Origin of the sequence: Myxococcus sp. XM-1-1-1, assembly GCF_020037095.1 — a bacterium.
In the GTDB taxonomy this organism is placed as follows: domain Bacteria; phylum Myxococcota; class Myxococcia; order Myxococcales; family Myxococcaceae; genus Myxococcus; species Myxococcus fulvus.
On the sequence record NZ_JAIQDH010000019.1, the window covers coordinates 1 to 221888 of the forward strand.

The 221888-nt window shown below is 70.5% G+C and carries 167 protein-coding genes; 90 read left to right on the plus strand and 77 right to left on the minus strand.

Annotated features, from left to right (window positions below; all coding sequences use genetic code 11):
- Window positions 1-406: 406 nt before the first annotated feature.
- On the plus strand, window positions 407-1069 hold the full coding sequence (locus K8640_RS30070) for a hypothetical protein (RefSeq protein ID WP_223750212.1): 663 nt from the start codon (window positions 407-409) through the stop codon (window positions 1067-1069).
- Between the two features lie 169 nt (window positions 1070-1238).
- Window positions 1239-2138 carry a nucleoside hydrolase gene (locus tag K8640_RS30075; protein WP_223750213.1) on the plus strand — a complete coding sequence of 300 codons (900 nt, stop codon included), beginning with the start codon at window positions 1239-1241 and terminating at the stop codon, window positions 2136-2138.
- Between the two features lie 78 nt (window positions 2139-2216).
- Here K8640_RS30075 and K8640_RS30080 read toward each other — a convergent pair whose 3' ends face one another.
- Together K8640_RS30080 and K8640_RS30085 are read right to left on the minus strand one after the other, a co-directional pair.
- Window positions 2217-2546 (minus strand): YgdI/YgdR family lipoprotein, encoded by a 330-nt coding sequence (locus tag K8640_RS30080; protein ID WP_223750214.1) that lies wholly within the window; start codon window positions 2544-2546, stop codon window positions 2217-2219.
- A 234-nt stretch (window positions 2547-2780) separates the two neighbouring features.
- The gene (locus K8640_RS30085) at window positions 2781-3755 is read right to left on the minus strand and encodes a LysR family transcriptional regulator (RefSeq protein ID WP_223750215.1); all 975 of its coding nucleotides are present in this window, start codon (window positions 3753-3755) and stop codon (window positions 2781-2783) included.
- Between the two features lie 105 nt (window positions 3756-3860).
- On the opposite strand from K8640_RS30085, the gene K8640_RS30090 reads away from it, so the two are divergent.
- Entirely contained in the window at window positions 3861-5132 is a 1272-nt protein-coding gene (locus tag K8640_RS30090; protein ID WP_223750216.1) for an MFS transporter, read from the plus strand.
- Window positions 5133-5153: 21 nt separating this feature from the next.
- Here the strand turns inward: K8640_RS30090 and K8640_RS30095 are convergent, their stop codons facing one another.
- Entirely contained in the window at window positions 5154-6452 is a 1299-nt protein-coding gene (locus K8640_RS30095) for a hypothetical protein (RefSeq protein ID WP_223750217.1), read from the minus strand.
- Window positions 6453-6534: 82 nt separating this feature from the next.
- Here K8640_RS30095 and K8640_RS30100 point away from each other — a divergent pair, with 82 nt between their 5' ends.
- Both K8640_RS30100 and K8640_RS30105 read left to right on the plus strand, forming a co-directional pair.
- Window positions 6535-7461, plus strand: coding sequence for a zinc metalloprotease (locus K8640_RS30100; RefSeq protein WP_223750218.1), 927 nt, complete (start codon window positions 6535-6537; stop codon window positions 7459-7461).
- A 22-nt stretch (window positions 7462-7483) separates the two neighbouring features.
- Window positions 7484-7972, plus strand: a complete 489-nt coding sequence (locus K8640_RS30105; RefSeq protein WP_223750219.1) for a PQQ-binding-like beta-propeller repeat protein — start codon at window positions 7484-7486, stop codon at window positions 7970-7972.
- A gap of 22 nt (window positions 7973-7994) precedes the next feature.
- On the opposite strand, the gene K8640_RS30110 is transcribed toward K8640_RS30105, so the two are convergent.
- Window positions 7995-8354 carry a DUF1428 domain-containing protein gene (locus K8640_RS30110; RefSeq protein WP_223750220.1) on the minus strand — a complete coding sequence of 120 codons (360 nt, stop codon included), beginning with the start codon at window positions 8352-8354 and terminating at the stop codon, window positions 7995-7997.
- 336 nt (window positions 8355-8690) lie between these two features.
- Here K8640_RS30110 and K8640_RS30115 point away from each other — a divergent pair, with 336 nt between their 5' ends.
- The 8 genes from K8640_RS30115 (at window position 8691) to K8640_RS30150 (ending at window position 18099) form a co-directional block, all read left to right on the plus strand.
- Entirely contained in the window at window positions 8691-10454 is a 1764-nt protein-coding gene (locus K8640_RS30115; protein ID WP_223750221.1) for an FAD-dependent oxidoreductase, read from the plus strand.
- A 39-nt stretch (window positions 10455-10493) separates the two neighbouring features.
- Entirely contained in the window at window positions 10494-11672 is a 1179-nt protein-coding gene (locus tag K8640_RS30120) for an FAD-dependent oxidoreductase (RefSeq protein ID WP_223750222.1), read from the plus strand.
- A 32-nt stretch (window positions 11673-11704) separates the two neighbouring features.
- Window positions 11705-12238 (plus strand): AidA/PixA family protein, encoded by a 534-nt coding sequence (locus K8640_RS30125; protein ID WP_223750223.1) that lies wholly within the window; start codon window positions 11705-11707, stop codon window positions 12236-12238.
- 63 nt (window positions 12239-12301) lie between these two features.
- Window positions 12302-12835: an AidA/PixA family protein gene (locus tag K8640_RS30130; protein WP_223750224.1), complete on the plus strand. Its 534-nt coding sequence runs from the start codon at window positions 12302-12304 to the stop codon at window positions 12833-12835.
- Between the two features lie 31 nt (window positions 12836-12866).
- Window positions 12867-14378, plus strand: a complete 1512-nt coding sequence (locus K8640_RS30135; RefSeq protein ID WP_223750225.1) for a peroxidase family protein — start codon at window positions 12867-12869, stop codon at window positions 14376-14378.
- Window positions 14379-14523: 145 nt separating this feature from the next.
- Window positions 14524-15228: an ABC transporter ATP-binding protein gene (locus K8640_RS30140; protein WP_223750226.1), complete on the plus strand. Its 705-nt coding sequence runs from the start codon at window positions 14524-14526 to the stop codon at window positions 15226-15228.
- Window positions 15229-15238: 10 nt separating this feature from the next.
- Complete coding sequence (locus K8640_RS30145) at window positions 15239-16666, plus strand: DUF3526 domain-containing protein (protein ID WP_223750227.1); 1428 nt, start codon at window positions 15239-15241, stop codon at window positions 16664-16666.
- 17 nt (window positions 16667-16683) lie between these two features.
- Window positions 16684-18099: a DUF3526 domain-containing protein gene (locus K8640_RS30150; protein ID WP_223750228.1), complete on the plus strand. Its 1416-nt coding sequence runs from the start codon at window positions 16684-16686 to the stop codon at window positions 18097-18099.
- Between the two features lie 13 nt (window positions 18100-18112).
- On the opposite strand, the gene K8640_RS30155 is transcribed toward K8640_RS30150, so the two are convergent.
- Entirely contained in the window at window positions 18113-19405 is a 1293-nt protein-coding gene (locus tag K8640_RS30155; RefSeq protein WP_223750229.1) for a general secretion pathway protein GspE, read from the minus strand.
- A 289-nt stretch (window positions 19406-19694) separates the two neighbouring features.
- Between K8640_RS30155 and K8640_RS30160 the strand changes: the two genes are divergently transcribed.
- Together K8640_RS30160 and K8640_RS30165 are read left to right on the plus strand one after the other, a co-directional pair.
- On the plus strand, window positions 19695-21383 hold the full coding sequence (locus tag K8640_RS30160; RefSeq protein WP_223750230.1) for a serine hydrolase: 1689 nt from the start codon (window positions 19695-19697) through the stop codon (window positions 21381-21383).
- Between the two features lie 307 nt (window positions 21384-21690).
- Window positions 21691-22227, plus strand: coding sequence for a hypothetical protein (locus tag K8640_RS30165; RefSeq protein WP_223750231.1), 537 nt, complete (start codon window positions 21691-21693; stop codon window positions 22225-22227).
- Between the two features lie 112 nt (window positions 22228-22339).
- On the opposite strand, the gene K8640_RS30170 is transcribed toward K8640_RS30165, so the two are convergent.
- Window positions 22340-23098 (minus strand): 2OG-Fe(II) oxygenase, encoded by a 759-nt coding sequence (locus tag K8640_RS30170; protein ID WP_223750232.1) that lies wholly within the window; start codon window positions 23096-23098, stop codon window positions 22340-22342.
- A gap of 177 nt (window positions 23099-23275) precedes the next feature.
- On the opposite strand from K8640_RS30170, the gene K8640_RS30175 reads away from it, so the two are divergent.
- Both K8640_RS30175 and K8640_RS30180 read left to right on the plus strand, forming a co-directional pair.
- On the plus strand, window positions 23276-23905 hold the full coding sequence (locus K8640_RS30175) for a TetR/AcrR family transcriptional regulator (RefSeq protein WP_223750233.1): 630 nt from the start codon (window positions 23276-23278) through the stop codon (window positions 23903-23905).
- The gene (locus K8640_RS30180) at window positions 23902-25035 is read left to right on the plus strand and encodes an FAD-dependent monooxygenase (protein ID WP_223750234.1); all 1134 of its coding nucleotides are present in this window, start codon (window positions 23902-23904) and stop codon (window positions 25033-25035) included. The genes K8640_RS30175 and K8640_RS30180 overlap by 4 nt, the downstream gene beginning before the upstream one ends.
- A 60-nt stretch (window positions 25036-25095) precedes the next feature.
- On the opposite strand, the gene K8640_RS30185 is transcribed toward K8640_RS30180, so the two are convergent.
- Entirely contained in the window at window positions 25096-25965 is an 870-nt protein-coding gene (locus K8640_RS30185; RefSeq protein ID WP_223750235.1) for an oxygenase MpaB family protein, read from the minus strand.
- Between the two features lie 59 nt (window positions 25966-26024).
- Entirely contained in the window at window positions 26025-26246 is a 222-nt protein-coding gene (locus K8640_RS30190; RefSeq protein WP_223750236.1) for a hypothetical protein, read from the minus strand.
- Between the two features lie 263 nt (window positions 26247-26509).
- Between K8640_RS30190 and K8640_RS30195 the strand changes: the two genes are divergently transcribed.
- Complete coding sequence (locus K8640_RS30195) at window positions 26510-26776, plus strand: hypothetical protein (protein ID WP_223750237.1); 267 nt, start codon at window positions 26510-26512, stop codon at window positions 26774-26776.
- Window positions 26777-26922: 146 nt separating this feature from the next.
- Here the strand turns inward: K8640_RS30195 and K8640_RS30200 are convergent, their stop codons facing one another.
- Window positions 26923-28131: a glycoside hydrolase family 19 protein gene (locus tag K8640_RS30200; protein WP_223750238.1), complete on the minus strand. Its 1209-nt coding sequence runs from the start codon at window positions 28129-28131 to the stop codon at window positions 26923-26925.
- 586 nt (window positions 28132-28717) lie between these two features.
- Here K8640_RS30200 and K8640_RS30205 point away from each other — a divergent pair.
- Window positions 28718-32752 carry a PPC domain-containing protein gene (locus tag K8640_RS30205; protein WP_223750239.1) on the plus strand — a complete coding sequence of 1345 codons (4035 nt, stop codon included), beginning with the start codon at window positions 28718-28720 and terminating at the stop codon, window positions 32750-32752.
- Between the two features lie 94 nt (window positions 32753-32846).
- Here the strand turns inward: K8640_RS30205 and K8640_RS30210 are convergent, their stop codons facing one another.
- Window positions 32847-33536: a TetR/AcrR family transcriptional regulator gene (locus tag K8640_RS30210; protein ID WP_223750240.1), complete on the minus strand. Its 690-nt coding sequence runs from the start codon at window positions 33534-33536 to the stop codon at window positions 32847-32849.
- 57 nt (window positions 33537-33593) lie between these two features.
- Window positions 33594-35006: an amidohydrolase family protein gene (locus tag K8640_RS30215; RefSeq protein ID WP_223750241.1), complete on the minus strand. Its 1413-nt coding sequence runs from the start codon at window positions 35004-35006 to the stop codon at window positions 33594-33596.
- Window positions 35007-35214: 208 nt separating this feature from the next.
- Here K8640_RS30215 and K8640_RS30220 point away from each other — a divergent pair, with 208 nt between their 5' ends.
- From K8640_RS30220 to K8640_RS30230, 3 genes are all read left to right on the plus strand, one after another.
- Complete coding sequence (locus K8640_RS30220) at window positions 35215-36861, plus strand: serine hydrolase (RefSeq protein WP_223750242.1); 1647 nt, start codon at window positions 35215-35217, stop codon at window positions 36859-36861.
- Window positions 36862-37060: 199 nt separating this feature from the next.
- Window positions 37061-37402, plus strand: a complete 342-nt coding sequence (locus tag K8640_RS30225) for a PadR family transcriptional regulator (protein WP_223750243.1) — start codon at window positions 37061-37063, stop codon at window positions 37400-37402.
- Between the two features lie 17 nt (window positions 37403-37419).
- Window positions 37420-40125, plus strand: coding sequence for an ABC transporter permease (locus K8640_RS30230; protein WP_223750244.1), 2706 nt, complete (start codon window positions 37420-37422; stop codon window positions 40123-40125).
- 7 nt (window positions 40126-40132) lie between these two features.
- Here the strand turns inward: K8640_RS30230 and K8640_RS30235 are convergent, their stop codons facing one another.
- Window positions 40133-40999 carry a hypothetical protein gene (locus K8640_RS30235; protein ID WP_223750245.1) on the minus strand — a complete coding sequence of 289 codons (867 nt, stop codon included), beginning with the start codon at window positions 40997-40999 and terminating at the stop codon, window positions 40133-40135.
- Between the two features lie 105 nt (window positions 41000-41104).
- Window positions 41105-41875, minus strand: coding sequence for an SDR family NAD(P)-dependent oxidoreductase (locus K8640_RS30240; RefSeq protein WP_223750246.1), 771 nt, complete (start codon window positions 41873-41875; stop codon window positions 41105-41107).
- Window positions 41876-41999: 124 nt separating this feature from the next.
- On the opposite strand from K8640_RS30240, the gene K8640_RS30245 reads away from it, so the two are divergent.
- Window positions 42000-42431: a helix-turn-helix domain-containing protein gene (locus tag K8640_RS30245; protein ID WP_223750247.1), complete on the plus strand. Its 432-nt coding sequence runs from the start codon at window positions 42000-42002 to the stop codon at window positions 42429-42431.
- Here K8640_RS30245 and K8640_RS30250 read toward each other — a convergent pair.
- Both K8640_RS30250 and K8640_RS30255 read right to left on the minus strand, forming a co-directional pair.
- Window positions 42409-44235, minus strand: a complete 1827-nt coding sequence (locus tag K8640_RS30250; RefSeq protein WP_223750248.1) for an aspartyl protease family protein — start codon at window positions 44233-44235, stop codon at window positions 42409-42411. The genes K8640_RS30245 and K8640_RS30250 overlap by 23 nt on opposite strands.
- Window positions 44232-45062: a TrmB family transcriptional regulator gene (locus tag K8640_RS30255; RefSeq protein ID WP_223750249.1), complete on the minus strand. Its 831-nt coding sequence runs from the start codon at window positions 45060-45062 to the stop codon at window positions 44232-44234. The genes K8640_RS30250 and K8640_RS30255 overlap by 4 nt, the downstream gene beginning before the upstream one ends.
- Window positions 45063-45273: 211 nt before the next feature.
- Here K8640_RS30255 and K8640_RS30260 point away from each other — a divergent pair, with 211 nt between their 5' ends.
- A complete protein-coding gene (locus K8640_RS30260) occupies window positions 45274-46200 on the plus strand; it encodes a DUF808 domain-containing protein (RefSeq protein ID WP_223750250.1) in 927 nt (308 codons plus the stop codon).
- Window positions 46201-46342: 142 nt separating this feature from the next.
- Window positions 46343-48592, plus strand: a complete 2250-nt coding sequence (locus tag K8640_RS30265; protein ID WP_223750251.1) for a S41 family peptidase — start codon at window positions 46343-46345, stop codon at window positions 48590-48592.
- Between the two features lie 16 nt (window positions 48593-48608).
- Here the strand turns inward: K8640_RS30265 and K8640_RS30270 are convergent, their stop codons facing one another.
- Window positions 48609-49601 carry a hypothetical protein gene (locus tag K8640_RS30270; protein ID WP_223750252.1) on the minus strand — a complete coding sequence of 331 codons (993 nt, stop codon included), beginning with the start codon at window positions 49599-49601 and terminating at the stop codon, window positions 48609-48611.
- A gap of 825 nt (window positions 49602-50426) precedes the next feature.
- Here K8640_RS30270 and K8640_RS30275 point away from each other — a divergent pair.
- Window positions 50427-52163, plus strand: coding sequence for an FG-GAP-like repeat-containing protein (locus tag K8640_RS30275; RefSeq protein ID WP_223750253.1), 1737 nt, complete (start codon window positions 50427-50429; stop codon window positions 52161-52163).
- A gap of 336 nt (window positions 52164-52499) precedes the next feature.
- Window positions 52500-53564: a hypothetical protein gene (locus K8640_RS30280; protein ID WP_223750254.1), complete on the plus strand. Its 1065-nt coding sequence runs from the start codon at window positions 52500-52502 to the stop codon at window positions 53562-53564.
- Window positions 53565-53670: 106 nt separating this feature from the next.
- Here K8640_RS30280 and K8640_RS30285 read toward each other — a convergent pair whose 3' ends face one another.
- Both K8640_RS30285 and K8640_RS30290 read right to left on the minus strand, forming a co-directional pair.
- Entirely contained in the window at window positions 53671-54648 is a 978-nt protein-coding gene (locus tag K8640_RS30285) for a hypothetical protein (protein ID WP_223750255.1), read from the minus strand.
- The gene (locus K8640_RS30290; RefSeq protein WP_223750256.1) at window positions 54645-55928 is read right to left on the minus strand and encodes a radical SAM protein; all 1284 of its coding nucleotides are present in this window, start codon (window positions 55926-55928) and stop codon (window positions 54645-54647) included. Before K8640_RS30290 ends, K8640_RS30285 begins: the two co-directional genes overlap by 4 nt.
- A 119-nt stretch (window positions 55929-56047) precedes the next feature.
- Here K8640_RS30290 and K8640_RS30295 point away from each other — a divergent pair, with 119 nt between their 5' ends.
- Window positions 56048-56425: a hypothetical protein gene (locus K8640_RS30295; RefSeq protein WP_223750257.1), complete on the plus strand. Its 378-nt coding sequence runs from the start codon at window positions 56048-56050 to the stop codon at window positions 56423-56425.
- Window positions 56426-56678: 253 nt separating this feature from the next.
- On the plus strand, window positions 56679-56924 hold the full coding sequence (locus K8640_RS30300; RefSeq protein WP_223750258.1) for a DUF1272 domain-containing protein: 246 nt from the start codon (window positions 56679-56681) through the stop codon (window positions 56922-56924).
- Between the two features lie 98 nt (window positions 56925-57022).
- Here the strand turns inward: K8640_RS30300 and K8640_RS30305 are convergent, their stop codons facing one another.
- On the minus strand, window positions 57023-57928 hold the full coding sequence (locus K8640_RS30305; RefSeq protein ID WP_141324988.1) for a LysR family transcriptional regulator: 906 nt from the start codon (window positions 57926-57928) through the stop codon (window positions 57023-57025).
- Between the two features lie 101 nt (window positions 57929-58029).
- Between K8640_RS30305 and K8640_RS30310 the strand changes: the two genes are divergently transcribed.
- The gene (locus K8640_RS30310; RefSeq protein ID WP_141324986.1) at window positions 58030-58434 is read left to right on the plus strand and encodes a RidA family protein; all 405 of its coding nucleotides are present in this window, start codon (window positions 58030-58032) and stop codon (window positions 58432-58434) included.
- A 67-nt stretch (window positions 58435-58501) separates the two neighbouring features.
- Here the strand turns inward: K8640_RS30310 and K8640_RS30315 are convergent, their stop codons facing one another.
- From K8640_RS30315 to K8640_RS30325, 3 genes are read right to left on the minus strand one after another with little or no spacing between them, the layout of a single operon-like run.
- Complete coding sequence (locus K8640_RS30315) at window positions 58502-60943, minus strand: excinuclease ABC subunit UvrA (RefSeq protein ID WP_223750259.1); 2442 nt, start codon at window positions 60941-60943, stop codon at window positions 58502-58504.
- Window positions 60944-60999: 56 nt separating this feature from the next.
- Window positions 61000-61425: a VOC family protein gene (locus K8640_RS30320; RefSeq protein WP_223750260.1), complete on the minus strand. Its 426-nt coding sequence runs from the start codon at window positions 61423-61425 to the stop codon at window positions 61000-61002.
- A 14-nt stretch (window positions 61426-61439) separates the two neighbouring features.
- Entirely contained in the window at window positions 61440-61883 is a 444-nt protein-coding gene (locus tag K8640_RS30325) for a helix-turn-helix transcriptional regulator (RefSeq protein WP_223750261.1), read from the minus strand.
- A gap of 126 nt (window positions 61884-62009) precedes the next feature.
- Between K8640_RS30325 and K8640_RS30330 the strand changes: the two genes are divergently transcribed.
- The 6 genes from K8640_RS30330 to K8640_RS30355 are packed head-to-tail and all read left to right on the plus strand — an operon-like array spanning window position 62010 to window position 65811.
- Complete coding sequence (locus tag K8640_RS30330) at window positions 62010-62342, plus strand: helix-turn-helix transcriptional regulator (protein ID WP_046711976.1); 333 nt, start codon at window positions 62010-62012, stop codon at window positions 62340-62342.
- Window positions 62339-62905: an SRPBCC family protein gene (locus tag K8640_RS30335; RefSeq protein WP_141323005.1), complete on the plus strand. Its 567-nt coding sequence runs from the start codon at window positions 62339-62341 to the stop codon at window positions 62903-62905. Before K8640_RS30330 ends, K8640_RS30335 begins: the two co-directional genes overlap by 4 nt.
- Before the next feature lie 2 nt (window positions 62906-62907).
- Window positions 62908-63321, plus strand: a complete 414-nt coding sequence (locus tag K8640_RS30340; protein WP_223750262.1) for a DoxX family protein — start codon at window positions 62908-62910, stop codon at window positions 63319-63321.
- Window positions 63318-63827 carry a DUF1801 domain-containing protein gene (locus K8640_RS30345; protein ID WP_370640414.1) on the plus strand — a complete coding sequence of 170 codons (510 nt, stop codon included), beginning with the start codon at window positions 63318-63320 and terminating at the stop codon, window positions 63825-63827. Before K8640_RS30340 ends, K8640_RS30345 begins: the two co-directional genes overlap by 4 nt.
- A gap of 49 nt (window positions 63828-63876) precedes the next feature.
- Entirely contained in the window at window positions 63877-64458 is a 582-nt protein-coding gene (locus tag K8640_RS30350) for a DUF1801 domain-containing protein (RefSeq protein ID WP_141323003.1), read from the plus strand.
- A 27-nt stretch (window positions 64459-64485) separates the two neighbouring features.
- Entirely contained in the window at window positions 64486-65811 is a 1326-nt protein-coding gene (locus tag K8640_RS30355) for a thioredoxin family protein (RefSeq protein ID WP_141323002.1), read from the plus strand.
- Between the two features lie 396 nt (window positions 65812-66207).
- On the opposite strand, the gene K8640_RS30360 is transcribed toward K8640_RS30355, so the two are convergent.
- The gene (locus K8640_RS30360) at window positions 66208-67800 is read right to left on the minus strand and encodes a PKD domain-containing protein (RefSeq protein ID WP_223750263.1); all 1593 of its coding nucleotides are present in this window, start codon (window positions 67798-67800) and stop codon (window positions 66208-66210) included.
- A gap of 346 nt (window positions 67801-68146) precedes the next feature.
- Here K8640_RS30360 and K8640_RS30365 point away from each other — a divergent pair, with 346 nt between their 5' ends.
- On the plus strand, window positions 68147-70759 hold the full coding sequence (locus K8640_RS30365; protein WP_223750264.1) for an MXAN_6230/SCO0854 family RING domain-containing protein: 2613 nt from the start codon (window positions 68147-68149) through the stop codon (window positions 70757-70759).
- Window positions 70760-70769: 10 nt separating this feature from the next.
- Here K8640_RS30365 and K8640_RS30370 read toward each other — a convergent pair whose 3' ends face one another.
- Both K8640_RS30370 and K8640_RS30375 read right to left on the minus strand, forming a co-directional pair.
- Entirely contained in the window at window positions 70770-71546 is a 777-nt protein-coding gene (locus K8640_RS30370) for an SDR family NAD(P)-dependent oxidoreductase (protein WP_223750265.1), read from the minus strand.
- Window positions 71546-72214 (minus strand): SDR family oxidoreductase, encoded by a 669-nt coding sequence (locus tag K8640_RS30375; protein WP_223750266.1) that lies wholly within the window; start codon window positions 72212-72214, stop codon window positions 71546-71548. Before K8640_RS30375 ends, K8640_RS30370 begins: the two co-directional genes overlap by 1 nt.
- Before the next feature lie 136 nt (window positions 72215-72350).
- On the opposite strand from K8640_RS30375, the gene K8640_RS30380 reads away from it, so the two are divergent.
- Entirely contained in the window at window positions 72351-73322 is a 972-nt protein-coding gene (locus K8640_RS30380) for an AraC family transcriptional regulator (protein ID WP_223750267.1), read from the plus strand.
- A gap of 49 nt (window positions 73323-73371) precedes the next feature.
- Entirely contained in the window at window positions 73372-74274 is a 903-nt protein-coding gene (locus K8640_RS30385; protein ID WP_223750268.1) for an SDR family NAD(P)-dependent oxidoreductase, read from the plus strand.
- Here K8640_RS30385 and K8640_RS30390 read toward each other — a convergent pair.
- The 5 genes from K8640_RS30390 to K8640_RS30410 form a co-directional block, all read right to left on the minus strand.
- On the minus strand, window positions 74262-75035 hold the full coding sequence (locus K8640_RS30390; RefSeq protein ID WP_223750269.1) for a Coq4 family protein: 774 nt from the start codon (window positions 75033-75035) through the stop codon (window positions 74262-74264). The two genes, K8640_RS30385 and K8640_RS30390, sit on opposite strands and share 13 nt — an antisense overlap.
- Window positions 75036-75152: 117 nt before the next feature.
- Window positions 75153-75431 carry a hypothetical protein gene (locus tag K8640_RS30395; RefSeq protein ID WP_223750270.1) on the minus strand — a complete coding sequence of 93 codons (279 nt, stop codon included), beginning with the start codon at window positions 75429-75431 and terminating at the stop codon, window positions 75153-75155.
- A gap of 267 nt (window positions 75432-75698) precedes the next feature.
- Window positions 75699-76937: a hypothetical protein gene (locus K8640_RS30400; protein WP_223750271.1), complete on the minus strand. Its 1239-nt coding sequence runs from the start codon at window positions 76935-76937 to the stop codon at window positions 75699-75701.
- Window positions 76938-77078: 141 nt separating this feature from the next.
- A complete protein-coding gene (locus K8640_RS30405; protein ID WP_223750272.1) occupies window positions 77079-78269 on the minus strand; it encodes a HAMP domain-containing sensor histidine kinase in 1191 nt (396 codons plus the stop codon).
- Complete coding sequence (locus K8640_RS30410) at window positions 78259-78933, minus strand: response regulator transcription factor (protein ID WP_223750273.1); 675 nt, start codon at window positions 78931-78933, stop codon at window positions 78259-78261. The genes K8640_RS30405 and K8640_RS30410 overlap by 11 nt, the downstream gene beginning before the upstream one ends.
- Before the next feature lie 140 nt (window positions 78934-79073).
- Between K8640_RS30410 and K8640_RS30415 the strand changes: the two genes are divergently transcribed.
- Complete coding sequence (locus tag K8640_RS30415; RefSeq protein WP_223750274.1) at window positions 79074-79862, plus strand: alpha/beta hydrolase; 789 nt, start codon at window positions 79074-79076, stop codon at window positions 79860-79862.
- 1 nt (window position 79863) lies between these two features.
- Here K8640_RS30415 and K8640_RS30420 read toward each other — a convergent pair whose 3' ends face one another.
- The 5 genes from K8640_RS30420 to K8640_RS30440 all read right to left on the minus strand — a co-directional run bounded on the left by K8640_RS30420 (window position 79864) and on the right by K8640_RS30440 (window position 83907).
- A complete protein-coding gene (locus K8640_RS30420) occupies window positions 79864-80679 on the minus strand; it encodes a MerR family transcriptional regulator (protein WP_223750275.1) in 816 nt (271 codons plus the stop codon).
- Window positions 80676-81746: an alpha/beta fold hydrolase gene (locus K8640_RS30425; RefSeq protein ID WP_223750276.1), complete on the minus strand. Its 1071-nt coding sequence runs from the start codon at window positions 81744-81746 to the stop codon at window positions 80676-80678. Before K8640_RS30425 ends, K8640_RS30420 begins: the two co-directional genes overlap by 4 nt.
- Window positions 81747-81826: 80 nt before the next feature.
- On the minus strand, window positions 81827-82513 hold the full coding sequence (locus K8640_RS30430; protein ID WP_223750277.1) for an endonuclease Q family protein: 687 nt from the start codon (window positions 82511-82513) through the stop codon (window positions 81827-81829).
- 216 nt (window positions 82514-82729) lie between these two features.
- Entirely contained in the window at window positions 82730-83269 is a 540-nt protein-coding gene (locus tag K8640_RS30435) for a GFA family protein (RefSeq protein ID WP_223750278.1), read from the minus strand.
- A complete protein-coding gene (locus K8640_RS30440) occupies window positions 83266-83907 on the minus strand; it encodes a TetR/AcrR family transcriptional regulator (RefSeq protein WP_223750279.1) in 642 nt (213 codons plus the stop codon). The genes K8640_RS30435 and K8640_RS30440 overlap by 4 nt, the downstream gene beginning before the upstream one ends.
- 102 nt (window positions 83908-84009) lie before the next feature.
- Between K8640_RS30440 and K8640_RS30445 the strand changes: the two genes are divergently transcribed.
- The 7 genes from K8640_RS30445 to K8640_RS30475 all read left to right on the plus strand — a co-directional run bounded on the left by K8640_RS30445 (window position 84010) and on the right by K8640_RS30475 (window position 90739).
- On the plus strand, window positions 84010-84261 hold the full coding sequence (locus tag K8640_RS30445; RefSeq protein ID WP_141322985.1) for a hypothetical protein: 252 nt from the start codon (window positions 84010-84012) through the stop codon (window positions 84259-84261).
- Between the two features lie 188 nt (window positions 84262-84449).
- Window positions 84450-85028 (plus strand): NapC/NirT family cytochrome c, encoded by a 579-nt coding sequence (locus tag K8640_RS30450; RefSeq protein WP_194868998.1) that lies wholly within the window; start codon window positions 84450-84452, stop codon window positions 85026-85028.
- Window positions 85025-85222, plus strand: coding sequence for a hypothetical protein (locus K8640_RS30455; protein ID WP_223750280.1), 198 nt, complete (start codon window positions 85025-85027; stop codon window positions 85220-85222). The genes K8640_RS30450 and K8640_RS30455 overlap by 4 nt, the downstream gene beginning before the upstream one ends.
- Complete coding sequence (locus K8640_RS30460; protein WP_223750281.1) at window positions 85219-85584, plus strand: c(7)-type cytochrome triheme domain-containing protein; 366 nt, start codon at window positions 85219-85221, stop codon at window positions 85582-85584. The genes K8640_RS30455 and K8640_RS30460 overlap by 4 nt, the downstream gene beginning before the upstream one ends.
- Window positions 85571-87982, plus strand: coding sequence for a hypothetical protein (locus K8640_RS30465; RefSeq protein ID WP_223750282.1), 2412 nt, complete (start codon window positions 85571-85573; stop codon window positions 87980-87982). Before K8640_RS30460 ends, K8640_RS30465 begins: the two co-directional genes overlap by 14 nt.
- A complete protein-coding gene (locus K8640_RS30470; RefSeq protein WP_223750283.1) occupies window positions 87972-88391 on the plus strand; it encodes a hypothetical protein in 420 nt (139 codons plus the stop codon). The genes K8640_RS30465 and K8640_RS30470 overlap by 11 nt, the downstream gene beginning before the upstream one ends.
- A 26-nt stretch (window positions 88392-88417) precedes the next feature.
- Window positions 88418-90739, plus strand: a complete 2322-nt coding sequence (locus K8640_RS30475) for an Ig-like domain-containing protein (RefSeq protein WP_223750284.1) — start codon at window positions 88418-88420, stop codon at window positions 90737-90739.
- A 58-nt stretch (window positions 90740-90797) separates the two neighbouring features.
- On the opposite strand, the gene K8640_RS30480 is transcribed toward K8640_RS30475, so the two are convergent.
- The 3 genes from K8640_RS30480 to K8640_RS30490 form a co-directional block, all read right to left on the minus strand.
- The gene (locus tag K8640_RS30480) at window positions 90798-91889 is read right to left on the minus strand and encodes a hypothetical protein (protein WP_223750285.1); all 1092 of its coding nucleotides are present in this window, start codon (window positions 91887-91889) and stop codon (window positions 90798-90800) included.
- A 54-nt stretch (window positions 91890-91943) separates the two neighbouring features.
- Window positions 91944-93140 (minus strand): cytochrome P450, encoded by a 1197-nt coding sequence (locus K8640_RS30485; protein ID WP_223750286.1) that lies wholly within the window; start codon window positions 93138-93140, stop codon window positions 91944-91946.
- A 281-nt stretch (window positions 93141-93421) separates the two neighbouring features.
- Window positions 93422-94618: a cytochrome P450 gene (locus tag K8640_RS30490; protein WP_223750287.1), complete on the minus strand. Its 1197-nt coding sequence runs from the start codon at window positions 94616-94618 to the stop codon at window positions 93422-93424.
- 430 nt (window positions 94619-95048) lie between these two features.
- Between K8640_RS30490 and mxcH the strand changes: the two genes are divergently transcribed.
- The 10 genes from mxcH (at window position 95049) to K8640_RS30540 (ending at window position 105377) form a co-directional block, all read left to right on the plus strand.
- A complete protein-coding gene (mxcH, locus tag K8640_RS30495; protein WP_223750288.1) occupies window positions 95049-97565 on the plus strand; it encodes a TonB-dependent siderophore myxochelin receptor MxcH in 2517 nt (838 codons plus the stop codon).
- A 48-nt stretch (window positions 97566-97613) separates the two neighbouring features.
- Complete coding sequence (locus tag K8640_RS30500) at window positions 97614-98906, plus strand: hypothetical protein (protein ID WP_223750289.1); 1293 nt, start codon at window positions 97614-97616, stop codon at window positions 98904-98906.
- An 82-nt stretch (window positions 98907-98988) separates the two neighbouring features.
- The gene (locus K8640_RS30505) at window positions 98989-99261 is read left to right on the plus strand and encodes a hypothetical protein (protein WP_223750290.1); all 273 of its coding nucleotides are present in this window, start codon (window positions 98989-98991) and stop codon (window positions 99259-99261) included.
- Window positions 99261-99551 (plus strand): hypothetical protein, encoded by a 291-nt coding sequence (locus K8640_RS30510; RefSeq protein WP_223750291.1) that lies wholly within the window; start codon window positions 99261-99263, stop codon window positions 99549-99551. The genes K8640_RS30505 and K8640_RS30510 overlap by 1 nt, the downstream gene beginning before the upstream one ends.
- A 17-nt stretch (window positions 99552-99568) precedes the next feature.
- Window positions 99569-101224 carry a PepSY domain-containing protein gene (locus K8640_RS30515; RefSeq protein WP_223750292.1) on the plus strand — a complete coding sequence of 552 codons (1656 nt, stop codon included), beginning with the start codon at window positions 99569-99571 and terminating at the stop codon, window positions 101222-101224.
- A complete protein-coding gene (locus tag K8640_RS30520) occupies window positions 101224-102177 on the plus strand; it encodes an alpha/beta hydrolase (protein WP_223750293.1) in 954 nt (317 codons plus the stop codon). The genes K8640_RS30515 and K8640_RS30520 overlap by 1 nt, the downstream gene beginning before the upstream one ends.
- Before the next feature lie 305 nt (window positions 102178-102482).
- Entirely contained in the window at window positions 102483-103340 is an 858-nt protein-coding gene (locus tag K8640_RS30525) for a hypothetical protein (protein WP_223750294.1), read from the plus strand.
- Window positions 103337-103999: a M23 family metallopeptidase gene (locus K8640_RS30530; RefSeq protein WP_223750295.1), complete on the plus strand. Its 663-nt coding sequence runs from the start codon at window positions 103337-103339 to the stop codon at window positions 103997-103999. The genes K8640_RS30525 and K8640_RS30530 overlap by 4 nt, the downstream gene beginning before the upstream one ends.
- Window positions 104000-104026: 27 nt before the next feature.
- Window positions 104027-104644 (plus strand): hypothetical protein, encoded by a 618-nt coding sequence (locus K8640_RS30535; protein ID WP_223750296.1) that lies wholly within the window; start codon window positions 104027-104029, stop codon window positions 104642-104644.
- 25 nt (window positions 104645-104669) lie between these two features.
- Window positions 104670-105377 (plus strand): hypothetical protein, encoded by a 708-nt coding sequence (locus tag K8640_RS30540; protein WP_223750297.1) that lies wholly within the window; start codon window positions 104670-104672, stop codon window positions 105375-105377.
- 5 nt (window positions 105378-105382) lie between these two features.
- Here K8640_RS30540 and K8640_RS30545 read toward each other — a convergent pair whose 3' ends face one another.
- Complete coding sequence (locus K8640_RS30545) at window positions 105383-106312, minus strand: AraC family transcriptional regulator (protein WP_223750298.1); 930 nt, start codon at window positions 106310-106312, stop codon at window positions 105383-105385.
- A 139-nt stretch (window positions 106313-106451) separates the two neighbouring features.
- On the opposite strand from K8640_RS30545, the gene K8640_RS30550 reads away from it, so the two are divergent.
- Window positions 106452-107192: an SDR family oxidoreductase gene (locus tag K8640_RS30550; protein ID WP_223750299.1), complete on the plus strand. Its 741-nt coding sequence runs from the start codon at window positions 106452-106454 to the stop codon at window positions 107190-107192.
- Here the strand turns inward: K8640_RS30550 and K8640_RS30555 are convergent.
- The gene (locus K8640_RS30555; protein WP_223750300.1) at window positions 107164-108117 is read right to left on the minus strand and encodes an NmrA family NAD(P)-binding protein; all 954 of its coding nucleotides are present in this window, start codon (window positions 108115-108117) and stop codon (window positions 107164-107166) included. The two genes, K8640_RS30550 and K8640_RS30555, sit on opposite strands and share 29 nt — an antisense overlap.
- 282 nt (window positions 108118-108399) lie before the next feature.
- Window positions 108400-109182 carry a carbonic anhydrase gene (locus K8640_RS30560; RefSeq protein WP_223750301.1) on the minus strand — a complete coding sequence of 261 codons (783 nt, stop codon included), beginning with the start codon at window positions 109180-109182 and terminating at the stop codon, window positions 108400-108402.
- A gap of 384 nt (window positions 109183-109566) precedes the next feature.
- On the opposite strand from K8640_RS30560, the gene K8640_RS30565 reads away from it, so the two are divergent.
- The 3 genes from K8640_RS30565 to K8640_RS30575 all read left to right on the plus strand — a co-directional run bounded on the left by K8640_RS30565 (window position 109567) and on the right by K8640_RS30575 (window position 113375).
- A complete protein-coding gene (locus K8640_RS30565) occupies window positions 109567-110109 on the plus strand; it encodes a TetR/AcrR family transcriptional regulator (RefSeq protein ID WP_223750302.1) in 543 nt (180 codons plus the stop codon).
- 69 nt (window positions 110110-110178) lie between these two features.
- Entirely contained in the window at window positions 110179-111051 is an 873-nt protein-coding gene (locus tag K8640_RS30570; RefSeq protein ID WP_223750303.1) for a hypothetical protein, read from the plus strand.
- A 38-nt stretch (window positions 111052-111089) separates the two neighbouring features.
- Window positions 111090-113375, plus strand: coding sequence for a S41 family peptidase (locus K8640_RS30575; protein ID WP_223750304.1), 2286 nt, complete (start codon window positions 111090-111092; stop codon window positions 113373-113375).
- Window positions 113376-113405: 30 nt separating this feature from the next.
- On the opposite strand, the gene K8640_RS30580 is transcribed toward K8640_RS30575, so the two are convergent.
- The 3 genes from K8640_RS30580 to K8640_RS30590 form a co-directional block, all read right to left on the minus strand.
- Complete coding sequence (locus tag K8640_RS30580; RefSeq protein WP_370640416.1) at window positions 113406-114551, minus strand: acyltransferase family protein; 1146 nt, start codon at window positions 114549-114551, stop codon at window positions 113406-113408.
- A gap of 151 nt (window positions 114552-114702) precedes the next feature.
- Window positions 114703-114945, minus strand: a complete 243-nt coding sequence (locus tag K8640_RS30585; RefSeq protein WP_046712023.1) for a hypothetical protein — start codon at window positions 114943-114945, stop codon at window positions 114703-114705.
- A 77-nt stretch (window positions 114946-115022) separates the two neighbouring features.
- On the minus strand, window positions 115023-116846 hold the full coding sequence (locus K8640_RS30590) for a long-chain fatty acid--CoA ligase (RefSeq protein WP_223750305.1): 1824 nt from the start codon (window positions 116844-116846) through the stop codon (window positions 115023-115025).
- 82 nt (window positions 116847-116928) lie between these two features.
- Here K8640_RS30590 and K8640_RS30595 point away from each other — a divergent pair, with 82 nt between their 5' ends.
- Window positions 116929-117672 carry an AraC family transcriptional regulator gene (locus tag K8640_RS30595; protein ID WP_223750306.1) on the plus strand — a complete coding sequence of 248 codons (744 nt, stop codon included), beginning with the start codon at window positions 116929-116931 and terminating at the stop codon, window positions 117670-117672.
- Here K8640_RS30595 and K8640_RS30600 read toward each other — a convergent pair.
- The 3 genes from K8640_RS30600 to K8640_RS30610 form a co-directional block, all read right to left on the minus strand.
- Window positions 117656-119098, minus strand: a complete 1443-nt coding sequence (locus K8640_RS30600; protein WP_223750307.1) for a DUF2079 domain-containing protein — start codon at window positions 119096-119098, stop codon at window positions 117656-117658. The two genes, K8640_RS30595 and K8640_RS30600, sit on opposite strands and share 17 nt — an antisense overlap.
- 114 nt (window positions 119099-119212) lie before the next feature.
- Window positions 119213-120658 (minus strand): chondroitinase-B domain-containing protein, encoded by a 1446-nt coding sequence (locus K8640_RS30605; protein WP_223750308.1) that lies wholly within the window; start codon window positions 120656-120658, stop codon window positions 119213-119215.
- A gap of 32 nt (window positions 120659-120690) precedes the next feature.
- On the minus strand, window positions 120691-121665 hold the full coding sequence (locus K8640_RS30610) for an alpha/beta hydrolase fold domain-containing protein (protein ID WP_223750309.1): 975 nt from the start codon (window positions 121663-121665) through the stop codon (window positions 120691-120693).
- Window positions 121666-121963: 298 nt separating this feature from the next.
- On the opposite strand from K8640_RS30610, the gene K8640_RS30615 reads away from it, so the two are divergent.
- Complete coding sequence (locus K8640_RS30615) at window positions 121964-123409, plus strand: condensation domain-containing protein (RefSeq protein ID WP_223750310.1); 1446 nt, start codon at window positions 121964-121966, stop codon at window positions 123407-123409.
- A gap of 16 nt (window positions 123410-123425) precedes the next feature.
- Here the strand turns inward: K8640_RS30615 and K8640_RS30620 are convergent, their stop codons facing one another.
- From K8640_RS30620 to K8640_RS30640, 5 genes are all read right to left on the minus strand, one after another.
- Window positions 123426-124616, minus strand: coding sequence for an MFS transporter (locus tag K8640_RS30620; RefSeq protein WP_223750311.1), 1191 nt, complete (start codon window positions 124614-124616; stop codon window positions 123426-123428).
- Complete coding sequence (locus K8640_RS30625) at window positions 124613-126025, minus strand: hypothetical protein (protein WP_223750312.1); 1413 nt, start codon at window positions 126023-126025, stop codon at window positions 124613-124615. Before K8640_RS30625 ends, K8640_RS30620 begins: the two co-directional genes overlap by 4 nt.
- 24 nt (window positions 126026-126049) lie before the next feature.
- Window positions 126050-126688: a VOC family protein gene (locus K8640_RS30630; protein ID WP_223750313.1), complete on the minus strand. Its 639-nt coding sequence runs from the start codon at window positions 126686-126688 to the stop codon at window positions 126050-126052.
- A gap of 12 nt (window positions 126689-126700) precedes the next feature.
- Window positions 126701-127714, minus strand: a complete 1014-nt coding sequence (locus K8640_RS30635; RefSeq protein ID WP_223750314.1) for a hypothetical protein — start codon at window positions 127712-127714, stop codon at window positions 126701-126703.
- A 274-nt stretch (window positions 127715-127988) separates the two neighbouring features.
- On the minus strand, window positions 127989-128357 hold the full coding sequence (locus K8640_RS30640; RefSeq protein WP_223750315.1) for a YciI family protein: 369 nt from the start codon (window positions 128355-128357) through the stop codon (window positions 127989-127991).
- 126 nt (window positions 128358-128483) lie between these two features.
- On the opposite strand from K8640_RS30640, the gene K8640_RS42945 reads away from it, so the two are divergent.
- Both K8640_RS42945 and K8640_RS30650 read left to right on the plus strand, forming a co-directional pair.
- Complete coding sequence (locus K8640_RS42945; RefSeq protein WP_305070693.1) at window positions 128484-129044, plus strand: sugar O-acetyltransferase; 561 nt, start codon at window positions 128484-128486, stop codon at window positions 129042-129044.
- A 479-nt stretch (window positions 129045-129523) separates the two neighbouring features.
- Window positions 129524-129895: a hypothetical protein gene (locus K8640_RS30650; protein WP_223750316.1), complete on the plus strand. Its 372-nt coding sequence runs from the start codon at window positions 129524-129526 to the stop codon at window positions 129893-129895.
- A gap of 38 nt (window positions 129896-129933) precedes the next feature.
- Here K8640_RS30650 and K8640_RS30655 read toward each other — a convergent pair whose 3' ends face one another.
- Window positions 129934-130800 carry an aldo/keto reductase family oxidoreductase gene (locus K8640_RS30655; RefSeq protein WP_223750317.1) on the minus strand — a complete coding sequence of 289 codons (867 nt, stop codon included), beginning with the start codon at window positions 130798-130800 and terminating at the stop codon, window positions 129934-129936.
- Window positions 130801-130904: 104 nt separating this feature from the next.
- On the opposite strand from K8640_RS30655, the gene K8640_RS30660 reads away from it, so the two are divergent.
- The 8 genes from K8640_RS30660 (at window position 130905) to K8640_RS30700 (ending at window position 174426) form a co-directional block, all read left to right on the plus strand.
- The gene (locus K8640_RS30660) at window positions 130905-131804 is read left to right on the plus strand and encodes a LysR family transcriptional regulator (protein ID WP_223750318.1); all 900 of its coding nucleotides are present in this window, start codon (window positions 130905-130907) and stop codon (window positions 131802-131804) included.
- Window positions 131805-132290: 486 nt separating this feature from the next.
- Entirely contained in the window at window positions 132291-144428 is a 12138-nt protein-coding gene (locus tag K8640_RS30665) for a type I polyketide synthase (RefSeq protein WP_223750319.1), read from the plus strand.
- Window positions 144425-148480 carry a non-ribosomal peptide synthetase gene (locus K8640_RS30670; protein ID WP_223750320.1) on the plus strand — a complete coding sequence of 1352 codons (4056 nt, stop codon included), beginning with the start codon at window positions 144425-144427 and terminating at the stop codon, window positions 148478-148480. The genes K8640_RS30665 and K8640_RS30670 overlap by 4 nt, the downstream gene beginning before the upstream one ends.
- Window positions 148477-158175, plus strand: a complete 9699-nt coding sequence (locus tag K8640_RS30675; protein WP_223750321.1) for a non-ribosomal peptide synthetase/type I polyketide synthase — start codon at window positions 148477-148479, stop codon at window positions 158173-158175. The genes K8640_RS30670 and K8640_RS30675 overlap by 4 nt, the downstream gene beginning before the upstream one ends.
- Before the next feature lie 46 nt (window positions 158176-158221).
- Window positions 158222-164113, plus strand: coding sequence for a type I polyketide synthase (locus tag K8640_RS30680; protein ID WP_223750322.1), 5892 nt, complete (start codon window positions 158222-158224; stop codon window positions 164111-164113).
- Window positions 164106-168173, plus strand: coding sequence for a type I polyketide synthase (locus K8640_RS42950; RefSeq protein ID WP_305070694.1), 4068 nt, complete (start codon window positions 164106-164108; stop codon window positions 168171-168173). The genes K8640_RS30680 and K8640_RS42950 overlap by 8 nt, the downstream gene beginning before the upstream one ends.
- Complete coding sequence (locus K8640_RS30695) at window positions 168173-173395, plus strand: MupA/Atu3671 family FMN-dependent luciferase-like monooxygenase (protein ID WP_223750323.1); 5223 nt, start codon at window positions 168173-168175, stop codon at window positions 173393-173395. Before K8640_RS42950 ends, K8640_RS30695 begins: the two co-directional genes overlap by 1 nt.
- Window positions 173396-173409: 14 nt before the next feature.
- On the plus strand, window positions 173410-174426 hold the full coding sequence (locus tag K8640_RS30700) for a fumarylacetoacetate hydrolase family protein (RefSeq protein ID WP_223750324.1): 1017 nt from the start codon (window positions 173410-173412) through the stop codon (window positions 174424-174426).
- A gap of 1 nt (window position 174427) precedes the next feature.
- Here the strand turns inward: K8640_RS30700 and K8640_RS30705 are convergent, their stop codons facing one another.
- Window positions 174428-174883: a hypothetical protein gene (locus tag K8640_RS30705; protein WP_141331995.1), complete on the minus strand. Its 456-nt coding sequence runs from the start codon at window positions 174881-174883 to the stop codon at window positions 174428-174430.
- Between the two features lie 107 nt (window positions 174884-174990).
- Here K8640_RS30705 and K8640_RS30710 point away from each other — a divergent pair, with 107 nt between their 5' ends.
- Both K8640_RS30710 and K8640_RS30715 read left to right on the plus strand, forming a co-directional pair.
- Window positions 174991-175176, plus strand: coding sequence for a hypothetical protein (locus K8640_RS30710; protein WP_223750325.1), 186 nt, complete (start codon window positions 174991-174993; stop codon window positions 175174-175176).
- A gap of 198 nt (window positions 175177-175374) precedes the next feature.
- Window positions 175375-176196: a HEAT repeat domain-containing protein gene (locus K8640_RS30715; protein ID WP_223750326.1), complete on the plus strand. Its 822-nt coding sequence runs from the start codon at window positions 175375-175377 to the stop codon at window positions 176194-176196.
- Between the two features lie 6 nt (window positions 176197-176202).
- On the opposite strand, the gene K8640_RS30720 is transcribed toward K8640_RS30715, so the two are convergent.
- Both K8640_RS30720 and K8640_RS30725 read right to left on the minus strand, forming a co-directional pair.
- Window positions 176203-176646, minus strand: a complete 444-nt coding sequence (locus K8640_RS30720) for a hypothetical protein (RefSeq protein WP_223750327.1) — start codon at window positions 176644-176646, stop codon at window positions 176203-176205.
- Window positions 176647-176821: 175 nt separating this feature from the next.
- Window positions 176822-178270, minus strand: coding sequence for an FAD-binding protein (locus K8640_RS30725; RefSeq protein WP_223750328.1), 1449 nt, complete (start codon window positions 178268-178270; stop codon window positions 176822-176824).
- 213 nt (window positions 178271-178483) lie between these two features.
- Here K8640_RS30725 and K8640_RS30730 point away from each other — a divergent pair, with 213 nt between their 5' ends.
- Window positions 178484-179068: an alpha-ketoglutarate-dependent dioxygenase AlkB gene (locus K8640_RS30730; protein WP_223750329.1), complete on the plus strand. Its 585-nt coding sequence runs from the start codon at window positions 178484-178486 to the stop codon at window positions 179066-179068.
- Between the two features lie 15 nt (window positions 179069-179083).
- On the opposite strand, the gene K8640_RS30735 is transcribed toward K8640_RS30730, so the two are convergent.
- Window positions 179084-180190, minus strand: coding sequence for a LuxR C-terminal-related transcriptional regulator (locus tag K8640_RS30735; RefSeq protein ID WP_223750330.1), 1107 nt, complete (start codon window positions 180188-180190; stop codon window positions 179084-179086).
- 193 nt (window positions 180191-180383) lie between these two features.
- On the opposite strand from K8640_RS30735, the gene K8640_RS30740 reads away from it, so the two are divergent.
- The 3 genes from K8640_RS30740 to K8640_RS30750 all read left to right on the plus strand — a co-directional run bounded on the left by K8640_RS30740 (window position 180384) and on the right by K8640_RS30750 (window position 182534).
- Entirely contained in the window at window positions 180384-181409 is a 1026-nt protein-coding gene (locus K8640_RS30740; RefSeq protein ID WP_223750331.1) for a hypothetical protein, read from the plus strand.
- A 78-nt stretch (window positions 181410-181487) separates the two neighbouring features.
- Entirely contained in the window at window positions 181488-182021 is a 534-nt protein-coding gene (locus tag K8640_RS30745) for a DUF1697 domain-containing protein (protein WP_223750361.1), read from the plus strand.
- Window positions 182022-182036: 15 nt separating this feature from the next.
- Window positions 182037-182534: a hypothetical protein gene (locus tag K8640_RS30750; protein ID WP_223750332.1), complete on the plus strand. Its 498-nt coding sequence runs from the start codon at window positions 182037-182039 to the stop codon at window positions 182532-182534.
- 39 nt (window positions 182535-182573) lie between these two features.
- Here the strand turns inward: K8640_RS30750 and K8640_RS43305 are convergent, their stop codons facing one another.
- A complete protein-coding gene (locus K8640_RS43305) occupies window positions 182574-182942 on the minus strand; it encodes a nuclear transport factor 2 family protein (protein ID WP_223750362.1) in 369 nt (122 codons plus the stop codon).
- Between the two features lie 41 nt (window positions 182943-182983).
- Between K8640_RS43305 and K8640_RS30760 the strand changes: the two genes are divergently transcribed.
- A complete protein-coding gene (locus K8640_RS30760; RefSeq protein WP_223750333.1) occupies window positions 182984-183310 on the plus strand; it encodes a hypothetical protein in 327 nt (108 codons plus the stop codon).
- A 178-nt stretch (window positions 183311-183488) separates the two neighbouring features.
- Window positions 183489-186281, plus strand: a complete 2793-nt coding sequence (locus tag K8640_RS30765; protein ID WP_223750334.1) for a cadherin-like domain-containing protein — start codon at window positions 183489-183491, stop codon at window positions 186279-186281.
- Between the two features lie 57 nt (window positions 186282-186338).
- Here the strand turns inward: K8640_RS30765 and K8640_RS30770 are convergent, their stop codons facing one another.
- Window positions 186339-187208, minus strand: a complete 870-nt coding sequence (locus tag K8640_RS30770) for an SDR family oxidoreductase (RefSeq protein WP_223750335.1) — start codon at window positions 187206-187208, stop codon at window positions 186339-186341.
- Window positions 187209-187309: 101 nt separating this feature from the next.
- On the opposite strand from K8640_RS30770, the gene K8640_RS30775 reads away from it, so the two are divergent.
- On the plus strand, window positions 187310-188134 hold the full coding sequence (locus tag K8640_RS30775) for a helix-turn-helix transcriptional regulator (RefSeq protein WP_223750336.1): 825 nt from the start codon (window positions 187310-187312) through the stop codon (window positions 188132-188134).
- A gap of 382 nt (window positions 188135-188516) precedes the next feature.
- On the opposite strand, the gene K8640_RS30780 is transcribed toward K8640_RS30775, so the two are convergent.
- The 3 genes from K8640_RS30780 to K8640_RS30790 form a co-directional block, all read right to left on the minus strand.
- Window positions 188517-189437 (minus strand): hypothetical protein, encoded by a 921-nt coding sequence (locus K8640_RS30780; protein ID WP_223750337.1) that lies wholly within the window; start codon window positions 189435-189437, stop codon window positions 188517-188519.
- A gap of 142 nt (window positions 189438-189579) precedes the next feature.
- Window positions 189580-190533, minus strand: coding sequence for a PQQ-binding-like beta-propeller repeat protein (locus K8640_RS30785; RefSeq protein WP_370640415.1), 954 nt, complete (start codon window positions 190531-190533; stop codon window positions 189580-189582).
- A gap of 165 nt (window positions 190534-190698) precedes the next feature.
- Complete coding sequence (locus K8640_RS30790) at window positions 190699-191481, minus strand: AraC family transcriptional regulator (RefSeq protein WP_223750338.1); 783 nt, start codon at window positions 191479-191481, stop codon at window positions 190699-190701.
- A gap of 98 nt (window positions 191482-191579) precedes the next feature.
- Here K8640_RS30790 and K8640_RS30795 point away from each other — a divergent pair, with 98 nt between their 5' ends.
- A complete protein-coding gene (locus K8640_RS30795; RefSeq protein ID WP_223750364.1) occupies window positions 191580-192407 on the plus strand; it encodes an NAD(P)-dependent oxidoreductase in 828 nt (275 codons plus the stop codon).
- Window positions 192408-192470: 63 nt separating this feature from the next.
- Here the strand turns inward: K8640_RS30795 and K8640_RS30800 are convergent, their stop codons facing one another.
- From K8640_RS30800 to K8640_RS30865, 14 genes are all read right to left on the minus strand, one after another.
- Entirely contained in the window at window positions 192471-193244 is a 774-nt protein-coding gene (locus K8640_RS30800; protein WP_223750339.1) for a PIG-L deacetylase family protein, read from the minus strand.
- Window positions 193241-194527: a glycosyltransferase family 4 protein gene (locus K8640_RS30805; protein WP_223750340.1), complete on the minus strand. Its 1287-nt coding sequence runs from the start codon at window positions 194525-194527 to the stop codon at window positions 193241-193243. The genes K8640_RS30800 and K8640_RS30805 overlap by 4 nt, the downstream gene beginning before the upstream one ends.
- Window positions 194524-195390 (minus strand): sugar phosphate isomerase/epimerase, encoded by an 867-nt coding sequence (locus tag K8640_RS30810; protein WP_223750341.1) that lies wholly within the window; start codon window positions 195388-195390, stop codon window positions 194524-194526. The genes K8640_RS30805 and K8640_RS30810 overlap by 4 nt, the downstream gene beginning before the upstream one ends.
- Window positions 195391-195393: 3 nt before the next feature.
- A complete protein-coding gene (locus K8640_RS30815) occupies window positions 195394-196869 on the minus strand; it encodes a YcaO-like family protein (protein ID WP_305070695.1) in 1476 nt (491 codons plus the stop codon).
- Window positions 196866-197699 (minus strand): hypothetical protein, encoded by an 834-nt coding sequence (locus K8640_RS30820; protein WP_223750342.1) that lies wholly within the window; start codon window positions 197697-197699, stop codon window positions 196866-196868. Before K8640_RS30820 ends, K8640_RS30815 begins: the two co-directional genes overlap by 4 nt.
- Window positions 197690-198724: a Gfo/Idh/MocA family protein gene (locus K8640_RS30825; RefSeq protein ID WP_223750343.1), complete on the minus strand. Its 1035-nt coding sequence runs from the start codon at window positions 198722-198724 to the stop codon at window positions 197690-197692. The genes K8640_RS30820 and K8640_RS30825 overlap by 10 nt, the downstream gene beginning before the upstream one ends.
- Before the next feature lies 1 nt (window position 198725).
- Window positions 198726-199925 (minus strand): class I SAM-dependent methyltransferase, encoded by a 1200-nt coding sequence (locus K8640_RS30830; RefSeq protein WP_223750344.1) that lies wholly within the window; start codon window positions 199923-199925, stop codon window positions 198726-198728.
- Window positions 199922-200854: a hypothetical protein gene (locus tag K8640_RS30835; RefSeq protein WP_223750345.1), complete on the minus strand. Its 933-nt coding sequence runs from the start codon at window positions 200852-200854 to the stop codon at window positions 199922-199924. Before K8640_RS30835 ends, K8640_RS30830 begins: the two co-directional genes overlap by 4 nt.
- Window positions 200855-200861: 7 nt before the next feature.
- Complete coding sequence (locus tag K8640_RS30840) at window positions 200862-202088, minus strand: inositol-3-phosphate synthase (RefSeq protein WP_223750346.1); 1227 nt, start codon at window positions 202086-202088, stop codon at window positions 200862-200864.
- 200 nt (window positions 202089-202288) lie between these two features.
- Entirely contained in the window at window positions 202289-203719 is a 1431-nt protein-coding gene (locus K8640_RS30845; RefSeq protein WP_223750347.1) for an MATE family efflux transporter, read from the minus strand.
- Window positions 203720-203985: 266 nt separating this feature from the next.
- Window positions 203986-204261, minus strand: a complete 276-nt coding sequence (locus K8640_RS30850; RefSeq protein WP_141329207.1) for a hypothetical protein — start codon at window positions 204259-204261, stop codon at window positions 203986-203988.
- Window positions 204262-204357: 96 nt separating this feature from the next.
- Window positions 204358-204990 (minus strand): hypothetical protein, encoded by a 633-nt coding sequence (locus tag K8640_RS30855; RefSeq protein WP_223750348.1) that lies wholly within the window; start codon window positions 204988-204990, stop codon window positions 204358-204360.
- Window positions 204991-204998: 8 nt separating this feature from the next.
- Window positions 204999-205310: a hypothetical protein gene (locus tag K8640_RS30860; protein WP_223750349.1), complete on the minus strand. Its 312-nt coding sequence runs from the start codon at window positions 205308-205310 to the stop codon at window positions 204999-205001.
- Between the two features lie 281 nt (window positions 205311-205591).
- Window positions 205592-205768 (minus strand): DUF4215 domain-containing protein, encoded by a 177-nt coding sequence (locus K8640_RS30865; RefSeq protein ID WP_223750350.1) that lies wholly within the window; start codon window positions 205766-205768, stop codon window positions 205592-205594.
- Between the two features lie 318 nt (window positions 205769-206086).
- Between K8640_RS30865 and K8640_RS30870 the strand changes: the two genes are divergently transcribed.
- The 3 genes from K8640_RS30870 (at window position 206087) to K8640_RS30880 (ending at window position 210615) form a co-directional block, all read left to right on the plus strand.
- Entirely contained in the window at window positions 206087-206632 is a 546-nt protein-coding gene (locus tag K8640_RS30870; RefSeq protein WP_223750351.1) for a DUF1993 domain-containing protein, read from the plus strand.
- Window positions 206633-206849: 217 nt separating this feature from the next.
- Window positions 206850-209351: a DUF4157 domain-containing protein gene (locus K8640_RS30875; protein ID WP_223750352.1), complete on the plus strand. Its 2502-nt coding sequence runs from the start codon at window positions 206850-206852 to the stop codon at window positions 209349-209351.
- A gap of 238 nt (window positions 209352-209589) precedes the next feature.
- A complete protein-coding gene (locus tag K8640_RS30880; RefSeq protein ID WP_223750353.1) occupies window positions 209590-210615 on the plus strand; it encodes an alpha/beta hydrolase in 1026 nt (341 codons plus the stop codon).
- A 135-nt stretch (window positions 210616-210750) separates the two neighbouring features.
- Here the strand turns inward: K8640_RS30880 and K8640_RS30885 are convergent, their stop codons facing one another.
- Complete coding sequence (locus K8640_RS30885; protein WP_223750354.1) at window positions 210751-211971, minus strand: CapA family protein; 1221 nt, start codon at window positions 211969-211971, stop codon at window positions 210751-210753.
- A gap of 161 nt (window positions 211972-212132) precedes the next feature.
- On the opposite strand from K8640_RS30885, the gene K8640_RS30890 reads away from it, so the two are divergent.
- The 4 genes from K8640_RS30890 (at window position 212133) to K8640_RS30905 (ending at window position 221543) form a co-directional block, all read left to right on the plus strand.
- Complete coding sequence (locus tag K8640_RS30890) at window positions 212133-217271, plus strand: non-ribosomal peptide synthetase (protein ID WP_223750355.1); 5139 nt, start codon at window positions 212133-212135, stop codon at window positions 217269-217271.
- Window positions 217268-218776: a condensation domain-containing protein gene (locus K8640_RS30895; protein ID WP_223750356.1), complete on the plus strand. Its 1509-nt coding sequence runs from the start codon at window positions 217268-217270 to the stop codon at window positions 218774-218776. Before K8640_RS30890 ends, K8640_RS30895 begins: the two co-directional genes overlap by 4 nt.
- Complete coding sequence (locus K8640_RS30900) at window positions 218773-219972, plus strand: cytochrome P450 (RefSeq protein ID WP_223750357.1); 1200 nt, start codon at window positions 218773-218775, stop codon at window positions 219970-219972. Before K8640_RS30895 ends, K8640_RS30900 begins: the two co-directional genes overlap by 4 nt.
- A 242-nt stretch (window positions 219973-220214) precedes the next feature.
- The gene (locus K8640_RS30905; RefSeq protein ID WP_223750358.1) at window positions 220215-221543 is read left to right on the plus strand and encodes a hydroxymethylglutaryl-CoA reductase, degradative; all 1329 of its coding nucleotides are present in this window, start codon (window positions 220215-220217) and stop codon (window positions 221541-221543) included.
- Window positions 221544-221888: the final 345 nt, after the last annotated feature.

A 221888-nucleotide genomic window follows, 5' to 3' on the forward strand; every position in this document is an offset into this window, starting at 1 on the left:
GCCTGTCCATCCCTGCGGCGAGCCGACCTCAGGCGCGCCTCCTGACGTCGTGCGAGAATCGAGATCGTTGGTTTAGGGGAATGATGACTTCGGCGGGGTGTGTGGGACGGCGTCGAGCATCTCGCTGAGGCTTCTGTCCTCGGGGTCATACACCATCGTCGCGGGTTGTTATGGCAGCACGAGCTGCAGCGGAGTGGTCTCGTTCAGATACTGAGCCTGGGATGTGAGCAGCGGCCGGGAGGCGCTCTTGGGTGTTGGCGCCTCCTGGCGCCGGGATTCCAGTCACAATCGATTGCTAAAGACACACGCTCATGAGTCGTGCCCTGTTGCGTCATCGAGACAGGGCGCACCGGGCGTCCGGACCGACCCGGGGTCTTTCCCGTGGGAAGAAGATAGAGTTCCGCCCATGGACAGGGTCGCCCTCTTCTTCTGGCTGTGGGTGCTGTTCCTCGCGGTCAACGTGATGTGGGCGTTGGCGCAGGCGGTGGTGGCGAGCGCTCTCGGGGCTCGGCCCCTCGTGGTTCGCATCGGCTATGGGCCCCAGTTGGTGGCGTGGCGCATGGCGGGCATCGGCTGGAGTCTGCATCCCATCACCCTGGGCAGCTCCGCGTCGTTCGTGCCAGAAGCCGAGGAAGGCTCCACGGAGCCGCTCAGGAGCCGGCTGCTCAAGCTGCCACCCCCGCTGCATGCACTGGCCCTGGCGGTGCCCTGGTACGTGCAGATTGGCGTCGCCATGGCGTGCCTGGGGCCCGCGGAGGGCTTCCATCAATTCACCGAGGGCTTCCCCGCCGTGTTCAACCTCTCCGCGCTGCCGGGCCGCGTGGAGCGCTTCGTCGGCCTGCTCCGTGAAGGAGAGCTGGTCCGGGCCTGGGGCATCATGAGCGCGCGGATGGCGTCCCTGAACCTGCTCCCCATCCCCTCCCTGGCGGGCGGCTACCTGATGCTCCTGCCCTGGCGTGACAAATCGCCGACGCCGACGTGGGTCCGCCCGATCGCCGCCGTCCTGCTCGCCCTCTCGCTCCTCTGGGCCGTGTGGGTCGCGTCCCTCTTCGTCAGGGCCATCCTCTAGACGCCTGTCGCCAGAAGCCAGGTCCTGCTCGCCGCGAATCCGCCCCGAGCCGTTCAGGACCTCGTCCAGCAGTGCGTCAGGCGCGACGCACGGGTGAGCCCCTCATCCGTCGTCCCCGCCGCCCGTCACCGACGTGCTTCGACGAGGACGTCACGCCCCGGAGTCACTCATGGCCTTTGACATCCTCTTCGACATGGAGACGAGCGACCCCGACGACGCGCTCACCCTCTGCCTGTTGGCCACGCACCCCGCCGTCACCCTGCGGGCGGTGACCGTGACGCCGGGCACGCTCGCCCAGGTGGGAATGGTGAGGCACCTGCTCGCGCGGGCTGGCCGGGGAGACGTGCCCGTGGGCGCGCGCAATCCGGAATCACAGAAGGAGAGCCTCTCCGCCTTCCACACGAAGTGGCTGGGACCGCTGGCTCCCGCCGCGCCGGATGCCCTGGCGCACGAGGTGCTGGCTCGCACGCTCAGGCGGTATCCCCAGGCGACGCTGTTGACGGGCGCACCGCTCCAGAACCTGCGGCTGCTCCTGGAGCACCACCCGGACGTCCACCTGCATCGGTGGGTGGCGCAGGGCGGCTTCGCGGGCGACAACGTGGTCCCTCCGGAGCACCGGCTGCCCAAGTTCGTGGGCCTGCGCACCTGCCCGACCTTCAACTTCAACGGAGACCCCAAGGGCGCGCTGCTGGCCCTGTCCTCGGACCGGGTGGGTCGCCGAGAGCTGGTGTCCAAGAACGTCACCCATGGCGTGGCCTACGACGGCGCCTTCCACGAGCGCATGAAGCCCCACGCCTCCGCGACGCCCGGGCTGGCGCTCATCTTCGAAGCCATGGAGCGCTACCTGGCGCAGCGGCCCGAAGGCAAGCTCCTGCACGACCCCCTCGCCGCGTGCGCGGCCATCGACCCCGGAATCGTCACCTGGGCACAGGTGGAGGTGGTGCGCGAGCGCGGGGAGTGGGGCTCCGAGCTGGCACAAGGCACCCGGACCTTCATCTCGGTGGCCATGGACCCCGAGCGCTTCTTCCGGACCTTCGTGGGACTCGACCAGCCGCCCGCTCCACGCTGAAGCCCCGTGCCATTCGTTGTCACCTTCGGACCTCTCGGCCACGGCCGAGAGGTCCCATGCGTCTGCCGCGGTGAAGGCTCAGCAGGTCTTCCTGATGAGCGCCTGACAATGCTTGATGGCCTGGGCGATGGTGCAGCCGGTGGCCGTGCAATGCGGCCGCCCCGTATCCGGGTGCCGGCAATAGTTGAGCACCACCCAGCAGGCGAGACTGTCCTCGTCCACACTCACGTTGGCGGCATCGACATCCGGCGCCTCCTCCCCGGGCTCGGCCGACCGCTGCTCGATGACCAGCTCGCGGCCATCCTCCGTGGTCATCACCTGTCCGGTCTCCGGCAGGTTCGCCTCTTCGGTGCCACAGCCGACGAGCGACAGTGTTGCCAGGAACATTCCCAGGAGCAGCTTCTTCATGGTCATGCCTTTCTTTGGACGTGAGACGCCAGCGGGCGCCGCCGGACTCTCGGATAAATCCAGCACTCCATGTCTAAGGCACGAAATAGATGAACACAAACGCGTCGGCCCGAACGGCGGGCATCAGACAATCGGGCTGTGGCATTCTGGTGAGATGTGCCGGGGAACTCGGGCGGGGCCCCGCTGTCTGCGGGGGCTACCTGCGGGGAGGCGATGTCTGTGTTTCGCGAGGTCTCACTGCTTGCGCGTGGCCACGGCGAGCGCCGTGGGAATCAGCTCGCGCATCAGGGCCACGAACTTGCGCAGCCTCGCGGGATGGAACCGCGCGGCGGGGTAGAGCAGGTACATGGGCAGGGCGGAGGCCTGCCACTCCGGCACCAGGTGGACGAGCCGGCCCTTCACGATGTCCTCGTGCAGCACCCACGCCGAGGCCACGCAGATGCCGAGCCCCTTCAGCGCCGCGCTCCTCAATGCGTAAAGACTGTCGGTGCTCAGGCGCGGCTGGAAGACGATGGGCTGGGCCTCACCCGTGGCCACGTGGGTCAATGACAGCTCGTTGCGATAGAAGGTGCGCAGCGACAGCCAGGGCAGTCGCGCCAGCTCGTCGGGGTGGGTGGGCCGGGAGCGCCCCGTCAGCACCGAGGGCGCGGCGGCGACGATGCGCGGCACCTCCGCCACGCGGATGGCCACCACGCTGGGGTCCTTCACCTCGCCGACGTGAATCGCGCAGTCGATGCCGTCCGCGATGAAGTCCACCGCGCGGTCGTGCAGCAGCCACTCGACGCTGACGCGCGGGTGCCGGTGCAGGTACTCCGTCAGCGGCTCCACCAGGAGCTGCTGGCCGAAGGCGTGGGGGACGACGACGCGCAGCGTGCCCTCCGGCTCGTCGCTCGCGCCGCGCAGGTCGGCCTCGAACATCTCCCAGTTGGCGAGCAGCTCCTTCGCCCGCTCGTAGCAGCGCGCGCCGTCCTCGGTGAGCTTCATCGCGTGGGTGGAGCGCTGCAGCAGCCGCAGGCCGAGCGAGCGCTCCAGCGCCTGGAGGCGACGGCTCACCGTCGGCTGCGTGGTGCCGAGCTGCGCGGCGGCCGAGGACAGGCTCCCGGCGTCGACGATGCGCAGGAAGGTCTGCATCAGCTCGAGCCGGTCGGCGGTGGTGGGCGGCGGCTTCGGGAGGGCACGCGGCCGAGCGGACTTGGGGGGGCGGGGCATGGCGTTATACGTGGAGCGTATATCCGCTGTGCGGACCCCGCTACTACCGTGGACCGCCGCTCTGGGACACCTTCACCTCGACTCGCAGCAACCCAGGTGAACGTCATGTCCTTCATTCGCGCTGTACATGAACCCGCCGGAAGAGGCGCGCTGCCCTCGGACGAGGCCCGCGCGCCTCGGCTCGCCCTGGTGGGCCCCGGAGACTCGGGCTCGATGTCGAGGGGGCTGCGCCTGCTTTTGGCGGCGAGCGCCGGGTTCTCGGTGGCCTCGCTCTACTACAGCCAGCCGATGCTGGGGGTGATGGGCTCCTCCATCGGCGCCTCGGACACGGCGGTGGGACTCTTGCCCACGCTCACCCAGCTGGGCTACGCGCTGGGCATCCTGCTGCTGACGCCGCTGGGGGACCGCTTCGACCGGCGCCGCATCATCCTCATCAAGGTCGGCCTGCTCGCGGTGGCGCTGCTGCTCAGCGGCCTGGCGCCCGCCATCGGTCCGCTGCTGGTGGTGAGCTTCGTGGTGGGGCTCACGGCGACGGTGGCGCAGGACATCGTGCCCGCCGCGGCCACCCTGGCCCCCGAGAAGGAGCGCGGCGGTGTCGTCGGGACGGTGATGACGGGCCTGCTGCTCGGCATCCTGCTCTCGCGCGTCGTCAGCGGCGTGGTGGCCGAGCAACTCGGCTGGCGCGCCATGTACGTGATGGCCGCGGGCAGCGTGGTGGTGATTGGCGCCGTGGTGTGGCGCGGGCTGCCGGCCTTCCGTCCGACGAGCACGCTGTCCTACGGCGCGCTGCTCGGCTCGCTCGTGGGCCTGTGGCGCAAGCACGGGGCGCTGCGCCGGGCCGCGCTGGCCCAGGGGCTGCTCTCGGTGGGCTTCAGCGCGTTCTGGTCCACGCTCGCGGTGATGCTGCATGGCGCGCCGTTCCACCTGGGCAGCGCGGCGGCGGGCGCCTTCGGCCTGGCGGGCGCGGCGGGGGCCCTGGGCGCGCCCATCGCCGGGCGCGTGTCGGACCGCTTCGGGCCCGAGCTCGTCACGCGGCTGGGCGCGGGGCTGACGGCCGTGGCGTTCGCCGCGATGTTCGCCTCACCGTGGCTCCAGCCGGATGCGCGGCTGTGGTTGTTCGGCGCCAGCGCGATTGGCTTCGACCTGGGCGTGCAGATGACGCTGGTGGCGCATCAGACGATGGTGTTCGGCATCGACCCGGCCGCGCGCAGCCGGCTCAACGCGGTGCTGTTCGTCTGCGTGTTCATCGGCATGTCGCTGGGCGCGGTGAGCGGCAGCCTCGTGCTGGCCGGGTGGGGCTGGGGCGCGGTGACGTTGCTTGCGACCGTGTCCGCGCTGGCGGCCCTGGTGGTGCGCCTGTGGCCGGCGGCTCGCTGAGTCCCAGAAAGGCGCCCTCGGCTACCAGGTGCCGAGGGTGCCAATCACGTTGCCCGTCTTCGCGTCGAAGACATCCAGCCACATCCAGTGGGGCACGTAGAGCCGGTCCCCCTGCTTGCGAAAGCTGGTGACGAGCGAGCCGTCCTTGGAGCGGGGGATGGGCACGTCCCAGACGACGGCCCCCGTCCTCACGTCCCGGCGGACCAGGTGCATGCCGCCGGCCCTCAGCCGGTAGGCCACGAAGAGGGCGTCCTCGGAGATGTCGAGGGCCTCCGGCGTGGTCTCCAAGACCTGCTCGATGTCCATGTCGGCGATGGCGCCGTGCCACAGGGGCTCCTTCGCGCCCTTCTCGAACACCGCCGCCATGGGGACGCGCGTCCCCGGGTTCCGGGCGCCCAGCACCACGTCGAGCCCATGCGCCGTGTAGCGATATTGCCCTCGGAAGCCCGGGATGGGCGGGGCCTTGAGGGCGAGCGAGCACGGCAGATGGGTCTTCCGGTGGATGGCGGGGGAGCAGTCGTAGCGGCCGCGCTCGGGGGGCTGACAGTTGGGCGGAGTCTGGGAGGCGGGGCGCGCGGTCGCCGTCGTCGTGTCGAGCAGGATGTTCTGCTGGTCCATCACCGAGACCCACACGGAGGAGGTGTCCCCCTGGGGGATGCAGAGCTTGTCGGGCTTGTCCGACAGCGCCACGCGCCCCACCACCTTGCCAGTGGCCAGCTCCAGCAGGCTCACCGCCATGGCCTCCCGTCGCACCAGCCGAGGTCCCTGCCGGATGTAGCGCTCGCGGGACGCGAGGTCCGTGGGGGCCGCGCCTTCGATGGGCACCTCCCAGAGGGGCTCGAGCGTCTTCCCGTCGAAGGCGGCCGTGGAATAGCGGTCGAACGAGGTGCCGCGACGAATGGTCCCGATGATGTCGTCCGTGCCGTCCCCGTTGACGTCCGTCACCGTGGGGGTGTTGTCCATGTCCCACGCGAACCTCGGCTTCGGGGGCGGCGAGGGCGGCACCTGCGCGGCGGGGGGCGGTGGGGGTGGCTCGGCGCGCGCGGGCGGGGGCGTGTAGGAGTCGCTCGAGGACGCCATGGCGAAGAAGCCCGCCGCGGAGCCCAGCAGCATGACGGCAATCCCCGCGCCCAGGACGAGCGGCAACCTGTTGGGACCCGTCGCTGACGGAGCTTGATAGAGCGGACGCGGAGCCTGCTCTCCCCGCGTATCGATGGACGCGTTGCAGTAGTGACAGGTGTACAACACCTGCTCGGCGACCAGGGTGAACGGCGCGTTGCACCGAGGGCAGCGGGGCGATGTGGGACGAGCGCGAGCCATTCCTTCTTCCTACCATTCCACCCCCCATGCGCCCACCCCGGCCACCTGGAAGGCGTCAGCGTGGCTCGGTAGCGTGAGGCCCATGCTCCCAGCCCATGCCCTCGTGTCCTCCGTCCTGGCGCTGTTCTCCTCGGATGTCTTCTCGTTGCACGCGGACCGCTGTGTCGCGCCCGAGCCTGCGGCCGCGCTGCGCGTGGCCAGCTTCACGCCCTCGGATTGCTCCCTGGCGCAGACCGTGCCCGGGCCGCTGTGGCAGCCCACCACGGTGCGGCGCATCCCGGTGGTGGTGCACCTCATCTCGGATGCGGCGTGCGCGAACGGCAACATCTCGGACGCGCTGGTGCACAGTCAAATCACGGTCCTCAATGAGGACTTCCGCGCGCTGACAGGGACGCCGGGGGCCGCGGGCGTGGACAGCAAGCTGGAGTTCTTCCTCGCCACCGAGGACCCTGCGGGCAACCCGACGACGGGCATCCAGCGCTATTGCAACACGACCTGGTACCAGGACCAGGGCAGCTACTGGAACACCATTGCGTGGGACCCGACGCGCTACCTGAACCTCTACACGAACAGCGCGGGCGGCTCGCGCGGGTATGTGCCGTTCCTCCCCGCGGACCCCTCGGGCGCGGTGGGGCAGCCGCAGGACCGGGTGGTCATCAACTGGCTGGCCTTCGGCCGCGTGGGGCCGGTGGTGCCGTACCACCAGGGCAGGACCGTCACGCACGAGGTGGGCCACTACCTGGGCCTGTTCCACACGTACTACGAGGGCTGCGGCATCGCCACGGCGCCGGCTTGCTACACCACGGGCGACCGCATCTGTGACACGGCGCCCAACGTCACGTCCCACAAGGGCTGCCCCGTGGGGCTCACCAGCTGTGGGGGCGCGCCCGTCCCGGTGCAGAACTACATGGAGCTGACGGATGACGCGTGCATGACGGGCTTCACCGCGGAGCAGGTGCAGCGCATGCGGTGCACCCTGGCCTCGTACCGCTCCACGCTGGCGCAATAGGGTTGTGGTATCCCGGCGTGGCATGAACGACACCTCGCCAGCACCCGGCTCCCTGCTCATCACGGCCTTCAACGGACTCGTCGCGGCGTATGAGCGCGCCAGCGGCGACACGGTGTGGACCTTCGCCGTGCCCGGCAAGTCGGTGCCGGGCGTGCGGCCCCGGCCGACGTACGCGGAGCTGCGCGAGGGGCGCGTGTTCGTGTTCTCCGGCGGGGCCGAGGGGACGTTCACGAAGAGGGTCTTCCTGGAGGTCCACGCGCTCGACGCCGGGAGCGGGCGCCTGCTCTGGGCCCAGCGCGTGGACTCCGAGCAGTCGTCGACGTTCGCCGGCGGAACGATGCTCGTCGAGCAGGGGCAGGTCATCGTCTCGCACCGGGAGACCCTGACGGCGTTCGACGCGGACTCCGGCGAGCCCCAGTGGAGCCGCGTCAGCGAGCATGGCGGCGGCGGGCTGCATTCGCCCCTGCTGCAGCTGGTCGTCGAGGGCGCGCGGGGGCGGCTCTTGACCTGAGCCCCCGGCGCTTTCGACCTGGCTACTTCTTCAGCTCGACCACCGGCGCGAAGCCGCCGTAGATCATCCGCGCGCCGTCGAACGGCATCGGGTTCTTCTCCGGGCTCATGTCGGGGTCTTCCATCATCTTCGCCATGCCGGCGTCGCGCGTGGCCTTGTCGGGCCACTCGACCCAGGAGAAGACCACCGTCTCGTCATCCTTGGCCTGCACGGCCCGGCGGAAGTCGGTGAGCTTGCCGCTCGGCACGTCGTCCCCCCAACACTCGAGCACGCGCAGGGCCCCGTACTTCATGAAGACGGGGTCGCCCTTGCGGGCGTGGTCGATGAACTTCTCCTTGTTCGCGGTCGGCACGGCGATGACGAAACCATCGATGTAGGACATGGGAGCTCCTCCAGGTGCGAGAGGGTGCCGAAAAGGCGCCTTCAAATCGGCGACGAATATCCGCTGGGAAGATCGACACGGCCCCCCAATCACGTCCAGCCCGGAATTTTCCTCGTCAGGGGCTCTCCGGGCGTTGACGTGTCCGCGCCGTCCATGACGTGTCAGCGCCCTGCGTCGTCCGCCCGAGGCGGCTGAAGCCTGACACGTCAATGCCTGCCCCCGCCGCGCCGCAAGTCCTTGAAGGCAGACGAAAGGCAGTCGTGAAATTGGTGGTGCAGGGATTGCACTGGAATTCCCTGAAATAGGGCGCGGTGCCCCATCCCCTGAGAGGCAGACATGTCGCGAGTGAATCCACCCCCGATGGACCCGGGAATGGACGACGGGCTCCAGCTCGACGTCGCCATCATCGGTGCGGGCGTCTCCGGGCTCTACACGGGCTGGCGGCTGCTCGTCGGCGACCTCGCGGAGGGCGGCACGCGCCCATCCTCGGTGCACGTCTTCGAATTGAGCGAGCGATTGGGCGGCCGCATCGAGTCGGTCTTCCTGCCCGGCGTCTCCCTGGCTGCGGAGATTGGCGGCATGCGCTATCTGCAATCGCATGTCATCGTCAACTCGCTCATCTCGGAGGTCTTCTCCCAGGAGCTGACGCCCCAGGACTTCCCCCTGGGCGACGACAAGAACCACTACCGCTACCTGCGCGGCCAGCGCTTCAAGGCCGACGAGTGGGCGAACGCCCAGGCGGACCGCCGCACGTTCAAGACGCGCTACTTCCTGCCCGACGACGTGGTGGGCTTCGACTCGGACCAGCTCTTCAACAAGGTCATCTACGACGTCCTCATGGCAGACCCCTGGTTCCAGGAGCGCTACGCGAGCCAGGTGAAGTTCACCCCTCCCTACGACTACTCCTTCGAGCTCACCGCCCGGGACTGGGACGACATCAAACCCAACCTGACCTACCGCAAGCCGGGGCCCTACCAGGGCAAGAAGGTCAATGATCTGGGCTTCTGGAACCTCCTCAAGGACCAGGTGGGCCAGGAGGCCTACGAGTTCCTGGCCGTGGCCGGCGGCTACTACTCCAACACCATCAACTGGAACGCCGCGGAGGCCTTTCCGTACCTCGTGGGCGACTTCTCCCTGGCGAGCGTGGAATACCAGACGCTGAACGGCGGCTATGACCAGCTGGGCAACACGCTCGCCCAGCGCTTCGTCGCCCAGGACCCGAGCGGCAAGCGCGCCCACCTCTGGGGACAGAACGGCCTGACGGCGCTCACCGCCGCGCCGGAGGGCAGCCCGTACCGGTATGTCCTCACCCTGAACAACGTCCCGAGCGGCAAGTCGTGGACGGTGTATGCCAATGCCGTGGTGCTCGCGATGCCCCGCCGCGCGCTGGAGCTGATTGGCGCGGACCGGTTCTTCACCAGGCCCCAGGTGAGCGCGCAGGTGCGCAAGAACCTGGACGCCGTCATCTCCGAGCCGTCCTTCAAGCTGCTGATGGGCTTCGAGTCCCCCTGGTGGAACCAGGAGTTCCAGGCCGTGGCGGGCGAGTCCATCACCGACCTGCCCATGCGGCAGTGCTACTACTTCGGCACCGACCCTGTGAACAGCCACTCCATCCTGCTCGCCAGCTACAACGACATGCGGACCACGCCCTTCTGGTCCGCGCTGATGGACTCGCCCCACCAGCGGCTCGAGCGCTTCAAGCCCCGGCCCACGGCCCTGGCCTCACGCGAGGCGCTGGCCCAGGTGGAGGACCTGCAGGCCCCGGCGGTGATGGTGGCGGAGGCCGTGAGCCAGCTCCAGGAGCTGCACGGGCCCGCGAACCCCGTCCCCCAGCCGTACGTCTCCTACTTCCGCAACTGGACGGAGGACCCCTATGGCGGCGGCTATCACGCGTGGCGCGCCGGGGTGAGCGTGCGGGACGTGATGCCCTTCATGCGCCGGCCGGACCCGGACGAGCACCTCCACATCTGCGGCGAGGCCTACTCGGACCAGCAGGGCTGGGTGGAGGGCGCCTTCTGCGAGGCGGAGAAGATGCTCCAGGCGCACTTCGGGCTCGCGTGGCCCGCCTGGTTGGACAGCCAGTACTACCTCGGCTGGTAACGACAGACACCCTCCTTCGAAACGAAAGCAGACGAAGACATGGACTCCTATGACGTGGTCGTCGTGGGCGCGGGCGCCATCGGTCTGTCCGCGGCCTGGTGGTGCTCGAAGGCCGGCAAGAAGGTCCTGCTGTTGGACCAGTTCGACTTCGACAACGACTTCTTCTCCTCGAAGGGCGAGTCGCGCTTCTTCCGGGTGATGTACTCGGACCCGCACCTGTCCCTGCTCGCGCAGTCCGCCTATCCGCTCTGGCGGGAGCTGGAGTCGGACAGCGGCCTGAACGGCATCCTCAACGACACCTCGCTCCTGTTCTTCGGCCCGCCCAGCGGCGTGGACACGCCCGAAGGGGACTTGAAGGACTCCGAGGCCGTCCTGGAGGAGCAGGGCCTGCCCTTCCAGCGCCTCACCGCGGCGGACTTCCCGGAGCGCTTTTCCGTGCTCCAGGGCCTGAGCGACGACGTGGTGGGCCTGGTGCAGCCCCAGGCGGGTGTCATCGCGGCGGACCGGGCGCTCCGCGCGCTCGCCGACCAGTGCCGCGAGCGGGGCGTGGACATGATTCCGCGCCGGACGGTCAGCCGCATCCAGGACGCGCCCGGCCAGGTCACCGTCACCACCGCGCAGGGGACGTACACCGGCAAGAAGCTCATCCTGGTGCCGTCCGCGTGGACCAACGGCGTGCTCGACAGCCTGAACATCCAGCTCGCGCTCGAAATCTGGAGCATGACGTATGCCTATTTCGAGGTGTCCCCGTCCCAGTACACGTATCCGCTCTGGTTCTACTTCGGCGCGCCGAAGTTCCCCGGGGACGACACGACGACCTACTACGGGCTGCCGCCGCTGTTGACGCCCGGCCGCATCAAGGTGGGCACCGACTTCACCTTCCTGAAGTCCCCGCTGCCGCCCACCTCGCCACCCCAGGCGGACCCGCGCATGGTGGACCTGCTCAACACCTTCATGCGCGAGCACTTCCGGGGGCTGCAGTCCCTGGCGGTGGACCCGGTGGGCTGTCTCTACACGATGACGCCCGACCTGAACTTCGTGCTGGATGTCCTCCCCGGGCACCCGGACGTGCTGCTGTTCACCGGTGACACGGGGCAGGCGTTCAAGTTCGCGCCGCTGCTCGGCCGAATCCTGTCGGAGCTCGCGCTCACGGGCGTCACCCGCACCCACATCCAGCCCTTCTCCATCCAGCGGCCCGGAATCCTCCGGCCCCGCTGAGCACTCCACCCCGAAAGCACCCAGAGGTCGTCATGGCAGATACCGAGAACACCGCCAATGTCTTGATTGTCGTGGACGCGGAGAACCTCTACCTGGACTACCAGGGGAAGTTCAGCACGGACTCCAACCACCCCGTGGACCTGGGGGAGCCCACCCCGTACGTCTACATGTTCATCCGCTACGACGAGATGCTGTCGGGGCAGGCCACGGATGACCTGAACATCGTCGTCAACACCAACAACAACATCCGGTGGCGAATCACCTCGCTGACGGGCAACACGCGCTTCAGCGTCGCGCTCAACGGGTGTGACATCCTCCGGGGAGAGGGCTGCATCACGCCGCCCTTCCTCATCGAGCCCACGGTGACGGTGCCCCTGCCGTCGGTGCACGGCACCCAGGTCACGGTGGACTCGAAGCAGACGTACAAGGATGCCTACTTCCAGGCGACGGCGGTGAACCCGACGACGACGCCCGTGGTCTACACCTTCACGTTCGCCCTGGCGAACAACGACGGGAACATCCTGAGCTACTTCTCCTGGGACCCGAAGATCACCATCACCGCCTGACGCGCGGCGCGCGGGTGGATGTCTGGATTTGTCTCGACTCGAACTGGAAGGAACAGGTGCGTCATGGCGCAGGATGATGGCTTCATCGATGTTCTCACCGTGGTGGATGTGGACAAGGTGCTGAAGGTGCATGGCCCCAATGGCTCCGCGGACGAGCCGGGGGTGCCCATCTCGGACTGTGTGTACATGCTGGTGCGCAAGGACGACGCGGTGGGCATGGAGGCGATTCCCGAGCTGACCGTCGCCGCGAAGACCAGCGACACGCTGCGCTGGCGGATGGCGTCGCTGACGCTCAACACCCAGTACTCGGCGGTGCTCTACAAGATGCGCGTCTCCGGCAATGCCCAGTGCATCTCTCCGCCCCAGCCCCTGGTGTCCCATATCAAGGTGCCGGTCCCCGAGGTCGCGGGGGGACAGGTGGATGGCTACAACACCCAGCCCTACGTGGACTTCTATTTCCAGTCCACCGCGCTGCAGCCCACCGCGTCGCTGACGGACCAGAAGGTGACCTACCAGCTCTACGTCCAGGTGACGGACAACCAGGGCAACAAGGTGGGGACGTACTCGTGGGACCCGTACATCACCATCACCACCTGAGCCACGCCGCTCGACACACAGGAGATTCGTCATGAGTGACAAGATTCCCCCGCGCGTCACGGCCGCGCTCCCGGGCAGCGGCTGTCCGTTCCACCGGGGCACCGGGGCGGCCATGTTGTCCAAGGCGCCGTCCGGCAACCTGGTGCGCCCCCACGGCGTCGTGGGCCCGGCTGTCTCCAGCAAGTCCGCGCAGTCCCTCACCGGCGACAACGGCCCCGTCGTCTCCGACTTCTTCCGCATGTTCCCGGACCTGCGTCCCTCCGTCTTCAACGTGGAGGACCTCCGCGCCCTCACGCTGCCGGGCGGGCCCATGGACGATGACCGGCTGGGCCCGAGCGTGCCGCAGGACAACCCCACCATCCCCGCGGGCTACACGTTCCTGGGCCAGTTCCTGGACCATGACCTGACGTTCGACGTGTTCTCGGACATCAACAGCCGGGGCACCCAGCCGAACCAGACGCGGGACGCCATCACCCCGACGTTGGACCTGGGCAACATCTACGGCCGGGGGCCGGTGCAGGACGCCTTCCTGTTCGACGCGAAGGACGGCGCCACGCTGCTGTTCGGGCGGCAGGACAACCCGGACGGGGACGTGCTGCGCAACGTCCAGGGCACGGCCATCATCGGAGACCCGCGCAACGACGACAACATGTTCGTCAATCAGCTGCACCTGGCCTTCATCAAGTTCCACAACCAGGTGGTCAAGGACCTGTCGGGCTCGTTCTCCGGGGGCGCGCTCTTCACCGAGGCCTCGAAGCGGGTGCGCTGGCACTACCAATGGATTGTCTACCATGACTTCGTGCGCCGCTTCGTCGGCGACGAGCTCTACGGCAAGCTGGTGAACCAGGGGCCGCAGTACTTCCCGCCCAACCTCCAGCAGATTCCCATCGAGTTCTCCGCCGCCGCCTACCGCATGGGGCACGCGACGATTCGGGAGACGTACACCGTCAACTCGAGCTACTCGAACGTGCAGATCTTCGACCTGCACCAGCCCGGGACGTTCCTCAGCCCCGAGAAGCGCGTGGACTGGAAGAACTTCTTCAACCTGGGCTCCGGCGTCACCCCGCAGGGCGCCAAGCTGTTCGACACGTACCTGGCCTCGGAGCTGTTGAACCTGCCGGAGGCCCTCATCCCGGGCTTCGACCATCCGCAGTATCAGGGCAAGCCGGACCCGCTGTACCTGTCGCTCGCGGGGCGCAACCTGCTGCGCCAGAACGAGTTCACCCTGCCGGCCGGCCAGACGGTCGCCGACGCGCTGGGGACGACCCGCTACGCCAACTCGCAGCTCGGCCTGCCGCAGGGGTGGGGGAGCACGGTGGCGCCGCTCTGGTACTACATCCTCAAGGAGGCGAACCTCGCCAACCAGGGTCGCTTCCTCGGGCCGGTGGGCGGACGCATCGTCGGGGAGACGTTCTTCAGCGTCCTGCTCAACGACCCCACGTCCTTCCTCCAGAACAAGGGCTGGAAGCCCACCTACGGCTCGGGCGGGGACTTCACCATCGCGGACCTGCTGCGCATCGCGGACGCGTACAAGAAGTCCTGAGCCGCGCTGCTCAAGGCGGGCCGCATGGGACCTCGTGTTCCGTCCCATGCGGCCCGGAGTGTCCCCGGAAGCACACGGGATGTGTATCGATTTGTAGATGCAATCAAGTTGCGATATTGCGGGTGACTCCGTTATGGGAGTCTCCATGCTTGAAGCGAGGAACCTGTCCAAGCGCTACGGCGCGCATCTGGCGCTCGAGGGGCTGGACCTGTCCATCCAGGCGGGTGAGGTGTTCTGCCTGCTGGGGGCGAACGGCGCGGGCAAGACGACGACGCTGAACCTCTTCCTGGGCTTCATCGAGCCCACGGGCGGGGAGGCGCGCGTCGCGGGGCTGGAGGTGCGTCACCACGAGGCCCAGGTGCGCGGGCTGCTCGCCTACGTGCCGGAGCTGGTGATGCTCTACCCCCGGCTGACGGGGCGGGAGAACCTGGCCTACTTCAACACGCTGGCGGGACGGCCGGCGCTGTCCACGCTGGAGTCCACGGACTGGCTCGCCCGCGCGGGGCTGCAGCCGGGGGCGATGGACGTGCCCGTGGGGCGCTATTCCAAGGGCATGCGGCAGAAGGTGGGTATCGCCATCGCGCTGGCCAAGGGGGCGAAGGCGTTGCTCCTGGACGAGCCGACGTCGGGCCTGGACCCGCTGGCCTCCAACGAGCTGTCGGAGTTGCTCCTGCGCTTGAGCGGCGAGGGGATGGCGGTGCTGATGGCGACGCATGACCTGTTCCGCGCGAAGGAGTCCGGCACGCGCGTGGGCATCATGAAGTCGGGTCGGCTGGTGGAGACGCGCGCCACGCGGGAATTGGGGCACGCGGAGCTGGAGCAGCTGTACCTGACGCACATGCGGGGCTGAGGACGCACGAATGATTCGGGCCATCGCACGCAAGGAATGGGTGGAGCTGTCGCGGGACGGGCGCTTCCGGACCGCGGGGATGTTGGTGGGGCTGCTGGCCGTCGTGGGGCTGGCGATGGGCGCGCTGCACGTGCGCGAGTCGCGTGCCGAGCGCGAGGCGGGCGCGCGACTGACGCGTCAGCACTGGCTGGAGCAGGGGGAGAAGAACCCCCACTCGGCGGCGCACTACGGCGTCTGGGCCTTCAAGCCCGAGTCGGTCCTGGCCGCGTTCGACCGGGGCGTGGAGCCGTACCTGGGCGTGGCCGTCTACCTGGAGGCGCACAAGCGCAACCTCACCCAGCACCGCCCCGCGACGGACGCCACCGCCGTGGCCCGCTTCGGAGAGCTCACCGGCGCCGGAGTGCTCCAGCTCCTCCTGCCGCTGCTCATCATCCTGTTGACCTACTCCGCCTTCACGGCCGAGCGGGAGCAGGGCACCCTCCGCCTGTTGTTGAGCACCGGCGTGCGGCGTCACCAGCTCGTGCTGGGCAAGGCGCTGGGCGTGGGGCTGGCGCTGGCGGCGCTGCTGGTGCCGCTCGTCGTCGTGGGCCTGGGCCTGGTGGTGGGGCTGGGCGGCGGCCTGGATGCCTCGTGGGGAGACCTGCTGGGGCGCCTGTTGGTGTTGTCGCTGGGGTATGGGCTGTACCTGGCGGGCTTCGTGTTCCTGGGGCTGGCGGTGAGCGCGTGGGCGCGCACGTCGCGCGGCGCGCTGGTGGTGCTGCTGGCGGTGTGGATGCTCAACGCGCTGCTGGTGCCCCGGCTCGCGGCGGACGCGGCCCGGACGTGGGCGCCGGTGCCGACGGCGCAGGACTTCGCGCGCAGGCTTGCGGAGGACTACGAGAAGGGGCTGAGCGGACATGACTCGGCGGACGCGCGGCAGGTGGCGTTGGAGCGCGAGACGCTGGCGCGCTACGGGGTGGACTCGGTGGAGGCGCTCCCCGTGAACTTCCGGGGCATCGCGCTCCAGGCGGGCGAGGAGTACAGCAGCAAGGTGGCGGCGGTGCGCTTCGGGGAGCTGCGGGAGCGATATGCGTCCCAGGAGCGGCTGCACCGCGCCTTCGCGCCGCTGTCGCCCATGCTCGCGCTCCGGCAGGTGTCCGCGTCGCTCGCGCGCACGGACCTGTCCGCGCACCTGCGCTTCACCGAGCAGGCGGAGGACTACCGGCAGGCGCTGGTGAAGCGGATGAACGATGACGTCGCGTTCCGCTCGAAGCACGGCGACGCCAACTACAAGGCGGATGCGTCCTTGTGGCGGCAGGTGCCGGAGCTGCGCCTGGAGGCGGAGCGACTGACGGATGCGCTTTCGTCCCAGGTTCCGGGGCTCTTGTTGCTCGGGCTCTGGTTGTCGTGGACCACGGCGTTCGCCCTGCGCGCCGGCGCACGCCTGAGCGCGCTGTGAGGCACGAGCTCATGAACATGTCCCTGCTCCGACACGAGTGGTTCCTGCTTCGCAAGGACCGGATGCTCCTCTTCGCCGCCGCGCTCCTGCTCGGGCTGATGGCGTTGGGGCTCTACAACGGCTGGCGCTTCACCCAGGACCTGCGCGCGCATCAACAGGCGCTGCTCGCACAGGAGGCCCAGCGACGCGACCAGCTCGCGGCCCAGGCCGAGGCGCTGCGTCAGGGGCAGGGGACCGCGCCCCCCGCCTGGAAGAGCCCCACGATGCCGGTGCCGGTGGGCAACTTCCTCGTCCAGCCCGAGGCGCTCCTGCCTCCGGGGCCGCTGAGCGTCTTCACGGTGGGGCAGATGGACCTGCTGCCGTCGTCCTACCAGGTGTCACTGCAGGGCCGCCTCACGGACTTCGCGCGCGAGACGCTGGAGCACCCGGCGCACCTGGCCACCGGGACGCTGGATGTGTCGTTCGTGCTGCTCTACCTGCTGCCCTTGTTCGCGCTCGCGTTCTCGTTCGACCTGGTGTCCCGGGAGCGCGAGGACGGCACGCTCCGGTTGGTGCTGGTGCAGGCCACGGGGCTTCGGGGCTGGGCGCTGCGCAGGCTCGCCGTTCGCGCGGCGGTGCTCCTGGGCCTGTGCGTGCTCGCGGGGCTCGCGGGGCATGTGCTGACGGGAGGCGGTGGCGGGCTGCCGAGGCTCCTGGGGTGGCTGGCGTTGGTGGTGGGCTATGGGGCGTTCTGGTTCTGTCTGGCGCTGGCGGTGAACGCGCGGGCCTTGAGCTCCGCCACCAATGCGCTGGTGCTGGTGGGGGTGTGGTTGCTGCTCGTGGTGGTGGTGCCCGCGGCGGCGCAGCTCGGCGTGAGCGCGCTGTACCCGGTGCCCTCGCGCGTGGCGTTGGTGGGGGCGACCCGCGACGCCTCGCTGGATGCGCAGCGGCGGGGAAGCGAAGTGCTGTCCGCCTACTTCGAGGACCATCCGGAGCTGGCGCCGAAGGGGACCCGGACGGAGGGCTACTGGCCCACCGCGCTGGCGGTGCAGGATGAGGCGGCCCGGGCCACCGCCCCCGTGGTCGCGGCCTTCCAGTCGCAGTTGGACGCGCAGCAGTCGGCGCTGGAGCTGCTGCGCTTCGTGTCCCCCGCGCTGGCCTTCCAGCAGGCGCTCCAGGATGTGGCGGGGACTGGTGGAGCACGGCACGTGCACTTCCTGCGGCAGGTGGACCGCTTCCACGCCTCGTGGCGCGAGGCCCTGTTGCCGCGAGTCTTCGCGGGCGACACGCTGGGCGCGGCGGACCATGCGCGACTGCCGCGCTTCGCCTATGTCGAACAGCCCGGTGCCGACGTCGTCCCGCGGGTGGCGCTGGGGTTCCTCGCGCTGGCGTGGCCCACGTTGCTGGCCCTGGGGTTGGGGCTGCTGTGGCTGGGCCGTCCCCGGTTGTCGTGAGCGAAGGGGCGCTTCAGCGTCGCGCCTTGTGCTGGCCCGCGTTGGTGGCGTCCGCGCGCAGGCACATCACCGAGTACAGGTTCATCGTGTAGAGGTTGTTCTCCGGCGCCAGGTCGGAGGCCTTCTGGAACAGGGTCGTGGCGCGCTCGTAGTCCCGGTGGTGGTTCAGCAGAATCATCCCCAGGCGGTTGTAGAGCGGCGCGGGGTGGGGGAGCAGGCCGATGCCTCGCTCCAGCAGCTCGATGGCCTCCGCCCACCGGCCCGCCTGCTCCAACCGGATGACGCGCTGGAGGACATCCTCGTTGGCGTCTTCGACGAAGGGCTTGGGCACCGCGCGTCCGGCCTGCGTCGCCTGTGGGACGGGCGGAGGCGTCGGCTCGGCCGGGACGGAGGCCGCGCGGGCTGTCGGCGCGGGGGGCTCGTAGAGCCGGGTGACGCCCCGCTCGCCCAGCGATGCGAAGAGCGCGCGCAGCTCCACCTCCGCGAGCTGGGTGATGAGCGACAGATCCGACAGCGACGTGTGCCCGTCGACGAGGGAGAGCACATACGCCTCGAAGGGGCTGAGCCGCAGGTTCGTCACGCTCAGGCCGCCCACGAGGAACGGCCGGGCCTGTGAGCCCTCCTGGGCCGCGTCGAACGGCGCCACCCGCGTGGTCTCCGACTGCGGAGCGCGCGGGGTGCCCGAGGTGCCCTGTCGCTCGGGCTGCGTCAGGAGCGCGCGGACGAGGGAGACGTTGTCGCGGGGCGGCAGGTCCTCGACGTGGCGCACCAGCAGCAGCTCACAGCGGGGGCACTGGAAGTCCTTGGGGAGCGTGGGCGCGCCGCAGTGGGGGCAGGCCTCGTCCTCCGGCGGGTGCTCGAAGGCGTCCGCCACCGCGTAGTAGTGCTTGCGGATGGCCGCGCGGATGGACCTGCGCACCGCGATGAAGGGCAGCACCTGCGTGACGCCCACGGTGCGGACAATCTCCTCCAGCGCGCGCTGGCGCTGCGGCTCCGCGATGGCCACGTAGAGAACGCCTTGCGCCAGTCGCAGGGGCATGAAGTCGAAGCCCTCCGCCAGGCGCACGGGGACCTTCTCCAGCAGGGCGGGGTCCACCTTCGCCAGGCTCAGCTTCTCGGTGGAGACGAAGCGCGTCGAGAGCGTCTGCGCCAGCAGCCTCAGCACCGGCGTCTCGTCCACGCCCAGCCGCACCAGGCATTCACCCAGCTTCTGGCCCGTCTCCTGTTGATGCGCGAGCGCTCGCGACAACAGCTCCGGCGTCAACACGCCTTCCAGCACCAGCCGCTCGCCGAGTCTCCGCGTCATGCGGCGGATTCAAGGACGGCATCCCTCGTCCCGTCCACCTCGGAGAAGGTCTTGTCGTCGGACCGCCGGGGGAGGCGGCCTTCCTGAATCGTGACTCAGGTCTCACCCGAGAGGCTTCCTATGATTCCGCGCGCTTATGGGCTGCGGACCGGGAGGCACCTGGGCGGGGCCGAGGGGACTCGCCTCCAAGGGGCGTCGTCCACCGCCGGAATCGAGGCGCTCACCGATGCCGGGCGGCGCTTCGCAGATGTGCGGCACATGGGGGAGCGGGTTCCGGAATCCTCCGCGCATGCGACCTTCCCGTTCCCTCCTGCTGTGGGTGGCCCTCGTCTCGTGGGGTCTGGTGGTTCCCGTTGCCCGCGCCCAATCGGTGCGAGAGACGCGGGCCCAGCGTCACGCCCGCATCGATGCGCTCTTCGCCACCTGGCGTGGCAAGGCGTCGCCCGGTTGTGGCGTGGGCGTCTCGCGCGACGGCGTGCGCGACTACGTGAAGGGCCATGGCCTGGCGAACCTGGAGTTCGGTGTGCCGCTCACGCCTCGCTCCTCGTTCAACCTGGCGTCCATCACCAAGCAGTTCGTCGCGTTCTCCATCGGCTTGTTGGCGCAGGAGGGGAAGCTGTCGCTGGATGATGATGTGCGCAAGCACGTGCCGGAGCTGCCCGACCACGGCAAGCGCATCACCGTCGCGCACCTGATGCACCACATCAACGGGCTGCGCGAACAGGGGCAGCTGCTCTCCCTGGCGGGATGGCGCGGCGAGGACCTGTACACCGAGGAGGATGTCCTCTGGGTCCAGTCGCGGCAGCGCGGGGTGAACTTCGCTGCGGGCGAGGAGGTTCTCTATGGCAATGCCGCGTACTCGCTGCTGGGCATCATCGTGCGGCGCGTGTCCGGCAAGTCGCTGCGGGCGTTCGCCGACGAGCGCATCTTCAAGCCGCTCGGCATGGTGGACACCTCGTTCCGGGATGACCTGGCGCCGCCCATCCCCCAGCGCGTGACAGGGTACATGCCCCGCGCGGAAGGGGGGTGGCGGTTGAGCTCGGCGGACCTCGGGTACAACGGCACGAGCGCGGTGTACTCGTCGGTGAACGACCTGCTGACGTGGCAGCAGAACCTGCTCGATGGCCGCCTGGGTGGGACGGCGCTGCGGGACCTGCTCCAGACCTCGGGTCGATTGAACGACGGCCGGGAGACGGGCTACGGCGGCGGGCTGCGGCTGGGGGCGTATCGGGGCCTGCGCACGGTGACCCATGATGGGTACGTGGCGGGCTTCCGCACGGAGAGCATCCTCTTCCCCGAGCAGAAGCTGGCCATCACCGTGTTGTGCAACGACGGGAAGATCGACCCGACGGTGCTCGCGCGGAAGGTGGCCGAGGTGTACCTGGGCAACCTCCTGAAGGACACGACTCCGCCCGCCGTGGTGGTGCCCGCGGAGGAGCTGGCGGCGCTGGCCGGCAACTACTGGAGCCCCCAGACGGACGAGGTGGTGCGGCTGGAGGTGAAGGACGGCGCGCTGCGCGAGGTGGGCGCCACCGCGGCGCTGACTCCCATCGGCCAGGGGGCGTTCCTACCGGCCGAGCCGACGCCCGGGATGTGGCGCTTCAACGCGTCGGCGGCGCCGGGGGCGCCCGTGCTGGGCATCCAGGACTTCTGGCCGACGACGCGAGAGTTCGTCCGGGTGCGCGAGCCGATGCCCACGGTGGGCGAGCTGGAGGCCCTGGTCGGGCAGTACCGCAGCGACGAGGTGGACATGACGTACACGGTGCGGCTCGTCGACGGGAAGCTGGCGCTGAGCTGGTTCCGTCGCGACGACCTCCTGCTCGAGCCCGTGGGGGGCAACCGCTTCGTGAGCTCGTTCGGCGCGGTGTCCTTCACGAAGGGGGCGTCAGGCGGCGTCGATGGAATGTTGGTGAGCAGCCGGCGCCTGCGTCGCTTCCGTGCCGAACGCGTGTCGCAGGGCGCTCCCGGTCCTCGCTGACGCGTCGCGCGGCATGTATTTGATTGCATGGGAATCGTACAGCGCGCTGCTGGCTTCCCCGGGAAATGCACAGCCGACGATGACCAGGATTCACCAGGGCTTCGTATCTCTCTCGGCGACCTCCGCCGATGTTCCTTCCAGGAGAGAGAGAATGTTTGGAGCCGTGCGAATTTCCAAGCTCGTGACATCCCTTGCAGCCGCCATCGTCGCACTGGTCTCGGCCCCTGCTCTCGCAGGGATTGTCTTCTTCGACACGACGGCCGCCGACAGAAGCGCGGGGGGATATCCCATCACGAATCGTAACGACGTGGGCTGGGCCTACGCGAATCGCAGCGCCGAGCGGGTGTGTGCCCACTATGGCTATGCGCGAGGCATGTATACCGGAGAGCAGTCGGGTGAGTTGATGGGCATCCATTGCTTCACGTCCGACATGGTGACCTGGCAGGACCTCCCTGGCTCCGATGCGCGGGCGTGGGCCCTGTGGCAGGGCAGCTCCACCTCGCTCGATTCGCAGGCGGCGTACAACGCGGGCGCCATCGCCGACAGGGAGTGTGGCTCCGTCTACAACACGGGGTTCTTCACGGGCTTCCAGAATACGTCGGCGGACCTGATGGGATTGGTCTGCATTCCGAGCACCCACGTGGCGCCTCGCGGAGTCGACACCGATGACCCCCGGTTCCCGTTCCTCAGCGGCATGAACCCGCCGTTCACCTCGTGGTGGCAGTTGCGCTCGTCCGTCAACCGGGTCTGCCAGTACTTCGGCTACACCACGGGCACGATGAACCTCTACGCCAACACGGGGGTCCCGTTCGTGCTGAACCTCGGACTCCAGTGCATCTACTGAGGCGCGAGGACCTCCTCGGCTCGGATTGAAGTCGCGGAGGGGCCCGTGCGTGAGCTGGCCCCTCCCTGCCTTCGTCCCTTCTCCTGCTCGCGTACGCGGGCGGGGGAAGAGGTTACGGGCGCGTGGGAGCCCAGATGGCGCTGTGGGGCTCCGGCGCGTCCGTGGAGACCTCCGCGGTGTAGAAGTAGGCGGCGACTGCGGCGCGACCGCGTCCCTCGGGACAGTCCAGTGGGGTGGGGTGGCCGTGCCAGTGGTCATCGCCATGGGCCATGACCACCAGCCGGTCGAGCACCGGTGAGATTCGCGTCTCGCATCGCGTGAGGTCGGCGTTCCATAGCTCCAGGTCGCCGCCCCAGGCAGGCTGCCAGTCCGGGTTCAGGTAGTAGAGGACGGTCAGTCGACGGGTGAGGGCTCGGAAGCGGTCGCGGTTGAAGTCGGCGTGCAACGCCAGGTGTCCGCCGCGCAGCGTGAGGTGCAGGCCGGCGCCCCGGAAGTGCGGGTCCGGGATGAGCCCCTGCACGCCGGTGACGGTCTCCAGGAAGTCGATGAACGACATGCCGGAGAACTCCGAGAGCAGGTGCCGGAGCGGGCCGGGGACGTCCTCGAACGCCTTGCGTTGGAGTTGTCCCAGGCGGGCCGCCTGCTCCACGTGGTCCCTGCGCTTCCACTGCGCGTCGTTCGCCCCCGGGAAGACCGAGGCCAGCTCGGACGCCAACCGCGTTCCGAGGAAGCCGTCGATGACGACGTGGGGATGGGGCTTCGCGACGCCATAGCGGTCGCGATGGGCCAGCGCCACCGCCCGCAGCGCCGTGCGGTCGAGAAAGAAGCTCGGCCCCCTGAGCGGGCCTTCTTCGAGGGTTGCGACTGTCACCCGTCCTCCTCCGCCCGAGCAGGTCGGGCACGGCGCATCCCTACATCGCCGCCTCGCGAAATCCCACGCCGGCGGCACGCTCCTTCCTTCAACGCTCGACGCGTCGCCAGCGCCTGCCTGTGTGGCTCCCGGTGCGGTTGGGGAGCGAATTCCTGGAGATTTTGAACGCGTTCAATTATGAACCTGTTCAATATGTCCCTGAGGGAGCGAGCCAAGAGCGAGAAGTGGGAGCGCATCCGGGCAGCGGCGAAGCGGCTGTTCGCGGAGCGTGGCTATGAGGGGACGACCGTGCGCGCCATCGCCGAGGCGGCGGGCGTCGCGACGGGCACGGTGCTGGTGTACGGCGAGACGAAGGACGCGCTGCTGCACGAGCTGTGGCGCGCGGAGGCGATGCCGCTCGTGGAGCGGGCGGTGACGTCGCTGCCGGGGGAGGGGCTTTTCGTGGACCGGTGCATGCACCTGTTCTCGCCGCTGTTGACCCACTACGCGTCGCAGCCGGAGCTGGCGCGGGTGGTGGTGAAGGAGCTGCCATGGCTCACGGGCGCCGCCGAGGAACTGCATCGCCCGGCGCTGGCGAGGCTGGTGGGGGCGCTGGCATCGGTCGTGTCCGACGCGAAGTCGCGAGGTGAGCTGCGAGCGGAGGTGGACGGCGAGCGGGCGGCGGAGCTGGTCTTCGGCGTCTATTACGCGGCGGTGATGCGGATGCTCGTGCCGATGGCGGGCTCCACGGTGGCCACGGCGCGAACACGCCTGCGGCGTGATTTGGAGATGCTGCTCGTGGGGTTGGGTTCGAGGAGGTCATCGTGAAGGTCCTCGTGGTGGGTGGAGGAATCGGTGGGCTCGCGCTGGGGGCCGCGTTGGCGAGGCGGGGTGTGGTGGCGGAGCTCGTCGAGCGGCGGCCCTCCTATGGGGACGAGGGGGCGGGCATCGTGCTCGGTCCGAACGTGATGGCCGTGATGAAGGGGCTCGCGCTGCATGAGGCCGTCCTCGCCGTCGGGCATCCGGTGGGACTGGCGCGCATCACGGATGCATCGGGGCGTGTGCTCCAGCAGACGCCGTACTCCGTGCCGGGGCTGTCGCTACCTGCGACCACGCTTCATCGGAACAAGCTGCTCCAGGTCCTGCGCTCCGTGTCCCCCGCGCCTCGCCTGGGTGTGACGGTGGTGGGCTTGCGAAGTGGGGTGGATGGCGTGGACGTCGAGTTCTCCGATGGAACAGGGGGACGCTACGACGTCGTGGTCGGCGCCGATGGAATCCGTTCCCTCGTGAGGGAGCACGTGTGTGGTGCCGAGGTGCACCCTCGCTACTCCGGTTACTCGTGCTGGCGCGGCGTGGTGGAGGGGCACTTCGAGGACGCGGTGGTGGAGATGTGGGGCACGGGCAGGCGCGTGGGTGTGGTGCCGCTGGGCGAGCGGAAGTCCTATGTCTTCCTCACGCTCAATGCCCCGCGTCGCGCGCCGGCTCCGTGGAGGGACCTGTCCGGCTTCCAGGCGTTGTATGCAGGCTTCGCGGACCCGGCCCGCTCGGCGTTGGCGGCCTTCGGTGGGCTCGACGGGTTGCTTCACAACGACATCGAGGATTGTTCGGCGCCGCGGTGGTGGAAGCCTCGCGTCGTGTTGCTCGGTGACGCGGCCCACGCGGTGACGCCGAACCTGGGGCAGGGCGCGGGGCTGGCCATCGAGGACGCCGCGGCGCTCGCGCAGCTCCTGGTGACGATGGGCCCTACGGACGAGGCGCTGGCCCGGTATGAGCAACTCCGTCGGCCGCGTGCGGAGCGGATTCGCGACCGCTCGTGGATGATCGGGCGTGTTGCCCAATGGGAGAACGGCCTTGCGCGAAGTGTGCGCGACACGCTGATGCGGTGGACGCCGGAGTCGGTGGCCCGCTCGGAGCTCGAGAAGGTCGTTCGCGACATGCCCGGTGTTCCCGTGGGGTGAGGTGGAGTTGCACCGAAGCCTCCGTACCCGCCGGACTCCCGGCGCTGACGGCCGACGACGTCAGAACAGCGGGCGCCCCTCGGCCAGCCGCCGGCGCACGTCCCGCAGCTGACGGCGCAGCGGCGCCTCGCGTACTGCGGCGGGGGCCAGACGCATGAAACCCGCCAGCCGTCGGTTGAACTTCTTGAATGCCCGGACGTCGGCCTCCGTCCACGGTAGCTGCATCAGCGTGCGGAACTCCGGCCCCAGGTAGCCCGCGACCAGTCGCTGCCGAAGCCGCAGGACGGGCGCGGGGATGCGGCGGCCGAGGTACTCGAGTCGCACGATCCGGCAGAGGTAGTCGCGCGTGCGCTCGTCCATCGTGAGCCCCGAGATCTCCGCCTGCCAGTACGCCTCGAAGTCGTCGCGGGTCGGCGGCCACGATTCGGGCGGCATCTGCAGGGTCGTGCCGAACACGCTCCCCTGCTGGTAGAACCGCTCCCGGAACTCGCCCTGAAGCGGGCCGTGCACGCGCTGGTACGCGTCCTCCGCGCCGACGTACAGGCACGCCGTCACCCAGCGCTGGTGCGCGGGGTCGAACGCGTTGTAGCCGACTGGATGCCCGGGCTCGGAGCGGACGCGCGCGTGGGAGACGTTCGTCGCCCGGCGTATCGCGGCGCGCTCCTCCGCTCCGCCGAGCATCGTCACCGCGATGTACGCCAGCGTGGTGCGGGCCCGTCGCTTCGGGTTCTTGAAGAGGTTGCCCTCTTCGACCTTGCTCTCCATGACGCCGTAGGCGACGGCCGGCCGGGAGAGCTGCATGATCACGTTCGCCGTGCCGGCGGCGAGGATGAACCAGTTGGCCGCTTGTCGAAGTGCGTCGTTCTCCATGGCGTCCAGTTGCTGCCGCAGCTGTGCCTTCGTGGTCGAGCCTTCGGCCTCATCGCTCATGGTCATGAACGCACCTGGGTTCAGGGGGGAACCGCGATTCACAAGTCACGGCGCACGGGTCAGTCGCTGTTCGGCTCCACGAGCGTAGCCACGAACCGCGCGGTGCGCTTATTGGCAATTGGATGCAGTTCGGTCGCGCTCAGCCGGGTCATGGTCGCGAAGGCCGACGTGTCCGCCCAAGCTTGGCGGATCAGCCCCGCGAACTCGGTCGACGGCACGCGCAACCGGATGCCGTACACGAGCGCGAACTCTTCGATGACCGAGCCGACGCGATCCACCATGCCGCCTGCCACGCCAGAGAGGCCTCGGTCAGCCACAGGTCGCCCAATGAGAACGGCCTCGCGCGGAGCGTGCGCGACACGCAGATGCGGTGGACGACGGAGTCGGTGGCCCGCGCGGAGTTCGAGAAGGTTGTTCGCGACATGCCCGGTGTCCTCGTGGGTGAGGCGGCTGCATTTCGGCGACCAGTCGTTTGCCGAGCAGTATCCTCGAACCACACGGCGCCGGCTCGCGCCTACCCCTACTCATTCCATCGGAGACATTCGTGGGAATTCACTTCAAGAAAGTCGAAGGCAGCTCGGTCATCGTCCATATCGATGAAGGGTCGCACCCCACGATGGCCAGGGCCGTGAAGGTCGTCTCCGACAGGCTCGGTATCCCCGAAGTAGAGCTGACGGCCTCAACCGCATTCGGCGCCGCCAACTTCGCCGTCACCCTGCGTCCCGGCGCCGACCATCCGACCATCTATGTATTCGAACTTGAACTTGAAGGTCTGAAGAGTGAACTCGAAAGCAAGAACGAGGGCACGTAGACCATTCTGGTGGCTGGCCGACTTCGCGTACCGGCAGCAGCTTCCCCTCTCGTTCCAGTGATGTTGGCGCAGGCGCCCCCGTGGGGTGAGGCCGTCGATCCTCCGGCGACCTCCGGCCCCACTCCACGAGACCCGGGACGTGCCCCTCAGCAGCCCAGGTTGCCGCCAGGGCTCACGCCGAGCAGGTTGGCGATGTCCTGATACTTCTGGATGCGGCTCTGCACCTGCCCCGGGTTTCCACCGTTGCACTCCAACGCTCCATTGATGGTGCGGATGGTCTCACCGAAGCCGGCCCCGTTCACCATGGCGCTATGTGGGGTCATGGTTCCGGCACCCGTCTGGGTGGTCCAGAACCAGAAGGCGGAGCGCCACGAGGCGTTCGCGTCCTGGGCCAGCAGGTCGGGGTTCGTGTGCAGGGGCAGGTTCAGCGCCGCTCCGGCGGCGCAGTAGTTGCCGTTCCAGGACAACTGGATGGGCCCACGTCCGTAGTACTGCTTGCCTGCGACGCAGTTGCACCCCGGCGGGCCCCAGGTCCCACAGTAGGGGCCACGGGCGATCTCCTCGATGTAGACATAGTTCCCGGTCTCGTGCGCCGTGTTGGCGAAGAAGGCCGCCACCTCGCGCTTGCGCGTCTCCAGCGAGCCTGTATTGGCGAAGGCCGGGAAGGTGCTCGCGGCGGCGATGAGGCTGCTGTAGGTGTAGAAGGGGTTCCGGTTCGGGAACATGGCGTTGAACGTGGACTCGCTCAGGATGGCCGCCAGCCCCGTGCCGCCGCCTCCATCGACACGGTCGAACGTCCAGCGCTGGTTCGTTCGCTGCTCGTAGGGGTACTGCACCAGCTCCGTGCCGTTGGTCGTATTGCCCCAGTACACGTCGATGGCCATGTCCGTGTGGCGGGCGCGGATGCTGAACTCACTGCCCACCTCCTTCACGAAGCGGAACTGCTGGTTCGTTCCACCTCCGTAGCTCCACTGGTGGACGAGCGCGTTCGCCGCGACGCTGGCCTCCTTGATGTCGAGCGCCTTGTTGCTGTTCACGTTGATGATGCTGAAGTAGCCGCCGGACGTCGGCGTGACGACGAAGCGCTGTGCATTGGTTCCATTGCAATCCCATTGCTGCACCTTGGCGCCGTCCGCCGTGCTCGACGAGGCGACGTCGATGCACTTGTTGGTCATCACCGAGCGGATGACGTAGGTACCCGCGGTGATGGTGTCGACGATGGCGGCGCTCTCCACCTGGCCCACCGGGTCGAGGTCCGCGGACGCTGGCTCGGCGCGCTCACAGCCTCCCAGAACGCTCAGGCCCCCACAGATTCCCAGCAACGCCAGACTGCGTGAAGCAAGATGGCCAGACATGATGGTGCTCCTTGTGGTCGACGGTTTCTCGGGCGCTCCACGCCAAGGGAGAGCGGAGGCGCTGGCTCCGGATGGCCGGGCCGCCAACATCATGCATAGAGCAGTAAAACATGATTAAGCTAATTAAGCCGATGGGCGGGGAGCGTTGACCAGCAGACGCGCTGTGGCGGCGCAGGTCGACTGATGAGCAATGCAAATGTCCTGGGGTCGCAAGCCACTTCGTGAGCGTTCACCGCTTCCTGCTGCAGCCGCGCGATGAGGTCACCGGGCACGAGATGGCTTCCATGCCATGGCGCCCAGTCCGGCCTGTCGATGTCGCCTTCGGCGTCGCGCGCTCGGAAGTCCGGTGGAGATGGAGACCTCGAGAACCCGAGACGTCGAGGAGGTGGCCGTGTCCTCCGAAGGCGGCTCCGAGACCTCGTGGGTCCTCCTCGTCTGGAACGCCCGGTGAAAATTCCTCGCGGCGCGACGCGACAATCCGCGCCCGGGTCCGTTCGAGAGTGACGGAAGCAAGTGTCACCTGATTGCAAATTCCAGCGGCTTCGCGGCCCTCACCGCGAGGCCCTGACTCGATTCGAGGACCCCTGTGAAAAGTCTTCAACGCATCTTCCTGCTCGCGGGAGCGCTGCTCCTGTGGAGCGGCTGTCGTGGTGAGTCACGCGATTCGGACCCGGATTCCACCGACGGCCGCTCGCAGAAGCTGGTGGACGGGGTGCTCACCCCGGGCACCCCCATCCCCTTCATCGCGGCCCCCTTGGGCGGGCAGCGGCTCTATACCCTGGACGTCCCGGCCCACCAGAGCGCGGTGACCTTCGCCACGACGGGAGGACCCGGCAACCTGGACATGAAGGTGGGCTTCGGCGCCGCGCCGACGGCCACCACGGGTGATTGCACGTCCGCGGGAGCCGACAGCGTGGAGCGCTGCACCGTGTCCGGCCGAGATGTCGCCGGGACCTGGTACGTGTTGCTCACCGCCACGAGCTCCTTCTCCAACGTGACGCTCACGGCCACCGTCTCCGCCTACGGCACGGGCACCAGCCCCGTGCGCGCGCTCACCAGCGGCCAGGCCGTGACGGCCGTGTCCGGCGTCGTGGGCGACTGGCTCATGTACTCGCTCCAGGTGCCCGCGGGACAGACGCGGCTGAGCGTGGCGCTCTCGGAAGGCACGGGCAACGCGGACCTCTACCTCCGGCATGGCTCCACGCCCGACCTCGCGACGTTCAACTGCCGCTCCAACACCTCCGGCAACACGGAGTCCTGCGAGGTGTCAGCCCCCCAGGCAGGGACCTGGTACGTCATGCTGCGCGGCTACACGGGCTTCAGCGGCGCGAAGCTCGTGGGCACGGTGGTGCCTCCCGTGACGGCGCTCATCAATGGCCAGCCGGTGACGAACCTCTCGGCGGCCAAGGACGCCATGCTCTTCTTCACGCTGGAGGTGCCCGCGCAGCAAGCCTCCCTGAAGGTCACGCTCTCGGGAGGCACCGGCGACGCGGACCTCTACGTCAAGCGGGGCGGGAACCCCTCGACGACCAGCTATGACTGCCGCTCATGGGCCACCGGCAACACGGAGACGTGCACGGTGACGGCCCCGGTGGCGGGGACGTACCACGTCATGGTGCGGGCCTACGCGGCGTTCAGTGTCGTCACGCTGCTCGCGCAGTCGGTGAGCCTGGAGCTGGCCGTTCCGCTGGTGAACGGTCAGGAGGTGTCCCGCCTCGACAGCGAAGCGGGCGGGCCGTTCCTGTTCCGACTGGACGTCCCGGAGTCCGTCGCCACGCTCTATTTCGAGGTGCCGTCCCTCTTCTTCGGCTCCTTCCTGATGACGGTGAAGTACGGCAGCCCGCCCGAGGGCACCGACTACGACTGCAGCCGGTCGAGCACCGGGAGCCGCTGCACCTTCGAGGAGCCTCGCGCCGGTGCCTGGTATGTCCGGGTGGCTCCGGAGTACCCGTATCGCAAGTTCGAGTACCTCTCGGTCCTGGGCCGCTACAAGGGCGTGGTCAGCAACACGGCGCTCACGAACCTCCAACCGGTGACGGGCGTGGGCGGCCACAGTGATGACCGCCTCTACTACACGCTGGAGGTCCCACCGGGCCAGGCGCGGCTGGCCATCTGGGCGCAGGGTGGGACGGGCTCGGGCTACGTGTCGGCGCGACGTGGCAGCCGGCCCGTGCACGACGGCGGCTATGCCTGCCGGAAGTCCCTGCCGGGCTCGTGTGTCATCGACGCGCCGGCGGCGGGCACGTGGCACTTCTGGGTGGAGCCGGGCGGCTACGGCGACTTCGCGGGCCACACGCTCACGGCCGGCTACACCAGCGTCGTGCCCGTCTCCACCGGAGAGCTGGTGCTCGACCAGCCCTCGGCACCGTTCTCCGGCATGCCGCTGGAGGACCGGCTGTTCACCCTCCAGGTGCCGCCCCACCAGGTGAAGCTCGAGTTCGCCCTGAGCAGCCCCACCCTGGACGTCATGGTGGATGCCCAGCCGGGCAGCCCGCCCCCCGCGACGGGCACCACGGGGTGCTTCATGCTCACGCCCTGTGTCATCGAGCGTCCCGCGGGTGGCACCTGGTACGTCCGCGTCCGCTCGCGCGCGGCCTTCACGGACCGCACGCTCACCGCGAAGGTGACCGCGCCGCTCCCCCTGTTCAACGGCGTCACCGTGAACGGCATCGCCGAGACCTTCCAAGGGACCTACTACCGCTTTGACGTACCGCCTGGGCGCACCGGCCTGACCTTCGTCACGCAGGGCTACAGCCAGGCGGACGCGAGCCTCTACGTCAAGCGCGGCGCCCTGCCGACGAACACGGACTACGACTGCGCCTCCACCCAGTCGTACTCGTCCTACGAGCGGTGTGACTACTTCGACCCCCAGGAGGGCCCCTGGTTCGTGCTCGTGCGCGTCACCAGCATGTGGCCGCCTCCGGGCTCGGGCTCCAACGCCTCCCTCGTGGCGAGGCACTCGGAGACGGGGCCCGTCTCCTCCGTCGTCGCGGACACCGCGACGCCCGTGCCGTCCTCGGCGAACGTCTTCCGGACCTACCGCCTGGAGCTCCCCGAGGGCCTGCCCTATCTCCTGGTGGAGATGCTGGGCCGCCAGTACCACGACTCCGTCGGGCCGGAGCTCTGGATCCAGCACGGGGCCTATCCGACCGAGTTCTCCTACAAGTGCAAGGCCTGGCGCTCCTGTGACATCCCCACCCCCGCGGGAGGCGTCTGGTACATCACCCTGTCTGGCAATACCGCGTTCAACGGCGCCATGCGCATCACCACGACGAACCGGGAGGCGCGCGCGCTGGTCAACGGCATGTGGGAACAGCCCGTCCAGAACGTCCCCGTGTCCACCATGACCGTCTATCGGCTGGAGGTCCCTCCGGGCGCGAGCCACCTGAACTTCAACCTGAAGGGCGAGGGCACGCTCACCAGCGACGCGAACCTCTACGTGCGCTACGGCGCTCCGCCGACCACCTACAGCTACGACTGCGCGTCGAGGAACGCGATGGGCAGCGAGGAGAACTGTGACTTCGTCCAGCCTCGCGCCGGCACGTGGTACGTGGGGCACTGGACGCAGACGGTGACGAACCTGTCGTCCATGGCGCGCCTGTCGGGGACCTACTCGATGACGCAGGCGGAGGGGATTGCCTCGCTGGCGTCCCACGTCGCGCTCACCGGCCTGACGGCGGAGGGCGGCTCGCAGCAGGTGTGGCGGATGGAGGTTCCTCCGGGCCAGGGCCTCTTGTGGTTCGGCACGGGGAACGGCGTGGGCAACCCGACCCTCAAGGTGAAGTTTGGAGGTCGGCCGGTGGGCAGCGTGAGCGTGGACTGCACCGGCTCCACCACCACCCACGGACGGGTGTGTGTCATCCCCAACCCGAGCGCGGGGACGTGGTTCGTGTCGCTCACGGGGACGGCGCGGTATCGCGGCCTGTCGCTCACCGGCGGCATGCTCGCCGCGCAGACGGTGACGGCGCTCACCAATGGCGTGCCCCTGCCCAACCTCGTCATCAAGCCGGGCCAGCCCCAGCTCTTCACGCTGGAGGTGCCGGCGGGGGAGACGGAGCTGCTCTTCGAGGTGTCCGGCCAGCAGACGGCGACGACGGGCGACCTGGCGGTCTTCCTCGCGAAGGACGCGCTGCCGACGACGGCGAGCACGCGCTGCGCGGAGCCCACCGCGGGCACCGTGCGGTGTCAGGTGTCGGCGCCCGCTGCGGGCACCTGGTACGCGCTGGTGAGGTCCACCTCGGCGACCTTCACCTCGGCGCGCGTCGTGGGCTTCCATGCCCAGCAGGTGGACGCCGTGTCGCTGGTGCGCAGCGGCACCTATACGAAGGGGCTCACCGCCTCGTCCGCGCTCGCGAGGACCTTCAAGGTCATGGTTCCCCCGGGCATGGACCACCTCGCGGTGGAGGCGGCGGGCATGGACACGGGCTCTCCCGCGGGCGCGATGAAGGTCGCGGCGCGCAAGGACAGCCCGCCGACGGCCACGGAGTACGGCTGCATGTCGTCGGACTTCCGCAGCTACAACTCCTGCTGGGTCTTGGACCCCGAGCCGGGCGTCTGGTACGTCACCATGACTCCCTCCGGTGCCTATCGCGACCTGGCGATGTTCGTGGAAGCGCTGTAGCGCGCTCCGGCGCACGCGGGGGGCGCGAGATGCGCGGCGCCCCCCGCCGTTCGTCCGCGCCCTGGACGTCGGCTTCAAACGTTGAGCCGTCCGACTATCGCCCCCGGGGCTTCCTGGCGTGGTGTTGCTCCAGGCGTCGGCCGATTCCCTCCAGCATGAAGTCGAGGCTGTTCTGGAACTCGGCCTCGACATCGAGGGTCCGCATGCGCGTCAGCGTCTGCGCCACACCCGGGTAGTCCTTGGCTGGGAGCGCGAGGGCGGCGGCGTGGAAGCGCTGGAGGGGAGGGGGCGCATCCTCCTGCCTCGCGGCCCACTGCTCCTGGCGACGGATGGTGCCCGCGAGCCAGGAGAAGAACGTGTTGTGCAGGTCCCCCGCCTCGTGCCACGGCACGCCCGCCTCGTGCAGCTTCGTGACGGTTCTGTCCAGGACGACCAGCGCCCCGTGCACGGCGGGCCCTTCCTCCAGGAGGAAGTCCATCACCCCGCGATGCTCCAGCCCCAGCGCGCGCACCCGCGTCGCCACTTCACGCAGCCAGTCCAGCGGCGCGAGGCTGGCGTCGGGGAGCACGAGCTGCTCGAAGATGTGCTCCACCACGTGGGCCACCAGCGCGTCGCGGTCTCCGACGTGGTGGTAGAAGGCCATGGGCGTCGCGCCGAGCCTGTCCGCCAGCGCGCGCATCGAGAGGTTTCGCAGCCCGTTCTCCCGCACGAGCTTCGCGGCCGTCTCGATGACGAGCGGACCGGACAGCCGGGGAGGCCGCCCTCTCGGTTTGGGGGTCTTCACTCCCGCGAACGTAGTCGGCTTCCAGGGGCGCGCAACCGGCTTCTGGGCCTCGTGTCGTCAGCGCGTGACAGTCGTCCCAGGTGCACGCCCCGCGCCCAGGTCCCAGTGCTCCTCCAGCCGCGCGTGTTCGGCGAGGAGCGCCGACATCCCGCCGACCCGTTCGAGCACCGCGTCGCGGGCCCGCAGCACCTGGCGTCGGACACCGGACACCTCCGTCCCCAGGAGGACGCCTCGGTGCTTCACGAGCTTTCCGCGCACCATCACCGACTCGACATTTCCCGCATGCGCCTGCATCACGATGGCGTCTCGCGGTGCGCCCAGCGGGCTCAGGTTCAGCGAGTCCGCCGAGAGCACGACCAGGTCCGCCTGCTTCCCGGGGCGCAGTGAGCCCGTGACGGCCCCCAGGCCGATGGCGTCCGCCGCGTCCTGCGTCACCATGCGGAGCAGCTGGCGGGCCTTCAGGTCCAGGCGTCGAGGCAGTCCCGCGAGCGCGTTCGCGCGGCCCCGCTCCGACTGGAGCGCGAGCCGCATCGCCGTGAACAGCTCACCCCCGTTGCTCGCCACGACGTCACAGCCCAGCGTGGTCCTCACCCCCGCGCGCAGGGCGCGCCCGACGATGGGGAACCCCATGCCCATCTGAAGCTCCGACTCCGGCGTCGCGCTGATGGAGCCGCCGCTGTTCGCGATGCGCGCCAGGTCCTCGTCCCCGCTGAACGTGCAGTGCACGAAGAGGAGGTCCGGACCGAGCAGCCCCTCACGCGCCAGCTGTTCGACCTCGCTCGGCCCGGTGACGGGCCATGCCGAGCAATGCAGGCTGATGGGAACCCCCAGCGCGCGCGCCGCGTGCACCTCCGCGCGGCTCTGCTCCCAGGGGACCTGCATCTCGGTGAGCGCGATGCCCAGGCGCACCCGCCCGGAGTCCGAGGACAGGGGGCCCGCTCGCAGTCGGCGCGCGTCCGCGAAGCGATGTTCGGGGGAGGGGAAGGCCGGGCTCGGCGTGGGGCCCGGCGCGAAGCCATAGGCGAAGAGGGCCTGGATGCCGGAGTCCTGGAGCCCCTGGAGCGCCGCGTCCGCGTGCTCCGGCGAGCTGATGCAGTGCGAGTAGTCGACCAGCGTGGTGATGCCCGCGTCGAGCGCCTCGAGCGCCCCCGCGAGCGTCCCCGCATGGAGGTCCTCGGGGCGGAACACCGGTGAGAGCTTCACGCGGACCGCGGCGAGATAATCCATCACCGTCCAGTCCGCGCCCAGCCCACGCAGCGGCGTCTGCCAGGTGTGTCGATGCGTGTCGATGAGGCCTGGCATCACCAGCTTCCCGGTGAGCGGCAGCACCCGGCATCCCTCCGTGCTCAAGCCGCGCCCCATCGCCACGATGATGCCGTCCTCGATGAGCAGGTCACCGCACGGGAGGTCTTCGTGCTCGGGGTCTCCCGTCACCACCGTCGCCCCCTGGAGAAGCCAGCGCTCCGCCATGTGTCTCTCTCCCGGGCCACGTCGGCGGCCCCATGACGCGTTTCCAGGATGATTTGTATATGCCGTATATAAAGTCAACGTGAAGCCTCGGCCGTGAGGGCCGCGCCGCGCAACTGGACTTCGGGACGTTGCGCGGGTGCCTGCTGCTTCCCACCCTCCGCGCGCCGGTTCGTCGAAACCTCTTCGACGTCAGACCGAGGAGGCCGACATGGCGCAGGACGATGTGAACGGCTCGACATCCGTGTTGCCGCGCAGGGCGGTGTTGCAGGGGCTCGGCGCCGCGGGTGTCGGGGTGGCCGTGACGGGAGGCCCCTCGACGGCCCAGGCCGCCGTGCCCGCGCAGGTCTCTCGTGGGGCCACGGCCGCGCCGGTGCCGGCGTGTGGCGAAATCACCGCGGAGGGGGTGACACGCGCGTTGGCGGTGCTCGAGGACATCATCAAGAAGGACAAGGCGGCCACCACCGTCCCGGGCATCGCGGTCGCCGTGGTGTACGACGGCGTCGTCCGCTACCTGAAGGGCATCGGGGAGAAGCAGGCCGGAGTCGCGGGTGACGTCGACCCGGACACCGTCTTCCAGCTGGCCTCCGTCTCCAAGCCCCTGAGCTCCACGGTGATTGCCGCCGCCCTGACGCGGCAGTTGTCCAAGGGGCAGGGCTGGAACGACACGCTCCAGTCGCTGCGCCCCGGCTTCACCCTGGCGGACCCGTGGGTGGGCCAGCACGTCACCGTCGCCGACATGTTCTCGCATCGCAGCGGCCTGCCGGACCATGCGGGCGATCTGCTCGAGGACCTCGGCTACACCGGCGAGCAGATCATCTCGAAGCTCGCGCTGTATCCCCTGTCACGCTTCCGCGACACGTATGCCTATACGAACTACGGGCTCACGGCCGGCGCGGTGGCGTTCGCCGCGTCCACGGGGCGCTCGTGGGGAGACCTGGCGCGCGAGGTGCTCTTCGCTCCCTTGGCGATGACCAGCGCGAACTATTCCTTCGCGGAGCTGCAGGCGAGCAAGAACCGCGCGGCGCTGCACACGCTGGTGAACGGTCGGTGGACGCCGGACCTGGGCGCGAACAATGACGGCCAGGCGCCCGCGGGGGGCGCCAACGCGTCGGTGCGAGACCTGGCCCGGTGGCTGACGATGCTGCTCGCGGGCGGCGTCGTCCCGGGCCTCCAGGGGCCGTTGGTGGACACCGCGGGGCTGCAAGCCATCTGGCGTCCGCAGAGCGTCACGCATGGGCCCGAGGAGCTCGGAGGCCGCAGCGGCTTCTACGGCCTGGGCTGGAACGTCGACTACGAGAACACCGGGGAGCTGCGGCTGAGCCACTCGGGGGCCTTCGGGCGTGGCGCCGCGACGAGCATCCTCCTGTATCCGTCGAAGAAGCTGGGCATCGCGGTGCTGACGAACGCGGACCCTCGGGGACTGCCGGAGGCCATCGCCGCCGAGTTCGTGGACATCGTCCGCTACAACGCCTCGACGCGGAACTGGCTCGCCTACCTGGGGCCCATCGTGTCCGAGCCCGTCACCGAGGACCAGACGAAGTACTCGCGGCCCGCGGTGAATCCGACGCCGCCGCGAAACCTGGGCGCCTACGTCGGCACGTACCCGAACCGCGTCTACGGCGACCTCACCGTGTCGCTCCAGCAGGGCATGCTGTCCTTCACGGTGGGGCCCGCGGGCAAGCGCTTCCCGCTCATGCACTACAGCGGGGACGAGTTCTTCTTCCAGACCACGGGCGAGAACGCCTCCGGGTTCTCTAGCGCCATCTTCACCTTCGCGCGCAACCGGGCCGCCTCGCTGACCATCAACGCGTGGAATCGCGACAAGCTGGGCGTGTTCACCCGCCGGCAGGCATGACGCGGAGGGCAGGCGGGCGGGCCCGTTGGCTGCACGCCGGTGCCCGTTGGCTGCACCCGCTCGGAGGCGGCCGGGTTCGGGCGTAGACTCCGACGCCGCGTGGCGCATGCGCAGCTCGACGCCCTGCGCGCCGACACCCGCTCCCCTTGACGTTCTAGGGGAGCGGCGTTATCTACCCCTAGACATTCTAGGGGACACGATGCAGACCGAGCTGCTGCAGGGCACGTTGGACATGCTCATCCTCAAGACGCTGACCGGCGGGCCCATGCATGGCTACTCGGTGGCGAGCTGGCTCCAGCGCACGACGGATGACGCGCTGCGGGTGGAGGAGGGCTCGCTGTACCCGGCGTTGCACCGCATGACGAAGCGGGGCTGGGTGAAGGCGGACTGGGGTGTGTCCGAGAACAACCGCCGCGCGAAGTTCTACACGCTGACGGCGGAGGGCCGCAGGCAGCTCGCGCAGGAGGCCTCCTCCTGGGAGCGGATGACCGAGGCCGTGTCGAAGGTGCTCCAGGCCCGGCCCGTGATGCAGGGCGCCTGAGGAAAGGACCGCGTCCCATGCGCTGGATGAAGGACCGCTATCACGCGCTGCGCGCGCTCGTGCGTCGCGGGCAGTTGGAGGACGACGTGGCGGAGGAGCTGGAGTTCCACCTCGCCATGCGCACCGAGGAGTACGTGGCCCGGGGAATGACCCCCGAGGCGGCGCGCGCGGAGGCGCTCGCGCGCTTCGGTGATGTGAAGGCCTATCGGGAGGAGACCCACGTGATTGACGAGCGCATGGCACGCGAGGAGCGCCGCACGGAGCTCTGGGACATGGTGGCGCGCGAGACGCGCCAGGCGCTGCGCTCGCTGGCGCGCAGCCCGTCCTTCGCGGTGATGGCGGTGCTCACCCTCGCGCTCGGGTTGGGGGCGACGACGGCGCTGTTCTCCGTGGTGGACGCGGTGGTGCTGCGCCCGCTGCCGTACGCGGACCCGGAGCGGCTGGTCTGGCTGGACAGCCCGGTGCCGAGGCTCGCGCCGGAGGCCCGGTGGGACCTGTCCGTGGCCGGCTACCACCACTTCCAGAAGGAGGCCCGCGGCTTCGCGTCCCTGGGGGCGCTCGACACGTCCAACGGCAGCCTCGCCGCCGAGGAGGGCGCGCTGCGCGTGGACGTGGCGCTGGTGTCGGCCAGCCTGATGGACGTGCTGCGCGCGCGGCCCGCGCTCGGCCGCATCATCACCCCGGACGTGGATGTGCCCGGCGCGCCCCGCACCGTGGTGCTCGGCTACGACTTCTGGGTGCGGCAGTACGGCGCGGACCCGAAGGTGCTGGGCACGTCGATACGGCTGGATGACGAGCCCACGGAGGTCATCGGCGTCATGGCGCCGGGCCTCCACCTCCCGGATGACACCGTGGACCTCTGGCGGCCGCTGCAGCTGGACCCGACGAGCCCGCCGGAGAACTCGCACTGGGTCCGGGCCGCGGGCCGGCTGAAGGACGGCGTCACGCTGGAGCAGGCTCGGGCCGAGCTCGCCACGCTGACCACGCGCCTGCCGGAGCTCTTCCCGCTCGCGTACACCGAGAGCTTCATGCGGGACACGGGCTTCACCACCCGGGTGTCGCCCCTGGCCCGGCACGTGGTCGGGGACGCGGACCGCGTGTTGTGGATCCTCCTGGGCTCGGTGGCGCTGGTGCTGCTCATCGCGTGCGCCAATGTCGCCAACCTCTTCCTCGTGCGCTCGGAGGCGCGCTCCCGGGAGCTGGCGGTGCGCACCGCGCTGGGCGCCGGCCGGCGGGACCTGGCCTGGCATGCGCTCACGGAGAGCCTGCTGTTGTGTGGCGTCGCCGCCGGGCTGGGGCTCGTGCTCGCGCACGGGGCGCTGAGCCTGCTGGTCTCGATGGAGCCCTCGGGGCTTCCGCGTCTGCGGGAGATTGGCCTGGACTGGCGCGGCGGGGTGTTCGCCGGAGGGCTGGCGCTGCTGGCGGGCGTCGTCTTCGGGCTCTTCCCGCTGCTCGGGGGGGACAAGGCGCTGGCGCGGCTGCGCGAGTCGGGTCGGGGGCTGACGTCCTCGCGCCGCAGCCAGGCCGTGCGCGGAGGGATGGTGGTGGGGCAGGTGGGGCTGGCGGTGGTGCTGCTGGCCGCCGCGGGGTTGATGCTGCGCAGCTACTGGACGCTGCACCGGGTGGACCCGGGGCTGGACTCGCGCGACGTGCTCACGTTCGACATCGTGCTGCCTCGCACGCGCTACACGGGCTACGACGAGGTGAACCGCTTCTACGGTGAGCTGCTGTCGCGCATCGAGGCGCTGCCCGGGGTGAAGAGCGCCAGCCTGTCCACGCACCTGCCGCTGGGCCGCTTCGGAGGCTGCGCCGCCCTGGCCGTCGAGGGGATGTCCCAGGAGCCCTCCAAGATGCCCTGCGTCACCACGCCCGGCGTGGCGCCCGGGTACTTCAAGGCCCTGGGCATCCCGCTGGTGCAGGGGCGTGAGCTGACGTGGGATGACCTGGAGCAGAAGTCGGATGGGGTGGTGGTGACGCAGGCGCTCGCCGAGCGGCTCTGGCCGGGGCAGGACCCGCTGGGCAAGGGCATCCGGGGCAACGGCTTCGGTCCGCCGTTCTACAAGGTCGTCGGCGTGACGGGGCCGCTGCGGGCCCACGGGTTGGACCAGGCGCCGTCGGAGGCGGTGTTCTTCCCGCTCGCGCCAGCCGCGGACCTGCCGCTGTGGGGGCCGCGCCGCTCGCCCGCCGTGGTGGTGCGCACGGCCACCTCCCGCCCGGAGTCGCTGACGCCCGAAATCCGGCGCATCCTGGCGCAGATGGACGGCACGGTGCCGCTGGCCAACGCGCAGACGATGGACCGCGTGCTGGCGAAGTCGCCGTCGGTGGCGCGGGCGTCCTTCACCCTGTTCCTGCTCGGCATCGCCGGGGGGATGGCGCTGCTCTTGAGCGCGGTGGGGCTCTACGGCGTCATCGCCTTCATCGTGGGCCAGCGGCGCGGGGAGATGGGCATCCGGCTGGCATTGGGAGCCCGCGCGGCGCAGGTGGCGGGCATGGTGGTGCTCCAGTCGCTGCGCTTCACGGGGCTGGGCATCGTGCTCGGGCTCTTGGGGGCGCTGTTGATGGGGCAGGTGCTGGGGGCGCTGCTCTTCGAGGTGAGCGCCACGGACCCGCTGGTGCTGGCGGCGGTGTGCGCGCTGCTCGCCGCCCTGGCGGTGGTGGCGAGCTTCGGGCCCGCGCGCCGTGCCGCGCGCGTGGACCCGGCCGAGGTGCTGCGCTCGGAGTAGCCTCCCGCTACTTCACTTCGATGAAGGCCACGGGCGCGCCGCCGTTGGACCAGGACAGCGCCTGGTCGCAGGTGAAGGCCCACTGGGCCGCGGCCCAGACGGGATAGAGGCCCGGCTGGGTGGGCGCGGTGAGCGAGAAGGTGCTGTTCGTGGCGCTCGTCGTGCCCATGCCATTGTAGATGCACGTCTTGGAGCCCTGGTCGATTCCGAAGACCAGCTGGGCCCAGCAGCCGGGGCAGCCGCCCGACCCCGGGTCGAGCTTGTAGTCGGTGGTGATGTCGACGCGAGCCCCCGGGAAGACGTTGATCTTGTGCGAGCTGTTCCCGTTCAGCCGGAGGTTGTTGACCCTGCCCCAGCTCCACTCCCACGGGTCGGCGTAGACGCCGATGAGCCCGAAGGCCGGTCCGCTCACCGCCGCCCCGAGCGCCGCGGCGCAGTCCGGCGCGCGCGTGTGATTGCCGTGCACCTTGTGGATGCCCGGGGTCGTGGGCGCGATGAGCTCCACGTCAGCGTGGCTCTGCACGGGACCGACGCCATCGAAGGCGCACGCGCCGGTGCCATCCTGCACCCCGAACACGAGCTGGTTGTTGCACCCGATGCACGGGTCCGCCCCCACGAAGTAGTCCGTGGACAGGGAGAAGGGCTTGCCCGGCGCCACCGCCACGGTGCGATGCCCCGACCCCAGGGACACGTCCGTCACGTTCGCGAACGGGGGCCAGTCGAAGGAGGTGGTGGGGGGGATGACCACGGCGCTCTCCGACTCGCCCAGCGTGGCCTCCGACCCCATTCCAGGCGGCGGTGCCGCCTCGCAGCCCACGAGCCCCAACCCCACCACGAGACTCCAGCTCCACAGCCTCGACGCGTTCAAGGACATACGTCCTCCGGGATGTGGTGCTTCGTCGACGGGGCCTGTTCCCCATGCGCGAGCACCACACCTGGACGACGCGGGCCTGGGGTGTTTGTTATTTCGCGCGCGCCGTCAGAGCCGATAGCCGCCGGTGACCTCGATGCGCTGGCCGGTGACCCAGCCCGTCTCCGGCGCGAGCAGCATGGCGATGACACCCGCGACGTCCTCGGGCTGTCCCAGGCGCCCCATGGGCGTCTGTTCGATGACGGTCTTCTGGAGGGCGGGGTCCTTCATGACGCCGCCGCCGAAGTCGGTGACGATGCCTCCGGGCGCGACGACATTCACCGCGATGCGCCGCGCGCCCAGCTCGACGGCGAGCGTCCGGGTGAGCACCTCCAAGGCGCCCTTGGCCGCCGAGTAGACCGAGAGCCCCGGGAGGGTGTAGCGGGCCAGCCCCGTCGACACGTTGACGATGCGCCCGCCGTCGGCGAGCAGGGGCAAGAGCTTCTGCGTCAGGAAGAAGGGGCCCTTGAAGTGCACGGCAAGGAGCTCGTCGAACAGGGCCTCGCTCGTCTCGACGAAGGGCGCGTAGCCGCCGACGCCCGCGTTGTGGACCAGGGACTCGAAGCGCTCGCGGCCCCACGTCTGCTTCAGGGCCTCGCGCACCTGGGACACGAAGGCGTCGAACGTGTCCGTCGCGCCGACATCGAGCCGCAGGGCCACGGCCTTGCGCCCAAGGGCCCGGATGGCCTGGACGACCTCTTGCGCCTCCTGGTGTCCCGAGCGGTAGGTGACGATGACGTCGCTGCCTCGCTCGGCGAGCGCCAGCGCGGCGCTCCGGCCCAGGCCCCGGCTGGCGCCGGTGATGAGGGCGATGGGGACCTGCCTGGTGGCTTCGGACATGGGCGTATTCCTCTCTCGTGCCGCGTGATTGCTGGCCTGAGTTGTAAATACGCCCCGTCCCGGGAACTATAGACCTTTTCCCCCTCTACGGACGTCTTCGTTCCCTAGGAACCCGGAGGTAACCATGCCCATCGTGAAGGAGCTCCCGCTGGTGCCCGCGGAGCGCGCGCTGAAGGTGATTGGCGGGCGCTGGAAGATCTTCGTCCTCTACTTCCTCTTCGAGGGACCCAAGCGGCTGTCGGAGCTGCGACGGGTGATTCCGGGCGTGAGCCAGAAGGTGCTGGTGCAGCAGCTGCGCGAGATGGAGCTGCACGGCGTCGTCGCGCGCGAGGTGTTCGCGGAGGTGCCGCCGCGCGTCGTGTACACGGCCACCGCGCTGGGGCTCAGCCTGCGGCCCATCGTGGGCGCGCTGTGCGATTGGGGCAAGCACCACGCCGCCGAGCTGCGCGCCCTCGACGAGCCGGCGCCGACGGGCGCGTCATCGAGGCGACGGGCACCCGCGACGCGAGCGGGTACCGCCGCCCGCCCGGCCGTCAGTAGTAGTCGCGCAGGGTGAGCCGGCGCTGATTGCCGCCCTTCACCGTGAGGACCACCGTCTGGCCGCTGGCGCGATACCGCCAGCTGGACCGCGCCTGGTTCGACGCGTCGGGGCCGAGCGGCTTGCCGTCGATGGCGACAATCTCCTCGCCCACCTTCCAGCCCGCGGCCTCCGCGGGGCTCCCGGGCGCGACCAGCTTCACCTCGAGCCGGCCCTCCGAGGAGGGGAGCACGAGCAGGCCGGACCGGTCCTTGCGGAAGGGCTGACGCAGCGCCCGCGCGTCGGGCACGAGCATCAGCGTGTCCGTCTGGTAGTCGGTGAGCATCCGGAAGCGCGCGAGGACGCCCAGGCCCAGGTTGCCGAGCAGCCGGTCCGAGGTGGAGATGCTGTTGCCGGCGTCGTCGAACACCGTGGGCACGTTTTCCAGCGTGACGCCCGCCAGCTCGATGCGCTTCAGCGTCGCCACGTCGCGCTCCCTCAGGCCCCCCACGGCGCCGGACAACGTCTTGGAGCTGGGCCGTCCCTCCAGCAGCCGCGCCTCCTCCCAGTACGCGGGGAAGAGCGAGAGCGCGCCGCCGTTGCCCACGTCGAACAGCACGGGGATGGCGGGCCGGCCCTCGATGGAGAGCTGCACCGCGCGCTGCCCGCCCGCGGACTCCACCAGCGGCAGCCGCACCGCCTTCGCGGGCGGCTTGAAGTGGGCGCGGTCGTGGAAGGCGACGCGCCGGTTCGGGAAGTCCACGTCCACCACGAGCTGATGGAAGGCCTCCTTGCCCAGGATGACGGGCAGCGGGTGTCCCAGCATCCGCGCGACGGGGGCCAGGTCGATGACCGCCACCGTCAACCCCGTCAGCCTGAGGTTGCCCATCCCGATGTCCACGCCCGACGCGAACTGCGCCTGCGCCTGTCCGCCGCTGCCCACCGCCGCGACCTGGCCCTCCGTCTTCAGCTCCAGCGTGCGGGCGTAGGCCGCGTCCACCACCGTCATCTCCGCGCCGCTGTCGAGCAGCACCTGCGTCGGCTTGCCGTTCACCCTGGCCGGGATGAAGACGCGGTTGTCGTCGAAGAACTCGAACGGGAGGAAGCCCGTGGTGTGGCGGCCGTTCGTGAAGCGCGCCTTGCGCACGTCCTGGGGACGCTCGAACACCGCGGGCGCGATGGGCACGTTGAGCTCCAGCGTCTCCACCACCGTGCGCGAGTCGGAGTCCGGGTTGTCGGTGAGCTCCTCCTCCAGGAAGGGCATGCGCACGCCCTCCACCTGCCGCCAGTCCCCCAGGCGCACGAAGCGCGTGACGTTGTTCTCGCGGATGCGCAGGCCGTGGAGCGCTCCAGTGGCGTCGTCGAGGAACAGGTCATAGAGGTCCTCGTCGCCGAAGGTGACTCGCACCACCTTCCAGGCGCGGCCATCCCGCGTCTCATCGGCGCGGGGCTCGAGCTTCGCGCCGTCGCCCCCTCGCAGCGCGGTCCCCAGCTCCAACGCCAGCTGGTGCCGCGCGTCGCGGGCGTCGGTGGGCGAGGCATCCTCCACCTGACCGCTGGCGTTGAGCTTCCAGCCGCCCTCGGGCGTGAAGGCCATCGAGTGGCGCACCACCCCGAAGTCCTCGTCGTGGCGGACGCGTCCGTCGCGATGGCTCCAGGACTCCATCGTCCCCTGGAGCCCGGAGGTCGAGGTCTTCCCCCGGACATGGAGGCTCTCCAGGCGCGTGAAGGCGTCCCCACCGCGCCACGCGAGGTGACGCGCGATGAGCGTCCGCGTCGCGTCCGCGGGGGCGGTGAGAGGGAGGAGCACGAGGGCCAACAGGAGCGGGAGCAGGGGTCTCATGGGGTGTTTCCGCGCTTGGGGGTGGAGGGCTGGCCCACGAGCTGCCGCAGTCCGGGCGGGCTCGAGCCGACGAGGGAGAAGGCGCGTGACAGCCGGGCGCGCGTGGCCTGGGGCGCGCTCAGGCGCACCTCCGCGGACAGCCCGCTGTGTTGCAGACAGGAGAGGTAGCCGCTGTCGCTCCAGATGGCCTGCTTGACGCCGGCGCCGTCGGGGGTGAGCAGCGCGACCAGGAACTCGCGTGCGTCGACCACGAGCGTGAGCTGCGCGCCCGGCCAGCGCTCGCGCACGAACTCCGCGTTGGAGGACAGCACGCAGTCGAAGGCCACCTTGGGCGTCTCGTCATAGACGAGCCCCGCGATGGCCACGTCGCGCGCGCTCGCCTCCGTGAGGGCGGGGACGAGCGCGGTGAAGGGAGGAGGGAAGAGGTCGAAGAGCACCTGCTCGGTGGCCGAGGCAATCATCGCCCGCGCGCGCTCCATCACCTGCGCGGTGCTCTTCAGGTGGTAGATGCGGTCGTCCTGCGCGGGGGCGTGCAGCTTGCGCAGCGCGCTCGCCGCCTCGCTCCTGCGCGTCTCGAAGCCCCGCTGCAGCGCGGCGAGCACCTCGTCCGGAGGCACGGGACGAAACGAGCGCGGCTCGCCTTCCTCCACCAGCACCGCCCCCTTGTGCTCCAGCGACGCGAGCGCCTGGTAGATGCTCGGCGGCGCCTTCCCCAGCGCCTGCGCCAGGCGGTAGCCCGTGGCCGGCGCCCCCTTCAGCAGCTCGCAGTACACCCGCGCCTCGACCTCGGTGAACCCGAGCGCCACCAGCCCTTCATCCGCGTTCATGGGGCTGTTATTACTCGAAGATAATAATAGTCAAGCCGATGAAGCGGCCCGGGGTGCTCGCCTGCCTTCCCGGGGGAGGACTTTCGCGTTCCGGGGCGCCTGCTTAGGGAGGTCCGAGGGCCCCGCGCGAAGCCGTGCCCCGGACTCCCCGCTGTGCTAATCCGTCCTGGCGGTACAGCGACGTCCCTCACCTCCCTCGGGAAGACACTTCATGGCCGGCAGCAGTCTGATTGCGCTCATCGACGACATCGCGACCATCCTGGATGACGTCTCCATCCTGACGAAGGTGGCGGCGAAGAAGACGGCAGGCGTGCTCGGAGACGACCTGGCGCTCAACGCCCAGCAGGTGACGGGCGTGAACGCGGACCGCGAGCTGCCGGTGGTGTGGGCGGTGGCGAAGGGCTCGCTGGTCAACAAGGCCATCCTGGTGCCGGCGGCGCTGGCCATCAGCGCGCTGGCGCCGTGGCTGGTGACGCCGCTGCTCATGGTGGGCGGCGCCTACCTGTGCTTCGAGGGCTTCGAGAAGATCGCCCACAAGTTCCTGCACGGCGCGGAGGACGAGGCGCACAAGGCGGAGCTGCGCGAGGCGCTGGCGAACCCGGCCGTGGACCTGGTGGCGCTGGAGAAGGACAAGATCAAGGGCGCGGTGCGCACCGACTTCATCCTCTCCGCCGAAATCATCGCGATCACCCTGGGCACCGTGGCCGCGGCGACCTTCGCCACCCGCGTCTCGGTGCTGGTGGGCATCGCGCTCATCATGACGGTGGGCGTGTACGGGCTGGTGGCCGGCATCGTGAAGCTGGACGACGCGGGGCTCTACCTCAGCCGTCAAGCCAGCGGCTTCCAGCGCGGCCTGGGCGCGGGCATCCTCCGCGCGGCGCCGATGCTGATGAAGTTCCTCTCCGTGGCGGGCACGGCGGCCATGTTCCTGGTGGGCGGCGGCATCCTCGTGCACGGCGTCTCCACCCTGCACCACATGGAAGAGTCGTTCACGGCCTGGGCCTCGTCGGCGCCCGGCGTGGGCAGCATCCTGGGCGGCCTGGCCCCCATGCTGCTCAACGGCGCGGTGGGTCTGGCCGCGGGCGGCGTGCTGGTGCTCCTGCTCACGCTGGGCCAGAAGCTGGTGAAGAAGAAGTAGCGGCGCGCGAAGCCCTCGACGGCGCGCGTCAGGCTCCGCGTCGTCCGAGGGCACGCCGCCCCGGTGGTTGCGTCACCCGTGCGAAGTCGGGTGAGCTGCGCGCAGGTCGCAAGCTCCACCCCGAGGTCGGGAGGATGTCCCGATGACGCGCGCGCTGCTCCAGCGAATCTCCCTGTGGTCCCTGGCCCTCCTGTGTCTCACGGGGGCGGCGCCGCCCGGTGCCACCACCGCCGACACGACCGAGGCCCTGCGCGCGGAGCGTCGGGTTCGGCTGGTGAAGCTGTGGGGCGACGTCCGCTTCCGACACCCCTGGGCCTTCTCGATGCCCGCCGAGTGGGACGCGGCCTTCCTCGCCGCGCTCCCCAAGGTGGAGGCCGCGAGGGACGCGCGCGAATACGCCGCCGCCGTGCAGGGGATGCTCGCGGTGCTCGGTGATCCAGCGACGCTGGTGGAGCCCGAGACGCCCGTCGTCCGGAAGGAGCCCGCGCCGGCCCTGCGTCCGCTCAAGAGCTGGGAGAAGGACGTCCTGGTGCTGGACCTGCGCAACCTCCTGGGGCCGGAGGCGTTCGCGACCTTCCGTGAGCTGAGCACCACGCTCGACGCGGAGGCCGCCCGCGCGCGCGCGGTGGTGCTGGACCTCCGCATGCGCGGGCTCGAGCGCTATGGCGCCTCGTGGGTGGGGTCGCGGCTGCTGCCGCACTTCATCGAAGGCGAGCTGAGCGTGCCGGGGCTTCGCGAAGTGGCCCACGCGGGGCTGCGCGCGCAGGATGGCACGGACGGCACCTACCACACCGAGCTCGTCGCCTCCGCCAGTGAGCTGCTTGTGGGCACCCCGGGACGCAAGCCCGCGCGGCTCGTGTTCCTGGTCGATGAGGACTCCGCGCTCGATGTCGCCATCCTGGCCCTGCGCGCCCAGGGAAAGGCGCTCCTGGTGGCCGAGGGGCCGCTGAGCATCGCGTCCCTGAATCACCAGCTCCCCGTGCCGTTGGGCGAGGGCTTCCAGGCGCTGGTGAGCCTGGATGAGCCGGTGTTGCCGCTCGAGGCGGACGTGAAGCGGCCCGCGCGCGCGACGACGACGGGGCCCGACGAGGGGCTGCGGCAGGCGCTCGCGCTGGCGAACCGGCCTCCCAAGGCGGCGGCGGTGGCACTGTCTTCCAGGCCCGTCCCCGCCTGGCGCCCCGAGCCGGCGTATCCGGACGCGCTCCAGCCCTCGCGGGAGCTGCGGCTGCTCGCGGGGGCCAAGTTCTGGAGCGTGGTTCAATTCTTCTTTCCCTACCACTCGCTGCTGAGCCGTCCCTGGGAGGCGCGGCTGCCCGGGCTGCTCCAGAAGCTGGAGGCCGCGAAGGATGCGCAGGCGTATGCGCTGACGTTGGTCGAGGCGGCCACGTGGCTCGAGGACGGGCACGCCCAGATGCGAGGCCACCCCGAGCTGGAGCGCTTCTATGGCGCCTCGTTGCCCATCTGGCTCACCGACCTCGACGGCAAGGCCGTGGTGCTGGAGGTGTTCGTCCCGGAGGCCGTGCCGGGCCTGGCCGTGGGGGATGTCATCGAGACCTTCAATGGCGAGCCCTTCGAGGCGAGGGTCCGTCGCGTCACGCCCTACGTGGCGGCGTCGACGCCGCAGATGCTGCGGGACTTCCGCCTGCGCCGCGCGGCGTCGGCGCCGGACGGCACCGTGTCCACGCTGGGCGTGCGCGGTCCCCAGGGCCTGCGGGAGGTGAAGGGCACGCATCGGCGCGGGATTCCACCCCAGGCGCAGGTGGGGAGCCCCTGGCGGATGTTGGAGGGCAACATCGGCTTCGTGGACCTGGGGCTGCTGGAGGAGCAGCAGGTCCCCGCGATGTTCGAGGCGCTGAAGGACACGCGCGGCATCGTGTTCGACCTGCGGGACTATCCGCGCGGCACGATGTGGGCGCTCGGGCCGTACCTCGACGTGAAGGGCTCGCGTCCGTATGCCGTGTATGAGCGCCCGCTGGTGCGGGGCCTGCGTTCGAGCCAGCTGAAGTCCAGTGACGCCGTGCCGGCGCGCCCGGGCCCGAAGTACCGGGGCCGCACGGTGACGCTCATCGACGCGCGCGCCATCAGCCAGGCCGAGCACACCGGGCTCCTGCTGGCGGCCACCACGGACACCGTCTTCGTGGGCAGCCCCACCACGGGGACGGACGGAGACGTCACCCGGGCGCTGCTGCCCGGAGGGGTGGTCTTCTACTTCACCGGGCAGGCGGTGCTGCACGGCGACGGGCGGCAGCTCCAGAAGAAGGGACTGGAGCCGCACGTGAAGGTGCGGCCCACGCTCGCGGGGCTGCAGGCGGGCCGCGACGAGCTGCTCGAGCGCGCGCTCCAGGTGCTGCGCGAGGAGCCCGCGCCGAAGGCCGCCACCCGGAGGGAGTGAGGGCGGCGGCGCGTGGCTACTGCTGCAAGTAGCCGGAGGCCTGGATGAAGGCCTTCACCGCGGCGACGTCGCCGTAGTCGAGCTGAATCATCTCCCGGAGGGCCGCGCGCTTGTCGGCGGCCCGCGCGTGGTAGCCCCGGGCAATCTCGTAGCCCACGTAGTAGCCGAGGTCCGACACGCCGAAGGTGTTGGTGGGCGCGTTGTAGAGCCAGTCCGTCAGGGACGCGCCGTCCATCTGCGCGACGAAGTGTTCGCGGATGGCGTCCGCGTGCGCGGGGCCGTAGCGGTACATCTCCAGCGGGGGGCGCTTGCCGGTGACCTGCTCGGCGACGAACTCGGCCACGCCCTCGTAGACGACGCGCGAGGCGAGCACGTCCGCCATGTCTCGCTGCTGCGTGTGCACGTACTCGTGGACGTTGTTCTGGCCGTTGTTGTCGATGGGGCGCGTGGCGAAGAAGGCGCCCAGGCGGGTCTTCATCGGCTCGGGGAACTCGGACACGTCCACCGACTCGTCCGTGAGCGCAATCTCCGCGCCGATGAGCACCTTGTCGCCGAGCGTCGTGCCGCCGGTGCGCATGGCGCCGATGGCGTAGGTGATGGTGGCGGGCCGCAGCTCGGGATACAGCTTCCGCAAGGTGGCCAGGTCCTGCTCCAACGACGCGGCCGCGCTCCGGGCCCGCGCCGTCAGCGGGCGGACGGAGGCCCAGTACCTGGGATAGCGGGTGATGACGTCCGCGTAGGACTGGGCCGTGTAGTCACGCGCCTGCATCAGGGCGTGCAGCCCGGGGCTCCCCGGGTCGATGTAGAGGCGCTGGAGGAGGGCGGCGCGCTCGGCGACATCCGGGGTCGCCACCGCGGCGTCGTGGGCCACCCAGAAGCGCTCGATGTCCTCCGTCACCACGGCGGTGGACGCGGCGACGGTCGGGGATGCGAGGGACGTCTCGGGGGGCTTCAACGTGGGGGCGCACCCCATGAGGAGGGCCGCCAGTACCGCTGTTCTCCACTGCATTCGGTGCTCCAGGAATCCCCCCAAGGTGATGTCCCTATACCCGGGCCGCCCTGTCTCCGCATTCGCGCACCGCGCTGTCGATGCGAATCGTGACGGCTGTGTCGGGAGTTCCGTGGTCTTCTGCCCCGAGAACCTGGAGGCGACACGTTGGCGAGCAAGCGACTGAGGGGCCTGAGTCTGTGTGCGTGGGGGGTCTGCCTCGCCTGTGGTGACTCGACGTCGGAGGACGCCTGTGATGGCCCGCCGCCGGGCGGTGCCTCGGCTATCGAGTGCAGGGCCGGGTGCGGCTACCAGTGTGGACAGCAGTGCGCGGATGTCTGCGCTGCGGGAGGTTGTTGGTCCTGCTCGGCGGGGACGTGGAGGAACCAGCCCATCGACTGCGTCCCCACGTGCCCCTGATGGGCACGGCCGCCACGGACGCTTCACGGAGAGGGAAGCTGAAGCCCAGCGCGAGGAGCACGCCCATCGCGAGCCCCAGCAAGAGGCCCAGGCTCAACCGGGCGAAGCCTCCGCCCGCGCTCAGGGCGCCGCCCAGCGTTCCGCCGACGGTGGATGCAACCCACAACAGGCTCAGCATGTCCCACAGGCTCACCATGAATGACCTCGGCGCTGCGAATCATGGCCCCTGACCCGGGTCTGATTCAGCGCGCGGTGTGAGTGAAGCGGGATGCGCTGTGCAGGGAAGGGGGCGGCGTGCCCTCCGCCTCACAGTCCCTGTGCCATGCGGTGCACGCCTCGCACCTGTCCTCCTCGGGGCGCGCATGGGCATATGGCTTGCTCAGCGGGCCGTCCATGGCTGGCCGGGGCTCTTCGAACAGGGACGGAATGATGCTTCATGTGCATGCGCGCGGCTTCGTGGCCACGCTGCTGGTGGGATTGCTCGGGGTGTGCGCGGGTTGTGGCTCCAGCGGTGGAGGCGAGGGTCCTCCGCCGAAGCCGGAGCCCGAGGTGACGGTGCCGGGCGCGCCGACGGAGGTCCAGGCGCAGGCCGGTGTCCGCTCCGCGCAGGTGAGCTGGAAGGCGCCCGCCTCGAACGGTGGCGGCGCCATCGTGAAGTACACGGTGACGGGCACCGGCGGCGTCACCACCACGACGACCGGCGCCACGACCGCGCTGGTGGCCGGGCTCGCCGACAACACGAGCTACACCTTCCACGTCCGCGCCACCAACGCCGCCGGTGACGGGCCGGAGTCGGGCTCCTCGACCCCCGTGACGACGCTGGCCCTGCCGGGCGCCCCACGCATCCTCGAGGTCTTCCCCGGGAACTCGACGCTCCAGGTGAGCTGGGCGCCGCCCGACTCGGATGGAGGCGCGAGGGTGCAGTCGTATGTCGTCGAGCTCCTCGATGCCGCCACCCCGCGCTCCGAGGCGACGCTGAGCACCAGCGTGCTGCTCACCGGGCTGACGCCGGAGACGGAGTACCAGGTCGTCGTCCGCGCGGTGACCGCGGTGGGGAAGGGGCCGCCCTCGGCGCCTCGGCTGTCGAAGACCCGGTGCGACAACGTCGGCTGGACGAAGCTCCCCCAGGTCGCCGTGGAGGCGGAGCTCCGGGGACTGGTCGCGGGGGACTTCGACAAGGACGGGAAGCCGGACCTCGCCGGGACCCGGATGACCGAGAGGACGGTGGCGAGCTACCTCGGACAGGGCGAGGGGCGCGTGCGCAAGCAGGGAGAGTTCGGCGTCGGCGCGGACCCGCAGCAGGTCCTCACCGGCGACTTCAACAACGACTCGCTGCTGGACGTGGCGGTGCTCAACACGCGCAGCCAGACGGTGAGCGTGCTGCCCGGGCTCGGCAACGGCGACTTCGGCGAGGGACGCAGCACGCTCACCGGCGCGGGGCCGTGGGCGATGACGACCGCGGACTTCGACGGTGATGGGAACCTGGATGTCTTCACCGTCAATACGAGCCTCTCGACGGGCAGCTCGACGCTGAGCTGGATGAGGGGGAATGGGTTCGGTGCGCTCACCCGGCAGGACTTCAACCTCCCCTTCGCCGCGCTCACCGTCACCACGGCGGACTTCGACGGGGACGGACACCTGGATGTGGCGCTCCCCGCGTCGCTCGTCTCCGACGTCTACGTCTACTTCGGCTCGGGAGACGGCAACTCGTTCCGCTCGGGCGCTCGCTACTCCGCCCAGAACCAGCCCAGGCACGTGGCGGCCGCTGACTTCAATCACGATGGCCGGGCGGACCTGTTGGTGACGAGCAAGGGAGATTCCTTCAACGAGCCCGAGGTGAGCGTGGGGCTGGGCCGAGGCAACGGCACGTTCGATGCCGCGAAGCGCTTCCCCGTGCTGGGTGAAGTGGGCGCGCTGCTCGTGGCGGACTTCGACCAGGACGGCCACCTGGATGTCGCGGTGACGCACGACGAATCGAAGACGGTCAGCTTCCTGCGCGGCCTGGGAGATGGCTCGTTCGCGGCGAGGAGGGACGTGGTGCTGGACGCCATGCCGCGCGGGCTCGCGGCCGGGAACTTCAGCGGCGGTGACCGGCTGGAGGTGATGGTGAGCCAGGTGGGCTCGACGTCCCTCACGCTGCTGTCGACGACCTGCCTGCCGTGACACGACGCCCCGCGCCGGTACCGCGTGTGCCGGAGCGGGGGGCGCGGCTTCAGCCCATGTGGCTGCCTTCCCCTTTCCTCCTCGACCCCGTCGAGCTGCGTGGCGCCGTCCCGGAGACCGAGGCGCCCAAGCTCCGCGCGTTGCTCGACTGCCGCGCATCGCCCTGGGCTCTCGGCCCCGGCGAGGCCACCGCGAAGTGGCGGTGGCACCCGCGTAGGGGGCTCGCCATGACGGCCCTGTCACGAAAGGACGGGTCCTGCTCCGCGCCTCCAGAGGGAGCGGCCCCTGCGCCCGATCTTGCAATGAAGCCCCGGCTCATTGGCCAAGGGGGTTCCCATGCGATGGATTCGCGCGTTGACACTGGGTGGTTTGACGTGGGTGGTCGGCTGTACCGAGAGCAAGGTCGCGGATGACCTGGACATCGTCCTGAAGGGGCGCCTGGTCGACGAGGCGGGCGCGGCGTTGCCCGAGGCGATGTTGAAGGTCTACCGCAGCGACAACTCGTCGTGTGCGTTCGCGGGCTTCACGGCGAGCTGGAAGTCGGTGAAGGCCCGCGCGGATGGCACGTTCGAGCTGGACCTGTTGGGAGCGGACACGCGCAACGGGAGCATCGCGCGCTGCTTCGTCCTCCGCTCGCCGGCGCAGCGTGAGGGTCGGAGCGTCTCCGCCGCGTTCCTCGTGCAGGAGTCGGAGGTGCAGCTGCCCGTGCTGCAGGAGTGGACCGGCACGATGACGGCCACCGAGGAGGCGGGAGGGGTGAGCGTGGGCTTCCGCTCCCTGCGCGCGACGCACGGGCTGGAGAGCGATGGGCATGTGTTGTCCGTGCGCCCCTCGCTGCGTGAGGCCTGGCGGGTGACGGATGCCGTGTCGCCCGTGCGCCTGAGCGACTACGTCCTCGAGGACGCGGCGGGGCTCGAGGCGTTCGTCAGCGTCGAGCGTGACGCGAAGGCGGGCTCGGAGTCGGTGAGCCTCACCTATGTCAGCGATGAGCGGGCCCTGCCTCGCCGGGCGCTCGTCCCCGTGAGCCGTGGCGCGACGTGCACGTACCTGAACGCGGAGACGCCGTGCCGCCTCACGAACGGAGAGCTGGATGGGCTCGTGCTCTTCCAGACGGGCGTCCAGGAGGTCGTGGTGCAGCTGGCCAGGCCCGTGGTGCCACGCAAGGCGGTGCTGCGCAACTTCGAGGTGTCCGGCGCCGTGAACGAGCTGGTGCTGGAGGGCAGCGCCGACGGCACGCAGTGGGTGCCCCTGGCCAACCTGCTCGAGGGCACGGGCGCGCGGCCCTTCGTGGAGGTGGACCTGACCGGCACGACGGCCGTGTCACAGGTCCGGGTGAAGGCGGTCCCGCGCGAGACGACGGGGCAGCTGCGCTCGCTGGGGCAGCTCTCCCTCTTCGAGTAGCGACGGCTTCACGAGAGAGGGCGCACCGGTCGCGGCAGAGGCCCGGTGCGCCCGCGGGCTGGGTGTCAATACAGGCCGCGCTGCCTGAAGAACCACCGCCGTGCCATCAGGTCGCTCGTGCCGACGGCGCGGCGGGGAGGCTCGAGAGGATGCTCAGCGCCTCGGGGCCGCCGAAGACGGACGCCGGCACGCCGAGGACGCCCTGCTCCAGCAGCGCATCGAACGAGCACTGTGACGTGGCGAAGTATCCGATGCAGCGCGAGGCCCGCAGCTCGGGTCTGCGGGTGGTGAGCGCGTCCAGTGCGCGCGCATGCTCGACGAGACGTGCTCGGACCTCGGTGGGACGCGCTGCGTGCTCGGTGAGCGCGGCGTAGCCGATGCGCAGCTTGCGCTCGTCCTTCGGCAGCGGCGCGAAGGCGGCGCGCATGTCCTCGCGCCACCGCGATGGCGTGATGCACAGCCCCGCGTGGTCCGGGATGAGCCAGCCCTTCGACAGCGAGACGAGGACGAACGCGAGCTCCTCTTGCATGAGCCGCAGGACCCACGGCGCCGGAGGTGTCGCGTACGCGGAGTCGATGAGCAGCACCCGCTCCCCCGGCTCGGCGCGGACCCACGCCTCCACCTGCTCGGCCTCCTCGCGTCCGAGCTCGCGTCCCCAGGGCTTGAGCGGCTCGCACAGCAGGAGCGCGTCGCAGTCTTGGAGCGCGGGCAGGCCCTCGCGCGAGGCGTAGCGAACGACCTGGACACCTGCTTCGTCGGCGAGCTGCAGGTACACCGGGTACACGTCCTCGGGGACGCCGAGGCGCGCCCGCCGGGACGCGAGCCAGCCGAACAGCGCGCGCAGGGAGCGCCGCACCCCGTGGCTGACCTGCGTTCGCGCCTTGAGCCCCGCGTCGAGCCCCAGGTGCGCGAGATAGCGCTCGGCGAGGTGACACCGGTAGGGCGACTCCGCGTGGGTCGAAGGCGCGATGGGCGCGAAGCCAGGCCCGAGGCTCCGGTAGACGTTGAGCTCCGCCAGGTCGATGAGCCCGGGCCGCTTCGCGCGCCACGAGTCCCGCAGCGCGAGGAAGTCCTCGTGTCTCATCCGCGCAGCTCCGAGGCGGGGTCCTCGAGCGAGGCGAGGCAGGTCCCATCGCTCATGAGGTTCCACGAGCGGACCTTCCGGTGCGTGCGCTCCCAGCCGACGGACGGCTCCGTGTACGCCGCCACGCGCAGCACCCGCCCCGCGACTTCTCCCTCGAACACGGGGCTTCCCCAAGGGAGCGCGTCGACCTGCGTGAAGCCTCCGACCTCCATGGCGTGGAGCACGAGCGCGAGCGGCACCTGATGCGCCGCGCAGTACTGGTTCGCGGCGCTCGGCGCCCACGCGTTCTCGGAGAGGCTGGAGACGTAGAGCTCCTTGAAGCAGACCTCGTGGAACCCGTCGCGCGCGCTGCGCTCCAGGTAGGCGAGGACCTTGGGGACGTCATCCACGCCGCCCCGCTGGAGGACGCAGATGGCGCGGCTGCGCAGCCCGAAGGCCCGCGCGAGCGCACCCGAGTCCACCGACAGGCCCATGATGCGCGCGTCGTCCTCGCGCGTGACGCCGTGGCGACTGACGGCCAGCGTGGTGAGGCCCTCGTCGCGCAAGGCGTGCAGCTGCCCCGCATCCAGGCGCGCGCCGTTGGTGATGAGGAGTGTCTTCGGGAACCGCTCGGCGAGGCCGCGCACCAGCGAGCGCAGCGGGCCCGGGGCCATCAAGGTGGGCTCGCCCCCACCGGTGATGACGGCGCGCTCCGCCCCTCGGGCGCGGGCGAGGTCCGCCCAGTGCAGCTGATGTTCGAGCGAGGCGCTGCGCTGCCGCGCCAGGTCGGAGACGCTGGCCTTCGAGAAGCAGAACGCGCACTTCGCCTGACAGGCCTTCGCCACGGGCAGCACGGAGAAGGAGCGGGGGCGGCAGTCCTCCCACGGCGCGAGCCCCGTGTCGTCCAACTGGAAGGCCTGCGCGGTGACCTCCTCGTGGAGGGTGGGGCGCAGCGTCCCGTCGTCCTCGACCCACGCGACGCCGCTCAAGGGGACCTCGGGCGAGGGCCACCGCCAGCCGATTCCCGTGCCCGTGGTGTCGTTGGGGCGCATCGCCCGCTCTCCCGACGTGGGCAGCCGGGCGCGCAGCGCGACGACGCGGTCCTTCGCGCGGCCGAGCTTCGCGACGAGCCGCCGCGCCTTCGCGAGCCCCGGCGCCCAGGGCTCGTCCTCCCTCAACATGTAGAACGCGTCGGGGAAGGTCGACTCGGCGATGGACGCTTTCGAGTACCGCATGCGGTAGCGATCGAATCCGCGCAGCCAGTTCGAGAGCGGAATGAAGGCGATGAAGGCGGTGTCCATGACGTCGGCACTCTCTCAAGCTCCAGGCTTCGTGTCAAATAGACACAAAGCTCGGGCGGGGAGGGGAGTGCTGGGTGGGTTGCCTTGAGTGTTCGGGTGGGGACCTCTACGGTGGGCCGATGAGAACGGTGGGTGACTGGAAGACGCGGCTGCGGGCCGCGCTCAAGGATGCGCTGAGGGACAGGAACGCGGCGGCGGTGGCGGTGCTGCGGGAGACGCTGGCCGCGCTCGACAACGCCGAGGCGGCGGACCTGAGCGTCGCCCCCAAGGCCGTCACGGGGGTCGTCGCGGGGGGCGTGGAGGGGCTGGGCAGCGGAGACGTGCCGCGTCGGCTCCTGTCACCGGAGGCGGTGGATGCCCTCCTCCAGAAGGAGCTCCAGGAGCGGCGGGAGGCGGAGGCCCTCTACGTCAAGCTGGGCAAGCACGAGGAGGCGCGGACGTTGCGCGCCCAGGTGGAGCTGCTCCTCGCGCTTCGGGCGGAGCCCTCGGGCGACTGACCTTCGTCAGCGCGCGCCATCCAGGAGCGCCGCGAGCGCTTCCGGTTGGGATGCGAACGGCGAGTGAGGGGACTCCAGGGCGAGTTCTCCGATGTTCATCCGACTCTCCTAGGGGCCACGCCAGCCCCTGACACCCGTGGCAAGGTCAAGCGCTCCTGTTAACGGGCAGCGGGGCTGCGCGCTGGGGCCGGGGAGATTGCACCGGTCGCGTCCCCGTGTTTCGTTGGGTCCCGACGCCCAGGAGGTCTCCCACGTGCTGCAGCTCCGCCCCGGCTGTGAGTGTTGTGACCGTGACCTGCCGCCCGACGCGACGGACGCGTTCATCTGCATCTTCGAATGCACGTTCTGCGCGAACTGCGTGTCGGAGCGCTTGAAGGGTATCTGCCCCAACTGCGGCGGTGACCTCACGCCGAGGCCGCGCCGGCCCGCCAGCAGGCTCGCCCGGTTCCCCGCGTCCACGGAGCGAGTGTTCAAGCCGCAAGGCTGCGCTCCGCGCTGAGGCGCGGCAATCGCGGGTGACGCTGGCCGAGGATGGGCCGGACGCCGTGGTGGCGCGCCTGGGCCTTCCCGCCCGGGTTCGCGTGGCGGCGACCCACGTCAGCGCGACTTCGGCTTCCAGCGCTCGACCATCAGGTCGATGAGGCGCCGCACCTTGGCGGGCAGGTGGGTCTTGCTCGGGTAGAGCGCGGTGATGCGCACGGTGCCCGTCTCGACGGAGGGCAGCAGCGCCCGCAGACGCCCTCGCGAGAGGTCCGCGTCGACGAGGAAGCCGGGGAGGAACGCGACGCCCATCCCGGCGACCGCCGCGTCACGCAGCGCCTCGCCGCTGTCGAGCCGGAGGCGGCTTCGTCCCTCCACGTGGACCCAGGAGCCGCCCTGCTCACGCAGGCGCCAGCGCTGCCTGCGCGCGCGGCTGCTGAAGAACAGGCAGTCGTGAGCGGACAGCTCCTCCAGCGTCCGGGGCTCTCCACGCGCGGCCAGGTAGGTGGGTGAGGCGCAGAGGATGGCGGGGTACTCGGCCACGAGCCGGGAGACCAGGCGCGTATCCGTATGGGTCGCCTGGATGCGCACGGCCAGGTCGTAGCCCTCCTCGATGACGTCCGCGACGCGGTCGCTGAAGCTCACCTCCGCCTGCACCTCGGGCCACATCCGCAGGTAGTCCCGCAGCACCGGGAGCACCAGCAGCCTGCCGAACGCGTCCGGCACGGTGAGGCGCAGGACGCCTCGCGGAGTCCCCGTGTGCTGTCCGACGCTGGCCTCCGCTTCCTCCAGCGCGGCGAGGACCTGCTGGCAGTGCTCATGGAAGACGCGGCCATCGTCGGTGAGGCTCACATGGCGCGTGGTGCGGTGGAGCAGGCGCACGCCGAGCCGCGACTCCAGCCGGGCCAGCGCCTTGCCCGCGGCCGAGCGCGTCAGTCCGATGGCCCGCCCTCCCGCGACGAAGCTGCCCGCGTCCACGACGGACATGAAGGCGAGGATTTCGTCGAGGTTGGCGCGCTTCATGGGCCCCACGATTGTAGCGGCCTCATCGCTGGAGTGGGGAACGCTGTTCGTCAATCCCAGCGCTATAGGGTCATGACATCGCCAACCCCAGGAGAACCGCCATGCCCGTCACGCTGCTCAACCCCGATGGAATGATGAAGCCCGAGCTCTACCATCAGGTGTCCATCTCCACGGGCTCCCGGCAGGTCCACATCGCCGGTCAGGTCGCCTACGACGCGGAGGGGAAGCTCGTCGCGCGAGGAGACCTGGCGGGGCAGGTGGCGCAGTCGCTGCGCAACGTCGGCCTCGCGCTCGCGGCGGCCGGAGCCTCGTTCAGCGACGTGGTCCGCTTGAGGTTCTACGTGGTCGGCTGGAAGCCCGAGCAACTGCCCCAGTTCGGCGCGGGCGTTCAGCAGGTCGCGCAGGAGCTGAAGTTCGTCCCCGCGCCGGCCTCGTTGATTGGCGTCAGCGTGCTCTTCGAGCCGGACATCCTCGTGGAGGTCGAAGCCACCGCCGTCCTGCCCTGAGCCACCGCCGCGGCAAGGCTCCGTGTCCCTCGCGTTGGGAGCACGGAGCCTTCGTGGGAGGCCGCGACTACGAGCGCCGCGCCGCGCGCCCCCGGGGAGCTTCCGGCTTTCCGCCTCCGACCTTCGCGCCCGAGACCCCGCTGACATACGCCGCCAGGTGCTGGCCGGTCAGCGTGGCCTTCGCGGAGACGAGGTCCGCCGGCGGCCCCTGGAACACGATGGTCCCGCCGTCGTGCCCCGCGCCCGGGCCCAGGTCGATGATCCAATCCGCGTGCGCCATGACGGCCTGGTGGTGCTCGATGACGATGACCGACTTGCCCGAGTCGACCAGCCGGTCCAGCAGCCCCAGGAGGTTCTCCACGTCGGCCAGGTGCAGGCCCGTGGTCGGCTCGTCGAGCACGTAGACGCCGCCCTCCTCACCCATGTGCGTCGCGAGCTTCAGCCGCTGCCGCTCGCCGCCCGACAGCGTGGTGAGGGGCTGGCCGAGCCGCAGGTAGCCCAGCCCCACGTCGTTCATCCGCTTCAGGATTTCATGCGCGGCCGGCGTGCGCGCCTCCTTGGAGCCGAAGAAGGTCGCCGCGTCCTTGACGGGCAGGTCGAGCACCTCGGCGATGTTGAGCGCGCCCAGCCGGTACTCCAGCACCGCCGCCTGGAAGCGCTTGCCCTCGCACTCCTCGCACAGCGTGCTGACCCCCGCCATCATCGCCAGGTCCGTGTAGATGACCCCGGCGCCGTTGCACGTGGGGCAGGCGCCCTCCGAGTTCGCGCTGAACAGCGTGGGCTTCACGCCGTTGGCCTTGGCGAAGGCCTTGCGGATCGGCTCCAGCAGCCCCGTGTACGTCGCCGGGTTGCTGCGCCGCGAGCCACGAATCGCGCTCTGGTCCACCGTCACCACGCCCTCACGCCCCGACACCGAGCCGTGGATCAGCGAGCTCTTCCCGGAGCCCGCCACGCCCGTCACCACCACCAGCACACCCAGCGGGATGTCCACGTCCACGCCCCGCAGGTTGTGCGCCTTCGCCCCGCGCACCTTCAGCGCCCCCGACGGCTTTCGCACCGAGGGCTTCAACGACGCGCGGTAGCCCAGGTGCCGTCCGGTGAGCGTGTCGCTGGCGCGCAGCCCCTCGACGGCGCCCTCGAACACCACCGCGCCACCGGCGGTGCCCGCGCCCGGGCCGATGTCCACGACGTGGTCCGCGATCTCGATGACCTCCGGCTTGTGCTCGACCACCAGCACGGTGTTGCCCTTGTCGCGCAGGCGCAGCAGCAAGTCATTCATCCGCTGGATGTCGTGCGGATGCAGCCCGACGGTCGGCTCGTCGAACACGTACGTCACGTCGGTGAGCGACGAGCCCAGGTGGCGAATCATCTGGATGCGCTGGGACTCGCCGCCCGACAGCGTCCCCGACGGACGGTCCAGGCTGAGATAGCCCAGGCCAATCTCCACGAACGAGTCGAGCGTCTGGCGCAGCGTGGTTAGCAGCGGCGCGACGGAGGGCTCGTTCAGCCCGCGCACCCACTCGGCCAGGTCACTCACCTGCATCGAGCAGGCCTCGGCGATGTTGATGCCCTTCACCTTGGAGGACCGGGCGGCCGCGTTGAGCCGGGTGCCTCCGCACTCGGGGCAGGGCGTGAAGGTCACCGCGCGCTCCACGAAGGCGCGGATGTGCGGCTGCATCGCCTCCTTGTCCTTGGACAGGAACGACTTCTGGATGCGGGGCACCAGGCCCTCGTAGGTGAGGTTCATGCTCTCGAACTTCACCTTGGTGGGCTCCTTGTAGAGGAAGTCCTCCAGCTCCTTCTTCGTGTACTTGCGGATGGGCTTGTCCGGGTCCAGGAAGCCCGAGTTCGCGTAGATGCGCACCTGCCACCCGTCCGCGTTGTAGCCGGGGATGGTGAGCGCGCCTTCATTGAGCGACTTGCTGTCGTCGTAGAGCTGGCCCAGGTCGATGTCCGTCACCGAGCCCATGCCCTCGCACCGGGGACACATGCCGCCGGAGATGGTGACCACGCGCTCCTCGACCTGGCCCTCGCCCTTGTCGACCGTTATCTGCCCCGACGCGCGCGCCGACGGGATGTTGAAGGAGAACGCGTTGGAGGAGCCGATGTGCGGCTTGCCCAGGCGGCTGAACAGCACCCGCAGCCTCGCGTTGGCGTCCGTCGCGGTGCCGACGGTGGAGCGGGAGTTGGCGCCCATGCGCTCCTGGTCGACGATGATGGCCGTCGTCAGGCCCTCCAGCACGTCCACCTCGGGCCGGCCCAGGGACGGCATGAAGCCCTGGACGAACGCGCTGTAGGTCTCGTTGATCATCCGCTGGGACTCGGCCGCGATGGTGCCGAAGACCAGCGACGACTTGCCCGAGCCGGAGACGCCGGTGAACACCGTCAGCCGGCGCTTGGGGAGCTCGACGCTCACGTCCTTGAGGTTGTTCTCCCTGGCGCCCCGGACGCGGATGAGGTCGTGGCGGTCCGCGGGATGCGCGGGAGTGGAGTGCTTGGGCTCGGTCATGACAGGGGTACCAACGGCGAACGGGTGGGGTGTGGGGACGACGGGGGCGGGCTTGCTCAGCCCGCGTTGCCGCGCAGGGGGAAGGCCTGGCTGATGCGGATGAGGTTGCCGGCGGGGTCTCTCACGGCGCAGTCGCGCACGCCCCAGGGCTGGTTCGTGGGCTCCTGCACCACGTCCGCGCCCGAGGCGCGCAGCTTCTCGAAGGTCTCCGCGAGGTTGGCGCTGCTGAACAGGGCGCCGCCCAGCGTGCCCTTGGCGAGCAGGCGCGCGATGGCGTCACCGTCCTCCTTCGTGCGGCCGGCGTGCGGCTGGCTCAGGACGATCTGGATGTCCGGCTGCGCGGGAGGCGAGAGGGTGAGCCACCGGAACGCCTCGTGGGAGACGTCGCCGATGAGCTTCAGGCCCAGCAGGTCGCGGTAGAACGGCAGCGCCTTGTCCGGGTCGTCGACAATCAGGTGAACGGTGGTGAGCTTGAGGGTCATGACTCCACTGTGGGTCAACGGGTGGGAGGGTGCTTCTCGAATCCTGCTCGGCGGGGGCGCGTCCGCTCCTTCTGGATGCAGGCGGGCAGCACCTGGTCCTCGGTGTGCTGCTTCGCGCGGTAGTCGGACGGCGGCATGCCCACCAGTCGGGTGAAGCTCGCGCTGAACGAGCCCAGGGAAGAGCAGCCCACCGCCATGCACACGTCGGTGACGCTCTGGTCCCCGCGCCGCAGGAGCGCCATGGCGCGCTCGATGCGGCGGGTCATCAGGTAGCCGTAGGGGCTCTCGCCGTATTCCTTCCGGAAGCGGCGCGAGAAGTGGGCGGGGGACATGGCGGCCGCCCGGGCCACCGACTCCACCGTGAGGGGACTGTCGAACTCCCGGTCCATCAGGTCTCGGGCGCGCCGCAGCCGCGCGAGCTCCGCGAGCTCGCACGCCAGGTCATCTGGGGTGGCCATGGCGCCGGAGGCTACGTCGCGAGCCGGGCATCTCGAAGCCAAAACCCCCCGATGTCCTGACAAGGTCCTGTCATATTTCCAGTACATGCCTTGACAGTTATATGAATCAATGGGTATATATGCGACATGGAATCCTCGTTCGGAATCATCGCGGAGCCCAACCGGAGGAGCATCCTCAGCCTGCTGGCCGCGTCGGAGTGCTCCGTCGGCGAAATCGAGCGGGAGCTGCGGATGTCCCAGCCCTCGGTGTCCAAGCACCTGCGGGTGCTGCGCGAGGCGGGCTTCGTGGAGTCCCGGGTCGAGGCCCAGCGACGTGTCTACCGGCTGCGGCCCGAGCCGCTCATGGAGGTCGACGAGTGGCTTGCGCCCTTCCGTCGCTTCTGGACGGCCCATGTCGACGCGCTCGAGCGCCATCTGGACCGGATGGAGCAGACCTCCAGCAAAGGAAAGAAGCGATGACTCACCGTGCGAAGTACACCCCCGGCCGCGCGGCCGGGGCCCACATCAAGAAGGACGCGGAGCGCTGGACGCTCGTCCTCGTGCGTGACCTGCGCCACCCGCCCGTGAAGGTCTGGGAGGCGCTCACGGACCCCGAGCAGCTGCGGGAGTGGGCGCCGTTCGACTCGGACCGGAACCTGGGCGCGGTGGGCTCCGCGATGCTCACCACGGTGGGCGCGCCCAAGCCGCTCGTCGCCGAGACGCAGGTGAAGCGGGCCGAGGCGCCGAAGCTGCTCGAGTACAGCTGGGGCGGGAACGATGTCCGCTGGGAGCTGGAGCCGCGCGAGAGCGGCGGCACGCGGCTGACGCTCTGGCACAACATCCACCAGGGCTTCATCGCGATGGGCGCGGCGGGCTGGCACATCTGCTTCGACGTGTTGGATGGGCTCCTGGCGGGCGAGCCGCTGGGGCGCCTGGTCGGCCCGGAGGCGATGCGGTTCGAGGGCTGGCAGCGACTGCATGCCGAGTACGCCGAGCAGTTCGGCGTCGTGACCCCTGGACACACTTCTTCCCCGAGGAACTGAAGATGACGCGCTCGAAGAGAATCACCATCGGCTTCTGGGTTGTCACCGCGCTGTTCTGCTTGCAGATCGGCTTCACCGCCTACGCGCAGCTGAGCCTGCCGCAGGTGGCGGCGGCGTTCACCCACCTGGGCTTCCCCGACTACTTCCGGGAGGGGTTGTCGTGGGCGAAGTTCCTCGGGGTGGTGCTGCTGCTCGCGCCCGTGCCGGCGCGGCTGAAGGAGTGGGCCTACGCGGGGTTCGCCATCAACCTGGCCTCCGCGTTCATCGCGCACCGCGCGGTGGGGGACGGCCCCGAGGCGTGGGGTTGGGTGGTGGGGACCAGCGTGCTCTGGGGGCTGTCGTACTTCTTCTGGCGTCGCCTGCAGGCGGCTCCGGTTCCGGCCGCGGCGCCGGTGCTGGCCGGAGGTCACTCATGAAGAAGGGGGAGGGGCAGGCGAGCGGGGAGGCCGCGTCGAGGCTCATCGACCAGCGCATCCTCGACCTGGGGGACTGGCGGGGAGAGGCCCTGGCCCGGATGCGGAAGCTGATCCTGGAGGCCGTCCCGGAGATGACCGAGGAGTGGAAGTGGGGCACGCCGGTGTGGTCCTGCAATGGGATTGTCACGACCGGGGAGGCGTACACGAAGGTCGCGAAGCTCACCTTCATCAAGGGCGCCCGCGTCCCCGACCCGACGGGCATCTTCAACTCCAGCCTGGAGGGCAACGCGCGCCGGGCCATCGACATCCGTGAGGGGGAGAAGGTCGACGCGAGTGCGTTCAAGGCGCTGGTGAAGGCGGCCGCGGCCCTGAACAGTGCGCCGAAGAAGAAGGCCACGCCGGTGGCGAAGAAGGCGGTGGCGGCGAAGAAGGCCCCGGCGGCGCGGAAGCAGAGCGCCGTGAAGAAGGCCGCGAAGCCGAGCGGTGCGAAGGCGAAGAAGCGATAGGGTTCGGGGCGTGATGGCGCCCCACCCCCGTCATCCAGGAGTGCGCGACATGGTTGGCAAGACGGCCGCGAAGGCCGCGGCGAAGAAGGCCACTGCGAAGAAGGCCACGGCGAAGAAGGCCACGGCGAAGAAGCCCCAGGCCAAGAAGACCGCCGAGAAGAAGACCACGGCGAAGAAGCCAGCGGCGAAGAAGGCCACGGAGCGCAAGGCGACCTCGGCACCGGCCAAGGCGCCAGTCCTCCTCTCCGGAGGCAATCCGCAGATCGCGAAGGGGTACGGGGAGGCCCCCATCCAGGCCTACATCGCGGCCATGCCGGGCTGGAAGCGGGAGGTCGGCGCGCGACTCGACGCGCTCATCTCTCGCGCCGTCCCGGGAGTGTCCAAGGCGGTGAAGTGGAACTCGCCGATGTATGGCATCGAGGGCCAGGGGATGTTCCTCGGCATCCACTGCTTCGCGAAGTACATCAAGGTGGCCTTCTTCCGGGGCACGGCGCTGAAGCCCATGCCTCCGGGCGAGTCGAAGAGCCAGGACACCCGCTACCTCGACATCCGCGAGGACGACGCGCTCGACGAGGCCCGCTTCGTGTCCTGGGTGAAGCAGGCCAGCCAGCTCCCCGGCGAACGGATGTGAGCTGTCGCGGTGGTAGAGTCGCCTCCCATGAAGCGGCTCCTCCCCGTCTGCCTCATGGTCCTCGTGGGTTGTGCCACCACGAAAGCACGTCCCCCCGAGCACGCGGCGTTCATCCAGAACGACTACGCCGCGGCGCTCGCCCAGGCCCGGGCCGCGCGCAAGCCGCTCTTCATCGACTTCGGCGCGGTGTGGTGTCCGCCGTGCCGGACCATGGAGGCGCAGGTCTTCGCCGCGCCCGGCTTCATCGAGAAGTCGAAGGACTACGTCCTGCTCGCGGTGGATGTGGATGACCCCATCAACGAGCCGCTCCTCGAGCGCTTCCCGGTGGACAACCTGCCCACGCTGCTGGTGCTCGACTCCGAGACGGAGACGCCCGCGCTGCGCTGGATGGGCGGCGCCGGGCTGGAGGACGTGCTGGCGTTGCTCGACGATGCCCGGCGCGCATTGAGTGCCCAGGTGTCGGGGCCGGAATTGCTGCTGCTCGAAGGAGACCGCGCCCATGCCAGGCGGGAGCACGAACTGGCGGCGCGCAAGTACCAGGAGGCGGTGGCGAAAGGCTCCAAGCAGTGGAGCCGTCGTGCGAGGGCCGTGGAGTCCGCGCTCAACGCGCTGTGGAACGCCGAGGCCTTCCAGGCGTGCGCGGAGTACGCGGTGAAAGAGGTCCCGAGTCTCGACGAAGCGCGCAGGGCGGGCGCGGCGAGCACCGCCTACGCCTGCGCGAGGTACGCGGACGAGCCCAAGCCCTGGGCCGCGCCGGCCATGAAGGCGCTGGAGGTCTACTTCGAGAAGGCCTTCGAGCAGCTGCGCGAGCGCGACGCGAAGGGGCAGACGTGGCTCTACGGCTCCATGGCGGACCTGCTCGAGGAGCGCGGCGACAAGGAAGGGGCCCGGAAGCTGTCCGAGGAGTACTACGCGAAGGTGCTCGCGTATCGCGCCGAGGAGACCACGGCGCGGGGGCGGGCGGCGTGGGACCCTCCGCTCTACAGCGCCGCGGAGTCGAGCGGGCACCTGGCGGACACCCTCGCGCTCTTCGTCCAGACGGAGCGCGAGCTGCCCGACGACTTCTCCGCCAGCGCGCGGGTGGCCGCGAACCTCCGGGAGCTCGGTCGCTACGACGAGGCGCTCGCCGCGACGGACCGCGCGCTGAAGCGGGCGCAGGGAGGGCGACGGCTGGCGGTATGGCTGAGCCGGGCGCGGACGCTGGAGCGGGCTGGCCGCAAGGACGAGGCGCGCGAGGACCTGGAGACGGCGCTCGCGGAAGCGGAGCGGCTGCCCAGGATGCAGCGGGAGTTCTCCCAGTACGCGGTGGACGCGGTGAAGGCCGCGCTGTCCGCGCTCGACGCCGGGAAGTAGTGCCCCGCGCACTCGCGAGGCGTTCCAGCTCGGCATGGCTTGTATCGATGAGGCCGGCTGTCGCGGCCTTCCGTGTCGACGCTCGAGGTTGGCAAGGAGCGCCCCTTTGTCCGCGGGCGCTCCCATGGGGCACGACGTGTATGGATGTGAGCGCCCGTCGCGGCCTTTTGTGTCCGCGCTCGACGCAAGGAAGTCGCCTCCGTGCGCCGCCGGTCCGGGCGCGCCACGTCGATGCAGGGTGTGCCGGCATGTCATGGCCGTCTTCTCGAGACGTAGGGCCACGGACGCTGGTGATGTTTGTAGGGGCGAGTCACACGCACTTCTGAACAGCGCCCTGACGAGGGACGCCCACGCCGACCCGAGACATGCTCGCGGGTCGGCGCGGATGCCTGGAACTCAGCGGACCTCGAACTCGTAGATGCGTGCCGCCGGCGAGAAGTCCTGGGTGGGCAGCGTCACATGGAGCCGGATGTAGCGCGCGGACGTGGCGGTGATGGGGTGGGTGGAGACGTTGGCGGTGTTGGCGCTCACCGTGACGACGGTGTTCCACGTCGTCCCATTGGTCGAAGTCTGGATGGTGAACGCCTGGGTGTTCCAGGTCGCCGTCTCACCGCCTGCCCCCGCGTGCTTCACGGTGAAGCTGCTGACCGTCTGGGCCGAGCCCAGGTCGACATCCATCCACGCCGGTGACGTCAGTGAGCAGAACTTGTCGGTGGTTCCACCCGAGACACTCCCGTTGACGGCCTTGGCCGCCGTCTCGTTGCTGTTGCAGGGCGTGGTGCTGCTGGTGGGCTTGTTCAGCGCCAGGTTGATGAAGCCCGTGCCCACGGAGACCGTCTGGGTCCTGCTGTGGCTCGCCCCACCGTTGTCCGTGACCGTCAGCGTGACGTTGTAGTTGCCGCCACTCGCATACGTGCGCGCGGGGTTCGTCGCCGTGGACGTGGTGCCGTCGCCGAAGCTCCAGCTGCGCGAGACGATGCTGCCATCGGCGTCCGTGGACGCGTCGCTGAACGTCGCCGTGAGCCCGCTGAGGGTGACGCCGAAGTTCGCCACCGGAGGCGTGTTGCCGCTGACCGCGGTGTTGATGGCCGCCGCGTACTGCGCGCTCGTCCCTTGCGCCGAGCACCGCTGGATGTCGTCATACAGCCACATGAAGCCGCCCGGGATGCCGGCATTGGCCTTCCATTGGGTCATCTTGGTCTGCACCGAAGCCGGGCTGTCACCCGACGCGCAGTTGGTGCCGTGCCGCGACCACAGGCCCGGGGACACCGTCATCCCCATGGCCGTGTTCCAGCTCGCCGGGTTGTTGCCCGCGCCGCCGTCGTAGACCTGGAGATAGATGCGGTCCACCGCGCTCCCCAGGTTGTTCCGGAGGTTGCGCCAGAATGTCTGCTGCGTGTACGGCACGAAGGCGATCTTGTAGCCCAGGCCGATCAGCATCTGCCCGAAGGTCGTCGTCGGAGCGAGGTCATACGCGCTCTCGTCGTCGAAGTTCACCGCGTCCGCGCCGGTGATGGTCTTCAGCACCTGGAAGTTGCGGTACAGGATGCTGTTGCTCCCGGTGCCGCAGACCAGCGTGGTGCCGCAGCCGGCGGCGGTGCCGTTGACCAGCCTCGCCATGCGCTCGAAGTCCGGGACGCTCCAGGCGCCGATGGACACCTCGATGCGATTGACCGACGTGGGCGCCCGCTTGAGCGTGGCCAGCCGCGTGGGCCACGCCGCGTCGCCGATGTACGCGCCATTCCGGACCACGGGGATGTCGTTGTAGACGAGGTCCCCGTTGTCCTCGATGTGGAAGCTCCACAGAATCACCGTGGTGAACCCCGACGCGCGCAGGTCATCCATCACCGCGGTGCCCCCGGAGTAGAAAGGTCCTCCACCATAGACAGCCGAGTGGGCCTGGGCGGCGGGCGCCAGGAGCACGCCCCAGAGCGTGGCGAGTGTGAAGAACAGACGGCTGGATACAGTCGACGGATTCGATTTCGACATGGAACAATCCTCGGCATGGGAATGACGCGATGGACTGCGATGCGTGTCTGGGTCTGAGAGGCATTGCGCCCGCCCACACCCTCACGTGCTCCAGATCGCCGGCGTCGGCGACGGCCCAACTTGAGAGGGGTGGGTTCACGCTGTCAATTCAACGTCGAGGATGTCTGGCGATGGTTCGCTGGCGCACGGCGTGTGTCCGATGCCCCGGTCTTTTTCCTCGTTGGCGGTTCCTGGTGGGCCCTGGTAGGGTTCCCAGCGGGGCGGCTTTGGGTGTGCTTCCTTCTCACTCCTATGAGGTAGCTCATCCGCTCTCCGCCCCGCCTTTCCCCTCTCTCAGGGAGTCACCATGGGCGCCCCTTCGCTCCAACTCACGGGCGATTCCGCCGCGCTGTTGCTCTGGACCACGGGGCTCGTCTTTCCTCCCACGGGCCTGCCCGCCGGCGGTGACACGAAGGCACGCGAGGAGGCCCTGGTCGCGCTGGATGCGGACCTGGCGGGTGTCGGCTACGTGCTCGCGGGGGCCCTCCGGGACGCGCTGCTCGCGCTCCCCGACGAGACCCTGGCCGCGTCCGGCCGCTTCCTCTACGAGAACTGCGCGGCGACGGTGGGCAAGGACCGCCCCTTCGTCCCGCTGTTCCGCGCCTTCCCCCACAGCGTCCCGCGCGACACGCAGGCGCTGTTCGTCCAGCGCGTGCTGTCGTGGCTGTACCAGAACCCCGAGCAGCCGTGCATCCACTGCGGCACCCTGGGCTCGGTGCGCGCGCTGTCGCCGTGCGCCCACCTCGTCTGTGAGAAGTGCTTCGACGGCAAGGACTACTCCGCCTGTCCCATCTGCCGTCGACGTCTGTCGCCGACGGACCCCTTCCTGCAGCCCAAGGAACTCAAGGGCGCTTCGCGGACCGTCTACTCCATCCGTCGGAGCCAGTTGACGCGGTTGTCCCTGGGCACGGACCCCGAGGCCACCGCGAGCGGACTGATGCGACGGCTGGCATCGCGGTCCACGGTGCTCAACCCTCGCGACCTGGAGTTCCTCAAGCGACTCGTGTCCGCCTTCGGGCCCCGGGTGCTGGGCTGGCTGCCCCGGCGCATCCCGGTGAAGGAGACCCTGGCGCTCATCGTGGGGCACCTCCTCCGGGACCCCCGGACGGCGGGGGACGTGCTGGCCGGCGCCGCGGCGCACGTGAAGACCGCCTCGGATGTGCTCCGCGTGCTGGTGGCCTGGGCGGGTGGCAACCCCGACCTCTCCGTCAAGGTGCCCTTGAAGAGCCCGCCGCGTCAGGTGCGGCGCGCCGTCCTCCAGATGATGGAGGGCTTCTCCCTGTTGAACGTCACCGAGGACGTCGGTCGCAACCCGGGCCTGTGGAAGGCCTTCGGCGGGCTGCTGCACGTCTTCGAGGAGTGGCGGCGTCATCCCAAGGTCTCGCTCGCGTTCGCCGTGCTGCGCGGGACGGTGCTCTCCGTGCAGACGCCGTTCGGCGCGACCCTGCTGGGCCTCGCCGGTGCACATCCCGAGTCCTTCCAGACGCGGGACGTCGAGGGCGGCGTCGTGGTGGAGTTCCGCTCCTGGACCTCGCGCGTCGAGGAGGCGCTGCGCGCGAGGGCGCTTCCGGGCGCGCTGACGCTGCTCCGGCAGCGGCCCGGTGAGCTGCTGCGCAGGTTGGACCATGTGAGCCGGCTCTCGGTGGCGCTCGCGGGCTCCGCGTCGCTGGCGCCGGAGCTGCTCGCGACGCTCGATGCCGTGCTGGCCCGGTCTCCGCCCGCGTTGCTGCTCGCCGCCTCGGCGCACCTGCGCAAGCGGCACCAGCCGTTCGCCCGGCGCATCTTCTTCCCGAAGGGTGAGGCCACCCACGCCTGGGGCATGGAGGACCGTCGTCCGTTGCTCCCCGGGGATGTGATTGGCCAGCTGGTGGCGCCGCTGGAGCGGGAGCTGCTGCGACGGGCGGAGGCCCTGCCGTCCTTCCCTCAGGCGGTCATCGACGAGGCGCTGGGGGACCTCCTGGTGCCGATGGCGGAGAAGACGGCCTCGAAGGCGTTGGTGGCGGTGCCTCGCGGCAGCCTGCTGCCGATTCCGGAGGGGAAGGTCCTGCGCTTCTTCGTCCACTGGACGGAGCCCCAGAACACGTACGTCGACCTGGACCTGTCGGTGGCGCTCTACGACAAGAACTGGTGGCTGGTGGACCGGTGTGACTACACGAACCTGCGGCTGGAGGACGACGCCGCGGTGCATTCGGGGGATGTCACGTCGGGCTCTCCGCCGCTGGGAGGCGCAGAGTTCCTGGACGTGCACATGGAGCGCCTGCTCGCCCAGGGTGTGCGCTACGCCATCCCCGTGGTCTTCTCCTTCAACAGCGTCTCGTTCGACCGGATGGAGGACGCGTTCGCGGGCTTCATGGTCCGGGACGAGGTGGAGGGGGAACACTTCGACGCGCGCACGGTGGAGCAGCGCTTCGACTTGCAGGGGAGCGCGCAGATCTCGGTGCCGCTCGTCATCGACCTCGTCGAGAAGCAGCTTCGCTGGGTGGACGTGAAGGTCCCTCCCGAGGACGGCTTCCAGAGCGTGGCCCGCTCCCGGGGCGGACTCGCGCACCTGGGCAAGGACACCCTGGCCTACTTCGGCACCGGCGCCCGGCCCACGCTGTGGGAGCTGGCGACCCTGCACGCCGCCGCGCGCAGCCGCACCGTGCACGTCCGGCGTCGGGATGGCTCCGTGTCCGTCCTGAAGCGGGCGGAGGACGAGGACACCGCTTCCTTCCTTCGCAGGCTGCGAGGCCTGGAGGCGGACTCCACCGCGCGGAGCTTCACGCCCGGCAAGGCGCCCACGTTCTTCGCGGGGCTGACGGATGTGCCCGCGCTCTCACAGGGCAGCGAGGGGTACGCCCTGCGCTTCCTGCACACCTCCGCGGAGGAGGTCACCCGGCTGGGCGCGGGCGACCTGGTCTCCGCGCTGAAGAAGGCGTAGCGGCGCCGCCTCAGAAGGTCGGCAGGTCGTTGGCCAGATGGGATGACAATCCCCCGTCGACGACCAGCGTGGTGCCGTTGATGTAGCCCCCGGAGGGGCCCGCGACGAAGGCCACCAGTCGGGCCACCTCGTCGGGCGTGGCGAACCTCCCGGCGGGAATCCTGCGCAGCAGCTCCTCGCGGAGCGCGGGCGGCGCCTTCGCCAGCATCTCCGTGTCGATGTAGCCGGGGCAGATGGCGTTGCAGGTGATGCCGTGCGCGCCCCACTCGGCGCCGATGGACTTGGAGTAGCCCACGAGCGCGTGCTTGGTGGCCGCGTAGGTGGAGGAGAGCGCCCCGCCGAAGAGGCCGAGGGAGGACGCGATGTTGACGATTCTGCCGAACCTCGCCGCCTTCATGCGCGGCAGGGCCCAGCGGCAGAGCTGGTGGACGGCGTCCACGTTCACCCCGAAGAGCTGCTCCCACTCGCTCCGCGAGACCTCGTCGGCGCGGTGGAAGGGCCCGCCGAAGCCCGCGTTGTTCACGAGGACTCCTGGCACTCCCACGGTGGACTCCAGCCTCGCGAGCGTCGCGTCCAGCGCGGCCTCGTTCGCCAGGTCGCACGCGAAGGACCACGCCTGGGCTCCCGAGGCGCGCAGCTTCGCCTCCTGTCGGGCCAGGGCCTCCTCGTCCCGCGCGAGGAGGACGACGCGCAGCCCCTGCCCGGCGAGCACCTCCGCGATGGCCGCGCCGATTCCCCGGCTGGCGCCCGTGACGAGCGCCAGGTCCGCGTTCGAGGCCGACGTCATCACAGGACCCCCTTCGAGGGGACCATGCGCAGCTCGTCCACGCGGATGTGCAAGGGCTTGCGGGCAATCTCCCAGATGGACTCGGCCACGTCGTCCACGGACAGCATGTCGGCGGGGCTGAACTCCGGACGCGTCTTCCAGAAGGCCGTGTACACGGCTCCCAGCGACAGCAGCGTGGCCCGGATGGCGTGGTCCTTTCCCTCCGCGTTCAGCACGCCCGTCAGCCCCCGGAGGCCATGCTTGGAGGCGGCGTAGGCGCCATTCATGGGCAGGGTGAGGTGGTCGCTCACCGAGCCGATGTGGACGATGCGCCCTCCGCCATGCGCCTTCATCCGCTTGAACGCCTCGCGCGCGCACAGGAAGGCACCCGTCAGGTTCACGTCCAGGCTCTTCCGCCAGTCGGCGAGCGAGGTCTCCTCGATGGGCGTGAAGGCCCCGAAGCCCGAGCAGTTGACCAGCAGATGAAGGGGCCCGTTGGCGGACGCCTTGTCGAACAGCGACCTCACGGAGGCTTCATCGGTGACGTCCACCCGCATCGAGTCGGATGACTCCCGCGTCACGTCCTCCGAGGCGCAGATGACGTGCAGTCCCTCCGCCCGCAGCCTGTGGATGACAGCGGCGCCGATGTTGCCCGTTCCTCCGACGACGATTGCATTCCGAGCGCTCATGCCGGCAGGCATACAGGCGGTCGTGGTCCGTGGCCAGGGCCTTGCGTGCGGGATTGTCCTGGCGCGTGGGGGCGCCGTCCGAGCGATTGGCGCGATCGGATTGGTCGCGTGCCAGGGGGCCCGTTACGCTTCTCCGATGAGCGGAGACCTCGTCCACCTCGCGCCCGACGTGGGCGTGCGTCTTGCCCGGCTCGGCGCGAACGTGGCCCACGCCACCGCCGCCGCGCGCGTGCCCGCTGGGGGCGCGATGAGCACCGCGCAGTTCTTCCACTTCTGGGAGGTGCTCGGGGAGTCGTCTCCGGCGGACATCGGGTTGCGCCTCGCGCGTGAGACGCAGGTGCACGAGTACGACATCTCCTCGCTGGCCGCGTTGCACTCACCGGACCTGGGCACGGCCCTGGGCAAGATTGCCCGCTACAAGCGGCTGTGCGGCCCGAAGGACATGTCCGTCGACACCCAGGGCGGCGAGGTCACCGTCCACACGACGTACCTGCACGCCTCCAGCCCCGCGCCCGCGCGCCTCGTCGATGCCTCGCTGGCCTCGTTGCTGGTGCTGCTGCAGCGCGGGAGCGGGTTGTCGCTGGCGCCCAAGCGCGTGGAGCTCCTCCGCGCCCGGGCGGACGAGCCGATGCTGATGCGCTTCTTCGGCTGCCCGCTGCGCTTCAAGGCGCGGCGCGACGCGCTCGTCTTCGACGCGAAGGTGCTCTCCACGCCCTTCGTCACCCACAATGCGAACCTGCTGCGGGTGTTGCTCCCCAGCCTCGACGAGCGACTCGCGCCCGTCGAGCAGGACTCGCTCGTCGAGCGGGTCCGGGCGGTGGTCGCCCGGCGCATGGCGGGGGAGCGGCCCAGCGTGGCGAAGGTGGCGCGGGAGCTGGCGCTCAGCGCCCGGACGCTCCAGCGCCGGTTGGAGGAGCACGGGTTGAGCTATCAGCAGGTGCTCGACGACGTCCGGCATCGCACGGCGCTGCGGCTCTTGCGCACCGGGCAGGTGGGCGTGGACGAGATTGCCTTCCTGCTCGGCTTCGAGGAGCTCAACTCCTTCACGCGGGCGTTCCGGGCCTGGGAGGGCACCACGCCGAACCGTTGGCGCGATTCGATGAGATAGTGGCGCGTCTGGATTTGAGGCGCGCGGGCTCGCGCCGCATCTTGAGCCCATGACCCAAGACACTTCGCAGGTGTGGTTCATCACGGGCAGCTCGCGTGGCCTGGGCCGCGCGCTCACCCTCGCCGTGCTCGCCGCCGGGTACCGCGTCGTCGCCACGGCGCGCAACCCCGAGTCGCTCGCGGACCTCGTTCGCGAGCACGGCGCGCGCATCCGACCGGTGGCCCTGGACGTCACCCAGCCCGAGCAGGCGGCGCGGGCGGTGCGCGAGGCGGTGGAGGCCTTCGGCCGCATCGACGTGCTGGTGAACAACGCGGGCTACGCCAACATCGACTCGGCGGAGGACCTGTCGCTCGACGACTTCCGCGCGCAGATGGACACCAACTTCTACGGCGTGGTGCACGTGACGCGGGCGGTGCTGCCGGTGATGCGCGCGCAGCGCCAGGGGCGCATCCTCCAAATCAGCTCGATTGGCGGGCGGCGTGGCGGCACACCGGGCCTGAGCGCCTATCAGGCCGCGAAGTTCGCGGTCGCGGGCTTCAGCGAGGTGGTGATGAACGAGGTGGCGCCGCTCGGCATCCAGGTGACCATCGTGGAGCCGGGTGGCTTCGCCACGGACTGGGCGGGCGCGTCGATGACGATTCATCCCTCGAAGCCCGACTACCAGGCCACGGTGGGGGCGCTCAACGCGAGCGTGAGGGCCAACCCCGGCGCGGCGCGCGGTGTGCCCGAGAAGGCCGCGAAGGCGCTGCTGCGGCTCGCGGCGATGCAGAAACAGCCACGTCGGTTGCTCCTGGGGAGCGATGCCTACGCCCTCGCTGGCCTGACGCTGCGCGAGATGGGAGCGAGCGACGAGGCTCTACGGGAGCTCAGCGTCAGCACGGACGCGGAGGGGCTGCCGGACTTCGCGGACACGGAGGTGGGGCGGCGGATGCTGAAGCTTCACGGCCCCTGAGCGGCGGCGTGCGTGAAGAAGGCGGGGACGGAGCGGCCCGAGCAGGTGTTCTCGCCGGGATGCCCGGGCCGGAAGTCCGCCCGTGCCCCCAGGCCGAGTCGCTGCCGCAGTCCCTCCAGCGGCTCCTCCATCAGGGACTCGAGGCGCGCGCCCAGCAGGGCGGTGGCGGCGACGCCGCGGACGAAGTCGTGGGCCTGGATGCGCCCTTCGTAGATGTCGCGCAGGTGCTTGTACTTGTCGCGGAGGATGTCCGGGTGCACGGAGGCCGCCGCCAGGAACAGGGCGAGCGCGGAGGGCGCGAGTCCGAACACGAACGACTGGACGGCGACCTCGTCCGCGTCCGACGTCTCATAGGCGCCCAGGACGTGGAAGAAGTCGTGGCACTTGTTGAGCCGGTGGACGGCGTAGCGGGTGGGCGTCGCCTCCGGGTCGAGCTCGGCCTGGATGGGGAAGAAGTCCGGGGCCAGCCGGTAGTGCGCCATGTAGGCCGCGTAGCAGCGGCCGAACGAGCCTTCCGGCAGGGTGGAGAGGGCCTCGGGCTCGGGGAGGGCCGGGTCCCACAGCTCGGCGTGGAGCTCGCGGAACCCGGGCACCGACAGCAGCAAGGCATCACTGGCGGCGAGCAACTCGGGCTCGGTGAGGAAGGGGATGACCTCCCCCAGCGTCACGCGCTGGTTCACCAGGTCGCGGGCCTGCTCGACGAGCCTGGTCGGCTCTGCCAGAGGCGCCTCGAATGACAGACGGTCCGCACGAGTGTGCATGCCTCCCCCACTTGCACACGATAAGCCATCCCCCCAGCGCCTGTCATTCCGGGGGGATGTGGTGTGTTCAAGAGAGGGTGCTTCGGGCCTACACGTCAAAGCACCTGGCCTGACACGTCAATGGGGGCGTGTTGTCGTGTCAGCCGCGGTGGCCTGACTCTCGAGTGCGTGGGTCAACGCCAGGGACTCCCGCCGGACCTGTCGAGAGCCCACGAGCCACGGCAGGCCCGCGAAGGCATACATCATCGCCAGGAAGCCCCAGAGCCAGGCGGTCCCCCACAGGAACCGGAACGTCGCGAGCGTCCCGAGCACCAACGCGGCGAGGGGCAGGATGACCGAGTCGTGCCACACCAGGCGAGTCACCACCTGGACCTCCTTCTCAGCCACCTTCTCCACGGAGGACTCCACGTGGTTCCTCGGGCGCCACACCCAGCGCTCCCAGGCAGGGATTTGCCGGTGGATCACGAGGCGCTCGCCGCGCCGCTTGCCCGAGTACCACTGGGGCCCTCCGGCTTCGCCAGGCGCCGCGGGCAACCTGAAGGAGCCCTCCCATGCGGCCCACCGCGGGTCCGTCGTCGGGTTCACCTCGAGTCGAACAGTCCGTGTGACGCGCATGTGTGACTCCCTTGTTCGCGCTTCCTGGGCAGGTGTGGAACCCGGCCCTCACTTCGCGGCGGGGTCCAGGTCCGCCGGAAGCCGCATGGAGGACAGCAGCTCGCGGAACACCTGCCAGCGGCGCTCGGGCGAGGTGTCGGTGCCCATGTGGCGCTCGACGTACTGCTTCACCAGGTCCTGGCCCAGGTTGTAGTTGATGACATACGCGCGATACGAGTCGATGAAGGCCATCTTCTGCGTCGCCCGCTCCACGGACACCAGGCCGTAGCGCACGAACCAGTCCCGCGTCGCCTCGCGGCTGAGCTGTCCGTCCAGGTACCGGCGCGCGCCCTCGTTGCTCGCGTAGGACAGCTTCGCCGCCAGCGCCTCCACGGCCACGTAGTTGGCCGCGCGCTTCGGGTCGAGCCCCGCCAGCGGGAAGAGGACGTCCCGCAGGTACGCCTCCGCGTCCGGGAACGCCACGTCGATGCCGTAGTTCGCGCTGCCCTCGGCGATGAGCGACATGGGCGAGTACAGCGGATACACCGTGAGCTCCACCCACCCGCGTCCGCGCACCAGGTGCTGCTCGAGCAACGCGTTGTAGACGTGGTGCCCCGGATAGCCCTCGTGCGCCGCCAGGTCGATGGCACGCAGGATGTAGAAGGGCAGGTCCGTGTTGATTTGAATGACGCTGGTCGAGTTGCCCTTGTACCAGTTGTAGCCACTCCACGGCTTGTTGGTGACGTACTCCAACGTGAAGTGCTCGTTGGCGGGCAGCTCCACGTGCTGGAGCGTGCGGCGCCGGGCCTCCTGGATGGCGACGCGGAAGACCTCGTCCAGCTTGTCCTTCGGGATGACGAAGTCGTTGCGGAAGCGGTCCAGCCGGTCGACCAGCGGCCCCTGGCCGGGCAGGCGCTTGTCCAACTCCGCGAGCACCGCCTCGAACTCCGCGTCGGTGTGCCCCGGGTCCTTCGCGCCGTAGAGCGCCTGGCTCTCCTCGTCGAACTTCAGCTTCTCGCCGGACAGCATCCGCACCCGCGCCTCCAGCGAGCGCAGCTGGGTCAGCAGGAAGCGGTGGCGCATCGCGAGCAGCTCATCGGCGGGGACCGGCGTCGCCTCCACCGCGGCCACCATCGCGGCGGCGCGCGCGGCAATCTCGGGCAGGGGCAGCTTCGTGGTCTCGGCCTCCTTCGCCCAGGCCTCCGGACCGTAATAGGCGTCCACGTAGTTGCCGTCGTGCTGCCCCACGGCGAGGGCCAGCTTCACGTACTGCTCGGCGGGAGCGTCCAGCGGGGAGGGCGTCGTCATGGGGGTTCCTGGGGAGGGCGCCGTGGCTCGCGTCGCGCAGGCGAGCGTCAGCGAGACGAGGACAAGAGCGGTCAGGCGGCGGAGGCTCGAGTGCATGGGGCAGTTGTAGATGGCCCGGGTCATGAGTTCCAGCGCCCGCCCTCATGAAGGCCAGGTCAGTCGGACATGTGTGCCATGCGGCTCCACCGCGCGGAGGTCCAGCGTCCACTGGAACCGGCGCGCCAGCCGCTCCACCAGCGACAGTCCGACACCGAAGCCCCTCCGCTCGGGCTCGCTCCGACCGAAGCCCACCCCTGTGTCGTCGATGCTCCACGCCTCGGGCGTGACGCGGATGACGATGCGCCCCTCTTCCGTATACGCGAGCGCGTTCTTGATGAGGTTGCCCAGCATCACCCGCGCCACGGAGCCGGGCAGCGGCACGACGACCTCGTCCGTCGCCTCGATGACGAGCGCCACGTCGCCTCGGGAGAGGTGGCCACCGTACAGCGCGAGCAGCTCGCGAGAGATGCCCACCAGTCCGCACGTCTCGTCCGAGCGCCCCGGCCGCGCCAGCCAGAGGATGCCCTCCGTCAGCAGGCCCATCTGGAGGACCGCCTGCCGCAGCCGCTCGAAGGTCGCCGAGTCCCTGGGCGGGTCCAGCTCCAGTATCTCCACCGCGCCCTGCGCCACGGCGAGCGGCGTGCGCAGCTCATGACTGGCGTCCCGGTTGAACGCCCGCTCCCGCTCCAGCAGCTCCTGGATGCGGACATCCCGGGCACTCAAGGCCTGGGACAGGGCCCGCACCTCGGTGACGACGATGTCCTCGGCTCGCGTCGCCTGTCCCGACTGCACCTGCGCGACGAGCCGCTCCAGCGGAACCCCCAGCCGCCTCGCGACCAGCAGGGAGAGCCCGGCGGCGCCCAGCAGGGCCAGCACCGCGCTCACCACCAGCAGACCCGACGTGCGACGCAGCTGGCGCGTGGTGCCGGTCAGCTCCGTCGTGTCGAGCACGCCGTAGCGCGTGAGGCCTGTCGACACGTCCGGTCGCACCGCGACATGGAAGTGGCCGTGTCCGGGAGGAAAGATTTCGTACTCGCCACCCAGCGCGTCCGCCGGCACCTCCGCCTGGAGCCAGGACGGCAGGCTCGCGTGGCCCACATAGGTCCTGATGCCGAGTGGCATCACCCCATCGCCGCCGTGCTCGTCCATCGCGGTGGCGACGAGCCGCGCGAAGAGGGTGTCCTCGAGGTCGTAGCTGAAGAGCGTGAAGAACGCCCCCATGAGGACCAGCGAGAGCGCCGCGGACGACACCATGGCGCCCAGGAGGAGCGCTCGTATCGACCTAGTCCTCACGGGCCTCCAGGCTGTAGCCCTTGTTGCGGTGGGTGGTGATGCAGTCGTCCATCCCCAGCTCGGCGAGCGCGCCTCTCAGCGCATAGACGTGCGTGCGCAGGGCGCTGGACTCCGGCGCGTCGTCGCCCCAGAGCTGATGGGCGAGCGTCGCCGTCGACACGGGCCCGGGCGCGGACTCCATCAGTAGCTTGAGGAGCCGTGCCTCGGTCCGGTTGAGTCGCACGCCGCGCTCGCCGCGCCGGGCCTGTCCTGTGTCGGGCTCCAGGGTGAGCGAGCCCACCGTCAGACGCCGACCGCTCGGAGGCACGGGGCGCCGAGCGAGGGCCTCGAGCCGCAGCCGGAGCTCCCTCAGGGAGAACGGCTTGACGAGGTAGTCGTCCGCGCCCGCTCGGAAGCCCTCCTCCTTGTCCTCGAGCGTGTCGCGCGCGGTGAGCATGAGGATGGGCACCAGCCGGGCGGCGAGCTGCCGGTAGCGCTGACACAGCTCGATGCCGCTCATCCCCGGCAGCATCAGGTCCAGCACGATGACGTCGTACTCGTGGCTTAGCGCGAGCGTGAGCCCCTGGGGCCCGGTGGCGGCGAAGTCGAGCTGGAAGTCCGCGCCGAGGAACCTCGCGATGTTGGCCTGGAGGTCACGGTTGTCTTCGACGACGAGCACTCGCATGAGCGGGCAGGGGACCTCGGGATGGCAGGACGGTCGCAGGCTACCGGAGGGAACGTCAATCGAACGTCAACCGCGGGTTGACGCCTGTCCGACACAGCGGAGGGCAGGGTGACGGTGAAGCTCACTTCCAGGAGTCCACCATGTTCCGCTGGCTGTCGCTGTGCGTGCTGCTGCTGTCCGCCTCCCTGGCCCGGGCCGATGCCCCGACGCCGACACTGGATGTTCGTGGCGCGGATGGCGAGCGCATCCCCACGCGGGTGCTCGAGCCCGAAGGGGGGCACGCGAATCCACCCATCGCCGTCCTGGTGCATGGCCTCACGCGCCGCAAGGAGGACTGGCTGTCTGACGCGGGGCCCACGCATGGCGGCGTCTTGAAGGACGAGCTCCTGCGGGCCGGCTACCGCGTCTATCTCCTCGATGCGCGACTGCACGGAGAGCGGGCGAACCCCGAGGCGAAGCCCGGGGCGCTCGCGAAGCTGGCCCACAAGGGCGAGCCCGCGCGGTACGTGAAGATGATCGCCGACACCGTGCGCGATGCCCACGCGCTGCTGTCCGCGGTGCTCGCCCAGGGCACGCCGCCGCGCGTGCTCGTCGTCGGGTACAGCATGGGCGCCCAGGTGGGGCTCCTGCTGGCGGCACGCGAGAAGCGCGTCACCCACCTCATCACCATGGTGCCGCCCCACATCGACCCGTCGTTGGAGGAGGTCGCCCCGTCGCGGCACATGTCGACGATTCGCCAGGACTGGTTGCTGCTGACCGCGAACCAGGATGACTTCGCGTCCGTTGCCGACAGTCGCGCCCTGTTCGAGTCCGCTCCGTCCGTGCGAAAGACACACAAGACCTTCGACAGCGGGCATGCGCTCCCGAAGGAGTACCTGGACGAGGTGCGTCGCTGGCTCTCCACGAGCCACCGGGCGCCGTCGCCCTGATTCAGTCCGGGCTCGCCTCCCACGACAGCGCGAGCTCGCTCATCCACGAGGCGCCCTGGGCCGAGTCCACGCGCAGGTAGGTCTCGCGAAGCGGGACGCTCGGGGTGCGCTCCTTCGCGTGGAGGTGGGCGAAGAGACGGGCCCAGGATGGGCCCACGGAGTGGGGCGGGCCGGAGTGCGCGAGCGTGACGGCCCGCACCTCGGGCAGCTCCGAGATGGCGACGCCCTCCGGGACGGCCCCGGGGGCCAGAGGCACGCACCAGGACTGGTCCGCGTCGTCCTCGCGGTACTCCGCCTCGTGGAAGAGGCAGAAGGGGGGCCCGGCCACGTGGGGGCCACACGCGGCCAGCAGCCGGGGGAAGAACACCGACGCGTCGGAGTATCGCCCCCGGGCCCGATGCACGGCGACACGAACGGGTGGGAGCCAGCGTTCCAGCAGGGGCGGTGGCGCGCGCAGGTAGGCCTCCGCCCGGGCCTGGTTTTCGAGCAGCGTGTCCAGCGCGAGCACGGAGCGTCGCGCGCTCGCGGCCTCCTCGGCGAGTCGGGCCCGCACGCGCGCGAGCTGCTCCGCGAGCGAGGCGCCCTGTCCCAGCTGGGTGAGCACGCCGTGAATCTCCTCCAGGGAGAGCTTCAGGTCGCGCAGCGCGCGCACGGTGTGGGCGAGCGAGATGTCGTGCTCGGTGTAGTAGCGGTAGCCCGTGGAGGCGTCCACGCGGGAGGGTTCGAGCAGCCCCTTCTCCTGGTACAGGCGCAGCGCCTTCACGGTGAGCCCGGTGATGCGAGACACCTCGCCGATGGAGTACAGCAGTCCGCTCACCGCTCCTCCTCCTGGAGGAAGGCGCGCACGGTGGCCGCGAAGGCCTCGGGCTGCTCCTCGAAGGGGAAGTGCCCGCTGCCCGCCAGCTCCACGAGTCGCGCGTGGGGAATCGCTTCTACCACGCGCGTGGTGGCCGAGCGCGGCTGCAGGTCATGGGCGCCATGGATGACGAGCGTGCGCGCGCGCACCCGGCGCAGCCATTCGCTCCAGTCGTGATGGCGTCCCAGGCTCAGGTAGAGCCCGAGCGAGAGGAAGCCTCCAGCGGCACCAGTGTCGGGAGGCCTCGTGTCGGGGCGCTCGGCGTTCAGGGCCCGGGCATACAGCGGTCCGAAGGCGGCGAAGTGCTCGGCGAGGCGGGCCTCGGCGTCCTTCAGGCGGGCAGGGAAGTCGAAGGTGTGCTTCATCCAGGCCGCGAGCTCCCGCTGGGCTGCTTCGTCCAGACGGGTGCGCACCTGGGTGAACAGGTCATCGCCCTTCGAGGGCATCGTCACCAACGGGGCCGGCGCCACGAGCACGAGCGCGTCCACCCGCTCCGGCCACTCGGCCGCGTACAGCAGGGCAATCAGGGCGCCGAAGGAGTGGCCCACCAACGTGAGTCGCTCCCGGCCGAGCAGGCGCCGGATGCGCTCCACGTCCGCGAGCTGCGCGGCGAGTCCCAGGCGGGCCTCCACCTCCTGCATGGCCCGCCAGGTGCCCCCGGGAGGCGGCAGGGTGATGGGCCGCGAGGAGGCGCCGCTGCCTCGCTGGTCATAGAAGTGCCAACGCAGGGCATCCCTCGTCAGCGCCGCCGCGCGCCAGGGGTTCGCTGGAGGCAGGCCGGGGCCTCCGTGGATGACGAGGACGTCCCGCCCCTCGCCCACGGCGACGTGGTGCAACTGGACATCTCCGGTCACCTGCCAGGACGAGGCGTCCGCGCGTTGTCCCGGAGGTACCTCCAGCGTCTCGCCCCGCGCGGCCAGCACCTGCGTCACGGTGCCGGGTTGGAAGAGGGCCCGCCCCATCCACCACCAGGCGCCCGCCGCCGCGCCCGCCAGCAGGATGAGGGTTCCAAGGATTGCCGCCTCCATGCACTTCCTCCGAGACATGTCCGTGGGTGACATGCCCGGAGGGTGGCGGTCTCCCCCAGGGGGAGAGTCAAGCACGAGGGCTACTGGAGGGCGACGGGCGGCGCCTTCTGCGTCATCTGCTGGGCGTAGTCGGACGCATGGTCCCGCATGTAATCGATGGGGTTCGCGAGCACGCCCAGGCCATTCGTCTTCGAGCGTCCCGTGTAGACGAGCTCGCCGCTCTCGTTGATGTAGTGGACGAAGAGGCCCGCGGTGCCATCGGCGCCGAAGCGGTCCGTCTCCACGCTCCCGATGGGCGAACCATCAGGGCCCAGGACATCCTTCATGATGGGCGAGCGATACAGGTGCGCGACCGGGATGATGACACCCCTGGCGCCGGACTGTTTCACGTACTCGGCCAGCTCCTTCTTCATCCGCGGCGGGACGATGAAGCGGTCCGCGGCGATGTTCGGGAACGCGTCACACCATTCGCTGTCTCCCTTCAACTTCTTCACCTTCACCTCGGAGACATCCTTGCCATACGCGCTCCAGATGGCGGGCGCGAGATGGTCCTCGAGGTTGCGATACACCTTGTCGTTGCCCTCCGCCGGATACGCGCAGGCGAGCATGGGCGTGAGGGCATACGGGCTGTCCAACGCGTTCCATTTCCCGTCGGTGAAGTAGCGCGGGTTGGACGTCGCGAGGCCTCCACCACAGCCGGAGAGGAGGGCGAGCGCGACAGTGGCGCACAGTGAAACAGGGACCAGGGATACACGGCGAGCGGGCATGGGAACTCCTCGAGCAAGTCGATGAACTCACGAACAATTCGTGAGCTGCTTCGACGCCCCTCGTCGCGTCCGGGGTTCCATCTATCTGCTGATGCCCGGTCGTTCCTGTGCGTTGCTGTTGCACCTGGAGGGCTCTGGTCATGCGATTGTCGGTGGTATCGTGACGTCCGAGGGCTCGTCGTCGGCAGGCTCTAGCAGGCGCATCCGCGCGCGAGGTCAGCGCGGCAGCTCCGCCTTGACGAAGGTGAGCTTCGGGCTGCGAAAGCCCATCCCCACCCACGCGCCGAGCAGCTTGATGAAGAACGCGACGGATTGGTGCCGGCTGTTGGGCACGTCCGTGGGGAGCGCGGGCCCGGGCGGCAGGTCGGAGGTCATCGTCCGCAGCTCCAGCGGAGGCAGGGTTCCGTCGGCCCAGAGGCCCCCATAGAGGCTGAGCCAGTGGCCGCTCTGGAACTCGAGGAACACGGGCGTGTTGCAGCACGTGGCGACGACGCGGCGGGTCTTCGACTCCGGCGTGAGCCGGAACTCCGCGAGGCGGTCCGTGCCCTGGAGGAAGTGGACGCGGTCCTTGCGGTAGAGCACGAAGCGCGACGCGTCCCGAGGCCCCAGCAGCAGCCGTGACGCGGGCAGCGCCTGGAATCTCGCGACGGCCGCGCGACAGCTGTCGCAGCAGCACTCGGCGCTGATGATGGGGGCTTTGTCCACCCGCAGGGAGACTTCCCCGCAGGCGCAGCCGAGCGATGTGGCCTGGGTCATGGTGAGGCTTTCTCCGGGGGTGTGAGCCTGAAGAGCAGGCGGATGTAGCGGTCCAGGTGGTCCAGGCTCTCGCGCGCGAGGGCCGCGTCGTTCCCCGCCTTGGCGAGCACGAAGGCGCCTTGAATCACCGTCTGGGTGTGGCGTGCCAGGCTCGCGGCCGTCCAGCCTCCGGAGACGCGGCGCTTGCGCATGGCGGCGGCGATGTCCGCCTCGAGCGTCTGGGCATGACCGAAGATGCTCGCGGCGCAGGCCTCCCGGATGTCGGGCGCGCTCGCGTGGACCTCCTGCGCCAGCGTGCCCACCAGACAGCAGAACTCGGCGGGGCTCCCGGTGATGATGGACTTGCGGAAGGCCACGTAGGCCAGGACCCGGTCGAGCGGGTCCGCGGGGGCGTGGTAGGGCGCGCTCGCGAAGAAGGCGGTCGTCGTCTCCTTCCAGTGCTCCGCGGCGGCCACGCCGAGCCCCTCCTTGCTCTTGAAGTGATGGAAGAAGGCGCCCTTCGTCACCTCCGCGACCTGGCAGAGCTCCTCGACCGAGGTCGCGGCGAAGCCCTTCGCGCGAATCGTGTCGCGCGCGGCCTCGAGCAGCCGCGTCCGGGCATCCCCGCGTTCTGGCGCGTGTTTCGGTGGGCGTGGCATGGCGATGTCATACCGTACGGTTGGTATGCATGCAAGTCCCGGAGGTCGAGCGTGGGCGGGCCGGCCTGTCGAAGAGGGCTCGCCAGGCGCTACGTTCCAGGGATGCGCGACCTGCAATCCCACCGGTGGATGTGGGTGAAGGCCATCCTCTTCGTCGTCATCGGCTGCGTCTCGTCGGCGCTGCTCCTGATGGAGCTGCCCGAGTGGCGCGTCCTGCTCCTGCTGCTGCTCGCCATCTGGGCCTTCTGTCGTGCCTACTACTTCGCCTTCTACGTGCTCGAGAAGTACATCGACCCGTCGTTCCGCTTCTCCGGGCTCACCTCGCTCCTGCGCCACCTCGTCGACAAGCGCTAGGGATTGGACGTGCTGTCGCTCCCCCCGGTCATGGTCGCGCAATTCTTGCGCGCCATGGCGCGGGTGCGCAGGAATTGCGTGTCGATTGCGCATCTTCATTCCAGGGTTCACGCATGGGCATGAGACCTGTATAGGAAAGGGAGCGAGGTTCCCGCCTGCCCACCCTCTTGATAGTGGTTGTCATCGCCGTGGCGGTCCTGGTCGCCCTGATTGCGTTCGCGGCGGGAGTCCTGACCGCGAGCCACCTGGGGCGGCTGGTGTTGCTCGCGGGTCTGGCCATCCTCCCACTGGTCGTCACCGGCGCGGGCGTCGCCGTGGGCGTGCGTGAGTCGTCGCAGACGCAGTTCTGCCTGGGCTGTCACGAGATGGAGCCGTACGGGCAGAGCCTGTTCGTGGACAACGCCGCGTCGCTGGCGGCGGTGCATTACCAGAAGCGGCTCATCAGCCGGGACACCACCTGCTACGCGTGCCACACGGACTACGCCCTGTTCGGTGACGCGAAGGCGAAGTTCAACGGGCTCAAGCACGTCTGGGTCCACTACTTCGGCACCATTCCCGAGCGACCGAAGCTCTATCAGCCGTATCCCAACTACAACTGCCTGCACTGTCACAGCGACGCCCGGAGCTTCCTGGAGGCGTCCGCGCACCAGGACATCCAGGCGGAGCTCCAGAGCGGCGCGCGCTCGTGTCTCACGTGTCACGACCTCGCGCACGACCTGGAGGGCGTGAAGGCGCGGAACTTCTGGCTGCCGGAGCCACGTCCATGAGCCACGAGAAGCGCATCCGGAGGGCGGCCCTGCTGGTGCTGGCGGGGTTGTGTGTCCAGCTCTTCACCACGCTGTTCTGGTCACCGCTCACCTTCGTGGTGTTCACGGCGGTGGGCGTGCCCCTGGTGTTGCTGGGAGTGGGCCTCTACGTGGTGTCCGTCTGGAAGATCCTCAAGGAGCGCAAGGCGCTATGAGCACTCCGACCTCGGAGCCCTGGCGCGCTCGCGCGGGGGCCGTGCTGCATCGCTGGCGCTGGCGGGTGGTGCTCGCCGTGCCGCTGCTCTTCGCGCCGCCCATCCTCGCGGTCAACGCGCCCCAGGATGTCCGGATTCCTCCCTTGAAGGAACGCAAGGCGCCGGTGCCGGCGCTGTTCTCACACTGGGCCCACGACTCGCAGCGTTGCTACAGCTGCCACCCGGGGGTGTTCCCCCAGGCCCCACTGGGCTTCACCCATCAGGACATGCGCGAGGGCCGCTACTGTGGCAGTTGCCACGATGGACGGGCGGCCAAGGCGCCGAGCTCCATGCGCTGCGAGGCCTGCCATGCGCCTCATTGACCTGGGCCGTCTCTGCGTGGGGGTGTTCCTGCTGACGGCGGCCATGCCCGCGCGCGCGCAGACGCAGGAGGAGAAGCGCCGCCAGCTCCAGGAGCGGCTGGGCATCCAGCGTCCGCCGACGACTCCGCCCGCACCAGAAGGCAGCGCTGACGCGGGGACTCCCGAGACCTCCGCGGCACCTGCCGCGCCCACGAAGGCGGCACCAGCACCGGTGCTGACTCCGTCGGGGCCGAGGACGGGAGGGGCGCCGAAGCCGCGCGGACCGACCTTCGCCGCCGACGCCCGGCCCATCCTCGTGGCCCGGTGTCTGTCATGTCATCGCCCGGAGGGCATGGCTGGCAGGTCGAAGTGGGTGCTGCGTGGCGATGGCACGGACTACGAGACCACGCTGCGGTTCGTGAAGCTGGATGCCGCCGCGCAGAGTCCGCTGTTGAAGAAGGGGACCGGCGCGGTCCTGCATGGTGGCAAGAAGTCGCTCGCGGCCGAGTCGCCCGAGTACGCCACGTTACTGAAGTGGGTCGAATCCGGGGCGCTCCCAGGCCAGGCCCCTGCCGGGACCGCGCCGCCCCCCTCGTCGGCGGCGGCAACGACTTTGGGGGCTCCGACTTCCGCGCGCGTGGGGGACGTGGCCTCGGCCACACCTTCGACGGAGGAAACGTCTCCGGGGGGCGCGCGCCTGGGGGAGGGGCCCTCGGCGCCACCCGCGACGGCGGCAATGCCTCCGGGGGCTCCTGCTTCCGCGCGCGTGGGAGAGTTGCCCGTCGCGCCGTCCTCGACGGGGGCAACACCTTCGGAGTCCATGGCCTCCTCGCGCGTGGGGGTGGAGTCCGCGGTGCCCTCCTCGACGGTGGCAGCACCTCCGGGGGCTCCTGCTTCCGCGCGCGTGGGGGATGCGCCGACGCCTCCTTCGTCCACGCCGCTCGCGCCAGGGACGCAGCCCGTGCCGGCGTCTGCCTCCAGCTCGGACTCGCTGCGCTTCGCTCCCCGCATCCACGAGCATCTCCTGGCGGGCTGCGCGAGCTGTCACGCGGCGGATGGGTTCGCCGGGTCCACCCGCTATGTCGCCCACTCGGAGCCCGAGCCCCACCTGCGCACGGTGCTGGCGCTGGTGACGCCCGGCTCGGCCGACACGAGCCTCCTGTATCAACGCGCGCGAGGTGACTCGCATCAGGGCGGCGCGGTGTGGGAGCCCGGGAGCGCGGAGCTCGCGCTCCTGGCCCGGTGGATTGATGAGGGCGCGCGTGGAGCGGAGGCACCTCCCGTGGCCACCGCCGCGCCCGCTGCTCCATCCTCGGCGCCACCTCCCTCCGTGGCCACCGCCGCGCCCGCTGCTCCGTCCTCGACGCCTCCCATCGCATCGTCGGGTGGGCCACCGCCGGGCGTCCAGCTCGGGACCTTCCCCGTGCTCGGCTCGCTCACGCTCAACGGGCGCTTCGACCTCAACTACGAGCGCCTCGGCTACAACGACCAGCCCTTCCAGAAGGGCGCCTCGAACGCGCTGCGCAGCTACCACCACTTCCTCTTCCTGACGCGCCAGTCCACCGAGGACCCGGTGACGCTGACACTGGAGACGTTGTCGCTCCAGTTCTGGGAGGTGGGCTACCGGGTCAGCGGCGAGGACTGGCCGGTGCGGCTCTCCGCCAGGGTGGGCAAGGTGCTGGTGCCCTTCGGCGCCGAGCCGCTGTTCCACCACAGCTACGGCGGCCTCGCGGGCTTCGACCAGAAGGTGCTCCCACCCGTCTACGCGCGTGAGGGGCTCACGGCGAACGTGCAGCGCCGGGAGGGGCCGTTCCTGCTCTCCGCGGATGTCTACGTCATCGCCGGCTACCAGCTCCGCCGGGCCGATGCCGTGCTCAACCTCCAGTCGGACTTCGCTCCGTTGGAAGCGACGCGGCTGGGCGTGGGGACGCGGCTGGGTGGCTCCTGGGGCCCGCTGAGCCTCTGGTACTCGGCCTACTACAATCCGCTGGGATACGGCCGGAGGCTGTTCCTCCAGGCCCTGGACGTCGCGTCGTGGCGCCCTCGCGGGGTGCCGGTGCTGGAGCGCTTCTCACTGGGCGCGGGTCTGCTGCGCGCGGACGTCTCCGGAGGCGAGGCCGAGGGGTACGGCGGTCCCGGCGCGGACTACTACCACTTCGCCAGCTACCTCCAGCTCCGCTTCCATCCCACCGATTGGCTCTACCTCCAGTATCGACAGGGCCTGCGCACCTTCGGCAACCAGCGCGGGCGGATTCTCGACACCACCGCGCTCACCCGCGAGGACGCCTCCGCGCACAACGTGGGCGCGGTCGCCCGCTGGAAGGGCTTGAGCGTGGGCCTCTTCCAGTTCTGGAACCTGGAGAAGGTGGACGAGGTGCCGGACGACTTCACGCGACTGGTGGTGGCGTATGAGTTCTAGGCTCGGACTCCTGCTCGCGCTCCTGGTCGTCCCGGGCTGCGCGGACTTCCACCGAGGAGACGCGAGCCCCGACGCGGGCACGCCCTCCGGTGGTGACGGCGGCGGTGGCGGCGACGGAGGAGGTGACGCGCCCTCGTTCGCCACGGACGCGCATCCCCTGTTGCTATCGGGCTGTCAGTCCTGCCATCGCGCTGGAGGCGCCGCGGGCAACACGGGCTTCGTGTTGACGGGCGACGCGGACGCGGACTTCCAGGTGTCGAACGCGCTGACGGACACCGCGGCGCCCGCTGGCAGCCGCCTGTTGCGCAAGGCCGCCGGGGCGGGACACGGCGGCGGGGCCATCTACGCCGACGGCACCCCCGAGTATCAGACGCTCCTGGCGTGGATCGCCGGAGGCGCGCTGCCATGACCCACACATCTCCCAGGAGGGACCCGATGAGACGAACGACGTTGCTCCTGGTCGCCGCGCTGCCCTGTCTCCTCGTGGCTTGCGCGAAGCTGGAGAACGCCAACCCGGGCATCACGACCAGCGGGGCGCATTCGGTCCTGCTGGGACAGACGCTCCAGCTCGGCGCCGCCACGCGCGAGGCCACGGATGACGGCTACACGTGGGAGAGCGAGGACCCGGCCATCGCCACGGTGGACGACACGGGATTGGTGACGGGCGTCAGCGTGGGTGAGACGGCGGTGAAGGTCGTCGGGAAGCGCTCGCGGTTGGAGGGGCGTCACGCGGTGGTGGTCGTCGGGCCCTCGGCGGGGGACGCCGGCGTGGACCCGTCGCAGGTGCCCTATTACGTGGCCTGGGCGGGCTCGCCGCACGCGGACACCACGGCGGAGGCCTTCTCTCACTGGAACGAGGAGGGGATGGTGCCCGCGACGTGCGCGCGCTGCCACAGCTCGGAGGGCTACATCGACTTCCTGGGCGGGGACGGCTCCGCCCCAGGACGGGTGGACGCGCCGGGCAGGACGGAGTCCGTGGTGCGGTGCGAGACGTGCCATGACGCCGCGGCTTCGCGGCTGACGGCCGTCACGTTCCCCTCGGGCAAGGAGGTCACCGGGCTGGGCGCGGAGGCGCGGTGCATGGTGTGTCACCAGGGGCGCGCCGCGGGGAAGGACATCGACGCGCAGGTCGCCGACGCGGGAGTGGGGGAGGACACGGCCTCGGCGGCGCTGGGCTTCACCAACATCCATTACTACCCGGCGGCCGCCACGCTCTTCGCCGCCCAGGCGGCCGGTGGCTACCAGTACGCCGGGCAGGTCTACGACACGCGCTTCCGCCATGTGCCGGACTTCGACAAGTGCAACGAGTGCCATGACCCGCACAGCACCCGCGTCCGCTGGGATGCCTGCGCGACGTGCCATCCGGGCGTCACCGATGTCACCCAGGCGTGGAACATCCGGCAGATCGCCTCGCGCAACCAGGACTACGACGGCGACAACAACCGTACCGAGGGCATCTACTTCGAGATTCAGGGGCTGCGCGACAGGCTGCTCGCCACGCTCCAGCGCTATGGCGCCGAGCGGGCCCAGCCCCTCTGCTACGGCAACGCACATCCCTACTGGTTCCGGGATGCAGACGGTGACGGCGCGTGCTCCACGGCCGAGGTCGTGGGCACCAACGCCTACAAGAGCTGGACGCCACGGCTGCAGAAGGCGGCCTTCAATTATCAGCTCGCCCGCGTGGACCCGGGCGCGTTCGCCCACAACGCGAAGTACATCATCCAGCTCCTGCACGACTCGATTCAGTCGCTCAACGGCGCGCTGACGACCCCCTTCGATACGTCGCTGCTGGTGCGCAACGACCCTGGCCACTTCAATGGAGCGAGCAAGGCGGCGCGCAACTGGGACGCGAGCGAGACGGTGCAGGCGAGCTGCTCCCGCTGCCACAGCGGCGCGCAGGGCTACCGGTTCTTCGTGCAGTACGGCGTGGGGCAGGCGGTGCCGGAGACGGCCAACGGACTGGAGTGTGCCACGTGTCACGAGAGCTTCGCGCCGGACTACGACGTGTTCGTCCCCACGCGCACGTGGCTGCCGGATGGCACGACGGTGAGTCTGCCGGGCCAGGACAACCTCTGCGCGAACTGCCACATCGGACGCGCGTCGAAGGCCACGCTCGACAATGCCTTGGCGGCGGGAGGCACGCCCCGCTTCCAGAACGTCCACTACATGCCCGCCGCCGGGACGCGTGAGGGCGCGCTGGCGAAGACAGGGTACGAGTACCCGGGCAAGACGTACGCCGGGCGGCTGTCGCACCTGGGCGGCGTGCAGTGCTCCAGCTGCCATGTCCCCGGCGTGAGCAACCACACCTTCCGCATCGCGGACGTGTGGCGCACGCGGTGCGAGACGTGTCACGCCGACCAGGAGTCGGCGGAGCAGATTCGCAACGTCCACCTCCAGGACTACGACGGGGACGGCAACACCACGGAGCTGCTCCGGGCGGAGGTGGATGGCATGGCCGCGCGCCTGCTGGCCGCCATGCGCACGGTGACGAGCAACGGCCTCTGCTACAACGGAGACGTCAATCCGTACTTCTTCAAGGACACGGACAAGGACGGCACGTGCAGCGCGACGGAGGCCGTCTCGTCCAACGCGTTCGCGCCCTTCACCCCGGCGCTCGTGAAGGCCACGCACAACTACCAGCTGAGTCGGAAGGACAAGGGCGCGTGGGCCCACAACTTCAACTACGTGGGCCAGCTGCTCTTCGACAGCGTGGAGGACCTGACGGGGGCTGTGCCCGTGAACATGGTGCGCCCGTAGCCTGGGGCGCGCGGTGACGGGCTGCCAGTTCCGGGGCCAGGAACTCCTGATGCGCCGCTCAGCGCGTCGTGAGCGGGACGACGCGCAGGTTCTTCTCCGCGCCTCCGAGAAGCATGGACGCGCCGTCGGGCGAGAACGCGATGGCTCGGTGCGAGCGGTTTCCCGCCTTGAAGGCGCACCAGCGCCCATCGGTTCCGATTTCGATGACCAGGCCGTTGTTGGTGCCGATGACACCCAGGCCGTCCTCGCGGAAGTGGACGGCGTCCCCGCGGGTGCTCGGCCCCGGGGTCATTCCGCGCGTGAGCTTCTCCAGGGAGTGGCGTGAGAGCTCGTCACCGCTCCTCGCATCCAGCACGAGCGTGTCGTGCTCCACGCCGCCGCCCACCGTCACCAGTCGGTTCGTCGAGGCGTCGAGCGCGATGGCGTAGATGGTGCCCTGCGTGACGAGCCGTGACGGTGGGCGCTGCCAGAGCAGTTGCCCGTCGGAGACCCTCACCGCGGACACGCGGGAGAAGGACGTGGCCGTGTAGAGGATGTCCTTGTCGGGCGACAGTACGGCGCAGGTCTCCTCATCGAGCAGGAGGGAGGGAAGCAACGGCCGACAGTCGAGGGAGGCCAGGGAGACGAGGACCATCGACGGCTCCGGAGTCACCAGGGCGGGCACCGCGGCCGCGAGCGCCGGGTCCACGCGTCGCGTCTCCGTCCGCGTCACTCCTTCCTCCGTGACGGTGGTCCTCCAGTTCGGCGACTGGGCGATGAAGTGCGCATCGTCCACCCAGACGAAGGGGCGCATGACGGGCAGGGTGTGCACGACCTGGAAGGTGTGCAGGTCGATGACCTGGCAGCACGCCGCCTGTCCCGAGAACAACGCGCCACCCGTGAGCAGCCAGCGCTCCCCCGGCGAGAGCGCGCCGGGGCCGCGCAGGCCCGTCAGCTCGGCCTCGACGTCGAAGCGGGGGCCGCTGCGTCGCACCAGCCGACCCAGCTGACTGGCGAGGTTGGGCGCCTCGACGACCAGCAGGGAGCCGCCTGGCTCGAACGCGAGGAACTCGACGTAGGGGACGGTGTCCTTCGCGATGGACGTGGACGCCGCGCGAGGCGGCGCCGGTGCGCGCTGGGGGTGCAGCTCCACGCTGTCGATCATCCGCATGCGCGGACCCTATACCACGGCGGGTCCGCGCCCCTTCCCGTGGGACACCCCGCCTCACACGGGGAAGAGCTCGACGGGCAGCGTCGTCGGCCCTCGAACGATGAGGGACGGCGTCCACTCGAGGCGCTCCGTGCGCAGCTCCATCCGGTCCACGCGGGAGACGAGCTCCTCCAGGGCGATGCGCGCCTCCAGTCGCGTGAGCCTCGCCCCGATGCAGAAGTGGATGCCGTGGCCGAAGGAGAGCTGCTGGGCGTTCTCCCGCTCGAGGATGAACTGGTCCCCGTCGGGAAAGTGCTTCTCGTCACGCGACGCGGAGACCAGCGAGAGCAGGACGGTTGCTCCCTTGGGCAAGGGGACTCCCGCCAGCGTCACGTCCTCGGTGCACGTGCGTATGACGGACAGGATGGGGGGCTCGTAGCGCAGGGTCTCCTCGATGAACCGGGGGATGAGCGTGGGCATCGCTCTCAGCCGGGGCAGCAGCTCCGGCCGCATCGTGAACAGCCGTGCGCAGTGGCTGAGCAGGCTGACCGTCGTCTCCAGTCCGCCGACGAGCAACGCGACGAAGAAGCCCACCAGCTCATCGTCGGTGAGCGCCTCCGTGCCCACCCGGGCCTGGAGGAGCTCGCTGACCATGTCCTCGCGAGGCTCGCGCCTCCGGTCGTCCAGCAGCCGCCGGGAGTAGTCATCCAGCTCTTCGACGGTCGCGCGGCACCGCGCCGTCCCCGCGGCGTCATCCGCCGCGACACCGCTGATGGTCGCGATGTCCGTGGTCCATTGCTTGAGCTGCGCGTGCCTGGATTCGTCCAGGCCGAGCAGATGCCCGATGACACTCGCGGGGATGGGGGTGGAGAGCGCGTCGACGAAGTCGACCCTGCGCTTCTCCAGCATGTCATCCACGCACTTCCGGGCGGTGGCGTGGACGCGAGACTCCAGACGCGCGAGCGCCTTCGGGGTGAAGGCCTGGGTGACGAGGGCTCGCAGCCTCCCGTGGTGGGGCGGGTCCATGAACGCGATGGAGTAGGAGAGCGGGTTGATGCGTCCGAGCCACGGCGGAGAGAAGGCGAAGCGCAGCCCCGACGAGGAGAACAGCTGCGGGGACTTGAGCACGTGCTGGACCTCGTCATGGTGGATGACGGCCCAGATGCCGCCGGGCTCCACCTGGACGACGGGGCCCTGGCGTCGCAGCTCCGCCAGGTGGGGGTGGGGGTTCTCCATGAACTCTCGCGACAGGAAGTTGATACGGGGACTCATGTGGGTGGCCTCCAGGTCCTCGGATGGATGAGGCGGTGAAACCCTGTGCGACGAGCGTCTGGAACACGGTCCTGCGGGGTGCGCCCTCGCCCGCAGGGGACATGAGGCGATGCTGTGACGAAAATTCTCGCCGGAGCCCTGCCTTGGTTGTCTGCCTGTTTGTCTTTGCAGTATTCGAACATGCTGGAGCCGCGTGAATATTGCTCGGCAAAGTGATGGCGACGAAGTCCACCACCGGACACCTTGCCGCGGGACGCGTCGTGAGGGGCGGACTGCGGGCCTCAGGAGGGGAAGAGCTCGATGGGCAGCGTCTTCGGCCCGCGAACGACGAGCGACGTCGTCCAGTCGATGCGCTCCGTGCGCAGCTCCATCCGGCTCACGTGGGGGATGAGCTCTTCCAGGGCGATGCTCGCCTCCATCCGCGCCAGCGTCACCCCCAGGCAGTAGTGGATGCCGTGGCCGAAGCTGAGGTGCTGCGCGTTCTCCCGCCCCAGGATGAACCTGTCGCCGTCGGGGAAGACCTTCTCGTCGCGGGCCGCGGAGGCGAGCGACACCAGCACCACACTTCCCTTGGGCAGCGCCGTGTCCGCCACCGTCACGTCTTGCAGACACGTGCGCAGCAGGGCCACGGCGGAGGGCTCGTAGCGCAGCGTCTCCTCGACGAAGCGGGGGATGAGGTCCGGCGTCTCCCGCAGACGCAGGAGCAGCTCCGGGTGCTGGCAGAGCATCCGGGCGCTCTGGCCGATGAGATAGGTCGTCGTCTCCACCCCGCCGGTGAACAGCACGAAGAAGAAGCTCATCAGCTCCTGTGGAGTCAGGGTCTGTCCGCCCGCGCTGGCCTGGAGCAGATCGCTCATCAAGTCATCGCCGGGCGTCTTGCGCCGCGCGTCCAGGGCGTCCTGGACATACCGCTCCATCTCGTCGAGCGTCCGGCGGCACTGCTCCATCTGCTTCGTGTCCTCCGGGTGGACACCGCCGATGAGCGCGATGTCATGCGACCAGCGCTCGAAGTGCTTCAGCAGCGCGGTGTCCAACCCCAGCAGCCAGCAGACGACGGTGGCGGGAATGGGCACGGCGAGCGCTTCCATGTAGTCCACCGTCCGCCGCTCCAGCATCCGCGCGATGCGCTCGCGGGTGATGGCGCGGATTCGCGGCTCCAATCGCTTGATGGCCGAGGAGGTGAAGTCCCGAAGGATGAGTGCCCGCAGGCGTCCGTGTTGGGGCGGGTCCAGGAAGGGGAGCGACTCCCCCAGGGGATTGGTGCGTCCGAGCCATTCCGGCTGGAACGCCAGGCGCATCCCCGTGGAGGAGAAGAGCTGCGGCGACTTGAGCACGTGTTGTGCTTCGTCGTAGCGGGTGACGGCCCACATGCCGCCCGGGTCCACCTGCACGATGGGACCCTGGCGTCGGAGCTCCGCCAGGTGGGCGTGGAGGTTCGCGATGACTTCGGGAGACAGGCAGTCAAGACGGGTCCTCATGATGCGATGGCCTCCGTATCCGCGGAGCGTCTCCACGGGTCGTGTGGGGGGGCAGGTGTCTGGCTTGTCTTTGTGAGGGGCGAGCATGTCGTAGTTGAGCAGGAATTGCCCGGAGCGTGAAAAGGCGCGGAGTCCGCCACCGGACACCCGCCGGGCTTCCCTCCCCGCGCAAGGATTGCGTGTCGCGAGTCGCCGTCCCCATCAGTCCCAGTAGCGCAGGTCTCCGGACGGCCCCCTGTTCCGACCCGGGAGGTCCTCCCTGATTGACCCCCACCGCCACCACTGATAGGAAAAAGGGGTGCGCATCGATAATGAATATGATATTCAATATCGAAATTGGCCTGGGAGCTCCGACCCGCACCCCTTGAACATGCCCACACCTCGTCGCTGGCGGGGCGCCCTCGCGCCGACCTCTTCGTTCTCCGCACTCGTGCTCCTGTCCCTGCTGTCGGTGGGAGCGGCGCGAGCCCAGGAGGCGAGTGAGCCCTCGGGGCCCGCTGTCGCCGCGCCGGCCAGCCCGACACCGCCCGAGGGGGCCAGCGCGCCGGCCCGCGGCGTCGTCCCCCCGGTGCTCCTGTCCAAGCCGGAGGCCGTCTATCCCCCCCAGGCGCTGGCCGCGAAGGTGGAGGGCGCGGTGAAGCTCCTGCTGACGCTGGACGAGGAGGGCCGCGTCACGCGCGCGCAGGTCGTCGAGGGGCTCGGCCACGGGCTCGACGAGGCGGCCGTGGACGCGCTGGCGAAGGCGAGCTTCACACCCGCGATGCAGGACGGCACCCCCGTCGCCTGCCAGTTCGAGTTCATCCACCACTTCGTCCTCGCCGCCCCCGCTCCCCAGGTCGCCGAGGGCCCCGCGCCCCAGCAGCCCGTGGACGAGGCGCCCGTGGCCCAGGCGCCCGCGGAGGTCCCCCCGGAGCCGGAGTTGCCCTCCTTCACGTCGATTGTCCGGGGCAAGGCCACCGAGGCGCGCGTGCTGGTGCGTGGCTCGGAGGCGGTGGACGTGGTGGAGCTGGAGAAGGCCCATGAGCGCGCGGAGGACCTCGCGGAGGTGCTGACGCGCGCCTCGGCCGTGCAGGTCCAGAGGACGGGCGGCCTGGGCAGCCGCACGCAGCTGGCCCTGGGCGGCCTCTCCGGCGACCAGGTGCGAGTCCTCCTCGACGGCGTGCCCATCGAGTACTCGCCGTATGTCTACGGGCTGGGGAGCGTCCCGGTCTCCCTCATCCGGCAGATGGAGGTCTTCAACGGCGTCGTCCCGGTGCGCCTGGCGACGGACGCGCTGGGCGGGGCCATCCACCTGCGCTCGGACCTGGCGGCCCCGGAGACGGGCGCGTCCCTGTCGCTCCAGGCGGGCTCCTTCGGCAGCTACCGCGGCACCGGCCGGGTGACGTGGCGGGCGAACGAGCAGGTCTTCGTGCGCGCCGCGGGGTTCCATGACCGGGCCCGGAACGACTACCGCGTCACCGTCCCCGTGGCCGACCCCGTCACCGGGCGGGTGGGACCTCGCGCGCTGAACCGCAGCCATGACGCCTACCGGGGCTCCGGAGGGAGCCTGGAGCTGGGCGTCGAGTCGCTGCCGGGGCTCGACCGGCTGGTGCTCACCGGCTACCTGGGCCAGTACGACAAGGAAGTCCCGCACGACCAGCTGATGATTCGCCCCTATGGCGCCGTCACCTCCGGGCAGGAGAGCTACGGCGTGGGGCTGCGCTACGAGGTGTCCGCCCACGAGCGGCTCAAGGTGCTGGCCATCGCGGGATACAACCAGCGCATCGGTGAGCTGTACGATGTCTCGGATTGTCTCTACGACTGGTATGGCGTCTGCCAGGGGACCCAGGCACGGGCGGGTGAGATTGGCTCGTCCCCGCTGGAGAACACGCAGAAGCGGCAGACGCTGTTCGGACGTGTGCGATTGCTCGGGACGCTGCTCGACGTGGAGGACCTGGAGCTGTCGCTCGGCGCCGACGACAGCGAGCGGACGGGCGAGAACGCCTACCTCACCCGGCTGGGGCAGGAGGACCCGCTGCGGATTCCGCTCGGGCTCACGTCCGGCTTCGGAGGGCTGTCCCACCGGCAGTCCCTGTGGGAGGGCCGGCTGGAGAACACGCTGTTCGTGAAGGGCTACGTGCAGCGCCTCTCCTCGGGGACGAACGCGCAGCTGTCGGAGACGCGGTGGGCGGGCGGTTACGGCGACACGCTGCGCTTCAGCGTGACGCGCTGGCTCCTGCTCAAGGCGTCCTACGAGCGCACCACGCGGATGCCCCGGGTGGAGGAGCTCTTCGGCGACGGCGGCCTGCTGGTGGAGAGCACGGCGCTGCTCCCCGAGTCGAGCCACAACGCCAACGTGGGCGTGGAGCTGCTCTCGTGGGTGACGCCCGTGGGCCGCTTCGGCGCCAACGCTTCAGCGGGCCTGCGCGACATCGAGAACCTCATCCAGCTGTTCCCCGGCGACACCACGCAGGCCTACGAGAACGTGGACCACGCCCGCTCCGTCACCGCGCACGCGGGGCTGGACTGGGACTCCCCCGGTGACTGGGTGGGGCTCACCGGCGCCGTCACCTGGCTCGACTTCAAGAACCTGGCGCAGGAGGGGCAGTTCGCGCGCTTCAAGGGCGACCGCATGCCCAACCTCCCGTGGCTGCAGGCCACCGGCACCGCGCGGTTCCAGGTGAGCCGGCTGCTCTCCCGCGAGGACGCGCTCGGCCTGGAGTGGACCACCCGCGTCGTCGGCTCGTTCGACCGCTCCTGGGAGAGCGCGGGCAATGGCGGCACGAAGCAGTCGGTGCCGACGCAGGTGCTGCACTCCACCGCGCTCACCTACCGCGCCCGGTTCGAGCGGCGCGCGTATTCCTTCTCCTTCAACCTCCACAACCTCACCGACGCCGCCGCCTTCGACCTCGTCGGTGTCCAGCGGCCGGGGCGCGCCCTGTCCGCGCGCCTCACCGTCGACCTCTGAGCCGCCCTCCGTGTCCCCTTTCAGGATGTCATCGCCAAAGGAAGCCCGATGAAGCTGAAGTCCGCACTGCTCGCTCTCGCCGTGTTCGCCACCGCCTGCTCGGATTCGGATGACCCGACGCCGACCCCGGATTCCGGCAACCCGACGGACCCGGACGCGGGGACGCCGGACCCGCTCTACGCCCTCATCACCCAGGTGCCCATCGCCGGTGGCAACACCCAGAGCTACCTGGTGACGGTGGACGACATCCAGGAGGCGAAGACCGTCGGCATCGCCAACGCCCTCGAGCTGACCGCGGACGCGTACATCGTCGCGGGCTACCCGGGTGCCGGGAAGCTGTTCGTGAGCAGCTCGACCCAGCCGACGATGACGCCCTACACGCTCAACGCCTCCGGGGCGCTCGTGCCGGAGGCCGCGCTGTCCTTCACCGGCTACGGCGTCCGCGCGACCAACGGCTACCAGTCCCAGCACTACTTCGTCAGCGAGTCGAAGGCCTATTACTTCGACCACGTGAACTACAAGCTGGTCATCTGGAACCCGAAGGACCTGTCCCTCATCGGCTCCAAGGACCTGACGGCGCAGCTCAAGGACGGCGAGTTCACGTTCCGCTATTCGCAGAGCCTGGCCGTCACCGCGGGCAATGACGTCATCATCGCCGGTGGCTGGCACGCCGCCGACGTGAAGACGATTCCGGCCAAGACAGCGCTGGTCATCGTGGATACGCAGACGGACGAAGTCACGGTGAAGACCGACACCCGCTGCGGCTGGGCGCGCGACGGCGTCAAGCACACGGACGGGAAGATCTACTACGCCACCGAGTCGCTCGCCGCCGGCGCGCACTTCGTGTCGCCCACGACGGCGGCGAAGCCGTGCATGATTCGCTTCGACCCCGCGACGGGCGAGTTCGACAACTGGTTCACCACGCTCGACGCCTTCGTCTCTCCCGGCACGGACGGAGACATCGCGTCCATGCTGCTGCCCGGCGCGCCCGGCAAGGGCTACGTGCGGGTGATGGACAAGGCGGCCGCGCAGGTCGCGTTCGACGCCGCGGTGGCGGGTGGCCGGCCCTTCCACGGCAGCCATGCCTCGACGGGCGGGTGGTGGAGCCTGTGGGAGGTGACGCTCGGCGACGCTCCGACGGCGACGGCCGTGGTGCGCGACGACCTGGTGCCCACCAACGGCCGCACCATTCCCCAGAACCCGGGCGAGTTCCTGGTGCTGCCCGAGTTCGTCAACGACAACGCCCAGACGCGCTTCCGCATCATGAGCCCGCAGACGGGCCTGGGTGACGCGAAGACCGTCGTCGAGGGCCAGGTGCGCGGCCTGCTGCGCATCCGCTAGTCCTCGCTGTTCCTCGAGCAGGGCCTCCGCCGTGTCCCGGCGGGGGCCTTTGCTCCCGCTGTCCCTTGCTTCCCCGGGCGCCATGAATCCCTTCGTCCCCCTCGCGCTGCTGCTCTCCCTCGGGGGATGTCTCGGCCTGTACCTGTCCTCGCGCCACCAGCGCCTGCTGCGCGCCGCCTTGCCCGCGCGTCCGGCGCGCTGGGTGGGCTCGCTCCTGGTGCTCGCGGCGCTGCCGCTCCTGGGGCAGTCGCTCCAGCCCTGGGTGGCGCTCTACGTGCTCTTCGTCTGGACGACGCTGCTCCTCATGCTGCTCCCGTACGCGGCGCTGCTCGTCGGGCGAGGGGAGGCTCGGTGATGGCGGGCGGCGATGAGGAGGTCCTCCGGCCGGACTGGCTCTCCAAGACGCTCGCGGGCGTGCTGCTGGGGCTGGTGCTCGCGTTCGGCGTGAGCGGCCTGTTGTCCCTGGCCCTGGCGCCCATGGCGACGAGCCCCCGCAACCAGCTCGTCATGTGGAGCGTGGTGCCGGTGTGGATGGGCGTCGTCGGCGGCTGCTTCTTCTTCAGGACGGGGCCGCGCGCCTGGCTGTGGCTGGGCGGCGCGACGGTGCTCACCTGGGGCGCCTTCCTGCTCCTGCGCAACCCCTGACCCCCGCCGGCACTCCCATGCGCTCCGCCCTCATCAAGGTCTACAAGGTCGTCCACACCTGGGCCGGCATCGTCGCCGGACTGGGGCTCTTCATCTGCTTCTACGCGGGCGCCTTCACCGTCTTCAAGGACCCGCTGGCCCGCTGGGCCACTCCGCCCGCTGAGCGCGCCTCCTCGAAGCCCAGGTCCTCCGCGGAGCTGCACGCCCTGGTGACGACCACCCTGGCCCAGCACCCCGAGGTGGCCGAGGAGTTCACCCTCGCGCTCGAGGCGGCGCCGGCCCAGGCGCCTTCGCCGATGAGCTGGCACCGCAACGAGGGCGACGAGGACCACGACGTGCTCGGCGAGCGTTGGTTCCACGCCACGCTCCAGGCGGACGGCGCCGCCGTCGTCACCGAGGGGCACCCCAGCAAGGTGGGCGAGTTCATCGACGTGCTGCACCGGGTGGTGGGCCTGCCCTTCGACACCGAGGTGGGCCGCGTGCTCACGGGCGTCATCTCGCTGCTCTACGCGCTCGCGCTCTTGTCGGGGCTGGTCATCGTCCTGCCGTCCCTGGTGAAGGACTTCTTCGCGCTGCGCGTGGGCAAGGGCCTCAAGCGGTGGTGGATGGACGCGCACAACGTGGTGGGCATCGCGAGCCTCCCGTTCCACCTCTTGATTGCCATCACCGCGGCGGTGTTCGGCCTCCACGACATCATCTACGACGTGCAGGACCAGCTCATCCACGGCGGGACGCTGCGCGCCGGCTTCAGGCCGGCGGCCGGTGACGTCCGGAGCGCTCCGGACCCCACCACGATGCTGCCGCCCGCGGAGCTGCTCGCCCGGGCGCGGGTCGCCGCTCCCGCGCTGGAGCCGCACTCGCTCCAGTACGTGAAGGTCGCCACGCCTCGCGCCCTGGTGCGCGTGTGGGGGCATGACCCGGCGGCGCTGTCTCCGCGCGCGCTCGGAGGGTTCGTGGCGCTGGACCCGTACAGCGGGAAGGTGCAGTCCACCGACTTCCTCCCGGGCCAGATGTCCGCTCCCGTCACGCTCATCAGCAGCTTCTTCGCGCTGCACTTCGGGACCTTCGGCGGCCCGCCGGTGAAGTGGATCTACTTCCTGCTCGCGCTCAGCGGCGCGTGGCTGTTCTACAGCGGCAACGTGCTCTGGGTGGAGACGCGCCGCAAGAAGGCGCGCGTCGCGGGAGCGCTGCCCGTCCAGCGGCGGGACGTGCGCTGGATGGCGGCCGTCACCGTCGGCATCTGCCTGGGCTGCGTGAGCGGGATTTCCTTCACCCTGGCGCTGGCGAAGTGGCTCGGCGCCCACGTGGCGGACGTGCGGGTCTTCCACCAATACGGCTACTACGCGGTCTTCTTCGCCTCCATCGGCTATGCGCTGGCGCGAGGCGCGGCGCGCGCGTCCATCGACCTCTTGTGGGGCGCGGCGCTCTGCACGCTGGCCATTCCGCTCACCACGGTGGTGGGGTGGCTCGTGCCGGGGCTCGGCCCCTGGGCGACGCTGGACGGGCTGGGCGTGGACCTCACCGCGCTCCTGGGGGCCTTCTGCTTCGCCTGGATGGCGCGGGCGACGTCCCGACGCGCGCATACGGGTCCCCAGGACAGTGTCTGGTCCCTGGGCGCTCCGGCCGCGAGCCCCGGCCAGGAGCCGTCTGTTCCCAAGGAGTGGGCCACCTGATGCGAATCCCCTTGTTCCTCGCGGCGGGGCTGTTGACCGCCAGCTGTTCCTCGGGGCCCACGCCCCGCGCCGATTCGGTGGTCCAGGTGGACTGGGCGCCGGTGACGCTGCCGGGCACGTTCCAGTTCGACCTGGCGTCGACGCACACGGGGCGGACCCACCGGATGTTCGTGGCCATCCCGGAGGGCCCCGCGCCCGCGGCGGGCCACCCCGTCATCTACCTGCTGGATGGGGGCTCGCACTTCCCCACGCTGGAGCGCCTGTCGCGTGCGCTCCCCAGGCTCGCCAAGGGCTTCGGGGTGCCGGCCGCGCCGCCCATCATCGTCGGCCTGGGCTACCCGGGCGACACGGCCGCGAGTGACCAGGCGCGCGGTGAGGACTACACGCCGCCGGCCCCGGACCTGTCGAACACGGGGGACCGGTTCTCGAAGAAGCAGGGCGGGGCGGACCGCTTCCTGGACTTCGTGAAGAAGGAGTTGGAGCCCGTGCTCGCGGCGCGGCTGCCGCTGGACACGTCGCGCACGGCGCTGATGGGCCACTCCTATGGTGGGCTCCTGGTGGTGCACGCGCTCTTCACGCGGCCCACGTCGTTCCAGACGTTCATCGCCGGCAGCCCCTCCCTCTGGTGGAACCACCGCCACGTGCTCACCGGGAAGCCGTCCTTCCTGGCGCACCACGCGGCGACGCCGGTGAGGGCGCGTGTGCTGCTCACGGTGGGGGGGCTCGAGCAGACGCCGCGCAAGAGCCAGGGTGAGCGCGGCATGCTCGCCGTCGAGCGGCGGATGGTCGACAACACCCGCGAGCTGTCCGGCGAGCTGTCCGCCCTGGGCGGCGGGCTGGAGGTGCGGTTCCTGGAGTTCCCGGGCGAGGACCACTACGGCGCCTGGATGCCCATGCTGAGCCGCGGGCTGCTGTTCTTCTCCGCGCCCCCGCTGTTGCCGGGCGCCGAGTGACGCCCAGCGGCGTGTAGTCGTGCCGTTCACGGTGGCCGCCCTGAGGCGTGAACAAGGTCGGCCACCTTGGCGAAGAAGGACCTGGAGACCCGCGCCCTGGCGCCGTGGTCCGGTCCGTCGCGCCGGGAAATGGGACGTAAATCCGCCCCGTCGGTCATGGGGGCGAAGGGCGTGCTTCCCACGTCCCGATGCCCCGCATGGGGACACCCGCGCCCTTCGTCAGTGGTGAGTCGCCGTGTGCCCGGAGCCGTGTGTCGGCCGGGCATGGCTGCATTGCAATCATGAAGGTTCAGTGAGGTCTCGTGATGAAGACATTGGGAATGGCGGTGGCCGGACTGTTGCTGTCGGGGCCGGTCGCTCAGGCGGAAGAGGGTGGGGCGTCGCGCGAGGTGACTCGCGTGCGGGCGATGCGCGCGGCGGTGGAGCCCATGCTCGCCAAGGAGTTCGGCGCGAAGGCGTTCGTCGCCACGCTGCACGGCCGCGGCGCGCAGACGGTGCTGGGCGTCATCGAGGAGGCACCCCCGCCGGGGACGGACCTGCAGCCGAGGCTGGCGGTGCTGCGCTACGACGAGGCCCGGGGCACCGTGCGCGTGGTGGACCGCGCCTTCAAGTACGCGGAGGCCAGCGCGCTGGGCGACAAGACGCTGCTGCTCACCCCGGAGGGAGATTTGCGGCTGCGCGAGGACTCGGGCCGGGAGCGCCTGCTGGCGCAGCGCGTGCTCGGCGACCTGGCGCCGTCCGTGAAGGGCGATGGCGTGGTGGCCACCCTGTCGCGCACCGGCGCCGAGTCCCATGAGACGGCGGTGGGTTTCGTGGGCGTGGATGGCCGCGTCACCGTGGTGGCGGACGGGCCGGGTCTGGATGCGATGGGCACGATGTCCCCGGACGGGCGCACGGTGGTGTTCGTGTCGGGACGCACCACCATGGCGTCGTGGTTCCGCACCACGCTGGATGGCGCGGAGCCGGTGCAGCTCACCAACGTCGGCCTGAAGGCCGGCGCGCTGCGCGACGGCGTGCCCGCGAACTTCGTGCCGCCTCCCATCAACACCGGGGCCATGGAGTGGTTGTCCGAGGACCGGCTGCGCTACGCGGCCGGCGGCGGCGAGCAGTGGACGCTGGATGTGCGCACCGGTGTGGCGGTGCGGGAAGGAGGTGCCCGGTGAAGACGACGCTCTCGATGAAGCTGCAGGCCCTGCTGGTGGGGGCCTTGCTGGTGGCGCCCGCGTCCGCGCTGGCGGGCACGATGTTCCGCTTCCCCATGTCCATGAACCCCGGCCAGTGCGCCAGCGGCGGCTGCTATGTCGGCGCGTACAAGGACCTGGGGGGCGTGAAGGACTGGACGTGCCAGGGCTGGACCTACTACGGCCACCTGGGCACGGACTTCTCGCTGTCGGGCGGCCTCGCGGCGATGGACGCGGGCGTCTGGGTCATCTCCGCCGCCTCCGGCGTCCTGGAGAGCGCCGTCGACGGGTTCTACGACCGGTGCCTGGCCTGGAACAAGGACGACCCCAACGCCAACTGCGGCATCCGCGCGGCCAACTACATGATTCTCCGGCACTCGGACAACCGCCGCAGCAAGTACTTCCACCTGAAGAAGTTCAGCTTCCAGTACAGCGTGGGCGCGAACATCCCCTGCGGCAACTGGATTGCGAAGGCGGGCTCGTCGGGCGCGTCCACGGGGCCTCACCTGCACTTCGAGTTCTCCGACCCGACGTGGGGAACGGATGACCCGTACGCGGCCACGCCGGGCTGCGGCGGCACCATCTCCCTGTGGACGTCCCAGGGCTCCTACCAGGGCCTGCCGGGCATCACCTGTCAGTAGCCCACGCCCCGCCAAGAGGAACGGCTCATGCGAACGCTCTGGAACCGGACGGCCGCCATCGCGATGGTGGCCGCGCTCGGAGGACTCACCTCGCCCGACGCTCAGGCCTGCACCCGCGATGACTGCGGCTCGGGGGGATTGAACGCCTGCTACAACCTGTCGGGCTGGAAGTGGTGCGGAATCACCTACAGCGGCTCCCAGCACTGGACTTCGGTCAACGTCTACAACCACTCGTCCATCAGCCAGGTGCCGCAGGCCTGGACGAACCTCAACAACCCGCCCGCGGCGCCGGGGAACACGCTGTACCTCAACACGGACGGCTCCAACCACTCCAACCACGACATCGACTACTGGGACGCCAACACCTCCGACACGTGGTGGGGTTACACGACGTACCCGGGCGGCATCGGCGCCAACAACTGCATCAACCGGGGCGGCGCGATGATCCAGTTCAACCTGAGCCGCGTCACGGCGGACGCCACCTGGCGGTTGTGGCTGGCCGAGCACGAGACGGGGCACGCGGTGGGAATGAAGCACGTCTGTGGTTGCACCCTGGGCCGGGTGATGAACCCCTGCACCGAGTGCTCCAACCCCGCCACGCTCAGCGGCTGCGACGCGCAGGGCCTCAACGCGCTGTATCCCTGACGGGCCGCCAGGAAAGGAGAACGCCATGCATGAATTCAAGAAGGCACGCAGGCTGTTGCTGCTCCCGTGCGTCTGGGGCGCGATGATGGGCTGCGCTCGCGAGGCGCCGTCCGCCGAGGTCGCGCAACCGGTGTCCCAGCCGCTCGAGTCCGTGGAGCACAGCCACCCGATGACGGTGCATTGGGTGACGCATGACAGCTTCAAGGAGATGGTGGGCGAGTCGGGCGTCATCGTCCAGGCCCGGGTGGTGTCGTCGCGTCCGGCGGTTCAGCGCGTCTACGGCTGGAACGAGAAGGCCCAGCGGTACTTCACGCCGGAGGAGGCGGGGGACCGCTACGCGGAGACGCCGCTGACGGTCTCCACGCTGGTGGTGTCGGACGTCGCCCGCGCGAAAGAGGGGCTGGTCGCGCTGGGGGGCGCGAAGCTCGGGCCCGACAGCAAGCTGGAGATCGTCGAGCTGGGGGGACTGGCGCCGGACGGCCACCGGATGGAGCCGGATGACAAGCCCGTGCTGCGGCTGGCGGAGGAGGCCATCTTCTTCCTCATCCCCGCGGCGAAGCACCCGGGCGCGTACCACGTGCTCGGGGGCTGGCAGGGGCGGCTCCGGGTGACGGCGTCGGGTGAAATCCAGGCGCTCGGCTCCGAGGTCCACCCGGGGCTCGCCGACTTCAGCGTGCATGACGGCCGCACGGCCAAGGCGCTGATGGACGAGCTGCGCGGCGCGCCCCGCTGACGGCGTCACTGCACGGCTCCGAGCGACTCGCGGAGCCGTGCGATGTCCCGCGACGGCGGGGCGCCGAACATCCGGCTGTACTCGCGGCTGAACTGGGACGGGCTCTCGTAGCCCACGGAGTGCCCGGCCATCGCCGCGTCCATGGCCTCGGCGAGCATCCGGCGACGGGCCTCCTGCAGGCGCAGCTGCTTCTGGTACTGCAGGGGGCTCATCGCCGTGACGGACTTGAAGTGGTGGTGGAGCGCGGACGGGCTCATGTGGACGGTGCGCGCCAGGTCTTCGATTCGCAGGGGCGCGGCGTAGTGCGCCTTGAGCCAGTGGATGGCGCGGGCGATGGCGTCCAGGCGGCTGTCCGCCATGGCGATGCGCCGCAGCCGCGCGGTGTTCTCCCCGGACAGCAGGCGGTAGAGAATCTCCCGGGTGATGAGCGGCGCGAGCACGGGGATGTCGCGCGGGGTGTCCAGGAGCCGCACGAGCCGCGACGTCGCGTCCAGGAGCGGTGCCGCCACCGGGCCCAGCGCGAGCCCCCGGGCCACGCCGCGGTCCTCGGGCGCCTCCAGCGCCGCCTCCATCATCAGGCTGCTGAGCTGGCCGGGCTCCAGGTCCAGCCGGAAGCAGAGGTAGGGCCTGGCGGGCGTCGCCTCGATGACCTGGCCGGTGACGTGGAGGTCCATGGAGGCGACCAGGCACTGGTCCGTCCCGTAGACATAGACGTCGTCACCGAGCAGCACCTGCTTGCGGCCCTGCGCGACGATGCACAGCGCGGCGGCCTGCAGCGCGTGCAGCTCCGGGGTGGGGGCGGAGGCGCGGATGAGCGAGAGCCGGGGGATGGCGGTGGCGTGGATGCCGTCCGCGGGCGTGTGGCGCGCGAGGAGCGTCGCCAGCTCGTCCAGGCTGGGATTCGGGGCGGACGCCGAGGGTGGGGCGCGCTTCATGGCAGGCAGTCAAACGTCCCGTGCAGGATTAGGCAAGAGCCGGCGAGCATCCGGATAACGCCCCCAGGCCCTCGGTTGAGAAGGTGTGCATGTCCCCGGCGCCCTCCTGGCACCGGGCAATCCATCGAGGGACGTGCACATGACGACGAACATCCAGGGCAAGGTGGTGGCCATCACCGGAGCGAGCAGCGGAATCGGCGAGGCGGCGGCCCGCCTGCTTGCCCAGCAGGGCGCGAAGGTGGTGCTGGGCGCGCGCCGGCAGGAGCGGCTGGAGGTGCTGGCGAAGGAGCTGACGGCGGCGGGAGGCGAGGTGCGGGTGCGCGCGGTGGACGTGACGAAGCGCGAGGACGTGGAGGGCTTCGTGCGCTTCACGGTGGAGGCGTTCGGGCGGCTGGACGTGCTCATCAACAACGCGGGGGTGATGCCGCTGTCGCTGCTGGAGAAGCTGAAGGTGGACGAGTGGGACCGGATGATCGACGTGAACATCCGGGGCGTGCTGCACGGCATCGCCGCGGCGCTGCCGGTGATGAAGCGGCAGAAGTCCGGGCAGGTCATCAACCTGTCGTCCATCGGCGGGCACGCGGTGAGTCCGACGGCGGCGGTGTACTGCGCCACGAAGTTCGCGGTGCTGGCCATCTCCGAGGGGCTGCGTCAGGAGGTGGGCGGGGACATCCGCGTGACGGTCATCTCCCCGGGCGTCACCACGTCGGAGCTGGCGGAGAGCATCAGCGACTCGAACGCGCGCGACGTGATGCGTGAGTTCCGCAAGGTGGCGATTCCCGCCGAAGCCGTCGCCCGCTCCATCGCCTACGCCATCAGCCAGCCGGCGGACGTGGACGTGAGCGAAATCATCATCCGCCCGACGGCGAGCCCGTACTGAGCGCCTCACGGGGTGCCTGGATACGGCGCTGGCGCAACCAGGGCTCGAAGCGCATGAGCGAGAGCCCCAGGTCGCTGGCGAGCTCGGGCCGGGCCAGCGCGGGGGCGACGTTCATGTAGGTCAGCCCTCGCGCCACGCCGGGATGGAGGCCCGCGGCGACGGCCTCCTCGATGGTGCTGGACTGGACGGTGTAGGTCTTTGCATCGACGCGGGAGAGGACCTCCGCCATCTGCCGGGGCGTGAGCACGTCGCCCGCGAGCTGCAGCGTCACCCCGTGGAACCGCGCGGGGTTCAGGAGGGCCGCCGCGGACGCGTTGCCCACGTCCTCCGGGGCAATCAAGGGAATGGGCCGATCCGCCTCGAGCACCGTCACCCACCGGTGCCCGTCGACGAAGGCGGACGTGTCCAGCATCGCGTGGTCCATGAAGGTGGCCGGCAGGATGAGCGTCCAGTGCCTGAACCCGGCGCTCCGGACGCGCTCACAGGTGGCGAGCTTGTTCTCCCAGTAGACCTCGTGCTCCTTCCAGCGTCCCTCCGCCCAACCCTCGATGTTCCGGTGGTCCCCGACGCCGGACGTCGCGGTGTGCACGTACGTCTCCACGCGCTCGGCCAGCGCGGCCTCGATGAGGTTCTTGCCCTGCTGGACCTCCTTGCTGAAGTCGACGCCCGTCGCGGAGACGATGGGGGACTGCATGGAGAAGACCCCCTGGACCCCCGCGCAGGCGGCGCGCAGTGACGCGAGGTCGTCCAGGTCTCCCACCACGAGCTCGGCCCCCGCCGCCGCGAGCGCCCTGGCGTTGGGCCCTTCCGGATTGCGCACCAATACACGCACCGAGGTGCTGCCTTCGGTCAGCAAGGCCCGGGCCGTGGCTCCGCCCTGTCTCCCCGTGGCGGCGGTGACGAGGACAGTCGGGTGGCGGCGCATCGGCGGCTCCTCTCGTAAGTGGGGGACCCCACCGTTTATGGTCGTTGAATACGGAGGGGCCCCCCGTTTGTCAAGGCAGCGGGATTCCGCACCTGCCTCGGCTGGCAGTGCTTGTCTGTAAACAGGGCGGCATCCTCTGGGCCGCCTCGAGCTCTGTCTCAACACGACGTCTGTCGGGTCCCTGAAGGACGGACGGGTCGAAAGCGGGGGACCCCACCGCTTGTCGGCGGATTGAACAGGGTGGGGGCCCCCCAAGCTTCTGGAGTGCCCCCGAGCCTGACCTCAGTGCGCGGACTGGAGCCCCACGTCGCGGCCGTTCAGCGGCTGCACGGGGCGGTTGTTCGGGTTGAGGTGCGGCAGCCGCTCGAAGGCGGCGATCTGCGAGTCGGACATCTGGATGGGGTTCTTCATCACGAACCACTGCAGCCCCTCGCTGCACGGGGGGGTGGTGAGTGAGCCCGCGTAGTGGAAGAACGCCCGGTTGAACGGCAGGAACGCGCTGGCGTTGATGAGCGCGCCCAGCGGCGTGCTGGTCTCACCCTCGTGACGGGGCAGGTGCCGGAAGGCGGTGAAGAGCGCCGCGTTCACCAGGCCCTCCTCGATGAGCACGCCCACCACGACCCTGGGCGTCCCCGCCGCGTCGGTGTGCACCAGGTGCACCTCGAGCGGATGGTGCACGCCGTTCAGGGTGTGCTCGCTGGGCGTGTGGAAGTGGAACTGCGCCAGCTTGTACTCCTGGTCGCCCAGGCGCAGGGTGCTGCCCACGTCGTAGTTGAACTGCACCGTGTGTCCGTTGTTCACCATGCGCACCTGGCTGGTGCCGTAGTGGAAGCTGGGCGCCTGCACATTCGTGTGCGTGGCCCCGGAGGTGGACAGCGCCACGGGGGATTGTTGGATGCCCGTGGAACACAGCGCGCCACCGGCGACCTCGCCCCAGTGCTCGGGGTCGACGGTCTGCGCATAGCCCCAGTGCGTCTCCTCGGCGAGGGCAGGGGCGGCGAGCAACACGGAGGACAGCAACGCGCCCCGAAGAGCGCGCACAAAGAGGGTGCGAGGGTGTGACATGAGTGATGAGTCCTTGAAGGAAGACGCCAGGAATGGGCGGACGCCCGTCATGCCCGGCGGGATGTCTATGCTAGCGGCCGAGCCGATGTTTTGCCGCAAAATCAATCTAAGTGGTACTGGCTTGGATTTCCTGAAATGAATCGAAATGAAACAGCGTGTTGACAGGAAATCCCCGGATGGATGGAACTCGTGTGTGTGTCCATGTCGAGCGCTGACTGCCATTGCGGGCGAGCGGGAGACACGGGGGGCCTGGGTCCCGAACCGCCTGGGTGACGGCGGCCCTACGGCAGGTGGCGTCCCCCCGTGCCATTCCGTGGTTGAATGTGGAGGGCTCCCCCGGTTGTGGGGGCGCGTCGCGGTGAGGAGACAGGTGTCGTGGAGCGCGTGAAGTCATTGCGAGTGGATGGCCAGCGCAACCGGGAGCGGATCGTCGCGGCGGCCTCGGAGCTGGTCGCGCGGGATGGCGCGCAGGCGTCGCTCGAGGAGATTGCGCGGCGGGCGGGGGTGGGCTCGGCGACGCTGCACCGACACTTCCCGACGCGGCAGGCGTTGTTGGAGGTGGTGTTCCGGGAGGGCGTCGCGCACCTGTGTGCGATGGCGTCCGCTCAGCCGGGCAGGAATCCGGCCGCGGAGCTGGCGGCCTGGCTGGAGGAGGTGACGGTCTACACGGCGACGCACCGCGGGCTCGCCGCCGCGCTGCTCGCGGGCCCGGAGGGGCTGTCACCCTGGGAGCTGTGCTGCACGGACATGCTGCTCGAGGTGTTGAACGGGCTGGTGGCGCGGGCGTCCTCGGCGGGCGCGATTCACTCCGGCGCCACGGCGGAGGACCTGCTGCGGCTCGTGAACGCCATCGCGGTCGCCAACGAGCAGGATGCCCCCACCGCGCGCCGGGTGCTGCGTCTGGCGCTTTTGGGCATCCGGCCGTGAGGCGTGACTTCGCTTGGAAGGCGTGATTGTCCGACAGGCCGTGAGGGCTGGACGCTACACTCCGGCCCCATGTCGACCCGTGGTGCAATCGCTGTGTACACGTCGGGCTCGGAGATTCCCGAGCACGTCTCCTCTCGGCCCTGGCGCGGTGTCTATCATCACTGGGATGGCTATCCCACGGGCCTCGGGCAACACCTGATGGCGTGTGTCGAGCGCGCCCGCGGCGACCTCCAGGCCGTGGTGGCGCGGCTCATCGATGACGCCCCCTGGGGTTGGTCCACCTGCATGGGTGGGAAGGACGAGACGGAGGAGGAGCGCTATTCGGAGGAGAGCCCGGGCCTACCGGTCGCGCCGGATGAGACCGGGAGCGTGTCCTATGTCTATGTCTTCGATGTGGAGGCGCGTCGGCTCGACGCGTTCTCGACCTACGTCGGCGGGGACGGCAAGCGGTTCAGCTCCGTGCGCTTTTCACCCGAGGGCACGCCGGACCTCCCCGCGCTCGACCTGCTGCCGGAGGAGCTCGTCAGCGAGCCGCCCCTGCCCGGCGAGGAGCTCTCGGCGGAGGCGCTCCAGGCGTCCCTGGAGGGACGGCCCAGGCTCGAGTCGGACAACAAGCTCCTCCATTGGTTCAGCACCGAGGAGCGCCCGGACCGGTCGCTCTGCATCGTCTTCCGGGTGGTCGTCTTCGAGGAGGACGCGGTCCGCGAGGTGGTGGAGCGGGAATGGCGGCTCGTGCCTGCCTCCGCGCGACGCGAGCCGGCGCGGGTCCGCAACTTCATCGAGGCGCTCGTCGAGGTGGTCGGCGAGGACCCGACGTTGTTCGACGCGTTCTGGATCGCCAGTCTGGACCCACTGCGTCGTTCCCAGGCACGTCAGCGTGAGAGCTTCGTGCGAATCCTGAAGGCGCACCGGGCCCGCGACTCCGGCTCCGGGTCGCTCTAGAGTCCTCGCTCGCTGGTTGGAACACGAGGAGGACTTGCATGCGGCACCAGGACCTGGGCTCGAGGCTGGGACTGTGTCTGGCGTTTCTGCTGGCTTCGGGAGCGATGGCCTCGGAGGCCCCCTCGAAGCCGGAGGAGGCCCAGGCACAGCTGAGGCTCCAGCGACTCAGCGCGTTGGGCGAGCTCTGGGGGCAGGTGCGCTATCGCCACCCGTGGATGCTGTCGCGGCGCATCGACTGGGACGCGGCCTTCCTGGCGGCGGTGCCGAAGGTGGAGGCCGCCACCAGCGACGAGGCGTTCGCCGAGGCCGTCCAGTCGATGCTCGGCGCGCTCGAGGACCCCGCCACCCGCGTGAAGAGCGCGCGTCCGCCCGCGGCGCTGGCCCCGCCGACGCTCCGGCCCCTCCTGGGCCTGGAGAAGGACGTGGTCGTCCTGGACCTGCGCAACCTCGCCACGCCCGAGGGCCCCCAGGCCTTCTGGGGCCTGGGCGAGAAGCTCTGGGGGCCCGTGCGCAAGGCGCGCGCCGCCGTCGTCGACATGCGCATGCGAGGCTTCGACGAGGCGGCGGCCTGGAGCGCCTCCAACGCCGCGGACTGGATGCTGCCCCTCTTCATCGACGGCGAGCTGTCCGTGCCGGGCTCGCGCTCCTCGCTCCACGGTGGCTACAAGGCCCAGACGGGAATGGACTCGCCCTACACCACGGCCTTCAACCAGGACGTCAGCTCGGTGGTGGAGGGCAACGCCGGCAAGAAGTTCGCGCGCGTCGTCTTCCTCCTGGATGCGCGGAGCGTCGTCTCGCCGAAGGTGCTGGCGCTGCGCGCCTCGGGACGCGCGCTCTTCGTGGGCGAGGGCCCGGTGACGGACGCGCTGGCCGTGGACACGCAGGAAGTGCCGCTGGGGAGCACGCTCGTCGCCACGGTCCGCACCAGCGAGACGGTGTTGCCGCTGGGGCTCGACGCGGAGGTGCCGGCGCGCGCGGACCTGTCCGCCCCGGACGCGGCCTACACGCGCGCGTTGGCGCTGGCGAATCAGAAGTCCAAGCCCAAGGGCCCGAGCGCCCCGGCGCGGCCCGAGGCCCAGTGGCGCCCGGACAACGCCTACGCGGAGTCCCCGTACCCCTCGCGCGAGCTGCGCCTGCTGGCGGCCGTGCGGCTGTGGAACGTGGTGGAGCTGTTCTTCCCCTATCGCCACCTGATGGACGTGGACTGGAGCCAGGCGCTCCCCGGGATGTTGGAGCGCTTCGAGGCCGCCCAGGACGCGAAGGCGTACGCGCTCGAGGTGGCGAAGTCCGCGCGGGAGCTGCGCGACGGGCACGTCTCGCTCAGCGGCCACCCCACGTTCAGGGAGATCTGGGGCGGCATCGCCGCGCCCGTCGAGGTGCTCGACCTCGATGGGAAGGTGGTCATCACGTCCGTGACCAATGCCTCGCTCGCGCAGGGGCTCCAGGTGGGGGACGTCATCGAGAAGGTGGACGCGGAGCTCCTCGACGAGCGCGTCCGCCGCATCGACGCCGTCCACCAGGCCTCCACCGAGGCGGCGACCCGGCTGTACCACGTCTACCTGGCGCTCGCGGGCCCCCCGGACTCGGAGGCGACCTTCACCGTGCTCAACGAGAAGGGGCGTCGGGAGGTGAAGGTGAAGCGGCCCGCCGCGTTCTCCCGGCCGGAGCGCCCCCATGAGCCCTTCAAACTGCTGGAGGGCAACATCGCCCTCGTGAACCTCTCGCAACTGGGGGCCGACGAGGTGCCGGAGGTCATGCGGAAGGTCCAGACCACCCGGGCCGTGGTGTTCGACCTGCGAGGCTACCCGCGTGGCACCGCGGGGACGCTGGCGCCGTACCTCAACGTGAAGCGCGCGAAGACCTGGTCCCGCTTCGAGGTGCCCGTCGTCGCGGGCTCCACGTTGGTGAACGGCCGGATGGCCCTGGTGCAGGCGCTGCCCACCGCGGACGTGCCGGTGTACCGGGGCCGCACCGTGACGCTCATCGACGAGCGCGCCGTGAGCCAGGCGGAGCACCTGGGGCTGATGCTGGAGGTCACCAGCGGGACGACCTTCGTCGGGAGCCCCACCGCCGGCGCCAACGGGAACATGACGTACGCGGTGCTGCCCGGCGGCATCTGGATGAGCTTCACGGGCATGGATGCCCGGCACGCGGACGGCGGTCAGCTCCAGCGCAAGGGGCTCACGCCGCACGTGGCGGTGCGCCCCACGCTCGCGGGTGTGCGCGCGGGCCGGGACGAGGTGCTGGAGCGGGCGCTGCGCCTGCTCCAGGAGACGCCGCGCCCCGCCGCCGCGCCCATGTCCCGCCCCGTGCAGCGTCCGTAGTCCCGGGGGCCTCCGTGGAGGGGCCCCGGGCTAACGGAGGGCGGGCCGCGGCGTGGGCTCGTGGGAGAGCCGGGCCTCCAGCCGTGAGCGCCACTTCAGCGCGGGGCGCTCCACGCCGTGGTGCAGCGCGAGGGACGCGAGCAGCACCGCCGCCGCGCCGGCCAGCAACGTGAGCGGGTGGAACGCGTCCAGGCCGTAGGGCTCCAGCGCGACGCGCGCTCCGGCCTGCAGGGCCTTGTGCGTGAGGTAGATGGTGAAGCTCAAGAGCGCGAAGGTCTTCACCCCGGGGATGCGGGCGCACACGCGCGACGCGGTGGGGCTCGCCATGGCCGCGAGCAGCGCCGCGTAGCCCAGCGACGTCAGGGGGAAGGCGAGCATCGTGTGGGCGAGGTAGCGGAAGTGCTCCTCGTTCAGCCAGAACACGACGCCCAGGCACGCAAGGCCCGCTCCGGCCAGGGCGCCCGCGCGCGCCCCTCGGGTCCAGCGCTCCCAGGTCGCGGGGCGGAAGACGCGCAGCGCCGCGAGCATCGCGCCACACAAGAGGCCGTCGAGTCGCGCGTAGGTCGGGTAGTACAGCAGCGTGTCGTAGCCGCGCCACGCGGTGTCCTCGGGCGAGAGCATCGAGAAGTGCCGCTGCCACAGCCATGCCCGCAGGAGCATTCCGCCGAGCATCAACGCCCCAGCGCCCACGAGCAGGTGCGCGGCCCGGACGCGTCCTCGCAGCGCGAGCACGGTGAGCGGGAGCACCAGGTAGAAGTGCTCCTCCACGCACAGCGACCACGCATGGGAGAAGCCATTCAGGCGCAGTCCGAAGTTCTGCGTGAAGGTGAGGAAGCGCCACGCGGGCGTCTCCACCGGACGCTCGCTCCACGCGGGGACGAAGAGGTACAGCGCCAGCACGATGAGGTAGGGCGGCAGGATGCGCAGCGAGCGCCGCAGGTAGAAGCGCTTCAGGGATGGCGCCTCGCCGCGCGACACCGGCTCCATCAGCTGTGAGCCGATGAGGAAGCCGCTCAGCACGAAGAACAGCTCCACGCCCGTCCAGCCGAAGTTGGCGAGCATCCGGTAGGACTCGTGTCCCTCGGGGCGTGGGTAGTGGAAGAGGACGACGATGAAGATGGCCAGGCACCGGAGCAGGTCCAGGCCGGCCAGGTGGCGCGGTTCGGTGGTGTTCAGCGGAGTCGACCTTCAGCGGCGGGGAGGCCTGATTCTAGGCACCCTTCTGTGGGTGTGTCGCCCACATTTCTCCACCGAGCCCTGAGGCAGGTCCGTTGATTCCGTCTGCCTGCCTCGGGACGGAATCAACGGGACTGACACGGCGTGAAGGCTAGTAGCAGAGCCACTTGTTGAAGGGCGTGCGCTGACACTCGCACTCGCCCAGGTTGCCGTCGGACCAGGTGCAGGAGGTGAACGCTCCGGGGCGACAGAAGGTCCCGACGAGGGCCTCGCAACTGCCGGCCAGCTCCGACGACGCCTGCTCGGTGGCCTCGGGCGCCATCGGCTCACCCGTCTCCACGCCCCCACAGGCCGTCAGTCCGAACGCCACCGCGATTGCCAGGATTGCTCGCATGACCATCTCCAGTTGATTCGCGCGGAATGCGCGAAGTGCGGGGATAACTTAGGCGAGCCCAGGCGGGTTGACGACGCCTAGGCCCCGTACATCGACTCGATGAGCGCCGAGTGTTTGCGGGTGACGGCGTGGCGCTTGACCTTGAGCGACGCGGTGAGCTCGCCGCCATCCACCGTGAACGGGCCCGGGGAGACACGGAACGTCTTGATGCGCTCGAAGGACGCCAGGCCCGCGTTGGTCTCTTCCACCAGGGCCTTCAGGATGTCGTTGATGCGCGGGTGCGCGGGGTCGGCGGGGATGCCCTCTCGCTGGGCCACCATGGCGAGTATCTCCGGGTCGAGCGCGAACATGGCCGTGCAGTAGTTGCGTCCGTCGCCCAGCACGACGGCCTCCTGGACCAGCGGGTGTCGCTTGAGCTGCGCCTCGATTTTCAGCGGCGCCACGTACTTCCCGCCGCTCGTCTTGAGCAGCTCCTTCTTGCGCCCCGTCACCCGGACGAAGCCCTCCGCGTCGATGGAGGCGAGGTCTCCGGTCCGGAACCACCCGTCGGCATCGAAGGCCTCCGCCGTGGCCTCCGGACGGTTCAGGTAGCCCCGTGAGATGTTCGGTCCGCGCGCGAGCAGCTCGCCATCCGCGTCCACCTTGAGCTGGCAGCGGGAGAACGCGCGTCCCACCGTGCCAGGGCGCACGTCCTCCCTGGGATTGATGGTGAGCCCGGGACATGTCTCCGTGAGCCCATAGGCCTCCAGGATGGTCAGCCCGAGCGAGAGGAAGAACAGCTGCACGTCGACGCGAAGCGCGGCGGCGCCGGACAGGAGCACGGAGGCGTGGTCCAGGCCCAGGCGCGCGCGCAGCTTCGACAGCACGAGCCGGTCCGCCAGGGCCCGCTGCGCCTCCAGCCACAGGGGCCGGGACTTGCCGTGGGTCGCGGCGCGGCGCCCCACGCCCAGGGCCCAGTCCAGCATCCAGCGGCGCAAGCCCCGCTCGCCCTCGATGGTGCTGGTGACCTTCGCCATCATCTTCTCGAAGATGCGCGGGGCCGCGGGGAAGAAGCCCGGGCGCGAGGCGACCAGGTCCGCCGCCAGCGTGGGCACCGACGACATCACCAGCGGCGCGCCGAAGAAGGGGCCCGCGAACTCCACCATGCGTCCGAAGGAGTGCGCGGCGGGGAGGAAGAGGAACAGGCCGTGCGTGAGCACGTTGTCATCCAGGAGCCGCGCGGTGCCGACGTCCTCGAGCATCGCCAGCATGTTGTCGTGGGTTTGAATCACCGCCTTCGGCGCGCCGGTGGTCCCCGACGTGTACGTGAAGGTCGCGACGTGCTCGCGTCGAATCAGCGACGCCCTGCGGCGCACCTCGTCCTCCAGCTCCGCCCGTCGGGTGCGCCCGCGAGCCTCGAGCGCCTCCAGGCTCTCCCAGTCATCGGCGGGAGCAAGCCCCGCCGGGTGGATGACCACCACCCTGGCGCGCGCGGGGAGCGCGTCGGGTGGGTAGTGCCGGTCGAAGAAGGTGAAGCCCGCACGGAAGGCGCGCACCTTGTCGAGCTGGTTCGCGTCGTCCACGACGATGAGCTGCGCGGCGGTGTCCACGTGCATGTAGCCCACCTCCTCGGGCAGCAGGCTGGCGTAGACGGGCACCGTCTTGAGGCCGACGCGCAGGGCCGCGAAGTCGACGAGACAGGACGCCATCGAGGTGTTGCCGACGAGGGTGATGCACGCGCCGTCGTCCACCGTGCCCGCGCTCAACAGCCCCGCGGCGAGTGCCTCGATTCGCGGCAGCAGCTCCGACCAGCGGTGGTCCACATAGGTGTCGTCATGTCTGACGCGGAACGCGACGCGATGCGGCGACGCGTTCGCCCGGTCGAGAATCATCTGGGGGAGGGACGGGTGGACCTCGGCCATGGGGCCTCCTCGGTGCGTGGCGGGCAGGGGAGCGGCTTGTTTCACGAAGCCACGCTAGGTGCGGCGCCACGGGCCGGCTTGTATGATTCTGCAGATGCGGAGCCACTTGTTGCTGGGCGGAGGTCGAGCGCTCTACGTCGGCCGCTTCCACGAGTTGCCCCGGCATCGGTTCGCCGCCAACGCCGTGCTCGTGGGATTGGATGATGCGTTCGAGCTCGTCGACGGCGACGGTCGTGTCGGGCAGCACGAGGCCACCTTCGTGCGGGGGTGGCAATGGCACGCGCTCGACTTCCAGGGTGGGCGCGCCGCGGTGCTGTTCCTGGAGCCCGGCGTGAAGCTGCGCCATCAGGTCGACGCGAGCGCGGTGCGCGCGGCCGTGGAGACCGCCCTCGGTGCGCGACACCCGCAGCCCTGGACGGAGCTCTTCCAGCAGGCGCTGCACCTGGGGCCTTGCCCGCGGGAGGTCGACGCGCGCATCGCGCGGGTCGCCGCGTGGCTTGCTGCTCCCACGCGGGAGTCGGCGCCCGCGGACGCGGTGGGGTTGGCGCGGCGGGTGGGGGCTTCGACCTCGCTCGTCGAGCACCGGTTCAGCGAGCAGGTCGGCGTGCCGATGGGGGCGTATCGCGCGTGGCACCGGATGCAGGCGGCCGCGGCGCTCGCGCTCCGGGGGAGGAGCCTCACCGAGGTCGCGCACGCCGCGGGCTTCTACGACTCGGCGCACTTCTCCCGGCTGTTCCGAGGGATGTTCGGCCTGCCGCCCTCGAAGGTCTTCACCGACGGCCTCACGGGGACCCTCTTCGAGACGCGCGTCAGCGGTGCGCCGTGAAGCGCCCTCGGGCCAGGAAGACGTGCTCGTCGTCGATGAGGACCCGGGTGCCCGCGTCCTTGCGCCACACGTCGATGAGCTCGCTCACCCGCTCGGGCGTGAGGGGCCAGACGTCGCCATGGGGTGGCTTCTCGATGAAGACCCATTCGTGGACGCGCCCCTCGTCGGGCTGGGGACCTCCCACGGCGTAGAGGTCGTCGCGGTCCGCCAGCGGCGCGACGAGGTTACTGCCGAGCAGCGCCGAGCCCTCGCGGTGCTGCTGGAGCAGGTCCACGCCCCGCGCCAGGCTCGCCAGTCGCTCCGGTGTCGCGGGGCAGTGACGCGGAGCCGTCATCGGGGAGGTGAGGGTGCTCGTGAGCTTCCGGAGGTTCGGCTCGTTGCTGGCGAGGAGGATGACGCCCGTGGAGGCGAGGACCCACGCGGGCGGCCTCCGGGCACGGAGGACGGGCAGGAAGCCCATGAGCGCCGCGGCCACGAGCGACACGCCGTAGTGGAACCGCCAGGACATGGCGAGGAAGCGGATGCCCAGCATCGGCAGGAGCACCAGCAGCCAGGCCCAGTCCGGCCTCACGCGCTCGCGCCATGCCCAGAGTCCCAGCGGGACGAACAGCAGCACCAGGGTGCCCATGCGTGACAGGTGGGGCGGCGCCAGCCGGAGCGAGAGGTAGTGCGGCCACCCTCCCTCCATTCCCTGGCTCAGCCGGAAGCCGTAGTCCACGGTGGGGCCCAGCAGCCAGGGGCGCAGCCCGTAGACGCCCGCGAGCCAGGCGAGTGACAGCGCGCCCACGCCCGCCGCGAGGCGGCGCTCGCCCCGCAGGAGCAGCGCGAGCGTCAACATGACGCCGCCGAACGCGAACTCCTCCTTGCAGGAGAAGAGGAGGACCAGCGAGGCGAGCAGCAGCCCCGGGCGTCGTAGATGGAAGGCCACGCCTGTCAGCACCCAGGGCAGCACGGACCACGTCGTGGGGTGGGCGGGGAACTTCAGGGCCTCCACCACGCTGGGGCTCAAGAGCAGGAGCGCTGTGAGCAGGACGATGGCGCGGCGGCTCAGCAGTCCCTTTGCCTGGAGCCAGAGCAGGGGCGCCACGGTGAGCAGCACGAAGAGGGCCTCGACGACCAGCGCCGCCCACATGGGCGGGAGGAGCCGCGCCAGCGGATGTGCCACCCAGAGGATGGGGTCGAAGTGGTCATTGAAGATGAACACCTGGCGCGCGCTGATCCACGGGTTGGGCTGGGCCAACGACAGACGCGCCACTGCCTGGGAATAGATGCCCAGGTCGAAGTTCGGGAAACAGGCCCGCGCGGCCTGAAGCCAGACGGGGGTGACGACGAGCAGCAGCCAGAGGAGGACCACGAGCGGCAGCGCGAGCGGTGCCAGTCGAGGTCGCGGGCGCTCGGGGCCCGAATCAGGTGTGGAGGCAACCATGGTGGAGCTGGCGCTTGCCAATAGCGCGTCATGACTGGCTCCGCCAGTGTTCACGCCCTGGGGCCCGCCTGGCCCGTGGGCAGGTCACCCACGGGCCGGAATGGAAGACAGCCGCTAACGCAACCGTCGCCGCAGGCTCAACGGCAGGAGCAGCACGAGGAGCAGCGGCCACAGACCCGGGCTGGCGCCGCAACCGCCGCTGTCCTTGTCGGGGGAGCCCGTGTCCGGGTTCGTGCCCGCGTCCGTCACGCCGCCGCCCGCGTCCGGAGTGCCTCCGCCCGCGTCCGGGGTTCCTCCGCCCGCGTCCGGCGTGCCCGCGTCCGGCGTGCCCGCGTCAGGCTGCTGCGTGACGGGCGCGCAGTCGCCGAGCGAGTGCTCCAGCGCCCCCAGCGTGGAGTTGCCGGACGTGGGCCGGGGCCGCTGGCAGAAATCCTCGGTGACGGAGGCGCTGGGGGCGGCGGCGCCCACCAACTGCGTCACCGGGCCCTTCAGCGTCAGGTCGCCCTGGACCGGCGCCACGTACCAGGACGTCCACGTGCCCGTGGCCACGTTCGTCAGGTTCGTCCCCGCGGTGAAGCGGCCGTTGTCGCGGTTTCGGATGACGGACGACAACACGTTGCCGTGGGCCTCGCCGGTGGAGGACGCGTAGCGGAAGTCCACGCCCGTCGTGGCGATGAAGGTGTTGAACAGCACCTGCGTGCGCGCGGCCCGGTTCAGGTAGACGGCGACATCCGAGCAGTTGGCGACGATGTTGTTCCGGATGATGCCATCCGAGTGCTCGGGGTCACACGGCACCGTCGCGTCGAAGGCCGGCGCACAGAACGCCGCGCCCGTGCCTCCGCCGCCGAAGGACAGGCCGATTCGCGTGTCCGAGGCCGGCCGGTCCCGGGCGCACAGGACGCGGTTTCGCTCGAAGAGCCCCCGCTTGCCGCCGCTCTTCATGAAAGCGCCGTAGGAGATGCCTCCCTGCTTGGAGAAGTCGTGCACCTCGTTGTCGCGCACCACCCAGTCGTCGCCCGTGTCGATGTTGAGCTTGTTGACGGGCGTCCCCGTCACGCGCGGGCGGGTGTCGTAGATGTCGTTGCGCTCGATGAGCCCCCGGTGGGGCATCTCGAAGACGCCGCTGGTGTTCTTCGTCGCGTTGGCCTTGAGCTGGGAGTTGAAGTCGCGCACGCGGCTGTTGCGCAGCACGAAGCCCTCCGCGTGGCCGGTGACGTGGAACGCGTGCTCGCAGTCCTGGTCGCGGGCGCAGATGCCCTCGATGGTGAGCCCGTCGAAGACCCAGGCGCGCCCCGACACCTTGAAGCCCTCGGTGGCGTTGAAGCGGATGAGCGCCGCGTGCCGGTTCGCCGCTCGCACGGTGATGGGCTGGGCATCCGTGCCCTCCGCCGCGCAGTTGAGGTTCGCATTCACCGTGTAGGTGCCATCCGCGAGCACGATGTCGTCCCCCGCCTTCGCGGAGGACAGCGCGGCTTGCAGCTCCGCCACGGTGGTCACGTTCTTCGTGGCGGCGACGCCCGACAGCGGCAGGAGGAGGACGACGAGGGGGACGGTTCTCATCCAGGGGACTCCAAGCGAGGGGGGCTCGGAGTCTACCCCGTCACGGGGTGGGTGGCGTCGCGCGCGAACATCCGCGCGAGCCACGAGTCCCGCGCCGCGATGCACGCCCGCGCCAGCGCCGACTGGGGGGCGATGTCGTAGAAGCCGTGGAACGCGCCACCCCAGACGTGCAGCTCGCACTCGCCCCCCGCCGCCAGGATCCGGTTCGCGTAGGTGACGGCTTCATCCCGGAACGTCTCCGCGCCTCCCACGTCGATGAAGGTGGGCGGCAGCCGGCTCAGGTCGGAGGCCCGCGCGGGCGCGGAGTAGGGGGACACCTCCGGACCGCCGAGCCGGTCTCCCAGCACGGCGCGCCACGCGGTCAGGTTGCTGGTCCGGTCCCAGACGCCGACGCCGTCGTACCGATGCGCGGAGGTCGTCTCGTTGCGGTCGTCCAGCATGGGACATTGCAGCAGCTGGCCGAGCAGCCGAGGCCCCTGCCTGTCCCGGGCGAGCAGCGTGGTCCCTGCCGCGAGCCCGCCCCCGCCGCTGCCGCCGAAGATGACGAGCTGGTGGGGATTGAAGCGCAGCGACTTCGCGTTCGCGGCCATCCATTCCAGGCCCGCGTAGCAGTCCTCCACCAGCGTGGGCGCGGGGTGCTCGGGTGCCCGCCGGTACTCGACGCTCACGCAGACGGCGTCATGGCGCAGCGCCCAGTCCACCAGCGGCCGGGCTCCGGCGAAGCGGGTCCCCATCACCATGCCACCACCATGGATGTGGTAGACGGCGGGCCCGGCCACCGAGTGCCCCTTGCGGGAGATGACGGAGACGACGATGTCGTCGCCTCGATATCCCGGGATGGTGTGGTCGACGCAGTCGACCTGCGCGTCCCCGATGAGCGCCTCCCGCGTCACGTCGCTCAGTCGGCGGAAGTGCTCGAGCTGCTCCAGCGTCATCTTCAAGGGGACGTACCCCTCGAGCGGGGCGAGGAGCGGGGCGAGCTGCGGGTCGAAATCAGGATGAGTCATGCGTGCTGCATACTCCGGACCGGTGCGCGCGTGGAAAGCCCGTAGCACCGTCACCCGTTCGAAGTGGGGCTTGCTCCACACTGCCTCGGCCTGGTGTTCCGGCTCACCCGCATCCCGGGGGCAATGGCAGACGTCACCTCCAGTCTCGCGTCGCCCCCAACTGGATGCACCCGACACGGCGCGGAAGAGGGCTTGTCCGTGCCGAATGGCAATCACAGCCTCTGTGCAGGGCGCACTGACGCGAACTCGCGTCCGCGAGGCGCCGAACACGCGAAAGACCGCGGAAAGGACTTCCTCCATGCATCAGCTCCCCCTCGAAGAGGCGGGGTTCCACGCCGGCCATGTCCACGAATGGCGACTGCGCCCCGCCGCGAACACGCTCGCCTCGCTCTCGGCCGGTGACCGGCCCGCCTCCTACAACCAGGAGAAGCACTTCGCGGCCGCGGTGTCGGCCCGGCAGGAGCACGTCTCGGAGGACTACTGGATTGGCCTGTCGTTCCGCATCCCCGGCCCGCTCGACCTGGCCGCGCTGGAGGCGGCGCTGCTGCACTTCGTGAAGCGGCACGAGGTGCTGCGCTGCGGGTTCGAGCAGCTCATCGCCGGGGACCTGCGCTGCGACGTCATGACGCCCGCGCAGGTCCGGCTGGAGCACACCGACGTGGGGCACCTCGCGTCGGGCGAGGCGGTGACGGCCCACATCCAGGCCACGTTCAACCGGGACATCGACACGCTGTCGTGGCCGCTGTTCGTGATGGGCGTGGTGGTGGAGCCGTCGCAGGCCACCGTCTACATGGGGTTCGACCACATCCTGTGTGATGGCCTCTCCCTGGTCTTCGCGGTGGAGGACGTGCAGCGCGACTACGCCGCCCTGGCCGCGGGCCTGACGCCGGTCCCCGAGGTGGCGGGGAGCTACCTCGACTTCGGGGACGTGCAGCGCCACCGCTATTCGAAGCTGACCGCGGACAGCCCCGAGCTGGACTACTGGCGTGCCTTCATCGCGGACGCGGGGGACCTGTTCCCCCACATCCCGCTCGACCTGGGCCTCGAGTCAGGCCGCATGTACCCGGCCCGCAACAGCACCGTGCGATTGCTCGACGACGCGGGGGCGCAGGCGTTCGAGCGCCTCTGCCAGGAGCGCGGCGTGAAGCTGTTCATCGGCATGCTGGCCGTCGTGGGCATGGCCCTGCGGGACATCTCGGGCGCCCAGGTGTACCGGGGGTTCATGCCCATTGGTGAGCGCAAGGACCCCCGCTGGCGCAAGTCCTTCGGTTGGTTCGTCAACACCCTGGCCATCCGCTTCCCCATCGCCGACGGGATGACGTTCCCGGAGGTCGTCGAGGGGGTCCAGACAAGCTTCAAGGAGCTGCTGCGCAACGTCGACGTGCCCTTCGTGAAGGTCTGGGAGCTGCTCGCGCCGCAGTACTTCCACCTGCGGACGTGGCCGTTCCCGGTCAACTTCTTCTCCTTCCTCGACTACCGGAAGCTGCCCGGCGCGGACATGCTCGACGTCTGGCGGCCGAAGACGATGCCCGAGTCCTCGCACTCCAACACGGGCAACATGTGGTTCCTCCGCAACGCGGAGGGGCTCTTCCTCCACTCCATCATCTGCGATGTGCCCAAGAGCGTGGACGCGTTCGACCGCTACCGCGCCGCCATCAGCTCCACGCTCGAGGACCTCCTCCGCGGCTCCGTCCGCGGTGGTGTCACGCCCCGGGAAGGCGGTCAGCCCTCCGCCTCGCTCTGACGGCGAGCGGGCGCGCTCACCGGGTGGCGGCGGCGTCGGGCAGCGTGGCCGGGCTGCCGCCCCGCATCGAGCGCGCCGCGACCACGGCCAGCGCCAGGAAGATGAGGATGAGCGCCCGAGGGAATGCCTGGGTGCCGAACACGTCCTGCAGCACGCCGATGGCCGAGGAGCCGGCGACACCCCCGACCCCGCCCGCCATCGTCATGGCGGCGCTGCAGCTGAGCAGCTGCGCCCCGCTGAAGCGGTCGCCGATGGACGCCAGCGCCACCGTCGTCGTGCCGTAGGCGCACGCGCCCCAGACGAACAGGAACAGGAACAGCAGGGGCGTCGCGACGCCGATGACCCACGGCAGCGCGGCGCCGCCCAGCACGGTGAGCAACGCGCAGCCCATCATCACCGGGCGTCGGCCCCAGCGGTCGGACGCCCAGCCGATGGGCGGCTGCAGCACCACGTTGCCGACGTTCAGCACGCTCAGCCCGATGCCCATCACCGCGGTGCTCGTGCCATGCGCTGCCCCGAACCGGGGCAGGAACGCGAGGGACGCGTGGTCGAACGCGCCGAACGACGCGGCCGCCAGCAGCGCCGCCGGAATCAAGCCGAGCGCCCCGAGCACCGGCGCGCGCGCCGTGCCGTGGAAGTCCGGCAGCCGCTGGCGGACGAGCAACACCCCCAGCGCGCACGCGATGAACGCGGCGCCGAGCAGCGCGAAGCAGTGGGGCGAGCGGAAGTCCACCAGCGCCACCACCAGCGGCCCACACGCGAAGCCCGCGGACAGGAACGACGTGTAGATGCCGAACACCCGGCCCCGGCGCCCCGAGGGCGTGAGCTGCGCGAGCCAGGCCTTGTTGACGATGTAGAAGCCGCCCACCGCCAGGCCCCACAGCAGGCGCGCGACAATCCACAGCAGCGGCTGGGGCACGAGCGCCATCGCCACCATCGCCGTCAGGCCGAGCAGGCAGCTGGCGACGCCGATGCGCACCGCGCCGAACCGCTCGGCCGCCCACGGAATCACGAACGACGAGGCAATCAGCCCCAGCGGGCTGCACGCCGCGGAGATGCCAATCACGCTGTCGGCCACGCCCTGGCGGGCCAGCAGCACGCCGAGCAACACGGGCGTGCCCCCCACCGCGACGGCGAACATGCCGACCAGGAACGAAATCGTGAAGATGCTCCGCCACGCGGCGGCGTCCGGGAGGGGTGGACTCATGACGCCGGGTGGCGCGCGACCAGGACCGGCAGCATCGCGCCGCCCTTGTAGAGGCTCATGATGGGACTCTGGTTGGCCCGCGACAGGAAGCCCACCGCCTTGCCGCCGAAGATGAACATGTTGAGGTCCGCGATGCGCTGGGTGATTTCGCCCGTCGTCGGGTCCGGACAGTGGACGACGTGGCCCTGGATGTACTCCTGGGCCACGTACGAGGCGTCGGACGCCGCGGTCTCGACGGCGCGCCGCCAGTCCTCCTCCCGCGCCTTGTTCCCAATCACGATGCCGTCGCCCCACGTGGCGTTGGTCGGCTTGAGCAGGAAGCGGGACCTGTTGCGCTGGAGGTAGTCGCACAGGTCCACCGCGTCGCCCTCCATGGAGATGGAGCGCCCGGGCGCCACCACGCGCGTCCACGGCACGTGGCGCTGGAACAGCTGGCGGTCCGCCGGTGAGAAGTGGTCGCAGAACCGCGGGTCGCTCAGGAGCGCCAGGATGGACTTGTCCGCGTAGAGCCACTGGCAGGCCAGCGGGTTCACGCTGACCACGTCTCCGTCCGCCACCGCGCGCAGGTAGGGGGCGGCGTCGGGGCACCGGACCAGGTCGCGCAGGTCCCACTTGTTGTAGACGAGGTCGATGCGCGTCCCCCGGTGCGTCACGTGGCCCGCGCCCGGCGCCAGCTCCCGCAGGTCGATGAACTCGCAGTGGATGCCGCGCTCGTCGAAGCCCTGGATGATGAGGTCGGTCTCGCTGGTGAAGCGGCCGTTGTAGTTGACGATGCGGACCTCGCTCGGCTCACGTCCCTTGTCCGCGCGATAGGTGTCCAGCATCTCCGAGATGAACAGGTTGCGCGTCTCCACGATGGGCTGGGGGACCCACTCCACGTCGCGCCCCCACGCGGCCAGGATGGGGTTGGGCCGCGAGCGCCACAGCCGCGTCGCCATGCCGGACGCGAACAGGTTCGCGGGACAGTCGGTGTTGGTCTCCAGGATGAGGTAGCGGCCGTCCGGCGCCACCAGGCCGTCGAAGCGGCAGATGCGCGTGAGCGGCCGGAACCCGGGCGCCGCGAGCAGGTAGTCACGCACCGGCTCATAGCCGCGATAGAGCCCGCGGACCTCGTCGTCGTGGCGGTACAGCTCCAGCACGTCGTCGAACACCCGGATGAAGCGCTCGCCGGCGAGCTTCAGCTCCGCGGCCCAGTCCGCGTCGATGAGGGTCGGCCGCAGGCACACCGGATAGGCGTGGTTGGCGTCGAACTGGAGCCGGTGGTCGAGCGCCGTCGCGCGCAGGTCGCGCTGTGCCGCCGCGATGTGCTCACGCTCGTCGGCCGAGGCCCGGGCCAGCAGCGCGTCGAGCTCCGCGTCGTAGGGACACAGCGCCAGACCGCCGCCATCTTTCTGAAAGGGAGAAGCCACCTTGGACATCGTCGACCCCAGGGTTCAAGTCAGGATGCGGATTCCCGACGGCGTGCGAATCGTCGCGGTATAGCGGAGCGCCTCGCCGTGCTTCACGGCGGGCGCGCCAGGGATGTCGAGTGCCTCGTACAGCCGGGCGATGCCGGCCGGGTCCGGGTGCTCGAGCGTGAAGGCCAGAAGCTCACAGCCCCGCTCGGTCTGGGGCGCGAGCGTCGGGCGTGCCCCCTTGCGGTCGATGAGCGAGGGCACGACGCCCCCCATCGGCAGCGAGCCGTCCACGGGCACGGCGAAGAAGTAGCTGGACGCGCCGGCGTGGAACTCGCGCGGCTCACCGAAGACGCCCGGGTGCCGGGCCAGGTCCCGGGCGAAGTGGTCGGTGCTCGCCACCCAGCCCCGCAGGCGCCTGCCGCCGTCCCACGCCCGCCGCACCGCCGCGCGGTCGTCCAGCCCGAACCACCGGGGGTGCGCGGGGGGCGGCGCCTCCTCGTCGATGGCAATCACCTCCAGATAGGCGGCCTCACCCAGCCGGAGCAGGTGATTGTGCGTGCCCATGTGGATGTGCTTGCGGCCGAAGGGGATGTCGAGGCCCAGGCACTCCCGGAGGTGTGAGATGCCTTCGACGAGCGAGGGTGCGATGACGGAGAGGTGGTCGAGTCGAGGCATGGTGTCGCGGGGTCAGCCCTGGACCAGCATCGGGTCGGTCGACTGGACGATGGCGGTCGAGAAGCGGTTGTAGCCGAACAGTCGCACGAGGATGCGCCGGTTGTCCTTGATGCTGTCGCGGCAGTGCAGGGCCTTGGTGTTGTTGATGAGGATGGCCTTGCTGGAGTCCAGCGTCACCTGGAGCCGCTCGGCGTTCGCGATGCCGGCCTGCAGCGCGGCGAGGGCCCTGTGCGCGGTCTCCGGCGCCCCGGCGCACGCGGAGAAGCGATAGGCGCTGAACCGGAACGCGTAGTCGCCGTGTGGGTTGTAGTCCACGATGGAGACGTCGCGGCCGTCCTCGTCACCGGGGACGTAGGAGTCGGGCCGGGTGAATTGATAGTGCTTGCGGGTCAACGCGTCGACCACCGGCTCTCCCAGGGCCTCCAGCACCGGCGTCACCGGGATGACCTGGGTCGGCTCCTGGAGCGGATTCCACCGCGCCGTCAGAATCAGCGTCGAGGGCGCCGGGGAGCGCCGCTGCGTCGCGTGGAACGAGCAGTAATACGGCGGCTCGGTGTGGGCGCCGAGCGCGAGCCCGGAGTGGGAGGAGAGCTCCACGTCCTCGGGCGCGGGCTCCTCTGGAATCTTGTGCTGGCCGCCCCCCTTGAAGTTGCCGACGATGCGGACCATTTCATTGTAATCCAAATCGTACGCGAAGGCGCGATTGTCACAGAGGTTCAACAGGAGCTGGCTGCGTGACGCGAGCACCTGGCAATCGAAGTCGACCTTCAAGGACTCGAGCGACGGCCTCGTCTCGGGGACGCCCTCGCCCACCTCTCGCATGCCCTCGACCACCAGCAGGGTGGTGCGATTGCTGGCATAGCCATCCACCACGGCGCGCTGCCCGGGGTCCAGCAGCTCTCGCAGCGCGCTCGCGCTGGCCTCGGCGCGCTCACGGACCCCCGCGGCTTGTGGTCCCCCTGCCCGAGCCAACCGCACGGCCTGTTGATGCAGGTATTCCGCCTGCGAAGGCAGCCATTTCAGCACCGCCACTTCGGTGTGAGGACTTGCGGATTTTCCGTCTGACCTCGCGACACGAGTCATCTCGGCCCCCGACTCAGCTTCGAGCTGGGGCGCGCAGATACTACCGGTATGTCTAGTAGTCCATATTAATCTTGAATTGATAGGGATGGGGTGCGGAGACCACCCCAGTCTCCTGGAAGCTGAAAGGAGTTGGTGGGCGCTTCAGGGCAGACACGCAACAGTCCGAGCGAAGAGTTCCACTGCACCAACCTCCTGGCGAGGCACGGAGGCGGGGGCCTCAGCCCGGGTCCTCCTCCTCGTAGCAGACGCCGATTTCGCGCAGCTCGACGGTGGACCACTCGGCCGCGGGACACTGGCTGGCGATGGCGAGCGCTTCTTCCCGGCTCGCGCAGTCGAAGAGGACGTAGCCTCCGACAACCTCCTTGGATTCGGCGAAGGGGCCATCACGCAGGGTGCGCTGGTGGTCCCGGACCTCGATCCGGACCCCCTCCGAGACGGACCGGAGGGAGTCGCTGCCCTTCCAGAGCCCGCGCGCCTGGAGGTCCTGGACGAAGCCCACCATCCGCTCCATCTCGCGGCGGCCTTCTTCCGGCGTCCGGCTCCGCTTGCGCTTGCTCTCCTCCATGACCAACAGCATGTACGTCATCACCGACTCCGTGCGTGGGGGGGGCGCCCAGCGTCCTCCATCCGCCGCCCGGGCTGAAGCGTTTCCTGGCGCTGGACGCGGGCGCGGCCCGAGGGCCAGGCTCGTGGGATGCCCCTCGAGAACCTCATGCGCATCCACGACCCGGAGTCCCTCGCGAGAGGAGAGCGGGCCTTCAGCCCCGAGTTCGCGGCGATGAGCCAGCGGGTGCTGCACGTCACCGGGCTGACGTCACGCCTCAACGTCCTACCGTTCGACGACGAGGCGGGCAAGGCGGCGCTGCTCGAGCAGATTCTCGGGCGGCCGCTGCCCAAGCGGGTCACCGTCTATCCGCCGTTCTACACGGACCATGGGCTGCGGCTGGAGCTGGCCGAGCGGGTGTTCATCAACCAGGGTTGCACGTTCCTCGACCATGCCGGCATCCGGCTGGGCGAAGGGGTGATGGTCGGCCCGAAGGTCACCTTCATCACGATGAGCCACCCGGTGGACCCGGGGGACCGGCGGCTGTACCTCACGGGCGCGCCCATCGAGGTGGCCCAGAACGCGTGGATTGGCGCGGGGGCGACGATTCTTCCCGGGGTCCGGATTGGTCGCGACGCGGTGGTCGCGGCCGGAGCCATCGTCTGCGACGACGTGCCGGACGCGAGCCTGGTGACGGGCCCGAAGGCGACCGTCCACCGACGGTGGTGAGCCACACCGGGGCCACTCGACCCGCGCGGCCTGCCACGACGCAAGGGCTGGCCGGCGGGCCGCGACTCACTCGAAGGTGATGATGAGCTGCTCCCACGCGCCCACGGCGGTGCGGTTGGCGTTCACCGTGCCGCTGCCACCGCCCTCGGCCACCACGTCGTTCTTTGCCGTTCGAGGCGCGCTGGCCGATGGCCTGCCCGCCCCAGGGGCTCGATGGTCGGCAGCCCGTTGCTCGAGAACGCCGTGCGCGAGTCGCGCATGATGGAGCCGTAGTCGTACCCGAGGAGCCCCCCGTGCCGTCGATACCTCCCCGGGCCAATACCGAGTGCGATTCGCGTTGGAGAAGCCCGCACCCTCGGGAAGAAAAAGCGGCTCGCGCGTTGGTTTGTGTGGAAAGGCCAAAGTCATTTCTCCGGAGCCCGGCATCCATCCTGGCTGTGGGAATTCCAATCCAAGTCCCCATTGGAAGGAGCAACACCATGAAGCGAGCGTCCCTCGTTGTCTCGGCGGTGATGATGTCGGTCGGGTTTGCCAATCCGGCGCTGGCGGCGCCCATCACCGTGAATGGCTACGTCTGCGCGGCCACGTACACGCGTCAGCCCAATCTCACCTACGGCCAGGGCTATGTGGTCGTGCAGGTGTACACGGCGGCGAACTGCACGGGGAGCTTCGTCGGCAACTACTACTACCTGGGCGCGAGCGCCGCTTCGGCGGGCTACCAGTACAGTGAAGCGGAGCGCCTGGGGCTGTTCGAGCGCGCCACCCAGGCCGCCACCCAGGGCACGCGGGTCGCCCTCTACGTGGAGGGGGCTGGCGTCGGCATCCTCGACACGACCTACCGCGGCAACTGACGTCGGGCGGGACGCCGCGCGGGGTGTCCCGCGCGCGGTCAGCCCCGCTCGGTGAGGCGGTTGAGCAGGTCCAGGTCCCCGGCGCTCAGCGAAAGCGAGGCGCTCGCGAGGTTCTCCCGGAGGTGGGGGCGTGACGACGTGCCAGGGATGAGCAGCACGTTGGGGGCGCGGTGCAGCAGCCACGCCAGGGCGACCTGCATCGGCGTCGCGCCCAGGCGCGTGGCCACGTCGTTCAGCGTGCTCGACTGCAGCGGGGTGAAGCCGCCCAGCGGGAAGAACGGCACGTAGGCCGTCCCCGTGGCGGCGAGCTGGTCGATGAGCGCGTCGTCATGCCTGTGCGCCAGGTTGTAGTGGTTCTGCACGCAGACGATGTCGACGAGCTTGCGGCCCTCGGCGACCTGCGTCGGGGTGACGTTGCTCAGGCCGATGTGGCGGATGAGCCCGCGCTGCTGGAGCTCGGCGAGCGCGGTGAGGGGCGCCTCGATGGAGCCCTCCACCGGGCCCTCGGCGCTGAACATGGCCCGGAGGTTCACGACGTCCAGCACGTCGAGGCCGAGGTTGCGCAGGTTGTCGTGGACCGAGCGCTCGAGGTCCTCGGGAGAGGACGCGGGCTCCCAGGAGCCCTGGGGGCCACGCACCGCGCCCACCTTCGTGGCGATGACCAGCCCGTCGCGATAGGGGTGCAGCGCCTCTCGGATGAGCTGGTTCGTCACATGCGGGCCGTAGATGTCGCTGGTGTCCAGGTGGTCGACGCCCTGCTCGATGGCCTCGCGCAGCACGGCGAGGGCCGCCTTACGGTCCCTGGGTGGACCGAAGACACCGGGGCCGGCGAGCTGCATGGCGCCGTAACCCACGCGGCGGACGGTGTGGGTGCCGAGGCGATAGGTCTGGGGGATGGGAGACATGGTGGAGGTCCTTGGGATTCGAGGTTCTCCCTTTCTCTACGGAGGGCGCCGCTGCGCGACAATCGGTGGCAATGCGCACGGGCTGTGCGAAAATCCGCACAGTGATGGATGAGTTCTCGGACCTGACGGCCTTCAGGGCGGTGGCGCGTGAGGGCGGATTTCGCGGCGCGGCGCGGGTGACGGGCAGCAGCGCCTCGCGGCTGGGGGACGCCGTCCGCCGGCTGGAGGCCCGGCTGGGGGTCCGGCTGCTCCACCGGACGACGCGGAGCGTGACGCTGACGGACGCGGGGGCGCGGCTGCTCGAGCGGCTGGAGCCCGCGCTGGGGGAGGTCCGCTCGGCGTTGGACGTGGTCAACGACTTCCGCGGCCGACCGGCGGGGCGGCTGCGGCTCAATGTCCCCATCGCGGCGGCGCGGCTGGTGTTGCCCCGCATCGTGCCGCCGTTCCTGGCGAAGTACCCCGACATCCGCATGGAGGTCATCGCGGAGGAGCGCCTGGTCGACGTGGTGGCCGAGGGCTATGACGCGGGCATCCGCTACGAGGAGCGGCTCGCGCAGGACATGGTGGCGGTGCCCATCGGTCCGCGTGTCCAGCGCTTCGCGGCCGCCGCCTCGCCCGCGTATCTCGCGCGGCGTGGGCGCCCCAGGCATCCGAAAGAGCTCCTGAACCATGACTGCCTGGGGGGCCGGTTCACGAAGGGGCCGCTGCACGCGTGGGAGTTCGAGCGCGACGGGGTGACGCTCAACGTCGAGCCGAAGGGCCCGCTCATCGTCGGCCTCGGGACGACGACGGACCTGGCGGTGGCCGCCGCCGTGGCGGGGACCGGCATCATCTACGACTTCGAGGACTGGCTTCGTCCCTACCTGGACCGGGGAGAGCTGGTCCCCGTGCTCGAGTCCTGGTGGCCGAGCTTCTCCGGGCCGGTGCTCTATTATCCCGGCCGCCACCACCTCCCCACACCGCTGCGGGCGTTCATCGACTTCATCCGGTCGATGAAGACCTGAGCGTTCGCGGCGGGGCCAGGGCCCTCCCCGGGTCGAGGGCCTTCTCCTGACGGCCGTGACGGCCCCGGGCGTGAAGCCTCAACCGAGGATGGGGAGTCCACTCTCCCGCAAATCGTGCGCGAATGGCGTGTTTGACATTGATGTGACGCAGGCGGACGCAAAACCTGCGTTGAGAGTGTCTTTGTTCGGGTGCCTTTGCAGTGTGCATATTCTCAAAATCGGATTGTCCGGGAGTGCTCTCCACCCCCTGTCCGCGGGGCAGAAAATCATCTGGTATTGCGCGAGTTCCGGGCGTAGAGAGAGATCGCCCGAGCGGCGGAGTTATGGGTTGTTGTATGCGTTGCCGGGTGTATCGGTAGCAGGTCAATCGCTGATTCACATGGATGCGTGGGTGCATGCCTGGGGTCGGGCATGTATGTCTTTTGCGACGTCCAGGGTGTCTCCGGTCGTGGACGGAAGACCGCCTGGATGCCAGTGAGGCAGGGAATGGAAGAGCGGGTTGGCGACGTCGACGGGCTGCGGGCGTGGCTCGCGGTCGAGCTGTCCTCGTTGCTGGGGCGTGAGGCGAGCGAGGTGGGGCTCGCGACGCCGTTCTTCCAGATGGGCGTCGACTCGCTCGTCGCGCTCAAGTTGATCTCCCGGCTGTCGGGGGTGCTGGGGCGGCCGCTGTCGCCCACGCTCATCTGGGAGCATCCGACACCCGCGGGGCTGGCGGCCCATCTGCTGGGACCCGAAGCGGCGTCGAAGCCCGGCTGGGACGTGCCCGGCCAGGAGCCCTCGGAGCCTGTCGCCATCGTCGGGCTGGCCTGTCGCTTCCCCTCCGCGCCGGATGCCGAGGGCTTCTGGCGGGTCCTCCAGGAGCGCGTCGACTGCGTGACGGACGTGCCCCCGGAGCGCTGGGCGGCCTCTGCCGGAGCCTGGGAGCGACCTGGGGCGTTCCTCGACACGGTCGACCGCTTCGACCCGGGCTTCTTCGGAATCTCGCCCCGGGAGGCGGGGCAGATGGACCCCCAGCAGCGCTTGATGCTGGAGCTGTCGTGGGAGGCGCTCGAGGACGCGGGCATCGCGCCCGGGACGCTGCGGGGCTCGCGCACCGGCGTCTTCACGGGGCTGGTCTGGCGCGACTACGCCGACCTCCAGACGCTCCAGGGGGCCTCCGCCTCCCTTCATACCTGCACCGGCCACGCCGGGAGCATCGTGGCGAACAGGGTCTCCTATACGTTCGGGTTCGAGGGCCCCAGTCTGGCCATCGACACCGCCTGTTCCTCGTCGCTGGTCGCCATCCTCGAGGCCTGTCGCAGCCTGCGCGCGGGCGAGTCGACCCTGGCGCTCGCGGGGGGCGTGCAGCTCAATCTCTCTCCCCGCACGCTCCAGGCCGTCTCTGCCTTCGGTGCGCTCGCGCCGGACGGGCGGTGCAAGACCTTCGATGCGCGGGCCAACGGCTACGGGCGCGGAGAGGGCGCGGGCGTCGTCGTCCTCAAGCCCCTGTCGCGCGCCCTGGCGGATGGGGACTCCATCTACTGCGTCATCCGTGGCGGCGCGGTGAACAACGACGGCGCCAGCAACGGGCTGACGGCTCCCAGCCCCAAGGCCCAGGAGCAGCTGCTGCGCGCCGCCTACGGCGCCTCGGGCGTGGACCCCGCGCGGGTGCAGTATGTCGAGCTGCACGGGACGGGAACGCCGCTGGGCGACCCGATAGAGGCCCGGGCCCTGGGCGCCGTGCTGGGCGGGGCGGCGCGCGCTTCCGGGCAGCCCCTTCGCGTGGGCTCGGTGAAGACCAACATCGGGCACCTGGAGGCGGCCGCGGGCGTCGCGGGCGTCATCAAGGTGGCGCTCTCCATCCGGAAGCGGCGGCTCCCGGCGAGCCTGCACTTCGAGCAGCCGAACCCGCACATCCCGTTCGATGCGCTGGGCCTGAGCATGCAGACGGCGCTCACGGCGTGGCCCAGGGACGAGGAGCCCGCGCTGGCGGGCATCAGCTCCTTCGGCTTCGGGGGCACCAATTGTCACCTCGTCGTCGAGGAGCATCTGCCGGGGCCCCGGCGGGCCGTGGCGCCTCCCTCCGTCGTGGCCCGCCCGCCGCTCCCCGGAGGGCCGAGGAAGGTCGCGTTCCTCTTCGCGGGCGCCGGCTCGGCGTGGTGGGGCATGGGGCGGGAGCTGCTCGCGACGCAGCCCGTCTTCCGTGCGCGCTTCGAGGCGTGTGACGCCGTGTACCGGGGGCTCGGGGGCGACTCGCTCGTGGAGGCGTTGCTCGCGCCTCGCCACCGCTCGCGCTTCGAGCGGGGCGAGGTGCAGTTGCCAGTCGTCCTCGCGCTCCAGGTCTCGCTCGCGGCGACGTGGCGGGACTGGGGCGTCGAGCCGAGCGCCGTCATCGGCTACAGCGTGGGCGAGTGGGCCGCGGCGCACGTGGCGGGAATCCTCACGCTGGAGGAGGTCTTCGCGCTCGCGCGCCATTACATCCAGGTGCAGCGGAGCGTGACGGGCGGCGCGGGCATGGGCGTGGTGGGGCTCCCCGCGGCGGAGGTGGAGGCGCGCCTCGCCGGGGCGGGGAGGATTGCCATCGCCTCGGTGAACAGCCCCCGGTCCACGGGCATCGGCGGAGAGCCCTCGGCCCTCCAGGACTTCGCCTCGCGGCTGGTGGCGGAGGGGATTTTCGCGCGCACGGTGGAGATCGACTTCTACGCGCACATCCCCCAGGTGGCGCCGCTCGCGCCGCTCTTCCTGGTGGGCTGTCCGGCGCTGAGGCCGCTGCCGGGGCGCATCCCGATGGTCTCGACGGTGTCGGGCGCGTTCGTCGACGGCGTGTCGCTGGGACCCGGGTACTGGACCGACAACTTCCAGGCGCCCGTGCGGTTCTCCGACGCGGTGAAGACGCTGCTCGACTCCGGGCACGAGGTCTTCCTCGACGTCAACCCGCATCCCATCCACGCGCGCTCGGTGGAGGAGAACATCGCGGCCCACGCGGCGACGGCCACGGTGGTGCAGGGTCTGCAGCGCGGAGCGTCGGACCTGGACGGGCTTCATCGCGCGCTCGACGCGCTCGCCTCGGCGGGCCACGCGATTCGTTGGGAGCGGGTGTTGCCGGAGGCCCCCGTGCCTCCCACCGCCGACGGGGCCGCGGAGCTGTTCGTGCTCTCCGCGAGGACGGAGCCCGCGCTCCGGGAGCAGGCCCGTCGTGTCGCCGGGCAGCTTCGCGGCGCGCCCACGCCCTCGCTCGCGGACCTCTGCGCCACCGCGGGGCTCTGGCGTGACCACCATGCGCACCGGTTGACGTTGGTGGCCCGGACGCGGACGGCGCTGGCGGAGGAACTCGAGGCGTTCGGCCAGGGGGCGCCTCCTCGGGCCTTCCAGTCCCAGGGGGTGGTCCGACAGGGCGAGGCGCCGCGCGTGGGCTTCGTGTTATCGGGGCAGGGGGGCTTCCCGCTCGGGGAGAGCACCCGCCTGTTCGAGGAGGAGCCCTGCTTCCGGGAGATGTTCGAGCGCTGCGACCTGGCGTTCCGCGCGCGCACCGGGGCCTCGTTCGTCGAGGCGATGGAGGCCGCGCGGGAGGGGGCCGCTCCGCCGCGCACGGAGGTGGAGCAGCCGCTCCTGTTCGCCTTCCAGGTGTCGCTCGCCGCGCTGTGGGCGGCGTGGGGCATCCGTCCGGACGCGGTGGTGGGGCACAGCATCGGAGAGGTCAGCGCGGCGCACCTCGCCGGCGCGCTGTCGCTCGAGGAGGCGATGGCCCTGGTCGTGAGCCGCAGCCGCTTGATGGGGAAGACGGCCGGACGCGGAGGCATGGCCACCGTGGCGACCTCGCTCGAGCGACTGGCGCCGCTGCTCGCGCCTCACGGTGACGCGCTGTCGGTCGCCGCGCTCAACGGTCCGGAGGACATCGTCGTCTCGGGAGAGCGCGCGTCGCTGGAGTCGCTGCGGGACAGCCTCCAGGCGCAGGGGATTCGCGTCCGGCTCCTGAACGTCGACCACGCGTTCCACAGCGCGCAGATGGACGCGCACCTGGCGGAGCTGGACGACTGCACGCGGGAGCTCGCGCCCAAGGCGCTGGTGACGCCGCTGTACTCCACGGTGCGGGGTGGGCGGGTCCTGGCCTCGGTGCTCGACGCGGACCACTGGCGCGCGAACATCCGGCAGCGGGTCCTGTTCGCGCCGGCCATCCAGGCGATGCTCGCCGACGGCTGCCGCGTCTTCGTCGAGGTCTCCCCGCATCCGGTGCTGTCGCAGCCGCTGGCGCGGACGCTCGAGGCCTCGGGGGTGGAGGGGACATCGGCGCTGTTCTCCGCGCGCCGTGACCGGCCCCCTCGCGTCACGATGCTCGCCGCGTTGGGCGCGCTCCACACGTTGGGGCGCGAGCCCGCGTGGAAGGGCGTCTTCCCCCGTGGGGGCCGGCGGGTGGCGCTGCCGTCCTATGCGTGGCAGCGCGAGCGCTACTGGTTCGACGTCGCGCCCGGGGCCGCGCCAGACAGGGGGCATCCGCTGCTGGGGCGCGCGGTGGATGCGCCCCTCGGCGAGATGCGCTTCGAGTCATCCCTTCGAGCGGACCGCGTGCGGCTGCTCGCCGACCACCGGCTCTACGGCACGGTGGTGGTCGCGGGCGCGAGCATGGTCGGCATGCTGCTGGAGGCGGCCCGTCGGCTCTGGGGGCCGGAGGGCTGTCGCGTCCAGGATGTGCTGTTCCTGAGTCCCATCGTGATGGAGGACGCCGAGGAGCGGGTCTTCCAGGTGTCCATCGCGGCCGGGGGTGACTTCCGGCTGTCGACCCGGCTCGCGAGAGATGACGCGGAGTCACCGCGCTGGACGCTGCATGCCACGGGGCGACTGGAGCGAAGCGGGGAGGTGCCCTCCGAGGCCGAGCCGCTCGCCGGGCTCGAGGCCCGCTTCGAGGCGCTCCCATCCATCGAGCGTTTCTATGAGGGCATCGACCGACAGGGCCTGGTGCTGGGGCGACAGTTCCGCTGGCTGGAGGCGGTCTCCCGGGGCGAGAGGGAGGCGCTGGGGCGGCTGCGTCTTCCGGACGAGGGGGATGGCGCGGAGGACTACCGGCTGCATCCGGGGCTCATCGACTCGTGCTTCCAGGTGCTGGGGGCGGTCTCGGGCTTCTCGTCCATCGAGGGGATGGCCTTCGTTCCCATCGGCATCGACCGGTTCGTGCTCCACGGGGCGCAACGTCCTCGGTTCTGTCATCTCGTGCTGCGCTCGGGGACGGGCGCGGTCGACGAAGCCTCGACGGTGGACCTGCGGTTGCTGGACGACGCGGGTGTCGTCGTGGCGGAGGTCCACGGCCTGACGATTCGCCGGGCGCCTCGGGACACGGTCCTGCGACGAGACACGGGGGCGGCGCCGCTGCACTTCCAGGTGGAGTGGCAGCCTCGGCCCGTGGCGGTGCTGCCCTCCGCGAGTGAGCCCGTCACCTGGTTCCTCCTCGCGGACCGCGGCGGTTTCGCGGAGGCGCTCGCCCGACAGCTCGAGCTTCGGGGTGCTCGCGTGGAGGTGCTCTCCTCCGACCTCGCACGTCCTGGTGCTCACGGCGACGCGGGTGCTTCAGATGACCACGGTCGCCCTGGTGCACGTGTGGAGGCGCGGTCCTCCGACAAGGGCGATGAGCGGCGCCTGCTCGAGCGTATCGATGCGCTCGGTGAATCGACGCGGGCCCGCATCGGAGTCGTCGACCTGCGAGGGCTCGATACATCCTCGCCACTCGGCGGTGTCGAGCGTGGGGTCGGGCTCGGCGAATCGACGCGGGCCCGCGTCGGAGTCGTCGACCTGCGAGGGCTCGATACGTCCTCGCCACTCGGCGGTGTCGAGCGTGGGGTCGGGCTCGTGAAGCTGCTGGCGACCCATGGCGGTGGGATTCCACCGCGTCTGGTCCTGGTGACGCGAGGCGCGCAGGCGACCGGTGTGGAGGAGGGCGTCCTCGCCGTCGAGCAGTCGCCGCTCTGGGGCCTGGGCCACGTGGTGGCCCTCGAACACCCCGAGCTGCACTGTGTGCGCATCGACCTGGACCCGTCCTCTCATGGAGAGGACGCGGCGCTGCTCGCCCAAGAACTCTCCTCGTCGCAGGATGAGGACCGCGTCGCCTTCCGCTCGGGTCGTCGCCTCGTGGCCCGGCTCGCACGCGCGCGGCTTCCGCGTGCGCCCCATCCACTGTCTCTCTCCGCCGACGCCACGTACCTCATCACCGGCGGCCTCGGGGGCCTGGGGCTCGAGGTGGCCCGGTGGATGGTGGACCGGGGCGCGCGTCACCTGGTCCTCATGGGCCGCCGTGCGCCGGAGCCGCTCGCGCAAGCACGCGTGGATGCGCTGCGGTCCGCTGGCGCGAACATCACCGTGCGACAGGCCGACGTGTCGTCGCGCGAGGAGGTCGCGCGGGTGTTGTCGGAGTGCCGCGCGGCGATGCCTCCGCTCCGGGGCGTGGTGCATGCCGCGGGTGTCCTCGACGATGGCCTCCTCGTGCTCCAGGACGCGGCGCGGATGGCCGATGTCCTCGCGCCCAAGGTCCACGGGGCGCTCAACCTCCATCACGAGACCCTCGAGTCGCGCCTCGACTTCTTCGTCCTGTTCTCCTCCGTGAGCGCCGTCTTCGGGACCACGGGACAGGTCAGCTATGCCGCCGCCAATGCCTTCCTCGACGCCCTGGCCCATCACCGGCGCGCCAACGGTCTGACGGCCACGAGCATCAACTGGGGCCCCTGGGCCGAAGTGGGCATGGCCGCGCGGCTGTCCGCCGACGCCGGCAAGTCCTGGTCCGGTTTCGGAGTGGGGATGCTCGCCCCCGCCGCGGCCCTCGCGTCGCTGGAGGGCATCCTCGGCGCCGACCTCACGCAGACCGTGGTCGTGGCCGCCGGCGGGCGCGCGGTGCGGGAGGGGCTGCCTGCCTTCTTCGAGGTCCTCGCGCCTCGTCGCGCCGAGCCCACCCGCTCCGCGCCGCCCTCGACGGTGTTCGCGGGGGCCTCGCCTCGTGAGGCCCGCGCCCGACTGCTCGCGCTGCTCCAGTCGCAGGCCTCGGACGTCCTCGGGCTGTCGTCCTCGTCGCCCATCGACCCGCGTCGACCCCTCCAGGAGCTGGGGCTCGACTCCCTGATGGCGTTGCAGCTGCGCAACGCCTTGTCCACCGCGCTCGGTCGCTCCCTCCCCGTCACGTTGTTGTTCGACCACCCGAGCTTGGAGCAGCTGCTCGACTTCCTGGGGCGCGAGCTCCCCTCCGCCGACGCGGCGGCCTCGGAGCCGGCGCCTCGGGCCGTGAAGCCACGCAGGGCGGCCGTGGACGGCGCGGAGCCCATCGCCGTGGTGGGAATGTCCTGCCGGCTGCCCGGTGGGGTCCGGAGCCCGGAGGACTACTGGCGCCTGCTCGCCGACGGCGTGAACGCGGTGCGCGAGGTGCCCGCTTCGCGCTGGGCGCTCGACGACTGGTACGACGCGGACCCGGAGGTCCCCGGCAAGACGTACTCGCGACACGGCGGCTTCATCGACGACATCGACGCGTTCGACGCCTCGTTCTTCGGCATCTCCGGCGCGGAGGCCCGGTCGATGGACCCGCAGCAGCGCATGTTGCTGGAGCTGAGCTGGGAGGCGCTGGAGCGCGCGGGCATGGCGGTGGAGCGGCTCAAGGGGACCCCCACCGGGGTGTTCCTGGGCATCTGCCTGAGCGACTACGCGCTGCTGGAACTCAACGCCGCCGATGCTCGCGGCATCAACGCCTACTCGGGCTCCGGTGGCGTGCTGAGCGTGGCGGCCGGACGCATCGCGTATGCGCTGGGCCTGGAGGGCCCCACCTTCGCCGTCGACACCGCCTGCTCCTCGTCCCTGGTCGCCACGCACCTGGCCTGCCAGAGCCTGCGGGAGGGGGAGTGTGACGTCGCGCTCGTGGGCGGCTCGAACCTGCTGCTCTCGCCGCGCATGACGGTCTACTTCTCGAAGCTGAAGGCGCTGTCCCCGGACGGCGCCTGCAAGGCCTTCGACCGCTCCGCCAATGGCTATGTGCGAGGAGAGGGCGCGGGCGTGGTGGTCCTCAAGCGCTTGTCGGAAGCGCTCGCGGAGGGCGACCCCGTCCTCGCCGTCATCCGGGGGACGGCCGTCAACCAGGATGGCCGCTCGAATGGCCTCACGGCGCCGAGCAGGCCCGCCCAGGAGCGCGTCATCGAGAGCGCCCTGCGCCAGGGTGGCGTCGCCCCGCGCGACGTCGGCTACGTCGAGGCGCACGGCACCGGGACGTCTCTGGGTGACCCCATCGAGGTGCAGGCGCTCGCGGCGGTCCTCGGGCGTGGGCGTCCCGCCTCCTCGCCGCTGGGAATCGGCTCGGTCAAGACGAACCTGGGACACCTGGAGGGCGCGGCGGGAATCGCCAGCCTCATCAAGGCCATCCTCGCGCTTCGCCAGGGCGAGCTGCCGCGCAGCCTCCACTTCAAGGAGCCCAGCCCCCACATCCCCTGGGCCGAGCTGCCCGTCGAGGTGATCTCCGAGCACCGCGCATGGCAGGTCCCGGATGGGGCGCGGCGCATCGCCGGGGTCAGCTCGTTCGGCTTCAGCGGGACCAATGCCCACGTGGTCCTCGAGGAGGCCCCGAAGCGTGAGCCTCGGGCAGAGGCCCCGGCGTCCGTGGAGCATCCCGAATTGCTCGTCCTGTCGGCCCGCTCGGCGGAGTCCCTGCGCGAGGCCGCGGGGCGTCTGTCCGCGACGCTGACCGAAGGCGACGGCGCGGCGTGGCGCGACCTCTGTTACTCCACGAGCTGTCGTCGGAGTCACCACGAGCATCGGCTCGCCGTGGTGGCTCGTTCCCGAAGCAGTGCCGCGGAGGCGCTGGAGGCCTTCCTTCGTTGCCTGTCGCACCCGGACGTCACGTCCGGCTATGCCCTCCCCGGTGCGGCCCCCAGGGTCGTCTTCCTGTTCACCGGACAGGGAGGGCAGTGGTCCGGCGCGGGGCGCGCGCTCCTCGAGGAGGAGCCCGTCTTCCGCGAGGCCCTGCGGTCCGTGGACGCCGTGCTGATGAAGCTCGCGGGCTGGTCCGTCATCGAGGAGCTGCGACGCGAGCAGCCCCGCTTCGAGCTGGCCCACATCTCCCAGCCCGCGCACTTCGCGCTCCAGGCGGCGCTCGTGGCGCTCCTGCGCTCCTGGGGGCTGGAGCCCGACGCGGTCCTGGGGTCCAGCATCGGAGAGGTGGCGGCGGCCCACGCGGCCGGGGTCCTCTCGGTCGAGGACGCGATGCGCATCACCCTCGAGCGCAGCCGCATCCTCGCGGCCATCGCGGGGAGTGGCGCGATGAGCGCGGTGGAGCTCTCCGAGGCGGAGGCCGCCGAGGCCATCGCGGCGCATGGCACGCGGCTGTCCATCGCCGCGCTCAACAGTCCGACGTCGGTGCTCCTGTCCGGTGACGCGGGAGCGATGGAGGAGGTGCTCGGCGCGCTGGCGGCGCGCGGCGTCTCCTGTCGTCGGCTCGGCCTGGACTACGCCTCGCACAGCCACGCGGTGGAGCCCCACCTGGAGGCCCTGCGACAGGCGCTGGAGGGACTGGGCCCACGGCCCGAGGCGCTCCCCATCTTCTCCTCGGTCACCGGCCTGCGCGCGGAGGGGCGGGACTTCGACCGCGACTACTGGGCCCGCAACCTCCGGCAGCCCGTGCGCTTCGCCCCCGCCATCTCCGCGCTCGCGAGCGAAGGCCATTCGCTCTTCGTCGAGATTGGACCCAACGCGGTCCTGTCGCGTCCGGTGCAGCAGTGCTTCCAGCAGGCGGGCCGGAGCGCGACGGTGGTGTCCGCGCTGCGACGGGGAGAGGCCGAGCGCCACACCCTGCGCGCGCTGCTGGGCGGCCTGTTCGTCGCGGGCGTCTCGCCAGCCTGGGAGCGGCTCTTCCCCGAGGGCGGGGCGTTGGTGCCGCTGCCGTCCTATCCCTGGCGCAAGGAGCGCTACTGGGTCGCGAGCCCGGCCCCCGCCGCCTCGAGGCCCGCCTCCACGCAGGAGGTGCTGCCCCTGCACGGGCGCCGCGTGCGCTCTCCGCTGGCGGAGACCCTGTTCGAGGTGGAGCTGTCGGTGGAGCGGATGCCGTTGCTCGGCGAGCACCTGCTCCACGGCGCGGTGGTGGTCGCGGGGGCCGGGCATGTCTCGATGGTGCTCTCCGCGCTCCAGTCGCTCCAGGGCACCGCGCCGATTCGTCTGGCCGACATCGTCTTCCCGCGCGCGCTCGTGGTGGAGGCGGGGCTCGTGCGTCCCGTCTCGGTGGTGGTGGGGGCGGAGCAGTCGGGACGCGCCTCCTTCCGCATCCAGAGCCAGGAGGCGGGGGGCGACTGGGTGCTCCACGCGGAGGGCAAGGTGCTGCGCTCCGGTGCGCCGCGAGTCGACGCGGCGGTGTCGCTGGAGCAGCTGCGCGCGCGATGTCCGACCCCCCTCGAGGTGCCGCGGGTCTACGAGACGATGGATGCCGAGGGGATCTCGCTCGGGCGGCGCTTCCGCTGGGTCGAGCAGCTGTGGCGGGGGGAGCGGGAGGCGTTGGGACGCATGCGCGCGCCGGAGCCCGAGGACCGGCAGCCGGCGACACCGTTACACCCCGGGTTGATCGACTCCCTCTTCCATGTCCTGCGCGGCGTCCCGGGCGTCGTGCGCGATGACGGCGTGCCCCTGATTCCCGTGGGCATCGAAGGCGTGGTCTTCCTGTCGCCGCCGCGCGGCACGCTCTGGGCGCACGCCATGCCGCGGCCCGGGAGCGGCAAGGATGGCGAGACGCTGAGCGCCGACTTCCGCCTCTTCGGTGAGGACGGGGTGACGGTCGCGTGGGTGGAGGGGCTCGTCGTCCGGCGCGCGCCCCGCGAGGCCTTCGTGAGGGAGCGCGTGCGTGCGCCCGGCCAGGACTTGTTCCAGGTCCGGTGGCGACCGGCGCCTCCCGTCACGGCTCCGACGCGGGAGACGGGACCCTGGCTGCTCCTGTCGGACCGTGGCGGTGTCTGCGCCGCGGTGGCGGACCGGCTGGGGGCGGAGGGCTCGCCGTGCCAGGTGATGGCGGCCCCTGAATCGACGGAGTCGGAGGCGTCGCTGCTGGGCCGATTGGAAGCGGCGCTCGGCGCGGGCCCCTGTCGCGGGGTGATGTACCTGGCGGCGCTCGATGTCGGCGCCCTGGAGCCCGGGAGCGAGGCGCGGGTCACCACCGAGGTCCTGGTCGGCGCGGTGCGGGTCCTCCAGGCCCTGACGCAGCTGAAGCGCCCGGTGCCCCCCCGGCTGTGGCTCGTCACGCGGGGCGCTCAGTCGACGGACGCGCGGCACGCGCTCTCGCTGGCCCAGGCGCCGCTCTGGGGGCTCGGGGCCACGCTGCGCCACGAGCACCCTGAAGTCCGCTGCACGCTCGTGGACCTGGACCCCGCGCCGGCCGCGGACACGGTGCATTCGCTGTGCACGGAGCTGCGGCTCCTGGATGGCGAGGACCGCGTCGCGTGGCGGGACGGCGCGCGGCTCGCCCAGCGACTCCAGTCCCTGGAGGTCATCCCGGAGCCCGGCCCCGTGCCGGTCGTCGCGGACGCGACGTACCTCATCACGGGGGGCCTGGGCGGGCTGGGGCTGCGGTGCGCGCGGTGGCTCGCGAAGGAGGGCGCGCGGCACCTGGCGCTCCTGGGGCGCAACGCGCCTTCCGAGGAGGCCCGCGTCGTGCTCCAGGCCCTCGCGGCGGAGGGCGTCTCGGTGCGTGTGCTCGCGGCGGACGTGGGCGAGCGGGAGTCCCTCGCGCGTGCGCTCTCGGAGCTGCGCGCGGACATGCCTCCGCTTCGGGGTGTCATCCACGCGGCGGGGCTGCTCGACGATGCGTTGCTGGCGAGCCAGGAGCGCGAGCGCATCGAGCGGGTCCTGCGGCCGAAGGTCGCGGGGGCGCTCCACCTGGACCAGCAGACGCGAGCGGACCCGCTCGACTTCTTCGTGATGTTCTCCTCCATCGCCGCGCTGCTCGGCGGGGTGGGGCAGGCGAACTACAGCGCCGCGAACGCCTTCCTGGATGCGCTGGCCGCCGAGCGGCGGGCGCGTGGACTGCCCGCGTGCTCGCTGGCGTGGGGCCCCTGGGCGGAGGTCGGACTCGCCGCGGCGCGCGCCGACCGGGGCGCCCGGCTGGAGGCCCTGGGCCTGGAGAGCCTCGCGCCGGACGAAGGCGTGGCCATCCTCGGCAGGCTCCTGCGAGGAACGACCGAGACCCACGTGGGCATCGCCCGCATCGACTGGGCGAAGTGGGGACAGGTCTATCCCTCGGCGGACCACGCCTCGCTCCTGACCGACTTCCTCCTCCGCGCGCGGCCCCGGGCCCCGGGCACGGCGGTGGCCGAGGGACTTCCCGCGCTCCACGAGCTGGCCCGGATGACCCCCGAGGAGCGTCGGGCGCGCGTCGACGGCTCGCTGCGGCGCGAGGTGGTCTCGATGCTGGCCCTCCCTGGAGACCTGGCCGACGGCCGCCTGTCGCTGGTCCGCTTCGGCTTCGACTCGCTGATGGGCATGAAGCTCAAGGCGCGGCTGGAGCTGGCGCTGGGGGTCTCGGTGCCGGCCGTGAAGCTGTTGAGCGGCCTGAGCTTCGACGACCTCGTGGCGCTCGTCCTCGAGAGCCTCGACGCCGTGCCGCCTCCGCCGGAGGCGGCCCTGGATGACCCGATGGAGGAGTTCCAATTTTGAATGCCACCGAACTGATTGCCGAGCTGACGCGCCTGGGTGTTGAGCTCAAGGTCGAGGGCGAGCACCTCCGGGTTCGCGCCGCGCGCAACGTCATCACGCCCGAGCTGCAGCAGCACATCGCCGCCCGGAAGGCGGAGATGCTCGAGCTGCTCCGACGCCAGGGCGAGGCCCTCCGCTCCGAGCAGGAGCACGCGCCCTTCCCGCTGACCGAAATCCAGGAGGCCTATCTGGTCGGACGCGGCACCGACTTCGGCGTCGGCGGCATCTCCTGCCACCTGTACCATGAGCTCGACGGCCAGGCGCTGGACGTGGAGCGGCTGTCGCGCGCGTGGCGGCGCCTCATCGAGCGGCACGCGATGCTGCGCGCCGTGGTGCTCCCGTCGGGGGAGCAGCGCGTGCTGGAGCAGGTGCCGTCCTTCTCCATGCCCGTGCTGGACCTGCGTGGACAGGCGCGGGACGTCGTCGAGGCGAAGCTCGCCGGGATTCGCCAGGAGCTCTCCAACCGCTCCGTGCCGCTGGGGCAGTGGCCCACCTTCGAGCTGCGCGCGACGCTGCTCGATGGGAACCGCACGCGCATCCACCTGGACATCGACGCCATCACGATGGACGCCGCCGCCGTGCTCGCGCTCCTCGAGGAGTGGCGCGAGCTGTACGTGACGCCGGAGAAGGTGCTGGAGCCGGTCCCGGTGTCCTTCCGGGAGCACGTGCTCGCGGAGCTCTCCGCCCGCGATACGACGGCCTACCGGAGCGCCGAGGCCTACTGGCGCGCGCGCCTGGATGACCTGCCGGAAGCCCCGGTGCTGCCCCTGGCCACGCCTCCCGAGCAGCTGGTGCGCCCCGCGTTCCGGCGGCTGGGCGGGAGCCTGGACGCGAGGCGATGGGAGCGGCTGAAGGAGCGGTCCGCGCAAGCCGGGCTGACCCGCTCCGGCGTGGTCTGCGCCGCGTTCGCGGAGGTGCTCGCCGCGTGGAGCGAGAGCGCCCGCTTCTGTCTCAACCTCACGCTCTTCCGGCGCCTGCCCATCCACCCGGCCATCGACCAGGTGGTCGGTGACTTCACGACGAACGTGCTGCTCGAGGTCGACGGGCGCGGCGCGTCGTTCACCCAGCGCGCGGTCCAGCTCCGCGAGCAGCTGGCCCGGGACCTCGAGCACCTGCTCTTCAGCGGCATGCGGGTGATGCGCGAGCGCGCGAGGCGGCGCGAAGGTGCCGCGGGAGCACTCATGCCCATCGTCTTCACGAGCCTGCTGGGGCACAGGCCCGGTGGCGCGGGCGCGGGCTCTCCCTTCGGGTGGCTGGGCGAGACGGTCCACGGCATCACCCAGACGCCGCAGGTGTGGCTCGACCACCAGGTCCGGGAGGAGGACGGGGCGCTGCGCTACTCCTGGGACAGCCCGGAGGGGCTCTTCCCCGCGGGCATGCTCGAGGACGCCTTCGCGGCCTACGAGTCCCTGCTCGGTCGGCTCGCGGAGGAGGACGCCGTCTGGGAGGCGCGCTCCCCGGTGCGACTGCCGGCCGCGCAGGCCGCGCGCCGTGAGGCGTTCAACGCCACCGCGTCGCCCATCCCCGAGGCGCGCCTGGAGGCGCTCTTCCTGGCCCAGGCACGACGCGCCCCCTCGCACGCCGCGGTGGTGAGCGCGGAGCGGACGCTGAGCTACGCGGAGCTCCGTGGACACGCGGGCGCGCTGGCGACCCGACTGGTCGAGCTGGATGCGCGGCCCGATGGATTGGTCGCGGTCATCCTGGAGAAGGGCTGGAGGCAGGTGGTCGCGGTGACGGCCATCCCACTGGCCGGGGCGGCCTATCTCCCCATCGACCCCGCGCTGCCGGACGAGCGCCGCCGGCTCCTCCTTCAGGAGGGGAGGGTGCAGGTCGTGGTGACGGAGCCGGGGCTGGCGGAGCGGTTCGCGTGGCCGGAGGGCGTCCGGGTGGTGTGCATCCCGGACAGCGCGACCGGGGAGCCGCCGCACGCGCCGGCACGTTCGCCGGCGGACCTGGCGTATTGCATCTACACCTCGGGTTCGACGGGGCGCCCCAAGGGGGTGATGGTCGAGCACCGCGCCGCGGCGAACACGCTCCAGGACATCAACACCCGCTTCGGGGTCGGCCCGGAGGACCGGGTCTTCGGCCTGTCGTCGCTGGGCTTCGACCTGTCGGTCTACGACATCTTCGGGAGCCTGGCGGCGGGCGCGACGCTCGTGCTGCCCGAGCCCGACGCGACATGGGAGCCCGCGAGCTGGCTGCGGTGGCTGCGCGAGGCGCGCGTGACGGTGTGGAACTCCGTCCCGACGCTGATGGAGATGCTGGTGGACCTGGTGGAGACACGCGGTGAGCGCCTCCCGGAGTCCCTGCGCCTGGTGTTGATGAGCGGTGACTGGATTCCCGTCACGCTGCCGGACCGCATCCGCCGCTTGTCCCGCGACATCCAGGTCATCAGCCTGGGCGGGGCGACCGAGGGCGCGGTCTGGTCCATCCTGCACCCCATCACCCAGGTCGAGCCCGGGGCGCGCAGCATCCCCTACGGCCGGCCGATGCTGAACCAGCGCTTCCATGTGCTCGACGAGGCGCTGGCGCTGCGGCCGGAGCACGTGCCGGGCGACCTCTTCATCGGAGGCGCCGGCCTGGCCCGGGGCTACTTCGGCGACGAGGAGCTGTCGCGCGCGCGCTTCTTCACGCACCCAGACACCGGCGAGCGCCTCTACCGCACGGGCGACCTGGGCCGCTTCCTGCCCGGTGGATACATCGAGTTCCTGGGCCGCAAGGACTTCCAGGTCAAGGTCGCCGGCCACCGCATCGAGCTGGGCGAAATCGAGGCCGCGCTCTGCCGCCATCCCGCCATCCGCGAGGCCGTCGTCGCCGCGCCCGGGGAGCGCACGCAGCGCAGGCTGGTGGGTTACGTCGTCCCCATGGAGGGGCAGCCCGCGCCCACGGACGACGCGCTGCGGGAGTTCCTGGGCAGGACGCTGCCGCACTACATGGTACCGGGCGTCTTCATGCGGCTGCGGGCGCTGCCGCAATCGGCGAACGGCAAGGTCGACCGCAAGGCGCTGCCCACGCCGGTGGAGGAGCCCGTCCACGGCGCGCTGCCCCTGGAGGCGCGCGGCGGGGAGGTCTTCACGCGAATCACCCGCCTCGTCGCCGAGGTCCTCAAGCGCCCCAGCGTCGAGCCGGAGGCGTCGTTGCTCCAGCTCGGCGCCACGTCGGTGGAGCTCATCAAGCTCGCGACGATGTTGGAGCAGGCCTTCGGGAGCCGGCCCCGGATGTCGGAGTTCCTCACGCTGCGCAACACCGCGGACATCGTCGCCTACTACACCCGGCACCCGCCGGCGGAGGCCCCACCCGCGAGCGCGAAGGTGGAGGAGGGGTTGCTGCTGGACCCCGAGCAACGCGAGGCCTGGAAGCGCGCGCGCCACGGCGTCCGCACCTTCGATGCGGGGACGCCCGTGGTCCCGATGGCCGGGCTCTCCGAGGGCGAGGCGCGGCGCCGTCACCTGGAGCGCTCCAGCCACCGGACCTTCTCGTCCGAGCCCGTGGAGGCCCAGGCGCTGGGTCGCCTGCTGTCGTGTCTGCGCTCGCTCGAGGTCGGAGGGCGCTTCAAGTACCAGTACGGCTCGGCGGGGAGCGCGTACGGCGTCCAGCTGTACCTCCACGTGAGCGCTGGACGGGTTCGGGGGCTCGAGGCGGGCGCGTACTACCACGAGCCGGCGCGCCACGCGCTGGTGCGGCTCTCTGCGGTGGACGCGCTCGACGCCAGCCTCCACGCGCCCACCAACCGGTCCATGTTCGCCAGCTCCGCGTTCTCGCTCTTCCTGGTGTGTGACAGGCGCGCCATCGCGCCGCTCTACGGCGAGAAGTGGCGGGACTTCGCGCTGCTCGAGGCGGGGCTCATCTCGCAGCTGCTGGAGCTGCGCGCCGCGGAGCAGCAGCTGGGGCTCTGCCAGGTGGGGGAGCTGCGCTTCGACGACCTCCGCGCCGCGTTCCGGTTGGAGGAGCCGCACGTGTACCTGCACAGCCTGGTGGGCGGCGCCATCGCCTGGGAAGAGGGGGCGTTGTGAAGACGGCCGAGTTCATCGTCGAGCTTCAGCGGCAGGGCATCGAGCTGTGGGTGGAGGGCGAGGCGCTGCGGTTCCGCGCGCCTCCGGGCCACGTCACGGACGAGGTGCGCGCGGCGCTGCGTGAGCGCAAGCACCAGCTCGTGGAGCACCTGAGCGCCACCTCCCGCGTGGCGGAGGTCCAGGCCGCGGTCGTCCCACCACCGGAGGACGCGCGCTTCTCGCCGTTCCCCCTCACCGACATCCAGAACGCCTACTGGGTGGGGCGGCAGGACGCGTTCGACGCGGGCGGCGTCGCGGCGCACAGCTACCTGGAGCTCGCGTTCGACGCGCTGGACCCCGCCCGCCTCGAGCGGGTGCTCCAGCGGCTCATCGCGCACCACGACATGCTGCGCATGGTGGTGCTGCCCACGGGCGAGCAGGTGGTCCTGGCCTCCGTGCCGCCGTTCCGCGTCACGACGTACGACCTCCGCGCGGCCTCGGCCGGGAGCGTCGACGCGCACCTCGCGGCGATTCGCGCGGAGCTCTCCCATCAGGTGCTGCCGGCCGACCGCTTCCCGCTCTTCGAGGTCCGCGCCTCCCAGCTCCCGGGGGGACAGGTCCACGTGCACATCAGCCTGGACCTGCTCGTGGCGGACGCCTTCAGCGTGCAGCTGCTCATCGAGCAGTGCGTGGTGCTGTACCAGGACCTGGAGGCGCCGCTCGCGCCGCTGAAGCACACCTTCCGCGAGTACTTCGCCGCCGCCGCGCGACGCCGCGAGCAGGGGGCCCAGGCCTATCAGCGCGCGCTCGAGTACTGGCGCGGCCGGCTGGCGACGCTGCCCGGTCCGCCCGAGCTGCCGCTCGCCGCCGACCCGGGCACCCGGGGGCCTCGTCGCTTCTCCCGTCGCAAGGGCGGCCTGGAGCCCGCCGCGTGGAAGACCTTCCGCGAGCGCGCCGCCGCGGCGGGGGTGACGGCGTCCATGGCGCTGGCCGCGGCCTATGGCGAGGTGCTGCGCGCCCACGGCCGCGGCCAGCGGCTGACGCTCAACCTGACGCTCTTCAACCGGCTGCCGTTGCTCGAGGACGTGGAGCGCATCGTCGGCGACTTCACCTCGGGCATCCTGCTGGAGGTGGACGGCTCCCAGCCCGAGTCCTTCGCCCAGCGCGCCCGGCGACTGCAGGGGCAGCTCTTCGACGACCTGGAGCACTCCATCGTGTCGAGCGTGCAGGTCCTGCGCGAGGCGGCCCGGCTCGGCCGTCTGGACACGGGGATGGGCATGCCCTTCGTGTTCACGAGCCTGCTGTCGGAGACGGGGCGCTCGCTGAGGATGGGCGAGGGCGTGCGAATCGTGGAGGTCGTCAGCCAGACGCCGCAGGTGTGGCTGGACCACCAGGTCTTCGAGCTCAACGACGCGCTGTACTTCAGCTGGGACTCCGTCGACGCGCAGTTCCCCCAGGGGTTGATGGACGCGCTCTTCGGGGCCTATGTCCGGCTCCTGCGCCGGCTGGTCGAGGACCCGTCCGCCTGGGAGGCCCCCGCGCGGCAGCCGCTCCCGGCCGAGCAGCTCGCGCGACGGGAGGCCTACAACGCCACGGGGCGGCCCGTCCCGTCGGAGCGGATGGAGACGCTCTTCCTGCGTCAGGCGGCCACGCGGCCCCAGGCACCCGCCCTCATCGCGGGCGACAAGGTGCTCACCTACGGAGCGCTGGAGCGGCGCTCGGCGCGGCTCGCGTCGTGGCTCGTCGCCCGGGGCGCGCGGCCGGAGCGCCTGGTGGCCATCGTCGCGGAGAAGGGCCCGGAGCAGGTGCTCTCCGCGCTCGCCATCCTGCGCGCGGGCGCGGCCTATCTGCCGTTGGACCCGAGCCTGCCCACCGAGCGGCTCCACGAGCTGTTGCGGGACGCGCGCGTCGACCTCGTGCTCACGCAGGCGCACCTCGACGCGTCGCTCACCTGGCCCGAGGGGCCCCGGCGGCTCGCGGTGGACCTGGACGGCGCGCTCGATGTCGGGGACGCGGAGCCTCCCGCCGTGCAAGGCAATGGCCTCGCGTATGTCATCTACACCTCGGGTTCGACGGGGCGGCCCAAGGGGGTGATGATCGACCACCAGGGCGCGGTGAACACCCTGGTCGACATCAACGCGCGCTTCGGGGTGGGGCCCGAGGACCGGGTGTTCGCGCTCTCGTCGCTCAGCTTCGACCTCTCGGTCTACGACGTCTTCGGGACGCTCGCGGCGGGGGCGGCCATCGTGATGCCGGCGCCCGGCACGCTGCGCGACCCGAGCCACTGGCTGTCGGTCCTCACCCAGGGCCGGGTGACGGTGTGGAACTCGGTTCCGGCGCTGATGGAGATGCTCATCGAGTTCGTCGAGGGCGCGGGGCAGCGCCTGCCGGACTCGCTGCGCCTGGTGATGATGAGCGGTGACTGGATTCCCGTCACGTTGCCCGAGCGCATCCGGAGCCAGCGCGCGGGCATCGAGCTGGTGAGCCTGGGCGGCGCGACGGAGGCGTCCATCTGGTCCATCCTGTATCGGATTGGCGAGGTCGATCGCGCGTGGCGGAGCATCCCCTACGGCCACCCGATGGTGAACCAGCGCTTCCACGTGCTGGACGACGCGCTCGAGCCCTGCCCCGAGTGGGTGGCGGGGCAGCTCTACATCGGCGGGGTGGGACTGGCGCTGGGCTACTACGGCGACGCGGAGCGCACCGCCGCCCGCTTCATCGTCCACCCGCGAACCGGTGAGCGCCTCTACGCCACCGGTGACTTGGGGCGCTTCCTGCCGGACGGGAACATCGAGTTCCTCGGCCGCGAGGACTTCCAGGTCAAGATCCAGGGGCACCGCATCGAGCTGGGCGAAATCGAGGCCGCGCTCGATACCCACCCGGCCGTGAGAGGGGCCGTGGTCAAGGCGCTCGGCAAGCCGGGGGGGCCGAGGCGTCTGGTGGCCTATGTCGTCCCGGACGCCACGATTCCGACCCACGTCCTCGAGAAGGAGCCCTCGGACGCGACGCTGGACGAGGCGCATGAGCCGGAGCCTCGACTGGGCGTCATCTCCGACCCCATCGCGCGCCTCGAGTTCAAGCTGAAGGGGCCTGGGCTGCGGACGGATGTCGGCGCCCGTGAGTCCATCGCGCTCGCGAAGCCGGTCCTCGACGCCGCGCGGCTCCAGGCCGTCGTCGACCGGCGCAGTCACAAGTCCTTCCGCTCGAGCCCCGTCTCCCTCGGCCAGCTCTCCGAGTTGTTGAGCTGCCTGATGCAGGTCCAGCTCGAGGACTCGCTGCTCCCCAAGTACCGCTACGCGTCGGCGGGAGGGCTCTATCCGGTGCAGGTCTACCTGCACGTCAAGGCCGGGCGGGTCCAGGGGCTCGCGGGCGGGACGTACTACTACCATCCGAAGCAGCACGCGCTGGTGCTGCTCTCGCCGGACGTGGTCATGAGCCGCGCCCAGCACGCGCCGGGAAACCGGGCCACCTTCGACGACGCGGCGTTGTCCGTGTTCCTCGTCGGGCAGCTCGACGCCATCCAGCCGCTGTACGGAGACCTCGCGCGGGGCTTCTGTCTGCTCGAGGCGGGCTACATCGCCCAGCTCCTGATGGGCTCGGCGGTGGGAGGCGAGCTGGGCCTGTGTCCGATTGGCGGCCTGGACTTCGAGCCGCTGCGCCAGCAGCTCGCGCTGGACGCGGGGCATGTCCTCCTGCACAGCTTCCTGGTGGGGGGCGTCGGCGCCTCGGTGAAGGTGGCCACGCCCGCGACGCGCTCGGCCCCGGCCACCTCGCTCCCCGAGGAGCTGCGGCGTCACCTGGTCGCCCGGCTCCCGGACTACATGGTCCCCACGTCCTTCGTGCTGATGGACGCGCTGCCGCTGACGCCCAACGGCAAGGTGGACCGCGACGCCCTGCGCGAGCCGAGCGACAGCGCGCAGGTGGCGCTGCCCGTGTCCCGTGCGCCGCGCACGGAGGTGGAGCGCTCCCTGGCCACCATCCTCCAGGAGGTGCTCCACCTGGACGAGGTGGACATCCACCGCAACTTCTTCGACCTGGGGGGCACGTCGGTGCAGATCGTCCAGGTCCACCGGCGGCTGCGAGAGCGGCTCCACGTGGACCTGCCCATCGCGCAGATGTTCCGGTTCACCACCGTCAGCGCGCTGGCGGAGTACGTGTCGACGCGGGGCACCGAGACTCGACGCGAGCCTGTCCGTGAGGCGCCGCGTCCGAAGGCCGTGCCCGTGCCGAGCGCGCGTCCGGACCCCGCGCTGGAGTCGGCCATCGCCATCGTCGGGATGTCGGGCCGGTTCCCCGGCGCGAGGAACCTGGCGGAGTTCTGGCGGAACCTGTGTGACGGGGTCGAGTCGGTCTCGTTCTTCACGGAGGAGGAGCTGCGCGGCTCGGTGCTGGAGCCCTCGCACCTGGAGGACCCTCGCTACGTCCGGGCCGGCGCGGTGCTCGACGACGTGGAGCTCTTCGACGCCGAGCACTTCGGGCTGATGCCGAAGCAGGCCCGGCTCACGGACCCTCAGCACCGCATCTTCATGGAGTGTGTGTGGGAGGCCATCGAGGACGCGGGCTATGACCCGAAGCGCCTCCAGTCGCTGGTGGGGGTCTATGCCGGCTCCATCATCAGCAACTACCTCCTGTTCCACCTCGGCTCGTCGGTGGGGCGAGAGGGTGCGGTCCGAGACCTGCAGACGCTGATTGGAAACGACAAGGACTACCTGGCGACGCATGTCTCATATCGGCTCGGCCTGAAGGGGCCGAGCATCAGCGTCCAGACGGCGTGCTCCTCGTCTCTGGTGGCCGTCCACCTGGCGAGCCAGGCGCTGCGCAACCGCGAGTGCGACATGGCGCTCGCCGGTGGCGTGGCTGTGCGGCTGCCGCAGCGCTCCGGCTATCTCTACGAGCAGGGCGGCATCCTGTCCCCGGATGGTCACTGCCGTGCGTTCGATGCGGACGCCCAGGGCACCCTCTTCGGGAGCGGCGCGGGTGTGGTGGTGCTCAAGCGCCTCACCGACGCGCTGGCGGATGGCGATTGCATCCGCGCCGTCATCCGCGGCTCGGCGGTCAACAACGACGGCTCGATGAAGGTTGGCTACACGGCGCCGAGCCAGGAGGGGCAGGCCGCGGTCATCGCCTCCGCGCTGACGGCCGCGGGCGTGAGCCCCCGCAGCATCGGCTACATCGAGACGCACGGGACGGGCACGCCGCTGGGTGACCAGATCGAGTTCGCCGCGCTCCAGCAGGCCTTCGGTGCCGACGCCGACGCGGTGGGCGTCTGTCCCATCGGCTCGGTGAAGACCAACGTGGGGCACCTGGAGGTCGCGGCGGGCATCGCCGGGCTCATCAAGACGGTGCTGTCGCTGCAGCACCGACGCCTTCCTCCCAGCCTGAACTTCAAGGCACCTCATCCGCAGCTCGACTTCGCGCACAGCCCCTTCTTCGTGAACACGCGGCTCTCGGAGTGGCGCGCCGCCTCGACGCCGCGCCGTGCCGGCGTGAGCTCGTTCGGCATCGGCGGGACGAATGCGCACGTGGTGCTGGAAGAGGCGCCGGAGGTGGAGAGGAAGGGTGTGGCGGAGAGGCCGAGGCACGTGCTGGCGCTGTCGGCGAGGAGCGAGAAGGCGCTGAGGGAGTTGGCGGGCCGGTACGCGAAGGGGCTGGGAGAAGAGGTGGGGGACGCGTGTTTCACGGCGAACACGGGGCGAGGACGCTTCGCGCACCGGGTGGCGGTGGTGGGGAGGACGGGGGAGGAGCTGAGGGAGGAGCTGGCGAGGTACGCGAGTGGTGGCGGAGTGGAGAAGGGAGCGGAGGGGCAGGCGAGGAAGGCGGAGGAGGTGGTGCTGCTCTTCACGGGGCAGGGAGTGCAGCACGAGGGGATGGGGAGGGAGCTGTACGAGACGAGCGAGACGTTTCGCGGGGTGATGAAGCGGTGCGAGGAGGTGGTGAAAGGGGAGTTGGGGGAGTCGCTGGTGGAGGTGTTGTACGGAGGGAAGGGGGCGCTGCTGGAGAGGAGCAGCGTGTCGCAGGCGGCGCTGTTCAGCGTGGAGTACGCGCTGTCGGAGGTGTGGAGGGAGTGGGGAGTGAAGCCGGCGGCGGTGATGGGGCACAGCCTGGGTGAGTACGTGGCGGCGTGCGTGGCGGGGGTGTTCAGCCTGGAGGAGGGGCTGAAGCTGGTGATGGAGAGAGGGAGGTTGATGGAGGGGCTGGAGGGTGAAGGGAAGATGGTGGCGGTGTTGGCGAGCGAGGAGGAGGTGAAGGGGGAAGGAGGATGGAAGCTGATTGCGGCGGTGAACGGGCCCGGGGAGGTGGTGCTGGCGGGGCGAGTGAAGGAGGTGGAGGAGGTGGAGGGGAGGCTGAAGGGGAGGGGGAAGGAGTGCCGAGTGTTGAAGACGACGCACGCGTTCCACTCGGAGCTGATGGAGCCGATGAAGGAGGGGTTCGAGAGGGCGGCGGGGAAGGTGGGGATGAAGAGGGCGAAGCTGGAGTTGGTGTCGAACGTGAGTGGGAAGGAAGTGAAGGGGGAGGAGAGGGAGGCGGGGTACTGGGCGAGGCACCTGAGGGAGCCGGTGAAGTACTGGGAGGGAGTGAAGGGGCTGTACGAGAGGGGATACCGGGTCTTCGTGGAGGTGGGGCCGAAGCCGACGCTGACGGGGGTGGGGAAGAGGTACCTGGGGGAGGGAGAGGCGCAGTGGGTGGGGAGCCTGAGGCCCGGGAGCAGTGACTGGGAGATGCTGCTGGGGAGCACGGCGAAGCTGTACGTGAAGGGCGTGGAGGTGGACTGGGCGGGGGTGGACAAGGGGTACGCGCGCCGACGGGTGGCGCTGCCGACGTATCCCTTCCAGCGTGAGCGCTACTGGGTCGAGCGCCCTCGTGAGAACGCTCGCTCCGCGACGCGGACCTCGGGTGGCGCGGGTTTGTTGGGTCGACGCCTCCGCTCTCCCGCGCTCACGCAGACGGTCTTCGAGTCGTCGGTGGGCACCGGCGCGATGTCGTTCCTCGCCGAGCACCAGGTGCACGGTGCGACGGTGCTGCCGGCCACGGTCTACATGGAGCTGGCGCGAGCCGCGGCCGTCGAACTCCTGGGTGCTGGTGCGCACCCGGTGGACGGACTGCTCATCCACGACGCGCTCGTCCTGCGCGGTGCCGCCGAGCGTGTCCTCCAGCTCGTCGTGTCTCCGAGCGGTGATGACACGTACACCTTCCAGCTCTTCAGCGCGGAAGACGAGGGCGCCCGAGGCACGAAGGCGCCGAGCTGGACCCTGCACGCATCGGGCAGTCTCGCCAGGGCGCGCGCCGACGTCGTCACCCCCGAGCCACGCCCGCTCTCGGAGTTGCTGGCGCGGTGTCCCGCGGAGGTCCCCGCGGCGAAGCTCCATGCGCACTTCGACGCGCGCGGCATCCACTACGGCCCGGCCTTCAAGGGCCTCGAGCGCATCCGCCTGGGACAAGGCGAAGCGCTGGGCCAGGTGCGACGGCCCGAAACGCTGACGGCCGAGACATGGGGAGCGCCACTGCACCCCGCGATGCTCGATGCGTGTCTCCAGGTCTGCGGCGCCCTCTTCCTGGGCGAAGGCCGCGACACCCCCGAGGACGTGCTCGTCCTTCCCGTCGGGTTGGAGCGGCTCGTGGTCTGGAGCGAGCCGGGGACGACGTGTTGGAGCCATGTCTCGATGCGGGTGGGCAGCACGTCGACCGGGGATGTCCGCATCCTCGACGAGGCTGGACGGGTGTGCGTCGAGCTGGTGGGGCTGCGCTTCCAACAGGTGAGCCGCTCCGCGCTGCGGCGGATTCTCGGCACGGGGCGGGACTGGACCTACGAACTCGCCTGGGAGCCTCGCTCCTTGACGGCGCTCCCGGACGGGGCGACCTCGGGTGGCACCTGGGTGCTGCTCGCGGATGGGGGAGGTCTGGCGGACGACCTCGCGAAGTCGCTGGAGGCGCGGGGCGCTCGCTGCGTCCGGGTCCTCGCGGGGAGCACCTACGAGGCGCGTGAGGGCGGGACGTACGCGGTCGACCCGACCCGCGCCGAGGACTTCTCGCGCCTGCTCCAGGACCTCACCGCCACGGGGGGCGAGCCGTGTCGGGGCATCGTGCACCTGTGGGGGCTCGGGGGCGGGCTGTCCGCGCCGTCGACCCAGGACCTGGCCTGCATGGGGGCGCTCCATCTGGTCCAGGCGTTGAGCCGTGGTGGAGGCACGCCGCCGCCTCGCCTGTGGCTGGTGACGCGCGGCACCCAGCGCACGGGGCACGAGACGGCGCCTCCCTCATTGGCCCATGCGGCGCTCTGGGGCTTGGGTCGCACGCTCGCGGTGGAGCACCCGGAGTCCTGGGGGGCGCTCATCGACCTGGATGGCGACTCGCGGGACGAGGACCTCCGCTCCCTGCGGGACGAGTTGCTGCGGACTCCCGAGGGTGAGCAGGTCGCCATCAGGCGCGGACGGCGATACGTGGCCCGCCTCGTGCGTGGTGACGTGGCCTCGCGCGCGGTACCTTCCGTGTCCCAGCTCCGACGGGATGCGACCTACCTCATCACGGGTGGCCTGGGCGCCCTGGGCCTCCACGTGGCCCGGTGGATGGTGGAGCGCGGCGCACGCCATCTGATGTTGATGGGACGCAACGAGGCGAGCCCTGGTGCTGAGGCGGCGCTGCGGTCGCTTCGGTCGGCCGGGGCGCGAATCGAGTGCGTGCGAGGGGATGTCTCGCGGCCCGAGGACGTCGCGCGGGCGCTGGCCACCCTCTCCGGCGACGCTCCACCGCTGCGCGGCGTGATGCACGTCGCTGGTGTGGTGGAGGACGCGACGCTCCTCCACCAGGACTGGGCCCGCTTCGAACGCGTGCTCGCACCGAAGCAGCGCGGAAGCTGGAACCTCCATCAGCAGACGCTGGAGCTGCCGCTCGACTTCTTCGTGATGTTCTCGTCCTCCGCCTCGTTGCTGGGGGCCGCGGGGCAGGGCAACTACGCCGCCGCGAACGCGTTCATGGATGCGCTCGCGCACCACCGTCGCGCGCTCGGACTGAGCGCGGTGAGCATCAACTGGGGCCCCTGGAGTGGCGGCGGAATGGCGGCGGCCCTCGAGGTGCCGGAGGCGCGGCGCTGGTTCGAGTGGATTGAACCGGAGCAGGGGCTGGAGCTGCTGGGACACGCGATGGACTCGGGCCGCGCGCAGGTCGCGGTGCTGCCCATCGAGTGGCCCCGGTACCTGCGGCGCTTCGGAGAGGTCGGCGCGCCGAAGGTCCTGTCGGGCCTGCTCGACGAGGCTCGGGCGGGCATGCCCCGCGCGCAGGCGTCGCCGATGCGGGCGCGGCTGAAGGGGCTGCCACGAGGTCGTCAGCAGGAGCTGCTGCTCGAGCACGTGCACCAGCAGGTCGCCCAGGTGCTGGGCTGGGATGCCTCCGCGCCGAGGTCGGGGGACTTGCGGCTGTTCGACTCGGGTCTGGATTCGCTCATGGCCGTCGAGCTGAAGAACCGTCTCCAGGCGAGCCTGGGCCTCGAGCGCCCCCTGGCGGCCACGCTGGTGTTCGAGCACCCCAGCATCGAGTCGCTGGCCGAGCACCTGGCGCTCGAGGTCTTCGAGCTGGGCCCCCTCGTCCCCGCCCCGCCGGCAGCGCCGGTGGAGGACACGGGCCCGACGTTGGCGGAGCTGGAGCGGCGCCCCGAGGAGGAGCTGGGGTCGCTGCTCGACGAGAAGCTCGCGGCTCTCGAGAAGCTGATGGGTGAGAGCTAGTCCCCCCGCGGTTGCCTGCCCCGACGTTCATGAGAGAGGCACGACGATGAGCAGCCCCTTGGACCCGCACGAGAACAGTGCACGCCTGGCTCGCGCCCTGGTCGCACTGGAGAAGATGCAAGCGCGGCTGGAGGCGAGCGAGCGCGAGAAGCGTGAGCCCATCGCCATCATCGGCATGGGGTGTCGTTTCCCCGGCGGCGCGAACCACCCCGAGGCGCTCTGGGAGCTGCTGCGTGGCGGCGGTGACGCCATCGTCGAGGTGCCTCCCGACCGGTGGGCCATCGACGACTACTACGACCCGGACCCCGCGGCGGAAGGGAAGATGTACACGCGCTGGGGGGGCTTCCTGAAGGGCGTCCGGCTCGATGAGCTGGATGCCCGGTTCTACGGCATCGCGCCTCGCGAGGCGGCGAGCATGGACCCCCAGCAGCGGTTGATGCTGGAGGTGACGTGGGAGGCGCTCGCCAACGCGGGGCAGGTGCAGGAGCGCATCGCGAACAGCCTCACCGGGGTGTTCGTCGGGGTGATGCTCAACGACTACGCCCAGCTCCAGGCGCAGCAGGCGGACCCGGCGCTGATGGACGCGTATCTGGCGTTCGGCAACGACTCCAGCTTCATGGCCGGGCGCATCTCGTACATCCTCGGCGCCCAGGGGCCGAGCATGGCGGTGAACACCGCCTGCTCCTCCTCGCTCGTGACGGTGCAGCTGGCCTGTCAGAGCCTGCGCGCTCGCGAGAGCAACATGGCCATCGCGGGGGGCGTGAGCGTCATCCTGGCCCCGGACGGGCACATCGTCTCGTCGCGGCTCCGCTCCCAGTCTCCGACGGGGCGGTGCAGGACGTTCGACGCCGCGGCCGACGGCTACGTGCGTGGCGAGGGCTGCGGTGTCGTGGTGCTCAAGCGGCTCTCCGACGCGCTCGCGGACAAGGACCCGGTGCTGGCCGTCATCCGAGGCGGCGCGGTCAATCACGACGGTCCCAGTGGTGGCCTCACGGTGCCGAGCGGTCCCGCGCAGGAGGCGGTGATTCGCCGGGCGCTGGCCAACGCGGGCGTGGAGCCCGCGCAGGTGGACTACGTCGAGGCGCACGGGACGGGGACACCGCTCGGCGACCCGATAGAGGTGCGCGCGCTGCAGAAGGTGTTCGCCCCGGGGCGGGACGCCTCACGGCCCCTCGGCCTGGGCTCCATCAAGACGAACGTCGGGCACCTGGAGGCCGCGGCTGGAATCGCCGGGCTGATGAAGGTGGTGCTGATGCTCCAGCACCGCGAGATTCCGCCCCACCTCCACCTGGCGCGGCCCACCACCGCCATCCCCTGGAGCGAGGTGCCCATCTCCATCCCCACCCGCCTCCGTCCCTGGGACAAGGCGTCCGGCAGGCGCGTGGCGGGCGTCAGCTCCTTCGGGCTGAGCGGCATCAACGCGCACCTGCTCGTCGAAGAGGCGCCGGAGCGGGAGTCCGCGCGTCCGACCGAGTCGCCCGAGCGCCCCGCCCACCTGCTGCCGCTGTCCGCTCGCGACGAGAACGCGCTCCAGCAGCTCGCTCGCGAGTACCAGACCTGGCTGGCCGGAGCGCCGGGACGACTGGCGGACATCTGTTACACGGCGAGCGCGCGACGCAGCCACCATGAGCACCGGCTCGCGGTAGTGGGGCGCACGCGCGAGCAGCTGGCGGAGCACCTGGGGGCCTTCCTCCGAGGCGAGCCGGTTCCGGCGGTCTCCCATCGGCGGGCCTCGCCCCGTCGGCCGAAGGTGGTGTTCGTCTTCTCGGGACAGGGCTCCCAGTGGCCCACGATGGCGCGGGAGCTGCTCCGGGTGTCCCCGGTGTTCCGCGCCACGCTGGAGGACTGCGAGCGGGCCATGCGAGCGCACGGGGACCTCGCCCTGCTGGCGTTGCTGGAGAAGAAGGACGACGCCTCGTGGATGGAGGACATCGGTGTCATCCAGCCGATGTTGTTCGCCATCTCGGTGGCGCTCGCCGCGCAGTGGCGCGCCTGGGGCATCCATCCGGACGCGGTGGTGGGCCACAGCATGGGCGAGGTGGCCGCGGCCTGCGTGGCGGGCGTGCTCACCCTGGAGGACGCGGCTCGGGTCATCTGCCGCCGGAGCGCGCTGCTCCGCCGCGTCCGGGGGCAGGGCGGCATGGCGCTCGTGGGGCTCTCGCTCGAGCAGTCGCGGGCCGTGCTCGCGGGCTTCGAGGACCGGCTCTCCATCGCGGCGAGCAATGGTCCGACGACGACGGTGCTGGCGGGAGACTCCGTGGCCTTGCAGGAGGTCATGGAGCGGCTGCGGACCCGCAACGTCTTCTGTCGGGCCATCAAGGTGGATGTCGCCTCCCACTCGCCCCAGGTGGACTCGCTGCTCCCGGAGCTGCGCGAGGCGCTCGGTGGGCTCCAGCCCCGCGCGGCGAACCTGCCCGTGTACTCCACCGTGACAGGAGGACTGACGGACGGGACGGACTGGGATGCGAGCTACTGGCAGCGCAACCTGCGTGAGCCGGTCCTGTTCTCTCCGGTCATCGAGCAGCTGCTCGCCAGCCCGCACCAGGTCTTCGTCGAGCTGAGCCCTCATCCCATCCTGACGCAGTCCATCGAGCGCATCGTCGGAGCGTCGCGCACGGAGGGGCTGGTGCTGCCCTCGCTGCGCAGGGACGAGGGGGAGCTGGAGGTCCTGTTGCAGTCGCTCGGCGCGCTCCACACGGCGGGGCATCCCATCGACTGGCGCGCGGTGTATCCGGAGCCGGGTGAGTGCACGCCCCTGCCGGGCTACCCCTGGCAGCGCTCCCGCTTCTGGCTGGAGCCGCGCCCCGCCGCGCTCCGGAACGTGGCGCGCCCCGTCGACTCCCGTCCGGAGGTGATGGCGGTGCCCTCGGACACGGTGAAGTCCGAGCACGCCGACGGCACGCCGTCCCGCTTCTACGACGACTCCGTGGAGCGGGAGCGGGTGCTCGCGCCCGACGAGGTCTACCTGACCTTCGGCATCCAGCGTCGACCGGTGCCGGGCTTCTCGTGGCTGCTGAGCGTCTACGGACTCCCGGAGCGACCGGAGCACACGGAGTTGCTGTTGGAGGGGCAGCGTGGGCTCCGCTCCGTGTTGTTCCGGGGCGTCCGTTGGTCCTCGGTGCGCAAGGTGCTCGACTTCGGCTGCGGGTACGCCTCGGACCTCATCTCGCTGGCGCGGAAGTTCCCGCACCTGCGGCTGGATGGCTACACCATCTCCGCGGAGCAGGCGGCCATCGACGGTGAGCGGGTGCGGGCGCGTGGGCTCCAGGAGCGTGTCCGCGTCTTCGCACGTGACAGCGCGAAGGATGCCTTCCCGGACCGCTACGACGTGGCCTTCGGGTTCGAGGTCGCGACCCACGTCGCGGACAAGAAGGCGCTGTTCGCGAACCTCTCCCGGAGCCTCCACAACGGAGGCTTCCTGTTGCTCGCCGACTTCGTCGCCAATGGCGTGTCGGCCATCAACGTCGAGGAGACCGCGTCGTACAACGTCAACGCGGAGGAGTGGGCGGAGTTGCTGGCGCGCCACCGCTTCCGGCTGGTGGAGGGCGTGGACATCAGCCGGGAGGCCGCGTGCTTCCTCGAGGACCCGGGGTTCGACCGTCACCTGGAGGTCGTGGCGGAGCGGTTCAAGCTCAGTGACCTGGTGAAGCGGAACTTCGATGCCATGCGCAACTTCGGCAAGGCGCTCGACAAGGGGTTGATGAGCTATGCGTTGCTCGTCGCCCAGAAGGACGAGCACGCGGGGGCGCCGTACCTGGCGAGGGTGAACCGCGCGAAGCTGGCGTCGCTGACCCCGTTCACCGCGTTCGAGGACGCGGGGGCCTGGGCGGCGCCCGCCGAGGACTCCGAGCTGGAGGGGCTGGCGCCGCTCGCTTCACGCGAGTGGGTCTACGAGGTGACGTGGCCCCAGAAGCCGCGCGTGTCGAAGTCCGAGACGCAGCGGAAGGGTGAGGCTACGGGCCGGTGGTTGATTCTCTGTGACCGCACGGGAACGGGAGAGGCGCTGGCCGCGCGCCTGCGAGCCCGGGGCGAGCGCTGCACGCTGCTGTACGCGGAGCCCGGTGCGCAGGGACTCGCAGCCGATGCGGCGCGCGTCGAGTCGACGAACCCCGCCGAGGGGCAGCGGACGCTCGGAGCCGATGCGGCGCGGGTCGACCCGACGGACCCCGCGGATTGGCAGCGGGTGCTGGAGACGCTGGCCTCGGAGGGCGGCGGCCCCTTCCGAGGTGTGGTGCACCTGTGGAACCTCGACCTCGGCGGCATGGCGCCGGACGCGACGACGCTGGGGCTCGGCTGCGGAAGCCTGCTGACGCTGGTGCAGCGGCTGGGCGGAGGCGTGGGCGCGAACACGCGGCTGTGGTGGGTCACGCGAGGCGCGCAGTCCGTCGGCGACGGAGGTCCCATCTCCGTGACGCAGTCGCCCATCTGGGGCGCGGGTCGGGTGCTCGCGCTGGAGCACCCCGAGCTGTGGGGCGGGCTCGTGGACCTCTCCGCCTCTCCGGACGCACAAGAGGTCGACGCGCTCTGCGAGGAGCTGTGTGAGCCGGACGGCGAGGACCAGCTCGCCCTGCGTGGGAAGACGCGACACGTGGCCCGACTCGTCCGTGGCGAGCTTCCTCCCGCGGGCAAGTCACCCTGGAGGAGCGACGGGGCCTACCTCATCACCGGAGGTCTGGGAGGACTGGGGCTCCAGGTCGCGAAGTCACTGGTGGCCCACGGCGTCCGGCACCTGCTCCTGTCGGGGCGTACCGAGCTCCCCGCCCCGAGCGATTGGGCAGCGCTCCCGTCGGACAGCCCGCTCACGTCGCAGGTCCAGGCGCTGCGCGGACTCCAGGCACAAGGGGCATCGGTTCGCTACGTGCGGTGCGACGTCGGTGAGCCGGACCAGGTGCGCGCGCTCATCGATGCATGCGGACAGGGCCCCATTCCGCTCGTGGGCATCTTCCACGCGGCGGGTGTCTCTGCGCACCGCGCGTTGAAGGAGACGGGCCCGGAGGTGCTCTCGTCCGTCTTCCAACCCAAGGCGATGGGCGCCTGGAATCTCCACGAACTCACCCGTCACCTCCCACTCCACTGCTTCGTCCTGTTCTCCTCGGCGTCCTCCGTGTGGGGCTCGCAAGGGATGGCCGCGTACGCGGCGGCGAACCACTTCCTCGACGCCCTCGCGCACCACCGCAAGTCCCAGGGACTGGCGGCGACGTGCATCAACTGGGGCCGCTGGAGTGAAGGCGGGATGGCGGGCTCCGAGGAGGCTCAGCGCTTCTTCTCGCAGGTGGGCCTGGAGGCGATGCCGACCGAGGCGGCGCTCACGTTGCTGGAGCGCCTGGTGGGCGCGGGCGTCACCCAGCGGACCGTGGCGTCGGTGGACTGGAGCCGCTTCAAGCCGCTGCAGGAGGCACGGCGACACCGCCCTCTGCTCGAGCACATCTCCGTGGGGGCGCCGGCCCCGAAGGCTCCCCTGGAGCAGGGCTCGGTCACCTCCGAGCTGCTTCGCCGTCTGGAGGAGGCGCCCCTGGGACGCCGCCGCAACGTGTTGCAGGACTTCGTGCGCGGCGAGGCCTCGCGGGTCCTGGGCGCCGAGCCCTCCTCCCTGGCGCCGGGGCAGGGCTTCTTCCAGATGGGCATGAACTCGCTCATGTCCGTCGAGCTGAAGAACCACCTGGAGCGGAGCCTCCGCCACAAGCTCCCGTCCACGCTCGCGTTCGATTATCCGACGGTGGCGGAGTTGACCGACTTCCTGGCGAAGGAGGTCCCCGCGCTCGCGGTGCTCCTTCCCGCTCGGCCCGAGGTGGCGCTCGCCGGCGCCGCTGTCGCCGACGTGGACCCGTTGTTGAAGGACGAAGCCATCTTCGAACTGCTGAGTGAAGCAGAGCGGTTGTCGGAGACCGCGCTGCAATCACTTGCACAGTCTTTCCCTGGTGAGGGCTCAAATGAGTGACGTCATGGAGAAGTTGGTGCGTGGTCTCTCCCCCGAGAAGCGGGTGAACCTCGCCAGGATGCTCCTTCGCTCGGTGGGCGAGAGCGTCCCGGAGAAGAAGACGGCGGAGCCCATCGCCATCATCGGAATCGGCTGCCGGTTCCCGGGCGGCGTGAGTGACGCGGACTCCTTCTGGCGGATGTTGCGAGCGGGCACGGACGCGGTGGGCGAGGTGCCGCCGAGCCGCTGGGACATCGACGCGTACTACGACGCGGACCCCTCCAAGCCCGGGAAGATGTACACGCGCAACGGCGCGTTCCTGGAGGGCGTGGACCTGTTCGACCCGTACTTCTTCGGGATTCCTCCGCGCTCCGCGGTGAACATGGACCCCCAGCACCGGCTGCTGCTGGAGGTGGCCTGGGAGGCGCTGGAGCACGCGGGCATCGCGCCCCAGAGCCTCGCGGGCAGCAAGACGGGGGTGTTCATCGGCGGCGCCACCGGCGACTACACCCAGCTCATCCAGGGCAAGGGCGCCGAGAGCATCGATGCGAGCTACCTCACGGGCAGCCTGCTCACGTTCGCCACGGGGCGGCTGTCCCACTTCTTCGACCTGCAGGGGCCGAGCCTCGGCGTGGACACCGCCTGTTCCTCGTCACTCGTCGCGGTCCATCTGGCGTGTCAGAGCCTGCGCTCGGGGGAGAGCTCGCTGTCGCTCGTGGGCGGCGTGAACCTCATCCTGACGCCGCAGGGCACCATCACCACCTGCAAGGCGCGCATGCTCGCCGTGGATGGGCGCTGCAAGACGTTCGACGCCGCGGCGGATGGCTACGGCCGGGGCGAGGGCTGCGGCATGGTCGTGCTCAAGCGCCTCTCGGATGCGCGGGCGGATGGGGACCAGGTCCTGGCCGTCATCCGTGGCACCGCGGTGAACCAGGATGGGCACAGCAGTGACTTGACGGTGCCCAACGGGCTCGCGCAGCAGGCGGTCATTCGTCAGGCGCTGGCGGACGCGGGCCTGGACCCGAAGCAGGTGGGCTACGTGGAGGCGCACGGCACCGGCACGTCGCTGGGAGACCCCATCGAGCTGCGCGCGCTGGGGGCGGTGTTCGGCGAGAAGCGAGACGGCGCCGCGGCCCTCCAGGTCGGCTCGGTGAAGACGAACATCGGTCACCTCGAGTACGCGGCGGGCATCGCGGGGCTCATCAAGCTCGTGCTCTCGTTGAAGCACGGCGAGGTGCCCGCGCATCTGCACTTCAAGCGCGGCAACCCGTACATCCCCTGGAACGAACTCCCGGTGGAGATTCCCACCCAGCTCGCGCCGTGGACCGCGCGGGACGGGAAGCGCGTGGGCGGCGTGAGCTCGTTCGGCGCCAGCGGGACGAACGCGCACGTGGTGTTGGAAGAGGCGCCGGAGGTGGAGAGGAAGGGAGGGGCGGAGAGGCCGAGGCACGTGCTGGCGCTGTCAGCGAGGAGCGAGAAGGCGCTGAAGGAGCTTGCGGGGCGGTACGCGAAGGGGCTGGGAGAAGAGGTGGGGGATGCGTGCTTCACGGCGAACACGGGGCGAGGACGCTTCGCGCACCGGGTGGCGGTGGTGGGGAGGACGGGAGAGGAGTTGAGGGAGGAGCTTGCGAGGTACGCGAGCGGTGGCGGGGTGGAGAGGGGAGCGGAGGGGCAGGCGAGGAAGGCGGAGGAGGTGGTGCTGCTCTTCACGGGGCAGGGAGTGCAGCACGAGGGGATGGGGAGGGAGCTGTACGAGACGAGCGAGACGTTTCGCGGGGTGATGAAGCGGTGCGAGGAGGTGGTGAAAGGGGAGTTGGGGGAGTCGCTGGTGGAGGTGTTGTACGGAGGGAAGGGGGCGCTGCTGGAGAGGAGCAGCGTGTCGCAGGCGGCGCTGTTCAGCGTGGAGTACGCGCTGTCGGAGGTGTGGAGGGAGTGGGGAGTGAAGCCGGCGGCGGTGATGGGGCACAGCCTGGGTGAGTACGTGGCGGCGTGCGTGGCGGGGGTGTTCAGCCTGGAGGAGGGGCTGAAGCTGGTGATGGAGAGAGGGAGGTTGATGGAGGGGCTGGAGGGTGAAGGGAAGATGGTGGCGGTGTTGGCGAGCGAGGAGGAGGTGAAGGGGGAAGGAGGATGGAAGCTGATTGCGGCGGTGAACGGGCCCGGGGAGGTGGTGCTGGCGGGGCGAGTGAAGGAGGTGGAGGAGGTGGAGGGGAGGCTGAAGGGGAGGGGGAAGGAGTGCCGAGTGTTGAAGACGACGCACGCGTTCCACTCGGAGCTGATGGAGCCGATGAAGGAGGGGTTCGAGAGGGCGGCGGGGAAGGTGGGGATGAAGAGGGCGAAGCTGGAGTTGGTGTCGAACGTGAGTGGGAAGGAAGTGAAGGGGGAGGAGAGGGAGGCGGGGTACTGGGCGAGGCACCTGAGGGAGCCGGTGAAGTACTGGGAGGGAGTGAAGGGGCTGTACGAGAGGGGATACCGGGTCTTCGTGGAGGTGGGGCCGAAGCCGACGCTGACGGGGGTGGGGAAGAGGTACCTGGGGGAGGGAGAGGCGCAGTGGGTGGGGAGCCTGAGGCCCGGGAGCAGTGACTGGGAGATGCTGCTGGGGAGCACGGCGAAGCTGTACGTGAAGGGCGTGGAGGTGGACTGGGCGGGGGTGGACAAGGGGTACGCGCGCCGACGGGTGGCGCTGCCGACGTATCCCTTCCAGCGTGAGCGCTACTGGGTCGACTCGCTCATCCCCAACACCGATGTGCTGGTGACCTTCTACCGGACCATCGTCCAACTGGCGGAGGTCAACACGGCGGTGCAGTTCCCCTCGTTGCGCTTCGCGACGCTGCGCGAGCCCGTGCCCGGCTTCTCGTGGATCGCCATGTACCGGCCGGAGGCCGACCCCTCGAAGGAGGCGGTCTACAAGCAGTTCTACGACCTCGCCCTCCAGTCGAACCTCGAGATGGCGAAGACGCTCTACCGGGGGCTCGACTTCTCGTCCTTCACCCGCGTGCTCGACATCGGGTGTGGTCACGCCGCGGACCTCATCGACCTGGGCAAGGCGCATCCCCACCTGGAGCTGCATGGCTGCAACATCTCGCCCGACCAGATTGAAGCGGGGCGGCAGCGCATCCGCGGGCTCGGGCTGGATGGGCGCATCAAGCTCCACTACCAGGACAGCTCGCGCGACGCCTTCCCGTCCACGTACGACCTGGTCATCGCGTTCCAGGTCATCCACCACATCCGGAACAAGGCGGACCTCTTCGCGAACATCAGCCGGAGCCTGCGCAACGGCGGCTACCTGGTGATGGCGGAGACGCTGTCCAACATGGCGAGCGCCATCGAGCACCCGGAGTCCACCACCCTCTTCGTGCCCCAGGCCGAGTGGGCGGAGCTGCTCGCCCGCAACCACCTGCGCATCGTCGAGGCGGTCGAGTCCAGCCAGGAGATCGCCAACTTCCTCCACGACCCGGACTTCGAGCAGAACTTCACGCGGGTGACCCGCGACCTGGACGAGGTGACGCAGAAGCACCTGCACGGCATCCACATGCTGGGGGAGCTGCTCAAGCGTCGGCTGGCCGCCTACCTCCTGTTCACGGTGACCAAGGACGAGTCGATGGACGTGGACACGATTCGTCGCATCAACCTCGAGCGGCTGGGCGCGCGTGTCTCCTACGATGCCGCCTACAGCGCCGTGACGAAGGGGCCGTACGCGCTGCCGCCTCCTCCGGGGGCGCAGACGCTCCAGGACGCCGCCTCCGCCGCGAGCACCTTCTCGAAGACGCTGCTCTCCACGGAGCCCGGCCAGCGAGGCCCGCTGCTCGACAGCTATCTGCGGGAGCAGGTGGCCAACTTGTTGAAGATGCCGGTGGTCCGGCTGGACGCGGAGCAGCCCCTGAGCACCCTGGGCCTGGACTCGCTGTTGTCGCTCGAGCTGAAGCACAAGATCCACGCGGAGACGGGCGTGAGCCTGCAGCTCGATGAGCTGCTGCAGGGCGCGAGCATCGCGCACCTGTCGCAGCGCCTCGCCGAGCAGCTCGACGGGAGCGGCGCGGGCCGGACGGCCCCGAGTCAGGACTGGGAGGAAGGCGAGCTGTGATGACCGACGAACTCATCGCCGAGCTGTCCCGGCAGGGCGTCACGCTCTGGGTGGAGGGGGAGCGGCTGAAGTACCGGGCCCCCAAGGGCGCGCTGTCGCCGGAGCACCTGGCGAAGCTGTCCACGAACAAGGCCACGCTGGTGGAGCACCTGCGCCGGCTCGCGGCCGACGGTGAGTCCGTCCATCCGCTCTCCCACGGACAGCAGGCGCTCTGGTTCGTCTCCCAGGTGGCACCCGACAGCGCCGCCTACAACACGGCGCTGTCGATTCGCATCGTCTCCGAGCTGGACGTCGCCGCGCTGCGACGCGCCTGTCAGCGGCTCGTGGACCGACACGGCGCGCTGCGGACGACCTTCACCACGCACCAGGGACAGCCCGTCCAGCGGGTGCGTGAGCAGGCCGAGGTCCCGTTCGAGCAGGTCCCCGTCCCGGAGCTCGACCTCGAGTCCCTGCGGGCGCGGGTGACGCAGGCGTACGAGGCCCCGTTCGACCTGGAGCGGGGCCCGCTGATGCGCGTGCGGCTGTTCACGCGGGGCCCGCGCGACCACGTGCTGCTCATCGCCATCCACCACATCGTCTACGACGGATGGTCGCTGCTGGTGCTGGGAGAGGAGCTGCTGCGGCACCTCTACGCCGCGGAGAAGGCGGGCGCTCCCGCGACGCTGCCCGCGCCGCAGGCGACCTATGTGGACTACGTCCGCTGGCAGGCCGAGATGCTCGCGGGCGCCACGGGGCAGCGGCTCTGGGACTATTGGTCCCGACAGCTGGGCGGCGCGCTGCCGGCGCTGGACCTGCCCATCGCGCGTCCCCGGCCGCAGGTGCAGGGCTACGCGGGCGCGTCGGTCCCGGTGTCGTTGAAGGGGACGCTGCCCCGGCGATTGAGGGAGCTCTGTGAGCAGGAGGGCGTCACGCTGTACACGCTGCTCCTGGGCGCCTTCATGGGCCTGCTGCACCGCTACTCGGGGCAGGAGGACCTGCTCGTCGGAACGCCCACGCTGGGGAGGACGCAGCCCCAGTTCGCGAAGGTCGTGGGCAACTTCATGAACATGATGGTCCTGCGGGGAAATCTCTCCGGGGACCCTTCGTTCCGGGCCCTGCTCGGGCAGCTGCGGCAGACGGTCGTCGGCGCGCTCGCGCACCAGGACTTCCCCTTCCACCTGCTCGTGGAGAAGCTCAACCCGGAGCGCGACTCCGGCCGCTCACCCATCTTCCAGGTGGCGTTCATGCTCCAGCCCACGCCCCGGGAGGACATCTACCAGGGGGACGAGGCCCACCCCGCGCTGCCCGGGGGGCTGGTGCTGCGCCCCTTCGACATCCCGCAGCAAGAGGGCCAGTTCGACCTCTCGCTGGAGCTGACGGAGACGGACGCTTCGTTGGGCGGCGTGCTGAAGTACCGCACGGACCTGTTCGACGCGGCGAGCATCCACCGGATGGTGGGGCACCTGGAGACGCTGCTGGAGGGGCTCGTCGAGGACCCCGAGCGGCGCTTGTCGGAGCTGCCCCTGCTCACCCCCGAGGAGCGCCGCCAGGTGCTCGACACCTGGAACGACACCCGCTCCGCGCGGACCCCCGCGTCGTGCCTCCACGAGCTGTTCGAGGCGCGAGTGCGCGCGTCCCCGGAGTCCATCGCCCTGGTCGCCGGCGCCGAGCGGCTGAGCTACCGCGAGCTGGACGCGCGCGCCAATCGACTGGCGCACCGTCTGCGGGCGCTCGGCATCGGCCCCGAGGCGCGGGTGGGCCTCTGCGTCCCCCGGAGCGCCGACATGGTGGTGGGCATGCTCGGCATCCTGAAGGCCGGCGGCGCCTACGTGCCGATGGACCCGACCTATCCCGCCGACAGGCTCGCGTACATGCTCGGCGACTCCCAGGCGAAGGTCGTCCTGGTCGACGCGGGCCACGCGACGCGGCTGCCGGAGACGGGCGCGAAGGTGGTGCCGTTGCAGGCCGGCGGCGACGAGGTCGTGGACCCTCCGAGGAGCGGGGTGGTGGCGGAGAACGTCGCGTACACGCTCTACACCTCGGGCTCCACGGGGCGTCCCAAGGGCTGCATGGTCTGTCACCGCAACGTCGTGCGCTTCTTCGACGCGATGGATGACGCCATGGGCGCTCACGAGCGCGGCGTGTGGCTCGCCACGACGAGCATGTCGTTCGACATCTCCGTGCTGGAGCTCCTGTACTCGCTCACCCGGGGCTTCCAGGTGGTCCTCCGCGGCGAGCAGGGAGTATCGACCGGGACCGGCGCGTCCAGCAGGCCGCTCGAGTTCAGCCTCTTCTATTTCGCCAGCGACGAGCGCGAGCACACGAAGGCCAAGTACCGGCTGCTCCTGGAGGGTGCGCGGTTCGCGGACACGCATGGCTTCAAGGCGGTCTGGACGCCCGAGCGGCACTTCCACGCCTTCGGCGGGCTCTACCCGAATCCCTCCGTCGTCAGCGCGGCGCTCGCGGCGACCACCCGGAACATCCGGCTGCGCGCGGGCAGCATCGTGCTCCCGCTGCACAGCCCCATCCGGGTCGCGGAGGAGTGGTCCATCGTGGACAACCTCTCCGACGGACGCGTGGACCTCTCATTCGCCTCGGGGTGGCACCCCAATGACTTCGTGCTCGCGCCCGAGCGCTTCGCCGATGCGCGCACCTCCTTCTTCGAGCAGATCTCCACCGTCAGGAGGCTCTGGAGGGGCGAGGCGGTGTCGTTCCGGAACGGACAGGGGCAGGACGTCCCGGTCCAGTCCCTTCCCCGGCCGGTCCAGCCGGACGTCCAGGTCTGGGTGACGGCGGCGGGCAACCCGGAGACGTTCCGCGCCGCGGGAGCGTCGGGCGCGCATGTGCTCACGCACCTGCTGGGGCAGAACCTCACGGAGCTGGCGAAGAAGGTCCGAATCTATCGGGAGGCCTGGGCGGCCGCGGGCCACGGGCCGGGGCCGGGCCACGTCACGCTCATGCTGCACACGTTCATGGGCGAGGACGTCGACGACATCCGCCAGAAGGTGAACGCGCCGCTGCGCCAGTACCTGAAGAGCTCCATCGGGCTGCTGCGCTCGGTCATCGGGCCCCTGCCACATGGGGGCGAGCTGGAGGCGCTCTCGGAGGCGGACGTCGACCAGCTGCTCGCGAAGGCCATCGACCGGTACTTCAACCAGCTGGGCCTGTTCGGGAACGTGGAGAGCTGCCTGCCGTTGATCGACAGGCTGCGCGAGCTGGGCGTGGACGAGGTCGCGTGTCTCATCGACTTCGGGATGGACGTCGACGCGACGCTGGCGGGGCTCGAGACGTTGAACGCCCTGAAGGAGCGTTGCACGCGGCCCCCATCCGCGCCCGAGGACATCCCCTCGCTCATCGCCGCGCACGGCGTCACCCACTTCCAGTGCACGCCGTCGATGTTGCGGATGTTGCTGCTGGAGCCGGGGGGCGTGGAGGCGCTGCGTCCGCTCCGCAAGCTCCTGGTGGGCGGCGAGGCCTTCCCCTCGGCCCTTGCGCGCCAGGTGCTCCCGAGGGTGGAGGGCGAGGTGCTCAACATGTACGGGCCGACCGAGACGACCATCTGGTCCTCGTTCGAGCGGGTGGAGGACGCGTCCCTGGTCACCATCGGCGGGCCCATCGCGGACACGCGGATGTACGTGCTGGACGCGCGGCTTTCGCCCGTGCCGGTGGGGGTGCCCGGGGAGCTGTTCATCGGAGGCGAAGGGGTGGCGCGGGGCTATCTCCACCGCCCCGAGCTGTCGGCGGAGCGCTTCATCCCGGACCCCTTCGCGGGGGAGCCCGGCCTGCGCATGTACCGGACAGGAGACAGGGTCCGTCGTCTGCCCGAGGGGCGCATCGAGTTCCTGGGCCGCGAGGACCACCAGGTGAAGGTGCGGGGAGTACGCATCGAGCCGGGGGAAATCGAGGCGGAGCTGCGTCAGCACCCGGAGGTCCGTCAAGCGGTGGTGGTGGCGAGGGCCGACGCCTCGGGCGAGGTGGCGCTCACGGCCTATGTCGTGGCCGCGACGACCGTCACCCCCTCGGCGCTGTCGCGCTTGCTGAGGGACAGGCTGCCGCCCGCGATGATTCCCTCCCACTTCGTCCGGCTCGACGCGCTGCCGTTGACGCCGAACCAGAAGCTGGATGTCCGCGCCCTGCCGGTGCCCGAGGCTCCGGCGCCGGAGCTGTCGGCCGCGTACGTCGCGCCCAGGGACGCGCTGGAGCTGGAGCTGGTGGCGCTCTGGGAGGAGCTGTTCGATTTGCGCCCCATCGGCGTCACCAGCAGCTTCTTCCAGCTGGGCGGCCACTCACTGCTGGCGGTCCGGTTGATGTCCCGGCTGCGCGCCCGCTGGGGGCGTCAGCTCCCCGTCTCCCTCCTGTTCCAGGCGGACACCATCCGTCAGCTCGCGGCCCTGCTCGTCCAGCAGGAGGGCGGTGCTCGCGCGCGTGAGCCGCTGGTGCGCATCCAGGAGTCGGGCGACAAGCCGCCCCTGTTCTTCGTGCACCCGACGGGAGGCGACGTGCTGTGCTACGCGCCGCTGGCGAGGCAGCTGGGGCCCCGGCAGCCCTTCTATGCGCTGCAGGCGCTGCCGGACCAGGACGCGGGCTCCATCGAGGAGATGGCGGCGCGGTACCTGGAGGAGGTGCGCCGCGTCCGTCCGAGCGGGCCGTATCGCCTGGGGGGCTGGTCCACGGGCGGCATCGTCGCGCAGGCGATGGCGCGGCAGTTGGAGGCGCGGTCCGAGCAGGTGGAGCTGCTCCTGTTGTTGGAGACCTGGTCTCCGGAGCTCTACCAGCGGGCGGAGGAGCCCGGCGCGCTCATGGCGTGGTTCGCCACGGACCTGCTGGGGGGCGCGGAGGCGGCGAAGCTCGACGCGGTGAAGCTCCAGGCGCTCGATGAGGCGGGGCGCCTGGGCTACCTGGTCGAGCACGCCAAGGCCCTGGGCGCGCTTCCGGGGGTGGAGCTGCCGGAGATGGAGCAGCGCTTCCGGGTCTTCTCCCGCAACGCGCGGGCCCTGTCCCGCTACCGGGCGGAGCCCTATCGCGGCAAGGTGCTCTTCCTCCAGGCGGAGCAGCTGGCCGCGCCTTCGTCGGACACGCTGCCCGCGCCGGTGGAGAGCTGGGGGGAGCGGTTGCTCCAGGCCCAGCTGCATCAGGTGCCGGGCAATCACTACACGATGCTGCAGGCGCCGCATGTCCGCGAGGTCGCGGACCGGATGACCTGCTTCCTGGATGCGCTCACGGTGGCCGCCGGGCCACGTTGAAGGAGCCTTGGGTCATGGGAATTCATGTCGCGCGGTTCAGGATGGGAGGCGAGGTCCGGTGGGGATGGGTGCGGCGGGAGCAGGTCATCCCCATCCCGGGGCGGTACGAGTCCCTGGCGGAGTTCCTCGCGGAGGGGGCGGCGAGGGCGCGGGGGATGGCGGCGGCGGGGAGCGTGGGGGAGGGGCTCGCGCTGGCGAAGCTCGAGCTGCTCGCGCCGGTGACGTCGCCGTGCAACGTGGTCTGCCAGGGACAGAACTACCGCAGCCACATGCTGGAGGTGGGGCAGGACCCGGACGCGAAGGACTTCAACCAGTTCTTCCGCAAGGCCTCGTCGTCGCTGGCCTCGAGCACGGAGGACATCGTCAAGCCGGAGCGGGTCCGGATGCTCGACTACGAAATCGAGCTGGGGCTGGTCATCGGCCGGAGGATTTCGGGGCCGGTGCGGGTGGAGCGGGGAGGGCTGCACGAGTTCGTCGCCGGAATCGTGATGGGCAATGACATCTCCGCCAGGGACCTCCAGCTCGCGGAGGGACAGTGGCACAAGGCGAAGAGCTTCCGGACCTTCTGTCCGGTGGGGCCGTATGTCTATCTGCTCGACGCGGAGGATTGCGCGCGGTTGATGGACCTGCGACTCCAGCTGTCTGTCAATGGCGAGCCGAGGCAGGACGCGAGCACCTCGGAGATGCTCTACCCGCCGGAGGAGACACTCACGGAGCTGTCGGAGGTGATGGACCTGTTCCCGGGGGACCTGGTGCTGACAGGGACGCCGGGCGGCGTGGCGGCGGGGCGCAACCTGTCGAAGCTTGCGCGACAGGTGGGCAGGTTCATCAGCGTCTTCCTGTCTGACAAGACGCTCGCGAAGCTCATCCTGAAGCAGGGCAACACGGCGGGCTACCTGAAGGAGGGGGACGTCCTGCGTGCCTCGATTTCGAGCCCGGACGGGGTCATCCACCTGGGGACCCAGGAGAACCGCATCGTGACGCGGGCCCTGGAGGCGCCGGTGCGCGAGGCTCGCGCGAAGGTGGGGTGAGTCATGGGTGGGGCCGCACGTCGACCACGGGGATGGGGGAGGTGGCCTTCGGCTCGGCCTCCCGCTTCGCGAGGATGGACGCACTGACAGGCCCCACCAGCAGGCTCCCCAGCCAGAAGAAGAAGCCGAGCGTGGGGTAGAGCAGCTCGAGTTGCCGGGTCGGGCTGACACCCTCGTCCGCGGGGATGGAGTGGAAGTACCAGGACAAGGAGGAGAGCCCGACGAGCACCGCGAGGAAGCCTGTCCAGAAGGCCCCTCGATACCGGCCCATCAACAGCAGGAGGAGCGTGACGGCCAGCAAGGGGTTCGCGAACCAGCCCCCTTGCATCACGAACACGCCCAACCAGCCGGTGAGCAGGAGCGTTACACCCGACATCGTGTCCTCTTGCTTCGTCGCGGTGTTGTACAGGACGAGGGCGGGCAGGGCGCAGCTGACGATGAAGAGGACCGTCGACACGACCGCGGCGCTCGTCCGGGTCAACCAGGGCTTGGCGGCAGGAGCCATCGGAGCGTCATCTGAAGGAGGTGCCATGGGTCGCGGATGATAGGGGAAACCCGGTCGACGTGGCGAACGGAGGCTTCCCCAGCGGTCTGGCCATCGACTCGACGAACCGCACGCTGTACGGGTCCGACTTCAACGGCAGCCGGGTGATGAGCGCCGGGCTGGACGGCAGCCATCCCACGCAGGTGGTAGGCGGTATCAACAGGCCGTCCGCCCTCGGGTTCGATGTCCCGAATGGCAAGGCGTAGGTCGTCACTACAACAACAGGACTCCCCTGGTGACGAACCCGACGACGGTGCATGGGATTGCCAGCGATGTCGCGGCTGGTCGGCTGTACTTCGCGGATGGGCTGGGGACCCGGATCCGGCCTGTGGCTGGCATGGAGGCCCGCGCCGTGGTCTGGTGCCACGACGGTCGCCCTCCGTCGTCCTGAGAGGACTTCACGCATGAATCATCCCGAGCATGGCGAAGCGAGGAGCCTCGAGGAGCTCATCCAGGTTGCCCTGGAGGGGGACGAAGAGGATGCGCGCGCCTGGGAGGCCATCCGGGCCCTGCATGCGCGGGGGACGCGTGACGTGCTGGACGCGGCCCTTGGGCTGCTCGGGTCCTCCTCCGCGAAGGCGCGGGGGCGCGGCGTGGACATCCTGGGCCAGCTCGGCGCTGGAAACCCGGTCTTCCAAACGGAGCGTGGGGACGCGCTGGTGGACCTGCTCCGGCGGGAGCGGGAGCCCGAGGTCCTCCTCTCCGCCGGGGTTGCCTTGAGCCACCTGGTGGAGCCCCGCGCCCTGGCCGTGCTCGTCGCGCTGGCAGGTCATCCCTCGGCCGAGGCGCGGTATGGCGCGGCGCATGGATTGGCGGTCCTGGATGCGCCGGAGGCGGTGGAGGCGCTCATCCGCCTGTCGGCCGACGAGGACCGCGATGTCCGGGACTGGGCGACGTTCGGGCTGGGGACGCTCATGGAGGCGCGTGACACGCCGGAGCTGCGGGACGCGCTCGTGGCGCGCCTCGGGGATGAGGACCCGGAGATTGTCGGGGAGGCGCTGGTGGGACTGGCGACTCGCAAGGATGCTCGCGCGGTCCAGCCCGTGCGCGCCGCGCTGAGGGGCGAGAGGGTGATGGTCTATGCGCTCGAGGCCGCCGCGGCCCTGGGCGACCCGAGCTTCCATCCGCTGCTGCTCGCCCTACGTGATGTCGGTGGCCCCGCGGAGGGCTACTTCCGGAGCGTCCTCGAGGAGGTCATCTCCCGGTTCGGGCAGGAGCCGGCTTGAGGGGCGTCACGGACAGAATGCCGGCAGGCTCGCCCGGAGGGCCGTGAGCTCGCTGAGCGAGTCGTTCATGGCGTTGATATCGGCGACGGTCGGAATCACCAGCGGCAAGCCCGCCTGGACCCGGACGATGGCGCCTCGCATGTCACCCTGCGTCTGCAACTGGACCGCGACCTCGGTGTCGACGTTGAAGGCCTCGGCGATGACCTCGGCGTCGAAGCCGGAGAAGATGTTCATGGCCGTGGCATTGACAGTCAATGATGCGAGGTCGCTGGTGGCCTGCAGGAGGTTGAGAGGACTCGGAGTGGCGACCGCCGTGAGCGTGGAGGCGACCGAGGCCTGTGCCGAGCCTACGTAGTTGTCGACCACGGTGAGCCACGTGCCCGCGGTCGAGTTCGCCGAAACGCACTGCTGGGCCTGAGCTGGCGCGACATGGAGGACCACGGCGAGCACGGCGACGGACCACCCGCTCAAACGAGAGGACATGTCTGGATTCTCCTGGGAGTTGCTGCTGGGTGACGACGAAACTCTCGCCTCGTCGTCACGCGGGCGTCAATCAATGCCAGTCATCCAGGAGGAGTGACTGTGTCTCCGTGGACACAGTCATTGGACGTTCCGCCACCCTCGCTCAGAAGATGCCTTGTCCCGGGGTGAGGACGTGGTCCGGGTCGTAGCGTCGCTTCGCGTGCGCGAACCGCTCCCAGTGGGGATGGAAGTGTCGGCGCCAGTCGGCGGGGCTCAAGGGCACGGCATCCACGGGGTAGATCTTCCCGCCGAGGGCCGTGAGCCGGTCGACGATGGCGCGGTTCTTCTGCACCAGGGCCGCGACGTTCTCGGGCGTCGGGGGAATCGCGGTGCGCAGCAGCGAGAAGAGGAAGACGTGTCTGTCGTTGGGCGTCCGCAGGAAGGGCGTGGTCAGCGCCGAGGCGCGGAAGGGGTAGAGGAGGATGGGCCCCTGTCCCATGTCGGCGTCGGTGGTCTGCGCGAGGACCTCCTGGACGAACTCCTCGGCGCACCGGGCGGGGACGAACATGTCCAGCCAGGGGTGGGGAAAACCCCAGACGCCGAGCTGCTTGAGCAGCTCGATCAGCGGCGCGAGCCGGTTGGCGAAGTCGAAGTAGCTGCCGTCCGTCACCTGGAGCGTCCCCGGTTGGAAGCGCAGGCCCGCGAGCAGCCGCGAGTCCTGGGGCTCCGAGCCCGGGGTGAAGTACTTCACCACCTCGAGCTGATACGCCCGGCCTCCGTTGGAGGAGACGACGGAGCCCTCGACGTAGTCGAAGCGGCCGTCCTCGATGAGCCGCCGCTGGTCCTCGAGGAAGCGGTGGAGGTCGTCGTACAGCGCGAGGTAGGTCCGGGCGCGGGGCTGCACGTCGACGAGCCGAACCCGGGCTCGCACGATGATGCCGAACTGGCCCAGGCCCGAGCGCACGGCGTCGAACAGGGGCCGCTCGCGCCAGCGTGAGCACCGCACGAGCTCGCCCCGGCCCGTGACGACGTCCAGCTCCAGGACGTTGTCCACCTGGAGACCCCAGCGGAACGCCTGTCCGCCGATGCCTCCCGCCGACAGCGTCCCGCCGATGCTCAGCTCGATGTAATCGGTCAGCACCGGGGGACTCTTGCCGCTGGGGAGCGAGGCCTGGAGCAGCTCGTGCCACCGGACGCCCGCATCCACCCAGGCGCTGTCCTGGTCCAGCTCGTGGATGGTGGCCAGCGCGGACATGTCGACGACGATGCCCGCTGGCACCTGGGACTGGCCGAAGGTGCTGTGGCTCTCACCCAGGCCGCGCGCGGCGGCGATCTTCAGCCCCTGGCGGCGCGCGAAGCGGACCATGGCCACGATGTCCTTCACCGAGCCGGGCACGAGCACCGCCCACGGCGTGTGGTGCCGGATGTGACCGAAGTCGTCCGAGGCCGCGGTCCGCGACGCTTCGTCCAGCAACAGCTCGCCATCGAGAGGGGGCAGGGGGACCGCGCCGGCCTCCGGCGTGGAGGCCCAGCTGCGGCTCATGGGATTGAACGCGACCGCCACCAACGCACCTTGGAGCAACGTCCTCCGGGACACCGTTCGACTCGACATTCACGCCTCCTTCGATGTCGGAGACTTCTAGCCCGGCGTTGTCCTGCCCAACAATTGCCCTCGCTTCGCGGTCTCCATCGCATGGGATGCACTGCGCCAGTCCCGTGCGACCATCACGTCGATGGCGGGCGGGCACTCGTGCGCCGCATCGGTGCGCGTGCATGGCGCTCGGTGACCTTGCCCGGATATGGGGACTGGACATAGGTTCAGTCCATGGCAGAGCTGCGCTCCATTCCCCTGGGCGAGGGTCATGAGGTCCTGGTGGGGCAGTTGCCTCGCGAGCTCGTGCCCTCGGACGAGGCCTTCGAGGACCTCTGGACGCTCCATCCCGTGGAGTTCCATGAGATACAGATTCATGGCCGCCGGGTCCGCACGCCCAGGTGGCAGCAGGCCTACGGCGCGGACTACCACTACACGGGGCGCGTCAACCGCGCCCTGCCCCTCACTCCGTCGATGGAGCGCTGGCTGCAGTGGGCGCGCTCCGAGTTCGACGCGCGCCTCAATGGCCTGTTGTTGAACTGGTACGAAGGCGCGGAGGACCACTACATCGGCAAGCATCGCGACAGCGATGTCCAGCGCATCGAGGGCACCCCCATCGTCACGCTCTCCTTCGGGCAACAGCGCGCGTTCCGCATGCGGCCCTGGAAGGGGGAGGGCTTCATCGACATCCCCGCGGTGAACGGGGGCGTCATCGTGATTCCGTGGGCGACGAACCGGGCCTTCACGCACGAGGTCCCTCCCTCCGCGCAGGCGCGCGGGCGGAGGATTTCGGTGACGATTCGCGCCTTCAGCGCTTGAGTCCCGGGCGCGACGTCACGTGTCCGCGCAGAGGCCCTGCTCCTGCGCCAGCAGGATGAGCTTGGCCCGGCTGGGCACGGCCAGCTTGGCGTAGACGCGCTTCAGGTGCGTCTTCAAGGTGTTCAGCGAGCTGTCCAGGTCGTCCGCGATGGTCTGGTTGTCCCAGCCATTCAAGACACGCTCCACCACGTCCATCTCGCGCGGCGTCAGGCGCTTGCGCCACTCCGCGGGAGCCTGCGCCCCGTGCCGCACCTCCTGGAAGATCATCGCCCACGGCATCCTCCCCGACTGCCCCGGCAACCGCAGGAAGGTCACCTTCAAGCTCCTCCCCGGGCGCCGGAAGGTCAGCACGTCCTGTCCGGAGAGCTGCTGGGGGCCGGAGCGACGGAGCCCCTCCAGCGCGTCCAGCAGCACCTGCGGCAGGCCGAAGCGGCCACAGGGCGCGTCCGGGAACCAGCGATGCAGCAGCGCCGTGGAGCGGGGCGTGCGCATCAGCTCGGTGGTGGGCGGGCTCAACACGATGCTGTCGAGCCCCGTGTGCCGGAAGAGCTGCTCCAGGAGGTCGCCCTGGTGCGCCAGGTCTTCCAGCATGCGGCAATTGCGCACGGTCCTCGCCAGGATGGGCGTCAGGCGCTGGAGGAAGGCGCGCTCCTTCTCCGTGAAGGCCTTCCGGGTCTCCCGGTACAGCGTGAAGCCGCTGTGCCAGCCCAGGCCCATGTCCATCAACACGGACAACACCCGCTCCACCGGCATGTGCATCTCCCGGCAGTACGCATACATGGCGCTGTCCTGCATCTGGCGGCGCGACAGCATCTCGGTGTCCCGCAGCACGGTGTTGGGCCGCCGAATCACCGCGGAGCTCACGAAACACTCGTCTGAAATCTCCGGGTAGCGGTCGAAGAAGACCTGCGGCATGTCCTGGACCATCGGCCAGTCGTATTGGCCGGGCGCCCCCGGATTGGACACACACAGCCCTCCGAAGTCCGCCGCCAGCACGCGTGACAGAATCCGGTGGGACTCCGAGAAGGCTTCCTTCAGGTCGAGCGAGCTGCTCAACGCCGTCATCACCTCCAGGAGCACCTGCTCCCCCTGCATGGAACCCGGCTGACGCTTCACGCGCATGACCTTGTCTCCCCGGTGGCTTCGAGTGTCGGCACGACGTCCGGGGGGATTTCTACCATGCGCGGCAACGACAGCCTTTCTCACGCCCCCTGGGTTCGGAGGGCGTCACCCCGATGGGTGATGCCGGCGCTCGACGGCCCTCCCGTATGTTTCTCGAGCCCGTTCGCGTGTCTGTCCATTCGCTGGAGGTCCCATGTCCCCGCAGCCGTGCTGGATTCGTCTCACGTCGAGGATGTCATTGCTCGCGCTCCTGGCCGCCCTGAGCGCCGTCACCTGGAGCGCGCCGGCCCAGGCGCGAACGCCCGGAGGCATCATCGGCGTCGGGTATTACGGCCATCATGGCCCGCCGCCGTGGGTGGACGCGGCGTGCCGGTTCACGGCGGTCCACAAGCCCTGTGTCTGCGCACTCCCCGCCGTCGCCCCGCTCAATGAGACCCTGGGCTGCTCGAACACGAGCCAGGCGTGGGCCGACCTGGATGCCAAGAACACCTGCACCCGGCTCTGTACGCATCCGGCGAACAACCCGTCCGGCGACGGCGGCACCGTGGCGCGCCCCGGGGGCTCGGCGGACGGCGAGGTCCTGTTCCGGGGCTCCGGCGCCGTGAGGCGCCTGCAGACGGGCGGCTATCTTGGGTTCGTCCCGTACAGCGAGGCGCCTCTCGGGTACGGCCTGGACGTGGCGTGGGTGGCCTCGGCGGTCGTGGAGGCCACCACCGTGCCCTGGGTCTTCCTGGAGGACCTGGGCCCGGCCATCCAGTGGGATGATTCGAAGGGGAGCGCCGCCTTCGTCCAGGCCTACTCGAGCGAGCGCGGCGCGCCCCAGCCCATCGGGACCTGCCGCCACGCGCTGCAGGTCTCCTGTCCGCTGACGGACGTGAAGCTCGGTGACCGCCTCCAGGTCTGCTCGGGGCAGAGCGAGGAGGACGCGAAGCGCATCGCCCAGACGAGCTGCGCGCCGCTGCGCTACGAGGCGCTGAGCCGCTCCTGGAGTCCCTGGGCCCTGTATGGCGCCCCTTCGGAGCAGCCGCATCGCGCGCCCTCCGCGACCGTCGTCGCCGTGGGGCCCGGGCAGTTCCTGGGCTACGTCCCGTCCAGTCTCCAGGTCGTGGGCTTCCACGAGGACTGGACCCGGCTGTCCGAGGCGCTGCTGGAGCGCACCGACGGCACCACCGTGTGGCTCGCCGGCCCGGCGGAGTTCTACGCCCCCAAGGCCGAGTGAGTCCCGAGCGGTTCAGCGCGGCGCGCACCGTGAGCATCCGGACACCGCGCTTCGGCGCCCGCGTGGCACACTCACGTGATGACTCGTTACGCGCTCCTGCTCCGTGGTGTGAATGTGGGCACGAAGAACAGCCTGCCGATGGCCGAGCTGCGCGCGATGCTGTCGCGGCTCGGCTGCGGCGACGTGAAGACCTACGTGCAGAGCGGCAACGCGGTGTTCACCACGAAGCTCGGCGTGGCGGAGCTCACCAAGGGCATCGAGGAGGCGCTGGAGCTGTTCATGGGGCGGCCCATCTCCACGACGCTGCGGACGCTGAAGCAGCTGCAAGCCGTCGTCGACGGCAACCCGTTCGCGGACGTGGCGACGAACCCCTCCTCCCTGTGCGTGACGTTCCTCTCGGTCGCGCCGACGAAGGCGGAGCTGGCGCCCCTGCATGCCCAGGACTGGGGGCCGGAGCTGTTCCAGGTCGCGGGCAAGGAGATCTACTCCTGGTACCCGAACGGCCAGGGGAAGAGCGCGCTGGCGGTCGCGCTGGGGAAGCTGGCCTTGCGCGGCACGGTCACGACGCGCAACTGGAACACCGTGCTGAAACTCCTGGAGCTGCTCGACTAGGCTCCAAGGCCCTCCATGGCCATCGACTTCATGGTCCTGCCTCTCAGCCGCTACATCGTCGGTGATTTCATCACCCCGGCGATGCGCTCCGCGTGGGCGAGCGGCGTCCCGTACTCCGTCATCGGGCCGGAGGGTGCCCGGCAGCTTCCGGAAGGTCTGCCATTCGGTGGCCCTGAGGCGCCGGTTCGTCGCGCCAGGGTCATCGACATGTTGGTGGAGGCCCTGCGGCAGTTCCCTGGCGCCACGTCAGACGCGCTGTGGGACGAGCGCTCCCGCAGGAGAGGCGAGGGCGACCGCGTCCATGTGGCCGCCATGCTGTTCCTCCCCCGCGACTTCGAGGCGACCTTCGAGATGACGACGCCGCTGCGGCGCCTCACCGGTTCGACGCCCCGGGCCCTGGCGGCACTGGAACGGATGCACTGGCCCGACAACGCGAAGGCCGCGGTCGACAGCCTCCGCGCCGCGCTTGTGGACTCCCGGGACCACCAGGTGCCGATGCTCGTGGACTGGTGAGGGTCAGGCCCGAGGGGAGGGGAAAGGGACGTCGTCGGCTCAGGGCGAGGCGGACGTGGGCCGCGACGGGGCCTCCGCCCGGGGCTCGCGGTGGTACACCTTGGCCACGATGCGCCACCTGCCGTCCACCTTGAGCAGGGAGATGTAGTCGATGAAGTCCCACTTCGCCGTGCGCGCGGACACCTTGACGACGGCCGCGCTGCCGGTGACGTCCACCTGGAGCACCGAGTCCTCGCCCTCCGCCGACGTGCCTGGAGAAGTCTTCGGCGAGTGGCGTCCACGCCCGGTGAGCCGCCATGGGGGTCGGTGAGCGGGGGCGCTGGACCGACAGGGGGGCGCCGGTGAAGCCGCGCCTGCTGCTTCCGAGCAGGCGGACCCGTGGGGCCTGCTTCTCGGGGACTCCTGGATAGGTCATGATTCTCCTTCCCCCTTGTCGTGAAGGAGTCGCCATGCAAGCCAAGCGTCTGGTCGTTTCCCTGTTCGCGATGTGCAGCCTGTCCCTGGTGGCCTGCGGTGGTGGAGCCGAGTCCGAGGTCGACGCGCCGGAGGGCGAGGTGATGGCGAGCACGGAGCAGGGCATCGGCATCCCGCCCAACTGCCCGAACAACGACCTCATCTACTGGTTCGAGAACATCCGTGCCTGTGTGGTGAAGTGCGGCGCCTCGCGCATCCAGGCCACCCCCGCCACGCAGTACGCCGGCTGTCAGTCGAACCTGCCCGCCACGCGCACGCTCATCAACGTGAACTACTGCATCCCCGGCTGCGACCTGCAGTAGCCCGTGCGTCCCAGGGCCGGGACACTGGCTGTGCGCCGTGTCCCGGTGGCCCTCGGGCCGGGCCGTTGTGTCGAGTGGCGCGTTTGTCCGTGCGACCTGCACCGCCGGGCTCCGTTATGGGGGCAGCACCCCACCGGGTTTCTCCGGCCCTGGGGGGCTTCTTCCTGTGAGGGGGCTTGTGAAGCACCAACGCGTTCGTTCGTACCCGAGACTTCCGTCCGTTCCCTGGCTGCGCACCCTGCTGCTCTGCGTGGCCCTGGCCGCGTGTGGAGGAGGGGAGGACAAGAAACCACCCGCGCCTCCTCCTCCGGCCAACACGGCCCCGTCCGGGCATGACGACCTGCTCGCGACCGATGAGGACACCGCCCTGGTGATTCCGGGCGCGTCGCTCGTGTCCAACGACGTCGACGCGGACGGCGACTCGCTGACCGTGACGGCCGTCGGCAAGGCGACCCATGGCGGCGTGACGCTGGTGGGCGGCACCGTCACCTTCACCCCGGAGGCGGACTTCTTCGGAACCGCGACGTTCGAGTACACGGTGGGGGATGGCCGCCTGACGGACACCGCGCGGGTCACCGTCACGGTCAACGCCGTGAACGATGCCCCTGTCGCCGTGGCGGACAGCGCGAGCACCGACGAGGATGTCGCGCTCGTCGTCCCCGCGGCCACGCTCGTCGCCAATGACACGGACGTGGATGGGGACACGCTCTGGGTGGCGGGCGTCGGCGCCGCGACGCATGGCACCGTGACGCTCGCGGATGGCAACGTCACCTTCACCCCGGAGGCGAACCACCACGGGAGCGCCAGCTTCGAGTACACGGTCAGCGACGGGCTGTTGACGCACACCGCGACGGTGGCCGTCACGGTCCGCTCCGTGGAAGACGCTCCGGTCGCCGTCGCCGACACCGTGTACGCCCGGAGGAATACCTCGCGGTACATCAAGGTCGAGGAGCTCACCGCGAATGACGACATGGGCGATGGCTTCCTGCTCAACCTCGCTGGCGTGGGCTCGGCGGTCCATTGCACCGTGAAGATCGACGGCGGGATGATCGACTTCAGGCCGGAGGCGGACTTCACCGGGTCGGCGACGTTCCACTACACGGTCAGGAATCTGGCCGGAACCACCAGCGCGAGCGTGACCGTCATCGTGGGCGAGGCGCCCGTGGCCGTCGACGATACCGTGAGCACCCTCGAGGACACCGTGCTGGTCATCCCGACCGCCACGCTCGTCGCGAATGACATCGACGTCGACACCGACGACCTCCTGGTGGAGGGCGTCTACTCGGCCACGAATGGCACCGTGAAGCTGGAGGGGCAGAACGTCATCTTCACGCCGGCGGTGGACTTCTTCGGGACGGCGACGTTCAGGTATGAGGTCTCCGACCGGGCCAGCTTCAGCTTCGGGACGGTGAGCGTCACCGTCAACCCGGTCAACGACGCCCCCGTGGTGGTCGCGGATTCAGCGGTGGCCAGTGTGGACGTCGCGCTGCGCGTCCCCGTGGCGACGCTGCTCTTCAACGACCGTGACGTGGAGGCAGACGCGCTGGCGGTGACGGGAGTCTCGAACGCGCGCAACGGCACGGTCGAGCTCGTCGGGGACGCCGTGCGATTCACGCCCGCGTCGGGCTTCGTGGGCGCCGCCGGCTTCGACTACCAGGTGGCCGACACCCACGGCGCCACCAGCACCGGCTCGGTCGACGTGCGCGTGCGTGGCTACGCGGTGAAGTCCGTCTTCGCCGGGGTGGGGACCACGTGCGCGGTCTTCACGGATGGACGGCTCAAGTGCTGGGGTGAGAACAGCAAGGGGCAGCTGGGGCTCGAGCACACCGACAACCGAGGGGGGGGCCGTGGCTTCAACCTGATGAGCAACCTCCCCTTCGTCAACATGGGTTCGGACGCGCGGGCGGCGATGATGGGCCTGGGAATGGGCTTCGGCTGCGCGCTCCTCGAGGGAGGCTCGGTCAAGTGCTGGGGTGACAACGCGCAGGGCCAGCTGGGGCTCGGCGACACGCGGCGCCGCGGAGACGGCCCTGGCGAGATGGGCGACGCGTTGCCCCGGCTGGACCTGGGCGCGGGGCGGACCGCGAAGACGCTCGTCAGCGGGCTGAATCACCTGTGCGCCATCCTCGATGATGGGGCGGTCAAGTGCTGGGGTGACAACGGGAATGGCCGGCTGGGGCTCGGCGATACGGAGCACCGCGGAGATGGCCCGGGGGAGATGGGCAACGCGCTGCCTGCCGTGAGCCTCGGCACGGGGCGGACCGCGAAGGCGCTCGCCGCGGGAGGTCGTCACACGTGCGCGCTCCTGGATGACGGCTCGGTCAAGTGCTGGGGCGATAACAACTGGGGCGAGCTGGGGCTCGGTGACACGGCGGAGCGCGGAGATGGCCCGGGCGAGATGGGCGACGCGCTGCCTCGGGTGAACCTGGGCACGGGGAGGACCGCGAAGGCGATTGCCGCCCGTGAGTTCTCCACGTGCGCGCTCCTGGATGATGGCTCCATCAAGTGCTGGGGCGGCAACCAGTATGGCGCGCTCGGCCTCGGCGACAAGGTGCACCGGGGAGACAACGCGGGTGAGATGGGAGACGCCTTGCCGCGAGTCGACCTGGGGACGGGGCGGACCGCGAAGGCGCTCACCGTTGGCGGCATCTACACCTGCGCGCTCCTGGATGACGGCTCCGTCAAGTGCTGGGGCGGCGGCTCCTGGGGGCAGCTCGGGTCCGGCGACTGGAACGACCGTGGAGGCGCGCCGGGCGAGATGGGCGAGGCACTGCCCCGGGTGAACCTGGGCGCGGGTCGCGCCGTGACGTCCCTCGTGGCGGGCTACCACCACACGTGCGCCACCTTCGATGAGGGCAGCGTCAAGTGCTGGGGCGGCAACGCCAGCGGGGAGCTGGGGCTCGACGATGAGGACCACCGCGGAGACAACCCGGGCGAGATGGGCGAGGCCCTCCCGCCCGTCGAGCTGTAGTCACACGAGGACGGCGCGGACGGGCGGGGCTTGCCCGTCCGCGCTCCCTCGCGCCCGTCAGTAGTCGGGGTGCTCGATGTCCGCGAGCAACGCCGGGCCGGTGGGGTTCCATCCCAGCACGGCCCGCGTGCGCTCGCTCGAGCCCGGCATGTCGGCCAGGGCGAAGTCCGCGAGCCAGCCGAAGTGCTCGCGGCCGCGCGGCTCGACCGGCACGCCCAGGCGGCGGCCGATGACCCGCGCGATGTCTCGCAGGGCGACGCCTTGCTCCGCGATGGCGTGATAGACGCGCTCGCCCACGCCGTGCTCCAGCGCCAGCCGATACAGCCGGCCCGCATCCGATACGTGCACGGCGGACCAGCGATTCGTCCCCTCACCCAGGTACGCCGACACACCCTTCTCGCGCGCCAGCTGAATCAGGAAGGGCACGAAGCCGTGGTCTCCCACGCCATGGACGGAGGGCGGCAGCCGCACCGTGGCCACGCGGACGCCGCGCTCGGCCAGCTGGATGGCCGAGGCCTCCGAGCGGCGCGGATAGTCGGGGCGGTCGACCGGCAGGTCGGCCTCGGTGGGGACGCGGCCGGGCGCCAGCCTCGCCATGCCGGACGTCACCAGCAGCGGCTTGTCCGTGCCGGCCAGGGCTTCACCCAGTACCTCGATGGCGCGCTGGTCCTGTCTGGCGTTGTCGGCGAACTTCGAGAAGTCGTGATTGAAGGCCAGGTGGATGACCGCATCGGACTGCCTGGCCGCGTCAGCCAGCTCCCCCAGGTCGTCCAGGGTGGCGCGCAGCACCCGGGCGCCGGTCCGCGCCAGTCCCGCTGCCTTGTCCTCCGAGCGGGCGAGCCCCAGCACCTGGTGCCCGGCCCCCAGCAGCTCCTGGACCACGCGCGAGCCGACCCACCCCGTGGCTCCGGTCACGAACACGTTCATGTGCACCTCCTGTTTGCGTGAGAGGCAGGCACTGTGGGCGCGTTCTTCATCCTGTTAAAGTCGAGAGCTTATCCAGGTATGGCGACCAACAGGATGGGCGTATGGCCAACGAGACTCCACTGGGTGCCTATTTGAGGGAGCGGCGGACCCGGCTCGACCCGATTGCGTTGGGCTATCCGGCCGGGCGGCGGCGCACGGCGGGGTTGCGGCGCGAGGAGGTGGCGCAGCGGGCCCACATCAGCCCCACCTGGTACAGCTGGCTGGAGCAGGGCCGGGGCGGCGCGCCCTCGGCGCAGGTGTTGGACCGCCTGGCGCAGGCGTTGATGCTGACCGACGTCGAGCGCGAGCACCTGTTCCTGTTGGGGCTGGGGCGGCCACCGGAGGTGCGGTACCGGCCCGTCGAGGGCGTCACACCGCGCTTGCAGCGCGTGCTGGATGCGATGGGCGTCTGCCCGGCGATGGTCCACACCGCGACGTGGGACATCGTGGCCTGGAATCGCGCCGCGACCGTGGTCCTGTCCGACTACGGCACGCTGCCGCCGGACCGCCGCAACGTGTTGCGCCAGATATTCCTGAACCCGAAGGCGCGCGAGCTCAACTTCGATTGGGAGTCGGTGGCGCGGTTCGTGGTCGGTGTGTTCCGCGGCCACGCGGCGCGCGCCGGGGCGGCCCAGACGGTGCAGCCGCTGGTCGACGAGCTGTGCCGGGACAGCCCGGAGTTCGCGGCGATGTGGCGCGAGAACGACGTGAGGTCCTTCGGCGAGGGCGTGAAGCGGCTGCGCCACCCCGTGCTGGGTGCCCTCACGCTGGAGTACTCGTCGTTCGCCGTGGATGGCCGGCCCGACCTGGCCATGCTCGTCTACAACCCGATGGAGGAGGCGGACGCGGTGAAGATTCGCGGGTTGATGGAGGGCCGGGGCGCATAGGGGCTTTGCGCAAGGGCCTCACGCGAAGCGCAGGCCCGAGAGCTGCTCCGACTCGTGCCACGACCGTCGGGCGGCCGCCTCGTCCCTGGCGCGCGGGGGCACCTTCGCGTCAGCGGGCAGGCCCCGCGTCTCTCCGAGGTTCCTCGGGCCGTGGTAGCGAGCGGGTTGATGGGCGTGCTCTCGCCCCTCGCGCGAGGACTCGCGCCACGCTGAGCGAGGTTCGGGCAGGGCCGAAACCTGCGCGACTCCCGCTTCACCTCGCGAGGTCCGTGGAAACCCAACAGCCCTGCCGGGTTCGACAGGGGAGTCCGGAGCTCGAAGCAGGCAGCGCGGCGGCCTTCCGTGGGGAGGGCCGCCGTCTGCATGCTGGGAGGCACCGTGGCTACTTGGGCGCCACCGTGCCGGTGAACGTGCCACTCAGGTCCCCGAACGCGTGGAGGCTGAAGACCATGGTGGACTGGAACTCGAAGGGGGTCGTCTCGGGATAGCCGCCTGGGTCCACGGTGCCCCTGAACGGCTGGCTCTCATGTGAGACGAAGTCGAGCGGAGCGCCGCTGCCCACGCCCTCAATCAGGAAGGTGCTGAGCACCTGATACCCGTTCGGGAGGCTGGTCACCCTGAAGAGGAAGGAGCGCCCCTTGAAGAAGGGGGACACGTGCTTCTCCAGCAGGGCCCCGTCCGGTCCGCCGAACTGGACGAAGATGGGGCCGGTCTCCACGGAGAGGGCCTTCGGGCCGCCTCCCTCCCTGACCACGCGAGAGGTCTCGAAGCTGATGACGAAGGGCACGCTCTTGCCCACCAGCGACGCGAACTCGGAGTCCGGAGGACCTTCGTGCTGGGTGAACGTCAGGGTGCCTGAGATGGAGCCCCCGTTGTCCACCTGGATGCCCACGTCCACGCCGCCGCTGCCCGCGAGCTTGAAGAGGTAGCGCACCTCGGTGAGCTTCCCCTGGATGACCGAGAAGGCCAGCACGGAGGGCGACAGTCGCTGGGCGCTCAGGGGCGTACCGGGTGCCGACAGGCGCTCCAGGTGCCAGCTGCCCCCCAGCTCGATGGTGTAGTCGCCCTCGATGAGTGGCACGGTCAACGTGTCGGCGGACGTGTCCGAGATGAACACCGTCTGGGCGCCCGTGATGTTGAACGTGGCGCCGACCAGCTTGACCGCCCCCTCGGGGCTCTGCGCCGTCAGCGGCAACCGCAGCGTCCCCTGGGTGGCTTCGGAAGGCGGCTCCAGCCCGACTCCATCACCGCAGGCCACGAACATCAGCGCGAGGAGACACGTACCCCACCTGCTCAGTCCCATTCCTTGACACTCCTGTATTGAGAGGAATCACGGGTAGGGACGAGTGCCGCGTTCGTCAAGTGTGGGGCTGCTCGATTCGTGGCGCCGCCCGCCTCCCAGACCCCGTGCGGTCCACGGAGTGCCCCGGCGCCGTGGGTCGCCGCTACGCCAGCGCGACGACGGCGCGATCACAGCCCACGTAGAGGGTGCCGTCGGCGATGAGCGGTGCCGTCGTCACGCGATAGGGGGCCCTCCACCGCCAGCGCTCCGTCCCGTCCCGAAGCGTCCAGGCGTGTACGGCGTTGCGGGCCCCCATGTAGACGAGTCCCCCGGCGATGGTTGGTGAGGCTGTGCTGGCGGGTGGTTTGTCGAGCGCGACCGACCAGCGCTCCTTCCCGGTCTCCTCGTCCACGGCGTGGAGCCTCGAGTGATAGCCGGTGAAGCACACGACACCGTCCGCGACGGCGGGCGCTCCCCAGAGCGCGCCGGGCGTCTGGTAGGCCCAACGCTGCTCGCCGCTGTCGAGGTCGAGCGCGTGAAGGCGCTGTCCCAGTCCGGACAAGGCATAGACCGTGTCGCCGTGGACGGCGGGGGCTCCGCCATGGCTCATCGAACCGGTCTCCACCGACCAGCGCTCGGCCCCCGTGGCGCGGTCGAGCGCGACCACGTGTCCCTGGGTGAAGCCCTGGCAGGTCCCGACGATGACTTGCTCTCGCGTCACGCTGACCGCGGACTGCACGCTCCCGCCACAGCGGAGCTGCACGCGCCATTGCTCGGTCCCCGTGCGCGCGTTGATGGCGAGGACCGCGCCGGACCGGGTCCCCACATAGACGACGTCGTCGACGACGATGGGCGAGGAGGTCGCCTCGGAGTCGCATGAGACGCTCCAGCGGAGGGCGTGCGTGCCCAGGTCGACGGCGTGACACTGCCCGCCGCCGACGACGAAGAGCAGGCCCCGCGCGACCATCGGATGCGAGAGGCTCTCGGGGCTGGCGCCGCCGACCCGCACGCTCCAGAGCTCCTTCCCCTTCGCGAGGTCGAGCGCGTAGAGCCTGTCGTTGTCGTAGTTCGCGAACAGCACGCCGTCGTGGATGGCGGGCGTGTTGCGCGTCGTCACGAGCGCGCGCGGCGCGAACTTCCAGTGGGCTCGCTTGACCGCGAGCGGTCCGGTTCCCTCGAAGTGTCCGGTCCGCGCGGCATTGGCGCCGAAGAAGATGGAGCGAGATGCGTCCGACAGAGGGGGTCTCCGGCCTGGGGGGGCAGTGGGGCACTGGCCCGGGTGTCAGCTGATCAACTCCGTCGCTCGGAGCTCACGGAGGAACCCCTGGGGCGTCAGACCCGTGAACGCGCGGAACTCGGCGATGAGGTGCGCCTGGTCGTAATAGCCGGCGTCGGCGGCGATGTCCGCCCAGTGGGCGTGTTCGTCCTCGGATGCGGCGCGCAGCGCGCGATGGAAGCGGACGAGCCTGGCGAAGGCCTTGGGACCCACGCCGACGGTTTCCCGGAACACGCGACGCAGATGTCTGTCGCTCACCCCGATGTCACCCGCGACGTCGTTCACCGTGCCGCTCGAGAGCCGCTCGGCGGCGTCGAGGGCGAGTCGTGGGTGGGCGCGGCGTCCGTCGGTGCGCGCGAGGCGTTCGGCGATGGCGCGCTCCAGGATGTCCGCCGCCTGGGCCGTGTCGTCGGTGTCGCCGAGCCGCTCGAAGAGCCGCCGGGCCGCGGCATCGCCCCACAGGTCCTCGAGTGCGACGATGCTTCCGGCGAGGGCGGAGGCCGGGACGCCGAGCACCGCCTCATGCGCGCCCAGGTGGAGCCGCGCCGTCACGGTCCGCTGTCCGTGGTGGATGTGCTTGCGACGCACCCGCTGCATTCCGCCCATCGCGTGTGCGTCCAGGCCCCTTCGCGCCGCCGGCCCGAACCGAACGACGAGATGGACCTCGGGCCGCGGAATCAGGAGGCCCCGCACGTCGTGGTCGCGCTCGTCCACGAACAGCGCGGCTACAGCGGACGCGACCGAGGCGCCCGGCGCGATGTGATGGCGATGGACAAGGCCCGCATGCATGCCCTGACTCTGGCCCGCGCTCGACGGCGGCGCAAGCGTGGGGGCACGTGTCCGTTTTCTCCAATCCTCGCCGCGCCTGGGCGGGCGAAGGTCGGCCCATGAAAATCCTTGTCACCGGAGCGACCGGAAAGGTCGGAAGCCGACTCACCCAGCGACTCGCCGAGCGGGGCCATGACGTGCGTGCCCTCGTCCGTGAGCCCACACGCGCTGTCTTCCCGAAGGAGGCGGGGGTGGAGCTCGCCCAGGGCGACCTGCTCGACGCGGGCTCGCTGGTGCCCGCCGTGCGCGGCGTCGACGCCGTGGTCCACTGCGCCGCGTTCTTCCGCGGCGCGACGCCCGAGCAGGCGCAAGCGGTCAATGACCTGGGCACGCAGCACCTCGCGGCCGCCGCACGTGCCGCGTCCGTGAAGCGCTTCATCTTCACGAGCACCGGCCTGGTCCATGGCTCGACGGGGGGACGGCTCGTCGGCGAGGAAGACTCCTGTGCGCCGACCGTGGCCTATCCGGTGAGCAAGCTCGCCGCCGAGCGCTTCCTCCTCGGAGTCGAAGGGCTCGACGTGCGGGTGCTGCGCCTGCCGTTCGTGTACGGCGACGGGGACCCACATATCGAGGAGGTGGTGCCGATGATGCGCGGCTTCCCGGCGGCCCAACGCATGTCGATTGCCCACCACGCCGACGTCGCGCAGGCCGTGGCACGCCTGCTCGAGGCGCCTTCGCCGGCGCACCGCATCTACAACGTGGTCGACGACGAGGCGCCTGACCTCGCCACGCTCTTCGCATCGGTGGGGCAGCCCCCGCCCGATGGCTCGAACGCCGAGTTCGCGCGCGCTTTCGACGTGCTCCTCGACGGGCGCCGCATCCGCGAGGACCTCGGGTTCAAGCCGGTGTTCCCCCGCCTCGCCGACGCGCTCGCGGCGGGTGCATAGAACAGACGTGCTCCCGGAGCAGCTTCAGCCAGCGAGCCCCGACGCATTCCGCCGAGCCGTGCGTCAGCGCGGGGATGCCGTCGGGAGTTGCTGACCCAGGAAGACCTCCGCGGCTCCCGAGCGTCCGTGGGCCTCCGCCTCCCGGTGGTGGAAGGCTTCCAGCATCGGTCCCACGCCCTCCGCGCCTCCGAACTGGAAGCCCAATTGGGTGCCGTAGCAGAGGCAGCCCTCCACCTTGGTCGTCAGGTGCGCCGTGATGTCCACCGCCAGGGGCCGCGGCTCCCGAGGCAGCGCCGGGTCGGGCTTCGCGCCCGGCTGGCGCACGGCGTAGGGCGTGTCGCGGTAATACCAGACGCGGTGGGACGGGATGCCCAACCCCCGCGCCGCGCGCACCACCTGAACGTGGTCCACGTGGCTCCCCAGCGCCTGCGGCACGAAGACCCGGCTGGGCGTCAGCTCCCACAACACCGGCTTCAGACGCCGCGCCACCTCCGCCTGGATGGCGTCATCCTCTCGCGGGGGATGGAACAGCGCCTCCGCGCTCGCGTAGCCCCGGTGCGGCGCCTCCTCCAGGTCCGCCCACGCCAGGACGTCCACGCCCAGCCGCTTCGCGAACGCCCGGTCCTCCTCTCGCCGGAGGGCCATGTAGTCCACCTCCGGCCCCAGCCCCTTCTCTGTCTGGCATTTCAGCGCGAAGCCCCGGGGCTCCGGCACCGAGCGCGTGAAGACGGTGATGAGCGCCACCGTCCACCCCTTGGCCTTCAAGGCCGCCAGTGTCCCCCCACACGAGAAGGCCACGTCGTCCAGGTGCGGCGACACGAAGAGGGCGGTGCTCATAACAGGTGCGGCGCCGCCCGGAACCTGCACGAGGGGTCCGCGCTCCGCTGCGTCGTCGCCGGGTCATACACGTTCGTCCACCGCGTGTCCGGCCGCGTGCCGGTCAGCGCCTTGTACACCCCCTGAATCTGTCGCCCCACCGTCCGCCACGAGTACAGCTCCCGCACCTCGCCGAGCGCCGTCGTCGCGAGCCGTCTTCGCAGCGGCGCGTCGTCCATCAGCCGCCCCATGGCCTCCGCCAGCGCGACGCTGTCTCTCGGCGGCACCAACAGCGCGTCCCGCCCGTCCTCCAGGCAGTCCACCACCCCCACCGCCTTCGTGGACACGATGGGCAGCCCCGACGCCATCGCCTCCAGCAGCGTGTTGGAGAACCCTTCCGAATACGTGGGCGACACGAACAGGTCCCCACTCCGGTACAGGTCCGGCGCCTGCGCGTAGGTGGACACGCCCGTCAGCTCCACCGTGCCCCGAAGCCCCTCCGCCTCCACGCGCGCGCGCACCGCCTCCACGTCCGGCCCGATTCCAGACACGCGCAGCCGGAACCGGCGCCCCTCCGCCACCAGCCGCTTCGCCGCGTCCAGCAGCTCCATCACGCCTTTTCGCGCGTCCACCCGGCCGTGGTACAGCCACACCGGCACGTCCTGCGGCTCCCCCAGCCTCGACTCGTTGCGCGGATGGAAGCGCTGGGTGTCCGTGGCGCCCGGGACGATGGTGAACCGCTCCAGCGGCGTCCCATGGTGCCCCCGCACCTCCTCCGCGAAGGACCGGCTGCCAATCAACAGCGCCCCCGAGTGGCCCAGCACCGCGAGCATCGCCTGCTTGTGCGTCCCACAGCACGTCCCCACCCAGTGTCCGTCACCGCCCTGGATGGAGACGACGTTGGGCAATCCCAGACGCCGCGAGGCCTCCAGCGCCGCCAGGCCACAGGGATAACCATACTGGGCATGGATGAAGTCGAAGGGCCGGCGCCGGTGCTCGCGAACCACCGTCTCCACCAGGTCCTCCACGTCTTGCTCGAAGCTGGCGGGCTGCCCCTGGTTGATGCGTTGCTCGCCCCGGGATTCGCACCCCAGCACGTGCGCGCCCGGAATCCCTGGCGGAGGCCCGCCCCCATACACCGCCATCCCCGCGGCGTCGTTGCGGTACTGGCTCACCATCGTCACGTCATGCCCGCACGCGACCAGCTCCCGCACCAGGTTGAGCGCATAGACACTCATCCCCGAGATGGCCGGGAAGAAGCGCCGGGAGATGAAGCAGATTCGCAGCGGGCTCACGGTGTTCACGCCGCCACCTCCGCGCCCGTGGGCAGGCGTGCCCTCAGCCACTCCAGCGCCCCGGGCACCATCTGATGCGCCCGGTGCGCATCCCTGGACAACTCCACGCACACCAGCCGGTCGTAGCCCGCGCGCGTCAGCTCCCGCAGCACCGACGGCACGTCCACGTCCCCCTCGCCGAACGGCAGGTGCTCATGCACGCCGCGCTTCATGTCCTCCAGCGCCACCGTGCCCAGCACCGGCGCGAACTCACGCACCGCCTCCGCCGGCGCCCGCTCGCCGGTCACCAGCAGGTGCCCCACGTCCAGGGCCAGGCGGACCGGAGGCGCGCCCGCCGCCACCACCCGCGCCTGCAGCAGGCTCCAGCCGTCCACGGTGTCCACCAGCATCCCCGGCTCCGGCTCCACCGCCAGCACCACCCCGCGCGCCGCCGCGTACTCCGACAGCCGGGCCACTGCGTCCACCAGCCACGGCCAGGCCGCCTCCTGCGTCACCTCGGCGCGGGGCACCCCCGCCCAGAAGGACACCGCTTCACCCCGACACGTCGCGCACACGTCCACCGCGCGCTCCAGGAACTCCAGGCGCCGGGCCCGACCCGCGGCGTCCGGCGTGATGAGCGTGGGCTCATGCTTGCGCCGGGGGTCCAGCAGGAATCTCGCCCCCGTCTCCACCACCAGCCCCAGCCCCAGCCGCTCCAGCAGCGCGGCGAGCTGGCCGCTCCGCTGCTCGAAGTCCGGCGCGAACGGGTCGAAGTGGTGATGGTCCAGCGTCAACGCGACGCCGTCGTAGCCACTGTCCGCGATGAGGCGCAGCGCGTCCTCGAAGCGGTGGTTGGACACGCCGTTGGTGTTGTACGCGAAGCGCAGCGCCATGGCTCATTGCCCCCCGAAGCGACGGCTCGTGCGCATCGCGTGCACGGCGTGACGGTCCGGCTCCCGGTAGAGGGGATACAGGCGTCCCACGCGCGCCTCGGCCAGCCGCGTGTCGAACCAGGCGGGACCGCCCAGCCGCGCCTCGGCCTCCGGGGTGAGGCGCACCGGCTGCGCTCCCGGCGGCGGCGCGCCCAGGCCCGCCAGCGGCTCACGGCGCTCGAGCAGCCGCGCCACGTTGCGCTCGCCCAACCGGCCATAGGTCATCGTCTCCACCTCCAGCCCCGGCACCACCACCTTCACCACGTGCACGGGGTGGCCCGGAGGCGACAGGTCCGCGACCAGGATGTCGAAGCCCGCCGCGTGGAGCTGCTTCACCACGTGGTCGCACCGCCGCGCGGGGTCCTCCATCCCCGGCACCTGGGGCAGGTCCTCGAAGCGCACGGTGCGCCGGCGCAGCAACGTGCACGCGGTGAGCTCGCGCAGCGCCGAGGCCGGCAGCTGGGACCACTCCGCCATGGCCTGTAGCGCGCGGGGCTCCTCGGAGGCCACGTCCACCAGGGGGACGAACTGCTCCATGTATTCCCGGGGCGCGACGCGGGCCACCTCGCTCATCGGGCCGTGCGAGACGGCCTTGCGCGCCCGGGAGCCCGCGAACTCCAGCAGCGCCTTGCGCAGCGCCCGGTTCCGGTCCGGGTCCGTCGCCTCGCCGCAACCCGTCACGAGCAGCGGCTGGTTGCCCACGGACAGGTCGTGGCCCACCACGTAGACGTTCACGAGGCCGAAGTCGGTGCTCGCCAGCTTCGCCAGCACCTCCACGCCCGCGCGCTGGTAGCGCCCCAGCAGCTCCCGCACGTCCGGGTCCAGCGCCGCGCCCTCCAGGTCCAGCACCACGCCCTGGTCCAAGGCGCGGAACTGGAGCCCGTTGCCGTCGCGCTGCAGCAGCTCCAGCAGCGCGTGCGCCAGCGCCTGCTGCCGCGTGCGTCCCGCGCCCCGGCCGTTGGTCAAGGGCCTGGCGAGCGGCGTCTTCCCGTGAAGGTTCCCGGGCCGCACGGCGATGAACTCCTCGGGCACCAGCACCCGCTCGCCGGTGGACAGCCGCTTCATCTCGCCCCAGACGAGCGGCATGTCGGGCCGGTAGGGACTGCCCGCGGGCAGGCTCAGGGTGAGGGGATTGACCACCGCCTTGGGGCCGAAGGTGGCCACCAGCTCCGCGTAGGTGCCGTGCACGCGGGGCATGCGCAGCAGGGCCTGGTCCGCGCAGACCTCCTCGGCGAGCTCTCCCAGGGCCCCGACGCGCGCCTCCTCCTCGGTGGCGCCGTAGCCGTTGGCGTGGATGATGTCGCCGGGGCGGTCTCCCATCCGCAGGCTGGCGGAGACCACCGGCACGCCCAGCCGGTCCAGCGGGTCGATGCGGAAGATCGGGAACGCTCCCGGAGGCATGACACGGAAATAGGCATCCAGGGCTTCGGTCAGGCTCATGACAGCTCCTCCAACGCAATGGGACGGGTGTGAGGCATGCCCGTGAGCAGCCGGTCGAACAGCGCCAGGGCATGCTCGCGGGTGACGCCGCGCGCGAACTCGAACGGGGTGAAGACGTTCTCGAACGGGAGCCGCTCGAGCACCGCGCGGTAGCGGCGCAGCTCCGCGTGGCTCAACGGAATCGCGTAGTGGAAGCCCTTGTGACACGACAGCGCCGTGGGGCGGCCGCGCGCGTCCAGCTCCACCTTCAGCGCGTCGCCGCAGAACAGCGAGCGGGTGCGCGCGTCGTACAAGGCCGTCTGGCCTTCGTAGTGCCCCGCCACGCAGTGCAGCGTCAGGCCCGGTGCCAGGGTGTGCTCGTCATCCACCGGCCAGCGCACCTGGAAGGCCTTGCTGTAGCGGACCGCGTCCCGGTGCAGGACGAGCAGCGGGTCGAAGCGCTCCTGCAACTGCCACAGCGCCCCGAAGCCGTGCGGGTGCGACGCGGACAGCACCTGGATGCCGCCCAGCGTCTCCAGGAACTCCAGCGCCGGCCGCGAGTACCAGGGCGCGCCCTCGAATGCGACGTTGCCCTCGGGGCGGCGCAGCAGCCACCCCGTGGAGCCCAGGCCGAAGCGCGGCGCGCAAGAGAAGCCCCAGATGCCGGGCAGCGCCTCCTCCCAGTGCGTGCTCAGGCGCTCCGATACCTGGCCCGTCGTCTGGAACTCCCAGCCGTCCGGCGGCAGGGCGTTGCGCACGTCCAGGCAGGTGGGGCAGCCCGCGGGCGGCTGGCGAGCAAACCCCGGCTGCCAGGTGCCGCAGTGGGTACAGGCATAGCGGGTCAGTGACATGGGGGAAACGCCTTCCCGGCGTGGAGCGCCTGCGACAGGAGCCCCACGAGGCGCACGTCGCGCTCCGGGGCGAAGGGCTGAGGGCGGCCGTCCAGCACGCAGTCGGAGAAGGCCTCCACCTGGTTGCGGAAGGGGCTCTGGTCCTCGTCCGGGGACAGGGGGAGCCACGTCTGCTCGCCCGTCGTCGCGTCGGTGAGCGACAGCGTCCCGCCGGGCGTCTGCCCCATCGTCTTGTACGCCAGCGCGCGCGCGCGGGTGCCGATGAGCTCCAGCGTGCGCCGGGGGTACGCGTCCGGGCAGTTGTAGGCCACCTGGAGGACGCCCAGCGCGCCGCCGCGGAACTGGCCCATCAGCACCGCGCCGTCGTCCACCGCGTAGTCATGCACGCGCCGCTGCGTCATCGCGACGAGCGACTGCCATTCATCCCCCAGCACCACCTCCAGCAGGTCCAGCCCGTGGGGCGCCAGGTCGATCATCGCTCCGCCGCCGGCCCGCTCCGGGTCGATGCGCCAGTTGTCGGGCGCCCAGTCCGCGGGCAGCCAGCAGGCGTAGTGGATGCGCGCCTGGGTGAGGGTGCCCAGCACGCCCTCCTTCACCAGCGTGCGCAGCTTGCGGTGCGCGGCGTGGTGGCGCTGGTCGAACGCGGTGGCGTAGTGCACGCCCGCGCGCCGACACGCGGACAGCATGCGCAGCCCGTCCTGCGCGGTGATGGCCATGGGCTTCTCGCACAGCACGTGCTTGCCCGCCGCCGCGCACGCCTCCGTCATCGCCGCGTGCAGGTGGTTGGGCGTGGCGATGTAGACGGCCTCCACGCTCCGGTCCGCCAGCGCCGCCTCCAGCGCGGTGTGACGGACGACGTCGTCCGCCGGGATGCGCATCAGCGCCTCCGCGTCCGAGTCGCACAGCGCCACCAGCCGCGCGTTGCGCGCGCCCTGGAGCGCCGGGATGACGTACTCCCGCGCCACCAGACCGCACCCCACCACCGCCCAGCCCAGCGTGCGGCCTCCTGGCTTCGCCCCGGACATGTCACCACCTCTCTGGAAGGTTCAAGAGCCACCGCCGCCTGACGAGCGCGGCCCGCTGCTCGGGCGTCGCGTCGGTGGCGGCCCGCCGCAGCAGGGCCGCGTCCCCGGGCGCGTCCGAGCACAGGTAGTGGGCGCTCGCGTACTCGGCGGCCAGGCCAGGCGTGGGCCACGCGGGGCGCACCCGGCCGTCGTGCGCCTCCAGCAGCGGATTGGGGCTCAGCCTCGCGCCCGGCACGGCCACGCCGAAGTCGATGGACCTGCGTCCCGGCGTCGGGGGCCACGCGAAGCTCAAGGCCTCCGCGCGCTCCAGTTGGGGCAGCGGGGTATCGGCCACGGCGCCCCCGTCAAGGAAGCGGGTGACGAATCCAGCGTCGTCATAGCAGGCGGCCCCGGGCATCAGCGCCGCGTATCCGGCGGGGTCCAGCGGCGTGCCCCCCACGCCCCGCTGGTCGACGTGCCGGTTGTGGGCATGGCCCACGAGCACGCGGCCGGAGGGCCCCGCAACGCGGCGCAGCTCCGCCAGCGCGCGGGCCTTGTCCGACAGGAAGTAGAGCGCGTCGTGACACAGCACGGTGGCGCCCTCGAGCGGCGCGATGGGCAGGTCCGCGGCCGCGTCCGCGCAGAGGAGCACGGCCTGGGGCACGATGAAGTGACGCGCGAGCCACAGCTTGGCGAACACCACGTCCACGCCCACCACGGGGGTGCCCCGCAGGGACACCTCGCGCAGCACCTGGCCGATGCCACACGCCAGCTCCACCACGCACGGCGGCGCGTCCCAGTGCTGCGCCATCAGGCCCAGCGCGCTCAGGAAGGTGGGCGCGGATTGCCGGTGCGCGAAGTAGGGCGCCACCGGCCCGAAGCCCAGGTGCTCCATGGCCTCGCGAAGCCCCATCGTCCCCGACTCGACGCCCGCCACGACGGCGGCGGTGGAGGACAGGGGCGGGGGCGGCAGGCGCGCATGGTCATCCTGGTCCCGCAGCAGCAGGGCGCGCGCGTGATGGCGGTCGCCTCGCTCCAGCGCGCTCACCACGGCCTCGCGCAGGGCCTCCCGGCCGGTGCGCAGGAAGGGGATGCCGTCCACGACGGGCCAGCACGTGGCGCCATCCGACCAGAGCTCGGGCGACACGCGCGTCAACGGCAGGCCCGTGAGGGGATGGCGCGGATGCGGCGGCGGCGCGGCGGTGTCCCACGGCTGCCTCATGGCCACACCTCCGCTTCGCGAAGCACGTCGTTGCCGAAGGCCTGCAGCGGGCCGGGGTGGAGCAGCTCCAGGTCCTCCAGCGCCTGGCGCAGCGTGAAGGCCGCCGCGCGGGCGTGGGCCTCCAGCTCCAGCACCCGGTCCAGCGTGTCCGCGGCGTTGAAGGCGCGCGCCTCCGCCGAATCCACGTTCCCGGTGAGCGTCAGCGCCTGGCGCACGGCCTCGCGGAGCCGGGGCGGGAGCTGTGTCAGGACCGCCTCGGCGAGGCGCTTCATCAGGGGCTCGAGCAGGTCCCCCAGCAGCGTCTCGCCGCTGTAGCCCGCGTCCGGCAGCGCCGCGTTGAAGAGGTGATGCGACAGGCCCGCCAGGAAGGGCAGGGCCGGGGCCGCGCCGAAGTGGGGGGATACGAGCACCGCCCCCACCGCCACCGCGTAGCAGTGGTCGGCGTGGCTCTCCTGTGGTGGCACGACGAGGCGTGCCCGGCCGGGGAACGTGGCCCCGGCGCGGGGTTGGTGCACCAGCCGCTCCACGAACGCCGGCGGCGTGCCGGGGGTGGCGTCGGAGGAGGGCATCAGCGCCAGCGACAGCTGCTCGCGCAGGCCTGGGTCCAGCGGCCCCGCCACCGCGTCCAGGCCCCGGCGCAGCACCCGCGTCGTGTCCAGCGGGGACAGCCCCGCCCGCTGGAGGAGGTCCGCGTCCAGGCCGCACAGCCGCACCGCCGCCACCGCGCGCGCCGTCTCCTGGAGCGCCACGGTGCCGGGGTCCATGCCCGCCGCCAGGGCCGCCCACGCGCGACGGAAGCCATGGGCCGCCAGGCCCTCCGGATGGTCCGGAGTGCGGGTGCGCTTGAGGTCCATCAGCTCCGACAGGAGCGGACGCAGCTTCGCCAGGCGGCCCGGGGCCGCCGCCGAGTCACGCGCGGGTGTGTTCATGGTGGTGTCAGCCCCTGATGCGCTCGGGGGCGGACTCCGTGCGCTGCACGCGGCCCTTGGACAGCCACGCCATCAAGCGGCGCTGCTGCTCGGCCATGGCGTGCTCCACCGGCTGGCCGTCCGGCGACATGGGGGCCTTGAAGAAGCACCCCAGCGCGTCGATGACGCCGCCCTCGCCCCGGCGCTTGGCCAGGTCCAACGTGCGCGCCAGCTCCACCACGAGCGGCGCGGCGAGGATGGAGTCCTTGCAGAGGAAGTTGAGCTTGAGCTGCATGGGCTGCCCGAGGAAGCCGGTGACGTCGATGTTGTCCCAGGCCTCCTTGTTGTCCCCGCGCGGGCGGTAGTACTGGATCTGGACGATGTGGTCCTGGACCTTGTAGCCGAGGATGCTGTCCAGGGCCGCGCCCTTGGTGTCGAGCTTGTTCTGCCGCGACGCCGGGTCGTCGAGGGCCTCGCCGTCGCGGTTGCCCAGGATGTTGGTGGAGTACCAGCCGTCCACGTGCAGCGCGCGATCTCTCAGCGCGGGCGCGAGCACCGTCTTGAGCAGCGTCTGCCCCGTCTTGCCGTCCTTGCCGGCGATGGGCGCGCCGGTGCGCTTCGCCAGCTCGAGCAGCGCGGGCACGTCCGCGGCGACGCTGGGCGTGAAGTTGGCGAACGGCACGCCGTCCACGATGGCCGCGTACGCGTAGAGCATCGCGGGGCCGATGTCCGCGTCGTTCGCGTCCAGGGCCTTCTCGAAGGACTCCGGCGTGGCGAACTGGGGCCGGGTGAGGTCCACGCTCTTCTCCGTGGAGGCCAGGTTCACCACCACCACGCGGTCCAGCTTCTCGTCCTTCTTGAAGCGGGCGAGGTCGTCGCGGATGGCCTGCACCTGCTCACGCAGGGAGCGGGCCTTCTTCGCCGTCGTGTCGACGATGTTCTTGCAGAACCTCGGGTTGGAGGCCGCGGCCCAGGGGCGCATGCGCTCCAGCGTGGGCGTCACGGCCGCCAGCTGGGCCTCCGTCAGCACCGCGTGGTTGCGCGCCGCCTTCGCCAGGTCCTCGTCGAACAAATCCCAGCCGCCGAACGTGAGCGCGTCGTACTCCACGAGCCCCAGTCCCTTCACGTCCGCCAGCGGCAGCCCTCGCGTGTCCACGCGCCCCCGGCGCAGCAGCTCCATGCCCGCCACCGCCGTGGTGGCCACCGCTCCGCCCAAACCGACAATCGCCACTCCCAGCCGCTCGTTGCCCGCCATGTCTGACGCTCCCACCAACCGCCGCACCCTGGGACTCGCCGCGGTGGGTCCGGGAGCGCTCCGGGGTGTCGGGCGCCTCCGGTGTCCCGGATACTCCGGGGACTCACACGCTGCGAGAGTTCCGGGAAAGTCGGCACCTGGGTGGGTGCTTTCAACTCTGTCTCCGGGGCGTGCCGAATGTCGGATGCCAGCGGCGTGTATCAGACGTGTCGAAGCTTCCACCCGCCCCTGCGGAAGAGGGCGGCGCTCGTCAGACCCAGCGCGCCGTAGGTGATGGCGATGGCGACGAACGCGCCCGTGGGGCCCCAGCCCAACGGATGGCAGAGGACATACGCCAGGGGCAGCTGGAGGCCCCAGGAGAAGAGGGCGTTCACCACGGTGGGCGTGGTGGTGTCCCCCGCGCCGTTGAAGGCGTGGGGCAGCACGGTGACGAAGGCGTAGAGGGCGAGGCTGCAGCTGACGATGCGCAGGCAGCGCACGGCGTGCAGGGCCACCTCCGGCTCGGAGGTGAAGCGGTGGATGAGGGGCTCGGCGAAGACCAGGAAGCCCACGGCCACCACGCCCAGGAAGCCGAGCGTGTAGAAGCTGGCGCGCCACGCGGCGCGCTCGGCCCGCTCGGTGTCGCCCGCCCCCAGGCTCTGACCCACGAGCGTGCCCGCGGCGTGGGACAGGCCCCAGGACGGCTGCTGGGCGAAGAGCAGGATGCGCATGGCCAGCGTGTAGCCCGCGAGCGCCGTGCTGCCGAAGGTGGCGACGATGCGCATCAGCACGAGCCAGCTGGACATGCCCAAGAGCGACTGGAGGATGGCGCCGCCGGACAGCTTGAGCAGCGAGCGCAGCGTGGAGGGCTCCACGCGCAGGTGACGGCGGCGCAGCTCCAGCCGGCCGCTGCCCTGGAGCAGGCGGTACAGCTGGTACAGCACGCCGGTGCCGCGGCCCACGGTGGTGGCCACTGCGGCGCCGGTGACGCCCATCGCGGGCACGGGGCCCAGGCCGAAGATGAACAGGGGCGCGAGCACGATGTTCACGGAGTTGGCCAGCCACAGCGCGCGCATGGAGGTGGCCGCGTCCCCCGCGCCGCGCAGGATGGCGCTGATGAGGAACAGCAGCATGATGATGGGGAAGCCGCCCAGCATCAGCCGCGCGTACCCCAGGCCGTGCGTCACCACGCCGGGGGATGCGCCCATCGCGGTGAGGATGGGGCGCGCGAAGAGGCAGCCGGCCAGCGCCAGCGGCACGGACAGGGCCAGTCCCAACCCCAGGGCCTGAACGGCGGTGCGCGCGGCGCGCTCCGGGTCCTTCTGGCCGATGCGGCGGGAGACGAGCGCGGTCGCGGCGACGGCCAGCCCCAGGGGCACGGTCCGGAACAGCGTGAGCACGGCCTCGGTGAGGCCCACGGTGGCGATGGCGTCCGCGCCCAGGCGGGACACGAAGAGCACGTCCACGAGGGCGAAGATGGACTCCATCACCATCTCCAGCACCATGGGGACGGACAGCAGCAGGAAGGCGCGGTCCACGGGCCCGGTGGCCAGGTCCTCGGTGGAGCCGCGCACGGCCTGCCAGCAGAAGGCGAGCAGGCCCCTGATTCCCGAGGCGGCGGGGGAGAAGGCGTCGGGTGGGGGTTGCGTCATGGATTGGGCGTTGCAACGGGACGTTGCGTGCCTTTCATCCCGCGCGGCTCCCCGCCTGCCGGTGCCACGGTGCTGGGCGGCGCGAGCAGGCGTCCGACGACGGTTCGGCCTGGAAGGGGCCTGCTCGGACGTCAGGTCGCTCGAAGTCCACGAGAGGCTCCGAGAACCCACCTTGTTGGAGTCAGCACGGGCCCTTCGATGGACGCCATGCCGGACAGCGCGCTCCCGTCCGTTCAGGTCCTGGACGGGAACGCGGTCGCTCCGGGCTACTTCCGGGAGATCTTCCCGTCCTTGATGATGATGTTCGCGTCACCGTCGAAGGTGATGGTGGTGCCCTGCAGCGTCACCTTGCAGGGCGACGAACCCTGGATGGAGACCGAGGACGTGGTGCTGGCGGAGAACTTCACCGGGTCCTGCTTGCTCCCGCTGCACACGGCCTCGGCGGCGTACGCCTTGGAGTCCTTGTTCTCGTAGCGGAGGGTCAGGGACGCCGCGGCGGAAGTGGACACGAGCAGGGTGAGGGCTGCGATGGCGGTCTTCATGGTTGCGGGCTCCTTGTGTTGTCGAACCGGGAGCATCTTGACCCGTGACCCTGACATTCCATCCGGCGTGGAGCGCGCTCGACGACGCGACGACCGTCAGCCGGTATCGCCGAGCGTGTCCCGAACGGCGTCGGCCAGCTCACGCACGGGCTTCAGCAGTTCATACAGTTCGATGGTGGTGCGCGGGACGGCGATGACCGCCACTGTCAGGACGCCGTCCTCGATGGAGAAGTGCTCGAAGGCGCGGGCCAGGTTCAGCAAGGGCTGCTTCATCTCCGTACGGAGGAGGAAGGTGCGGGCCTTGGGCGTGACGTTCCTCAGGTCCAATGCATTATCAAGGCTGGCATCTCCAACATCCTCGTCCTTGTTGCCGAACAGCCGGAGGACCGTATCCCCCAGCGTCTCGGGTCGGATGACCACCTCGCGCGGAAAGCCGTTGCCCAACCCGTGCCGGACGATGGTGACGATATGGAAATGTCTGCCATATCCCCGGTGCTCGGTCTCCACCGTGATGGACCGCCCGGCATGGCGGCCCTTCATCTCCATCGTCCCCGCCGAGTACATGAACCCGGACCTCGCCATGAAGGACCAGCCGCGAGTCTTCGCGAAGCCCTCCCAGACCTGGAGTTGCTGCTTCCAGTGCTTCCAGCGGATGTAGCCGATGATGCTCGCGACCCCCAGGCCGACGCCGAAGACGCTGGCGAAGATGCCAATCTGAATCCCGGTCATTCCTGGGATCATTTCTCCTCCGAGCCGAAGTCGTGAGCCCAGTACGCCCTCAGGATTCGCGCGAAGCTCTCACGCTGCCTCGCGACGGAACGACGCAGTGGGTCTTGCGCGGAGAGCCAGAACGAGTTGAACCGCCGCGGGTCCTCGAGCAGCACCTCGGCGAGCGCCTCGAGGAAGCTCCGGACACGCTCCGGCTCCCGTCGCGCGGAGGGCGGCAGGTGTTGCCCGAGGCCGGTCGGGTAGCCATCCCAGTGGTGATAGACCCCACGCCAGGGGCGCTCCGAGACGTGCTCGGGGAGGCCCGACCCCGACGTGTACACAGCGATTGCACCAGGAGTCGACATGGGATGGAGAGTGTATTGTCTCCATTCCCTGGCTGTGAAGGCTTCACGGCCTCGGGGAGCTCGCACACAGGAGGATGTCCTGGGGTTCGGCCTCCTGGACCTCCACCCATGACAGCGGGGGCAGGGCGCCCGGCACCGGGAACACATCGGGTCCTTCGTGGGCAAGCTCCCCGTCAGCTCGGACCCCGGGAGGAGGTGCTCGCCCGATGACGCTCGAAGGCCGCCAGCGCGCTCGAGGCACCCGGATTGGGAATCGCTCACGGAGGGGAGTCTATCTCCCCGTGGCTCGTGACGACGACCGCGCCCGGCTCCACCTGGCAGACGCTGTTGCAGCCGTCCCCCGAGGGCTGATTGCCGTCGTCACAGAACTCCGCGCCACCCTGCACCCCGTCACCACAGACGGGCCGCAGCGAGGTCTCCACCGCGTCCACCATCCGGGTCCCACGTCAACGCGGCTCGCGACACCGCATCCTCTGGAGGACGGACCTTCTCCTCCAGCGACTCCGTGCCACACGCTCCCAGCGACAACGCCAGCGTCACGCCCAACCCCAAAGCCCCGAGAATACCAGGACGGCTTCGCATCGAGTGTCTCCCCCCAGAGTGGGACGGCGCCCGAAGGGACTGTCCTCCCATGGAATGAACGGCCCCTTCCTGGCGGCCTCCTGCGCGGCGCGCAACATGGGGATGGCCAAAGTCCTCTGTTCATCAAATGACAAGCACTCGGGGGTCATCGACATGTGAAAGAATGGGGCATGTCTTTGAATGCCAACGAGTTGTCCACTGGCGTGTTCGTCCGCGGGCTCGCCAATCTCAAAACGCAGTTGATGAAGGCGGAGGAGCATGCCGCCGCCAGGGGTTGTGGTGACCAGGTGTTGCTGGACGCGCGACTCTCCGGAGCAGGTGCGGGTGATTCGCCAGCGGACCTGCACCAGTACACCCTCGCCGCTCAGGTCCACTGGGCCGCGGAGGGCGCCGTGTTGGCGATGGCGCGGCTGCTGGGAGAGTCACGGGTCCCTGCCGCGAACGAGGCGAGGAGCTTCGCGGAGCTCCATCACCGGCTCGATGCGACGATTGCGCATCTGCGCGAGCTGTCTGCAAGCGACCTCGAAGCGGGCCTCGAGCGAGAGGTCGTCATCGCGCACCGCCGTGGCTCGGTGCGCGCCAGTGGGAGGCAGTTCCTGATGGCCTTCGCGATTCCCCACTTCTTCTATCACCTGACCACGGCCTACGGCATCCTGCGCAACGAAGGCGTGCGACTCACCATGGGCGACTTCCTGGGCAACTGGGGCGAGCGTTGAGCGGGACTTCGCCCGCGCCGGGTGACGCCCGAGCCCCCTTCTCTCCTATACTGGGCGCCAGACGCCGTGCGGCTCCATCGTTGTCGTCCAGGGGGAGGAGTGCTCCATGTTCGCGTTCGACCAGAAGCCGCGTCCGTCGTCGGCGCATGCTCCTGCCCCGAAGCGTGAATCGCAGCGCCCGGCCGTCGCGCGCGCCGCATCGGAATCAGGTGGCGGATTGACGGCGCCAGTCGCTCCCGGTTCCCAGTTCGACTTCGCCCGCATCTCCATCACGCCGCCACGGATTCAACGCGAGCTGACCCTCGGCTCACCGGGGGACCCGTTCGAGCGCCAGGCGGACACCGTGGCCGATCAGGTCATGGGGACGCCGCAACCGGCGCCCGTCGGCTCGGGGCTGCACCGGGGGAATGGGGACGTGGGGGCATCGCGTGCGCTCGCGCCGCCGGTCGTCCATGAGGTGCTCGCCCGACCCGGGCGCCCGCTGGAGCCGGCCGCGCGCGACGCGATGGAGGCGCGCTTCGGTGGCGCCGACTTCTCTTCCGTGCGTGTGCATGACGACTCGCGGGCCGCGCAGAGCGCCCTGGCGGTGGGCGCGCACGCCTACTCCGTCGGTCGCGACGTGGTCTTCGCTCCCGGGCGCTACGGGCCGGGGACGGCCGCGGGAGATCGGCTGCTGGCGCACGAGCTGACGCACACCCTCCAGGGCGGTACGAGCACGCTCCGCCGGCAGCCCTTGGACACGCCCCTGCTGGGGGCCGACACGGACGAGCCGCAGTCACTGAAGAACAGCGTCAGTGCCACGAACCCGCAGGCCGCCCGGCTGGAGATCGCCAGGATTCACCGCTGGCTGGCGCGGCAGCCCCCCGGGGCCGACAACGCGACGATTCAACATCTGCGCGCCGAGCTCGCCCGCCTGGAGGCCATCGTCGGTCCGGCGTTGCCCAGGACGACGATGGCGGACGCGTTCACCTCCCTCTTCAACACGGAGTTCGCGGACGTGCTGAACGTCTTCGGCGTGCCGGCGGCTCCGCTGACCACCGCGCGGCTACAGGTGCTCTTCACGAGCACCCAGCGCCAGAAGCTGCGGGACTTCATCGTCTCCAAGCGCATCCCCGAGCGCCTGTTCAACGGCTCCGACCGGGGGGCGACCACGGCTCAGCAGCGCCTGCTCCTGTCGGCCCACATCCTCGCGAAGGGCATCTACCAGCCCGGCTCGTTCGAGCAGCGGGTGCATGCGCAGTTCTGCTTCCACTGGGTGCAGATCGTCCACCACTACGCTGGCGCCACCCCGCCCGGGTCCGGTTTCGCCGGAGGGGTGATGGGGTCCTTCGACCCGCTGGGCGCCGCGACGCTCAACACGGGGAGGTCGATTGACGTCACGAAGCAGGACCGGGTGTCGAAAGACAAGCTTCCCCTCGATGAGGCCGAGGGCGCCGAGATGCCCCCGTCCTGCGGCGCAGGACACCCGGGGCCGGCGCCGAGCACCGTGAAGCCGACCGACGAGGGCTTGGGGCCGCTGCACGAGGGCACGAAGCAGGCGGAGGCGGCGGAGAAGGCGGCGGCGGAGAACCCCGGCAAGGGGTCGAAATACTACCGGCAGCGGCATCTCCCCCTGGCGAAGCTCAACGACATCCAGACGGGAGACTGGCTGTACCTCTACAACGCCAACGCCTCGGAAGGGGGCGGGCACAGCGTCATCTTCTCCCACTGGGAGAAGAAGGATCTCATCCAGACGCCACCTGGAGCCCGCTATCACGTGGCCATCGTCTGGAGCCAGCCGACCCCGGCCAGAGGCGGCGTGCAACACAAGGCGAGGCTGGGCGACCGCTTCGTGCCCAATCCCGGCAACAACCTGGACCCCTACGTCACGCCCGTCACGCACATCGCACGGGTGACTCCCGACACGGGGCCCGCGCTCACCGCGGCGCAGATGCTGCCGGGCCGCACGGGCGCGGCCGCGACGAAGCTGGCGAAGGAGAACGCGGACTTCATCCAGGGCAAGAAGCTCAAGGGCCCGGTGAACCGCAAGAAGCTCGTGACGTGGCTCCAGGCCAGGAACGAGTCCTTCCTGGGCTCGCTGGGGACGCACCTGGACCCGGGACAGCTCGCCGTGCTCCGCGGCGTCAACCGGGGCGACGACCTGGAGGCGCTGGTCCGCCTCTTCCAGCGGCTGCGCACCCTGAGCACCAACGCGAGGGTGCTCGACGCGAACCTCCGCGCCTACAACGCGAAGCTGGACCCGAAGCACCAGGCAGCCAAGGAGGGCAAAGAGGCCGAGGTGGCGGCCGCGACCCGGAAGCTGCGCGCGGTCGACGTGGAGATTGAGGCGGTGGAGAGCGACCCTCGGGTGAATGACCCGACGCTCGTCCGCGAGCTGGAGACCGAGGCGGCCAACCTCCAGCGGCAGCTCTCGAAGCTGGGGGCGGGGCCGGAACGCGAGGAGCTGGAGATGCAGCGGGAGCGTTATCTGGCCAAGGCCGCCGCGGCGCGCGAGGTGCAGCGCAGGAGAGGGGAGCTGCGCGTCGGCCGCGACAAGGCGGTCAAGGCGCGCGACGCGGCGCAGGCCATCAAGCTGCCCTACGGTGTCGTGCACCCCGGCGACCTCGAGAAGCAGGACCTGCGCCGGCAGAACACCGGCCGTCTGGCGGACATCAACGCGGATATCGACTGGAGCGCGGTGGTGGACCCCGCTCCGACCACGACACCCAAGAAACCGTGAGCACGAACGGCCCTGGGGGAATCGGGTCGTTCGACGGCGAGCCTTGCCGCCCAGGCACTCGTTGGAGCCACTCCCCTAGGCCTCCGGACCGCTCGGCCCCGTGGGCTCAGCGGGCCGCTCCAGGTCCGCCATGGTGCTCGGCATGGCTCATTCCATCTCCGCTCCCATGGCGGTTCCCGCAGGCGTTCGTCGTGCTCCCGTGAAGGAGGGCACTCGGCCCCGCACGTGGCCCGGAGTCTTGCTGGGAGTCCTCCTGACGCCGGTCGCCGGGCTGCTGCTGGCGGCGGCGGCCCGCATCGGCGCCTCGCCTTCGGGGTGGAGCTACTCCGGAGGGCTCGTGCTGGTGGCCGTCGGCCTGATGCTGCGTGCCCGGGGCCTGTGGCGAGCGGGGCTCGGGCTCATCGCGCTCGTCGCCTGCTCACGGCTGCTCTTGGCGGACGGCACGCTCCTGGAGACCGTGCGGCTTCCGGAGGGAGGCCACCGGTGGGTGAATCGCCTCGTCGACGAGCGGGACGGGACGCTGTTCGCGGCGCACGCGCTGGTGCGGCTGGGGAAGCTGCCGCGCTCGGAGGCGAGCGGGTTCATCCCCGCGCTGGAGGCGGCGTTCGACCGGATGGAGCTGGCGGAGGGCTCGGTGGCCACGCCCGCGATTGCCACATACCTGGGGCTTCAGTCGCCGGAGTCCTTCGATGCGCTGGTCATCCCGCCGGCTCGAGGGGCGACGCCGGACACGGCCGTGGTCTTCCTGCATGGCCATGCGGGCAACTTCGCCGTGTACTGCTGGGAGATGGCGCGGGCGTCCTGGACCATCTCCGCGTTGACGGTGTGCCCTTCGGTGGGCCCCGCCGGAGACTGGTGGTCGCCCCAGGGGGCGAGCACCTTGAAGGCGACCCTCGAATGGCTCTCGGCCCGAGGGGTTCGTCGCTTCTACCTGGGAGGGCTCTCCAACGGCGGCGTGGGGGCGAGCCTGCTCGTCAATCGCGTCTCACACCCGGGGTTGGACCTGCGGGGCCTGGTGCTCGTGTCCGGCGCGCGGTCCTCGGCCCCCGTGCCGGAGGTGCCCACGCTGGTGATACAGGGGCGCCATGACTCCATGATGGGCACCCCCGCCATGCGTGCCTATGTCGAGCGCCTGGGGCCGCGAGCCACCTATGTGGAGCTGGACAGCGGGCACTTCGTGTTCCTCGACCGCCATCTCGAGTCAGAGAAGGCCATCTCCCAGTGGCTCCGTCAGCAGGAGGGGCACGACCTGCCCGACACCTGAGGCCGCGGGGCTTCCCGCGTGCAGCCCGCGTCCTGGGGGGCTGGTCGTCGTGGACCCTGAGGACCCGTCCAGGGTGGGCCTCGAGCTGGATGCGTTCGAGCCGCCGCCTCGGCGCAGGCCCCGCCCTGGTCCCGCTCAGTCGGTCGCCGTCGACACGAACTCGATGCACGCGCTGGGCAGTCCGGAGTCGGGCCGAGGAGCGATGAGCCGCGTCGGGAGCTGTTCGGCCGCGCAGCAGCGTTCGAGATAGGCCACCACCCGCCTGCCTTCGTCGCTGTCCGCGGCCACGTGGATGGGCTCGTTGGCGGGATTGATGATGGCGGGGAGGAAGCCCGCGCGGATGCGCCCGGACGGCGTGATGTGGACCACCGCCGCGCCGGTCATCCTCGAGTCCGGGTGGAACGGCAGCAGCGGGTAGCCCTCCCTCGGGCGAATCATGTACTCGCCGAACTTGCGGGCCCAGGCCGCCATCTCCTCCGGCCGTCCCACGCCCAGGTAGCCATCCTTCGCGAGCCGCTCGGTGAGGTTCGGCAGGTCGAACACATAGTGTCCCAGCCCGTAGAAGATGGGCTTGCCGGCGTGGAACTCGACCCCGCGGAGCATGTGGTGATGGTGGCCCAGGACGACGTCCGCCCCGTGGTCGATGGCGAGCCTGGCCGTGCGACGCTCGTGGTCCGTCAGCGAATACGGCACGGTGGAGTCACCCCAGTGGAAGCTGGCGACGACGATGTCCGACTTCGCGCGGGCCTCGGCGAGGCTGTGGAGGAACGCCCGCTGGTCCTCGACCAGCGGCTCGGTGCTCACCACGGGCGCCATGCCTGGATTCCACACGTTCAGGTCCACGGGCGTGTAGCGGGTGTGCGCGCGCAAAGGCGCGAGCCCCGGGACACCGGGTCGCGCCTCATAGCCATAGGGAAACACGGAGCTGAAGGCCAGGAAGGCCAGCCGTCTGCCATTGCGCTCCAGATACACGGGCGCGGTGGCCTCCGCGAGATGGGCGCCCGCGCCCACCGTGGCGATGCCCAGGTCGGCCAGCGTCCCGCGCATGGACAGGAGCGCGGCATGTCCCCCGTCCAGACTGTGATTGTTGGCCAATGAGAGGATGTCGAAGCCCGCCTGGGCCAGGGGGGCGGCGTTCGCCGCGGGCGCGGTGACGGCCGAGCCGGCGCTGGGGGCCCGCTGGATGTCGTCGCTGAAGACGCCCTCGCAGTTGCCGAAGACGACATCACCGGCCCGCAGGACGTCGCGGGCGGAGGCGAAGGCGGTCGCCGGCTCGTCGCGGTCCACGAAGACATCGCCCACGGCGAAGAGCGACAGCCCAGGTCCACTTGGAGGCGCGATGTTGTTCGAGGCCACGGTGCACTCCTACATCCTGCGCGGATGCGTTCCTCGCGCCTTCTACCAGACAAGGGTGTCACCGTGGTTTTTCGCGTGTTAAAGGCCCGGAGCCTCGAGCCGCATCGGAAGGCCGCTCCACGCGGCGGCCTCGATGTATGTCATTGCCTCCAGGAGTTCCCTTGCCCGCCACGCCCCCGTCCGCCCTGGTGACAGGAACCGAGTACGAACGCCTGCTCTCCAGCCTCCGTCTGAAGAGCCCCTGGGCGCTCGAGGGACACACCCCGGAAGAGGTGCGCCGTGCGCTGGATGTCGCGGCGCAGGCGGCCCGCGTGCAGGGGGGACGGGTCGACCATGGACCGTGGCGCTCGGTGGTGGACGTCATCGCCGAGCAGTGCCGGCGGCATGCCGACCGCGTCGCGCTCTCGGCCGGTGCTGCTGAAATCACCTACGCGATGCTGGAGGCCCGGACGCGTGCCCTGGCCGCCCGCCTGCGGGCCCGGGGGCTCGGGCGCGGAGACGTGGTCGCGGTGGTGCTGGAGCGGGGCGCGGCCTTCGTCGAGCTCGCCCTCGCCGTCTGGCGCGTGGGCGCGGCCTACCTGCCCCTGGCGCCGTCACATCCCCAGGCGTGGCGCGAGGACATCGTCCGCAGGGTCGGCGCGGCGCTCGTGGTGGGCGCGCCCGAATGCCAGGTGCCGGGCGTGCCCTTCCTGGAGCCAGGGGCCGACGCGGGCGAGGGGCGCGTGGAGGACACGATGCTCGTCCCGGAGGACCTCGCGTACATCATCTGCACGTCGGGTTCGACGGGCGAGCCCAAGCTGGTGATGACCGAGCATCGCGGCGTCGCCAACCTCCTGCATGCGCAGCGGGACTTCCTGGGCGCGCTGGGGCCGGACACGCGGGTGCTGCAGTTCTTCCACCCCTCGTTCGATGCCTCGCTGTTCGATGTGCTGATGGCGCTGCCCAACGGAGGCCGGCTGGAGACGCTGGAGGCGTCGCCGCTCTCCGGAGCGTCGCTGGCCCAGGTGATGGTGGACCGGCGCATCACCCACGCGGTGCTGCCCGCCACGGTCCTCCGCACGCTGCAGCCGGGCGGCTTCCCCGACCTCCAGGTGGTGATGAGCACCGGGGACGTGTGCCTGCCGGAGACGGCCCGTCAGTGGAGCGCGCACCACCGCTTCGTCAACGGCTATGGCCCGACGGAGGTCACGGTGGCCAGCACGCTCCAGGCGGTGCACGACGTGGAGGGGGAGCGCGTGCCCATCGGCCGCCCCCTGTCCAACGACCACGTGGTCATCCTCGATGAGCACCTGCGCCTCGTACCCGACGGGGTGGCGGGTGAGCTGTGCATCGGCGGGGAAGGGGTGGGGCGTGGGTATCTGGGGCGGCCCGACCTGACCGCCGAGCGCTTCATCCCGGATGCGTTCGGTCCGGTGCCGGGAGGGCGGCTGTACCGCAGCGGCGATTGGGGCCGGTGGTTGCCGGACGGCACGCTGGAGTTCCTGGGCCGGCGCGACGACCAGGTGAAGATTCGCGGCGCGCGCATCGAGCTGGGCCAGGTGGAGGCGGCGCTGGCCGCGCTGCCGGACGTGCGCGACGCGGTCGCCCTCATCGACGACACGCGGGAGCGCCTGCTGGGTTACGTGATGCCCGACACCGGAGCGGCGCTGACCGGCGACGCGGTGCGCGCGGAGCTTCGACGCCGGCTGCCCGGCTACCTGGTGCCGGACGTGGTGGTCGTGGTGGAGGCCTGGCCCCTGAACACCAGCGGCAAGGTGGACCGGGCGCGGCTGCCTCGCCCTCCTCGCGCGGAGCGGACGGACTACCAGGCCCCGCGGTCGCCCGGTGAGGTGGCGCTGGCGGCCATCGCGGCGGCGCTGCTCGGGATGGAGCGGGTGGGGCGCGATGACAACCTGTTCGAGCTGGGAGGGCACTCGCTGTTCGCCACCCAGCTCGTGGCCCGGGTGCGACGCGTGCTGGGCGCGCAGCTGGAGCTGAGCGAGGTGCTCCAGACGCCCACGGTGGCCCGCCTCGCGGCGCGCTTGCAGGAAGCCCAGGGCGGGGTGGACCTGGGCCCTCGACGTGGCGCTGTGGGGATGACGCTCACGCCGTCGTTCGGCCAGGAGCGGGTGTGGCTGATGCACAAGCTCAATCCGGACGCGCGGGCCTATCACACGCAGGCGGTGTTCCGTCTCGAGGGCACGCTGGATCTCGCCGCGCTGCAAGCGAGCCTCACCGACATCGTGCGTCGCCACGACGTGATGCGCTCGCGCTTCCCCGAGGTGGATGGCGAGCTGCGGTGTGAGCTGGAGGCCCCGTGGGAGGTGGAGCTCTGCGTCCAGGACTTCAGCGGCGTGGACGAAGCGCAGCTGGACTCCCGCGTGGCGGAGGCGGTCCGGGACGCGGTGCAGGCCCCGTTCGCGCTCGCCGAGGGCCGGCCCTTCCGCTGGCGGCTGCTGCGACTGAGCGCGGGGGAGCACCTGTTCGTGCACGTCGAGCACCACATCGTGCACGACGGCTGGTCCTTCAACGTCTTCGTGCGCGAGCTGCTCAACGGCTACGCCGAACACGTCCGCCACGGCCAGGTGCGGCGCCCCGCGCTGGCGGTGCAGTACTCCGATTACGCGCGCTGGCAGCGCGAGTGGGTGGGGACCGAGGCCGCCGAGGCACAGCGCCGCTTCTGGCGCCGGGAGCTGGAGGGCGCACAGACCCTGCTCCAGCTCCCCCGCCGGGTGGCCCCCCATGGGCGACGGTTTCGTGGGGTGGCGCCCCGGGTGGAACTGGACGGTGAGCTCGCGCGGCGCCTCCAGGCGCTGGCGGACCGCAACAACGCGTCCCTCTTCACCACGCTCCTCTCAGCGTTCTTCGTCCTGCTGCACCGGTACACCGGCTCCCAGGACCTGCTCGTGGGCTCCTCGGTCGCCAACCGGCGTTGGCAGGACACCGAGGGCATGCTGGGCATGTTCATCAACACCGTCGTCCTGCGGGGCAGGCTCGACGGGGACCCCTCGTTCGAGGAGCTCCTGGCGCGGGTGCGGCGCACCACGCTGGAGGTCTATGACCACCAGGAGCTGCCCTATGAGCAGATCTTCGCGCAGTCGCCCGCGCGGCATCAGGGGGGCTTCAACCCGTTGATACAGACGATGTTCAACTTCCACGACTCGTCGGTGGGCACGCTCGATGCGTCGCCGCTCGACGTCTCCTTCGTGGAGGGGCTGGGCAACGGCTCCGCCAAGTTCGAGCTGTCCGTCGTCGCGGTGCCGCTCTACGCCGAGCCGGGGCACATCCAACGGCTGGCGGGGGACGTGGTCCGCGTTCCGCGTTCGGAGGCCCCCGTGCGCTCCAGTCCCCGCTCATCCCTGAGCGGCATCCTGCTCTCGTGGGAGTTCGACTCCGACCTCTTCGAGGACTTCTTCATCGCCGGCATCCTGTCCGCGTATCAGCAACTGCTGCGCTCCATCGTCGACGCGCCGGACACCCGCGTGTCCAGGCTGTCGATGCTGAGCGACGCGGACCGGCGCGCGCTCGTCAGCGTGGGGGCTCGCCAGGAGGCGCCGTCGTATCGGGTGCATGACCTGTTCGCACACTGGACCCGCCGAGCGCCCGACGCTCCCGCGGTGAGGTCCGGCGACCGGGTGCTGACCTATGCCGAGCTGACGCGTCGGGCGGAGCACCTGGCGCACCACCTGCGCGACCTGGGCGTTGGCCGTGAGGCCCTCGTGGCGGTGTGCATTCCGCGCTCGGAAGCCCTGGTCGTGGCCCAGCTGGGAATCCTCATGGCGGGGGCGGCCTTCCTGTCGCTGGACCCAGGTGCTCCCGCGGCGTGGCTGGAGCCGCTCATGCGCGAGGCCGGGGCCCGCGCCCTCGTCACCACGGCGGCGTTGGACGGCCGACTCACCGGTCTGCCCACCGTCGTGCTGGAGGCGCTGCCTCCGGTGTCATCCGGGCCGCTGCCGGAGGGGAGCCCGTCGGACCTCGCCTACGTGCTCTACACGTCCGGGTCGACGGGCAGACCCAAGGGCGTTCAAATCGAGCACCACTCGGTCGTGTCCCTGCTGCACCGCACGGCCCTGGCCGAGGACCTGGGCCCCGGCAAGACGATGCTGGCGATGGCGTCGGTGACCTTCGACATCTCCGTGCTGGAGGTCTGGGGCGCGCTGCTCAACGGCGCCGCCGTCCACTTCCTGCCGCCGGGGTGGGACGTGCCGGGGCTGGCGCGCTGTCTCGTCGACCAGCGCATCACGCATGCGGTGATTCCCCCCGTGGTGCTGCCCCGGTTGGCGGCCGACGCTCCGGAGGCCTTCGCCGCCCTGGACCGCGTGGTGGTCGGTGGAGATGTCTTCCCGGTGGAGGCGTTCCGCGCGCTCCAGCGCGAGGGCTTCACCAAGGTCACGAACGGCTACGGCCCCACGGAGATCACCGTCATGGCCAGCGGACACCGGCTGGACGACGGGGTCGACGCCCAGGCCACCCACGTCCCCATCGGGCGCCCGCTGTTCAATGCGCACCTGGTGGTGCTCGACGCGCACGGGCAGGTGGCTCCGCCGGGCGCGGTGGGGGAGCTCTGCATCGGTGGGGCCGGTGTCGCGAGAGGCTACCGCGACCAGCCGGGCCTCACCGCCGAGCGCTTCGTACCGGACCCCTTCGGGACCCATCCGGGGGCGCGGCTCTATCGCAGCGGGGACCTGGCCCGGTGGTTGCCAGGAGGCGTCATCGAGTTCCTGGGCCGCCGTGATGAGCAGGTGAAGGTCCGTGGCGTCCGGGTGGAGCTGGCCGAGGTGCGCGCCGCCCTGGCCGCGCATCCCGGCGTGGTGGACGCGCTCGCGCGGGTCGACTCGCGGGGCGGGGAGGCTCGCCTCGTGGGCTATGTCGTGGCCGGGGCGGCGACCCAGGTGTCGGGGCAGGCCGTGCGCGAGGACCTGGCGCGCAGGGTGCCGGCGCACCTGGTGCCTTCGGAGGTCATCGTCCTGGCGTCCTGGCCGCTGACTCAAAACGGGAAGGTGGACCCTTCGCGGCTGCCCACGACGGACCGGCGCCCGGACGCGCCCTACACGGCGCCGAGGACCGAGGCCGAGGTCCGTGTCGCGTCGGTGGTCACCGAGCTCCTGGGCGTGAGCCGGGTGGATGTGCATGAGAGCCTGCTCGCGCTCGGCATGCATTCGCTGCAGGCGATGCGGCTGGCCTCGCGGCTGAGCCGGACGGTGGGGCGCGAGGTCGGGCTCGCCACGATTCTCACCGGGCCGACCATCGCCCAGCTCGCTCATGCGCTCGCCGAGGCTCCGGTCGCGAAGCCCACCATCAAGAGGCTTCCACGCGGATGACGACCGCGTTCCCGATGTCGTTCGCCCAGCAGCGGCTGTGCTTCCTGCACCGGATGGACCCCACCGGCGCGGCCCACGCCACCGTTCGCTGCCACCGTGTCACGGGGGCCCTGGATTCGCGAGCCCTGCAAGAGGCCCTGGAAGCGCTGGTGGCCCGGCACGAACCGCTGCGCACCGTCTTCCCGCTGGGGACGCAGCAGCACATCGCTCCGGAGGGGCGCGCGCAGGTTCGCTTCGTGGAGGTCACGACGGAGGCCGAGGCCCTGCGACACGCGCACGAGGAGGCGCTCCAGCCGTTCGACCTGGAGCGCGGTCCCTTGCTGCGGCTCACCGTGCTGCGGCTGGAGCCCCGGACGCACTTCCTCCTCTTCGCCGTGCACCTGCTGGTGGCGGACGGCACCTCGCTCCAGGTGTTCACCGAGGAGCTGGCCATCGCATACCGGGCAGCGCTCCTGGGGCGGCCTCCCGCCCTGCCCGAGCTGCCCGTGCAGTACGTGGACTGGGCCGCATGGCAGCGCGAGCAGCTCACCGCCGAGCGGCGCGAGTCGCTGTCGCGCTGGTGGAGGGAGCAGCTGTCGGGTGTCCCCCTGTTCCTGGACCTCGTCCCTCCGCGTCCCGTGTCGGGGCGGGGACGGCGCATGCACCGGGTGCTGCCCGCCGCGGTCTCCGACAGCGTGCGTGCCCTCGCGAGCACCGAGCGTCAGACGGTGTTCACGGTGCTGGCCGCCGCCTGTGGGAGGGTGCTCGGGCACCGTGCGGGACGTGAGCGGGTGCTGCTGGGGCTGGCCGTGGCGAACCGGGACCTGCCCGAGGTCGAGCGGGTGCTCGGGTTCTTCGTCGAGACCGTGGTGCTCCAGGTGGACCTGCGTGATGACGTCGACCTTCGCGCGCTGCTCACCCGGGTGGCATCGGCCACGGCGGCGGCCTCCGCGCACAAGGACCTGCCCTTCGAGCAGCTCGTCGCGGACCTGGCTCCGCCCAGGGACCCGACGCGCTCTCCCGTCGTCCAGGTCAACTTCGCCTACCACCCCGTGGGCACGGCGGGCGCCCTGTCATTGCAGGACTGTGAGGTGACGGAGCTCCTGCTGGACCTCCCCTCCGCGAAGTTCGAGCTGACCGTTCGGGTGGAGGAGCGCTCCGACGGCGCGTTCACCGTGTGGGGCGAGTTCGACGAGAGCCTCTTCGAGCCCGCCTTCATCGAGGCGCTGCTCGCGGACTACGAGGACGTCTTGCGGACGGCGACCCCCGACGCGCGGACCTCGCCTCGGCGCTCCTCGACCCGGGAACAACAGCTTGGCCGCATCTTCGCCGACGTGCTGAAGGTCGCCTCGGTCGCTCCGGACGACGACTTCTTCCAGCGCGGCGGCCACTCCTTGCAGCTCGTCGAGGTCGCGGTCCGCATCCGGAATGAACTGGGCCAGGACCTCGGCTTGCGCGAGCTGTACCAGCATCCCACCGTGGCGGGCATCGCCGCCCGGCTCGACCGAACAGGAGCCCCCCGATGAGCCCTTCCTACCCCTTCCCCAAGGACTGGAGCCTCCCGCTGGAGCCGCCCGCTGAATACGAGCGGCTGCGCAAGCAGGCCCCGGTCTGCCCCGTGAAGTTGTGGGACGGAAACACGCCGTGGCTGGTGAGCCGCTACAGCGACGTGCTGGCGGTGCTGGGAGACCCCCGGCTGGTCGCGGACTCCACGCTGCCGGGGTTCCCGCACCTGTCGCCCGCGGCCGCTGCTCGACAGGGCAGGCCGCTGGCCTTCTTCCTGCGCCCGGATGCGGAGTATCGGGCGCAGCGGGCCATGCTCGTGCAGGAGTTCATGCCCCGGCGGATGGAGGCCCTGAGGCCGCGCATCCAGGCCCCCGTGGACGCGGCGCTCGACGCGATGCTGGCCGGCCCGAGGCCCGTGGACCTGATGTCGGCGTTCGCGCTCCCCGTGGCCCTGCAAGTCATTGGCGATCTGCTCGGCGTGCCCCAGGAGGGTGCCGAGGCGCTGCACGTGCTGAGCAGGACCGTCGGCTCGCGTGCGTCCTCCCGCGAGGAGGCGACCGCGGCCTTGATGGCGCTGGATGATGTCTTCCTGCGCTTGGTGGAGGACAACCTGCGTGAGCCCGGGGACACGCTCATCGGTCGCGTCGTCACGGAGCAGGTGGCGACGGGGAAGCTGAGTCCCCCGGACGCGGCGTCCCTGTTCCACGCGCTGTACTACGCCGGGCACGGACCGTCGGCGTACATGTTCGGGCTGGGGACGCTGGCGCTGCTCATCCACCCCGAGCAGCTCGCGAAGTTCCGCCAGATGGAGGACCCCGCCGCCATCACCGCGGCGGTGCAGGAGCTGCTGCGCTTCGTCAATGTCTCACATCTCGCCCGGCAGCGCGTCGCCACCGTGGATCTCACCGTGGGCGGTCAGCTCATCCGCGCGGGGGAGGGCGTCCTCGCGCAGCCGGACTCGGCCAACCGCGACGGCACGGTCTTCGAGGCGCCGGACCGGCTGGACCTCCAGCGGGAAGCGCACCGCAACTTCGCCTTCGGCCACGGCATCCACCTGTGCACGGGGCGCGCGCTGGCCCTCATCGAGTTCGAGGTGGTGTTCAAGACGCTGTTCCAGCGCATCCCCACGTTGCGGCTGGCCGTGCCGCTGGAGGAGGTCCGCTTCAAGAAGGACGAGAACCTGCTCGGCGTCCATGAGCTGCCGCTCACCTGGTGACTCGCGGCCCTCGGCTCCGGTGAATCCGCGAGCCAGTCGGTTCGCGGTGTGCGCTTCCTGGTCGCCAGTGGGGGCGCCGGGTCTGTGATTCGGTGAGTTGACGCGTCAGCCACGGGGGTTGACACGTCAACCGAGGAGCCTGGCTGTTTCATCCTCCTCGAATCCCGCGAGATGTGGCCCGGCGCTTCATGGCGCCACCGTTGCAAGGGGGCCCGCTCCAGGTTCTGCACCGAAGGAACAACATGTCCGACACCGTGACCTCCCGGCTCCCGAGCTTCCACAAGCTGCCGATGGAGGAGCGCCACGCGCACCTCGCTCGAATGTTCCGGCTCCAGCCCGAGGACCTGCGACAACTGCTGGGCTCCGAAGCGCTGCCGCCTGTCCTGGCGAACCAGATGATCGAGAACGCGGTGGGGACGTTCTGCCTGCCGCTGGGCCTGGGCCTCAACCTCCAGGTCAACGGGCGCGACCTCCTGGTGCCCATGGCGGTGGAGGAGCCGTCCGTCGTGGCGGCCGTGTCCTTCGCCGCGAAGATCGTCCGCGAGTCCGGTGGCTTCACCGCCGAGGCGGACCCCTCGCTGATGATTGGCCAGGTGCAGGTGTCGCGCTACGGCGACCCGAAGGTGGCCACCGAGCACATCCTGGCGAACAAGGAGCAGCTCCTCGCGCTGGCCAACAGCTTCCACCCGGCCATGGTGGCGCGCGGCGGTGGGGCCAAGGACGTGGAGGTGCGCGTGCTGCCGGCCCCCGAGGGCCCGTGCGGAGAGCCGTTGCTCATCGTGCACCTCCTCATCGACACGCAGGAGGCGATGGGGGCCAACCTCATCAACACCATGGCGGAGGGCGTGGCGCCGCTCATCGAGCAGCTCACCGGCGGCAAGGTGTACCTGCGCATCCTCTCCAACCTGGCGGACCGGCGGCTGGCGCGCGCCACGTGCCGCATCCCACTGGCGGCGCTGGCGGACTTCGAGATGCCGGGCGAAATCATCGCCGAGGGCATCACCCAGGCCAGCCGCTTCGCCGAAGCCGACCCGTACCGCGCGGCCACGCACAACAAGGGCGTGATGAACGGCATCGACGCGGTGGCCATCGCCACGGGGCAGGACTGGCGCGCGATTGAAGCCGGCGCGCACGCCTTCGCCTGCCGCAGCGGGCAGTACCGTCCGCTGTCCACCTGGTACCTGGAGGAGGGGCACCTGGTGGGCCGCATCGAGCTGCCCATGGCGCTGGGCGTGGTGGGCGGCCCCATCAAGGTGCACCCCGGCGTGCAGCTGGCGCTCAAGCTGATGCAGACCCCCTCGGTGCGCGAGCTGTCGATGGTGTTCGCGGCGGTGGGGCTGGCGCAGAACTTCGCGGCGCTCCGGGCGCTGGGCAGCGTGGGCATCCAGAAGGGCCACATGGCGATGCACGCGCGCTGCGTGGCGGTGACGGCGGGCGCGCGGGGCGACTGGGTGGAGAAGATCGCCAACCTGCTGGTGAAGGCGGGTCACGTGAAGGTGGAGAAGGCCCGCGAACTGCTGGCAAGCCTCCCCGCAGAGGACGCCGCCGCCGCGACTGGCACGAGCGTCTGACGCCGCCGCGGACGTGTCATGCGCCCCGTTGACACGTCCTCGGTGACGACTGACGTGTCAGCCGCGCGAGCCGGGGTGTTTCAACCGCCTCGAATCACACGAGAGGCGGCCTGATTCATCCCGGCACCACCGTTGCAATGGGCGCGCGGGCCCGATGAGTTGAATCATCTTGAGACTGGCGAAGGGTGAAGATGTCAAAGGCGCGTCAGAAGCAACCATTCCAGCTGCCTGAATTCTACGTGCCGTGGCCGGCGCGGCTGAACCCGAACCTGGAAGCCGCCCGCGTGCACACCAAGGCGTGGTCCTACCAGATGGGCATCCTGGGGCCGCCGAGGGACGGGACGG

What these genes read in the sequence shown, in the direction of transcription:
- K8640_RS30070 (WP_223750212.1), top strand. Translation starts at nt 407, where the DNA reads ATGGACAGGGTCGCCCTCTTCTTCTGGCTGTGGGTGCTGTTCCTCGCG.
- K8640_RS30075 (WP_223750213.1), top strand. Translation starts at nt 1,239, where the DNA reads ATGGCCTTTGACATCCTCTTCGACATGGAGACGAGCGACCCCGACGAC.
- K8640_RS30080 (WP_223750214.1), bottom strand. Translation starts at nt 2,546, where the DNA reads ATGAAGAAGCTGCTCCTGGGAATGTTCCTGGCAACACTGTCGCTCGTC.
- K8640_RS30085 (WP_223750215.1), bottom strand. Translation starts at nt 3,755, where the DNA reads ATGCCCCGCCCCCCCAAGTCCGCTCGGCCGCGTGCCCTCCCGAAGCCG.
- K8640_RS30090 (WP_223750216.1), top strand. Translation starts at nt 3,861, where the DNA reads ATGTCCTTCATTCGCGCTGTACATGAACCCGCCGGAAGAGGCGCGCTG.
- K8640_RS30095 (WP_223750217.1), bottom strand. Translation starts at nt 6,452, where the DNA reads ATGGCTCGCGCTCGTCCCACATCGCCCCGCTGCCCTCGGTGCAACGCG.
- K8640_RS30100 (WP_223750218.1), top strand. Translation starts at nt 6,535, where the DNA reads ATGCTCCCAGCCCATGCCCTCGTGTCCTCCGTCCTGGCGCTGTTCTCC.
- K8640_RS30105 (WP_223750219.1), top strand. Translation starts at nt 7,484, where the DNA reads ATGAACGACACCTCGCCAGCACCCGGCTCCCTGCTCATCACGGCCTTC.
- K8640_RS30110 (WP_223750220.1), bottom strand. Translation starts at nt 8,354, where the DNA reads ATGTCCTACATCGATGGTTTCGTCATCGCCGTGCCGACCGCGAACAAG.
- K8640_RS30115 (WP_223750221.1), top strand. Translation starts at nt 8,691, where the DNA reads ATGTCGCGAGTGAATCCACCCCCGATGGACCCGGGAATGGACGACGGG.
- K8640_RS30120 (WP_223750222.1), top strand. Translation starts at nt 10,494, where the DNA reads ATGGACTCCTATGACGTGGTCGTCGTGGGCGCGGGCGCCATCGGTCTG.
- K8640_RS30125 (WP_223750223.1), top strand. Translation starts at nt 11,705, where the DNA reads ATGGCAGATACCGAGAACACCGCCAATGTCTTGATTGTCGTGGACGCG.
- K8640_RS30130 (WP_223750224.1), top strand. Translation starts at nt 12,302, where the DNA reads ATGGCGCAGGATGATGGCTTCATCGATGTTCTCACCGTGGTGGATGTG.
- K8640_RS30135 (WP_223750225.1), top strand. Translation starts at nt 12,867, where the DNA reads ATGAGTGACAAGATTCCCCCGCGCGTCACGGCCGCGCTCCCGGGCAGC.
- K8640_RS30140 (WP_223750226.1), top strand. Translation starts at nt 14,524, where the DNA reads ATGCTTGAAGCGAGGAACCTGTCCAAGCGCTACGGCGCGCATCTGGCG.
- K8640_RS30145 (WP_223750227.1), top strand. Translation starts at nt 15,239, where the DNA reads ATGATTCGGGCCATCGCACGCAAGGAATGGGTGGAGCTGTCGCGGGAC.
- K8640_RS30150 (WP_223750228.1), top strand. Translation starts at nt 16,684, where the DNA reads ATGTCCCTGCTCCGACACGAGTGGTTCCTGCTTCGCAAGGACCGGATG.
- K8640_RS30155 (WP_223750229.1), bottom strand. Translation starts at nt 19,405, where the DNA reads ATGACGCGGAGACTCGGCGAGCGGCTGGTGCTGGAAGGCGTGTTGACG.
- K8640_RS30160 (WP_223750230.1), top strand. Translation starts at nt 19,695, where the DNA reads ATGCGACCTTCCCGTTCCCTCCTGCTGTGGGTGGCCCTCGTCTCGTGG.
- K8640_RS30175 (WP_223750233.1), top strand. Translation starts at nt 23,276, where the DNA reads ATGAACCTGTTCAATATGTCCCTGAGGGAGCGAGCCAAGAGCGAGAAG.
- K8640_RS30185 (WP_223750235.1), bottom strand. Translation starts at nt 25,965, where the DNA reads ATGAGCGATGAGGCCGAAGGCTCGACCACGAAGGCACAGCTGCGGCAG.
- K8640_RS30190 (WP_223750236.1), bottom strand. Translation starts at nt 26,246, where the DNA reads ATGGTGGATCGCGTCGGCTCGGTCATCGAAGAGTTCGCGCTCGTGTAC.
- K8640_RS30200 (WP_223750238.1), bottom strand. Translation starts at nt 28,131, where the DNA reads ATGTCTGGCCATCTTGCTTCACGCAGTCTGGCGTTGCTGGGAATCTGT.
- K8640_RS30215 (WP_223750241.1), bottom strand. Translation starts at nt 35,006, where the DNA reads ATGGCGGAGCGCTGGCTTCTCCAGGGGGCGACGGTGGTGACGGGAGAC.
- K8640_RS30220 (WP_223750242.1), top strand. Translation starts at nt 35,215, where the DNA reads ATGGCGCAGGACGATGTGAACGGCTCGACATCCGTGTTGCCGCGCAGG.
- K8640_RS30225 (WP_223750243.1), top strand. Translation starts at nt 37,061, where the DNA reads ATGCAGACCGAGCTGCTGCAGGGCACGTTGGACATGCTCATCCTCAAG.
- K8640_RS30230 (WP_223750244.1), top strand. Translation starts at nt 37,420, where the DNA reads ATGCGCTGGATGAAGGACCGCTATCACGCGCTGCGCGCGCTCGTGCGT.
- K8640_RS30235 (WP_223750245.1), bottom strand. Translation starts at nt 40,999, where the DNA reads ATGTCCTTGAACGCGTCGAGGCTGTGGAGCTGGAGTCTCGTGGTGGGG.
- K8640_RS30240 (WP_223750246.1), bottom strand. Translation starts at nt 41,875, where the DNA reads ATGTCCGAAGCCACCAGGCAGGTCCCCATCGCCCTCATCACCGGCGCC.
- K8640_RS30245 (WP_223750247.1), top strand. Translation starts at nt 42,000, where the DNA reads ATGCCCATCGTGAAGGAGCTCCCGCTGGTGCCCGCGGAGCGCGCGCTG.
- K8640_RS30250 (WP_223750248.1), bottom strand. Translation starts at nt 44,235, where the DNA reads ATGAGACCCCTGCTCCCGCTCCTGTTGGCCCTCGTGCTCCTCCCTCTC.
- K8640_RS30255 (WP_223750249.1), bottom strand. Translation starts at nt 45,062, where the DNA reads ATGAACGCGGATGAAGGGCTGGTGGCGCTCGGGTTCACCGAGGTCGAG.
- K8640_RS30260 (WP_223750250.1), top strand. Translation starts at nt 45,274, where the DNA reads ATGGCCGGCAGCAGTCTGATTGCGCTCATCGACGACATCGCGACCATC.
- K8640_RS30265 (WP_223750251.1), top strand. Translation starts at nt 46,343, where the DNA reads ATGACGCGCGCGCTGCTCCAGCGAATCTCCCTGTGGTCCCTGGCCCTC.
- K8640_RS30270 (WP_223750252.1), bottom strand. Translation starts at nt 49,601, where the DNA reads ATGCAGTGGAGAACAGCGGTACTGGCGGCCCTCCTCATGGGGTGCGCC.
- K8640_RS30275 (WP_223750253.1), top strand. Translation starts at nt 50,427, where the DNA reads ATGATGCTTCATGTGCATGCGCGCGGCTTCGTGGCCACGCTGCTGGTG.
- K8640_RS30280 (WP_223750254.1), top strand. Translation starts at nt 52,500, where the DNA reads ATGCGATGGATTCGCGCGTTGACACTGGGTGGTTTGACGTGGGTGGTC.
- K8640_RS30285 (WP_223750255.1), bottom strand. Translation starts at nt 54,648, where the DNA reads ATGAGACACGAGGACTTCCTCGCGCTGCGGGACTCGTGGCGCGCGAAG.
- K8640_RS30290 (WP_223750256.1), bottom strand. Translation starts at nt 55,928, where the DNA reads ATGGACACCGCCTTCATCGCCTTCATTCCGCTCTCGAACTGGCTGCGC.
- K8640_RS30295 (WP_223750257.1), top strand. Translation starts at nt 56,048, where the DNA reads ATGAGAACGGTGGGTGACTGGAAGACGCGGCTGCGGGCCGCGCTCAAG.
- K8640_RS30305 (WP_141324988.1), bottom strand. Translation starts at nt 57,928, where the DNA reads ATGAAGCGCGCCAACCTCGACGAAATCCTCGCCTTCATGTCCGTCGTG.
- K8640_RS30310 (WP_141324986.1), top strand. Translation starts at nt 58,030, where the DNA reads ATGCCCGTCACGCTGCTCAACCCCGATGGAATGATGAAGCCCGAGCTC.
- K8640_RS30315 (WP_223750259.1), bottom strand. Translation starts at nt 60,943, where the DNA reads ATGACCGAGCCCAAGCACTCCACTCCCGCGCATCCCGCGGACCGCCAC.
- K8640_RS30320 (WP_223750260.1), bottom strand. Translation starts at nt 61,425, where the DNA reads ATGACCCTCAAGCTCACCACCGTTCACCTGATTGTCGACGACCCGGAC.
- K8640_RS30325 (WP_223750261.1), bottom strand. Translation starts at nt 61,883, where the DNA reads ATGGCCACCCCAGATGACCTGGCGTGCGAGCTCGCGGAGCTCGCGCGG.
- K8640_RS30330 (WP_046711976.1), top strand. Translation starts at nt 62,010, where the DNA reads ATGGAATCCTCGTTCGGAATCATCGCGGAGCCCAACCGGAGGAGCATC.
- K8640_RS30335 (WP_141323005.1), top strand. Translation starts at nt 62,339, where the DNA reads ATGACTCACCGTGCGAAGTACACCCCCGGCCGCGCGGCCGGGGCCCAC.
- K8640_RS30340 (WP_223750262.1), top strand. Translation starts at nt 62,908, where the DNA reads ATGACGCGCTCGAAGAGAATCACCATCGGCTTCTGGGTTGTCACCGCG.
- K8640_RS30345 (WP_370640414.1), top strand. Translation starts at nt 63,318, where the DNA reads ATGAAGAAGGGGGAGGGGCAGGCGAGCGGGGAGGCCGCGTCGAGGCTC.
- K8640_RS30350 (WP_141323003.1), top strand. Translation starts at nt 63,877, where the DNA reads ATGGTTGGCAAGACGGCCGCGAAGGCCGCGGCGAAGAAGGCCACTGCG.
- K8640_RS30355 (WP_141323002.1), top strand. Translation starts at nt 64,486, where the DNA reads ATGAAGCGGCTCCTCCCCGTCTGCCTCATGGTCCTCGTGGGTTGTGCC.
- K8640_RS30360 (WP_223750263.1), bottom strand. Translation starts at nt 67,800, where the DNA reads ATGTCGAAATCGAATCCGTCGACTGTATCCAGCCGTCTGTTCTTCACA.
- K8640_RS30365 (WP_223750264.1), top strand. Translation starts at nt 68,147, where the DNA reads ATGGGCGCCCCTTCGCTCCAACTCACGGGCGATTCCGCCGCGCTGTTG.
- K8640_RS30370 (WP_223750265.1), bottom strand. Translation starts at nt 71,546, where the DNA reads ATGACGTCGGCCTCGAACGCGGACCTGGCGCTCGTCACGGGCGCCAGC.
- K8640_RS30375 (WP_223750266.1), bottom strand. Translation starts at nt 72,214, where the DNA reads ATGAGCGCTCGGAATGCAATCGTCGTCGGAGGAACGGGCAACATCGGC.
- K8640_RS30380 (WP_223750267.1), top strand. Translation starts at nt 72,351, where the DNA reads ATGAGCGGAGACCTCGTCCACCTCGCGCCCGACGTGGGCGTGCGTCTT.
- K8640_RS30385 (WP_223750268.1), top strand. Translation starts at nt 73,372, where the DNA reads ATGACCCAAGACACTTCGCAGGTGTGGTTCATCACGGGCAGCTCGCGT.
- K8640_RS30390 (WP_223750269.1), bottom strand. Translation starts at nt 75,035, where the DNA reads ATGCACACTCGTGCGGACCGTCTGTCATTCGAGGCGCCTCTGGCAGAG.
- K8640_RS30400 (WP_223750271.1), bottom strand. Translation starts at nt 76,937, where the DNA reads ATGACGACGCCCTCCCCGCTGGACGCTCCCGCCGAGCAGTACGTGAAG.
- K8640_RS30410 (WP_223750273.1), bottom strand. Translation starts at nt 78,933, where the DNA reads ATGCGAGTGCTCGTCGTCGAAGACAACCGTGACCTCCAGGCCAACATC.
- K8640_RS30415 (WP_223750274.1), top strand. Translation starts at nt 79,074, where the DNA reads ATGTTCCGCTGGCTGTCGCTGTGCGTGCTGCTGCTGTCCGCCTCCCTG.
- K8640_RS30425 (WP_223750276.1), bottom strand. Translation starts at nt 81,746, where the DNA reads ATGGAGGCGGCAATCCTTGGAACCCTCATCCTGCTGGCGGGCGCGGCG.
- K8640_RS30430 (WP_223750277.1), bottom strand. Translation starts at nt 82,513, where the DNA reads ATGCCCGCTCGCCGTGTATCCCTGGTCCCTGTTTCACTGTGCGCCACT.
- K8640_RS30435 (WP_223750278.1), bottom strand. Translation starts at nt 83,269, where the DNA reads ATGACCCAGGCCACATCGCTCGGCTGCGCCTGCGGGGAAGTCTCCCTG.
- K8640_RS30440 (WP_223750279.1), bottom strand. Translation starts at nt 83,907, where the DNA reads ATGCCACGCCCACCGAAACACGCGCCAGAACGCGGGGATGCCCGGACG.
- K8640_RS30445 (WP_141322985.1), top strand. Translation starts at nt 84,010, where the DNA reads ATGCGCGACCTGCAATCCCACCGGTGGATGTGGGTGAAGGCCATCCTC.
- K8640_RS30455 (WP_223750280.1), top strand. Translation starts at nt 85,025, where the DNA reads ATGAGCCACGAGAAGCGCATCCGGAGGGCGGCCCTGCTGGTGCTGGCG.
- K8640_RS30460 (WP_223750281.1), top strand. Translation starts at nt 85,219, where the DNA reads ATGAGCACTCCGACCTCGGAGCCCTGGCGCGCTCGCGCGGGGGCCGTG.
- K8640_RS30465 (WP_223750282.1), top strand. Translation starts at nt 85,571, where the DNA reads ATGCGCCTCATTGACCTGGGCCGTCTCTGCGTGGGGGTGTTCCTGCTG.
- K8640_RS30470 (WP_223750283.1), top strand. Translation starts at nt 87,972, where the DNA reads ATGAGTTCTAGGCTCGGACTCCTGCTCGCGCTCCTGGTCGTCCCGGGC.
- K8640_RS30475 (WP_223750284.1), top strand. Translation starts at nt 88,418, where the DNA reads ATGAGACGAACGACGTTGCTCCTGGTCGCCGCGCTGCCCTGTCTCCTC.
- K8640_RS30480 (WP_223750285.1), bottom strand. Translation starts at nt 91,889, where the DNA reads ATGCGGATGATCGACAGCGTGGAGCTGCACCCCCAGCGCGCACCGGCG.
- K8640_RS30485 (WP_223750286.1), bottom strand. Translation starts at nt 93,140, where the DNA reads ATGAGTCCCCGTATCAACTTCCTGTCGCGAGAGTTCATGGAGAACCCC.
- K8640_RS30490 (WP_223750287.1), bottom strand. Translation starts at nt 94,618, where the DNA reads ATGAGGACCCGTCTTGACTGCCTGTCTCCCGAAGTCATCGCGAACCTC.
- K8640_RS30500 (WP_223750289.1), top strand. Translation starts at nt 97,614, where the DNA reads ATGAAGCTGAAGTCCGCACTGCTCGCTCTCGCCGTGTTCGCCACCGCC.
- K8640_RS30505 (WP_223750290.1), top strand. Translation starts at nt 98,989, where the DNA reads ATGAATCCCTTCGTCCCCCTCGCGCTGCTGCTCTCCCTCGGGGGATGT.
- K8640_RS30510 (WP_223750291.1), top strand. Translation starts at nt 99,261, where the DNA reads ATGGCGGGCGGCGATGAGGAGGTCCTCCGGCCGGACTGGCTCTCCAAG.
- K8640_RS30515 (WP_223750292.1), top strand. Translation starts at nt 99,569, where the DNA reads ATGCGCTCCGCCCTCATCAAGGTCTACAAGGTCGTCCACACCTGGGCC.
- K8640_RS30520 (WP_223750293.1), top strand. Translation starts at nt 101,224, where the DNA reads ATGCGAATCCCCTTGTTCCTCGCGGCGGGGCTGTTGACCGCCAGCTGT.
- K8640_RS30525 (WP_223750294.1), top strand. Translation starts at nt 102,483, where the DNA reads ATGAAGACATTGGGAATGGCGGTGGCCGGACTGTTGCTGTCGGGGCCG.
- K8640_RS30535 (WP_223750296.1), top strand. Translation starts at nt 104,027, where the DNA reads ATGCGAACGCTCTGGAACCGGACGGCCGCCATCGCGATGGTGGCCGCG.
- K8640_RS30540 (WP_223750297.1), top strand. Translation starts at nt 104,670, where the DNA reads ATGCATGAATTCAAGAAGGCACGCAGGCTGTTGCTGCTCCCGTGCGTC.
- K8640_RS30545 (WP_223750298.1), bottom strand. Translation starts at nt 106,312, where the DNA reads ATGAAGCGCGCCCCACCCTCGGCGTCCGCCCCGAATCCCAGCCTGGAC.
- K8640_RS30550 (WP_223750299.1), top strand. Translation starts at nt 106,452, where the DNA reads ATGACGACGAACATCCAGGGCAAGGTGGTGGCCATCACCGGAGCGAGC.
- K8640_RS30555 (WP_223750300.1), bottom strand. Translation starts at nt 108,117, where the DNA reads ATGCGCCGCCACCCGACTGTCCTCGTCACCGCCGCCACGGGGAGACAG.
- K8640_RS30560 (WP_223750301.1), bottom strand. Translation starts at nt 109,182, where the DNA reads ATGTCACACCCTCGCACCCTCTTTGTGCGCGCTCTTCGGGGCGCGTTG.
- K8640_RS30570 (WP_223750303.1), top strand. Translation starts at nt 110,179, where the DNA reads ATGTCGACCCGTGGTGCAATCGCTGTGTACACGTCGGGCTCGGAGATT.
- K8640_RS30575 (WP_223750304.1), top strand. Translation starts at nt 111,090, where the DNA reads ATGCGGCACCAGGACCTGGGCTCGAGGCTGGGACTGTGTCTGGCGTTT.
- K8640_RS30585 (WP_046712023.1), bottom strand. Translation starts at nt 114,945, where the DNA reads ATGCGAGCAATCCTGGCAATCGCGGTGGCGTTCGGACTGACGGCCTGT.
- K8640_RS30590 (WP_223750305.1), bottom strand. Translation starts at nt 116,846, where the DNA reads ATGGCCGAGGTCCACCCGTCCCTCCCCCAGATGATTCTCGACCGGGCG.
- K8640_RS30595 (WP_223750306.1), top strand. Translation starts at nt 116,929, where the DNA reads ATGATTCTGCAGATGCGGAGCCACTTGTTGCTGGGCGGAGGTCGAGCG.
- K8640_RS30600 (WP_223750307.1), bottom strand. Translation starts at nt 119,098, where the DNA reads ATGGTTGCCTCCACACCTGATTCGGGCCCCGAGCGCCCGCGACCTCGA.
- K8640_RS30605 (WP_223750308.1), bottom strand. Translation starts at nt 120,658, where the DNA reads ATGAGAACCGTCCCCCTCGTCGTCCTCCTCCTGCCGCTGTCGGGCGTC.
- K8640_RS30610 (WP_223750309.1), bottom strand. Translation starts at nt 121,665, where the DNA reads ATGACTCATCCTGATTTCGACCCGCAGCTCGCCCCGCTCCTCGCCCCG.
- K8640_RS30615 (WP_223750310.1), top strand. Translation starts at nt 121,964, where the DNA reads ATGCATCAGCTCCCCCTCGAAGAGGCGGGGTTCCACGCCGGCCATGTC.
- K8640_RS30620 (WP_223750311.1), bottom strand. Translation starts at nt 124,616, where the DNA reads ATGAGTCCACCCCTCCCGGACGCCGCCGCGTGGCGGAGCATCTTCACG.
- K8640_RS30630 (WP_223750313.1), bottom strand. Translation starts at nt 126,688, where the DNA reads ATGCCTCGACTCGACCACCTCTCCGTCATCGCACCCTCGCTCGTCGAA.
- K8640_RS30640 (WP_223750315.1), bottom strand. Translation starts at nt 128,357, where the DNA reads ATGACGTACATGCTGTTGGTCATGGAGGAGAGCAAGCGCAAGCGGAGC.
- K8640_RS42945 (WP_305070693.1), top strand. Translation starts at nt 128,484, where the DNA reads ATGCGCATCCACGACCCGGAGTCCCTCGCGAGAGGAGAGCGGGCCTTC.
- K8640_RS30650 (WP_223750316.1), top strand. Translation starts at nt 129,524, where the DNA reads ATGAAGCGAGCGTCCCTCGTTGTCTCGGCGGTGATGATGTCGGTCGGG.
- K8640_RS30655 (WP_223750317.1), bottom strand. Translation starts at nt 130,800, where the DNA reads ATGTCTCCCATCCCCCAGACCTATCGCCTCGGCACCCACACCGTCCGC.
- K8640_RS30660 (WP_223750318.1), top strand. Translation starts at nt 130,905, where the DNA reads ATGGATGAGTTCTCGGACCTGACGGCCTTCAGGGCGGTGGCGCGTGAG.
- K8640_RS30665 (WP_223750319.1), top strand. Translation starts at nt 132,291, where the DNA reads ATGGAAGAGCGGGTTGGCGACGTCGACGGGCTGCGGGCGTGGCTCGCG.
- K8640_RS30680 (WP_223750322.1), top strand. Translation starts at nt 158,222, where the DNA reads ATGAGCAGCCCCTTGGACCCGCACGAGAACAGTGCACGCCTGGCTCGC.
- K8640_RS42950 (WP_305070694.1), top strand. Translation starts at nt 164,106, where the DNA reads ATGAGTGACGTCATGGAGAAGTTGGTGCGTGGTCTCTCCCCCGAGAAG.
- K8640_RS30695 (WP_223750323.1), top strand. Translation starts at nt 168,173, where the DNA reads ATGACCGACGAACTCATCGCCGAGCTGTCCCGGCAGGGCGTCACGCTC.
- K8640_RS30700 (WP_223750324.1), top strand. Translation starts at nt 173,410, where the DNA reads ATGGGAATTCATGTCGCGCGGTTCAGGATGGGAGGCGAGGTCCGGTGG.
- K8640_RS30715 (WP_223750326.1), top strand. Translation starts at nt 175,375, where the DNA reads ATGAATCATCCCGAGCATGGCGAAGCGAGGAGCCTCGAGGAGCTCATC.
- K8640_RS30725 (WP_223750328.1), bottom strand. Translation starts at nt 178,270, where the DNA reads ATGTCGAGTCGAACGGTGTCCCGGAGGACGTTGCTCCAAGGTGCGTTG.
- K8640_RS30730 (WP_223750329.1), top strand. Translation starts at nt 178,484, where the DNA reads ATGGCAGAGCTGCGCTCCATTCCCCTGGGCGAGGGTCATGAGGTCCTG.
- K8640_RS30735 (WP_223750330.1), bottom strand. Translation starts at nt 180,190, where the DNA reads ATGCGCGTGAAGCGTCAGCCGGGTTCCATGCAGGGGGAGCAGGTGCTC.
- K8640_RS30740 (WP_223750331.1), top strand. Translation starts at nt 180,384, where the DNA reads ATGTCCCCGCAGCCGTGCTGGATTCGTCTCACGTCGAGGATGTCATTG.
- K8640_RS30745 (WP_223750361.1), top strand. Translation starts at nt 181,488, where the DNA reads ATGACTCGTTACGCGCTCCTGCTCCGTGGTGTGAATGTGGGCACGAAG.
- K8640_RS30750 (WP_223750332.1), top strand. Translation starts at nt 182,037, where the DNA reads ATGGCCATCGACTTCATGGTCCTGCCTCTCAGCCGCTACATCGTCGGT.
- K8640_RS30760 (WP_223750333.1), top strand. Translation starts at nt 182,984, where the DNA reads ATGCAAGCCAAGCGTCTGGTCGTTTCCCTGTTCGCGATGTGCAGCCTG.
- K8640_RS30770 (WP_223750335.1), bottom strand. Translation starts at nt 187,208, where the DNA reads ATGAACGTGTTCGTGACCGGAGCCACGGGGTGGGTCGGCTCGCGCGTG.
- K8640_RS30775 (WP_223750336.1), top strand. Translation starts at nt 187,310, where the DNA reads ATGGCCAACGAGACTCCACTGGGTGCCTATTTGAGGGAGCGGCGGACC.
- K8640_RS30780 (WP_223750337.1), bottom strand. Translation starts at nt 189,437, where the DNA reads ATGGGACTGAGCAGGTGGGGTACGTGTCTCCTCGCGCTGATGTTCGTG.
- K8640_RS30790 (WP_223750338.1), bottom strand. Translation starts at nt 191,481, where the DNA reads ATGCATGCGGGCCTTGTCCATCGCCATCACATCGCGCCGGGCGCCTCG.
- K8640_RS30795 (WP_223750364.1), top strand. Translation starts at nt 191,580, where the DNA reads ATGAAAATCCTTGTCACCGGAGCGACCGGAAAGGTCGGAAGCCGACTC.
- K8640_RS30800 (WP_223750339.1), bottom strand. Translation starts at nt 193,244, where the DNA reads ATGAGCACCGCCCTCTTCGTGTCGCCGCACCTGGACGACGTGGCCTTC.
- K8640_RS30810 (WP_223750341.1), bottom strand. Translation starts at nt 195,390, where the DNA reads ATGGCGCTGCGCTTCGCGTACAACACCAACGGCGTGTCCAACCACCGC.
- K8640_RS30815 (WP_305070695.1), bottom strand. Translation starts at nt 196,869, where the DNA reads ATGAGCCTGACCGAAGCCCTGGATGCCTATTTCCGTGTCATGCCTCCG.
- K8640_RS30820 (WP_223750342.1), bottom strand. Translation starts at nt 197,699, where the DNA reads ATGTCACTGACCCGCTATGCCTGTACCCACTGCGGCACCTGGCAGCCG.
- K8640_RS30825 (WP_223750343.1), bottom strand. Translation starts at nt 198,724, where the DNA reads ATGTCCGGGGCGAAGCCAGGAGGCCGCACGCTGGGCTGGGCGGTGGTG.
- K8640_RS30830 (WP_223750344.1), bottom strand. Translation starts at nt 199,925, where the DNA reads ATGAGGCAGCCGTGGGACACCGCCGCGCCGCCGCCGCATCCGCGCCAT.
- K8640_RS30835 (WP_223750345.1), bottom strand. Translation starts at nt 200,854, where the DNA reads ATGAACACACCCGCGCGTGACTCGGCGGCGGCCCCGGGCCGCCTGGCG.
- K8640_RS30840 (WP_223750346.1), bottom strand. Translation starts at nt 202,088, where the DNA reads ATGGCGGGCAACGAGCGGCTGGGAGTGGCGATTGTCGGTTTGGGCGGA.
- K8640_RS30845 (WP_223750347.1), bottom strand. Translation starts at nt 203,719, where the DNA reads ATGACGCAACCCCCACCCGACGCCTTCTCCCCCGCCGCCTCGGGAATC.
- K8640_RS30850 (WP_141329207.1), bottom strand. Translation starts at nt 204,261, where the DNA reads ATGAAGACCGCCATCGCAGCCCTCACCCTGCTCGTGTCCACTTCCGCC.
- K8640_RS30855 (WP_223750348.1), bottom strand. Translation starts at nt 204,990, where the DNA reads ATGACCGGGATTCAGATTGGCATCTTCGCCAGCGTCTTCGGCGTCGGC.
- K8640_RS30865 (WP_223750350.1), bottom strand. Translation starts at nt 205,768, where the DNA reads ATGGTGGACGCGGTGGAGACCTCGCTGCGGCCCGTCTGTGGTGACGGG.
- K8640_RS30870 (WP_223750351.1), top strand. Translation starts at nt 206,087, where the DNA reads ATGTCTTTGAATGCCAACGAGTTGTCCACTGGCGTGTTCGTCCGCGGG.
- K8640_RS30895 (WP_223750356.1), top strand. Translation starts at nt 217,268, where the DNA reads ATGACGACCGCGTTCCCGATGTCGTTCGCCCAGCAGCGGCTGTGCTTC.
- K8640_RS30900 (WP_223750357.1), top strand. Translation starts at nt 218,773, where the DNA reads ATGAGCCCTTCCTACCCCTTCCCCAAGGACTGGAGCCTCCCGCTGGAG.
- K8640_RS30905 (WP_223750358.1), top strand. Translation starts at nt 220,215, where the DNA reads ATGTCCGACACCGTGACCTCCCGGCTCCCGAGCTTCCACAAGCTGCCG.